This is a genomic window from Paraburkholderia fungorum, assembly GCF_900099835.1.
Lineage (GTDB): Bacteria > Pseudomonadota > Gammaproteobacteria > Burkholderiales > Burkholderiaceae > Paraburkholderia > Paraburkholderia fungorum_A.
On sequence record NZ_FNKP01000001.1, the window covers coordinates 2,132,418 to 2,363,103 of the forward strand.

Annotated in this window: 200 protein-coding genes and 1 pseudogene (2 of these 201 only partly in view); 81 read left to right on the top strand and 120 right to left on the bottom strand. The window is 62.4% G+C overall.

Features of this window, described 5'->3' with window-relative positions; translation table 11 throughout:
* Positions 1–489 carry the 3' portion of a DHA2 family efflux MFS transporter permease subunit gene (locus tag BLS41_RS09365; RefSeq protein WP_074764051.1) on the top strand. The gene continues 1,074 nt to the left of window position 1, outside the view, so 489 of the gene's 1,563 nt are visible here — the last part of the coding sequence; its start codon lies beyond the left edge, outside the window; it ends in the stop codon at positions 487–489.
* Positions 490–530: 41 nt separating this feature from the next.
* Here BLS41_RS09365 and BLS41_RS09370 read toward each other — a convergent pair whose 3' ends face one another.
* A complete protein-coding gene (locus BLS41_RS09370) occupies positions 531–1,604 on the bottom strand; it encodes a DNA-binding protein (protein ID WP_074764052.1) in 1,074 nt (357 codons plus the stop codon).
* A gap of 175 nt (positions 1,605–1,779) precedes the next feature.
* Between BLS41_RS09370 and BLS41_RS09375 the strand changes: the two genes are divergently transcribed.
* Both BLS41_RS09375 and BLS41_RS09380 read left to right on the top strand, forming a co-directional pair.
* Positions 1,780–3,024, top strand: coding sequence for a tyrosine-type recombinase/integrase (locus BLS41_RS09375; RefSeq protein ID WP_074764053.1), 1,245 nt, complete (start codon positions 1,780–1,782; stop codon positions 3,022–3,024).
* 232 nt (positions 3,025–3,256) lie between these two features.
* A complete protein-coding gene (locus tag BLS41_RS09380) occupies positions 3,257–3,736 on the top strand; it encodes a hypothetical protein (RefSeq protein ID WP_253189640.1) in 480 nt (159 codons plus the stop codon).
* A gap of 81 nt (positions 3,737–3,817) precedes the next feature.
* Here BLS41_RS09380 and BLS41_RS09385 read toward each other — a convergent pair whose 3' ends face one another.
* The 3 genes from BLS41_RS09385 to BLS41_RS38965 all read right to left on the bottom strand — a co-directional run bounded on the left by BLS41_RS09385 (position 3,818) and on the right by BLS41_RS38965 (position 6,814).
* Complete coding sequence (locus BLS41_RS09385) at positions 3,818–6,103, bottom strand: LPS-assembly protein LptD (RefSeq protein WP_074764055.1); 2,286 nt, start codon at positions 6,101–6,103, stop codon at positions 3,818–3,820.
* Between the two features lie 152 nt (positions 6,104–6,255).
* The gene (locus tag BLS41_RS09390) at positions 6,256–6,645 is read right to left on the bottom strand and encodes a hypothetical protein (protein ID WP_074764056.1); all 390 of its coding nucleotides are present in this window, start codon (positions 6,643–6,645) and stop codon (positions 6,256–6,258) included.
* Positions 6,638–6,814 (bottom strand): hypothetical protein, encoded by a 177-nt coding sequence (locus BLS41_RS38965; protein WP_171910173.1) that lies wholly within the window; start codon positions 6,812–6,814, stop codon positions 6,638–6,640. Before BLS41_RS38965 ends, BLS41_RS09390 begins: the two co-directional genes overlap by 8 nt.
* Before the next feature lie 345 nt (positions 6,815–7,159).
* Between BLS41_RS38965 and bamA the strand changes: the two genes are divergently transcribed.
* On the top strand, positions 7,160–9,469 hold the full coding sequence (gene bamA, locus BLS41_RS09395; protein WP_074764057.1) for an outer membrane protein assembly factor BamA: 2,310 nt from the start codon (positions 7,160–7,162) through the stop codon (positions 9,467–9,469).
* A 101-nt stretch (positions 9,470–9,570) separates the two neighbouring features.
* On the opposite strand, the gene BLS41_RS09400 is transcribed toward bamA, so the two are convergent.
* Complete coding sequence (locus BLS41_RS09400; RefSeq protein ID WP_074764058.1) at positions 9,571–10,167, bottom strand: ATP phosphoribosyltransferase regulatory subunit; 597 nt, start codon at positions 10,165–10,167, stop codon at positions 9,571–9,573.
* A gap of 663 nt (positions 10,168–10,830) precedes the next feature.
* Here BLS41_RS09400 and BLS41_RS09405 point away from each other — a divergent pair.
* The 3 genes from BLS41_RS09405 to BLS41_RS09415 are packed head-to-tail and all read left to right on the top strand — an operon-like array spanning position 10,831 to position 16,132.
* Entirely contained in the window at positions 10,831–11,412 is a 582-nt protein-coding gene (locus BLS41_RS09405) for a DUF2760 domain-containing protein (RefSeq protein WP_074764059.1), read from the top strand.
* On the top strand, positions 11,409–13,256 hold the full coding sequence (locus BLS41_RS09410; RefSeq protein WP_074764060.1) for an Hsp70 family protein: 1,848 nt from the start codon (positions 11,409–11,411) through the stop codon (positions 13,254–13,256). The genes BLS41_RS09405 and BLS41_RS09410 overlap by 4 nt, the downstream gene beginning before the upstream one ends.
* Positions 13,253–16,132: an Hsp70 family protein gene (locus BLS41_RS09415; RefSeq protein ID WP_171910214.1), complete on the top strand. Its 2,880-nt coding sequence runs from the start codon at positions 13,253–13,255 to the stop codon at positions 16,130–16,132. The genes BLS41_RS09410 and BLS41_RS09415 overlap by 4 nt, the downstream gene beginning before the upstream one ends.
* A gap of 199 nt (positions 16,133–16,331) precedes the next feature.
* Here the strand turns inward: BLS41_RS09415 and BLS41_RS09420 are convergent, their stop codons facing one another.
* Complete coding sequence (locus tag BLS41_RS09420; RefSeq protein WP_253189641.1) at positions 16,332–17,363, bottom strand: GGDEF domain-containing protein; 1,032 nt, start codon at positions 17,361–17,363, stop codon at positions 16,332–16,334.
* A gap of 316 nt (positions 17,364–17,679) precedes the next feature.
* On the opposite strand from BLS41_RS09420, the gene BLS41_RS09425 reads away from it, so the two are divergent.
* Both BLS41_RS09425 and BLS41_RS09430 read left to right on the top strand, forming a co-directional pair.
* Positions 17,680–18,897, top strand: a complete 1,218-nt coding sequence (locus tag BLS41_RS09425; protein WP_074766415.1) for an amidohydrolase family protein — start codon at positions 17,680–17,682, stop codon at positions 18,895–18,897.
* 97 nt (positions 18,898–18,994) lie between these two features.
* A complete protein-coding gene (locus tag BLS41_RS09430; protein ID WP_074764061.1) occupies positions 18,995–19,924 on the top strand; it encodes a LysR family transcriptional regulator in 930 nt (309 codons plus the stop codon).
* Positions 19,925–19,943: 19 nt separating this feature from the next.
* Here the strand turns inward: BLS41_RS09430 and BLS41_RS09435 are convergent, their stop codons facing one another.
* The 9 genes from BLS41_RS09435 to BLS41_RS09475 form a co-directional block, all read right to left on the bottom strand.
* Complete coding sequence (locus BLS41_RS09435; protein WP_074764062.1) at positions 19,944–20,612, bottom strand: glutathione S-transferase family protein; 669 nt, start codon at positions 20,610–20,612, stop codon at positions 19,944–19,946.
* Positions 20,613–20,619: 7 nt separating this feature from the next.
* Positions 20,620–21,828 (bottom strand): Rieske 2Fe-2S domain-containing protein, encoded by a 1,209-nt coding sequence (locus BLS41_RS39365; RefSeq protein ID WP_074764063.1) that lies wholly within the window; start codon positions 21,826–21,828, stop codon positions 20,620–20,622.
* Positions 21,818–22,744, bottom strand: coding sequence for an aromatic ring-hydroxylating oxygenase subunit alpha (locus tag BLS41_RS09445; RefSeq protein WP_083379947.1), 927 nt, complete (start codon positions 22,742–22,744; stop codon positions 21,818–21,820). The genes BLS41_RS39365 and BLS41_RS09445 overlap by 11 nt, the downstream gene beginning before the upstream one ends.
* Before the next feature lie 10 nt (positions 22,745–22,754).
* Positions 22,755–23,921, bottom strand: a complete 1,167-nt coding sequence (locus BLS41_RS09450; RefSeq protein WP_074764064.1) for a BMP family ABC transporter substrate-binding protein — start codon at positions 23,919–23,921, stop codon at positions 22,755–22,757.
* Positions 23,922–23,967: 46 nt separating this feature from the next.
* The gene (locus BLS41_RS09455) at positions 23,968–24,786 is read right to left on the bottom strand and encodes an alpha/beta fold hydrolase (protein ID WP_083379948.1); all 819 of its coding nucleotides are present in this window, start codon (positions 24,784–24,786) and stop codon (positions 23,968–23,970) included.
* Positions 24,783–25,760: an isopenicillin N synthase family dioxygenase gene (locus BLS41_RS09460; RefSeq protein WP_074764065.1), complete on the bottom strand. Its 978-nt coding sequence runs from the start codon at positions 25,758–25,760 to the stop codon at positions 24,783–24,785. The genes BLS41_RS09455 and BLS41_RS09460 overlap by 4 nt, the downstream gene beginning before the upstream one ends.
* Before the next feature lie 142 nt (positions 25,761–25,902).
* Entirely contained in the window at positions 25,903–26,856 is a 954-nt protein-coding gene (locus tag BLS41_RS09465) for a LysR family transcriptional regulator (RefSeq protein ID WP_074764066.1), read from the bottom strand.
* A 187-nt stretch (positions 26,857–27,043) separates the two neighbouring features.
* Positions 27,044–27,847: a phosphonoacetaldehyde hydrolase gene (phnX, locus tag BLS41_RS09470; protein ID WP_074764067.1), complete on the bottom strand. Its 804-nt coding sequence runs from the start codon at positions 27,845–27,847 to the stop codon at positions 27,044–27,046.
* 97 nt (positions 27,848–27,944) lie between these two features.
* Positions 27,945–29,174 (bottom strand): 2-aminoethylphosphonate--pyruvate transaminase, encoded by a 1,230-nt coding sequence (locus tag BLS41_RS09475; RefSeq protein ID WP_074764068.1) that lies wholly within the window; start codon positions 29,172–29,174, stop codon positions 27,945–27,947.
* A 125-nt stretch (positions 29,175–29,299) separates the two neighbouring features.
* On the opposite strand from BLS41_RS09475, the gene BLS41_RS09480 reads away from it, so the two are divergent.
* Positions 29,300–30,184 carry a LysR substrate-binding domain-containing protein gene (locus BLS41_RS09480; RefSeq protein WP_074764069.1) on the top strand — a complete coding sequence of 295 codons (885 nt, stop codon included), beginning with the start codon at positions 29,300–29,302 and terminating at the stop codon, positions 30,182–30,184.
* Between the two features lie 132 nt (positions 30,185–30,316).
* Here the strand turns inward: BLS41_RS09480 and BLS41_RS09485 are convergent, their stop codons facing one another.
* Entirely contained in the window at positions 30,317–31,063 is a 747-nt protein-coding gene (locus BLS41_RS09485) for a glucose 1-dehydrogenase (protein ID WP_074764070.1), read from the bottom strand.
* 407 nt (positions 31,064–31,470) lie between these two features.
* Positions 31,471–32,220, bottom strand: coding sequence for a sulfite exporter TauE/SafE family protein (locus tag BLS41_RS09490; RefSeq protein ID WP_074764071.1), 750 nt, complete (start codon positions 32,218–32,220; stop codon positions 31,471–31,473).
* A 145-nt stretch (positions 32,221–32,365) separates the two neighbouring features.
* Here BLS41_RS09490 and BLS41_RS09495 point away from each other — a divergent pair, with 145 nt between their 5' ends.
* The 12 genes from BLS41_RS09495 (at position 32,366) to BLS41_RS09550 (ending at position 48,008) form a co-directional block, all read left to right on the top strand.
* A complete protein-coding gene (locus BLS41_RS09495) occupies positions 32,366–33,250 on the top strand; it encodes a LysR family transcriptional regulator (protein WP_074764072.1) in 885 nt (294 codons plus the stop codon).
* 558 nt (positions 33,251–33,808) lie between these two features.
* Positions 33,809–35,254, top strand: a complete 1,446-nt coding sequence (locus BLS41_RS09500; RefSeq protein ID WP_143026237.1) for a methyl-accepting chemotaxis protein — start codon at positions 33,809–33,811, stop codon at positions 35,252–35,254.
* A gap of 141 nt (positions 35,255–35,395) precedes the next feature.
* Positions 35,396–37,516, top strand: coding sequence for a putative bifunctional diguanylate cyclase/phosphodiesterase (locus tag BLS41_RS09505; protein WP_074764073.1), 2,121 nt, complete (start codon positions 35,396–35,398; stop codon positions 37,514–37,516).
* A gap of 294 nt (positions 37,517–37,810) precedes the next feature.
* Positions 37,811–38,794, top strand: coding sequence for an anthranilate 1,2-dioxygenase regulatory protein AndR (gene andR, locus BLS41_RS09510; RefSeq protein ID WP_074764074.1), 984 nt, complete (start codon positions 37,811–37,813; stop codon positions 38,792–38,794).
* A gap of 220 nt (positions 38,795–39,014) precedes the next feature.
* Positions 39,015–39,965: a PDR/VanB family oxidoreductase gene (locus BLS41_RS09515; RefSeq protein WP_074764075.1), complete on the top strand. Its 951-nt coding sequence runs from the start codon at positions 39,015–39,017 to the stop codon at positions 39,963–39,965.
* 25 nt (positions 39,966–39,990) lie between these two features.
* The gene (locus tag BLS41_RS09520; protein WP_074764076.1) at positions 39,991–41,316 is read left to right on the top strand and encodes an aromatic ring-hydroxylating dioxygenase subunit alpha; all 1,326 of its coding nucleotides are present in this window, start codon (positions 39,991–39,993) and stop codon (positions 41,314–41,316) included.
* Entirely contained in the window at positions 41,316–41,849 is a 534-nt protein-coding gene (locus BLS41_RS09525) for an aromatic-ring-hydroxylating dioxygenase subunit beta (RefSeq protein ID WP_074764077.1), read from the top strand. Before BLS41_RS09520 ends, BLS41_RS09525 begins: the two co-directional genes overlap by 1 nt.
* Entirely contained in the window at positions 41,849–42,478 is a 630-nt protein-coding gene (locus BLS41_RS09530) for a cysteine hydrolase family protein (RefSeq protein WP_074764078.1), read from the top strand. Before BLS41_RS09525 ends, BLS41_RS09530 begins: the two co-directional genes overlap by 1 nt.
* Positions 42,475–43,299 carry an SDR family oxidoreductase gene (locus tag BLS41_RS09535; RefSeq protein ID WP_074764079.1) on the top strand — a complete coding sequence of 275 codons (825 nt, stop codon included), beginning with the start codon at positions 42,475–42,477 and terminating at the stop codon, positions 43,297–43,299. Before BLS41_RS09530 ends, BLS41_RS09535 begins: the two co-directional genes overlap by 4 nt.
* A gap of 59 nt (positions 43,300–43,358) precedes the next feature.
* On the top strand, positions 43,359–44,585 hold the full coding sequence (locus tag BLS41_RS09540) for a dienelactone hydrolase family protein (protein ID WP_074764080.1): 1,227 nt from the start codon (positions 43,359–43,361) through the stop codon (positions 44,583–44,585).
* Positions 44,586–44,661: 76 nt separating this feature from the next.
* A complete protein-coding gene (locus BLS41_RS09545) occupies positions 44,662–46,131 on the top strand; it encodes an aldehyde dehydrogenase family protein (protein WP_216350608.1) in 1,470 nt (489 codons plus the stop codon).
* Positions 46,132–46,676: 545 nt separating this feature from the next.
* Positions 46,677–48,008 carry an MFS transporter gene (locus BLS41_RS09550; protein ID WP_074764081.1) on the top strand — a complete coding sequence of 444 codons (1,332 nt, stop codon included), beginning with the start codon at positions 46,677–46,679 and terminating at the stop codon, positions 48,006–48,008.
* Positions 48,009–48,099: 91 nt separating this feature from the next.
* On the opposite strand, the gene BLS41_RS09555 is transcribed toward BLS41_RS09550, so the two are convergent.
* The 3 genes from BLS41_RS09555 to BLS41_RS09565 all read right to left on the bottom strand — a co-directional run bounded on the left by BLS41_RS09555 (position 48,100) and on the right by BLS41_RS09565 (position 50,272).
* Positions 48,100–48,798, bottom strand: coding sequence for a helix-turn-helix domain-containing protein (locus BLS41_RS09555; RefSeq protein ID WP_083379949.1), 699 nt, complete (start codon positions 48,796–48,798; stop codon positions 48,100–48,102).
* A gap of 88 nt (positions 48,799–48,886) precedes the next feature.
* A complete protein-coding gene (locus BLS41_RS09560; protein WP_074764082.1) occupies positions 48,887–49,669 on the bottom strand; it encodes an aldolase in 783 nt (260 codons plus the stop codon).
* Positions 49,670–49,750: 81 nt separating this feature from the next.
* Entirely contained in the window at positions 49,751–50,272 is a 522-nt protein-coding gene (locus BLS41_RS09565; RefSeq protein WP_074766429.1) for a hypothetical protein, read from the bottom strand.
* A 260-nt stretch (positions 50,273–50,532) separates the two neighbouring features.
* Here BLS41_RS09565 and BLS41_RS09570 point away from each other — a divergent pair, with 260 nt between their 5' ends.
* Positions 50,533–51,471, top strand: coding sequence for a LysR family transcriptional regulator (locus BLS41_RS09570; RefSeq protein ID WP_074764083.1), 939 nt, complete (start codon positions 50,533–50,535; stop codon positions 51,469–51,471).
* A gap of 63 nt (positions 51,472–51,534) precedes the next feature.
* Here the strand turns inward: BLS41_RS09570 and BLS41_RS09575 are convergent, their stop codons facing one another.
* From BLS41_RS09575 to BLS41_RS09585, 3 genes are all read right to left on the bottom strand, one after another.
* On the bottom strand, positions 51,535–51,924 hold the full coding sequence (locus BLS41_RS09575; RefSeq protein WP_074764084.1) for a copper resistance CopC family protein: 390 nt from the start codon (positions 51,922–51,924) through the stop codon (positions 51,535–51,537).
* Positions 51,925–51,939: 15 nt separating this feature from the next.
* Entirely contained in the window at positions 51,940–52,830 is an 891-nt protein-coding gene (locus tag BLS41_RS09580; protein WP_074764085.1) for a hypothetical protein, read from the bottom strand.
* A gap of 106 nt (positions 52,831–52,936) precedes the next feature.
* Entirely contained in the window at positions 52,937–53,341 is a 405-nt protein-coding gene (locus BLS41_RS09585; RefSeq protein ID WP_436971997.1) for a DUF2946 domain-containing protein, read from the bottom strand.
* Positions 53,342–53,542: 201 nt separating this feature from the next.
* Between BLS41_RS09585 and BLS41_RS09590 the strand changes: the two genes are divergently transcribed.
* Positions 53,543–54,889 (top strand): TAXI family TRAP transporter solute-binding subunit, encoded by a 1,347-nt coding sequence (locus tag BLS41_RS09590; RefSeq protein ID WP_074764087.1) that lies wholly within the window; start codon positions 53,543–53,545, stop codon positions 54,887–54,889.
* A 17-nt stretch (positions 54,890–54,906) separates the two neighbouring features.
* On the opposite strand, the gene BLS41_RS09595 is transcribed toward BLS41_RS09590, so the two are convergent.
* The 3 genes from BLS41_RS09595 to BLS41_RS09605 form a co-directional block, all read right to left on the bottom strand.
* Positions 54,907–55,722 (bottom strand): ProQ/FinO family protein, encoded by an 816-nt coding sequence (locus BLS41_RS09595; RefSeq protein WP_074764088.1) that lies wholly within the window; start codon positions 55,720–55,722, stop codon positions 54,907–54,909.
* 240 nt (positions 55,723–55,962) lie between these two features.
* Positions 55,963–57,339 carry a sensor histidine kinase gene (locus BLS41_RS09600; protein ID WP_074764089.1) on the bottom strand — a complete coding sequence of 459 codons (1,377 nt, stop codon included), beginning with the start codon at positions 57,337–57,339 and terminating at the stop codon, positions 55,963–55,965.
* Complete coding sequence (locus BLS41_RS09605; protein WP_074764090.1) at positions 57,336–57,998, bottom strand: response regulator; 663 nt, start codon at positions 57,996–57,998, stop codon at positions 57,336–57,338. Before BLS41_RS09605 ends, BLS41_RS09600 begins: the two co-directional genes overlap by 4 nt.
* An 86-nt stretch (positions 57,999–58,084) precedes the next feature.
* Here BLS41_RS09605 and BLS41_RS39540 point away from each other — a divergent pair.
* From BLS41_RS39540 to BLS41_RS09635, 6 genes and pseudogenes are all read left to right on the top strand, one after another.
* A pseudogene (locus tag BLS41_RS39540) lies at positions 58,085–58,358 on the top strand (hypothetical protein); the annotation flags it as partial.
* Positions 58,359–58,600: 242 nt separating this feature from the next.
* Positions 58,601–59,611 carry a DUF2515 family protein gene (locus BLS41_RS09615; RefSeq protein ID WP_074764091.1) on the top strand — a complete coding sequence of 337 codons (1,011 nt, stop codon included), beginning with the start codon at positions 58,601–58,603 and terminating at the stop codon, positions 59,609–59,611.
* Positions 59,611–60,234, top strand: coding sequence for a flagellar biosynthesis sigma factor (locus tag BLS41_RS09620; RefSeq protein ID WP_074764092.1), 624 nt, complete (start codon positions 59,611–59,613; stop codon positions 60,232–60,234). Before BLS41_RS09615 ends, BLS41_RS09620 begins: the two co-directional genes overlap by 1 nt.
* A 524-nt stretch (positions 60,235–60,758) precedes the next feature.
* A complete protein-coding gene (locus BLS41_RS09625) occupies positions 60,759–62,198 on the top strand; it encodes a TolC family protein (protein ID WP_253189642.1) in 1,440 nt (479 codons plus the stop codon).
* Between the two features lie 40 nt (positions 62,199–62,238).
* Positions 62,239–63,330 carry an efflux RND transporter periplasmic adaptor subunit gene (locus BLS41_RS09630; protein WP_253189643.1) on the top strand — a complete coding sequence of 364 codons (1,092 nt, stop codon included), beginning with the start codon at positions 62,239–62,241 and terminating at the stop codon, positions 63,328–63,330.
* Positions 63,327–66,374, top strand: coding sequence for an efflux RND transporter permease subunit (locus BLS41_RS09635; protein ID WP_074764094.1), 3,048 nt, complete (start codon positions 63,327–63,329; stop codon positions 66,372–66,374). Before BLS41_RS09630 ends, BLS41_RS09635 begins: the two co-directional genes overlap by 4 nt.
* An 87-nt stretch (positions 66,375–66,461) precedes the next feature.
* On the opposite strand, the gene hpnK is transcribed toward BLS41_RS09635, so the two are convergent.
* From hpnK to BLS41_RS09650, 3 genes are read right to left on the bottom strand one after another with little or no spacing between them, the layout of a single operon-like run.
* Positions 66,462–67,283, bottom strand: coding sequence for a hopanoid biosynthesis-associated protein HpnK (gene hpnK, locus BLS41_RS09640; protein ID WP_074764095.1), 822 nt, complete (start codon positions 67,281–67,283; stop codon positions 66,462–66,464).
* Positions 67,273–68,598, bottom strand: coding sequence for a bacteriohopanetetrol glucosamine biosynthesis glycosyltransferase HpnI (gene hpnI / locus BLS41_RS09645; RefSeq protein ID WP_074764096.1), 1,326 nt, complete (start codon positions 68,596–68,598; stop codon positions 67,273–67,275). The genes hpnK and hpnI (BLS41_RS09645) overlap by 11 nt, the downstream gene beginning before the upstream one ends.
* A 12-nt stretch (positions 68,599–68,610) precedes the next feature.
* Complete coding sequence (locus tag BLS41_RS09650; RefSeq protein ID WP_074764097.1) at positions 68,611–68,967, bottom strand: hypothetical protein; 357 nt, start codon at positions 68,965–68,967, stop codon at positions 68,611–68,613.
* A gap of 338 nt (positions 68,968–69,305) precedes the next feature.
* On the opposite strand from BLS41_RS09650, the gene BLS41_RS09655 reads away from it, so the two are divergent.
* Entirely contained in the window at positions 69,306–69,965 is a 660-nt protein-coding gene (locus BLS41_RS09655) for a response regulator (RefSeq protein ID WP_074764098.1), read from the top strand.
* Complete coding sequence (locus BLS41_RS09660) at positions 69,962–71,368, top strand: ATP-binding protein (protein WP_074764099.1); 1,407 nt, start codon at positions 69,962–69,964, stop codon at positions 71,366–71,368. Before BLS41_RS09655 ends, BLS41_RS09660 begins: the two co-directional genes overlap by 4 nt.
* Before the next feature lie 36 nt (positions 71,369–71,404).
* Here the strand turns inward: BLS41_RS09660 and BLS41_RS09665 are convergent, their stop codons facing one another.
* From BLS41_RS09665 to hpnJ, 3 genes are all read right to left on the bottom strand, one after another.
* Positions 71,405–72,445 carry a lysylphosphatidylglycerol synthase domain-containing protein gene (locus tag BLS41_RS09665; protein ID WP_074764100.1) on the bottom strand — a complete coding sequence of 347 codons (1,041 nt, stop codon included), beginning with the start codon at positions 72,443–72,445 and terminating at the stop codon, positions 71,405–71,407.
* Positions 72,446–72,550: 105 nt separating this feature from the next.
* Entirely contained in the window at positions 72,551–73,726 is a 1,176-nt protein-coding gene (gene hpnI, locus BLS41_RS09670) for a bacteriohopanetetrol glucosamine biosynthesis glycosyltransferase HpnI (RefSeq protein ID WP_074764101.1), read from the bottom strand.
* The gene (hpnJ, locus tag BLS41_RS09675) at positions 73,723–75,144 is read right to left on the bottom strand and encodes a hopanoid biosynthesis associated radical SAM protein HpnJ (RefSeq protein WP_074764102.1); all 1,422 of its coding nucleotides are present in this window, start codon (positions 75,142–75,144) and stop codon (positions 73,723–73,725) included. Before hpnJ ends, hpnI (BLS41_RS09670) begins: the two co-directional genes overlap by 4 nt.
* Before the next feature lie 521 nt (positions 75,145–75,665).
* Here hpnJ and BLS41_RS09680 point away from each other — a divergent pair.
* From BLS41_RS09680 to BLS41_RS09690, 3 genes are read left to right on the top strand one after another with little or no spacing between them, the layout of a single operon-like run.
* Complete coding sequence (locus BLS41_RS09680; protein WP_074764103.1) at positions 75,666–76,733, top strand: aliphatic sulfonate ABC transporter substrate-binding protein; 1,068 nt, start codon at positions 75,666–75,668, stop codon at positions 76,731–76,733.
* A gap of 52 nt (positions 76,734–76,785) precedes the next feature.
* Positions 76,786–77,646, top strand: a complete 861-nt coding sequence (locus tag BLS41_RS09685) for an ABC transporter permease (protein WP_074764104.1) — start codon at positions 76,786–76,788, stop codon at positions 77,644–77,646.
* Positions 77,643–78,434, top strand: coding sequence for an ABC transporter ATP-binding protein (locus tag BLS41_RS09690; protein WP_074764105.1), 792 nt, complete (start codon positions 77,643–77,645; stop codon positions 78,432–78,434). Before BLS41_RS09685 ends, BLS41_RS09690 begins: the two co-directional genes overlap by 4 nt.
* Before the next feature lie 160 nt (positions 78,435–78,594).
* On the opposite strand, the gene BLS41_RS09695 is transcribed toward BLS41_RS09690, so the two are convergent.
* Entirely contained in the window at positions 78,595–78,798 is a 204-nt protein-coding gene (locus BLS41_RS09695) for a cold-shock protein (protein WP_007181784.1), read from the bottom strand.
* 539 nt (positions 78,799–79,337) lie between these two features.
* Here BLS41_RS09695 and BLS41_RS09705 point away from each other — a divergent pair.
* Together BLS41_RS09705 and BLS41_RS09710 are read left to right on the top strand one after the other, a co-directional pair.
* Positions 79,338–80,783, top strand: coding sequence for an NAD-dependent succinate-semialdehyde dehydrogenase (locus BLS41_RS09705; protein ID WP_074764106.1), 1,446 nt, complete (start codon positions 79,338–79,340; stop codon positions 80,781–80,783).
* 150 nt (positions 80,784–80,933) lie between these two features.
* Positions 80,934–81,509 carry a GNAT family N-acetyltransferase gene (locus BLS41_RS09710; RefSeq protein WP_074764107.1) on the top strand — a complete coding sequence of 192 codons (576 nt, stop codon included), beginning with the start codon at positions 80,934–80,936 and terminating at the stop codon, positions 81,507–81,509.
* A gap of 150 nt (positions 81,510–81,659) precedes the next feature.
* On the opposite strand, the gene kdgT is transcribed toward BLS41_RS09710, so the two are convergent.
* Positions 81,660–82,682, bottom strand: coding sequence for a 2-keto-3-deoxygluconate transporter (gene kdgT / locus BLS41_RS09715; protein ID WP_074764108.1), 1,023 nt, complete (start codon positions 82,680–82,682; stop codon positions 81,660–81,662).
* Between the two features lie 768 nt (positions 82,683–83,450).
* Here kdgT and BLS41_RS39945 point away from each other — a divergent pair.
* The 3 genes from BLS41_RS39945 (at position 83,451) to BLS41_RS09725 (ending at position 84,334) form a co-directional block, all read left to right on the top strand.
* On the top strand, positions 83,451–83,576 hold the full coding sequence (locus BLS41_RS39945; protein WP_290439519.1) for a hypothetical protein: 126 nt from the start codon (positions 83,451–83,453) through the stop codon (positions 83,574–83,576).
* Positions 83,577–83,623: 47 nt separating this feature from the next.
* On the top strand, positions 83,624–84,007 hold the full coding sequence (locus BLS41_RS09720) for a hypothetical protein (RefSeq protein WP_074764109.1): 384 nt from the start codon (positions 83,624–83,626) through the stop codon (positions 84,005–84,007).
* A gap of 78 nt (positions 84,008–84,085) precedes the next feature.
* On the top strand, positions 84,086–84,334 hold the full coding sequence (locus BLS41_RS09725) for a hypothetical protein (RefSeq protein WP_074764110.1): 249 nt from the start codon (positions 84,086–84,088) through the stop codon (positions 84,332–84,334).
* 99 nt (positions 84,335–84,433) lie between these two features.
* On the opposite strand, the gene BLS41_RS09730 is transcribed toward BLS41_RS09725, so the two are convergent.
* The 6 genes from BLS41_RS09730 to BLS41_RS09755 form a co-directional block, all read right to left on the bottom strand.
* Complete coding sequence (locus BLS41_RS09730; protein WP_074764111.1) at positions 84,434–84,685, bottom strand: hypothetical protein; 252 nt, start codon at positions 84,683–84,685, stop codon at positions 84,434–84,436.
* Between the two features lie 197 nt (positions 84,686–84,882).
* Positions 84,883–86,301 carry an MFS transporter gene (locus tag BLS41_RS09735; RefSeq protein WP_074764112.1) on the bottom strand — a complete coding sequence of 473 codons (1,419 nt, stop codon included), beginning with the start codon at positions 86,299–86,301 and terminating at the stop codon, positions 84,883–84,885.
* Between the two features lie 204 nt (positions 86,302–86,505).
* Positions 86,506–87,267, bottom strand: a complete 762-nt coding sequence (locus BLS41_RS09740) for an SDR family NAD(P)-dependent oxidoreductase (RefSeq protein WP_074764113.1) — start codon at positions 87,265–87,267, stop codon at positions 86,506–86,508.
* Positions 87,268–87,292: 25 nt separating this feature from the next.
* Complete coding sequence (locus BLS41_RS09745; protein ID WP_074764114.1) at positions 87,293–87,631, bottom strand: NIPSNAP family protein; 339 nt, start codon at positions 87,629–87,631, stop codon at positions 87,293–87,295.
* Complete coding sequence (locus BLS41_RS09750; protein ID WP_171910216.1) at positions 87,628–89,409, bottom strand: FAD-dependent oxidoreductase; 1,782 nt, start codon at positions 89,407–89,409, stop codon at positions 87,628–87,630. Before BLS41_RS09750 ends, BLS41_RS09745 begins: the two co-directional genes overlap by 4 nt.
* Positions 89,410–89,430: 21 nt before the next feature.
* Positions 89,431–90,285 (bottom strand): SDR family NAD(P)-dependent oxidoreductase, encoded by an 855-nt coding sequence (locus BLS41_RS09755; protein WP_074764116.1) that lies wholly within the window; start codon positions 90,283–90,285, stop codon positions 89,431–89,433.
* 165 nt (positions 90,286–90,450) lie between these two features.
* On the opposite strand from BLS41_RS09755, the gene BLS41_RS09760 reads away from it, so the two are divergent.
* Positions 90,451–91,341: a helix-turn-helix domain-containing protein gene (locus tag BLS41_RS09760; protein ID WP_074764117.1), complete on the top strand. Its 891-nt coding sequence runs from the start codon at positions 90,451–90,453 to the stop codon at positions 91,339–91,341.
* Positions 91,342–91,378: 37 nt separating this feature from the next.
* Here BLS41_RS09760 and BLS41_RS09765 read toward each other — a convergent pair whose 3' ends face one another.
* The 4 genes from BLS41_RS09765 to mprF all read right to left on the bottom strand — a co-directional run bounded on the left by BLS41_RS09765 (position 91,379) and on the right by mprF (position 98,476).
* On the bottom strand, positions 91,379–92,551 hold the full coding sequence (locus BLS41_RS09765) for a 4-hydroxybenzoate 3-monooxygenase (RefSeq protein ID WP_074764118.1): 1,173 nt from the start codon (positions 92,549–92,551) through the stop codon (positions 91,379–91,381).
* A gap of 253 nt (positions 92,552–92,804) precedes the next feature.
* Complete coding sequence (gene ilvA / locus BLS41_RS09770) at positions 92,805–94,376, bottom strand: threonine ammonia-lyase, biosynthetic (protein ID WP_074764119.1); 1,572 nt, start codon at positions 94,374–94,376, stop codon at positions 92,805–92,807.
* 285 nt (positions 94,377–94,661) lie between these two features.
* Positions 94,662–95,927 carry a virulence factor family protein gene (locus tag BLS41_RS09775; RefSeq protein WP_074764120.1) on the bottom strand — a complete coding sequence of 422 codons (1,266 nt, stop codon included), beginning with the start codon at positions 95,925–95,927 and terminating at the stop codon, positions 94,662–94,664.
* Positions 95,924–98,476: a bifunctional lysylphosphatidylglycerol flippase/synthetase MprF gene (gene mprF / locus BLS41_RS09780; protein ID WP_436971998.1), complete on the bottom strand. Its 2,553-nt coding sequence runs from the start codon at positions 98,474–98,476 to the stop codon at positions 95,924–95,926. Before mprF ends, BLS41_RS09775 begins: the two co-directional genes overlap by 4 nt.
* Before the next feature lie 498 nt (positions 98,477–98,974).
* Here mprF and BLS41_RS38980 point away from each other — a divergent pair, with 498 nt between their 5' ends.
* On the top strand, positions 98,975–99,112 hold the full coding sequence (locus tag BLS41_RS38980) for a hypothetical protein (protein WP_171910174.1): 138 nt from the start codon (positions 98,975–98,977) through the stop codon (positions 99,110–99,112).
* Positions 99,113–99,439: 327 nt separating this feature from the next.
* On the opposite strand, the gene BLS41_RS38985 is transcribed toward BLS41_RS38980, so the two are convergent.
* Positions 99,440–99,589, bottom strand: coding sequence for a hypothetical protein (locus tag BLS41_RS38985; protein ID WP_171910217.1), 150 nt, complete (start codon positions 99,587–99,589; stop codon positions 99,440–99,442).
* Between the two features lie 233 nt (positions 99,590–99,822).
* Between BLS41_RS38985 and BLS41_RS09785 the strand changes: the two genes are divergently transcribed.
* The gene (locus BLS41_RS09785) at positions 99,823–101,220 is read left to right on the top strand and encodes an MFS transporter (RefSeq protein WP_074764122.1); all 1,398 of its coding nucleotides are present in this window, start codon (positions 99,823–99,825) and stop codon (positions 101,218–101,220) included.
* Positions 101,221–101,232: 12 nt separating this feature from the next.
* Here the strand turns inward: BLS41_RS09785 and BLS41_RS09790 are convergent, their stop codons facing one another.
* From BLS41_RS09790 to BLS41_RS09810, 5 genes are all read right to left on the bottom strand, one after another.
* Positions 101,233–101,736: a DUF421 domain-containing protein gene (locus BLS41_RS09790; RefSeq protein WP_074766433.1), complete on the bottom strand. Its 504-nt coding sequence runs from the start codon at positions 101,734–101,736 to the stop codon at positions 101,233–101,235.
* Positions 101,737–101,905: 169 nt separating this feature from the next.
* Entirely contained in the window at positions 101,906–102,559 is a 654-nt protein-coding gene (locus BLS41_RS09795) for a glycosyltransferase family 2 protein (protein ID WP_074764123.1), read from the bottom strand.
* Positions 102,556–103,161, bottom strand: a complete 606-nt coding sequence (locus tag BLS41_RS09800) for a class I SAM-dependent methyltransferase (protein WP_074766435.1) — start codon at positions 103,159–103,161, stop codon at positions 102,556–102,558. Before BLS41_RS09800 ends, BLS41_RS09795 begins: the two co-directional genes overlap by 4 nt.
* A 41-nt stretch (positions 103,162–103,202) precedes the next feature.
* Positions 103,203–104,420 carry an acyl-CoA/acyl-ACP dehydrogenase gene (locus BLS41_RS09805; RefSeq protein WP_074766437.1) on the bottom strand — a complete coding sequence of 406 codons (1,218 nt, stop codon included), beginning with the start codon at positions 104,418–104,420 and terminating at the stop codon, positions 103,203–103,205.
* 168 nt (positions 104,421–104,588) lie between these two features.
* Positions 104,589–106,547 carry a PAS domain-containing hybrid sensor histidine kinase/response regulator gene (locus tag BLS41_RS09810; RefSeq protein ID WP_074764124.1) on the bottom strand — a complete coding sequence of 653 codons (1,959 nt, stop codon included), beginning with the start codon at positions 106,545–106,547 and terminating at the stop codon, positions 104,589–104,591.
* A 228-nt stretch (positions 106,548–106,775) separates the two neighbouring features.
* Between BLS41_RS09810 and BLS41_RS09815 the strand changes: the two genes are divergently transcribed.
* Positions 106,776–107,012 carry a hypothetical protein gene (locus BLS41_RS09815; RefSeq protein WP_074764125.1) on the top strand — a complete coding sequence of 79 codons (237 nt, stop codon included), beginning with the start codon at positions 106,776–106,778 and terminating at the stop codon, positions 107,010–107,012.
* 175 nt (positions 107,013–107,187) lie between these two features.
* On the opposite strand, the gene BLS41_RS09820 is transcribed toward BLS41_RS09815, so the two are convergent.
* The 6 genes from BLS41_RS09820 to BLS41_RS09845 all read right to left on the bottom strand — a co-directional run bounded on the left by BLS41_RS09820 (position 107,188) and on the right by BLS41_RS09845 (position 112,839).
* Positions 107,188–108,237, bottom strand: a complete 1,050-nt coding sequence (locus BLS41_RS09820) for an NAD(P)/FAD-dependent oxidoreductase (protein ID WP_074764126.1) — start codon at positions 108,235–108,237, stop codon at positions 107,188–107,190.
* A gap of 306 nt (positions 108,238–108,543) precedes the next feature.
* A complete protein-coding gene (locus BLS41_RS09825; protein ID WP_074764127.1) occupies positions 108,544–110,208 on the bottom strand; it encodes an ATP-binding response regulator in 1,665 nt (554 codons plus the stop codon).
* Between the two features lies 1 nt (position 110,209).
* Positions 110,210–111,202 carry an ATP-binding SpoIIE family protein phosphatase gene (locus BLS41_RS09830; protein ID WP_074764128.1) on the bottom strand — a complete coding sequence of 331 codons (993 nt, stop codon included), beginning with the start codon at positions 111,200–111,202 and terminating at the stop codon, positions 110,210–110,212.
* Positions 111,187–111,507 (bottom strand): anti-sigma regulatory factor, encoded by a 321-nt coding sequence (locus tag BLS41_RS09835; RefSeq protein ID WP_253189671.1) that lies wholly within the window; start codon positions 111,505–111,507, stop codon positions 111,187–111,189. Before BLS41_RS09835 ends, BLS41_RS09830 begins: the two co-directional genes overlap by 16 nt.
* A 77-nt stretch (positions 111,508–111,584) precedes the next feature.
* Entirely contained in the window at positions 111,585–111,968 is a 384-nt protein-coding gene (locus tag BLS41_RS09840) for an STAS domain-containing protein (RefSeq protein ID WP_074764130.1), read from the bottom strand.
* A 1-nt stretch (position 111,969) separates the two neighbouring features.
* On the bottom strand, positions 111,970–112,839 hold the full coding sequence (locus BLS41_RS09845) for an STAS domain-containing protein (RefSeq protein WP_074764131.1): 870 nt from the start codon (positions 112,837–112,839) through the stop codon (positions 111,970–111,972).
* 1,135 nt (positions 112,840–113,974) lie between these two features.
* On the opposite strand from BLS41_RS09845, the gene BLS41_RS09850 reads away from it, so the two are divergent.
* A complete protein-coding gene (locus BLS41_RS09850; RefSeq protein ID WP_074764132.1) occupies positions 113,975–114,877 on the top strand; it encodes an SDR family oxidoreductase in 903 nt (300 codons plus the stop codon).
* Positions 114,878–115,204: 327 nt separating this feature from the next.
* The gene (locus BLS41_RS09855; RefSeq protein WP_074764133.1) at positions 115,205–115,642 is read left to right on the top strand and encodes a carboxymuconolactone decarboxylase family protein; all 438 of its coding nucleotides are present in this window, start codon (positions 115,205–115,207) and stop codon (positions 115,640–115,642) included.
* Between the two features lie 95 nt (positions 115,643–115,737).
* Here the strand turns inward: BLS41_RS09855 and BLS41_RS09860 are convergent, their stop codons facing one another.
* Together BLS41_RS09860 and BLS41_RS09865 are read right to left on the bottom strand one after the other, a co-directional pair.
* On the bottom strand, positions 115,738–117,312 hold the full coding sequence (locus BLS41_RS09860; RefSeq protein ID WP_074764134.1) for a methyl-accepting chemotaxis protein: 1,575 nt from the start codon (positions 117,310–117,312) through the stop codon (positions 115,738–115,740).
* Between the two features lie 412 nt (positions 117,313–117,724).
* A complete protein-coding gene (locus BLS41_RS09865; protein ID WP_074764135.1) occupies positions 117,725–118,585 on the bottom strand; it encodes a LysR family transcriptional regulator in 861 nt (286 codons plus the stop codon).
* A 156-nt stretch (positions 118,586–118,741) separates the two neighbouring features.
* On the opposite strand from BLS41_RS09865, the gene BLS41_RS09870 reads away from it, so the two are divergent.
* The gene (locus BLS41_RS09870; RefSeq protein ID WP_074764136.1) at positions 118,742–120,142 is read left to right on the top strand and encodes a DHA2 family efflux MFS transporter permease subunit; all 1,401 of its coding nucleotides are present in this window, start codon (positions 118,742–118,744) and stop codon (positions 120,140–120,142) included.
* A 134-nt stretch (positions 120,143–120,276) separates the two neighbouring features.
* Here BLS41_RS09870 and BLS41_RS09875 read toward each other — a convergent pair whose 3' ends face one another.
* Positions 120,277–121,050 (bottom strand): SDR family NAD(P)-dependent oxidoreductase, encoded by a 774-nt coding sequence (locus tag BLS41_RS09875; protein WP_074764137.1) that lies wholly within the window; start codon positions 121,048–121,050, stop codon positions 120,277–120,279.
* Between the two features lie 252 nt (positions 121,051–121,302).
* Here BLS41_RS09875 and BLS41_RS09880 point away from each other — a divergent pair, with 252 nt between their 5' ends.
* Positions 121,303–122,232 carry a LysR family transcriptional regulator gene (locus BLS41_RS09880; RefSeq protein ID WP_074764138.1) on the top strand — a complete coding sequence of 310 codons (930 nt, stop codon included), beginning with the start codon at positions 121,303–121,305 and terminating at the stop codon, positions 122,230–122,232.
* Positions 122,233–122,354: 122 nt separating this feature from the next.
* Here BLS41_RS09880 and BLS41_RS09885 read toward each other — a convergent pair whose 3' ends face one another.
* The 6 genes from BLS41_RS09885 to BLS41_RS09910 all read right to left on the bottom strand — a co-directional run bounded on the left by BLS41_RS09885 (position 122,355) and on the right by BLS41_RS09910 (position 128,114).
* The gene (locus BLS41_RS09885; protein WP_074764139.1) at positions 122,355–122,606 is read right to left on the bottom strand and encodes a DUF1488 family protein; all 252 of its coding nucleotides are present in this window, start codon (positions 122,604–122,606) and stop codon (positions 122,355–122,357) included.
* A gap of 136 nt (positions 122,607–122,742) precedes the next feature.
* Positions 122,743–124,188, bottom strand: a complete 1,446-nt coding sequence (locus BLS41_RS09890; protein ID WP_074764140.1) for an isoxanthopterin deaminase — start codon at positions 124,186–124,188, stop codon at positions 122,743–122,745.
* A gap of 34 nt (positions 124,189–124,222) precedes the next feature.
* A complete protein-coding gene (locus tag BLS41_RS09895; RefSeq protein WP_074766439.1) occupies positions 124,223–124,984 on the bottom strand; it encodes an ABC transporter permease in 762 nt (253 codons plus the stop codon).
* 107 nt (positions 124,985–125,091) lie between these two features.
* Positions 125,092–125,937 (bottom strand): ABC transporter ATP-binding protein, encoded by an 846-nt coding sequence (locus BLS41_RS09900; protein WP_074764141.1) that lies wholly within the window; start codon positions 125,935–125,937, stop codon positions 125,092–125,094.
* 2 nt (positions 125,938–125,939) lie between these two features.
* Complete coding sequence (locus tag BLS41_RS09905; RefSeq protein ID WP_074764142.1) at positions 125,940–126,986, bottom strand: aromatic ring-hydroxylating dioxygenase subunit alpha; 1,047 nt, start codon at positions 126,984–126,986, stop codon at positions 125,940–125,942.
* Between the two features lie 84 nt (positions 126,987–127,070).
* On the bottom strand, positions 127,071–128,114 hold the full coding sequence (locus tag BLS41_RS09910; protein ID WP_083379953.1) for an ABC transporter substrate-binding protein: 1,044 nt from the start codon (positions 128,112–128,114) through the stop codon (positions 127,071–127,073).
* A 531-nt stretch (positions 128,115–128,645) separates the two neighbouring features.
* Here BLS41_RS09910 and BLS41_RS09920 point away from each other — a divergent pair.
* From BLS41_RS09920 to BLS41_RS09930, 4 genes are all read left to right on the top strand, one after another.
* Entirely contained in the window at positions 128,646–128,825 is a 180-nt protein-coding gene (locus tag BLS41_RS09920; protein WP_074764144.1) for a hypothetical protein, read from the top strand.
* Positions 128,826–128,850: 25 nt separating this feature from the next.
* Positions 128,851–129,120, top strand: coding sequence for a hypothetical protein (locus BLS41_RS38310; RefSeq protein WP_143026239.1), 270 nt, complete (start codon positions 128,851–128,853; stop codon positions 129,118–129,120).
* The gene (locus BLS41_RS09925; RefSeq protein WP_074764145.1) at positions 129,050–130,129 is read left to right on the top strand and encodes a glycosyltransferase family 2 protein; all 1,080 of its coding nucleotides are present in this window, start codon (positions 129,050–129,052) and stop codon (positions 130,127–130,129) included. Before BLS41_RS38310 ends, BLS41_RS09925 begins: the two co-directional genes overlap by 71 nt.
* 130 nt (positions 130,130–130,259) lie before the next feature.
* Complete coding sequence (locus BLS41_RS09930) at positions 130,260–130,481, top strand: hypothetical protein (RefSeq protein WP_074764146.1); 222 nt, start codon at positions 130,260–130,262, stop codon at positions 130,479–130,481.
* 103 nt (positions 130,482–130,584) lie between these two features.
* On the opposite strand, the gene BLS41_RS09935 is transcribed toward BLS41_RS09930, so the two are convergent.
* The 13 genes from BLS41_RS09935 to BLS41_RS09995 form a co-directional block, all read right to left on the bottom strand.
* On the bottom strand, positions 130,585–131,889 hold the full coding sequence (locus BLS41_RS09935; protein WP_074764147.1) for an MFS family transporter: 1,305 nt from the start codon (positions 131,887–131,889) through the stop codon (positions 130,585–130,587).
* A gap of 296 nt (positions 131,890–132,185) precedes the next feature.
* The gene (locus BLS41_RS09940) at positions 132,186–133,913 is read right to left on the bottom strand and encodes a SpoVR family protein (RefSeq protein ID WP_074764148.1); all 1,728 of its coding nucleotides are present in this window, start codon (positions 133,911–133,913) and stop codon (positions 132,186–132,188) included.
* Positions 133,910–135,181, bottom strand: a complete 1,272-nt coding sequence (locus BLS41_RS09945; protein WP_074764149.1) for a YeaH/YhbH family protein — start codon at positions 135,179–135,181, stop codon at positions 133,910–133,912. The genes BLS41_RS09940 and BLS41_RS09945 overlap by 4 nt, the downstream gene beginning before the upstream one ends.
* Positions 135,182–135,388: 207 nt before the next feature.
* Positions 135,389–137,311, bottom strand: coding sequence for a PrkA family serine protein kinase (locus tag BLS41_RS09950; protein ID WP_074764150.1), 1,923 nt, complete (start codon positions 137,309–137,311; stop codon positions 135,389–135,391).
* Between the two features lie 899 nt (positions 137,312–138,210).
* Positions 138,211–138,972, bottom strand: coding sequence for a hydratase (locus tag BLS41_RS09955; RefSeq protein WP_074764151.1), 762 nt, complete (start codon positions 138,970–138,972; stop codon positions 138,211–138,213).
* 514 nt (positions 138,973–139,486) lie between these two features.
* Entirely contained in the window at positions 139,487–141,244 is a 1,758-nt protein-coding gene (locus BLS41_RS09960) for a methyl-accepting chemotaxis protein (protein WP_074764152.1), read from the bottom strand.
* 456 nt (positions 141,245–141,700) lie between these two features.
* On the bottom strand, positions 141,701–142,630 hold the full coding sequence (rbsK, locus tag BLS41_RS09965) for a ribokinase (RefSeq protein ID WP_074764153.1): 930 nt from the start codon (positions 142,628–142,630) through the stop codon (positions 141,701–141,703).
* 326 nt (positions 142,631–142,956) lie between these two features.
* Positions 142,957–144,015 (bottom strand): LacI family DNA-binding transcriptional regulator, encoded by a 1,059-nt coding sequence (locus BLS41_RS09970; protein WP_074764154.1) that lies wholly within the window; start codon positions 144,013–144,015, stop codon positions 142,957–142,959.
* 384 nt (positions 144,016–144,399) lie between these two features.
* Entirely contained in the window at positions 144,400–145,467 is a 1,068-nt protein-coding gene (locus tag BLS41_RS09975; RefSeq protein ID WP_074764155.1) for an ABC transporter permease, read from the bottom strand.
* Positions 145,467–147,059: a sugar ABC transporter ATP-binding protein gene (locus BLS41_RS09980; protein ID WP_074764156.1), complete on the bottom strand. Its 1,593-nt coding sequence runs from the start codon at positions 147,057–147,059 to the stop codon at positions 145,467–145,469. The genes BLS41_RS09975 and BLS41_RS09980 overlap by 1 nt, the downstream gene beginning before the upstream one ends.
* Before the next feature lie 383 nt (positions 147,060–147,442).
* Positions 147,443–148,417 carry a sugar ABC transporter substrate-binding protein gene (locus BLS41_RS09985; protein WP_074764157.1) on the bottom strand — a complete coding sequence of 325 codons (975 nt, stop codon included), beginning with the start codon at positions 148,415–148,417 and terminating at the stop codon, positions 147,443–147,445.
* 473 nt (positions 148,418–148,890) lie between these two features.
* Positions 148,891–149,868, bottom strand: a complete 978-nt coding sequence (corA, locus tag BLS41_RS09990; protein WP_074764158.1) for a magnesium/cobalt transporter CorA — start codon at positions 149,866–149,868, stop codon at positions 148,891–148,893.
* A gap of 208 nt (positions 149,869–150,076) precedes the next feature.
* Positions 150,077–150,535, bottom strand: coding sequence for a hypothetical protein (locus tag BLS41_RS09995; protein ID WP_074764159.1), 459 nt, complete (start codon positions 150,533–150,535; stop codon positions 150,077–150,079).
* 354 nt (positions 150,536–150,889) lie between these two features.
* Here BLS41_RS09995 and cydX point away from each other — a divergent pair, with 354 nt between their 5' ends.
* Complete coding sequence (gene cydX / locus BLS41_RS10000; RefSeq protein ID WP_074764160.1) at positions 150,890–151,039, top strand: cytochrome bd-I oxidase subunit CydX; 150 nt, start codon at positions 150,890–150,892, stop codon at positions 151,037–151,039.
* A gap of 5 nt (positions 151,040–151,044) precedes the next feature.
* Entirely contained in the window at positions 151,045–151,665 is a 621-nt protein-coding gene (locus tag BLS41_RS10005) for a P-loop nucleotide/nucleoside kinase family protein (protein ID WP_074766442.1), read from the top strand.
* 213 nt (positions 151,666–151,878) lie between these two features.
* On the opposite strand, the gene BLS41_RS10010 is transcribed toward BLS41_RS10005, so the two are convergent.
* The 3 genes from BLS41_RS10010 to BLS41_RS10020 all read right to left on the bottom strand — a co-directional run bounded on the left by BLS41_RS10010 (position 151,879) and on the right by BLS41_RS10020 (position 154,594).
* A complete protein-coding gene (locus BLS41_RS10010; RefSeq protein ID WP_074764161.1) occupies positions 151,879–152,976 on the bottom strand; it encodes a saccharopine dehydrogenase family protein in 1,098 nt (365 codons plus the stop codon).
* Between the two features lie 176 nt (positions 152,977–153,152).
* Positions 153,153–153,611 (bottom strand): Lrp/AsnC family transcriptional regulator, encoded by a 459-nt coding sequence (locus BLS41_RS10015; protein WP_074764162.1) that lies wholly within the window; start codon positions 153,609–153,611, stop codon positions 153,153–153,155.
* A gap of 98 nt (positions 153,612–153,709) precedes the next feature.
* The gene (locus tag BLS41_RS10020; protein WP_074764163.1) at positions 153,710–154,594 is read right to left on the bottom strand and encodes a LysR family transcriptional regulator; all 885 of its coding nucleotides are present in this window, start codon (positions 154,592–154,594) and stop codon (positions 153,710–153,712) included.
* 190 nt (positions 154,595–154,784) lie between these two features.
* Between BLS41_RS10020 and BLS41_RS10025 the strand changes: the two genes are divergently transcribed.
* Both BLS41_RS10025 and BLS41_RS10030 read left to right on the top strand, forming a co-directional pair.
* Entirely contained in the window at positions 154,785–155,297 is a 513-nt protein-coding gene (locus tag BLS41_RS10025; RefSeq protein WP_074764164.1) for a Spy/CpxP family protein refolding chaperone, read from the top strand.
* Positions 155,298–155,589: 292 nt separating this feature from the next.
* Positions 155,590–156,027 carry a PGDYG domain-containing protein gene (locus BLS41_RS10030; RefSeq protein WP_074764165.1) on the top strand — a complete coding sequence of 146 codons (438 nt, stop codon included), beginning with the start codon at positions 155,590–155,592 and terminating at the stop codon, positions 156,025–156,027.
* A 37-nt stretch (positions 156,028–156,064) separates the two neighbouring features.
* Here BLS41_RS10030 and BLS41_RS10035 read toward each other — a convergent pair whose 3' ends face one another.
* From BLS41_RS10035 to BLS41_RS10070, 8 genes are all read right to left on the bottom strand, one after another.
* Positions 156,065–156,430, bottom strand: a complete 366-nt coding sequence (locus BLS41_RS10035; protein ID WP_074764166.1) for a DUF3022 domain-containing protein — start codon at positions 156,428–156,430, stop codon at positions 156,065–156,067.
* Positions 156,431–156,561: 131 nt separating this feature from the next.
* On the bottom strand, positions 156,562–157,380 hold the full coding sequence (locus tag BLS41_RS10040) for a YhfC family intramembrane metalloprotease (protein ID WP_074764167.1): 819 nt from the start codon (positions 157,378–157,380) through the stop codon (positions 156,562–156,564).
* A gap of 60 nt (positions 157,381–157,440) precedes the next feature.
* Complete coding sequence (locus BLS41_RS10045) at positions 157,441–158,508, bottom strand: LacI family DNA-binding transcriptional regulator (RefSeq protein WP_074764168.1); 1,068 nt, start codon at positions 158,506–158,508, stop codon at positions 157,441–157,443.
* Positions 158,509–158,539: 31 nt separating this feature from the next.
* Positions 158,540–159,505, bottom strand: a complete 966-nt coding sequence (locus tag BLS41_RS10050; protein WP_074764169.1) for a 2-hydroxyacid dehydrogenase — start codon at positions 159,503–159,505, stop codon at positions 158,540–158,542.
* A 4-nt stretch (positions 159,506–159,509) separates the two neighbouring features.
* Positions 159,510–160,805, bottom strand: coding sequence for an MFS transporter (locus BLS41_RS10055; RefSeq protein WP_074764170.1), 1,296 nt, complete (start codon positions 160,803–160,805; stop codon positions 159,510–159,512).
* A 132-nt stretch (positions 160,806–160,937) separates the two neighbouring features.
* Positions 160,938–161,951, bottom strand: a complete 1,014-nt coding sequence (locus BLS41_RS10060; RefSeq protein ID WP_074764171.1) for a sugar kinase — start codon at positions 161,949–161,951, stop codon at positions 160,938–160,940.
* A gap of 251 nt (positions 161,952–162,202) precedes the next feature.
* Positions 162,203–162,985, bottom strand: a complete 783-nt coding sequence (locus BLS41_RS10065; RefSeq protein ID WP_074766444.1) for a sugar phosphate isomerase/epimerase family protein — start codon at positions 162,983–162,985, stop codon at positions 162,203–162,205.
* Positions 162,986–163,149: 164 nt separating this feature from the next.
* Entirely contained in the window at positions 163,150–164,049 is a 900-nt protein-coding gene (locus BLS41_RS10070) for a LysR family transcriptional regulator (RefSeq protein WP_074764172.1), read from the bottom strand.
* Positions 164,050–164,167: 118 nt separating this feature from the next.
* Here BLS41_RS10070 and BLS41_RS10075 point away from each other — a divergent pair, with 118 nt between their 5' ends.
* From BLS41_RS10075 to BLS41_RS10100, 6 genes are all read left to right on the top strand, one after another.
* Positions 164,168–165,259 (top strand): YeiH family protein, encoded by a 1,092-nt coding sequence (locus BLS41_RS10075; protein WP_074764173.1) that lies wholly within the window; start codon positions 164,168–164,170, stop codon positions 165,257–165,259.
* Between the two features lie 210 nt (positions 165,260–165,469).
* A complete protein-coding gene (locus BLS41_RS10080) occupies positions 165,470–166,207 on the top strand; it encodes a glutathione S-transferase (protein ID WP_074764174.1) in 738 nt (245 codons plus the stop codon).
* 106 nt (positions 166,208–166,313) lie between these two features.
* Entirely contained in the window at positions 166,314–168,047 is a 1,734-nt protein-coding gene (locus tag BLS41_RS10085) for a ClcB-like voltage-gated chloride channel protein (protein ID WP_074764175.1), read from the top strand.
* A 191-nt stretch (positions 168,048–168,238) separates the two neighbouring features.
* On the top strand, positions 168,239–169,576 hold the full coding sequence (locus BLS41_RS10090; protein WP_074764176.1) for a C45 family autoproteolytic acyltransferase/hydrolase: 1,338 nt from the start codon (positions 168,239–168,241) through the stop codon (positions 169,574–169,576).
* A gap of 277 nt (positions 169,577–169,853) precedes the next feature.
* Positions 169,854–170,108, top strand: coding sequence for a hypothetical protein (locus tag BLS41_RS10095; RefSeq protein WP_074764177.1), 255 nt, complete (start codon positions 169,854–169,856; stop codon positions 170,106–170,108).
* A gap of 293 nt (positions 170,109–170,401) precedes the next feature.
* Positions 170,402–170,632, top strand: coding sequence for a DUF2795 domain-containing protein (locus tag BLS41_RS10100; protein WP_074764178.1), 231 nt, complete (start codon positions 170,402–170,404; stop codon positions 170,630–170,632).
* A gap of 62 nt (positions 170,633–170,694) precedes the next feature.
* Here the strand turns inward: BLS41_RS10100 and BLS41_RS10105 are convergent, their stop codons facing one another.
* Positions 170,695–171,771, bottom strand: coding sequence for a LysR family transcriptional regulator (locus BLS41_RS10105; protein WP_074764179.1), 1,077 nt, complete (start codon positions 171,769–171,771; stop codon positions 170,695–170,697).
* A gap of 262 nt (positions 171,772–172,033) precedes the next feature.
* Between BLS41_RS10105 and BLS41_RS10110 the strand changes: the two genes are divergently transcribed.
* A complete protein-coding gene (locus tag BLS41_RS10110; RefSeq protein WP_074764180.1) occupies positions 172,034–172,246 on the top strand; it encodes a hypothetical protein in 213 nt (70 codons plus the stop codon).
* A gap of 149 nt (positions 172,247–172,395) precedes the next feature.
* Here the strand turns inward: BLS41_RS10110 and BLS41_RS10115 are convergent, their stop codons facing one another.
* A complete protein-coding gene (locus tag BLS41_RS10115; protein ID WP_074764181.1) occupies positions 172,396–173,013 on the bottom strand; it encodes a TetR/AcrR family transcriptional regulator in 618 nt (205 codons plus the stop codon).
* A gap of 218 nt (positions 173,014–173,231) precedes the next feature.
* Here BLS41_RS10115 and BLS41_RS10120 point away from each other — a divergent pair, with 218 nt between their 5' ends.
* The 3 genes from BLS41_RS10120 to BLS41_RS10130 are packed head-to-tail and all read left to right on the top strand — an operon-like array spanning position 173,232 to position 179,025.
* Positions 173,232–174,377 (top strand): efflux RND transporter periplasmic adaptor subunit, encoded by a 1,146-nt coding sequence (locus BLS41_RS10120; protein WP_074764182.1) that lies wholly within the window; start codon positions 173,232–173,234, stop codon positions 174,375–174,377.
* A complete protein-coding gene (locus BLS41_RS10125; protein WP_074764183.1) occupies positions 174,374–177,505 on the top strand; it encodes an efflux RND transporter permease subunit in 3,132 nt (1,043 codons plus the stop codon). Before BLS41_RS10120 ends, BLS41_RS10125 begins: the two co-directional genes overlap by 4 nt.
* Positions 177,506–177,507: 2 nt before the next feature.
* Positions 177,508–179,025, top strand: a complete 1,518-nt coding sequence (locus tag BLS41_RS10130) for an efflux transporter outer membrane subunit (protein ID WP_083379954.1) — start codon at positions 177,508–177,510, stop codon at positions 179,023–179,025.
* Between the two features lie 460 nt (positions 179,026–179,485).
* Here the strand turns inward: BLS41_RS10130 and BLS41_RS10135 are convergent, their stop codons facing one another.
* Both BLS41_RS10135 and BLS41_RS10140 read right to left on the bottom strand, forming a co-directional pair.
* A complete protein-coding gene (locus tag BLS41_RS10135; RefSeq protein WP_074766449.1) occupies positions 179,486–180,364 on the bottom strand; it encodes a lipid A biosynthesis lauroyl acyltransferase in 879 nt (292 codons plus the stop codon).
* A gap of 383 nt (positions 180,365–180,747) precedes the next feature.
* Positions 180,748–183,234: a penicillin-binding protein 1A gene (locus BLS41_RS10140; protein WP_074764184.1), complete on the bottom strand. Its 2,487-nt coding sequence runs from the start codon at positions 183,232–183,234 to the stop codon at positions 180,748–180,750.
* A gap of 493 nt (positions 183,235–183,727) precedes the next feature.
* On the opposite strand from BLS41_RS10140, the gene BLS41_RS10145 reads away from it, so the two are divergent.
* The 3 genes from BLS41_RS10145 to BLS41_RS10155 all read left to right on the top strand — a co-directional run bounded on the left by BLS41_RS10145 (position 183,728) and on the right by BLS41_RS10155 (position 186,907).
* Positions 183,728–184,399, top strand: a complete 672-nt coding sequence (locus BLS41_RS10145; RefSeq protein ID WP_074764185.1) for a hypothetical protein — start codon at positions 183,728–183,730, stop codon at positions 184,397–184,399.
* A gap of 521 nt (positions 184,400–184,920) precedes the next feature.
* On the top strand, positions 184,921–185,601 hold the full coding sequence (locus tag BLS41_RS10150) for a PspA/IM30 family protein (RefSeq protein WP_074764186.1): 681 nt from the start codon (positions 184,921–184,923) through the stop codon (positions 185,599–185,601).
* A 130-nt stretch (positions 185,602–185,731) separates the two neighbouring features.
* Positions 185,732–186,907, top strand: coding sequence for a tetratricopeptide repeat protein (locus BLS41_RS10155; RefSeq protein WP_074764187.1), 1,176 nt, complete (start codon positions 185,732–185,734; stop codon positions 186,905–186,907).
* A 111-nt stretch (positions 186,908–187,018) separates the two neighbouring features.
* Here BLS41_RS10155 and BLS41_RS10160 read toward each other — a convergent pair whose 3' ends face one another.
* Positions 187,019–187,702, bottom strand: a complete 684-nt coding sequence (locus BLS41_RS10160) for a TetR family transcriptional regulator (RefSeq protein ID WP_074764188.1) — start codon at positions 187,700–187,702, stop codon at positions 187,019–187,021.
* A gap of 178 nt (positions 187,703–187,880) precedes the next feature.
* Between BLS41_RS10160 and BLS41_RS10165 the strand changes: the two genes are divergently transcribed.
* Both BLS41_RS10165 and BLS41_RS10170 read left to right on the top strand, forming a co-directional pair.
* Positions 187,881–189,368 carry a flavin-containing monooxygenase gene (locus BLS41_RS10165; protein ID WP_074764189.1) on the top strand — a complete coding sequence of 496 codons (1,488 nt, stop codon included), beginning with the start codon at positions 187,881–187,883 and terminating at the stop codon, positions 189,366–189,368.
* Positions 189,369–189,426: 58 nt separating this feature from the next.
* Positions 189,427–190,422, top strand: coding sequence for an alpha/beta fold hydrolase (locus BLS41_RS10170; protein WP_074764190.1), 996 nt, complete (start codon positions 189,427–189,429; stop codon positions 190,420–190,422).
* 243 nt (positions 190,423–190,665) lie between these two features.
* On the opposite strand, the gene BLS41_RS10175 is transcribed toward BLS41_RS10170, so the two are convergent.
* The 4 genes from BLS41_RS10175 to BLS41_RS10190 form a co-directional block, all read right to left on the bottom strand.
* Positions 190,666–191,484, bottom strand: coding sequence for an ABC transporter permease subunit (locus BLS41_RS10175; RefSeq protein WP_074764191.1), 819 nt, complete (start codon positions 191,482–191,484; stop codon positions 190,666–190,668).
* Positions 191,484–192,413, bottom strand: coding sequence for an ABC transporter permease subunit (locus BLS41_RS10180; RefSeq protein WP_074764192.1), 930 nt, complete (start codon positions 192,411–192,413; stop codon positions 191,484–191,486). Before BLS41_RS10180 ends, BLS41_RS10175 begins: the two co-directional genes overlap by 1 nt.
* Positions 192,410–193,600 (bottom strand): ABC transporter ATP-binding protein, encoded by a 1,191-nt coding sequence (locus tag BLS41_RS10185; protein ID WP_074764193.1) that lies wholly within the window; start codon positions 193,598–193,600, stop codon positions 192,410–192,412. Before BLS41_RS10185 ends, BLS41_RS10180 begins: the two co-directional genes overlap by 4 nt.
* Positions 193,601–193,691: 91 nt before the next feature.
* Positions 193,692–194,792 carry a polyamine ABC transporter substrate-binding protein gene (locus tag BLS41_RS10190; protein ID WP_074764194.1) on the bottom strand — a complete coding sequence of 367 codons (1,101 nt, stop codon included), beginning with the start codon at positions 194,790–194,792 and terminating at the stop codon, positions 193,692–193,694.
* Between the two features lie 498 nt (positions 194,793–195,290).
* Here BLS41_RS10190 and BLS41_RS10195 point away from each other — a divergent pair, with 498 nt between their 5' ends.
* Entirely contained in the window at positions 195,291–196,601 is a 1,311-nt protein-coding gene (locus BLS41_RS10195; protein ID WP_074764195.1) for an Nramp family divalent metal transporter, read from the top strand.
* 68 nt (positions 196,602–196,669) lie between these two features.
* A complete protein-coding gene (locus BLS41_RS10200; RefSeq protein ID WP_074764196.1) occupies positions 196,670–196,873 on the top strand; it encodes a DUF1289 domain-containing protein in 204 nt (67 codons plus the stop codon).
* 79 nt (positions 196,874–196,952) lie between these two features.
* Here BLS41_RS10200 and BLS41_RS10205 read toward each other — a convergent pair whose 3' ends face one another.
* The 3 genes from BLS41_RS10205 to BLS41_RS10215 all read right to left on the bottom strand — a co-directional run bounded on the left by BLS41_RS10205 (position 196,953) and on the right by BLS41_RS10215 (position 200,725).
* On the bottom strand, positions 196,953–197,546 hold the full coding sequence (locus BLS41_RS10205) for an OmpW/AlkL family protein (protein WP_074766450.1): 594 nt from the start codon (positions 197,544–197,546) through the stop codon (positions 196,953–196,955).
* A 140-nt stretch (positions 197,547–197,686) separates the two neighbouring features.
* Positions 197,687–198,877 (bottom strand): NAD(P)H-dependent flavin oxidoreductase, encoded by a 1,191-nt coding sequence (locus BLS41_RS10210; RefSeq protein ID WP_074764197.1) that lies wholly within the window; start codon positions 198,875–198,877, stop codon positions 197,687–197,689.
* Positions 198,878–199,132: 255 nt separating this feature from the next.
* Positions 199,133–200,725, bottom strand: a complete 1,593-nt coding sequence (locus BLS41_RS10215; protein WP_074764198.1) for an ABC-F family ATPase — start codon at positions 200,723–200,725, stop codon at positions 199,133–199,135.
* 249 nt (positions 200,726–200,974) lie between these two features.
* On the opposite strand from BLS41_RS10215, the gene BLS41_RS10220 reads away from it, so the two are divergent.
* The gene (locus tag BLS41_RS10220) at positions 200,975–201,181 is read left to right on the top strand and encodes a dodecin (protein ID WP_074764199.1); all 207 of its coding nucleotides are present in this window, start codon (positions 200,975–200,977) and stop codon (positions 201,179–201,181) included.
* Positions 201,182–201,352: 171 nt separating this feature from the next.
* Here the strand turns inward: BLS41_RS10220 and BLS41_RS10225 are convergent, their stop codons facing one another.
* From BLS41_RS10225 to BLS41_RS10240, 4 genes are all read right to left on the bottom strand, one after another.
* Positions 201,353–202,447: a BMP family ABC transporter substrate-binding protein gene (locus BLS41_RS10225; RefSeq protein WP_074764200.1), complete on the bottom strand. Its 1,095-nt coding sequence runs from the start codon at positions 202,445–202,447 to the stop codon at positions 201,353–201,355.
* A gap of 71 nt (positions 202,448–202,518) precedes the next feature.
* The gene (locus BLS41_RS10230) at positions 202,519–203,448 is read right to left on the bottom strand and encodes an ABC transporter permease (RefSeq protein ID WP_074766452.1); all 930 of its coding nucleotides are present in this window, start codon (positions 203,446–203,448) and stop codon (positions 202,519–202,521) included.
* 28 nt (positions 203,449–203,476) lie between these two features.
* Entirely contained in the window at positions 203,477–204,583 is a 1,107-nt protein-coding gene (locus tag BLS41_RS10235) for an ABC transporter permease (RefSeq protein WP_074764201.1), read from the bottom strand.
* An 85-nt stretch (positions 204,584–204,668) separates the two neighbouring features.
* Positions 204,669–206,270: an ABC transporter ATP-binding protein gene (locus BLS41_RS10240; protein WP_074764202.1), complete on the bottom strand. Its 1,602-nt coding sequence runs from the start codon at positions 206,268–206,270 to the stop codon at positions 204,669–204,671.
* 250 nt (positions 206,271–206,520) lie between these two features.
* Here BLS41_RS10240 and BLS41_RS10245 point away from each other — a divergent pair, with 250 nt between their 5' ends.
* Positions 206,521–207,453, top strand: a complete 933-nt coding sequence (locus tag BLS41_RS10245; RefSeq protein ID WP_074764203.1) for a LysR substrate-binding domain-containing protein — start codon at positions 206,521–206,523, stop codon at positions 207,451–207,453.
* A 144-nt stretch (positions 207,454–207,597) separates the two neighbouring features.
* Here BLS41_RS10245 and BLS41_RS10250 read toward each other — a convergent pair whose 3' ends face one another.
* The gene (locus tag BLS41_RS10250; protein WP_074764204.1) at positions 207,598–208,998 is read right to left on the bottom strand and encodes an 8-oxoguanine deaminase; all 1,401 of its coding nucleotides are present in this window, start codon (positions 208,996–208,998) and stop codon (positions 207,598–207,600) included.
* Between the two features lie 538 nt (positions 208,999–209,536).
* On the opposite strand from BLS41_RS10250, the gene uraH reads away from it, so the two are divergent.
* The 4 genes from uraH (at position 209,537) to BLS41_RS10270 (ending at position 213,268) form a co-directional block, all read left to right on the top strand.
* Positions 209,537–209,890: a hydroxyisourate hydrolase gene (gene uraH, locus BLS41_RS10255; RefSeq protein WP_012433320.1), complete on the top strand. Its 354-nt coding sequence runs from the start codon at positions 209,537–209,539 to the stop codon at positions 209,888–209,890.
* Positions 209,891–210,161: 271 nt separating this feature from the next.
* Positions 210,162–211,355, top strand: coding sequence for a urate hydroxylase PuuD (locus tag BLS41_RS10260; RefSeq protein ID WP_074764205.1), 1,194 nt, complete (start codon positions 210,162–210,164; stop codon positions 211,353–211,355).
* Between the two features lie 303 nt (positions 211,356–211,658).
* Positions 211,659–211,925, top strand: coding sequence for a helix-turn-helix domain-containing protein (locus BLS41_RS10265; protein WP_074764206.1), 267 nt, complete (start codon positions 211,659–211,661; stop codon positions 211,923–211,925).
* Positions 211,922–213,268 carry a type II toxin-antitoxin system HipA family toxin gene (locus BLS41_RS10270; RefSeq protein WP_074764207.1) on the top strand — a complete coding sequence of 449 codons (1,347 nt, stop codon included), beginning with the start codon at positions 211,922–211,924 and terminating at the stop codon, positions 213,266–213,268. The genes BLS41_RS10265 and BLS41_RS10270 overlap by 4 nt, the downstream gene beginning before the upstream one ends.
* A 122-nt stretch (positions 213,269–213,390) precedes the next feature.
* Here the strand turns inward: BLS41_RS10270 and BLS41_RS10275 are convergent, their stop codons facing one another.
* The 11 genes from BLS41_RS10275 to BLS41_RS10325 form a co-directional block, all read right to left on the bottom strand.
* On the bottom strand, positions 213,391–213,903 hold the full coding sequence (locus BLS41_RS10275; RefSeq protein WP_074764208.1) for an ureidoglycolate lyase: 513 nt from the start codon (positions 213,901–213,903) through the stop codon (positions 213,391–213,393).
* Positions 213,900–214,913, bottom strand: coding sequence for an allantoicase (gene alc, locus BLS41_RS10280; RefSeq protein ID WP_074764209.1), 1,014 nt, complete (start codon positions 214,911–214,913; stop codon positions 213,900–213,902). The genes BLS41_RS10275 and alc overlap by 4 nt, the downstream gene beginning before the upstream one ends.
* 101 nt (positions 214,914–215,014) lie before the next feature.
* A complete protein-coding gene (gene uraD / locus BLS41_RS10285) occupies positions 215,015–215,536 on the bottom strand; it encodes a 2-oxo-4-hydroxy-4-carboxy-5-ureidoimidazoline decarboxylase (protein ID WP_074764210.1) in 522 nt (173 codons plus the stop codon).
* On the bottom strand, positions 215,533–216,483 hold the full coding sequence (gene puuE / locus BLS41_RS10290) for an allantoinase PuuE (RefSeq protein WP_074764211.1): 951 nt from the start codon (positions 216,481–216,483) through the stop codon (positions 215,533–215,535). The genes uraD and puuE overlap by 4 nt, the downstream gene beginning before the upstream one ends.
* 244 nt (positions 216,484–216,727) lie before the next feature.
* Positions 216,728–217,651, bottom strand: a complete 924-nt coding sequence (locus tag BLS41_RS10295) for an aspartate/glutamate racemase family protein (protein WP_074764212.1) — start codon at positions 217,649–217,651, stop codon at positions 216,728–216,730.
* A gap of 93 nt (positions 217,652–217,744) precedes the next feature.
* Positions 217,745–219,226, bottom strand: a complete 1,482-nt coding sequence (locus BLS41_RS10300) for an NCS1 family nucleobase:cation symporter-1 (RefSeq protein WP_074764213.1) — start codon at positions 219,224–219,226, stop codon at positions 217,745–217,747.
* Between the two features lie 378 nt (positions 219,227–219,604).
* Positions 219,605–220,345, bottom strand: coding sequence for a GntR family transcriptional regulator (locus BLS41_RS10305; RefSeq protein ID WP_074764214.1), 741 nt, complete (start codon positions 220,343–220,345; stop codon positions 219,605–219,607).
* A 329-nt stretch (positions 220,346–220,674) separates the two neighbouring features.
* Positions 220,675–221,601 carry a muramoyltetrapeptide carboxypeptidase gene (gene ldcA / locus BLS41_RS10310; protein ID WP_074764215.1) on the bottom strand — a complete coding sequence of 309 codons (927 nt, stop codon included), beginning with the start codon at positions 221,599–221,601 and terminating at the stop codon, positions 220,675–220,677.
* A 49-nt stretch (positions 221,602–221,650) separates the two neighbouring features.
* Positions 221,651–222,334 (bottom strand): tRNA adenosine(34) deaminase TadA, encoded by a 684-nt coding sequence (tadA, locus tag BLS41_RS10315; RefSeq protein ID WP_436971976.1) that lies wholly within the window; start codon positions 222,332–222,334, stop codon positions 221,651–221,653.
* A 35-nt stretch (positions 222,335–222,369) separates the two neighbouring features.
* Positions 222,370–222,771, bottom strand: coding sequence for a DnaJ family domain-containing protein (locus BLS41_RS10320; RefSeq protein ID WP_074764217.1), 402 nt, complete (start codon positions 222,769–222,771; stop codon positions 222,370–222,372).
* Positions 222,772–223,349: 578 nt separating this feature from the next.
* Complete coding sequence (locus BLS41_RS10325) at positions 223,350–223,952, bottom strand: 2'-5' RNA ligase family protein (protein WP_074764218.1); 603 nt, start codon at positions 223,950–223,952, stop codon at positions 223,350–223,352.
* Between the two features lie 160 nt (positions 223,953–224,112).
* Here BLS41_RS10325 and BLS41_RS10330 point away from each other — a divergent pair, with 160 nt between their 5' ends.
* Positions 224,113–225,324 carry a putative DNA modification/repair radical SAM protein gene (locus BLS41_RS10330; RefSeq protein WP_074764219.1) on the top strand — a complete coding sequence of 404 codons (1,212 nt, stop codon included), beginning with the start codon at positions 224,113–224,115 and terminating at the stop codon, positions 225,322–225,324.
* Between the two features lie 9 nt (positions 225,325–225,333).
* Positions 225,334–226,818, top strand: coding sequence for a UdgX family uracil-DNA binding protein (locus BLS41_RS10335; protein ID WP_074764220.1), 1,485 nt, complete (start codon positions 225,334–225,336; stop codon positions 226,816–226,818).
* A gap of 46 nt (positions 226,819–226,864) precedes the next feature.
* On the opposite strand, the gene guaA is transcribed toward BLS41_RS10335, so the two are convergent.
* The 3 genes from guaA to guaB form a co-directional block, all read right to left on the bottom strand.
* Entirely contained in the window at positions 226,865–228,448 is a 1,584-nt protein-coding gene (guaA, locus tag BLS41_RS10340; protein ID WP_074764221.1) for a glutamine-hydrolyzing GMP synthase, read from the bottom strand.
* 206 nt (positions 228,449–228,654) lie between these two features.
* On the bottom strand, positions 228,655–229,434 hold the full coding sequence (locus tag BLS41_RS10345) for a hypothetical protein (protein ID WP_074764222.1): 780 nt from the start codon (positions 229,432–229,434) through the stop codon (positions 228,655–228,657).
* A 6-nt stretch (positions 229,435–229,440) separates the two neighbouring features.
* Positions 229,441–230,686, bottom strand: the 3' portion of a protein-coding gene (gene guaB, locus BLS41_RS10350) for an IMP dehydrogenase (protein WP_074764223.1). The gene runs 215 nt beyond the window's last position; only the last 1,246 of its 1,461 coding nucleotides appear in the window; the start codon falls outside the window, past its right edge; the stop codon is at positions 229,441–229,443.

Sequence of the window (230,686 nt, forward strand, 5' to 3'; positions counted from 1 at the left end):
CACTACACCACGGGCGTGGATACGTGGACGCTCGTTCTGCCGACGTTGCTGCAAGGCGTTCCGACTGCGCTGTTCTTCGTGCCGCTGACCGCGATCATTCTGTCGGGTTTGCCGGCGGCGAGAATTCCGGCTGCGGCGGGGCTGTCGAATTTCGCCCGCGTGTTTGCGGGCGCGGTGGGGACCTCGCTGGCAGCAACGGGATGGAACGACCGGACCATCCTGCATCACGCGCAACTGGCCGAGCAGACGAGCGTCAACAATCCCACGTTCGTAGCCGCGCTGGATTCGCTGCAACACTCGCTGGGCGGCAGTGCATCGCAGGCCATGGCGTACTTCGAGCAATCGATGAACGCTCAGGCGGCCATGCTCGGCCTGAACGATATTTTCTGGCTGTCGGCGGTGATCTTCGTGCTGATCATTCCGCTGATCTGGGTGACGAAGCCCGATCACTCGGCCTCGTCTGCGGCAGCGGGCGCGGGTGGTCATTGAACTGGCGGCGGCAAGCGCAGACGCCGGTCACGGTTTGCGCGTCACGGCTTCTGACTGGCCGGGCGCTTCACAAACGGTCCGCCTGAAAAATCAATCGACGCGCGGTTTTGCGCATCGCCTTTGACGCGGGAGCGGCGCACAAGGTGAGGGTGAGGGCGACCGTGTGCCGCTCCGGCCCGCGCCGCTTCGAGTTGCTGCGACACGATTTCAACCCGCTGACGAAGCAGATCGCTTGCGCTCAGCCGCTCGGCAAGCAACGCGTCTTTCTCGACGATTTGCGCGTCGCTCGCCAGACACCGTGCCGCCGACGCCGCCAGTTCGGCTTTCGTGGTGGCAAGTGCGTCCCGCAAAGCATCGCGTTCGGAACGGTGCTCGGCCTCCAGCAACGCGGTGCGCTCATTAGCTGCCTGCAACTCCTTGCGCATCCGGGACGCCGCCGCCCGTTCGCTCTCGATTTCGAGCAACGCCCGCTTTTCAGCCGCCGCGAGCCGCTGCTCGTTCTGCTCGTGCGATTGCCGAAGTTTCGTCAGTTCGTCAGCGAAATCGCGCCTTGCATCGGCCAGCGCGACGGCTCCCGCCGCGATTTCTTCCTTCGATAACGCCAGTTGCTTCGTCAACATGTCGTTGGCGGTTTGAAGCTCGACCAGACGAGCCTCAAGTCCGCCAATCTGCTGACCGAGCGCGACGGCGTTGTCCGCCGCGCGTTCGGCTTTCGACGCCGCTTCGTCGCGTTGCGATTCTGCGTCCAGCAGGCGTTCACGGGCGGCGGCGAGTTCAGCCTGCACATCCTGACGGAACACGTCCAGACCGGCGTTCGCGGCATCGCTCGACAAGCGCCAGAGGTTGGCCGCCAGTTCACCGGCAGCAGCCGCGACTTCAGCCGGCAAATCCGGGCGTCCGACATCGACCCGGGTTTTCTCGCGGACCTCGACCCAGAAATCGCGCAGCGCCTTGGCCGGCGCGCTCATGCTGCCTTTGCGCACCAACTGGTAAAGCCGGTTGGCCGTCGGCGTTTCGCCGTACCGGAAGAACATCAGCGCGCAAACCTCGCGATATAGCGCCTGCGTGTCGGACGCGTGTTCGCGAACGGCTTCGATGTCGGATTCGAGGGTCATGGTCTTGGTAGCCGGGTGTAAAACGTTGATATGTTGATAATACAACGTATTTTATAAAAATCATTACCCCATGTGTTCTGATACACGACATTAGTACTATAATGTCGTGTATTGTGTTTTATGGTCTAATCTGACGTTTTCGCCGCGTCTTCAAGCCCTCTGGAGCCTCCAAACCGTGTCCAACGCCCAGCTCGCCACCGTTCAGCCCGTCGAATCGCTTGCTGTGCCGGAAAGTCTCGACGGCCGCGACGGCACCAATCGCGGCGCGATCGAAAATTCGCAACTCTCGGCCCGCAACGATCTGGACGCGGTCCGCGCATGGCTGTCGAATTACGCAGAAACCAAAACCACCTTCGACAACTACCGCAAGGAAGCTGAGCGCCTGCTGCTGTGGGCGGTCGTGCAACTTGGCAAGCCGCTGTCGTCGCTCACGCATGAAGATCTGCTGCGGTTCAAGATTTTCCTGACCGACCCCGAGCCGGCCAGCCGCTGGGTGTCGGCCAACGGCGGCAAATATCCGCGCAGCGACGAACGCTGGCGTCCGTTCAACGGGCCGCTGTCGCCGGCCAGCCAGCGTCAGGCGCTGATCATCCTCAATGCGATGTTCACGTGGCTGGTCAACGCCGGTTATCTGCGTGGCAATCCGATGGCGCTGTTACGGCAACGGGCCAAACGCTCGGCACCGCGCGTCACGCGCTATCTGTCGACTTCGCTCTGGGACGAGGTCAAGCTGTTCGTCGAGCAACTGCCGCAGGACACCGACGCCCAACGCGCGTACTACGCGCGCTGCCGCTGGCTGACCACGCTGTTCTATCTGCAAGGCATGCGCATTTCGGAAGTGGCCGGCGGTCAGATGGGTAGCTTTTTTAGACGCCTCGGCACGGACGGCAAAGACCAGTGGTGGCTGGAAACGCTGGGCAAGGGCGACAAGGAACGGATCGTCCCGGTGTCGGTGGAACTGATCCAGGAATTGCGCAGCTACCGCTTGTCGAATGGGCTCGCTGCCCTGCCCGCGCGCTCCGAAGAAACGCCGCTCGTGATTCCGTTCAAGGGCAGAAATCGCTGCCTGTCGCGCTCGGCGATTCACGACGCGATCAAAGGAATTTTCGGCGGCGCTGCGCTGTGGTTGCGCACGAAGGGCTCCGAATTCGCCGACCGTGCCGACGAACTCGAACGGGCATCGGCGCACTGGCTACGCCACACCGCCGGTTCTCATCAGGCGGACGGCGGCGTCGATCTGCGTACCATCCGCGACAACCTCGGACATGTGTCGCTGAACACGACCAGTCTTTACCTGCACACGGAAGACGATGTGCGGCATACGGAGACCGTCAAACGTCACCGTATGAACTGGGGCTCGCCCGAGACCGGTAACGATAAAACCCGTGACGACAAGACAGACGACGCCGAGTCCGCGTAATACCTCGTAATGTTTTCCGCTTGCCGAATCGCTGTTGGTCTATCAAGAACAGCGACCCGTGTCCGTTATTAGTAAGTCGCTCGACAAAAAATAACCAGACAAACGGGGAACACATTTGAAAACGCGATCAAAAGCGCTAATTGCTTCACTCGCATGCGCCGGCGTTCTGGCGGGATGCGCAACCAATGGCGAGGGCCTGCTGGTTGTCGATCCGCGAGTCAACGCGGCGCCGATGCAGCCTGAACCGGGCGTCGTGGTCGAAGAGGCCTATCAGCCGATGCCGACCGACGTCTATATCGCCAACGTCGCCGAGCGCGATGTTTTCGTTTCAGGCGGCAACACCTATTTCTGGGTCGTCGGACATGATGGCGTGCGGCATCGTCACTTGTACGCGCACGGCGATCATCGTGCGGACGTGTTTCGTCGCCGGGAAGAATTGCATCGGGTGATGGCGAATCATGCCGGACATTTGCCGGATCATGCGATCGCGGGGCATCCGCACTTGGAAGGTCCGGGCGCGCATGGCGGCCCGGAGATGCACGGTGGTCCCGAAATGCACGGTGGTCCCGAAATGCACGGTGGCCCTGCTCCTGCCATGGACGCGCACGGTCAGCAGAGACCCGGTCAGATGATGCCTGTCGCGCATGCGGCTCCGCCCGCCAGACCGGCGCCGGCAGCCAAGCCGTCGAAGCAGCCGCCCAAGAAGTCGTAATGACCTGACGACTTAGCGACGAAAGCCGCGGTAGTCAAAAAAGCCGGACCACAGAGTCCGGCTTTTTCATTTGCACTAGCGTCACGGATAGTCGCTAAAACGCGAGGTCGGCTCAGTCACCGTCGACGTCGGCGTATAACCCGGCACGTTCGCGCGGAACTGGTTGAGCAAGCCGTTATCGACCTGCGAAAAGCCCTTCAACTGAAGCTGCATCAACACACGCGTGCCCGAACTCGGCGATGTCGTGGAACTCGTCGCATTCGTGTACTTCTCGAACGCCACGCCCAGCGACCAGCAATCGGCGTCGTACTGCAAACCCAGCAAGCCTGCGATCAACCGATGCGCACTCATGTCGTAATTGACCCGCGCGACACTCACCACGTTATGCGCGAGCGGCCACTGCCCTGACACGATGAACTGGTTGACCGGCTGATAATCGAGCGTGGTATTCGCACGGGTATAGCGATACGCGACATTCAACACATGCTGCGCGGCGGGCGCCCAACCGAAACCGGCCTCCGCATGCGACAGATAATGATCCGCCTGGTTATATTCCACCGCCTGTTCTGCGGAGAAATTCCCGCCCAACTTATAAGAGGCGCCGACGATCACGCCGGTACGCGCGACCGTGCTGATCGGATCGTCCGGTTCGAGCGTTACTTGCGGCGTGCGAAAGTCGTATTGCTGCGCGAGGATAAAGCGGGCTCGCTCGTCGCCAGTCGCAGCGTCGATGAAACGCGTGGTCAACGCGGCCGTCACGCGATTGGCGTCGGACACTCTGTCGTTGCCGACAAAACTGTTCGGCATGAACAGTTCAGTCAGACCGAAGTCGGCGGTCGCGGTATCGAATAGCGGCGCGAAGTTCTGATTGCGATACGGCGTGTACACATAGAAGAGCCGCGGCTCGAGTGTCTGGATATACGACTGCCCGAAGAGTCGCACACTGCGCTCGAACCGCATGCCTGAGTCGAGCGTGAAAGTCGGCACGTTCACGCTGAATGTTTTCGGCTCTCCGGCGGGCACGTCCGTGCCGATCGACGTCAGATCGTAAGCCGCGAAATGCCACGCGAGCTTCGGCGTAATAAACCAGCCAGGGCGCTCGATTGGATAGCTGACGTAAGGGTTGAAAACGAAACGATTACCCTGCGTCATGTCCGACGTTGAAATTGTGAAACGCGTGGCATCCGTTTCCGCGCCGAAATCGAATCCGCCTACGTCGTAGCGGGCATAACGAACGTTGAGCTGCGGCTCGCGGTTATACGTGTCGTCGCTCGAAAAAGATTGCCAGCGTTGTTCGCGAGCCAGCACCGTCCACGGTCCATTCGAATAGGTGAGCCCCGCTTCCTGCTGATACAGCGTGGTCGAGCCGGTGGGAAACGCCAACCCCGACGCCAGATCGGTCACGACCGTCGAATCGGAGACGCGGTTGTAATTCACGTACGCACCCAGACCCGAACCGAGATTCCAGGTCTGATTCAGCGCAATCGAATATCGCGCCGTGTTGGTAATTGCATCGTGCGGCAAGTAGGCGAGCGAGATCGTGCCGGAATCGTTCGGCTGCAGGTAACGGAAATCCGCCGTCAGCATTTCGCCTCTGCGCGACATGATGCGCGGCGTCAGCGTCAGATCGTAATTCGGCGCGAGGTCGAAGTAATACGGCAGCGAGATGTCCGCGCCGTTGGTCGAACTGAACGAAAACGTCGGCGGAAGAAGACCGCTGCGCCGTGCATTCGACAACGGAAACGACAGCCACGGACTCGCCAGCAACGGCACGCCCTGGAAGAACAGCACGCCATCGTGCGCAATGCCTTCGTCGTTACCGGTATCGATATCGAACTCGGAAGCTTTCAGATACCACGCCGGTGTCGCATCGCACTGGCAGGTGCTATAGGTGCCGTGATGCACGACCGTACGTTCGCTGTCGATCAGATCCGCGCGTTGCGCACTGCCCCACCCTCCGGTCAATTGAAAGCGGTACTTGGGCACGCTGATCGTGCCTTCGCTGGCATCCACGAAGAAATGGGCGTCGGGTCCTTCGAATACGTTGCCGTTATCGACCAGTTGCACGTGACCATAAGCATCGGCCTTATCGCTGTCGATGTCGTAATGCAACGCGTCGCCTTTCACGATCGACGCATAGCGCCGTAGTTGCGCGTGGCCCTTGAGCGAAACATCGGTGCCGGTGGTGGCGGTCATCGAATCGCCGATCGCTGCGGTCACGGGTTTGTCGCCCGCACGCAAAGGCTGTTCGCTCAATTGAGGCGCAAGCCGGAAGCCCCACACACCGTCGAGCGGTTCGGCAACGGCAGCCGCGCCGACCAGTTGCGCATGACCGGCTAGCGGCGCGCAGCCTGCCGCACACAGCATGAAATAAACGAGTGGCCTTAAACGCAAACGACGTAACGGAGGAAATACACTGCGTAATATCAAAACAGGTAATGACCGGAAAGAAAGAAGGACGCAGTGATGCGAAGAAAGGCCCGCGATGCACGCGTGAAATACGCCGTGCGCGCGTGAAATTACTGGAGGGTTACACCCTCGGCGTGCGACTCGTTTATCCCCGCCGCACCGCCGAGCGCCTGTAATAGATAAGGAATCTGTCCTGCCGGTAATGAGAACGACAGCCCCGCTGTGCCGGATAAACGGAAGCGGATCACGATGGTTTCCTGTCCGTTCAAACGACCGACCTCCCAGCCCTGGCAGTGCAGTGCGAAGCCCATTTCCCGATCGTTGTGAGCCACGCGGTCGGCGTGTTCGATTGCATTGGGGAGCGCCACAAGCAGGTCCTGGAGCACCGAGCGATGCACGGCCGCCGTGGGTTGATTGCCGTGAATCAGCAGATATTGGCCGTCAGCGGTCAATTGCATGTCGCTGATCGAATTCAACATGAAAGGCGAGACTTCAGACATGGTGCTTACCCTCCTCGACAGTCGCGTTGAAGATGCCTGCCCGCAACGGGCGGCTCGATATGTCACGCCGTGTAAGCAGCGACGCCATGGCCAGTCGCACGGAAAAAATCGGTGTTGAGCTGACGCGCAAGACTGCCGTAAGCACCGCCGGTGAAAGGTATTCAATCATGGTCACTTCTCCAAAAACGCAATACGCAGGTAAAGCAGGTCGCCGAATCGACAATTCACGATAGCAGCGCAAATGCGGCGCCGGGTTACACGCGTACTACGCTTGCCTGGGTTCTGTAACGCTTTATTTCGGCGCGGGCGCCGCAAACCTCGCCCACAGGCGCTTATGCGCGCTGCGCACCCTGACAGCCCTAATGCGCGGAAAGTTTTCAGTAACGAGAGACGGAACACCCGTCCCTATACTTCGCGCTTTCCAGAGCTTGGGGACGATCGTTTTGCTGACGTCACTCTTACTCTGGCGTTCCCGTTTGCGCTGCGCGCGCCGCATCAGGACTGAATACCCAAGATGAAATTACAGGTTTTAACGAGCCGGGTCGCCGGCGCGCTTTCGCTTGCCGGCCTCTCGCTGGCGACCGGGTCGGCCCACGCCGCACAGTCATTCGTCGTACAGGACATTCGCATCGAAGGGTTGAAGCGCATTGAACCGGGCACCCTGTTCGCCTATCTGCCGATCAAGCAGGGCGGCACCTTCGACGACGATAAGGCTTCCGAAGCAATCCGCGCGCTCTACGCAACGGGATTTTTCAACGACGTGCGCATTTCGACCGAAGGCAATGTCGTCATCGTGTATGTTCAGGAGCGTCCGGCAATCGGCACGATCGATTTCGCGGGTATCCACGAGTTCGACAAGGAGAACCTGACGAAAGCGTTGAAATCCGTTGGACTGTCGCAAGGGCTTTACTACGATAAAGCGCTTGTCGACAAGGCCGAGCAGGAACTGAAGCGTCAGTACCTGACGCGTGGCTATTACGCGGCTGAAGTCACGACGACGATCACGCCGATCGACCGTAATCGCGTAGCGATATTGTTCTCGGTGGCCGAGGGCCCCAATGCAAAGATTCGCCAGATCAACTTCATCGGCAATCAGGCGTTCAGTAGCGATACGTTGCGCGACGAGATGCAGTTGTCCACGCCGAACTGGTTCTCGTGGTACACGAAGAACGATCTGTACGCGAAGGACAAACTCACTGGCGACCTCGAAAACGTCCGCTCGTATTACCTGAATCGAGGCTATCTCGAGTTCAATATCGACTCGACGCAGGTCTCGCTGACGCCCGACCGCAAGGAGATGTACCTCACGGTCTCGCTGCATGAAGGTGAGCCGTACACGATTTCGTCAATCAAGCTGTCCGGCAATCTTCTCGCTCGCGAAGCGGAGTTGTCGAAGCTCGTGAAGATCAAGGCGGGCGAGCGTTTCTCGGCTGAAAAGCTGCAAGCGGCGACGAAGGCCGTCGTCGACAAGCTCGGCGAATACGGCTATGCATTCGCCACGGTCAACGCGTTGCCGAAGATCGATCAGCAACACCACACGGTGGATCTGACGCTCCAGGTGGACCCGAGCCGTCGCGTGTATGTGCGGCATATCAACGTGGTCGGTAATACGCGTACGCGCGACGAAGTCGTGCGCCGCGAAATGCGTCAACTCGAAAGCTCGTGGTTCGATTCGAACCGGCTGGCGCTGTCGAAGGACCGGATCAACCGCCTCGGCTATTTCACCGATGTCGACGTGACCACGGTGCCGGTCGAAGGCTCGGCCGACCAGGTGGACATCGACGTCAAGGTCAGCGAAAAACCGACCGGCGCCATTACGTTGGGCGCGGGCTTTTCGTCGACCGACAAGGTGGTGTTGTCCGCAGGCATTTCGCAGGACAACGTGTTTGGTTCGGGCACGAGTCTCGCCGTGAACGTCAACACGGCCAAAACGTACCGCACGTTGACCGTCACGCAGACCGATCCGTATTTCACCGTCGACGGGATCAAGCGGATTACCGAAGCCTATTACCGCACCACGTACCCGCTGTACTACAACTCCGATACGAGCTTCCGCATTCTCACGATCGGCGGCGACATTAAGTTCGGGATTCCGTTTTCCGAAACCGATACGGTCTATCTCGGCATGGGTCTCGAACAGAACCGCATCTCGACGGATTCGACGACGCCGCAAAGTTACCTCGACTACGTCAAGGAATTCGGCAATGTCGTGAATAACGTGCCGCTCACGGCAGCGTGGGCACGCGACAATCGCGACAGCGCCCTCGTGCCGAGCCGAGGCTATTTCCTGCAGGCCAACGGCGAAGTCGGCACGCCCGCAGGCGACACCGAGTACTACAAAGCCGACCTTCAGGCGCAGTATTACTACTCGTTCGCGCGCGGCTTCATTCTCGGCCTGAATCTGCAGGGCGGTTACGGCAACGGCTTCGCGGGCAAGGCTTATCCGATCTTCAAGAACTATTACGCAGGCGGTATCGGTTCCGTACGAGGCTATGAGCCGAGTTCGCTCGGCCCGCGCGACGCCAGCACCGGCGACCCGATCGGCGGCTCGCGGATGGTCGTCGCGAATATCGAAATGACGGTGCCGCTGCCGGGCACCGGATGGGACCGCACGCTGCGTGTATTCAGCTTCGTCGACGCGGGTAACGTGTGGGGCAACGAAGGCGACAGCGTCGGCGCGAATGGTTTGCGCTACAGCTATGGCGCGGGCCTCGAATGGATTTCGCCGATTGGTCCGCTCAAGCTGTCGGTCGGCTTCCCGATCGTCCGGCACTCGACGGATAAGTATCAGGTCTTCCAGTTCCAGATCGGTACGTCGTTCTGAACGACGCGGCACGCGGCGGGTGTATCCGCGAACGGAGACGGACCGCCTGGGCGAACAGGCTCGGGCAGTCCATCTCCGTCACCGCGAGATCATCGCGAGGGTCACGGCGACAAAGCAAGCCCTTGTGCTTCTATCGCAAGCAGCAAACGCTCTGCGCCTATGCCAAAACCCGCGCCTTCGCGATAAGCGCCGCCGCCCACCACCTGCTGTTGCGCGCCGAGTTCGGTGCAGCGCATTTCGAAGCCCCTACCCTCCAGGTAATAACTGAGTCCGCGTCGCGCCGCGCTGTCGGCGACGTACTGCACGCCGAGCGAATCGAGGAAGCCTGCCGCGATCGCCTGGCTGCGCACGCTGGCCTTCCCCGGATTTGCGCACAGGTATTCAAAGCCGAGTTGCACGAACTCGCGATATCGGCCGGCTTGCGGACGCTCATACCGATAACATCGCGCGATATAGAAGAACATGCGTTCAGCGCTTCTGCCGAGCAGCGCGTCGCGGCGCTCCTGGAACAGTGCGGTGGCTTCAGGAATCAGGCAGCAAGGCCGGCCTTTCTTGTCCTCAAATGCCCACATCTGGCCGATGACTTCACTGCCGCCAGCCTTGTCGATAAACGTATCCTGCCCCCACAGCGCGGGAACGATGGCCTCGTCGGCGCCAACCTCAATGAAGGTAGCTCCGGAAACGGCTTTCGAGTGCACGGAATCGCGCGGCTTCCTTGCCGACGATAAAACGGGTTCCACGAATCATGGTCATGGCTCAATCTCTCGCTGATAGAAATAAAAAAGGCGCCGGGGGCGCCTTGGTCGTTGTGCAGGAAATCGGCCCGGTACAGCCAGCCGGTTCTTTGCTATGGACGTAACGAACCACGGCGCAATGTCGAGCGGCCGTGATGGTGGTAACTGGAGAGCAGTACGTTACGGGGGTCCATAGCAGTGATGGTAGCGGCGTTAGCGCGGGTGCGGCAACTGCTGTTTTCACGGTTCCATCATTGATAGCTGGAACAATTCCGGGCAACCGTTTTGCGGCGCTTGAGTTTTTTGGCTCGCAGCTCCCCTCGGTCGAAAGCCCGCCCCCCACGTCAGCCGCCATCACGCCCCACAAACCGCCAATCTCGCCGCATTGCCCGCTAGAATGGCCGGTTTTGCCCGACCCGGACGCGCCACAAGGCAAAATACGGGTTTTGCGCGCCTTACCGGCGCATGGCGGCATCGAATGGATCACGCGTCGGCGGCAGGCTTGCCGCCGGCCTTCGCAAATTCGCCCGGCGACGGCCGAGCCAAGCCCCAACGGGCTTCGGCGACCGGTGACGGGCGCGGCAGTCAGGACAGCTCGTCCTTTAACAGAGCACCTCAGGAGCATTTATGACCGATTCGAACCCATCTTTCCTCGGCAGGATTTCGCTTGCCGTGGGCACGTTTTTCAGCATCCTCGGCGACGGCAAATTCGCCGCCGACGTGTTGCGTCTGCGTAACGGCGGCGTTAGCCAACCCGCAGCCGCGCCCGCGCCTGCACCGGCACCGGCACCGCAACCGGCTCCCCAGCCCGCGCCCGTGCTGAAAGAAGCCACGCCCGACGCCGCGTTGCAACTGCTCGGCCTGCTGCAACGCGACGCGCGTTTCATCGACTTCGTCGAAGAAGACATCAAGAACTACAGCGACGCCGACATCGGCGCGGCCGCGCGCCTCGTCCACGAAGGCTGCCGCGCCACGCTGCGCGAGCATTTCACGATCCGTCCGGTGCGCGACGAAGCCGAAGGCAGCCGCGTCACGCTGCCCGAAGGTTTCGACGCAAGCTCGGTCCGCCTGACCGGCAACGTGGTCGGCAAGGCGCCGTTCAGCGGCAGCATCAGCCATCGCGGCTGGCGTGTCGACGACGTGCGTCTGCCGAAACTGACGGATAGCCACAACGCGAAAGTGATCGCCCCGGCGGAGGTGGAACTGTGAGCGACGCACGCTACTCCATCGGCATCGACCTCGGCACTACGCACTCTGCGCTGTCCTACGTGGACACCAGCGCGAGCGACGGCGAGAAAACCACCCAAAGCGTGCTGCCCATCGCGCAACTCACCGGCGCGGGCGCGGTCGATTACCTCGATCTGCTGCCCTCGTTCCTCTATCTGCCGCATCCCGATGAACTCGCGTCCGGCGACCTGCATCTGCCGTGGACCGGCGCGCGCGACTTCGCAGTCGGCGAGTTCGCCCGCAACCGGGGCGCGGCCACGCCGATCCGGCTGGTGTCGAGCGCGAAAAGCTGGCTGTGCCATCCAGGCGTCGACCGTCGCGCCGGCATTCTGCCGAACGACGCTCCGCCCGAAGTCGCGCGCGTGTCGCCGCTCGAAAGCTCGGTGCGCTATCTGACGCATCTGCGCGAAGCCTGGGACCATGCGCACCCGGACGCGCCGTTCGGCGAACAGGACGTCACGGTGACGATCCCCGCGTCGTTCGATCCGGCCGCGCGCGAACTGACCGCCGAGGCAGCCGTTGCCGCGGGCTACGGCCGCATGACGCTGCTCGAAGAACCGCAAGCCGCGCTGTATAGCTGGATCGAAAAGAGCGGCGGCCAGTGGCGCAAGCAGGTCAAGGTCGGCGACATCATCCTCGTGGTCGACGTGGGCGGCGGCACGACCGACCTTTCGCTGATCGCGGTGATCGAACGCGAAGGCAATCTCGAACTGCATCGCGTCGCGGTCGGCGAACACATCCTGCTCGGCGGCGACAACATGGACCTCGCGCTTGCGCACGTGGTCGCCCGCAAGCTCGCGGCACAAGGCACGCAAGCGGACGCGTGGCAATTGCGCGCCCTCACCTACGCGTGCCGTTCGGCCAAGGAAACGCTGCTCAGCGATCCGGCTGCCGACACCGTGCCGCTCGTGGTGCCGAGCCGCGGCTCGAAGCTGATCGGCGGATCGATCCGCACCGAACTCACACGCGCCGAACTCACGCAGACGATTCTCGAAGGCTTCTTCCCGCAGGTGGACAGCGCCGCGCGTCCGGTCACGCGCGCGCGTGCCGGCCTGACGCAGCTTGGCCTGCCGTACGCGCAGGACGCGGGCATCACGCGTCATCTGGCCGCGTTCCTGGGACGCCAGGTCGGCGCGCTGGCCGAACTGGAAGGTCTGCAAAACCATGGCGCGGAAAACGCCACTTTCCTGCACCCCACGGTCGTGCTGTTCAACGGTGGCGTGTTCAAGTCGCCACTGCTGGTCGAGCGGCTCATGGGCACGCTGAACAACTGGCTCGCAGCGGAAAGCGCGGCACCGGCCCGTCTGCTCGAAGGCGCGGATCTCGATCTCGCGGTCGCGCGCGGTGCGGCCTACTACGGCTACGTGCGACGCGGCCAGGGCGTGCGGATTCGCGGCGGCACCGCCCGCGCGTACTACATCGCGATCGAATCGGCGATGCCTGCCGTACCCGGACTCGAGCCGCCGATCCAGGCGCTGTGCGTCGCGCCGTTCGGCATGGAAGAAGGCACCGACGCCGAACTGCCCGCGCAGGAATTCGGCCTGGTGGTCGGCGAGCCGGTGCATTTCCGCTTCTTCGGATCGTCGGTGCGTCGCCAGGATCAGGTCGGCACGCTGCTCGACTTCTGGGGTCCCGACGAGCTTCAGGAACTCGAAGAAATTCAGGCGACGCTGCCTGCCTCCGGCCGTCAAGCCGGTGAAGTCGTGCCGGTGAAGCTGCATGCACGCGTGACCGAAGCGGGCACGCTCGAACTCGAAGCGATTCCGCGCGGTTCCGACGAGCGCTGGAAAGTCGAGTTCGATGTGCGCGGCAACGCGAATGCATGAGTGAGATGAAGCGGTACAGCGTCGGTATCGATCTCGGCACCAGTAATACGGTGCTGGCTTATGCGGAAACGGAGTCGGCGGCGGACGGTGGTTCTGGTTCGCCGCAAATTCGCGTGTTCGGGATCGAACAGCTGGTGAGTCCCGGCGAGGTCGCCGCACGGCCGCTGCTGCCTTCGGTGCGTTACCACGCGGCCGAGGGCGAGTTGAGCGCGGGCGATCTGCAATTGCCGTGGACGGCTTCGGCTTCTGTCCAGGCCTCTGGCAATGCAGACGCTCAAACCCAACCGGTCGTCATCGGCCGCCTTGCGCGCTTGCTTGGTGCTCAGGTTCCGGGACGGTTAGTTGCAAGCGCGAAGAGTTGGTTGTCGCATGCATCGGTTGACCGTATTGCGCCGATTCTCCCGTGGGGCGCCCCCGACGACGTCCGCAAAGTCTCGCCGGTCGAAGCCAGCGCGAGCTATCTCGCGCACCTGCGCGCGGCGTGGAACCAGCAGTTCCCCGACGCGCTGCTGGAACATCAGGACGTGGTGCTCACGGTCCCCGCCTCGTTCGACGAAGGTGCTCGCGCGCTCACCGTCGAAGCGGCGCGCATGGCCGGTCTCACCACGTTGCGGCTGCTGGAAGAACCGCAAGCCGCGTTTTACGACTGGCTGTTCCATCATCGCGAGAGCCTGTCGGACGAACTCGCGGACACGCGCCTCGTGCTGATCTGCGATGTCGGCGGCGGCACGACCGACCTCACGCTGATCGAAGTCGGCCCTCCCGGCGACGACGGCCGGCCACAACTTACGCGCATCGGCGTCGGCAATCATCTGATGCTCGGCGGCGACAACATGGACCTCGCGCTCGCGCATCTGGTCGAAGCGCGGCTGCCGGGCGGCGACACACGCACTCGTCTGTCGGCGGCGAGCCTGTCGCAACTGGTCGAGCGGTGCCGTGGCGCGAAGGAACAACTGCTTGGCGCGCAAGCGCCCGAGTCGGCGTCGATCACGCTGCTCGGCGCGGGCTCGAAGCTGATCGGCGGCGCACGCACCGTGCAGGTCACGCGCGACGAAGTCGAGGGGGTGATCGTCGACGGCTTCTTTCCGAAGGTGGCATCGAACGAACGGCCAGGCCGGCCGCGTGGCGCGATTGTCGAATTCGGTCTGCCCTATGCGACCGATGCCGCCGTCACGCGTCACATCGCGGCGTTTTTGAGCCGCTTTGCTGCGCCGTCGCGCAAGGCGCTGGGTTTAGCCGACGACGAGAGCGGCAGCAACCAGCCGCTGCCGATCCCGGACACCTTGCTGCTCAACGGCGGCGTATTCCGCGCCGACGCCCTCACCCGCCGCCTCGCCGATACGCTCGGCACGTGGCGCGGCGACGCGCTCAACGTGCTGCACAACGACAACCCCGACGTGGCGGTGGCACGCGGCGCGGTCGCCTATTCGCTGGCCCGCGCGGGCAACGCGCCGAAAATCGGCGGCGGCTCGCCGCGCAGCTACTTCCTCGTGCTCGACGAAACCGGCGAGCGCAAACGGGACGCCGGCGCCGTCCCACGCGGCATCTGTCTGCTGCCGCGCGGCACGACGGAAGGCCACGAAATCCTGATCGCGGATCGCACGTTCGCGCTGCGCCTCGGGTATCCGGTGCGCTTCCACCTGGTTTCATCGAGCGCGGATACGGTCTACCAACCGGGCGAACTGGTCGATCTCGACGGCGGCGACTTCATCCGCCTGCCGCCGATCGCCACCGTCGTGCAGCCGCACAGCGAACGCGCCGCACGCGAAACCATCGTGCAGATCGCGACGTCGCTCACCGAAGTCGGCACGCTCGACGTGCGCTGCATCGAACTCGACAATCCCGCGCAACGCTGGATGCTCGAATTCCAGTTGCGCAGCGACACCGCGCAGGTGAATCTGCCGGTCGATGACGCGTCCGCAGCGCGGCACCCGTCGCTCGACGCCGCGCTCGAACTGATCGACCGCTGCTTCGGTTCGCGTGCGCAAAAGCTCGATCCGAAAGAAGTCAAACGCTTACGCGCGCAACTCGAACAGCTACTCGGCCCGCGCGACACCTGGACCAGCGCGTTGCTGCGCGAACTGTTCGGCGCACTGTGGGAACGCGCACGGCGTCGGCGGCGTTCGGCGGATCACGAACGGGTGTGGCTCAATCTGGCCGGCTATTGCGTGCGGCCAGGCTTCGGCTATCCGCTGGACGAATGGCGGGTCGAACAACTGTGGTCGCTATTCGACGACGGCATCCAGTACGTCAACGACAGCCAGGTCTGGTCCGAATGGTGGACACTGTGGCGCCGCGCCGCAGGCGGTCTCGACGAGACCTCGCAGTTGCGCGTGCTCGATGCAATGGCGTATCTGCAAACGGCCGCGCAATCGCGTCACAAACTGCCGTTCGACGTCGCGAAAACCGGTCTCGCCGACATGCTTCGCCTGAGCGCTTCGCTCGAACGGATTCCGGTCGAACGCAAGATCGAACTCGGCGAGTCGCTGCTGACCAGGCTGAAAAGGCCCACCGAGAATCATCAAGGCTGGTGGGCGGTCGGGCGGATCGGCGCGCGGCGGCCGTTCTACGGCAGCGCGCATAGCGTCGTGCCGCCGGAGGTCGCCGTTCAATGGCTGAACGCGATTCTCGCGCTCGACTGGAAGAAGGTCGATCCCGCTGCGTTCGCCGCCGTGCAGATTGCGCGGATGACCGGCGACCGCTCGCGCGATCTCGCCGACGACGTGCGTCACGCCGTGATACGACGGCTCGAAACATCGAACGCACCGCGTGCATGGATCACGATGGTCAGCGAGAACGTCGAACTCGATAACGCCGACGAAGGCCGCGTGTTCGGCGAATCATTGCCGGCGGGGTTGAAGCTGATTGCGAGTTGAAGGATTGATTCGACGCGCGCGTAGCTGACAGTCGAACTCACCGCCAGGCAAAAAGGCCGGAAATTCCGGCCTTTTTGCTTCTTCAAGCGCCGGCCAGATCCAGTCGAACGTGCGCCACGCGGCGCCGGCACGCCTATTACGGCCATGTGGGCGAATGCGGCCTTGCCAAGGTCAGGCCCGCCACAGGCCGCCTCGAAAACTACGCCATCGTCACCTGATTTCTGCCGCGATGTTTCGAGCGATACAGCGCGCTGTCCGCGCTCGCAAAGCCATCGCGATGCGCGGGCCGCGACGATTCCGTGATGCGCGTGAGCGACGCCCCCACGCTCACCGTCACCACGCCGAGCGGCGAAGCGCGATGCTCGATGGCGAGATCCTCGACGCCCTGGCGCAGCGCGTTCAGCGTGTCCGCGAGCGATGCGGCTTCCGCGCGCAGCACCAGCAGCCCGAACTCTTCGCCGCCCATCCGGCCCACCACGATGCGCTCGCCGTCCGCCGCCGCCTGCATCACCGAAGCAACCCGGCGCAGACAGTGATCGCCCGCCTGGTGGCCGTAGGTGTCGTTGTACTGCTTGAACCAGTCGACATCGACCACCACCGAACCCATCACGTCGCCGTCCTGCGCTTCTTTCCAGCGGCGTGTGATCGTCTCCAGCAGAAAGCGGCGGTTGTACAGTTGCGTGAGCGGATCGATCGCGGTCGCCGTGCGCATCTTCAGATCGTTTTCGATCATCGCGCGCAGGTGGTAGAACACGCCGCGCTGACCGGCATCGAGCTTGCCCGGCGACGGGTCCATCGCGCACAACGCGCCGACGATCTCGCCGTTCGGCGCACGCAGCGCAATCGCCGCGTAAAAGCGTACGAACGGGTAGCGCTTCACCAGCATGCATTCGCCGAAACGGCTGTCGTCGTGCGCGTCTTCGATCACGAACAACTCGGCATCGCGCACCGCGTAGTCGGCCAGCGAGCGGGCTCGTGTGACCAGCGGCATCGACATGCCGACCTCGGCGCGATAGTGCTGATATTCCTCGTCGAGCAGCGTGATCGCGGTAATGGCCGCGCCCGTCACGCTCTTGAGGATTTCCGCTGCGTGAATAAAGCATTCGCGCATCACCTGATCGTCGTGCAACAACCATTCGATGACTGACGACTCCACTTCGGGTTCGCCGGCGGCGGAAGGATCGACTGCCATCCGGCTGGCCAGACGGTCGTTACTGTAAGCGAGTTGCACGGCGAGATTCCCGAGTGTAATTAGCTTAGGTCAACGGCATCGACATCCGAAACTTGAGGCATACCGCATATCGTCCGCGAGGTTTGCGCGCGCTTGCGCGTGGTCGGAACACGCGAATCGGCGCGCACGACCCACGAAGTACAATTCACCCGCAAACCGCGCCGCGCCTTTCGTCTGGCCGGGCGAGCCGGGCGCGCGATTCAGCAGACAAATGCTTTACCGGGCGCTGACTTTCGATGTCTTTCAGACGCTTACTTCTGGCGCCGTCGAAACCTGCCAGCGTCCGGCCAACATGACAAAAACGGAGACAAATCGCATGACGAACACCTGGCTCATCACGAACGTCCGCCAGGGCAACGGTCCGCACGTTGACAGGAAGGTCGACGTGTCGATCGTCGACGGCCGCATCGCGGCGATCGGCCCCGATCTGCCGCGCGAGCCGGGCGTCACGCCCGAGGACGGCGCGGGCGCGCTGCTGCTGCCGGGTTTCGTCGAAGGTCATACGCATCTGGACAAAACGCTGTGGGGCATGCGCTGGTATCGCAACGAGGTCGGGCCGAAGCTGACCGACCGGATCGAGAACGAGCGGCGTTACCGCGCGCAAACCGGACACGACGCGGGTGCGCAATCGCTCGCGCTGGCTCGCGCGTTTCTGGAGGCGGGCACGACGCGCCTGCGCACCCACGTCGATATCGATACCGATGCCGGGCTGCGTCATCTCGAAGGCGTGCTGGCGACGCGCGAAACATTGCGCGACATGCTCGACTTGCAGATCGTCGCGTTTCCGCAATCCGGGCTGCTGGGTCGTCCCGGCACCGATGCCCTGCTCGCACGCGCATTGCAGGCAGGCGCCGATGTGCTCGGCGCGCTCGACCCGGCGCTGATCGACGGCGATCCGGTTGCGTCGCTGAATCTGACGTTCGAGCTCGCGCAGCGGCACGGCAAGCCGATCGACATTCATCTGCATGAGCCGGGCGAACTCGGCGCGTTCACGCTCGGGCTCCTGCTCGACCGCGTGGAGGCGCTCGGCATGCAGGGCCGCGTGGTCGTGAGTCACGCGTTCTGTCTCGGCGCGCTGCCCGAGCCGCAACGCGATGCGCTGCTCGCACGTCTCGCCGATCTGCGCGTTGCACTGTTGACCACGGCGCCGTCGTCGACGCCCGTCCCGCCGCTCAAAGCTTGTCTGCAACACGGCGTCACGCTGTTCGGCGGCAACGACGGCATTCGCGACACGTGGACGCCCTACGGCTCGCCGGACATGCTCGAACGCGCGATGCACATCGCGGCGCGCTACGGCCTGCGCCGCGACGACGATCTGGCGCTCGCGTTCGACTGCGTCAGCAGCGTCGCCGCGCAAGCGTGCGGTTTCGGCGATTACGGCTTGCAGGCAGGCGCGCGCGCCGACCTCGTGCTGCTCGACGCCGACACGCTCGCGCACGCGATGGTCGCGCGACCGCCGCGCAAGCTGGTGGTGTCGAACGGACGGGTGGTCGCGCGCAACGGCGCGTATGCAGCCGGCGCGATCGAGGCCTGAGAACGGAGTTGACGCGCCGACAACGCACAGTCCGGTGCATGTAAACGGGCCGTGCTTTTCACGTCATCTGCCTTAACGAATACGTTTTTTCATTCACATGATCAATCTCTTCCAGGCCATGCAGGCTTTCGTCAGGGTCGCGGACTCGGGCAGCTTTGCGCAGGCCGCGGCGAACCTCGGTGTATCGACATCGGTCGTGACGCGCCATGTGTCGAGCCTCGAGCAGCACCTCGGCATTCGCCTGTTCCAGCGCACCACGCGCAAGGTCGTGCTGACCGAAGCGGGCGCGCAATACGCGGACGGCTGCCGGGTTTTGCTCGCCGAACTCGAAGAAGTCGAAATGCGCGCGACCACCACGTCGAAGGAAGTCACCGGCGACCTGCGCATCGTCGCGCTCGGCAGCTTCTCGCTGTTTCGTCTGACGCCGTTATTCGCCGATTATCAGACCCGTTTTCCGCAAGTGAATCTGCGTGTCACGCTGACCGAGAAACGGGTCGACCTGCTGGAAGGCGGCTTCGATGTGGGCATCGTCACCGAGCACATGATCCGTTCGGAGTCGCTGGTGGTGCGTCGGCTCATCAACTCGTACGCGGTGCCGGTGGCGGCCGCCGCGTATCTGGCGCAGGCGGGTCAGCCGCAAACGCCCGCGGATCTCGCGCAGCACCGCGTGATCGGCGCGCCGCTCGACACGAGTCCGCAGACGTGGCTGTTCAGGAAGGACAAGCCTGGTCGCGGCGGCAAGGGCAACAAGGAAAGCGACAGCGAAGAAAGCATCGCGCTGGATGCGTCGCTCACGGTCAACAGCATGATCATGCAGAAGCAGGCGGCGCTGGGCGCGATGGGCATTGCACTGTTGCCGCTCGAAATGGTCGCCGACGAATTGCAGGCGGGCACGCTGCAACGCGTGCTCGGCGACTATGCGGTGATCAACGGCGATGTCGCGGTGTCGCTGGTTTATCCGAGCCGGGAGTTCGTGCCGCGCAAGGTCCGCGAGTTCATCGATCTGGCGGTGGGGTATTTCGAGTGAACTCGCGGGGCGGCTTTTTTCAGGCTGCTGCGTAGACGCCGGCCATCGTGGTGAACCCGGGCAGACGTTTGATCCGCGCGATCCAGCGCGACAGCGCCGGATAGTCGATCGATTCGATTTCCGCTTCGTCGAGCAGCGCGACCGGCACGAAGCACGCGATATCGGCAATGGTCGGCGACACACTCGCGCAGACGAACGGCGTGCCCGCGGCCTCGTTGAACCAGCAGGTTTCGTCGAGGATTCGTAAAAGCTGCTGCGCTTTTTTCCTCGCTTCCAGTGGATGGCATTGATCGTGCGGCGGCGTGCCGTGCAGCACCTGTGCCCGCAACGTGAAGACTATGCCGCTCAGTTGCGCGGCGAAATCGAGCCACGTCTGAACCTGCGCGAATTGCAGCGGATCATCGAGAGGCAGCCAGTGCGTCTGCTCTTCTCCCGGCTCAGTCGTTGCACCCGTATGGCGTCGCGCGAGATACATCAGAATCGCGTGCGCGCCGTGCAGCAAGGCGCCGTCGGCGTCGAGCACCGGCAGCGTGCCCAGCGGATTCATCGCGAGAAAGCGGCGCGTGCCGTTCTGTTTCGACGGATAAAGCTCGACACGCACCCGTTCGTATTCCACTCCGAGCAGGCCCAGCATGAGCCTGACCTTGTAGCTTTCTCCGCACAACTCGTCGTCGTAAAGTTTGAACATCGCGGCCTCACAGATCGAGCGTCAGCGCGGCACCGGCCGCGCGCGACACGCACACCAGCATGCAGTCACCGGCCGCGCGTTCGTGCGGCGTCAGAAAATCGTCGCGATGCAGCGGCACGCCGTCCAGCACGCGGGTTCGGCATGTGCCGCACACACCCTGCTCGCAGGAAGTCGGCACATCGACGTGGTGGTCGCGCAAGGTTTGCAGCAGGCTTGCGTCGGCGGCCACGGTCAGCGTTTTTTTACTGCGCGACAGATGAACCGTGAACGCGTGATCTTCGACTTCAGTTGCCGTGGCGGAATCTGCGACGCCTGGCGTCAACGTTCGCGCGGGAGAAACGGGCCGGGATACCGCAGACTGCAAGAAAACCGGCTGCGCGTTTTTCAGTAGCGCGGGCGGAATACCCAGCGCCGTCTGACTCATTGCGGTTTCGCTACTGAGCGGCGGCTCGGCCTGCCACTCCAGTGCATCGCGCAACGCGTTGAGACGTTGTTGATGATGCCGCTGCACAGCAATCCGTTCACTAGCGTTACCAGCGGAAACACCCAGCGCGACGCCGTGCAGATACGTGCGCCCTTCGCGCGCGGGCTGCACGAGAAACACCACACGTTGCCGCGCATCATCGAGTTGTTCGACGACGACCGCACGCGGACCCGCGTCGAACGCAACGCATTCGGTGGTCGTCCACGGATCGAATGCGGCATGGTCGAAACAGTAGTCGGCGAGCGCGCGCTGCACAGCGTCGCTGGACACATCGAGCGCGACCGTGCGCAAGCGGATCTGACTATCGAAGTCCGCTTCGCCGTCGAGTTCATCGATTGGCGTGAACGGAGGCGGCGTTTCATCTGTATATGCGATACAGGTCCACACAAAACCGTGGCGCACTTCAACCGGCCACGTTTTCACCGCGACTGCGGGCGGCGCGGCATCGGGATGCGCGGGCACGAAGCGACACGCGCCGTCGTCCGAACCGAATTGCCAGCCGTGGTACTGGCATTGCAACGCGTCGCCGCGATGATGGCCCATCGACAGCCGCACGCCACGATGCGGGCAGCGGTTTTCCCACACGTTGATCGCGCCGTCTTCGGCTCGCCAGACAACGAGTTCGTAGCCCGCCAGTTCAGTGTGATAGATCGCGCGTTCGCCGAGCCGGTCCACATCGCATAGTGCAAACCAGCCGGACGCAGCGGACGCCAACGGGTTCTTATCGGCCATGAGTCGTTCCATAAGTAATCTGTTGCGCCGACAGCCAGCGGCGATACGCGACCGACATCGCATCGGCCCGCACCGGATGTTCGATGCCCGCGCCGAGCGGCAGGCGCTTCGGCACCTGGTTCACCAGAATCTTGATGTCCTGCGCGAAGATGGTTTGCTGGAAGCCGCGCAATTCGTCGTCGCTGCTGGCGTCATCGAGATAGCTCATGACCGTGTGAGCGATGCAGCGCTCTTCGTCGACCGGCTGCACGAACAGCGCAATCACGTCGAAACGTTCGGGCTGCGGCGGGCAGGTCTTGTACAGAATCGCGCAATACGGACGCGCGACGCGATACACGTACTGCACGTCGAGCGCGGCGCCTGCCGTCATTGCCGCGCGCGGCTGGTAAAAGCGGCAGTCGTGCGCGTATAGCTCGTCATTGATTTCGTCCCGCTCGATACGATACGGCGCGACTTCCGTGTACGGTTCGACGCCGAGATAGCCCGTATGCACGAACGGAAAGTGGCCCATGTCGAGGAAGTTTTCGACCGCGCGCAAACCGCTCACGTGCACGCTGAACGCCCCGGCGTGCAGCAAACGGCGCTCGGGTTCGTCGGCCTCGGGAATCGCCAGAAGATCGCGGCGCGGCTCGCCGAGGCAGACCCACAGCACGCCGTAGCGCGCCTTTGCGTGGCAGTGAGCGAGCGTGTCGAGTCGCCATGCGCGGTAGCGGTCCGTCGTGCTGGCCGATGCCGATGCCGACGCGTCGACGCCAAGACCGAGATCGACGCCCAGCAACCGCGTGCTCATCACCGCAGGTGCAGTGCCGGATACGCCGAACGCATCCAGCGCCGCCACCGGATGCCAGTCGTTCCACACGACCGGATCGCGCATCGCATCGTCCACTGCTGCCGACACACTGTTTGCATCACTCATAGCCGCTCCGTTATTGCGCGACGCTGCCCTGCACGCCGTCGACAAACCAGTTTATCCGGTTGGTATCGTCCGCGGAAAGCACGGTGCCGGCGGGCACGCGCAGTTTGCCGCTCTGGTCTTTCAGCGGACCCGCGAACGGATCGAGCTTGCCCGCCACCAGTGCCGCGCGTTTCTCCGCAAGCGCGCGCTGCGCGTCCGCCGGCACCGCCGACGTGTTCACGTGCACGAGGTCCGTGATGCCTTCTTTCACACCCCAGTACACCGGTTTATTGGTCCACGTGCCGCGCTTCACTTCGTCGATCACCTTGCTGTAATAGATGCCCCAGTCGTACGCGACCGAGCCCAGATGCGCATGCGGCCCCCACTGGCTCATATCCGAATCCCAGCCGAATGCGTGGACTTTGTGCTGCTCGGCGACGGCCATCGTCGCGGTGGAATCGGTGTTCTGCATCAGCACGTCGGCGCCGAGTCCGATCAGCGTTTCGGCGGCCTGGCGTTCCTTGCCCGGATCGAACCAGCTATTGATCCACACCACCTTGACGGTCGTCTGCGGCGCGACCGATTTCGCGCCGAGCGCGAACGCGTCGATATTGCGGACCACTTCGGGAATCGGCACCGACCCGACAAAGCCGAGCGTGTGCGATTTCGACACATACCCCGCGACCACACCCGCGAGGTACGCGGACTCATACACCTTGCCGTTGAAGTTGCCGAGGTTCGGCGCGCTCTTGTAGCCGGAGCAATGCAGGAACACGGTGTCCGGGTAGTCGTGCGCGACCTTCATCATCGAGTCCATGTAGCCGAACGACGTGCCGATCACGATCTTGTCGCCCTTCGCCGCACGATCGCGAAACACACGCGCCGCGTCCGCGTTTTCGGGGACGTCGTCGATGCGCGTCACCTTGATCTGCGAGCCGAGCTGCTTCTCCGCCGCGCCGATGCCGAGATCGTGCGCGTGGGTCCAGCCTGCGTCGCCAGGGTTGCCGAGGTAGACGATGGAAACGTCGAGCGGCGCATCGGCGGCGTCAGCGGGTGCGCTGGCGGCCGCGAACGTGCCGCACAACGCGACGACCAGCGCGCCATTCGCAAGCTGCGCGAAGCGGGTTGAAAAGCATGTAGCGATGCTTGCAGAAGTGCGTGCGGACAAAAACCGGCCAGGGCGAGGAAGTCGGATCATGACGAGGTTCCAGTAGTAAGCGAAGGGGAAATCGTGGTGGTTTTCTTCAGCGGGGCTGAGATGTAGCGCCGTCGGCACGAATGCCGATTTCAGCGAGCGCGTCGCATACCAGCGTCGCCAGTTCGGCGGGACGCGCGAGTTGCGGCACGTGACCGCAATCGATCGAGCGCACCATCGCGCCCGGCACGAGCGCCTGCATCCTGCGTTGCAGAGGCAGCAACACTGAGCGGTCGCGCAGCGCTTCGACATAAATGCGCGGGACATGGCCGAAACGTCCGGCGCTCAGCGTCGTCAGCAAGGCACGGCCGCTTTCCCGTTGCGGCGTGAGTTTCGCGGCGGCGCGTTCAGCGGCTTCGTGCGGGCAGTCGTGCAGAAAGATTTCCAGCGCGGCCGCGGCGGGCACAACGGTGACCGTACGATCCTCGCTCCATTGCAGATACGGCGCGATGCCTGCGGCGTTCGGCACGGCGGCGGCACTGGCGTCGACGAGGTCCGCGTAACCCATGCCGGCGGGCAGCATCATTCCGGCGACGTACACGAGGCACGCGACCCGCTCCGGCAGCGCTTCGGCGAGTTGCGATGCGGGCACGCCCGCGCCGCTGTGCGCGACCACGACGACCGGGCCGTCGAATCTGTTCAGGGCTTCGGTCAACGCGTCGACATAGGTTTGCAGCGTGATTTCGACGCCGGCGTCGCGTTCGGGATCCGCGCCGTTGCCCGGCAGATCCACCGCCTTGCAGGTCCAGCCGCGCGCGGTCATTTCCGGCAACCAGGCGTCCCATGCCCAACTGCCCTGCCACGCGCCGTGGATCAGCAGCATGCCGGCCACGTGCGACGATTCTGTCGATTGAACGGCGGCGGTCATCCGTAGGTTCTCCGGTAGCAGGCTTCGAGATGACCGGCCACGGTGATCGGCGGATACTTCGGCGCTTCGCCCGGTTCGGTGCAGCCCGGCAGACACTCGACCACGTAGTCGGGACGTCCAGTGAAGAAGAACGGGATCGAGTAGCGCTCGCGCCCCGATGCATTGACCACGCGATGCAGCGTCGAGCGATAGCGGTCATTGGTCCAGCGCGCGATCATGTCGCCGAGATTGACGACGAAGGTGCCCGCGAGCGGCGGCACATGAATCCAGCCGCTGTCGCCGTCCTGCACCTGCAAACCGCCGCTGCCGTCCTGCCAGAGCAGCGTCAGGCAGCCGAAATCGGTATGCGCGCCGCAGCCCTTCTGGTCCGGCAACGCCTGCGCCGGTTGCGGCGGATAGTGCAACAGACGCAGTGTCGCCATCGCGTCGTCGCAGAACACGTCGAAATGATCCTCGGGCAGATCGAGCGACAGCGCGAGACCGCGTGTCAGCCGCCTGGAGAGGTCGTACAGCGCGGCGAAATACGCTTCCATCGCCGGACGAAAACCCGCCGACTGCTGCGGCCACTGGTTCGGCCCGCAATTGAACGCGCGCGCCACCACTTGCGGATGATCCAGCGGCAGTTCGTTGCCGATATAAAAACCTTCCTTCAGATCGGGCGGCGTGCCTGCCTCCAGCACCTGTCCGCGCAACGGCTCATAGCCGCGATTGCAGAACGACTTCGCTTTATCGACTAGGCGTTTTTCGGCGTCGTCGAGCGCGAAGAAACGTTCGGCTTCGAGGCGCGCGGCGTCGATCAGCGCGTCGGCGACGCCATGATTGGCGATGTAGAAAAACCCTTTGTCGATGCAGGCAGCATGCAGCGCGGCGCCGACGGCCGCACGCTGCCGCCGATCCGGCGACGCGAGCCCCGCGACGTCGATGACAGGCAGGCTCGTATGCGGCACCGCTCTGGCTGATAGCACTTCGGACATTGCGCCTCCTTTGAACCGGTCGATTCCGTTGCAACCGAGTTTAGGGGGCGGCGGGTGTCCAATAAAGCGCAGAAAAACGTGCATGCCGATGCCGAAACGGCATCAGGCGGCTCGTGCAAAATAAAGGTTCGGTTCGAACGGGTCAGATTGCCGGTTCGTCGTCCTCGCGGTCGGCCAGCGCCTCCGCCAGCAAGCGGACGAAAGCGTCCAGCGCGGGCGTCAGCGTGCGGCCCGCTCTCGCGTAAGCGCCCAGTTCCGACACCAGCGGACGCGGCGAGCGCAGCGGAATATGCTTCAGCGTGCCGTCGGCGAGATCGCGTTCGAGACCGAGTCGGGTCTGGAATCCGACACCGCGTCCGCGAGCCGCCATGCGCCGCATCAACTCGATCGAATCGCTTTCGAGCACCGTTTGCAGCGGCTTCGCGTAGTGCCGGATCAGCGGTTCGAGCAGCCCGCTGATCGACAGTTGCGCGTTGCCCAGAATCAGCGGAAAGCGCGCGCACTGCGCGAACGTCACACTGGTTTCGCCCGCCAGCGGATGATCGGCGGCGACGATCGCGCCCAACTGGAACCGCCCGACCGCGAGCTGTTGCAGATCGCTCGTGCGCGGCAGCGAAAACGCGAGCCCGAGGTCGGCGTCGCCATCGAGAATCGTGCGGGCAATCGTCGCCGAACCGGCGGTATGCACCTGAAAACGTATCGCCGGATAACGCGTCAGCATCCGCTCGACCAGGTCCGGCAGAAAGCTGGAGTTGAGTCCCTCGACCGTGACGATGCTGATCTCGCCGCGCCGGATTCCGCGCAGCGCATCCATTTCGCTTTCGAACCGGCGCGCGTCCTGCAACACGGTGATCACGTGCCGCGCAAATACTTCGCCCGCGGCGGTCAACGAGAGTCCCGACGCGAGCCGCTCGAACAGTTGCGTGCCGACTTCCGCTTCGAGTTTCAGCAATTGCCGGTTCACCGCCGACGACGCCACATGCATCTGCCGCGCCGCTTCCCGGATCGAACCGCAGCGGCGGATTGCATCGAAATAGCGCAGCGAGCGGGCGTGGATGTGCCAGGCGAGGGTATCGGCGGGGGTCGGCTTCGGCATGGTTGGTCGTGCGCTTGCGTGGTGGTTGTGCCCATGATGGACTGGACCGACCGGCATCAGTGAATCTCCGGCCCGACAGGATGATACGTTTTCGACCTGGCTGTATCGAGCGCGCAATAAAAAAGCGCACTGCCCGCCAGTGCGCTTTTCGCCCTACTACAGCACCGCCATTCGAGGCGTCACGCCATCACGGCCGCTCGCCGCGCGCGAGACGCGCTTCGATGTCGTACACCACCGGCATCAGATCCGCGACGCTGTCGATCACATAATGTGCGCCCGCCGCCTGCAATTTGCCGATCGCCGCCTGACGGCGCGCGGCGAATTCAGCGGCCGGGAGCGCCTTCACGTCGGCTTCCGCCATCCCGAACGCGTTGCCGCTCACCGACACACCGACTGTCCACGTCCCGCCATTGATGCCCTCTTCGATGCCGACCTCCGTGTCATCCACCTTGATCGCATCGCGCGCCAGCCACACGCCGAGTTCCGGCAGCGTCTTGTAGATCATGTACGGCGACGGCCGCCCTTCCGGCGTATCGCCGGTACATACGATGCTGTCCGGCGAAAAGCCCTGCGCCGCCGCACCCGGCACGATTTCGGCCATGATCTCGCGGGTGTAGCCGGTGGTCGTGCCGATGCGGATGTCGTCGTGACGCAATGCGCTCGCCACTTCCGCGACACCCGGAATCACCGAACTGTAGCTCGCGGCCACCGCGATATTCTTCGGCACGAAGACGTCGTACACCGCGTCGATATCGGCTTCGCCGGGCACGTGGCCGTACTTGTTCGCCCATGCCTGCGACACACGCGGTAGCGCCATCAGCGCCGCGATGTGCGGGCGCTTGGCCATACCCATCGGACCGCGCGCTTCGTCGATCGAGATCGAGACGCCGAACTGTTCGAAGGTCTCGACGAACGCGCCCATCGGCGCGAGCGAACCATAGTCGACGACCGTGCCGGCCCAGTCGAAAATCACCGCTTTGACGTGTTTCATTGACTTCGATCCTCAAGAGGTTCAAAAGCTCGCGCGATGGATCGCACGCTAGCATTCATTCGTGACAGCCTGGTGAGGCTTGTCGGCCCAATGTGTTTCAGGCCGCCTGCGCCAGGGTTTTGCGTTCTTCGAGTGCGGCTTCGGGCGGCGCGGCGTGCGGCACGCCCATCGTCTCCAGCGAGCGCGCGCAGGCGTCGACCACGCGCTGCATCACGTCCTGATCCACCTGACCGATGCAGCCGATACGGAAGCTGTCCACCGCCGTCAGCTTGCCCGGATAGATGATGAAACCCTGCTGCTTCATCAATTCATAGAAGCGTTCGAACCTGAATTGCGGATGCGCGGGCGCGAAAAACGTCACGATGATCGGCGAGCGCCAGCGTGCATTCAGCAGCGGTTCGAAGCCGAGTTCGTGCATGCCGGCCACCAGCACGTCGCGATTGTTCGCATAGCGCGCGAGCCGCCCGGGCTGGCCGCCTTCGAGCTTGTGCAGACGCAGCGCCTCGATAAACGCGGCCACCGTGTGCGTGGGCGGCGTAAAGCGCCACTGCCCGGTGCGGTTCATCACATCCCATTGATCGTAGACATCGAGCGCGAGTGAATGACTGCGGCCCTTCGCTTCGCGCAACGCACTCTTGCGGGCGATCACGAAGCCAAAACCCGGCACGCCCTCGATGCATTTATTCGCCGACGACACAAAGGCCTCGCACGCAATCTCGCGGACATCGAGCGGCACTGCGCCGAAGGCGCTCATCGAATCGATCAGCAGCTTGCGGCCTTTCTTTGCGGTGGCAGCGGCGATTTCCTCGAGCGGATTCAAGATGCCCGAGCTGGTTTCGCAATGCACGGCGACCACATGCGTGATACGCGGATCGGCGTCCAGCATCCGTTCGATTTCGGCTCCGCGCGGCGGCAGGTAGTCGCCTTTGTCGAGCACCGTGCAGGCACGGCCCAGGTAGCCGAGCGTGGTCGCGATGCGCTTGCCGTAAGCGCCGTTGGCGAGCACGAGCGCGTGGCCGTCGCGCGGCATCAGGCTGCCGAGCATCGCTTCGACGCAGTAGCTGCCGCTGCCTTGCAGCGGCACGCAGTCGTAGTCGCCCGCCGTGTCGCCGGCGATATCCAGCAGACTGCGGCGCAGATACGCGGTCATCGCGCGGAAATCGCCGTCCCACGAACCCCAGTCGCGCAGCATCGCCTCTTTCGTCGAGAACGCCGTGGTGAGCGGCCCCGGCGTCAGCAGATACGGCTCCCCCTTGGCGGGCGCGGCGCAGCGCACGGTTGAGACTTCCGCCGACGCGTCCTGCGAACTGTCAATCGCGCTTTCCATGTCCGGTACTCCGATATCGCTATGTCGATGCATGACACAGTACCGAAAGGCCGACCATCGGTAAAATCGATATAATCGATGATGGTATCGCTAAAACTTATCACCCACAGCCAGATGAGGCATACGTGCAATACGCGCAATTGCGGGCGTTCCATGCGGTCGCGGAACACGGCGGGTTTTCGAAGGCGGCGCAGGCGCTGTCGCTGACGCAGCCTGCGGTGTCGGATCACGTGCGGCGTCTGGAACAGGATTACGGGGTCAAATTGTTCGAGCGCGGGCCGCGCGGCGTCGAAACGACCGAATTGGGCCTGCGGCTTTTCAGCGTGACGCGTCATATGCTGAGTTGCGAGCGCGACGCGCGGCAATTGCTGGAGTCGGCGGGCGGGCTGGAATCGGGCTCGCTGTCGCTGGTGGCCGATGCGCCCGATCTGGCGGTCACGCTGATCGGCGCGTTTCGCAAACTGCATCCGGGCATTGTCGTGACGCTGTCGATCGCGAATGCCGCCGACTGCATGCAGCGCGTGCTGTCGAGCGCGGTCGACGCGGCCATTACCGCTGCGCCGCAGGTTCACAGCCGGCTCGAATCGCGCGTGTTGCGGCGCGACCCGCTGGTGGCGATGGTGCCGCTCGGCTATCCGGTCGCGAAGAAGCGCAAGCTGAGCTACGCGGAACTCGTTCGTCAACCGATGATTTTCCGCGAGCCGCAATCGGTCACGCAGCAGTTGCTCGAAATCGAACTGGTGCGCGAGTCGTTGCAGGTGGAACCGGTGATGTATGTCGACGGACGCGAAGCGCTCGAAGAAGCGGTTGCGCAAGGGATGGGCGTCGGCGTGATCGCGCGCGCCGAATTCAACGAGTCGCGGCGGATCAGGATGATTCCGCTACAGGACTGCCGGGTGCAGATGATCGAATCGCTGACGCGGCTCGCCGAGCGGCCGGGATCGAATCTGCTGGATGCGCTGTTTGCCGTCGAGTTGCCGGCGGTGCAAGCACCGGTTATCGGTGGATAAACAGCGCCACATAAACAGAAACCGCCCGCCAGGGGTTGCCTGGGGGCGGCTTGACGGCTTCTGTTCCCATGCGGCCTTTGCCGCCGCTATCCCGACAGAGGCCATCGGGACCGTCGCATTGCGCTAACTCTCTTAACGCGAGCCGCCGCTGGCAATCAGGCTTTCGCCGGTCAACCAGCGCGAGTCGTCGGAGGCGAGGAACACGGCGACATCGGCGATATCTTCAGGCTGACCGATACGGCCGAGCGGCGTCGTGTTGACGGCCCACGTTTCGAAATCCGAACCGATGATGCCTGCCGTATGCGTGCCTTCCGTCGCGACCATGCCGGGGTTCACCGAGTTCACGCGAATCTTGCGCGGACCGAGTTCCTTCGCCAGCACGCCGGTGATGCCGTCCACCGCGCCTTTGGTCGCCGTATAAACCGCGCTTCCCGGCGGCGTGATGCGGCTCACTACCGAACTCACGTTGACAATGCTGCCGCCTTCGCCGAGATGTTTCGCCGCTGCCTGCGTGGTCAGCAACAGACCCAGCACGTTCACGTTGAAGTGCTTATGGAAATGCTCTTCGGTGATTTCGTCGATCGTCGCGAATTCGTACACGCCCGAATTGTTCACGAGGATGTCGAGACGGCCATACGTTTCGACTGCCGAGTCGATGATGCCCTTCGCATCCGCCGCTTTCGACACATCGCCTGCGACGGCGATGGCCTTGCCGCCCGCTGCGGTGATCGCGTCGACCACGCTGTCCGCGCCCGCCTTGCTCGACGCGTAGTTCACCACCACCGACGCGCCCTGCGCCGCGAGTGCCTTCGCAATAGCCGCACCGATACCTTTCGATGCGCCGGTTACAACAGCAACCTTACCTGTGAGCTTGCTCATGATCGTGTCCTTTCAATGGGGTTTCGCGCCGGCGTGATATCGCGAAGATTCGCGGACTCACATCGATGAAGCGGGAAAAATGCAATGGCGCTGTCACTGGACACAATGTAGGCATCCCGGCCAACGGGATAAAGCGGCTGGAGGCGAATAGATACGTCGGTTCAGACGAACAATCAGAAATTGGGCGAACGCAGGCGAGGTGCGACTTGATGCAGAGGCGGCGTTTTCAGGCGTTTTCCAGCGTTTTTTTCACCACGCATGACGAATACCGAACTCCGTTCATTCAACGCTTACGTATCAGCGTAATCTGCGCTGCGACGCTGGCGAGCACCGCCAACGCGCCTAACGTATCGAGAATAATGGGCCACATGATTTCGCCCTCCTTATCCGGTTTCGTCGCCTTGTCGTTAAACGAATGCGCGCGCGATCAATTGAATGCCGAGCGCCAGCAGGCAGATAAAGAACCAGCGTCGAAATGTTTCCGCGCTGATGCGTCCGCGCACGCGCTGTCCGATAGCCATCCCCGCCAGCGCCGGAACGACCGCCAATAACGACGCGCGCAGATCGCCCACTGCGAATGCGTTTTCGCGGACGAGACCGATCGCGAGCGCAATCGTCGACACGGTGAACGACAGGCCGAGCGCCTGAACCAGATCCTCCTTCTTCAACGCGAGTCCCTGAAGATAAGGCACCGCCGGAACGACGAACACGCCCGTGCCACCAGTGACCACACCCGTCACCGTGCCGATGGCCGGCGACAGCCAGCGCTCATACCGCGCCGGAACCGAAAAGCGCCACGCCATCAACCCGGCGGCTGCGTAGAGCGTCAACGCCACACCAAGACCGACGACAGCCCACACGCCTCCCCCACCCGCGATGAACGACGCGGCAGCAATCGTTCCGACGACGATGCCGGCCATCATCGGCCAGAGCCGCCTGGTCAAAGCAAGCACGCCGGGCCCCGCGAACAGTTGCCACACGTTGGTGACGAACGACGGTAACAACAGCAACGCGGCCGCCTGCGCGGGCAGCATCAACGTGCCGAGAATGCCCATCGCGACGGTCGGCAAGCCCATGCCGGTCACGCCCTTGACGAAGCCGGCCACGACGAAGGTCACGACCACGATGCCGGTGCGCAGCACGAACGAAGAGATCATCGGAGAGGTGATGGATGGGGAAGATGGCTGGATTCTCGATCGCCCCGGCGCGCTCCACAATGCGTAAGATACTTACCGTGGCTTAGGCTGCGGCTAAGGCTGACCCAGGCATGGCCGCGTTCGCTTTCATTTACAACGGTTATACATGCGCTTCGATCTCATCGATCTCCGGCTGTTCCTGCATATTCTCGATACCGGCAGCATTACCCACGGCGCCTCGCGCGCGAACATGTCGCTGCCGTCCGCGAGCGCCCGGTTACGCGGCATGGAAGACGCGCTGGGCATGCCGCTGCTCGAACGCGGTCGGCGCGGTGTCGAGTCCACGCCGACCGGCGACACGCTCGCGCATCACGCACGGCTGGTGCTCGGGCAGATCGAGCGCATGCAGGGCGAGTTGGGCGAACATCAGGAGGGACGCAAGGCGTGCATCCGCCTGTGGACCAATACCGCGGCGATGACGGAGTTTTTGCCGTCCGCGATCGCGGTGTTTCTGCGCGATCACCCGAATGTGCAGATCGACATGAAGGAGCGGCAAAGCACGGAAACGGTCAAGGCGGTGCTTGGCGGCGCGGCCGAGATCGGCATCATTTCCGATGCGGTCGATCATGGCGCGCTGCACACATTGCCCTTTGCCGTCGACAAACTGGTGTTGATCACAAGCCGCGACGACGTGCTCGCGACGCGCCGTCGCGTGACGCTGTCCGAGGTGGTGGATCGGGAATTCATTGGTCTCGATACGGAAAGCGCATTGCAGACGTATCTGGGAGAACGGGCGCTGCTCGCCGGTCAGGCGTTGAGTTTTCGCACCCACGTGCGCACGTTCGACAGCGTCTGCTGCATGGTCGAACAGGGCGCGGGTGTGGCCATTGTCCCGGCCACGGCGGCGAAGCGGTATCGCGGCACCCTGGGCATTCGCGTCATCGAACTGACAGACAACTGGGCCACGCGGCAGTTGCTGATCTGCATGCGCGATCTGAACGGGATGGCGCGCGCGGAGAAAGCGCTCGTCAGGCATCTTTCAGGTTCATGACCGGCGGATAAGCCGACTTCTGCCGATGCAGTCGTCAAGCCGCAAGCAAAAGCGTAAGACCGGATTGCTCGCCGAATGTGCGCCGGGTTAAACCCCGCTTCCAAACCGGGGACATAAAAACTCAAGAGATTGATTTCAAACATAAAGAACGATTTATTACCCTTTCTCGCGTGACTCTTGAAAGGAAAAGTAATTTTTTGCCACACGCGATTAGAACCGATTCGCCCGATCCTGTATGGCGAGTACCTCCAAGTTAATCCAGTTACCGAGAAACTGAAGTCACGGTGAAACGGATTATCAGATCTCCCTGCTCTCGTCATTCGGGCAGAAAAATAATCGACAAATATCTATTAAGAATACTTTTACATGGTCGTTAACTGATTTGACCTGTGCCAGCTTCCCCGGGTTGCGCCGATCCGCAATATGCGAATTCGTCAGAACAACCGGGCAACAATCTGCAAACAACGGTTAATCCCGCTGTCATCGCGATCGGCAAGAACATTGCACCGGTTATCCGTCGGGTTTTGCCAACGGTTTGCCTGGAGAGAAATAGCAGCAATGAAAGTTCATGCAGATATCCTGCATCGCGATCTCGCTCTGATCACTGTTAATCGATCAGGCGATGTCGTCATGTATTACACCGCGCTTGCGTCCACATTAGTCGCACTGGCAATCGGCCAGTACTATGGCGATCTGCAGGTTGCGATCATTATCGGCGCTGTCGTTATCGCTGCCGCCAGCCTTGCGTTCTGTTTATTGCGAGGTTCATTCGCCGCACGCGCGGTATTGACTGTCTGCAACGTGTGTCTCGTTGCGCTGCACATCCAGCTGGGACGCGGCACAACCGAATTTCATTTCGGCGTATTCGTTCTTCTCGGGCTATTGCTCGTGTACCGGGACTGGCGGGTGCTCGTGCTGGCGGCCGCGCTCTTCGCTATCCATCATCTGGTGTTCGACCGGCTTCAGGCGCTCAGCTTCAACGTCTACTGCACCACGCAACCCAATATTCTGGTCGTGATCCTGCACGCAGGCTATGTGGTCGGGCAAACGGCCATCGAGGTCTACCTTGCGCGGAAGTTGAATCAGGCCGCGGTCGAAGCATCAGACTTGCTGTCCCTCGTACGGGCGGTCGATCAGGGCGAGTTGATCTGCCTCGACGTCGAGAATATCCACGTTGAGGCGCCGACCGCCCGCGCGTTGAAACGCGCCGTCCTGAATATCGGTGAAGCGATCCGCGAGGTCAGCGTGGCGACGTCGTCGATCGAGAATGCGTCGTCCGAAATCGTGATCGGCAACAACTATCTGAGCCAGAGAACTTCGGAACAGGCGAACAGCCTTCAGCAGACAGCGGAATCGATGGAGCGCCTCACAGGCTCCGTCACCGACACGGCCCAGACGGCGGAGCAGGCGTCTCTGGTGGCACGTTCGGCCTCGTCTGCGGCGCTCGACGGCGGCAAGGCCGTCGGCCGGGTGGTGGCGACGATGAACGAGATTTCGCAGTCGTCGGAACGGATCGGCGTGATCAGTTCGGTGGTCGACAGTATCGCGTTCCAGACCAACATCCTCGCGCTCAATGCGGCGGTCGAGGCAGCGCGCGCCAAAGATCAGGGCCGGGGCTTCAGCGTCGTCGCCGCCGAGGTGCGCATGCTCGCCCAACGCTCGGCGACCGCCGCGAAAGAAATCAAGGACCTGATCGACGACAGCCGCAAGCGGGTGGACGTGGGCGTCGACCTCGTTCACGAAACCGGCGGCAGCATCGAAGAACTCGTACACCAGGCGAGCCGCGTGAGCGAACTGATCGGCACGATTTCCGTGGCGAGCGAGCAGCAGACCTCGGGCATCACCCAGGTCAGCGTGGCCATGAATCAACTCGACAACGTCACGCAGCAGAATGCGGCGCTGGTCGAGCAAAGTGCGGCGGCGACCGAAAGCCTGAAGGATCAGGCGACACGGCTGAAAGAAGTCGTCGGCAGTTTTGTTCTCGCGCAGCGCAGGACCGCGTGAGCCGCCGGTAATGGGTATCGGCGAATCGTCGCGCCGGGACCGGCGTTCGGTCCTGGTCAGGCGGTTCATGTTCGAGGTCGAGGGCGCCGGGCGGCAGTGACCGTCAATTCGCGTCGATACAAGCAAGCAAGGAATGATTGAATGCTGTCCGGCACATACAACCCGTTACTCGTTCTCTGGTCGCTACTGGTAGCGATCCTCGCGTCTTACACAGCGCTCGACATGGCTGGGCGCATCACCACGGCTACGGGGCGGGCCGCTCACTGGTGGCTCGCGGGCGGAGCGTGCTCGATGGGGCTGGGCATCTGGTCAATGCATTTCGTGGCCATGCTGGCTTTCCGCCTGCCCGTTCCGCTTGGCTACGATCCCGAGATCACCGGGCTGTCGCTGCTACTCGCCATCGCGTCCTCGACGCTGGCCTTATGGCTCGTCTCGCAGAAGACCTTGCCGTGGTCGCGTCTGTTCGTCGGCGCGTTGCTGATGGGGTCGGCCATCGCCGGCATGCACTACACCGGTATGGCGGCCATGCACATGACGCCCGCGATTCAATACAAGCCGGGACTCTTCGCGCTTTCGATTGCCATTGCCATCGGGGCGTCGGGAGCCGCGCTCTGGATTGCCTACCGCTTGCGCCGCGAAGGTTCGCGGGTGTGGTCGTTGCGGGCGGGCGCGGCGGTCGTGATGGGCTTTACGATCGCGGGCATGCATTACACCGGCATGGCCGCCGCGCGCTTTCCGTACGGCAGCATCTGCGGCGCGGCGCGAACCGGCGTCAGCACCGGCTGGCTGGCCGTGGTCGTCATTATCATCACGCTGGCCGTGCTGGCGATCGCGCTCATCATCTCGGTTCTGGATTTGCGGCTGGAGGCGCGCACCTCGGTTCTCGCGAGTTCACTCGCCAAGGCAAACCAGGAGCTGACCTACCTGGCGCTGCACGACAGCCTGACCAAACTGCCGAACCGCCTGATGCTCGAAGACCGTTTGAGTCAGGCCATCCAGGCATCCGATCGCAGTAGCGGCAGCTTCGCTCTGTTGTTCATGGACCTGGACGGCTTCAAGGCGGTGAACGACGCGTTCGGACATCATGCGGGCGACCTGCTGCTGCTCGAGGTGGCGCGCCGCATCGGCGCTCAGGTCCGCAGGCAGGACACCGTCGCGCGGCTGGGCGGCGACGAATTCGTCGTGCTGGCCGGCATCGACGAACCCGCGGACGCGGCCACGCTGGCGGAAGCATTGATGACGGTAATTCGCGAGCCGATCCATACCGACGAACACGAGTTGTGCGTGTCGATGAGCATCGGCATCGCGATCTATCCGGGCAACGGCGCGCAGCAACACGATCTGATGAGCAACGCGGATGCGGCCATGTATCACGCAAAAGCACTGGGACGCGACGCCTACTGCTTTTTCGAGACATCGATGAACGCCAACGTTCACGAACAGTTGCAGATCGTGCAGGATCTGCGGCTCGCCCTGACGCGCGGACAACTGATCCTCCACTACCAGCCCAAGTTCGACGCGCCCAATGGACCGCTCGTCGGCGCAGAGGCACTGCTGCGCTGGGAGCACCCGACGCGCGGACTGATCCCGCCCGATCAGTTCATTCCGCTCGCGGAGAAAAGCGGGCTGATCGTGCCCATCGGCGAGTGGGTGCTCAACGAGGCGTGCCGGCAGATGCGCGCGTGGCACGACGCCGGCAACACCAACTGGACGGTGGCCGTGAATCTTTCGCCGCTGCAGTTCAATCACGCGCATCTCGTCGAAACGGTCAGGCAAACGCTGCTGCGCCATTCGCTCGAACCCGCCTGCCTGACGCTGGAAATTACCGAAACGACCGCGATGCATAACGTCGAGGCGAGTCTCGCGATCCTGATGCAACTCCATGCAATGGGCGTGCGTATTTCCATCGACGATTTCGGTACCGGCTATTCGAGCCTGCTGTATCTGAAACGGCTGCCCGCGAGCGAACTCAAGATCGACCGCGGGTTTATCCGCGACATGGCCCGCGACAGCGAGGACGCGGCGATCGTCTCGGCGATCGTGGCGCTCGGCCGGACCCTGAAGCTCAATATCGTCGCGGAAGGCGTCGAGACGCCGATGCAGCAAACCTTTCTGACCAGCCTGGGCTGCGATACGCTGCAAGGCTTTCTGCTCGGACGCCCGATGCCGGCCGAGCAGTTCGTCGAGGCGGCATCCCAGTTGAAATCGCCGCCCTTGCTGGATGAGCCCTCGTCGCTCGCCGAGGAAGGCAGCGCGGACTGAGCGTCGGCGGTCACAGTCCGTAGCGCCGTGGCCGCTGCCGCGCGGGGCGGATCTTCCGCCTCGCCTGTCACGCGTCGAACGACGCACGTTATGCACGTCATGCACGTCATGCACGTCATGCACGTCATGCACATAGGCACATCAGGCATGCCCCACGCATGCAATCCGGCAAACTCCCGTTTTTTGACGCGGATAAACAGGGTAAGGTGACCGTCATCATCGGGACCCGTGTGCGAAGGACCGTCATTTTGCACATGCCTCGCTCCCCACAACCTGTTGACGAGTGCCCATCTGATGCTGCCCGTTTCCCTGCAGATCGAGCCGACGGCCCTGCGCAAATACCGCTATTTCGAATCCACGGACGTCGACGACACGCGTCAGCGCATTGCGGCCGTGCTGCAACCGCATCGGCTGATGCCGGGTCCGGCGCGGCCCGGCCACTCGGCGTACATGAACTACGCGCGGCTCGAAAACCTGGCCTTCGGCTCGCTCGGCTACGCGGGCGCGATGAGCGTCGAGGCGGGCGAACTGGGCGACTACTACCTCGTGATCCTGACGCTGAGTGGCTATGCGGACGTGTCGGTCGGTTCGCGGCGGCTGATCGCCGCGCAATCGCAGGGCGTGGTGGTCGGGCCGTCGACGCGCTTCGGGGGCACCTTTTCCGGCGATTGCGAACAGTTTTTCGTCCGCATCGACAAGCAGGCGATGCTCGCGCATTCCGGTTTCGAGCATCTGCAGATGGAGCCGACCATCGATCTGGCGCGCCCCGAACTCGCGCCGTGGCTCGCGCAATTGCGGCTGCTGGCCGGGTCGCCTGAGACGGTTTCATTGGCGCAGCGCGACCGCCGTGTTGCAGTTGAAATCGAGCGGCTGCTGGTGATGCTTCTGCTGGCCGGGCAACCGCATCACAGTCAGGAACGGACGCAGACATCGGTGCTGCTGCCGCGTACCGTTCGGCGCGCCGAGGCGTACATCGGCGAACATGCGTGCGAGCCGCTGACGCTGTCCGATATCGCCAATGCCGCAGGTGTGCCGGTGCGCACGCTGCTGCACAGTTTCCGCCGCTTTCGCGATGTCAGCCCGATGCAACTGGTGCGCGAGGCGCGTATCGAACGTGCCCGCGACAGGCTGATGCGTGCCGGCGACGCCGACCGCGTAGCCGATATCGCACTGAGTTGCGGCTTCGTGAATCTCGGCCGCTTCGCAAGCGTGTATCGGGAGAAATTCGGCGAAGCGCCGTCCGACACGTTGCGCAACGCGCAGCAGCGCGGCGTTTAGGCCGCCGTCCTGATTCCCGGTTGGCGATCGCGACGCGCGTTCGCGCGCATCGCCGCTTTATTTCCCCCTGTTACGCCCCCCTCCTTCCCGCATTCGCCTCCTCCCGCGCGATAAAGCTGCGCATTCTGGACATTCGCTGCGATCAACGGCTATAGACCGCCAATGCGCTGCCCTACAGTCGTCTGGATCGACCCCGCAATGCAATCGAAGGAGTTCCAGGATGACAACGCTGCGCATGCGCGTTGCGCGTATCGACGCGCTGACGCCGACGATACGGCGCCTGCTGCTGGTCGCCGCCGACGGCGCACCGCTTCCCGCCTTCAGCGCAGGCGCGCATATCGGCCTGCATGTGCCGATCGACGGACGCACGCAGCGCCGTGCGTACTCGCTCGTCAACGCGCCCGCTCACACGGACCACTACGAAATCGCCGTGCAACTGGAAGCCACGAGCAGCGGCGGTTCGCGCTGGGTGCATGAACTGGAACCAGGCGCGGAACTGGAGATCGGCGTACCGCGCAACGACTTTCCACTCGACCCGGCCACTCAGGATGCGCTGCTGATCGCCGGCGGCATCGGCATCACGCCGATCCTTGCCATGGCACGCGCGCTGGATGCCGCCGGGACCGCCTATGCGCTCCACTACGCCGCCCGCGAAGCCGCGACCATGGCCTACCGCGACGACGTGCTCGCAATGCCCACCGCGACCTGCTGGCTCGACGGCGGCGATCCACGCAACGGCATGCCGCTCGCGACGACGATCGGTGCGCCGCAAGCCGGGCGTCATCTGTATGTTTGCGGGCCGCGTCCGCTGATCGACGCGGTGCTGGCTCAAGCGGACGCGCTCGGCTGGCCCGCTGCGCAAGTTCACAGCGAACTCTTCACCGCCAATCAGGACAGCACCGGGGACACCGCCTTCGAAGTCGTGCTGAAAGCCAGCAACCTTAGCTTGAACGTAGCCGCAGGAAAAACCGTGCTCGACGCGATGATCGACGCCGGACTCGATCCGCTATTCGACTGCCGGCGTGGCGACTGCGGTGTCTGCACGACCCAGGTGATCGACGGCACGCCGGATCACCGCGATATCTGTCTGTCGGAGCAGGACCGCGAACGCGGCGACTTCTGCCCGTGCGTGTCACGCGCGACATCGTCGCGGCTCGTGCTCGACCTGTAAACCTCTCCCCATTCAAGGAAGCCGAATGAGCCTCAGCAACGAGACCCTCGCGAGCCTGGTGCGCCCGGACAGCGTGCATAAACGCGTCTACACCGACCCGCAGATTTTCGAGCTTGAAATGCAGCGTATTTATGGTCAGGCGTGGATCTACGTCGGCCATGAAAGCCAGGTGAAGAATCCCGGCGACTATCACACCACGCTCCTCGGCGATCAGGACGTCGTCATGGTGCGCGCGGGCGACGGACAGATTCACGTCGTCTACAACCGCTGTCCGCACAAAGGTGCGAAAGTCGTCGCCGACGGCGACGGCTCGACCGGCAAGTTCTTTCGCTGTCCGTATCACGCGTGGACCTTCAGGCTCGACGGCACGCACCTGTCGGCGCCGCTGAAAAACGGCCTGCAAAACACCTGCTTCGATCCGAAGCATCCGGATTTTTCGATGCGCAAGGTGGCGCGCGTCGGCGTGTATCGCGGCTTCGTGTTCGCGAGCCAGTCGAAAAAAGGACCGGAGCTGGCCGAGTTCCTGAACGGCGTCGCGTCGTCGATCGACAACCTGTGCGACCGCTCGCCGGTCGGCGAAGTCGAAGTGGCGGGCGGTGTGTTCCGCGTGCTGCAACGCTCGAACTGGAAGGTGTTTTACGAGAACCTCCACGACACGATGCATGCGCCGGTCACGCACGAATCGTCGGTGGTGTCCGCGCGTTCGCAGGCCGAGGCGCAAGGCTCACTGCCCTTCGAACTGTTGATCATGGAAGGCAACGGCGAGCCGTACGAGTTCTGGGAAAAGCTCGAACTGCGCGCGTATGAAAACGGCCACGGCTACATGGAAGGCATTTTCGATCCGGCCGCCGCCGAACGCGATCCGGTCTCGAGCGCGCATTTCGCGGCGCTGACCGAAGCGTATGGCGAAACCCGCGCACGCGACATTCTCGGCATGAACCGGCATAACACGGTGATCTACGGCAGCGGATCGCCGCATACCGTGTTCCAGCAGTTTCGCGTGATCCGTCCACTCGCGGTGGACCGGACCCTGGTCGAAATCCAGATATTCAAACTCAAGGGCGCGCCCGACTCGGTATTCGAACGCGCAATGACCTACGCGAACGTGATCAATTCGCCGTCGTCGAACGTGATGCCCGACGACGTCGAAGTGTATGCGCGTTGCCAGCAGGGCAACCAGACCAACGGCGGCGACTGGATCAGCATGCACCGCTATGCAGGCACCGATCGCGCGGTCGAGAACGGCATGGTGTCGATCAACGGCACCAGCGAGTTGCCCATGCGCAATCAGTTTGTCGCGTGGAAGCGCTTCATGCTCAACGAGATCGCCGGAAACCAGGGAGCTGCATGATGTTGTTCGACACGACTTTCGACCTCTCTACCCAGGTTGCGAATCCAGTTCGCGTGACTGATACGTTGCGCGTTGATGTCGAGCAGTTTCTGTTTCGCGAAGCGCGTTTGCTCGACACGCGCGCCTTCGACGCGTGGCTCGATCTCTGGACCGCCGACGGTATGTACTGGATGCCGCATGATCCAGAGCAGACCAATGCACGCGACCACATTTCGCTGTTCTGGGAAGACGCGACATTGCGCGAAGTACGCGTGCGCCGCATCACGAATCCGCGCAACTGGTCGCAACAACCGGTCACGCGCACCGCTCGCGTGATCGGCAACGTGATGATCGACGGCACCGACCAAGCCGGTCGGCTGATCGTCCATTCCACGTTCAGTCTGACCGAATGGCGCAACGGCCAGCGTCAGCTCGCCGGACTCACGACGCACAAACTCGTCGCCCAGGACAACGGCGGCTGGCAGATCTACCTGAAGCGCGTGGACCTGATCAATGCCGCCGACGCCTTCGCGAATCTGGAAGTGTTCGTCTGATGACGGCGATTTCCACGCCCCCGTTGCAGCGCACCGCCGTGCTCGCGCTGCACTATCAGAACGACGTGCTGCATCCGGACGGCAGGATTCGCGTCGGCCTCGCGGCGGCGGACCCGGCGCGCGAACGTGTCATCGATGCGGCGAAGAAGCTGCTCGACGGCGCGCGACGCATGCACCTGCCGCTGATTCACGTGCGCATCGCATTTCGTCCGGACTATGCCGACCTCGTGCAGAACTGCTGGATTTTCCGCAAGACCGCGGAACTCGGCGCGGTGCAGGAAGGCACATGGGGCGCGTCGTTTTACGACGGACTCGGCCCCGATGAAACCCGCGCGAACGAGTTCGTGATCCGGCATCGGCGGACCAGCGCTTTTATCGGCACGCCGCTCGAACAGTTGCTGCTGAAACTCGGCGTGCGTCACCTGATCGTGGCGGGCGTGGCGACGCATTCGGTCGTCGAAATGACGGTGCGTCATGCCGTCGATCTCGGCTATGAAGCAACGGTCGCCGCCGATGCCTGCGCGGCGGCCGATACGCGAACTCACGAAGCGTCGCTCGACAGCATGCGTCTGCTGGCGGAAATCGGCAGCGTCGACACGGCGCTCGCGCGACGGGAGGACCCCGCATGAACGCGCCCGCTTCCACCCGATTGCATGGCCGGCTGGCCGGTAAAGTCGCGATTGTCAGCGGCAGCACGCAAGGGCTCGGCGCCGACATCGCGCGCGGGCTCGTCGCGGCGGGCGCCTCGGTAACGATCCTCGGACTCGACGCACCCACGGGCCGGGCCGTCGCCGATTCGCTCGGCGACGCCGCCTGTTTCATCGAGACCGATATCACCGACGACGCGCAGATCGACCGCGCAATCGACGTGACGTTGCGCCGTTTCGGACGGCTCGACTTTCTGGTCAATAACGCTTGCACGTATGCCGATTCCGGCCTCGCGTCGACGCGCGAGCAATGGACGCATCTGCTGAATGTGAACCTGGTGTCCGCCGCGATCTTCGCGCAGAAGGCCGCGCCGCATCTGTCGCGCGGCGGCGTGATCGTCAATCTGGGCAGCACCGGCGGCAAGTTCGGCGCGGCGGGACGCGCGCTGTATCCGGCGTCGAAAGCGGCGTTGCAGCAGTTCACGCGCAATCTCGCGGTAACGCTCGCGCCCGACGGCATTCGGGCGGTCACGGTGTCGCCTGCATGGACCTGGTCGCCGTCGCTCGAACAACTCGCGCACGGCTCGATCGATACCGCCGACAAGGTCGGCGAGGCACTGCATCCACTCGGGCGCGTCGGGCGTGGACACGAAATCGCGCAGGTGGTCGCATTCCTCTGCTCGGCCGACGCGTCGTGGATTACCGGCGTCGATATTCCGGTCGACGGTGGTTTTTCGATTCTCGGACCCGACCAGGGCGTGTCGCCGCGCGACTGGTTCGCGCGTCTTCAGCCTGCCGATTGACACGGCATCACACACACGTTTCGTCCCATTCAGAAAGAACGTCCCCGAAGGAGACACCCATGTCGCAGCAGATCAAGATCACGTCGAACGGCTCGCAGTTCGATGCCTGGCTCGCGTTGCCGGATACGGGCAGCGGTCCGGTCATCGTGCTGCTGCAGGAGATTTTCGGCATCAATGCCGAGATGCGTGAAGTCGCGGACCTGTACGCGAGCGAAGGCTATGTCGTGCTTGCGCCGGATCTGTTCCACCAGTTCGAGCCGAACATCGAACTTGGCTATAGCGAAGCCGATCACGCGAAAGCATTCGATTACTACAAGCGCTTCGACGTTGCGCGCGCCATTGGCGATATTCGCGCGACGGTGCAATTTGCGCGCTCGATGCCGGAATCGACCGGTGCGGTGGGCGCGCTCGGCTTCTGCCTCGGCGGCAAGCTTGCGTATCTGGCGGCGGCGCAATGCGGTGTCGATTGCGCGGTCGGCTATTACGGCGTCGGCATTCAGGATGCACTCGATCTCGCGGCAGAGATCACCTGTCCGCTCGCGTTGCACTTCGGCGAAACCGATCCGATGAATCCGCCTGCGGCCGTTGCGGCAATCAAGGCGGCGCTCGGCGACAAGCCGAACGTCAAACTCCACGTCTATCCCGAAGCCGGCCACGCGTTCAACCGTAGCGGCCCGACCTTCGTCAAGAGCGCCGCGATGCCCGCGCATACGCGCAGTCTCGACGTATTCCGCAAGACGTTGGGGCCGGACTACGACCTGAGCGCGATCGCCGATCATCACTTCTACCTCGAATTCGCCGCGCGCGATCCCGAAGCGACGATGCAGACGATGGTGCCGCAACCGTACGTCAACCACGTGCCGACGATGACCGGTGGCACCGGTTATACCGAACTCAAGCGCTTTTACGCGAACCATTTCATCCACAACAATCCCGCCGACACGAAGATGGTGCCGATCTCGCGCGTGGTCGGCGTGGACCGGATGGTCGACGAATTCATCCTGTGTTTCACGCACGATCGCGAAATCGACTGGCTGTTGCCCGGCGTCGCGCCGACCGGCCGCTACGTCGAAATTCCGATGCTCGTGGTGGTCGGTTTTCGCGGACCGAAGCTCTACAACGAGCACATCTACTGGGATCAGGCGAGCGTGCTCGTGCAGATCGGACTGCTCGATCCGGCTGGATTGCCGGTGTCCGGCGCCGAAGCGGCGCGCAAGCTGATGAACGAAAAACTGCCGTCGAACACGCTGATGGCGCGCTGGAAAGACAGCGCGCCTGTCGAATAGATCCGGGGCTTGCGCGCCGCCTTCTTTTAGCTCTTCCGCACGTCAACCGCTGTTTCCTCTCTGGAGCCGCATCATCATGACAACCGATACCGCCGCGCGCGTGATCCGCGAAGGCAAACTGTTTATCGACGGGCAATGGGTCGCCGGGTCCGACGGCCAGACGCGGCCCGACTACAACCCGGCAACCGGCGAGCAGTTTGCAAACGTGCATCAGGCGACCCGCGCCGACGCAATGCGCGCGGTCGATGCCGCGCATCGGGCGAAAGACATGTGGGCGAACATGGTCGTGTCGAAGCGCGCGGATATTCTGCTGGCCTGCGCCGATGCGCTGGCCGCCATGGCCGACGACGTGCGCGACGTGCTGATCGAAGAGTCCGGTTCGACCTATCCGAAAGCGATGTTCGAAGTGATGAGCGGCATCGACCTGCTGCGCAGCGCGGCGGGCGATGCACGGCATGTGTTCGGCGAGACGCTGCCGCATAGCATGCAGGGACAACTCGGCTTCACGCTGCGCCGTCCGCTTGGCGTGATCGCCGGAATCGCGCCATTCAACGCACCGTTCTGGCTGGCGATGAAAAAGGTCGTGCTCGCGCTCGCGGCGGGCAATACGTTCGTGCTGAAGCCATCTGAAGAAACGCCGGTGACGGGCCTGAAAATCGCCGAACTGTTCGAGCGCGGCGGCTTGCCGCCCGGCGTGCTGAACGTGGTGCCCGGTCCCGCCGATGAAGTCGGCGACGTGCTGCTCACCGATCCGCGCGTGCGGATGCTGACGTTCACGGGTTCGACGCGTGTGGGCCGACACCTGGCGGTCGAAGCGGCGAAGCAGATGAAAAAGGTCACGCTGGAACTGGGCGGCAAGAATCCACTGATCGTGTTGCGCGACGCCGACCTCGACTACGCAGTGCGCGCCGCCTGCTTCGGCATCTTCTTTCATCAGGGCCAGGTGTGCATGGCGAATTCGCGGATCGTTGTCGAAGCACCGGTGTACGACGCGTTCGCGGAAGCCTTCGTCGCGCGGGCGAAGACGTATCAGGTCGGCGATCCGCGCGATCCGAATACGGTCATCGGACCGCTGATCCGCCGCTCGCAATGCGGCGTGATCGACGCGCAGGTGGAAGACGCCGTGTCGAAAGGCGCGCGCCTGCTGATGGGCGGCACGCATCGCGAGAACTTCTACGATCCCACCGTTCTCGCCGATGTCACGTCCGCGATGACGATCTACGACGACGAGAGTTTCGGCCCGGTCACCTCGCTGATTCGCGTGGCCGACTCCGAGGAGGCGTTGCACGTCGCCAACGATACGTCGTACGGATTGTCGGCGGGCGTGATCACCAACGATCTGCAGAAAGCGTTCGATCTCGCGTTGCGGATCGAAGCCGGCATGGTTCATATCAACGACACGACGGTGTCCGATGAACCGCATGTGCCGTTTGGCGGCACGAAAATGAGCGGCAGCGGCCGTGAAGGCGGCCGTTATTCGATGGAGGAAATGACCGAGCTGAAGTGGGTCACGGTGCAGATGGGGCAGCGGGTGTTTCCGTTTTGAGGGTTTGTCTCGTTCTGATTCTGACGTGAACTGAAGATAACGATCTGTTGTCGGGGTGCGGGTATGCCGCCGCACCCTTTTATCGGACCCTCTTCGCCTGAAGACCAGAACGCTGCGGAGCAGCGTTTTCGGTGAATACGATCGACCTGACGGTTAGTTGCATTTCAATCGTTATCTGAAACTGCGTGCCGGTCCTGTCCACGAACCATAATCGACGCCCTCCACGATAGTGGAATTTATGTCACGCACTGGTGCGATGAAACGTGACGGTGCATCGCTGCACAAAAACGCGCCCTCGAAGTCTTTCAAACCACACCGCATCCCTGCTCCACCGCTCGTCCTCGCCGCGTCCCAAACGCAGCAACCCCGTCTTTTTTCTCCTCCACGAGAAGCTGACAAATCCCCCGCCAACCCCATTCGTACGGCTTTCACCCTCCCTCACCACCTTCCTTTTCGCCGGGAACATAACCACGGCCCCTCTCAAATGGCATGGACGTTGCTCTACTTTAAGAGAATCGCCTCTACCATCGTTACAGGGAGCCACCATGAGTCAAATCACGGCCGACGCGCCGCCGGCAGTCGCAACACCCGCGTCGCAGCATCTCCATCACGAACGACGGCGCGTGCTGATCGCCAGCGTGATCGGATCGATCTTCGAGTGGTACGACTTCGTCGTGTACGCGATTGCCTCCGCGCTGGTCTTCAACAAGCTGTTCTTTCCAGCGGCCAATCCGCTGGTCGGCACGATCGCGGCATTCGGCACCTATGCGGTCGGCTATGTCGCGCGACCGCTGGGCGGCATCGTGTTCGGCCACTTCGGCGACCGGCTCGGACGCAAGGCGATGCTGTCGTTGACGCTCGCGATCATGGGCGTCGGCACGTTTCTGATCGGCTGTCTGCCGACGTATGCGCAGATCGGCTTGTGGGCGCCCGCGCTGCTGATCGTGCTGCGCTTCACGCAGGGTCTCGGGATCGGCGGCGAATGGGGCGGCTCGATCCTGATGGCCGTCGAACACGCGCCGCCGAATCGGCGCGGACTGTTCGGCAGTCTGGTGCAACTCGGCTATCCGGTCGGCGTGATCGTCTCCACCGGCGTGTTTTCGATGATGGCGTGGCTACCGCAAGCGGACTTCCTGTCGTGGGGCTGGCGTCTGCCCTTTCTGATCAGCATCCTGTTCGCGGTGGCGGGAATCGTGATCCGCCTTCGTGTCGCCGAAAGCCCCGCGTTCGAACGCGTCGCCCAACCGGAAAAGCTCGCCAAGGTGCCGTTCTTCGAGATTCTCGCCAACCACCGCCGGACCTTCCTGGTGGCAGTCGGCCTGAAAATTTCGGAGATCGCGTGGGTCAGCGTCGCGACCATCGTGACCATCAGCTACGTGACGGTTCATCTGGGCCTGCCGAAGAGCGTGATTCTGAACGGCCTGCTCTGGGCGGCCGCGCTCGAACTCGTGACGATTCCGTTGTTCGGCTGGCTATCCGATCTGTACGGACGACGCACCATGTTCTTCACCGGCTGCGTATTTTCGATCGTGTTCGCGTTTCCGCTGTTCCATCTGCTAGATAGCCGCGATCCCACCACGATTGCACTGACCATCGCGATCGCGGTCAGCCTCGGACAAGGGATCATGTTCGGCCCGGAAGCAGCATGGGTGTCGGAACTGTTCCCGACGCGTCTGCGCTACAGCGGCGCATCGCTCGGCTTCCAGCTGGGCGGCGCGATATCCGGCGGATTGACGCCGCTCGTCGCTACGTTGCTGATGAACTGGGCGGGCGGCGCGACGTGGCCGGTATCGATCCTGCTGATCGGCACGGCGTGCATCACGTTGCTCGCTGCGTGGCACGCGCCTGAAACCGCGCATGAGCCGTTGCGGAACTGAGTGGCCGCGCCTTTCTGATCTACGTTGGAACCGTATCCGGCCACGAGTTCTCCCGTGTGCCGGATACCGCTCTTTGCATCGCCGAGACGCTTCAGCTACGAACCGGATTGATGATGATCAGATACTTGCAGACGCTGCGTCCGGTGTTTTCGAAACGATGCGGCGCGTCGGCGCGGTAGTACAGCGAATCCGTCGCATTGAGCACGGTGCGGGTATCGCCGATCGTCACAATAAGCGAGCCCGACAACACGTACACGTATTCCTCGACCGGCAACGTATGCGCCACCAGCGGCCCCGTATCCGATTTCGACGGCATTTCCGCCATCACGAAATCGAGGCCGCGGCCTGGCAGGATCGGCGAAAGGACGCGCCGCGAGAAACCCGTATCGGGATCGACCAGCACCGTTTGCTGGTCGTGCCGCATCACGACGACATCGTGCTGACGCACTTCCTGACCGAGCAGGCGGGCGACCGTCGTGTCGAGTGCATCGACGAGTTTGGAGAGAATCGACGTTGAAGGTGAAGACTGAGCGCGTTCGATCTTCGAGATCATCGCGCGGCTGACGCCGGACGCGCTGGCCAGATCGTCGAGCGACATGCTTTTGAGCTTGCGCTGACGGCGCAATTCGTCGCCGAGCGCGGCATTGGTCGCGTGAGTTGCGGGGGTCGCTGCTGCGGCGCTGTCTGCCGCAACCGGAGCATTGTCGTGGTCGACGGGGACAGTATCGTCCTGCGCCGTCTGACTGGTTGAACTGGCAGGATGCCGCGCGCCGGTTTTGCTTTTTATCACAGTCGAATTCGCGTTCGTTTGAATCCCGTGATTTTATAGCGTTACGCGCGCGCGGCATTGAATCACATCATGAGATTACGCCATGACCTCACGCCGCGAGGCAATCCGGGTGATTGCGTTGAGCACGCCGGGCGTAGTACGCGAAGGTCACCATGTCGCGTTTGATCGTGGAGACCCAGTCGTGCGCTTCGACCGCCAGCATCTGAGGCAAGGGCTTGATGGTGCCCGCCGCCATGGCCAGCAATTGCAGGCGCGCCGCCCGTTCCATCAACAGCGCGAGCATGCAGGCTTCCTCGATGGTTTTACCGACCACCAGTTGACCGTGATGCGCGAGCAGGATCGCGCGTTTGTCGCCGAGCGCCGCCGAAATGATCTCGCCTTCTTCGTTGCCGACCGGCACGCCAGGCCATTTTTCGAGGAACGCGCAATCGTCGAACAGCGGACTGGTGTCCATATGCGACACCGCGAGCGGCACTTCGAGCATCGACAAGGCCGAGATGTACGGCGGATGCGTATGGATGATGCAGTTGATCTCGGGCCGCGCCCGGTAGATCCACGTATGAAAACGGTTAGCAGGGTTCGGAATGCCCTCGCCGGACACCACCTGCAAGTCTTCGTCCACTTTGATCAGGTTGGACGGCGCAATCTCGTCGAAGCCGAGGCCGAGCCGCTGCGTGTAGAACGTGCCCGCTTCGGCGCGGGAGGTGATCTGCCCGGCAAGACCCGAATCATGACCGCCGTCGAACAGAATGCGGCAGGTCAGCGCCAGTTTTTCGGACACACTCCAGTTGCCTTCGCGCACGTCGGCGTCGAGCCTGCGCTCGGCCAGTTCGATCAGGTCCTTCTTGGACATCTCAAGCGTTTCTGCCATGACATCGACCCCTTTATGAAATCCACCTTCAGTAGAATTAACTCTACTTTAGGAGATAAATAAAACGGTGTAAAGCAGCGCTCACCCCTTGTGGAGCGATCCGTAGTGTTGCGCTGTCCGGGAGCGCGAGCGCAGCAGCAGATAGAAGGCGGCGCCGTGCGTCAGCATCAGCAGCGGCACGTAGATGATCACGATCGCGTACATCGCGCCCAACTCTCCCGCGCGCGCCGGCAGATCGGCCTGGATCGCGTGGTAGTAGTCGAGCATCAGTTCGCCTGCGCCGACCACATTGAACGCGACGACGAACAGCCAGAAGATGCGCGGCATCCGTGCGGTGAGGAGCGCCAGCAGCGCCAGAACGCCGGTTGCGAAATCGCCGTATGCGGCGGGCCCGGCGAAACTGCCCGGCAGATGCGCGCCGACCACGCCCGGCAGAACGAATACCAGCCCGAAGAACCGGAAGCTGTGCAAAGTGGCGATGGCGCGATGCGCTTCGAACGGATCCATCGATTTGAGCCTGGGCCAGATGTACGTGCGCAGGCAGAGCAGCCACGCGAGGTATCCCAGAACGAGATGCGATAGAAAGATAAGTTCGGGTGGCATGCTGGCTCCTGTCGCGGGATAGATGCGGTGCATCGGGGGCAGTTGGCGCGATGTCAGGCGCATCAGGCTGATCCGGCACATCGGTCGGGCCTCTCGGTTGGGCGTATCACGCACATCCATCGCTCACCGCAAGTTTTGTCCGTGAGTTTCCTCACCGGTCTTAACGGCCTTGCGAGCCTGCCTGGCGCGACTCTCCGGCTACAGGCATAGGTGTACCATGGCCTCTCGCGACCGACTATTCATCACAATGTTGACGGGCTATGAAGCAGAACTTCACAGTCAGGCAAGGCGCGCTCGACGGCGTGGAAGTGTTCCTCAGCGTGGCCCGGCATCGCAGCTTCCGACAAGCCGCCGCAGAACTCGGCGTGACGCCGTCGGCGGTCAGTCAAACGGTGCGTGTCCTCGAAGCGCGCATCGGCGCCACGCTCTTCATACGGACCACACGCAGCGTCGGCCTGACCGAAGCGGGCGAACGGTTTCTGGCGCACGCAAAACCGGCGTTCGACGAGCTGGTCGCCGCCAGCGAGGTGGCGCGCGGATTCGGTCAGCGGCCCACCGGCCTGTTGCGTCTTTCGGTGCCGCGTGCGGTGGTGCCGATCCTGCTGGAACCGCTGATCGCCTCGTTTTGCGCCGCTTATCCCGAAGTCGAAGTGGAGATCGCCGCCAGCAAGGAACTGATCGATCTTGCCGCGCAAGGATTTGACGCCGGAATCCGGCTCGGCCAGTTCGTCGACGCCGATATGGTCGCGATCCCGTTGACGCCGCCGCTTCGTCTGATCGTCGTGGGCAGTCCGGCTTATCTGGCGGCACGCGGTCTGCCGGCTCACACCGACGAACTTCGCCAGCACGCGTGCCTGCGATGGCGGCGATCCGGCGGCGCGCTCGCGCTATGGTCGTTCAACGACCAGGGCCGCACGATCGAGATCGCCGTAGCGGGCCCGCTGATCGCCAATGACTTTCCCACGATGCTCGGTGCGGCGATCGAAGGCATGGGTCTCGCCCAACTACCCGAACCGCTGGCCGCCGAAGGATTGCGGGCGAGGAAACTGATGCAGGTGCTGGAACCGTTCGCACCCGTGATTCCGGGGGTGTTTCTCTACTATCCGGACCGGCGGCAGATGATGCCGAAGCTGCGCGCATTCATCGATCATGTGAAAAGCCGAGCGGCGGCTGACGGCAAGGCCGCCGATACGCAATGAGCCAACTCGCCGCGCCGTCGCCCTGAACACGGCGAGCGGCGCGGCGCATCTCCGCATCCCGTGTTACTTCACGTTGAACGAATAGTCGCCATGCGTGCGATGCCCGTCCGACGCAACCGCCACCCAGTGCACCTGATAACGGCCCGCTGCCAGCGTCGGCAAGGGCACCGTGATCAACGCCGCCTCGTGATCATCGACTGAGGATTTCGCGGTGTTCACCTGCTTGCCGCTGGCATCGGTGACGGTCAGCGAACTGAAGGCCGGTTCCAGCGGCCCGTCGAACATCACGCGAACCTGAGCGGGCGACGTGACCGTCGACCCCGCACCGGGCTCCTGCTTCTGCGGAAACACATGCGCGCAGGCAGCACCCGCCAGCGCGAGTCCCGCCAGCAGCGTCGTCAGTTTCGCGATGCCACGCAAACCGGCATCGTTCGAAAAATGCTTCGTTTTCATCGTCTCTCTCCTCGTTCACTGGAATAGCGGTTTGCCGATCGTCGTCGGCGCGATGTCGTCGAGGAAGATATGCGCCTGCACCAGGATGCCCACGTGCGACCCGCTCGCGCGATTGACCGGAATCTGCGCCTCGACGCCGAACTGCCCGTAACGGTTCATCCAGATAAAGCCGGGATTGACCGTGCCGGTGGTCTGCCCCTGGCTTCTCGACAACGGAATTTCGACCAGCGGAATCAGGCTCGCGAGCGGCTGCGGCAACCCGACGTCGTGCACATGCTGCTGCAGATACGGCAGGCTGTACTGCACCGTCACGCCGTAGTTGAACGCGTTCGGCTGACCTGCGCCGGTGGTGAGCGCCGGACCGGCCTCGGCGGTGATCGCGACCGGCCGCAGGTACGCGAGCGAATCCGGCAGATCGCCCATGCCCTTGCCGGCATAGACAGTCGGCGAAATCGTCGAGAAATTATCGGCAATCGCACGGCTGCCAGTGCCGCCGAGTTCGGCATCCACACCGATCGACGTCATGAATTCGTGCGCATCGTTGACATACAGCAGGTACTTCAGCCCGACGCCGAAGTTGTCGAATCCGCGGGCCCGCGGATTGTTCTGCATCGGATAAGTGCCGTCGATGGATACCGCGAGGCGCGGCGTGATCAGCTTGTCGTATTCGACGTCGAAGGTGTTGATGCTCTGATCGCCGTCGTCGCCGGGTACACGCTGATGGCCGTACTCGAAGTTGGCTTCGTCGCCGACACCGGGGTCGTCGACGGACATCGTCGACGGAAAGACGCGGTCGCCCGCAATCGCGTGGGCATTCGCCAGCGACGGCGCGCATAGCGCGATACCGGCCGCAACGAGCGATGCCGCGCGCAGCGTGCGAGCGCAGCGGACTGATTGTTTCTGCATGGTTCATCCTGTTTCATGGGTCGTGACAACGACGGCGCGCACGCCCGAACGGACGTGCGGCGGCAGCCGCGCTGCGCATGGGCGCAACGGGCGACGAGGACTCGAATCAGGCGATGAACGGAGGTGCGCGAGGCTGCGCGAAGGTAAGCGGTTCGACGCGGCGGACGCTCTTGAAGCGTGTTGCGACGACGTGCTGGCGAGTGCGCACGGCGGCGACGAAGAGCGTCTCGACGCCGGGCATGACCGGCAGGTGAGCGAGCAGGCTGCAATAGCCGCAGGCGTCGCCATCGGACATTTGCGTGTGCTTGGTGGCGGAGTCGCTGGTTGGGGTGGAGGCTTGAGGGGCGTCGTCGGTGGCGTCGCGCATGGACGACATCGAGCCCATCTGCGGCATGGCGTGCATCGATTGCATGGAATCCATCGACACCATGTCGCAATGCTCATCCGCCATCGCCCCTCGATCTGCGCGAGCGGCGAGCGTTTGCGAAATCGTCGGAGCGAGCGTGGCCATCAGGATCGCGAGCAATCCCAGCCAACTGCCGATGTTCCGATAAAAACGACTCAAGATGCGCCCGGCAAGACGATTAGAAGCGGATTAAAGCCGATTAGAAGCTGTCGCGGATTATGCCACGGTCAATAGAGCAAACTGCCGACGGCAAAGCCGCCCCGGACGATGGACAATGCATCATTCAGGCCCCGGCACGGAGTGCCCATGAAAGCGCAGCGCCCGCATCCCCCGCACTTTCCCAGCGACCACCATGCCGAATGGCGCGACCATACGATGCCCTACGTCATCGTCGCCGTGCTGATCCTGCTGGCGATCACGCTGGTCATCTGGGTGGTCGATCCGGCGCCGCCCAAGACCATCACGATCAGCGCAGGTCCGCGCGACAGTTCGTTCTTCGTCGCCGCCAGTCAGTACAAGAAGATTCTCGCGCGCAACGGCGTAAAGCTGAACGTGCTGGAATCGGACGGCTCGGTGCAGAATCTGCAACGTCTGCTGGACCCGAAACAGCGTGTCGATCTTGCGCTCGTGCAAGGCGGCGTCGCTGACGGAATCGATACGTCGTCGCTGATGTCGCTCGGCAGCGTGTTCTATATCCCCGTGGTGGTGTTTTATCGCGGCGCAGGGCTGACGCAGCTTTCACAACTGGAAGGCAAACGGATCGCGATAGGCCGCGAAGGCAGCGGCACGCGCCTGCTCGCGCTCAAGTTGCTGGAGGCGAACGGCATCGGACCGGGCGGCAGCACCGTGCTGGTGCCAACCGATGGTTTGCAGGCCGCCACGCAACTGGTGTCGGGCGAGGTCGACGCGGCGATTCTGAATGGCGACTCGGCAACCCGCCCGCTCATGTTGCGGCTGCTCAAGGTGCCCGGCGTTTCCGTGATGAATTTCGAAGAAGCGAGCGCGTACGCGCGCCTGTTCCCCTACCTTGCGGACATCAGCCTGCCGGCCGGCGTGCTGGATCTGAAGTACAGGATTCCGCCTGAAACGGTGCATCTGATCAGCCCGACTGCCGAACTCGTCGCGCGGACCAACCTGCACCCGGCCATCTCCGATCTGCTGATCGAAGCCGCGCAGGAAGTGCACGGCATGCCGGGCTTATTGCAGCATGCGGGGGAATTTCCGAATCCGGTGGCGCGCGAATATCAGATCAGCGAGGATGCACAGCGTTATTACAGGACCGGTAAAAGTTTTCTGTACCGGACGCTGCCGTTCTGGCTGGCGAGTATCGGCGACCGCACGCTGGTTCTGCTGCTGCCGATGGCGGTGCTGCTGTTTCCGACCATGCGCCTGATTCCGGCGCTCTACCGGTGGCGGGTGCGTTCGCGCATCTATCGATATTACGGGTCGCTGATTGCGATCGAGCGCGGCGCGCTGGCCGATCCGAGCGACGATGAACGCAAGCACTTATTCGCGGAACTGGATCAGATCGAAGCGTCGCTGAACCGGCTGCGTATGCCGTTGGCATATGCCGATGCGTTTTACGTGCTGCGCGAGCATGTGGGTTTTGTGCGCGGCCGGTTGACGGCCGCGGCGCAGGTGAGCCATCCCTAGGCGGGATGGCGTGCACTTTATGCTTCGGGTTGGGTCGACGGAGTGTCGGTGGAGCTTGCCGGAGCGGCAGTTTCGTTGCGGACCGGTGCTTCCGTCGAAGCGACTTGCGGCTTGTTGTCGGTGGCCTCGGTAGCTTCGGCTGGTGCGGCGCCTGCTTCCGCAGATGCCGCTTCAGTCGGAGCAACCGCCGTACCGTCAGCCGGTGCCGCCGCATCGGCCGTACCAGCCGCTGCGGCCTTCGCAGCGCTCCGGTTCGCGCGATGTGCCTGCAGACGCTGCGCGCCCGCGGCTTCCTGCGCGGTGACCTGACCCGCTTCAGCGCCCGTCAGATCGACGCGTGCCGCGCCTTCGACGAGGCACTTCCAGTAGCGGCTGCCACGGCACCACGTCTTGATCGCGTCGCGCAACTCGGCTTCGCTCAGCGACAGATCTTTCGCATGCACGACGAGGTCTTCGAAGATACCGACCTTCAGCGGCAACTTGGGCGCCGGATTCTTCGGGAACGCAACCGGGAACCGCTTTTGCAGTCGCCCAATCGATTTGACCACCGGATCGACCGGTTTAGCATCCACAGCTGGCTTTGCGTCGACGGCGGCCGGGTTCGCGTCGCGACGCGGATGCGCCGGCTTGCGCGCGGGCCTCGCGTCGGGCCGGGCACCCGGCTTGGAACCGGGCTTGAAACCCGCCTTCGCGCCGGGCTTGGAAGCCGGGTTAGAAGCGGCATTGGAGGCATGCTTCGAAGCGGGCTTGGCACCGGATTTGGCGGCAGGCTCAGCTTCGGCACGTGCCGCAGCCAGTTGCTTCTTCAGTTCAGCGAGTTGTTCGAAACCCATAGCGCACAGTCGATTGAGAAAGACGAGATTGTAGCAGCGTGCGCAAACGCGCTTGTGACAACGCTGCGAGGCAGATTCGGCATGACGCCGCGATGTAGCTGGAAGAGTAGGATTTTTACCGCGTTTTTGCAGGTTTTGTCGTTTGAATCGCGGGCGAAATGGATGCGGTGGGGCTGTGGGATGCTGTGCGCCGGCACCTGAAAGCCACTTCCGCCAATATTCGCAAATTTAGAATTTTTATCACGTTCTGGTGGATGCCGCCGCCGCTGCCGCTTCGGCCTCTTGCGCCTTCAGCCCCGTCACCGTGACGCACAAACCCGGCCGCCCCACGTTATTGCGCAGCGAAAGATCCAGTTGATGCCGCCCCGCAATCCGCGAAACGATGGCAAGACCGAGGCCGCTGCCCTCGCCCTGCGCGTTCTCGCCGCGATAAAACCGGTCGAACACGCGCTCGAGTTCGGCCTCGGGGATGCCCGTCCCGGTATCGACGACCGCCAGCCCGACGCGCCCGCCTTCCGCCCGCCGGACGATCACGTCGACACGCCCGCCGTGAGGCGTATGGCGAATCGCGTTGTTGACCAGATTCGCCAGCAGAACGTTCATGCCGTGCGGCTCGGCCAGCACGGTGTAAGCGTCGTCGTCCGTTTGAGCGTGCTCGCATTCGAGACCGAGGTCGATCCCCTTCGCCTCCGCCAGCAGCGAAAAATCGCCGACCACCTGCTCGCCGATCCGTCGCAGGCTAACCGGTTTCATCGACGTGACCAGGTGCGCGTCCTCGCGCGCCAGCGTCAATAACTGCTGTACCAGGTGGATGATCCGGTTGACCCGCCCTTCGACGCGTTCGAGCGCCTGCCCCTCGCCCTTCAACGACCCATCGCGCGATGCCGCCTGGAGTTGCAGCTTCAGCGCGGCGAGTGGCGAACGCAGTTCGTGCGCGGCATCCGCGATAAACGTGCGCTGCGCCTGCGACGCCGTATGCAAGCGCTGCAACAGATCGTTGAGCGCTTCGACCAGCGGCTTGATCTCGACCGGCACGGTGCCGTCCAGACGCAACGGCTCGAGTGAATCGATCGAACGCGTGGTCAGTGCGCGCGACAGCCCGCCGATCGGCCCCAACCCGCGCGCCACCACCAGCAGCACCAGCACGATCGTCACCGGCACCAGCAACGCGAGCGGCCACAGCGTATGCAGCGCCAGTTGCAGCGCGAGATCCTCGCGCACGGAGACCGGCTGCGCGACCTGCACATAGCGGCCCTTCTGCTCGACCCCGAAAATGCGCCAGTGATAGCGGCCGCGCTCCACCGTGCTGAAACCGGCCGGTTGACGCGAGATTGCCGGTTCGCGCGTCGAGTGATAAATCAGCTCGCCGTCGCCGCCCCAGATCTGGATGACGATGCGGTCGTCGGCGAGATCGCCGAGATCGGGATCGCGATGCTCGCCGTTGCCGACGCCCGCGAGGTTCGACGGTAACGACAGCGCGACCGTGCGCAGTTCATAGTCGAACAGCTCGCTGGCCTCCTGCCGCGCCGTGTGAAAGATGCCGTATCCAGCCATGCCCGACGCCGCCGCCATGCCGAAAATCAGCCAGCCCAGCAGCCAGCGGCGAATCGACGTCATCCGCACCTCTTCAGGCGATAGCCCACGCCGCGCACCGTCACGACCTGCTCCGCGCCGATCTTGCGGCGCAGACTGTGCACATGCACTTCAATCGTGTTGCTGCCGACTTCCTCGCCCCAGCCGTACAGTTTTTCTTCGAGCTCGGCCTTCGTGAAGACTCGCGTGGGCTGTTCGATCAACGCATGCAGCAGCGCGAATTCGCGCGGCACGAGCGGCAACGCCGCTCCGTTCAGCGTGACTTCGTGCGCGGCGGGATCGAGCGTCAGTTCGCCGTGCGCATAGACCGGCTGCTTCTGGCCGGTGCGCCGCCGCGACAGTGCGCGCACGCGCGCGGCCAGTTCGTCGAGATCGAACGGCTTGATCAGATAGTCGTCGGCGCCGGCGTCGAGACCGCGAATCCGGTCGTCCACCGCATCGCGCGCGGTCAGGATGATGACCGGCGCGTCGCCGCCGTTCTTCCGGTAGGCATTGAGCACGTCGATGCCGTCTTTCTTCGGCAGACCGAGGTCGAGCAGGACGAGGTCGTACACGCCGTTTCCCAGCGACAACTCGGCTGCGCGACCGTCTTCGGCCCAGTCGATCGCATAGCCGGCGCGGCGCATCGCGCCTAACACCGTCTCTGCAATCATGTCGTCGTCTTCTACCAGTAGCAGACGCATGGCCTTCTCCTCTGTCCAGTTTTGGCCCGCATTGTCGTGGTTGGGAGCTTAACGGTTCCTTAAGATCAGCGGCAAATCATGACAGATTGGGGGTGCGGTTGATGCCGGCATCGATATTGTGATGCCTATCGCGATGGCCGCGTCGCGCGCGGCTGCGGGCTAGTGACAATCCGTCAGCGGCCAGGAACTGCGAAGGGAGTTATGTTCGTCATGTTCGAGGATGACGACGGGCAACGTCAATGTCATCGTAAGGCCCAGCCTTCTCTATAAACGAAGGAAGGAGGCGCTCGGGGCATCCCTGCTGCCGTGGATGGGACACGGCAATGTCAGGGCGAAGTACACCATCTCGTGGCGCAGTGACTCGTGGATAAGTCTCACCTACTCGGTTGGTTGCAAACGGCGCGGCAGGACACTGAACGACGAAAGAAAGGCCACCACGCGGCGGCCTTTCCTCAAGAGAAAATTGTCGCTCGCATTCAGTCAATCATGCAACTCGACGTTGCAACGGCTGATACCCCTATATCAAGATAGACGCCACTCACCACGTGGGAGACTAGGGCAGCAACACTCCCTAAAATTTCCCAATAGTGAGAAATCGTTCGATGACAAAGTGTGATAACCAACGTTGTCCAATCTGTTACCCGAACTGGAAAGAGGAAGAAGCTGCCGCAAAAAAGCGCGCAGAAGATGACCACCAGGACTGCATCAACTGTTGGCGCTTCTATCAGAAAAAAGCGGAAGCCATCGTTTCTGCCGGCGATCCGATCGCCCGTAACCGACGAATCAATGCGGCCTATGCGCGATTGTGGTTAGATGACCGCCGCTTCCAGTGGGCAGGACTGGCTGCATTCGCATCCAAACAAGTCGGATGCGGCCTGCTTAACGCCGCGGAGTTCATTAGCAAGTCAAATCGCGAACGCAACGCGTATCAGCAATGGGAAAAACAGAGCTCCCTGCTTGAACGGATGGCACCCTACGGATCGCCGCGCATGCCCATTCCCGATCAGGTCAACGGCGCTGGCGCCGGGAATGTTTATCAAATGCTTGCCAAGGGCAACACCGCGCTCTTCCTGGACATCTGGCCACTGCACATGTTCTTTAAGGAGTTCGGTTTGCAGCGGTTCAAGCGCTGTCTGCAGGAGCGTCGGGAACTGAACGGATCGGTCGCATGGCCGCTCGCTGATAGCGTTCCGTTTGGGGTTACCAAAACGCAAGTTGTACAGGGGTTTGAAGCGATTGATGCTGGCGCTATCACTAAAAGTGTCGAATTACTCGCGTGGCATGAACAGATCAACATTTTGCAACCGGCCATGTACGACGATCAGAACTTCGCTCTATTGATGCGGGCCAATCAGTTCGCATGGGCGCTGAACATTCCGACCGGATCGGCGCGCGAAATCCAGCTAACGCTCGCCAACCAGTGCACCGTAACAGGCGCTAGTGCAAGATATGAAACGTTCAGCAAGGAGCCTTTGGCCAATCTTGCGGACGGCCGCCAGCGGATGGCGTTTGTTTTACGCGCTGCGCTGCGGTTCGATCAGCTCTTGAAGGACCCGATTCAGCGGCATTTTGTGGAGAATTCCCTGTTCCTTATCGCGCACGGAGACGCCTGATGCAGATCACAAAACTTCATCGGCGTCGGCGCCTTGCTTGCGCAGGGTTTGTACTCACCGCCCTGTTGGCTATTTACGCGATAGCGCGTCCATCGGATGAATTAGTGCTTGCGATTGGAGAGCCGTATGAACAGGTAAGGCTTCAGTCTCCGTCGGTCTTGCCGGCTATCGAGCCCGATGCAAACTGGGGTGGCTTGGCAAGCCGCCCTGCCCGATTGCGTTTCGTCGATCCCCAATACGGTTTTGTCGCTCCCGCAGCGAAATTCCTGGCGGTACATTACGACAGCAAGGGGAATGTCGACTCCGTTACGCTATCCCCGCAAGTGGCGACATTGCTCCTTGATGATGCGATGCAAGTCCTAACGGATTTGCAGGACCAGCTTCGACGCGGAGGGTGGAAGCCATTTCGAGAAGCACGAAGCCAGCCTATAGAAGACACGCCCGCGAGACGCGCAGAAATTCAAACGTGCGTGGCACCTACGAGCTATTGGCAAGCCGGAATCAAATACCAACTCTCGCTAAATATTCGCTGCTTTCGCAGCGAACAGCATCCGGACGATGAGCGTTACCTGATCACGTTGGACCTGGGGCCGCCCGTCTTTGAAGACTCAGTTGTCCCTTGAGCGGTTGATAGCGTTTCGGTCGCCTCATGGGCTTACGCTAAAACAGTCCTGCAGGATCAGCCGCTCGCTCTCGACTGTAGATAATCAACGCCTATCGCTGCGCCATCCAATCCGCCCCTCCAACCATGTAGTCAATATCAGTCACCTCATTCTGGAACGCCTCGAAAATCGCTCGCATCGTTGCGATGATCATTCACGCCCAAAATCGCCCTTCCCTTGATCCGGCTCCGAGAGGTACCGGCTAGTACGCGCCGGAGAACTCACGTTCATAAAACTTGGCACGCGCGCATCGGCAATTACAGAGGACAGTCTGTCCCACTTTGTCGCCACCCATACGAGGATCTTGGGAAATGGTAGCTAGCCAGGTAGCTGGTGGTCGGTATTCGGCAGCCAGGCCTTGCTGGCTATAGGCTTCAGTCATTTTTACGCTTAAGCGTTCCTTAAGCCCCCCCTCTGCAAACTCGGCCCCTATTCTGCGGCATCCGTTTCCGGTTGCCGCCACTTCTTCATACAGGAGCCGGATTTTGCCCGTTTTCGACGCCGCGACTGCGGCTACACCCACGGTCATATCGAGCACGGCGTTGCGCCATCTGCGCAGGCTCACGCCCGTTTTCGCGGTGCTCGTCACCGGTTGCACGTGGTACCACCCTGAACCGCTTGCACCGCAAAACACGTCGACGTCCGCGCATTCGCTCGAACGTATCCAGATCGATTCGTCGAAGATGCCGCTGCCAGAGCTGGCCGCGCATCGCTTCGATCCGTCCGACGGGCTCGATCTCGACGAACTCGCGATGCTCGCAGTCGCCAACAATCCCGATCTCAAACTGTCGCGCGACGACCTCGGCATAGCGCGCGCGCAAGCATATTCGGCGGGTTTGCTGCCCGATCCGCAACTAAGCGTGTCGAGCGACTATCCAGGCGAGCTCGGCACCACGCGCGCGTTCAACTACGGCCTGAGCATCGACGTGATGGCGATCGTGTTGCGCAGCGCGAATAAACAATCCGCCGACGCCACCGTCGCCAAAACCGATCTCGGCCTGCTATGGCAGGAATGGCAGATCGTCGCGCAGGCGCGGCAACTGTTCATCAAGACGCGCTTTCAGCAGGACACGTTGCCGCTTCTCCAGCAACAGCGCGACCTCGCGCGTACCCGCTACGAGCGCATGGCCGAAGCGCGTCGCGACGGCAACCTGACCGACGACACGCTGACCGCCGCGCTCACCGCTTACAGCGACGCCCGCAAGCAATTCTCCGACGCCGAACGCGCAGCCGAACAGACGCATCACGACCTGAACGCGTTGCTCGGCCTTGCGCCCGAGGTCCGCGTGCAGCTTTCGGGCGACGACCGCATCGAACCGCTCACCGACACGGCACTCGACGCAACACTGCCCGGTCTCGCGCAACGCCGTCCCGATCTGATCGCACTGCAAGCCGGTTATCAGGCACAGGAGCAGAAATATCGCGCGGCGATCCTGAGCCAGTTTCCGAGCCTTTCCGTGGGCTTCGTACGCGCACGCGATACGTCGAACATCTACACCAGCGGCTTCCAGATCAACCTGAGCCTGCCGATCTTCAATCGCAATCAGGGCAACGTCGCGATCGAAAGAGCGACCCGTCAACGCCTGCGCGACGAATATCAAACGCGCTTGAATCAGGCCTATGCGGACGTCGCCCATCTTCGCGCGGACACCGTGATTCTCTCGCGTCAACTTCAGCAGACCGAAGCCGCATTGCCCGACGTGGACCTCGCCGCACAGCACGCCGCTGCGGCCTTCGCCGATCACAACCTCGCACTCGGCGCATACACCGATGCGCAAAGCGCGTCGCTCATCAAACGTATCGACATCGCGACACTGCGCGAATCGCTCGCCGAACAACGCGTTGGCTTGCAGGCGCTGCTAGGCAGTGCGATACCCGACGCCTTCACATCCGCTCAGACCTTCACCGACTCTCATGCGAAATAACCCCTTTCCAGCGATGCGGCCGCGTATCGCCGCAGTCGTCATGTCCGCCGCGGCCTGCAGTGCACTCGCGTACATGACCATCCACGCATCGCCTGCGGCAAGCGCCCCCGCAGCGGCACCGGACGCGTCGAGCCAACCCGTCGTATCCGTGCAAACCGTTCGCGTGCAGCAGGCAACGATTGCGCAACCGGTCCGTGCTTTCGGCATCGTCGCGGCATCCGCATCGAATCTGACGACAGTCAATCTGCCGTACGTCGCGCGAATCGTGCAGATGCGCGTGCAGTCCGGGCAAACGGTGACGCGCGGCACGCCGCTCTTCGCCGTGCAGGCCGACCCGGCCGCCGTGCTCGCCGCGACCCAGGCAAGAAGCGCGGTGACCCTCGCACAGGGCGAACTGGCGCGCACACAGTCGCTGCTCGACAAAGGGCTTGCCACGCAGTCGCAACTCGCGACCGCCCGCAAGGCACTCGACGATGCACAGCAGGCCAGCGCCGCGCAGAACGAGACCGGCGTCGCGAGCGGCAACAAAATCGTGACCGCGCCGATCGACGGCGTGGTCATGCAACTGTCGGCCGCACAGGGCGACCAGGTGCAGGCGGGCGCGCCAATCCTGCAGCTCGCGGGCGGCAATAGCCGCAATAGCCACGATTTGCGCGCCAACGTGACGCTAGGCGTCGAGCCGTCAGAAGCCGCCTCTATTCATGCGGGCGATTCCGTCACGTTGCGCGGCCTGTCCACCTCGCTCGCGAGAACCACGGCGAACGGCAGCGTGATGCTGGTCGGCGCAGCAGTCAACCAGCAGAGCCAGCTCGTCGACATCGGCGCGAACGTGCCGCTTGCCCAGACGCCGTTCATTCCGGGCACCCGCGTCAGCGCCGATATCGCGACCCGCGCCGGCACGCACTGGATCGTGCCGCGCGCGGCCGTGCTGAAAGACGACAAAGGCGCCTACGTTTTTCAGATTACCCCGCAAAACAAGGCTCGCCGTGTAGCGGTGATCACTCGTGTAGAAAACGGCGACCGCTATGGCGTGGATGGTCCGATCGATGCCGCGCAAGGACTCGTGGTCAGCGGCAACTATGAATTGAAAGACGGCATGGCGGTGCGAACCAGCGGAGGCGCGCCGCAATGAATTTCGGTCAATGGATGCAAACGCACCGGCGTTCGCTGCTGTTCGTGATTGCGCTGCTCGCGATTGCGGGCGCGCTCACCGCGTTCCGTCTGCCGATCTCGCTGTTTCCGAACGTCGCGTTTCCACGCGCCGTCATCTCGCTCGACGCAGGCGACCGCCCCGCCGAACAGATGGCCACACTCGTCACGATGCCGGTCGAAGAAGCGCTGCGGCGGGTGCCGAACGTGCGCGACGTGGAATCGAAAACCAGTCGCGGCGCGGCCGAGATCTCGCTGAACTTCGACTGGGGCACCGACATGGCGCAAGCCACGTTGCAGGCGCAGGCGGCGCTCAGCGAAATTCTCGCGACGCTGCCACAAGGCACCTCGATGCAGGTCCGGCGCATGGACCCGACGGTGTTTCCGGTGCTCGCCTACAGCCTCACGTCGACGCAGCAGTCGCTATCGGCTCTGCACGATCTGGCGCAATTCCAGATGCGGCCTCTGCTGTCTTCGGTGGAAGGCGTGGCGCGGGTCGATGTGACGGGCGGCGCTCAGGACGAGTTCGAAGTCGCCGTCGATCCCGCGCGCCTCGCCGCGTACAAGCTGTCGCTCGCGGATGTATCGAAGGCGATCGGCGCGAGCAACGTGCTGATGGCGAACGGCCGTATCGAAGATCACGACAAGCTGTATCTCGTGATTACCAACACCACCATCACGCAACTCGACGAACTGCGCAACGTGGTGGTGTCCGCGAACGGCGCGACGCAAATCCGTCTCGGCGACATCGCCACCGTTCGCCAGGGCGTGATGCCGCAATGGCTGCGCGTCACCGCCGACGGCCAGGACGCCGTGCTGCTCAACGTGTATCAGCAGCCGGGCGCGAACAGCGTGGCGATGGCGCGGGCGATCCGCGCGAAGATCGCCGACTTCCAGCATCAGATGCCGCCCGGCGTGCATCTGTCGAACTGGTACGACCAGAGCGAACTGGTGATCGCGTCGGCCACCAGCGTGCGCGACGCGATCATGATCGGCGTGGTGCTGGCCGCGTTGACCCTGTTCGTGTTTCTGCGCAACTGGAAGATCACCGCGATCGCGGTTGCGCTGGTGCCGGTCGTGATGGCCGCGACCATCCTGTTGCTCGACGTGTTCGGCATGGGCTTCAACATCATGACGCTGGGCGGGATGGCGGCGGCAGTGGGTCTCGTCATCGACGATGCGATCGTGATGATCGAACATATCGTGCGACGCATGCGCGAAGGCGGCTCACGCGCATTTCATGGCCGCGTGATGGCCGCCGCGCTCGAATTCACGCGGCCGCTGGCGGGATCGTCGGCGGCGACGTTGATCATCTTCGTGCCGCTGGCATTTTTGTCCGGCGTGACCGGCGCGTTCTTCAAGGCGCTGTCGGTGACGATGGCAAGCGCGCTGTTCATTTCGTTTCTCGTCACGTGGCTCGCGGTGCCGATTCTGTGCGACCGCTGGCTCAAACCGAAGGACGCCGAGGAGCATGCGGAAACGCGCTTCGCGTCGTGGATGAACCGGCGCTATGCATTCCTCGTCGAGCGCGTCACCGCCCGGCCGCTGCTCGTGCTGATCGGCCTCGTGCCGCTGATCGTGGTCGCCGCCATCGCGTTCACGCGAGTCGGCAGCGGCTTCATGCCGACCATGGACGAAGGCGGCTTCGTGCTCGACTACCACACGGAACCGGGCACGTCGATCACGGAGACCGACCGGCTGATGAAGCAGATCGAGGCCATCGTCCGCGCGAATCCGAATGTCGCGACTTACTCGCGTCGAACCGGAGCGGGCCTGGGTGGCGATCTGAACGAACCGAACAAGGGCGACTTTTTCGTCCGATTGAAGTCGGGCAATCGTGAACCGATCGACACCGTGATGGAAGAAATCCGCTCGCAGGTCGAGACTCAGGTGCCCGGCGTCAGCGTCGAACTCGCGCAGTTGATGGAAGATCTGATCGGCGACCTGACGGCCGTCCCGCAACCCGTGCAGATCAAGATTTTCTCCGACGACCAGAACACGCTCGACACCACCGCGCGCAAAGTCGCGGCCCGCATCGGCCAGATTCAGGGCGTGGTGGATGTGAACGACGGCATCAATCCCGCCGGTGACGCGCTCGAATTGCACATCCTGCCCGCCGCAGCCGCAGCCGAAGGCATGGACCCGCAATCGATCGCACAGGCCGTATCGGACATGGTCGAAGGCAACGTCGCGACGCAGTTCCAGAACGGCCCGAAAACGGTCGGCGTGCGAGTGCGAGTGGACGGCGCGTTGAAACTGACGGATACGCAACTCGGCCAGTTGCAGATACGCGCGCCGGACGGCCATCTGTTCGCGCTGAACCGCGTGGCCGATCAGATCAAGGTGACGGGTCAGCCGGAAATCAGCCGCGACAATCTGAAACGGATGGTGGCAGTCACCGCACGTATCGACGGACGCGATCTGGGCTCGACCATCGCCGACGTGCAGAAAGCGCTCGGCGACAAGAGCCTGTTACCCACCGGCGTGTACTACGAGCTGGGCGGTTTGTATCAGCAGCAGCAGATTGCGTTCAAGGGCTTGCTGACGGTGTTCGGCGCGGCGATTGCGCTCGTGTTCGGCTTGCTGCTGTTTCTGTACGAACGCTTTCGCGTCGCGCTGGCGGTGATGGCGATGCCGTTGCTCGCAGCGGGCGCGGTATTCATCGGCTTATGGATCACCGGCATCGAGTTGAACATCTCCGCAATGATGGGCATGACGATGATTATCGGCATCGTCACCGAGGTCGCGATTTTCTATGTGTCGGAATTGCAGTCGCTGGTGCGTGAGGAAATGCCGTTCGATGAGGCATTGTTGAGCGCGGGCCGCAATCGTCTGCGCCCTATCGCGATGACGACGATAGCCGCGATTCTCGCGTTGCTGCCGCTGGCATTCGCGCTCGGGCAAGGTTCGGCGATGCAGCAGCCGCTGGCGATTGCGATTATCTCCGGGTTGATCGTGCAGTTGCCGCTGGTGCTGTTGTTGCTGCCGGTTTTGCTGAAGCTGCTGATGAAGAAGCAGGCGATCTAACGCGTGTTGTTTAGCCACCTGCACGTTCGCGGCGCGCTGCCGTGAACGTGCAGGTGGCTCACGTATGGCACGCCACATCGACGCCGGTCACATCAGTACGTCGGCGAATCCGCCGAGCCTCGCGCCCAGCGAGTCGATCGCCGCAGCCACCCTCGGCGATAACAACGCGTGCAATTCATCGGCATGCCGGTAATCGCGCATGCCGTCACTCAGCGCGGTGTCGCCCGGCAATGCAGGGTGGCAATAAATCTCGCCCACACCTTCGGGCAAACCGGCAAGCGCCGCGAGCCATGCCGCCTCGTCCATCCGTCCCGTGTGCGTGATACCGACGACATAGTCGTTGTGGACGATTCCAGCGCGATCGAGACGCGCCCTCACCTGCGCGATCCACGGCCTCAACCACAGCGGCGCGTCGGGCTCGAACGGCAAACGCATCGCCGTCATGCCGTAGTCGCGGCCAATCGCGAGAATCATTCCGAGCACCGTCGGATGCAGATGAAAATGCTTGTGTGTGTTGACGTGGTCGAGAGTCAGCCCGGTTCGCGCAAACGCGTCGAACTGCGCGCGGATCTCGCGGGCCAGCTGTTTTCGCACATGAGGCAGGAAGAAAAACCGCACGCCGTCGCGCACCATGTTGTCGCCGAAACGGCCATGTTCGTCGAGCAGCGCGCGAATCGCCGTGCGCGGCATCAGCGCCGCGCCGTCAGCCAGCACCAGGTGCAGGCCGACCCGCAAATGCGGCAGATCGCGCGCGCGTGCCACTGCATCGCGCGCAGCGGGTGCGCCGATCATCAGGCTCGCGGCGCTCAGCACGCCATCGCGATGCGCGCGTTCGACCGCCAGATTCACGCGCTGGTGCAAGCCGAAATCGTCGGCGGTGACGATGAGGCCGCGCGGCTTAATTTCCATCGGAAGCCTCCATGGCGTCCATTGCGGTCAGACGTCCATTGCGTGCATCGAACACATTGAGTGCGGGCGACGTATCGACCGGCACGCGCGCGCCGCGCCACATCACATGCGAACCGGTCCACGCGCTCAGCCATTGCAACGTCAGCAGCAGATCGCGTAACGGCACAAGCGGCAGATCGCGCCAGAACCGCTGCTGATGACGCGCCGCACGCAGATGCAGCAGCAAACGCGCGGCCAGTCCGCTCGCTGCGATCCCCGTACTCAGGAGCGCGGCGGCGATGTGCGGATGGCCGCAAGAGCCGGCCGACAGCAGTCCGGTCAGCCACGCGCCGGCCAGCAGCCACGGCGTCGTGAACGTGATCAGCAAAGACGCGAATCCCGGCGGATTCACCGAGCGGATCGTGCGCAGCCAGCGCGTCTCGCGCTGCCATAGCGCGGTAAAAGTCGGCTCGATCACATCGGTGGCGACCATCACGCGCGACAGCACCGTTTGCAGGCCGAGGGCGCGTACGTGCTCGGCGAGCCAGTAGTCGTCGGCGAGACAGTTTTTCAGCGCGTCGAAACCGCCGATGCGTTCGAGCGTCGCGCGCCGCAACGCGAGGGTCGCGCCGAAACCGAAACGGCGCGAACCCATCGCATGCGCGACACGCACCGACGGAGCAAACCATTCGTTGATGAAAAGCGCGCCCACACGCGGCCAGAAGCCGCCCACGCCCTCCGCGACGTACAGACAGGTGACGACGCCTACGCGCGGGTCCGCGAGCGGCGCAGCGACGCTATCGAGATAATCGGCTTCGACGGCGATGTCGCTATCGGCGATCACGATCAGATCGTGCCGCGCATGCTCCGCCATGTTGATCAGATTGCTGACCTTGAGATTGCTCCCATGCACGCGCGGATCGACGGCAAGTTCGATGTCGTGTGCCGGATAGGCGGCCTGCAGCCGGCGCACCACGGCAATCGCCGGATCGTCGGGCGACGACACACCGAGCACCAGCTGAAAGTGCCGGTGCCGCTGCTCGCAAAAGGTCCGCAGGTTTTCATAGAGACGCGGCTCAGCGCCGCACAGCGGTTTGAGCACGCTGACGCCGACCTGCGCAAATGAACCTGACGTTGACGAGCTGGTTGCGCTGGAATCGTAGTGGGAGTGTGTTGCGGAGAAACCGGACGAACGACGCCGGCCGGCAAGTGTGCGATGTGTGCGGCGGGGGCCGAAAAACGGCATCGCTACCGCTGCGAAAACCGCGTACAGCGTCGCGCACATGCAGCCGGCCAGCAGAATCCATTCGCATGCCGTCAAAGCGTGCGCCGCCATTGTCCGCGCCTGTCAATGTCCGGCCAGCACGAACGGCTTACCTGTCAGCCGTAAATGAAGAATGACGAGCCAGCGCCGCGGACAATCGGCGTCTACCGCGAATTCGACCGGCCATGCGGCCCGGTTGACCGGCATCGTGTGATGTTTTTCGACAGCGGATTCGAAGGCGGCCTGCGCGAATTCGCGCGCAGCGATGACTCCACCGAGGATCACCACGATCGCAAACAGCCTGAACGACGTGGAGCCGAAGAATTGCTGCGACACCGGCAACACCAGCAGCGCGACGCAGACCAGCGCTTCCGTGCCCACGGCAGTGAGCGAAGCAACCAGCAGATGGGCTCGCAGCATGTCGACGGTGACTGTTTTCATAACAGAAGTCTCGTGACCTGATGGGATGCTTGGCGCGTTGATCAACGCGATTCGTCGAGGCGATTTGCCGGAATAAAACTCCGTGCTCACGCTATCGACATACTTTCAATCACGCCGCGACAACCTGACAAAACACCTGTTTCATCTGTTCGGAAAAAGGCCGCGCGACTGGGGGTCTATTGAGGGGCGATAGTATCGATTCAAGCTGAAGGAAACCTTAAGCATCCGCGTGTTAAAACGCTCACTGAACAGGATGGTTCAACTCAGGATGCAGCAGTCGGCACTTGCATAAAAGTGCTTACCGTTGTGCAATAAACATCAAAACGGAATCCCCACCCATGCGCGTACTTCTCGTAGAAGACGACGATCTGATCGGCTGCGGTATCGAAGCCGGGATGCGTCAAGCCGGCTTCACGGTCGACTGGGCGCGCGACGGCCACAAGGCCGGACTTGCGCTCACCACCACCGTTTATGCACTGGTCATTCTCGACCTCGGTTTGCCTCGTGTATCGGGCATGGAATTGCTCAGACGTCTGCGCGATTCCGGCAAGGACGTGCCGGTGCTCGTACTGACCGCGAAAGGCACGGTGGTCGACCGGGTCGGCGGACTCGAAGCGGGTGCCGACGACTATCTCGGCAAGCCCTTCGATCTCACCGAACTGATCGCGCGTTGCCGCGCCCTGCTGCGGCGCGCGCAAGGCCGCAGTGTCGAGTTGATCCGCTATCAGGATCTGACCGTCAATCCGGCTGCGCAGACGGTCGAGGTATCCGGCACGCGCGTGCCGCTCACGTCGCGCGAATGGGCGGTGCTGATGCAGCTGCTGACCCATCAGGGCATTCCGCAATCGCGCTCGCGGCTCGAGGAAAGCCTGTACGGCTGGCAGGAAGAAATCGAAAGCAATGCGATCGAGGTCCACGTGTCCAACCTGCGCAAAAAGCTCGGCGCGACGCTGATCAGAACGGTGCGCAATATCGGCTACGTCGTGGAGAAACTGTGATGGGCGCGTCGATCCGCCGACGCCTGGTGCTGCTGGTTCTCGCCAGCATCGTGCTGTGCTGGGGAATCGCGCTGGTGTCCAGTTATCGCCAGGCCACCCGCGAACTCGGCGAATGGGAAGATGCGCGCATCGCCGAACTCGCGCAGATTCTCGCGCTGCTCGACCAGCACAATCTGATCACGCTCGCGAACGCGCGCATCGACGTGCGTGAAGAAGAAAAAGGCGGCGAGCCGGGCGCCAACGATCTCGACGACGACGACTCGTTGCCGCGCGATGCGCTGTTCCAGGTGCGCAACGCGAACGGCGACATTCTCGCGGGCAGCCCGCCGTTGCATGCGCTGAACGCATGGGACCTGCCGGTGCCGCCGGTCAGCGGCGCGCGCGACATTACGCTCGGCGGCCAGATGTATCACTCGTTCACGTTGCGCGACACCGCGCTCGGCCATACCGTGCGCGTCTTCGAACCCGCCAATACGCGTAGCGATCTGGTGAGCGGCGTCGCCAGCCGGATCGCGCGGCCCACGCTCGTCGCGTTGCCGCTGCTCGCGCTGCTGGTGTGGTTCAGCATCGGCTGGAGTCTCGCGCCGCTGAAGGTGCTGTCCAACGCCATCCGCTCGCGCGACATCCACCGGATGGAGCCGGTCGACATCGGCCACGTGCCGACCGAGGTGCGGCCGCTGGTCGACGCGATCAATCTGATGCTGTCGCGCTTGCTGAACGCACTGGAACGCGAGCGCGCATTTACCGCCGACGCCGCGCATGAACTGAAGACGCCGCTCGCCGCGATCAAGGTGCAGGCGCAGGTCGCGCTCGCCGAACCGGACACCGCATTGCAGCGGCTCGCCATGCAGCGGGTGGTGCAAGGTGTGGATCGCAGCGCGCGGCTAGCGGAGCAATTGCTGCTGCTGGCGCGTCTGGACGTGCAGGAGAAATTGTCGGCGGTACCGCTCAAGCCCGCGACTGTCGCGAAGAACGCGCTGCTGGCCAATGAGCGCAACGCGCAGCAGAAGAGCATCAGCGTGATGCTGATGGGCGACATGCGCGCCGAAATCTATGCGGAGCCGGTGCTGATCGGCATTCTGCTCGACAACCTGCTCGATAACGCGATCAAGTACGGACGCACGGGCGGCAATATCGAGGTCGCCGTGCAACATGCGAACGACCGCGTGCAGGTCACCGTGCGTGACGACGGCCCCGGCGTGGCGGCCGACGACCTCGCGCGTCTGACGAACCGCTTTTTTCGCGCGACAGGGAATCAGGCTACCGGGAGCGGTTTGGGGCTGTCGATTGTCGCGCGCATCGCCGAACATTTTGGCGCGAGCCTGCGCATGGGAGCGGGTATTGGCGAGCTCGGGCTGGCGGTCGAGGTGTCGTTTCCGGCCTATGCGCCGGTGCAGCAGTGAACCGAACGGGCGAGGCCCGATGCACGCCCGGCAAGCTCAATGGCGATGAGTCTCGCCGGCCACCGTTTGCTCCGCCATCTCCACCCGCGCCTCCCTCTGCCCACCGCTGGAAGCGCGGTTCGACGACTCGAAAAACTGCCACGCCACCAGCCCGGGAACGAACATCAGCAGATCGCGAATCCGCCGCGCACCGGCGAGTGCGAGACAGGTGGGCGCATCGAGTCCGAGCGCGCCGCCGATCAGGATGAACCCGCCCTCCTGCACGCCCAGACCGCCCGGCACAAAGAACGCCGCGCTGCTGACCGCCTGGATCAGCGATTCGATCACCACGGCTTCGACGAGCGTGACGGGCGCGCCGAGGAAATACAGCGCAAGCCAGATTTCCAGCGACGTCAGGAAGCTTTGCAGCGGCTGCCAGAAGAACAGATAGCGCAACACCACCGCGCGGCGACGCCAGATCAGCCGGATGGCCTGATCGATCTGCGCGGATTGCCCCACGAGAGCGGCGAGCTTGCCGCTCGTCATCCGGTTGAGCACGCGTGTGATGCGCTCGAACGGACTCGCATGCTGCACGAGCGCGAACAGCACCAGCAATGGAGTGAGCACCACGACGCCCCACGCGAGTTGTCCGGCGAGCCGCAACGTGCCGGACTGCGCATGCGCGAACAGAAAGCCGATGCCGACCATCGTGAACAGCAACTGGCTGATGACCGTGAGCTGCATGTCGACGACGATGCTGCCCACCGCCGTCGACGGTTTCACGCCCCAGCGCCTGAGCATGCGGAACGACACGACTTCGCCGCCGATCCGCGCGACCGGCAGCATGCTGTTGACCGACTCGCGCACCCAGACCAGATGCAGCATGCTGCCGATGCCGGGCCGGTTTGCGCCGCGAATCAGCGAGCGCCAGTCGATGGCATTGGCGAGCATCGGCAGCACGTGAACCAGCGCGGCCAGCACGAGGCCCGCGCCGGCCGCGCGCAGTGCGCCGAGTACCGCGCCAGGGTTGCTCTGCCACACGAGCCACAGCGACAGCACCAGACCGGCAAGCGCGGCGAAGCGGCCAAGATGTTTCATCACGCGGACACCTCGCGCGCGCGTTGCTCTGCGATTGCCGCCGTCCTCTTTGTGGAACGCGGTCGTTCAGAAAACCCATGCATCATTGCCAATCCAGCCTGCCATTCATATCTGTTCGACCTGTTCGTCCTGCGCGGCCGACAACAGGCCGTCGCCGTCCACCTTGAAACTGAAGCCTCGCCAGATCACCCGCGACGACCAGAAGCTCGCGACAAAAATCGCAAACGATACGAGGTCCCACAGCGGCAGCAGCCACAGGTCGCGATGCGGTTGCCGCAATGCGCGGTCCAGCAGCAGCTTCAGCGTGAGCCGCGCGCACATCGCCGCGAACGCGAGTTGCCACGCCCACAGCGTGCCGCCCGAAAAGGCGACCGCCAGCAACGCGAACGCGAGCGGATGAATCAGCGCCGAGCCGAAATGACCGAGCGGATCGATACGCCGGATCGTCCGGCTCCAGCGCAGTTCATGCGAGATCAACTGCGTCGCGCTCGATTCGACGCACGCATGCGAAATCGTGAACGGCGGAATCACCACCTTTTCGCCGATCTGACGCACGGCCTCGCCGATCGCGTGATCGTCGGCGAGATGCCGCACGAACGGCATGAAGCCGCCGATTTTGTCCAGCGTATCGCGGCGCATCGCGATGGTCTGTCCGAAACACGGACGCGCGAGGCCGAGCGCGAGTCCGGTCACGACGCTGGGTAAAAACTGGTAGTTGGTGGCCTTGGCCGACATGCGCGGCCAGAAACCCGGATCGGGTTGTCCGCGATACACGCAGGTGACGAGCCCCACGTCAGGCCTCTGCAATTCGCCGATCACGTTGCGCAGATAATCGGGCGCGACGCTCACGTCGCTATCGGCGAACACCAGCACATCGTGCAGCGCATGCGGCAGCATGTTGACGATATTGCTGATCTTGCGATTGGGACCATAAAGGCGCGCATCGGCGATCACGGTGATGTCCGCCTTGGGATGCAGCCGCCGCAGTTCCTCAACGGCTTGCAGCGCGGGGTCGGTCGAATCGTGTACGCCAAACAGAAATTGCACAGGACCAGGATAGTCCTGCTGACAGAAGCTCGCCAGATTGGCGAGCAATGCCCACTCGGTGCCGTGCAGCGGCTTGACGATCGTCACCGGTGGATAGCTGGCCGGCTGCGCCACCGGCCGCCTGAAAAAACGCCCGATCAGCACACCGGTCAGCGCGGTGTACCCGAGCCCGAAGACCGCGCCCGCCGCGCACGCGTAACCCAACGTGACGGCGAGCAGGTGCGTGGCGCTCACGCCTCGTGTGCGCGCAGGAAACGGAAGAATTCGACGCCTTCACGCAAGCGCCGCTTCATCATGTCCCAACTCGTCAGCATCTCGCGCAGGATTTCCCAGATCTTCGATGGACGGAAATAGAAACGTTTATAGAAGTTCTCGAGCTGGTGATACATCTCGTCGCGCGACAGATCCGGATAGCCGATCGCCGCGAGTTGCACGCCTTTCTTGCTGACGAGATTGATGACCTTGTTCTCTTCGAGCCAACCGCTTTCCACTGCCTGCTTATACAACGTGGTGCCCGGATAAGGCGCGGCGAGCGACACCTGGATGGTCAGCGGATTGATCTCTTTCGCGTACTCGATGGTCTTCTGGATTGTTTCCGGCGTCTCGCCCGGCAGACCCAGAATAAAAGTGCCATGAACCTTGATGCCGAGCGTGCGGCAGTCTTTCGCAAAACGACGCGCGATATCGGTGCGCAAGCCCTTTTTCACGTTCAGCAGAATCTGGTCGTCGCCCGATTCATAGCCGACCAGCAGCAGACGCAGACCGTTTTCCTTCATGATCTTCAACGTCGCGAAGGGCACGTTTGCCTTGGCGTTGCAGGACCACGTCACGCCGAGCTTGCCCATGCCGCGGGCAATTTCCTCAGCTCGCGGCTTGAAGTCGGTGAAGGTGTCGTCGTCGAACATGATCTCCTTGACTTCGGGCATGTTGTCGCGAATCCACTTCACTTCTTCCAGCACGTTTTCGACCGAACGCACGCGATAGCGATGACCGCCGACGGTTTGCGGCCACAGGCAGAACGTGCATTTCGAACGGCAGCCACGGCCCGTATAGAGCGAGATATACGGATGTTTCAGGTAGCCGTTGAAGTAGTTCTTGATCGTCAGATCGCGCTTGTAAATTGGTGCTACAAACGGCAGTTCGTCCATGTTCTCGAGGATCGGACGTGCTTCGTTATGCTCGATCGATCCATCGGCGTTGCGATAACTGAGGCCCTTGATGTCGGCGAACGGCTTGCCTTCCGAGACTTCCTTGCACGTGAAGTCGAATTCTTCGCGGCCCACGAAGTCGATGGCGTCGCTCGCGGTCAGCGAGTTATGCGGATCGACTGCGACCTTTGCGCCGACCATGCCGATCAGCAGCGAGGGCTTGCGCTTCTTGAGGTCTTCGGCGAATAAAGCGTCGGTGGGAAACGACGGTGTGCTGGTGTGAATGACCACCAGATCGTATTGCTGTGCAATGTCTAGCGTTTGTTCGACGGACAGGCCGTCTGCGGTGGCGTCGAGTACGCGGCTGTCGGCGATGAGTGCGGCGGGCTGCGCAAGCCACGTGGGATACCAGAACGAGCGGACTTCACGCTTGGCCTGGTAGCGCGAACCCGCACCACCGTCGAAGCCGTCATACGACGGCGCCTGCAAGAACAGAGTTTTCATGGACGCTCCAGCAAGCCTGTTAGGCGCTTTTCAGTTTTCTGGGGAAGAAACTTTCGAAACTATTGCCCCGCATGGATGCGAGAAGGTGGCGCAAATAGTACGGAGCGAAGCTGAAGGAAACCTTAACAATCATACTGCGTTCCGACGGCAAACGGCATTCTTCTAATGGTTCGTTTTTAGTGGCGGATTCATGCTGCAGTCATATTAGTAGGCGCCAAAATAAATCGCGCCACACGTTTGAGAAGATTATGAAGATTGGGAATCGCGCATGAATTAACTGCGCTGCGAAGCCTGGTGTCTGCTCGCGCTTATCGTGCTTACCGCGTTTACCATTAGGCGGGCAGAGATTGAATCAGCCTCCATTCATATGCCGCAGGTTGAACCCGGCTTGAACCTCGCGTTCTGCCCAATTCCGCCATAGCGTCCAATCTGCTTTGATTGTGCGTTTTTATTGGTTCAGTTTCGCTTACGCTTTCACTACATTGAGCGGTCACTACTCAACAATAGACCAGGACCGTTCAATGATCTTCTCGCGGGACACGGCACGCTTGCCGCATTCATCTTCGGGCTCTCCGGGTTTTTCACGCGCGCGGTATGCGGGCTTTCGCACCGGCTTCGCATCGCTTCTCATTGCCGCTACGTCCACGCTCGCTCTTCTCGCGCCCACTATTGCGCACGCTGCGCCGCCCGCAGAGTTGAAACTCGACTACGCGTACTACTCGCCGGAAAGCCTGGTGATCAAACGCAATGGCTGGCTCGAACAGGCACTCGCGCCGCAGCATACGGAAGTCAAATGGGTGCTGAGTCTCGGCAGCAATCGTGCACTCGAGTACCTGAATAGCGGCGCAATCGATATCGGTTCGACCGCCGGACTCGCCGCAGTACTCGCCAGGGCGAACGGCAATCCGATTCGCGCGGTGTATGTTTTCTCGCGCCCTGAATGGACCGCGCTCGTCGTGCGCAAGGATTCTCCGATCAAAACGCTCGCGGACCTCAAAGGCAAGAAGATCGCCGCGACCAAGGGCACCGATCCGTTCCTGTTCACGCTACGCGCATTGCATACCGCAGGCCTCTCGCGCGACGACGTGGAGATCGTCAATCTCCAGCATCCCGATGGCCGCACCGCTCTGGCGAACGGTCAGGTCGACGCATGGGCCGGACTCGATCCGCACATGGCCGCCGCGCAGATCGACGACGGCGCGAAGCTGCTTTATCGCAATGTCGATTTCAACACCTGGGGCCTGCTCGACGCTCGCGACGATTTCATTCACGACCATCCCGAAACGCTCGCGCAAGTGTTGAAGGTCTATGAAAAGGCGCGTGCGTGGATCGCCGCGCATCCCGACGAAACCGCGAAGATCGTCGCCGAGGAATCGAAGCTGTCGTTGCCGGTCGCGAAGCTGCAATTGAGCCGCAACGATTTCAGCCATCCGCAACCGGGTGCGCAGCAACTCACCGCGCTCAAGGCAGCCGCGCCGATTCTCGTGCAGGAACAACTGGTAAAGCCGGGCACGGACCTGAATCAGGTAATCGACGCGCTGATCGACCTGCAGGCGGCGCAACCCGTGATCGCAGCAAACGGGCAGTGAGATGGCGCACGACTGCTTCGACTCCTTGCATCTGACTCGCTGATCTACGCACATGGCTACCGACGAATCGCTCGCCCTTGACCGCCTCGCGCCCGCAGCAACTGAACAGCGCGCACAACCGGCGCGCGACCCGCTCAGACGCTGGCGGGTCGCCGGGCTGATCCTGCCGCTCGCCTTTCTCGCGCTGATCGAAGTGCTGGTGCGTGCGTCGGTGTTGCCGGAGCATCTGGTGCCGGCTCCCAGCTCGATCTTCGAGACGCTCTGGCAACTCGGCGCGGAGCGTCTCGGCCGACATATCGGCGCAAGCACGTTGCGCGTGTTCGCGGGCTTCGGCCTCGGCGCCGCGTTCGCGCTGTTGATCGGCGCGGCGATGGGGCTGAGCCGTCGCCTCGACGCGCTGCTCGACCCGGCGTTCCAGGCATTGCGGGCGATTCCATCGCTGGCATGGGTGCCGATCCTGCTGCTGTGGATGGGTATCGACGAAGCGCCGAAAATCGCACTCGTCGCCATTGGTGCGTTCTTTCCAGTGCAACTGAGCGTGGTGGCCGGGATTCGCGGCGTCGACCGGAAGCTGATCGAACTCGGCGAGGTCAACGGCTTGAGTCGACGGGCGCTGTTCACACGCATTCTGTTGCCCGCATCGTTGCCGCATATTTTCACCGGCCTGCGCACGGGCTTGAGCCTCGCGTGGATGTTCATGGTCGCCGCCGAACTGATCGCGGCCACGCGCGGCCTCGGCTACATGCTCAGCGACGGACGCGAGACCGGACGCCCGGATCTCGTGTTCGGCGCGATCCTGTTGCTCGCGCTGCTGGGCAAGCTCAGCGACAGCGTGCTCAAGGCAATCGAAACGCACGTGCTGTCGTGGCGCGATACGGCTCATGACGATGCCGTCACCGGAGACAAGCGATGAGTACCCTGACCGGAGTTTCCTCTGCGGGCGCCGCTGCCAGTGACTCGCCGCTGCTCGACGTCCGCGCGCTCAGCAAGCGCTACGACACGCGAACCGTGCTCGATCGGGTGAACTTCACGTTAGCGCGCGGCCAGATCGTCAGCCTGGTCGGTCCGAGCGGATGCGGCAAGAGCACGTTGCTGCGCGTGCTGGCCGGGCTCGACCGCGATTTCGACGGAGAGGTTGTGCTCGACGGCCAGATTCGACGCGGTCCCTCGCCGCGCGTGGGCGTGATTTTTCAGGAGCCGCGTCTGCTGCCGTGGCTGAACGTGGCCGACAACGTCGCGTTTTCCGCCGGACCGCGCCAAGGCGACGATCCGCGTGTGGCACGTCTGCTCGATGAGGTCGGGCTTGCCGGCATCGGCTGCGCGTTGCCCAAACAACTGTCGGGCGGCATGGCGCAGCGTGTCGCGCTCGCCAGGGGCCTGTTTTCGCAGCCGGACCTGCTGCTGCTCGACGAGCCGTTCAGCGCCGTCGACGCGATGACGCGCATGCGTCTGCAAGACCTGCTGTTGTCGCTGACGCAGGCGCACGGCACCGCCGCGCTGATCGTCACGCACGACCTGGACGAAGCGCTGTATCTGTCCGACCGCGTGCTGCTGCTGAACACGACGGGGCCGCACGGCTCCGGGCGTCTGGTGCGCGATATCGCGGTGAGCGGCGGGCATCCGCGTGACCGGCGTGACACGTCGATTGGCGATCTGCGGGATGAATTGCTGGAGGGGATTGGCGCGGGACTCGGCGTCTAGAAACGCTGAAGCGGAAGTTATCAGCGGACTCATGCACCGAAATCGCACATCGGACCGCATCACCCGTGAGAACCCCACGCGTGACCTAACCGCTTCCTGTGACACAAAAAAATCGCGGCCGGCCCACGCTTCCCATAGCGTGAACCAGCCGCCGCCCCGCTCACACCGGCTTGATATCAGCCGCCTGCTTGCCCTTGGGTCCCTGCTTGATTTCAAAACTGACTTTCTGGTTTTCCTGCAACGACTTGAATCCCTCGGAGCGGATCTCCGAGAAATGGGCGAACAGATCTTCACCGCCGTCGTCTGGCGTAATGAAGCCGAAGCCTTTAGCGTCGTTGAACCATTTCACTGTACCGGTAGGCATGTCGATTCCTCGTTTGCATCTGGGTTGATTGGGCGGTATTCGCCGTCGGTTGACTGCTGACTGCTACTTCCGAACCTCGCCCCGCGCCGCTACTGCCTTTATCCGGCACCGTTCAAGGCTGCGGGCCCGCGCCCGCTCTTGCCACTGCATCTGCCACACTGCATCTGCCACACTGCATCTGCCACACTGCATCTGCCACACTGCATCTGCCACACTGCCACTGCCACTGCCACTGCCACTGCCACTGCCACTGCCACTGCCACTGCCACTGCCACTGCCACTGCCACTGCCACTGCCGTCTGACTTTACGCCTCTTTGCGCGACGCCGCTTCGACCGCAATCCCAGCGCCACCGCAGCATCCGAGCAAGACACGTGCCGCGCACCACGATCGGGCGGACAGCCGATGCGATCGCCCGCAATCAGATAAGATAATTGGTATCGGCAGTCCATCCAGCGCCGCGCACGGCCCGTTGCAGACTTTATGCAGCTTCCACCCGACCGCGCGGCCTGTCGTTTTTTCCACTAACAGGAACCCAGCATGGCCACCTCGAGCTATACCGATACCCGACTTCTGATCAACGGCGAATGGTGCGACGCCGCCAGTGGCAAGACTCTCGACGTCATCAACCCGGCCACCGGCCAGGCCATCGGCAAAGTGGCGCACGCCGGCATCGCCGACCTGGACCGCGCACTCGAAGCCGCGCAACGCGGCTTCAACGCCTGGCGCAAGATTCCCGCCAACGAGCGCGCTGCGACGATGCGCAAAGCTGCTGCTCTGGTGCGCGAGCGCGCGGCCGACATCGGCCGTCTGATGACGCAGGAGCAAGGCAAGCCGTTCGCGGAAGCGCGCGTCGAAGTGCTGGCCGCCGCCGACATCATCGAATGGTTCGCTGACGAAGGCCGCCGCGTCTACGGCCGGATCGTGCCGTCGCGCAACCTGTCCGCGCAGCAACTGGTGCTGAAGGAGCCGATCGGCCCGGTCGCGGCGTTCACGCCGTGGAATTTCCCGGTCAACCAGATCGTGCGCAAGCTGAGCGCGGCGCTGGCAAGCGGCTGCTCGTTCCTCGTCAAGGCGCCGGAAGAAACCCCGGCGTCGCCGGCAGCGCTGCTGCAGGCTTTCGTCGAAGCCGGTGTGCCGGCCGGTACGGTCGGCCTCGTGTTCGGCGATCCGGCTGAAATTTCGAGCTACCTGATCCCGCATCCGGTGATCCGCAAGGTTACGTTCACCGGCTCGACGCCGGTCGGCAAGCAACTGGCCGCGATGGCCGGCGCGCACATGAAGCGGGCCACGATGGAACTGGGCGGTCACGCTCCGGTGATCGTAGCGGAAGACGCCGACGTCGCCCTCGCCGTCAAGGCAGCGGGCGGAGCCAAGTTCCGCAACGCAGGCCAGGTCTGCATTTCGCCGACGCGTTTCCTCGTCCACAACAGCATCCGCGAAGAATTTGCTGCGGCGCTGGTCAAGCACGCCGAAAGCCTCAAGCTCGGCGATGGCCTGGCAGAAGGCACGACTCTCGGGCCGCTCGCCAACGCCCGCCGCCTGTCGGCAATGAGCAAGGTAATCGACGACGCGCGCAAGACCGGTGCGAAGATCGAAACCGGCGGCGAACGCGTCGGCTCGGAAGGCAACTTCTTCGCGCCAACCGTGCTGACCAACGTGTCGCTCGAATCGGACGTGTTCAACAACGAGCCGTTCGGCCCGATCGCCGCGATTCGCGGTTTCGACAAGCTCGAAGAAGCGATCGCCGAAGCGAACCGTCTGCCGTACGGTCTCGCTGGCTACGCGTTCACGAAGTCGTTCAGCAACGTGCATCTGCTGTCGCAACAACTGGAAGTCGGCATGCTGTGGATCAACCAGCCCGCTACGCCGTCGCCGGAAATGCCGTTTGGCGGCGTGAAGGATTCGGGCTACGGCTCGGAAGGCGGTCCTGAAGCGATGGAAGGCTATCTTGTCACCAAGGCGGTTTCGGTGATGGCGGCTTAAGGCTCGCTGTAGCTCGCTGTCGATAGCCGGGGCGGGTTTTGCCTGCTGTCCCGGCTGTCCTGCGAAATGCCTGATCGGGTCCGCGAGCCTTCGCTCACGGGCCTTTTTTATTGCGTCTGCTTTTTCTCCTCTGATCACCCTCTTCGACTCATGCAACCCACGCTCACCGGTCAAATCGTCGAACTTCGTCCGCTGCAGCAGGAGCACGCGCAAGCGCTGCTCGACGCCGCCGCCGACGGACAACTGTGGAATATGAAGCTGACCGTGGTGCCGGGGCCGGAGACCGTCGACCGCTATATCGCGACGGCGCTCGAAGGCCGAGCAGGCGGCACTGTGATGCCGTTCGTGATCGTGTTGCGGGAAACCGGCGCGGTGGTCGGCAGCACGCGGTTCTGGAAGATCGACCGCGCGAATCGCAAGCTCGAAATCGGCCATACGTGGCTGGGCGAATCCGTGCAGCGCTCGCCGGTGAATACCGAGGCGAAGTATCTGCTGCTGAGCCACGCGTTCGACGTGATGCGGTGCGTGCGCGTGCAGTTCACGACCGACGAGCTGAACGAGAAATCGCGCGCGGCGATTCTGCGGATCGGCGCGAAACTGGAAGGCGTGGTGCGGCATGAGCGAATCATGCCGGATGGACGCAAGCGTAACTCGGTGCGCTTTAGCATCATCGATGATGAATGGCCGGCGGTGAAGGCGATGCTCGAAGGGAAACTGGCGCGGTAGCGTTTGACGCCAGTGTGACGCATGTCGAGGCCGCTCATTGGCTTCTGCGAGCGGCCCCGTTCAGGTAAAACGCTCATCTCTCCCGCTTCGCTGCCTTCCCGGCCCGCTCACGCCACTACCGCGCGCGAGCAGGCCGCCCGCAAAGCAGGCTCAAACGTGTGCGTCCCGCTCATTCAAAGGCGCCGACTGCGGAGCAACAGCGGCAAACTCCTCGCGCAACGCATCGCGCGCATGATGCCGGCGCACCCACAGCGCCGTCAGGATCGGCACCAGAATCGCGGTCACCAGGCAGGCCGTCGCGACCATCGCGGTCGCGGCAGGCACCAGCGGCTTGAAGCTAGGAATCATCTCGCCGATGATCGCCGGATTCGCGACCGCCGCTCCCGCCGTCGACGATGCCGCCAACCCCGCCGCTCCATTGCCGCCAGCCAGCCAGCGATCCGCGAGAATCAGCGGAATGCCGGTCACGACGATCACTGCGAGCCCGAGCACGACGCCCGGAAAACCGCTCGTGACGATCACGTTCAGATCGATGCCGTTGCCCAGCGCAAAGCCGAAAAACGGAATCAGCGGATGCACGCAGCGTCCGAACAGTTCGCGCAGATCGCTATCGAGATTGCCGAGCGTGAAGCCGATCAGAAACGGCAGCACCGCGCCGACAAAAAGCCGCGGCTCGAAAAACGCCACGCCCGTCGCGCCGAGAATGATCATGCTGACGAGCGGCCCCGATTCGATCGACATCAGCACGAACGCGCCCGCTTCTTCTTTCGTTCCGTACTGCTGCATCACCGCGGCGTAGAGACCGCCGTTGGTCATGTCCATCGACGTGGTGATCGCCAGCATCGAGAGGCCCGCGAATAAACCGGTCTTGATGCCGTCGACGGGAATGAAGCGCGCGGCGATCAGCGTCACGATCCACGCCACCAGCATTTTGGTCGCGAGCAACGTGCCGGACTTGCGCAGCACCACGCCGGTGGCCCGCAAATCGATCGTTGCGCCCATGCAGAAGAACCAGACCGCCAGGATCGGCACGGTGCCAGTTATCAGACCATTGGTGAACGAGCCGAAATACTTCCCGGCGCCCGGCGCGAATGTGTGGACACAGGCGCCGAGCAGCAACGGCACCAGCATCAGGCCGCCAGGAATGCGGTCGAGAGCCTTCTTGAGCTTCATGCCTCCTCCATGGACTTGCGTCCCGTTACCGGGCGGATAACCCGGTGTAGTGGATTGTTGGCCCGGTCTGATGTCGGACTTCTCCCCTTTCGGCGCAATATATCACCGTGAAAGGAAGCGGATTCCGATTCGTTTTCGATTTTTCGGTCATCGTTTACCCGCGCGTCGGGTGTAGGCGGGTGCTGCGAATCCTCGCGCCGGAGGGTGATTCCGCGCACGTCCGACGGTGGGCATGAGGGCATTGCCGGGACGTTGGGCGCTCCACAACCGACAAGGCAACTGGCGAGCGGCAACGCCGTGCTCTCACCGGCCATTTCCATCACGTCGTGAGCCAATCGTGCGTGATTCACACGCCTCGTTCGCGTATTCGTCTTCACATGGATGCGAGCCGTCGAGCGTGAATAAGCCATCAGAAGCGCACTCCTACTGTCGCATCGCGTCGTCAGTCTGCAACTGAATGTATCCGCACGGCATCGCAGCGGCGAAACACGATGTGAACCATTTATCGACAGTTAATGTGTTTGCCGCCCCACGCATTCAAGCGCGCCGCGCCCCCGTATACAGCGTTTTTTTCATAGCGCGTTCAATGGCTTGCCTGCAGTTCTGTAAGCAGGTACCGGGCCGCGAATCCATCCGCGAATAGTGTCCGGTCAAATCCGCGCGCGCCATCTACACGCAGCGCAATCGACACGTCCTGTTACACACAAACACAACCGAAATTTCACCGCTCAGTAGAGTTCGGGTCACAAGCAAAAAGGGAGCAACGTCATGAGAAAAATTATCGCGCTGGCCATTCTGGCAGTCACGCTCGGCACCGCTTTGAGCGGCTGTATCGTGGTCCCGGACGGCGGTTATCACGACCATCCGCACTATCACGATCACGATCATTACTAAGCGCATCGCGCGCAGCAACACCCACAATTAAGAATCCGGGATTAAACATGAACACTTCACGAAACCGCTGGATGTCGCTGGCGATCGTTGCAGGCCTGGGGATTGGCGCATCGTCGGCCGCTATGGCTCACGTGGATGTCGGCGTGAACATCGGCGTGCCGGGTGTCGTTCTCGCCGCGCCCGAGCCGGTCTATGCACCGCCGCCGCCCCCGCCGCCCGTCTACGCACCGGCGCCGGTCGTCGTGGTGAGCCCAGGCTGGTACGGCGAACGTTACTACGACGGACATCGCTACTGGGAACGTCGCGAGTGGGAATCGCGTCATCACGATCAGCGCGAGTGGCATGACGCACGCGGCCCGCACGGCGACTGGCACGGTCACGACGACGGCCCGCACGGCCGTGACGACGACCATGGTCGCGGCTACCACTAATGCATCGGCTGGAGCGGCTTCGGTAACGCGGCCGCGCCGCGTACGCATTCGCGCCACCCATCCTGCAGGAGCGACGATATGGTACGCAGCGATCCACGACGCGTGACGGCGCAGGTCGACGGCACGCTCATCTGCGCGGAATATAGCGAGCAGACCGGGCAATTGTGCTTGCGGCAGGACGGCACGCTATTGCGCGAATGGTTTCCGCCGCACTCGTGGATGGCGATCGCTTCGGTCGCGGGTGCGCGTCATTGGGGCACGCGTCCCAGCGACGACGATCTGCTGGCGCTGCTACGCAACGAGCTGGTGTTGTTGCGCGTGATCTGATGATGCAAACAAAAAAGCGCACGAAGAGTCAATGACTCATCGTGCGCTTTTTCAATTCTGGTGCGCTGTTTCGTTGTAACCGGATGCTGGCGGCAACGCTCAACGTGCGTTGTAAATCGGCGGCGAATACGAGCTTACCGTGGTGCTGCCGCCTCGACCGGATTGCCACGTACCGTGGCTGCCTGAACCATAACCGCTGTTGTCGACCTGGGCTGCGTTCTGCCGACCCGACGCCTGAGCCTGCGTGGCCTGCGTATCTTGCGAAACGCCCTGATCAGCCGACTGCGCAAACGATGCAACCGGCGCAGCAAGAACGACAGCAATAGCAACAGCTTGAATGAGCGACTTCATGAAACCACCTCCGGGGATTGTCTCTGTGCGGGCTGCCGATGCAACTTGTGAGGCAGCGTTAGACAAAGTGTAGGTGGCGCGAGGTGCGAGATAAATCCATCAATCATGAATTCACTGTTGTGTTTCGCACGACAATGAAAAAGCGGCTGCCAGAGCGTAATTACCAGCACACGGCAGCCGCTTTTGCGATGCAGCAATCATTTCCCTGCCATAGCGGCGACTGCTCCCTTTGACGATGCCCCATCCTCGGGCACGCGCCGCATCATCAGATATACGCCGCCGGCCGCAATGACCGCCGGCACGCAAAGCAGGCTGAAGACCGCGCCGAATTGCCAGCCGAGTCCCATTAGCGCGGCGCCTACCAATGCCCCTGCCACACCGCCAATGCGCCCCACGCCGAGCATCCACGCGACGCCTGTTGCACGTGCCCGCGTCGGATAGAAACTCGCGGCAAGGGCCGACATCGACGTGACCGCGCTGGTGGCGACCGCGCCGGTGAGGAAAATCAGCGTGCCGAGCCACAGTTGATGTCCGACGCCTTGTCCCACGAGCAAAACGAGCACGCCAACGAGTGCATAGGTCAACGCGACGACGCGGTGTCCGACGAAGCGGTCCATGATCCAGCCGACGCACAGGTTGCCGAGCACACCGCCGAGCGGAAACAGCGACGTCATCAGCGCCGCTTTTTCGGCTGAAAAACCGGTGTCTTTGAACAGCGTGGGCAGCCAGTTCGTGAGCAGGTAGTAAATCAGCAGCCCCATGAAATACGCGAGCCACAGCATCTGGGTGCCAAAGCGATAGCGCGATGACAGCACGACGGCGAGTGCCCATTGAGCGCGTGTGCCGTCGCCGCTGTGTCCTCGCGCATCGGATGCGTGGGTCACGTGCCCCGCGCGATCATCGCGCGCGACGAAGCGGCATCGTTCCAGATTGATGTGCGGCGCAATGCGCTGCAGTATCCGCGCGATACGTTGATCCGCTTTCCTGCGCACGGCGAGAAACTGCACCGACTCCGGCAGTAACAGAATCAGCAACACGGTCAGCACGATCGGGCCCACACCGCCTGCGACGAGCACACTGGGCCAGCCGAAATGTGGAATCAGCCATGCGGACGCAAGACCGCCAAGCGCGAGTCCACATGAAAATCCGCAGAACATCGCATTCACGGCCACCGCGCGAATTCGAGCGGGCGCGTATTCGGACATGAGCGTGACGGCATTCGGCATCGCCGCACCGAGACCCAGGCCGGTGAAAAACCGCAGCAGCGTGAGCGACTCGATCGAGGTCGCGCGAGCGGCGGCGAGACTCCACAGTCCAAAGAAAAATACCGATAAAGCCAGCACCGTCTTACGTCCGATACGATCCGCAAACGGACCGGCCGCGAGCGCGCCGATTCCGAGTCCGACGAGCGCCGCGCTCATCACCGGACCGAGCGAACTCCGCGCAATGCCCCACTGCTGCACCAGCGAAGGTGCGATGAAGCCGACTGCGGCGGTATCGAAACCATCGGCGGCGACGACCAGAAAGCACAGCACGAGAATCGTCCATTGAAACGGCGAGAAGCGTTGTTCGTCGATGAACACCTGAACATCCACGCTGCGGTCGGGGCTTGTCATAACGCGCCTCCGTGCCCGCCAGTTTCTGACGTTAAACGTGTTTCCAGATCATGCGGATGCAGAGCGGCCGCCCTGCAGGGTTGGGGCTGATTCATTGCGGTGTCTCCGTGATATGACGTGATGATTTTTTATTTTTCGAATGCTGCCGATGCTGCCGATGTTGCTGTTGCCAGGCCCTGAATCTGAACCGCACACGCGATACGTCTAATACGCCGCGCCATACGCATGCCAGCCACCGTCCACGCTCAGCGTCGTGCCGGTGATATAGCTCGCGGCGTCGGATGCGAGAAAACCGATTGCCCGCGCGATTTCATCAGGGCGCGCGAGCCGGCCCATTGGCGTGCGCTTTTCGATCGACTGGAGATTCATCTGCCCGTTGCGTTCGAGCGCTTCGACCAGTTCAGTCGCGACGTAGCCTGGCGCAACGGCATTCACGCGAATCCCTTCGCGTGCCCATTCGCACGCGAGCGAGCGGGTCATCGCGACGATGCCGGCTTTGGCCGCGCTGTACGCGTTGCGTTGCGGGATACCCGCGAGCCCCGCAATCGACCCGAGATTGACGATTGCGCCGCTGCGCTGCGCGAGCATCAATTTCGCGGCCTCGCGGCAAGCGAGAAAAGTGCCTCGCAAATGGATATCGACAAGGCGGTCGAATGCGTCGATGTTCTGCTCGATGGTGGGATACGGCTGATCGCTATTGCCAGCATTGTTGACGAGTACATCCAGTCTGCCGAAGCGTTCGACGCACGCACTGACCAGCGCGATCACGTCTGCTTCGATAGCCACGTCGGCAGCAATACCCAGGTGAGCCTCGCCCAACTCCTCAGCGCGGCGACGCGCACGTTCGGCGTGCAGGTCTGCAACGACCACGCTGTATCCGTCTTGTGCAAAGCGCTGCGCGGTCGCCCAACCGATGCCACTCGCGCCACCTGTCACGATCGCGACGCGTCGTGTTGGTTCGTTCATGTCTGTCTCCTCCGTGATCGCGCCGTTAGCGAAGCATGGCCAGGCTCCTGAAATCGACGCGTTTAATAATCCGGCTCTCCTGCGCGACGATCAGATGCGCGGACGCCTGCAGATAAGCGGGCCATTCGGGATCGGCATCGCGCGCGGTGCGGCGCTGGTCGTAATCGCCGATGCTTTCGTAGCCCCATAGATGCACCACCTGATTCAACGCACCGATGTCGCTCATGTAGAAGCCAACCGGCGCACCGAGATACTTCACCTGGATCGGCATCGCCAGCCGGTCGAATACGTCGATGAATTCCGCCATGCCGCGCGGACGAATCGTATAAATGCGGTGATCGACAAAGGGTTTGCCGCTGCTCATGTGCCTGTCCTCAATGCTGTTTTCGATGCCTGCGATGCGTCTGGCTGGCTTTGCGCTGGCGCGGCGGCATCGCTCACCCCTGCGAGATGGCGGCCGGTGATGTAGCCGAAGGTCATGATCGGTCCGAGCGTGATGCCCGCGCCCGGATAGTTGCCGCCCATCACGCTCGCCCGGTCGTTGCCGACGGCATACAGGCCGGGAATCGGTGCGCCCGCTTCGTCGAGCACTTCGCCGGTGACCTTCGTCGAGATTCCATCGAAGGTGCCGAGGTCGCCCATCAGCACTTTCAACGCGTAGTACGGGCCGTCGCCGATTGGCGCAACGCAGGGGTTAGGCCGCTGTTCCGGGTCCGCCAGATAGCGGTTAAACGACGTCGTGCCCCGGCCGAATTCGGTGTCTTCGCCGCGAGCAGCGCCGACGTTGTAGTGCTTAACGGTTGCCTCTAAAACCTGTCCGTCGAGCCCAGCATTGCGCGCGAGTTCAGCCAGCGTTCGCCCCATGGTCAGATAGCCATTGCGCAACAGCGGACCGAGCGGCACCGGCGCGGGCTTCGCAAAACCAAGCCCGTATTTGCGGATCGTCGCGTGATCGCAGATCAGCCACATCGCGGTTTCCCGCTCGTTCGCGCACGCTTCGATCATCGCCGCGCCCACGTCGTGATACGAATTCGCTTCGTTCGTGAAGCGCTTGCCCGCGCGCGTCACGCCGATAATGCCGGGCTTGTAGCGATCCAGAAGATGCGGAAACACGCCGACACTGCCGTCGCGCATCGGCACGCGCGACACCGGCATCCAGGCCGCCGGTTGCGGATAACGGATCGCCACTTTCGCGCCGAGTCGTTCCGCCATGCCGACACCGTCCCCGGTATTGCCTGGGGGCACCGGCGACACGTGTTCGCCGCCGCGCTTCAGATGCGGGTACGCGGTCGCAATACGCGCTACGTCATGTGAAAAACCGCCACATGCAAGCACGACACCGCGCCGCGCGACGATTCGAATTTCACCGTCTGCTCCACTGACAAGCGCACCGGTTACGCGCTGACCTGTCGTCGTCAATTCACGCGCTGCGGTATTCGTGTGAATCGGAATGCCCAGATCGAGCGCCGATCTAGCCAGACGTGCGGCGAGCGCATTGCCGCTCGTCACCTGCACGCCGCGCCGGTATAACGCGAGGTCTTTCAGATGGCCCGCAAGGCGTTTCGCCACATAAATCGCCGACTTCAGCGAACGCGTCGCATTGAAAAAGTGCTTGAGATCCGCGTTCGACGAATTGAACATCATGCCGATAAACGTGATCGTGCTGAGCGGCGGACGCAGCCGCACGATGTCCTTGCCGAGCGCCCGCGCATCGAATGGCGCGGCCACCACCGAGCGGCCGATATCCACTCCGCCGTCCACGTTCGGGTGATAGTCGGGATACAGCGTCGGCACGAACTTGACCGTGGTTTCCTTCTCGAAGAAATCGAGCATTTGCGGACCCGTGTCGAGAAAGGCATCGACGGCGGCCGCGTCGAAAAATTCGCCGGTTTCGTGGCGCATGTACCTGAGCGCCGCTTCGCGCGTGTCGTGCACCTGGTTGCTGTGCGCGTGACGATTACCGGGGATCCACAATACGCCGCCCGAAAACGCAGTGGTGCCGCCAAAGAACGGCTCCTTCTCGATCACGATCACGTCGAGCCCCTGCTTGCGTGCAGTGATCGCCGTGGAGAGGCCGCCTGCCCCCGAGCCGATGACGAGCACGTCGCAAGTCAACACGGCGTTTCGCGTGGTGTCAGTCATGATGGTTGTCCTTGAGATGGCTTAGCGTGCAGCAAACTGCACGGCTTCGAAACCGGGGCGCGGCACGAGGTCCATCAACATGCTTTCGAGTCCGCCATCGACCACGATCTCTGCGCCGTTCACATACGCGGCTCGCGCGCTCGCGAGAAACGCGACTACGTCTGCGATATCCTGCGGCTCGCCAATTCGGCGGCTTGCCGTCATCGCGCTACGGCGCTGTTCGATATCGCCGTGCTCGTAAAAGGCGGCGGACAGCGGTGTGCGGATCATGCCGGGACACACGGTATTGCTGCGGATGCCGCGTGGCCCCCACTCCGCCGCCAACTGTTTCGACAGCATTGCCACGCCCGCCTTGCCGGGGCTATACGCGCCGCTATAAGTTTGCGGATGATGTGCGGCCACCGAAGCCACATGCACAATCGCGCCCGCGCGCTGCTTCAACATACCGTGACCGAACTGTTGCGAGCACAGCATGTAGCCGGTGAGATTCACGCGTAGCATCGCGTTCCACGCTTCAAGGCCGATTTCCTCGATGCCTCCGGGACGCAGCAGGCCCGCATTATTCACGAGCACATCGGCCACGCCGAACGCTGCTTCGACCCCGGCCACCGCGCCACGCACGCTATCTATGTCGCCGATATCGCAGGCGAATGCGAGTGCTTCGACACCGTTTTCGTTTAGCGTCTGCGCGAGTGCACGGCATTTTTCTTCGTCACGGTCGAGTAACGCGACGCGTGCGCCTGCATCGCCGAGCACGCGCGCAATGGCGCTGCCTATGCCGCCCGCAGCACCGCTGACTACGCAAACCTTGCTGTCGAGCGCGAGCCAGTGTCGTGAATTCCCACGATCACCAGCCGTATCAATTTGATTAGCCATCCGAATCTCCATGATTTTAATTCTGGCTACGGTCCGCAGGACGACGTTACCGCCGTGCTTTCGAATCGTCCCATCCATGGAAAAAAGTATAGCGATGCGAGTGCAGGAGAAATTGGACAAAGGGAGCGCATCGCAGGACAATCCGTACACAGGAGACAAAACCGCATGAGGAAAATCCCTAACTACGATCTGTACGGAGAATCGGCTCGGCCGCCGTGGTACGACGCATTCAATTTCGAATGGATCGCCGAGCGCAGCCGTCCTAACGACTGGCATATCGCCGCGCATCGTCACGACGCGTTATTGCAGATTCTGTACATCCGCAGTGGCGGCGGTCATGTGTTGATCGAGAGCGAGAAGCTCTCCATTGAACCACCATGCATTCTGCTGATTCCCGCGCAAACAGTGCATGGTTTCGTGTTTTCGCCCGATGTGGACGGACTCGTGATTACTGCCGCACAACGTGCGCTGGAGTCGATTTCAAAGGCAGTGTCACCGGGGCTATTGCCGGTGCTGCAACGTCCCGCGCTGATCCCCGTTCGCCCTGTTCTCGGCGAAGGCACGTTGATGCCGCTATTCGGTTTGCTGGAGCAGGAATTTCGCGGCAGCGCGCGTGGCCATATCGCCGCGGGCATGTCTCTGATGATTGCACTTTTTGTACAGGTGGCGCGATTGACCGACGCAGCGTCGGCAACCGGCGCGGCTGTCAACGACCGGCGCGCTGCGCAGATCAAACGGCTGCGTGAACTGGTCGCTGCGCATGTTCGCGAGCATCAGCCCATCGAGTTCTATGCGGGGAAATTGGGCGTGACTGCAGCGCAATTGGGTCGTATCTGCCGCGACGAATTGGGTCAGTCACCCATGTCGCTTGTCAACGATCAGTTGATACGCGAGGCGCAACGCGATCTGGTTTATTCAGGCATGACCATCAAACAGATTGCGCATGCGCTCGGTTTCGAAGACTCGGCGTATTTCAGCCGCTATTTTCGTAAGCAGACGGGCGTCACGCCTACGGAGTTTCAGGCGGCAGCGCATCGGGATTTATCGCTCAACTGAAACGTGCGTCCCGATGCCTGAATGTCGCGCGAAAAAATCAGACTGCTGCGACGCCGACGTAATTTTCCGCCATCGCCATCGCTGCGGGACGTGACGTCGTCACGTATTCGAGTTCGGCGACCTGAAGCTGTTGCTCGAACGGCGACGCGCCTTCAATGCGGTGCATCATGCTGGTCATCCAGTACGAGAAATGCTCGGCGCGCCAGATGCGTTTGAGCGCAGTTTCGCTATAACCGTCGAGCAGATCGGTGCGGTTTTCCACGTAGAACGCGTTCAGCGCTCTGGTCAACACGCGCACGTCGGCGACGGCCAGGTTCAAACCCTTAGCGCCAGTGGGCGGCACGATGTGCGCCGCGTCGCCGGCAAGAAACAGGCGGCCGTGCTGCATCGTCGCCGTTACGAAACTGCGCATGCCGACAATGTTCTTCTGGAAAATCTTGCCGTCGACAATCTTCTGACCGTCGTGCGAATCGACACGTGCGTGCAATTCCGCCCAGATGCGATCGTCGGACCAGTTCTCGACCGAGTCTTTCGGATCGCACTGGAAGTACATGCGCTGCACGTTCGGCGAGCGCGTGCTGATCAACGCAAAGCCGCGATCGTGGCGAGCGTAGATCAGTTCGTCCGACGACGGCGGCCCTTCGCACAGGATGCCGAACCAACCGAACGGGTACACACGTTCGTAGTCTTTGCGCAGCGCCTGCGGAATCGATGCGCGCGAAACGCCTTGCGAGCCGTCGCAACCAATCACGAAGTCGCATTGCAGTTCATACGATTCGCCTTCGTGGCGATAGCGGATCGACGGCTTGTCGGTATCGATGCCGTGAATCGATGTGTCCGATACGCCGAAACGCAGCGCACCGTTTGCCGCGACACGCGCCGCGACCAGGTCTTTGATCACTTCGTGCTGCGCGTAGACGGTGATCGAATGTCCGGTGAGATCCGTCAGATCGATGCGGCGGCGCTTGCCTTCGAAAGCCAGTTCGAAGCCATGATGCAGCGCGCCCTCTGCTTTCATGCGCGCGCCGACGCCCGCTTCGGTCAGCAGGTCCATCGTGCCCTGTTCGAGCACACCGGCGCGGATGGTGGATTCGATCTGTTCGCGACTACGCGTTTCGAGCACGACCGACTCGATGCCGCGTTGATGAAGAAGGTGGGAAAGCAGCAGGCCCGCGGGCCCGGCACCGATGATGCCAACTTGGGTGCGCATGAGTTGTCTCCTGAATGCGGCGAGTGATTTGCGCTCAGTGTGACGATCGGGTGGTGTATCCCGCAACGCGATATGACGGATAGGCTGTATCGCTTATGGCGATAGACAGTCTATCCGGGACGCTCGCGGCGATGGGTTGCATCGGGCGCTAACGCTTGCCAGCCGGGGCTTTTGGCCCATGTCTGGCGATAACGGTTTGTCTTGACTGCACTTTGCAGGCTCAAGGTAAACCCCGAGCTTGCTTTGGCGGTAGTTAGCCTAGAAACAGGCGGTAAACCGGGTTCTTCGTCTCTTCCCAGTACGGATAGCCGAGCGTCATAAGGAATTTTTCGAACCCGTCGTTCTCGGTCATCGGCACCTGGATGCCGACGAGGATCGAGCTGTAGTCCGCGCCCTGGTTGCGGTAATGAAACAGGCTGATATTCCAGTTCGGCGCCATCGACGACAGGAATTTCATCAGCGCGCCCGGCCGTTCGGGAAACTCGAAACGGAACAGGCGTTCGTCGTGCGCCAACGGCGAACGACCGCCGACCATGTAGCGGATGTGCTGCTTCGACAGTTCGTCGAAAGTCAGATCGACGGTGGCGAAGCCGTGAGTTTCGAATGCGCCTGCAATCTGCACGGACTCGCTGCGGTTTTTTGTTTGCACGCCGACGAAGATATGCGCCGAATTCGCGTCTGCGATACGGTAGTTGAATTCGGTGACGCTGCGCGTGCCGACCAGCTCGCAGAAGCGCCGGAAGCTGCCGCGTTCTTCGGGGATCGTCACCGCGAAAACCGCTTCGCGTGCTTCGCCGACTTCGGCGCGTTCCGCCACGAAACGCATGCGGTCGAAGTTCATGTTCGCGCCGGACGTGATCGCGATCAGCGTCTGGTTTTCGATGCCTTCTCTTTCCGCGTACTGCTTGGCACCCGCTACCGCCAGTGAGCCGGCTGGTTCAAGCACGCTGCGCGTGTCCTGGAACACGTCCTTGATGGCGGCGCACAACGCGTCGGTATTCACGAGCAGCACATCGTCGAGATATTCGCTGCACAGGCGGAAGGTTTCTTCGCCGACCAGCTTCACGGCCGTGCCGTCCGAGAACAGGCCCACTTCGTTCAGCGTGACGCGCTCGCCTGCTTTCAGCGACGCGGCCATCGCGCACGAATCGTCGGTCTGCACGCCAATCACCTTGATCTCCGGGCGCACCGATTTCACGTATGCCGCGACGCCCGCCGCCAGACCGCCGCCGCCAATCGGCACGAAGATCGCGTGAATCGGACCTTGATGCTGGCTTAGAATTTCCATCGCCACTGTGCCTTGGCCTGCAATCACGTACGGGTCATCGAACGGATGCACGAAGGTCAGGCCGCGTTCTTCCTGGAGCTTCACCGCATGGCCGTAGGCGTCGCTATACGACTCGCCGAACTGCACGACTTCGACCGTTGCGCCGCCATGCGCGCGCACCGCATCGACCTTCACCTGCGGCGTGGTAGTGGGCACCACGATGATCGCCTTCACACCCATGCGAGCCGCCGACAACGCCACACCCTGCGCATGATTGCCTGCCGACGCGGTAATCACGCCACGCTGCAACGCATCCGCCGGAATATGCGCCATCTTGTTGTACGCGCCGCGCAGCTTGAACGAGAACACCGGCTGGTTATCCTCGCGCTTCAGATACACCGGATTACGCAGCCGCGCCGACAGATTCGGCGCATGTTCGAGTTCGGTCTCGCGGGCCACGTCGTAGACGCGCGCGGTCAGGGTCTTTTTCAGGTAGTCGTGACGCAACGCGACGCTATCGGATGCATCGGCTGCATGTTCGAATTCGAATAATGACAAGGCAAGCTCCTGGGTGGCAAAGACGAATCAGCAAAGAGTTCACCAGGAGGCAGGCAGCGCGGACATAAAAAAACCCGCCTCGTGGGGCGGGTTAATGTGTCACTGCTACCAGACGCGCGCTAACCCACCATTCGATGAATGATGCTAATAATCAGCGCAATACGGATGTGGGTGCAGTTCATACGTTCGATCTTCGTTGACTTGACGGTCTTTGTCAATCCTTGTGGATGGCGCGAGAAGATGTGGGACGCGTCCATCGACGCGCCCCACATCACGCCAGGAAATTCAATCGTGCGCGCCGCTCTGCTTTTTAAAGGCAACCAGAATGCGCTGTTCCAGCGAGTTATAGTCGCCGCCGAAATGGTGATCCCCGCCTGTGCGAATCACGTCGATACCGGTCGTGGTCAGCGCCGGACACAACGTATCTTTCTCGTCCGCGCCATAAAAGCATTGCACGATGGCAGGCGGCACACGCGTCAGTTCAGGCCGCACTTTCAGAGCCTTGTCGCTGGCCGGCATACCGAGCCATCCGCCCACGCGAATCTGAAAATCGGCGTCGGGTGCAAAACCCAGCAATGAAATCAGCGAGACCTTCGCGCGCTGCGCTTCAGGCAAGCGGTTATACGCGAACGGCATAACATCGGCGCCAAACGAATAGCCGACCAATGCGATGTGCTGAGCGTGCCAACGCGCGCTGTAGGTTTGCATCACGCGTGCGAGGTCGCGGCTGGTTTGCGCAGGCGGCTTCTCGCTCCAGAAATAACGCAGACTGTCCCAGCCGATCACCGACACGCCGTCTTTCTGCAAAGCCTGCGCGATGGTCTTGTCGAGATCGCGCCAGCCACCGTCGCCGGAAATCACGATCGCCATCAGCCCGTTCGGATGTGCCGCGGGCAATTCGATCAGCGGCAGGTCGGAGACATCGTCATCGCTGGTCGATACCGCCTGCAAATGCGGCGTGACCAGCGACACGAGCCGCTCGCGATCCGCGCTACCCGTGGTGGCCTTTTCGACGAAACCCGGCACCTTGTCGCGAATCACCGTCGGGTCTGGCGGACACGGCTGGAAACGCGCATCGAGATTGCGTTCGGCATCGACCGATACAGCGCCGGCGATCGTATTCGACGGCGCCTGTTCGAGCACATGCATTGCGAGCGTCGCGCCCTGGCCCGTACCGACGACGATCGGCGCGAAATAATGGCTCGATTGCGACTGCCGTTCGAGCTGATGGCTCAACGCTTCAGCATCGCCCACCAGTTGATGGCAGGCCTCTTTCTTCGCGTTCAGATTGGCCGCATAACGCGCGGTGTCCACGCCGACCGTCAACGCACCGGCTTTGGCAAGCGCATCGGCGCTCTGCTGGTCCGCCGCGCTCCAGCCGCTCGCCTGCGAATACAGCACGACGAAGCCGCGCAACGGGCCGGCTGGCTGTGTCACCGTGACGTCGCCATAGCGGCCGCCCGGCACGGTAGTGGTAGATGCCTGCGCGAAGGTGGCGCAAGTCACGAGGCCCGCTGCGGCAGCGAGTTTGAAGAATGGATGCAATGTCATGAACGCCGGCCTCCCGCCAGCAATGACAGGTCCGCGAGCGTGAAGAACACGCCCACCGAACCCGACGCCGCGAGATAACGCGGCTCCCAATGCGGCTGGAACTTGCTCTTGAAAGCACGCAGTCCGCGGAAGTTATAGAAGCGGCCGCCGAAGCGCCAGATGATGCCGGCCAGCCGATGCCATCGCGAAGCGAGCGGCGTCGGCAGCATGCCGGAGAGCGGCGCAATGCCGAGACTGAGCGAGCGGAAACCCGCCTGCTTCAGATGCAGCGCCAGTTGCGTGAACAGATATTCCATCGCGTACGGCGACGCGCTTTCCACATGCCGCATCACGCCGACTGTTGCCTCGGTATTCATATCGGTCGTCATGAACGTGACGAACGCAGCGGGCTCGCCGTTCTGGCGAACCAGCATCACCGATTGCGCGGCGAGGTACTCGTCGGTGAACGCGGCCACCGAGAAACTTTTCTCGCGCGCATCGCGGCTATCGAGCCAGCCATCGGAAATCTGACGCAGCGTTTCGAGCGATGCGGGCACGTTGGCCTGATCGATCACTTCGACCGTAAAGCCATCGCGGTCGCCACGCTTGAGCGCGTAACGTAGATGCGCACGATGCGAGCCCTTCAGATCGAAATCGTCGAGCACGACGTGCGCTTCCTCGCCGAGTTTCATCAGCGTGAGACCGGCGTCGAGATACAGCGGCAATGCGTTCGCGCGAACCTGGTAGAACGCGGCGCGGCCGCCGTGCGCATGCGCAAGCGCGACGAACTTGCTGATGAGTCCGGCCCACTCCTCGCGCGGTCCGACCGGATCGTGCAAAGCGGCCCACGTACGGCCGTTTTTCGCATACATCAGGAAAGCCTCGCGCGACTCGGAGAACAGAAAACTCTTGTCGCCCATCAGCGCGAGACCCGCGTCGCTGCGCTCCTGCGCGCGCACGATACGCGCGGCGTCGTGCAGATCTTCCGGTGCGGGTTTGACGAAGCGGCCCGGCGCGGGACGCAGCAACTGCCAGAACGAAAACGTCGCGGCGAACAGGCTCGCTGCCAGCGTGGCGCGAAGCGCACGCGGCGCGCGTTCGTCGAAGGCGAATTGCCACCAGAGGTCTTGCGTGTACGGCACGTCGCGGAAAGCAAACAGCATCACCCACGTTGCCAGCATCAGCACCATCGCCACCGACACCAGCCAGCCCGCCGTAAAGCGCTCGGCAAACAGCGACGAATGACGGTTGAAACGCCGGCGCGTGGACAGCAGCAGCACGATCAGCATGCCGAGCACGCCCGCCTCCACGAAGGCGAGACCTTTGGTCAGCGACAGCGCGAGGCTCGCCACTGCGAGCGCGAGAGTCATCCACCATGCGGCGTCGAGGCGTCGCAACAAACCTCGCGCGACGAACAGCAGCAGCACGCCAAGCACACTGCATAGCATCTGCGAGCTTTCGATCACCCACAGCGGCACGACGTCGCGCAAGATGTGAATGCGCTGCCAGAATGCCGGCGTCGCGCTGGAAATAACCAGCATCCCGCCGACTACGAACGTAACCAGGCTCAGGAACAGCGGCGCGAGTTTCGCCGCGGCTTCGGCCTGCAGCATCGGCAGACGCTTCTTCAGCAGGCGTCCTTCGAAGCCCGCGAGCAGCCCGGCCGACACGATCAGCGGGACACCGAAGTAAATCGCGCGATACGCGAGCAGCGCGGCGAGCATCTGATGCGTTTGCACATTGCGGCTCAGCGTGAACACCATCGCCGCTTCGAATACGCCGACGCCGCCGGGCGTATGGCCGATCATGCCGAGCAGCATGGCCGCGGCGTAGACGGTGATGAAGGTGACGAAACTCACGTCCGCGTGCGGCAGCAGCGCCCACAACGCGAGGCCTGCCGCGACCACGTCGAGAACCGCGAGCGCGACCTGCTCGATCAGATCGCGGCGCGCGGGGATATCGAACGACAGCCACTGCCAGCGCGTGCGAACCGGGCGGGTCTCGCTGCGGCATGCGGCGGCGGCCAGCGCCAGTGCGACGAGCAGCGCAGCGCCGATCCAGCGCAATGCAAGCGGCGAAAGATGCAGCATCGGCGCAATCGAGCTGGCCTTGCAGACCATGCCGAGCGCCGTCATCAGTACCAGCGCGAGCGCGAGCGACACGCTGGTGAACACCGTCATGCGGCCGATCTGTGCGGGGGTCACGTCCGCCACGCCGTAGACGCGCGCGCGCACGGCGCCGCCGGTCAGCGCGCCGAAGCCGGTCGCATTGCCGAGCGCGGAGCCGGCGGTCGCACCGATCCACAGCGCCATGCGCGGCACGACTACGCCGAGATAACGCAGGCCGACCGCATCGCGCCCGACCAGCGCCACGTAACTCAGCGCCGTGGCGCCGAGCGCGGCGCTCCATTCGGTGCCGGTGAGGCCGCGCAACTGGCGCATGACCGAGCGGTAGTCGACTGCCTGGGACAAATGCTGGAAGACGAGCAGCAGCAACCCGCAGATAACGAGTGCAAGTACTGGCGAGAGGATGCCCCGATTGCCGAGGGCTTTCGACGCCCGGGTGAGCATCGCGCCGAACCGGCCGGATTGATCGTTATAACGACGAAACATGGACATGCGGGCCTTGCGTGGAGCTGTCGCGACGACGGAACGTCCATCGCGGCGTCGCCTGCTTTTGGCGATTACAAAGGGATAACGGCAAACCGACCAAAAGGTTGACAGGGGGAATGATTTCCAGCGGAATTAACTCAGCAGGCCATTAAAAGGGCGCGTTCGAGCAGCGTGATCGACGCCGCAAAGCCGTTAAACGGGCAATTTTGCCGATCGGCTTCCCATTCAATCGACAGATAGAAGCCGAGGGGGCCGGAGTTTAAGCGCAATCGCGTATGAATAGCGATTCGACCCTATCGCATCGGCGCACGACGGGTTGTCGGCGGAATCAAAAAACTGTCCCGAGACCCGTTTTTCGGCATCAAGCTTTCCGCTTCACCTGCCGTAATCGCAAGCAATGGAGCGACGAAATACGAAGCGCGCGCCATGTGAACAGGGACTTGAAGGGGAACGATGATGGCAGATCAGGATTGGGTGATGGCGGGCGTGTATCTGGTGGGACTGGTGGCTACCCTGCTGTTGATGAGCGCATTGTCCGCGCGGGCGACGAAGATGCGCGCGGCGGCGTCCGGTTCAAACCATTCCAGCGAGTAAGGCTCCATCCGGGAAGCTGCTCTTTAGCAAACGCGTGCAACGCCAGGGGCGAAAAGCCGCTGGCGCGAGTTGCACGTGAATGCTGATTTGCCTGCCCGGATAGCGAAATAGCAGAAGACTATGCCGGCGGCGCGCAGATCCTGTAAGGGTCGCGCCGCTGCACCGGCAATAAGACATGGCCCATCTACATATGAACAGATGGCAGCCGATCGACTGCTAAAAATTGCCTGATCGACCGAGGCACATCAAAGACCGCACATGCGGCCCGACACGCCCAGCCCTTCCTGCGCCCCGCCACTTTCCGGCGAACGGCGCGCAATACCTGCCTTACTGCGGACGACGATGAGCTTCAGCGATAACCGCGCAGTTTTGCAGATGCAGGTTCAGCGCATGCAGCGCCAAAGCGCGCAGCTTGCCCAACCAGGTGGTGTTGCGAGCGGAAGTAGCACGGGCAGCGGCGTTGGAAGCGGTGTTCATGGTCAACTCCTGTATAGGGTTTATACCTAGGGAATAACCCGATTATAGTCCTCTTATGTCGCGCCGCAACAAAAATTAAATACGGAGTTGCGATGTTGTACGACGACCATATCCGCCAACGCACATAATTTCGCTTAGGGCGCCATCAGACGGCCGTCTATTAACCATCCGCACCGTACAGGTGCAATAATGGCCCCTTTGCCTGCGACCGTCCGCCGCAGCACTCCGCCGTCATGACCGTGGTCCAGAAAGCACTGATTGCGCCCCTCATCGTCGCGTGCGCGATGTTCATGGAAAGCGTCGACGCGAACGTGATCGTCACAGCATTACCGGCCATGGCGCGCGATTTCGGGCGCGATCCGGTCACACTGAAAATCGCGGTCACGAGTTACGTGCTCGGACTGGGCGTGTTTATCCCGGTGTGCGGATGGCTGGCAGACCGTTTTGGCGCACGCACCGTCTTCCGCACGGCAATCGGCATCTTCGTGACGGGCTCGCTGCTGTGCGCGGCGTCGAATTCGCTTGCCACCTTCACGCTGGCGCGCTTCGTCCAGGGTGTCGGCGGGGCGATGATGGTGCCGGTCGGACGCATCATCATTTTCCGGGTGGTCGACAAGGCCGACTTCATCCGCGCGATGAACTATCTGAGCGTTCCCGCGATGCTCGGCCCCGCCGCCGGCCCGCTGCTAGGCGGCTTCATCACCACCTATCTGCACTGGCGCCTGATCTTTTTCATCAACGTGCCGATCGGCATTCTCGGTATCTATCTGACCAACCGGTTCATCGCGAACACGCGTGAGCCCGACCCCGGCCCGCTCGACTGGATCGGCTTCCTGCTGTCGGCGACGGGCGCGGTGCTGCTTCTGCTGGGGTTGTCGCTGGTCGGCGGCGAACTGATTTCGAACGCGGACGCCTTCGGCATGTGCGGCTTTGGCGCGGCATTGCTGGCGATCTACGTCGTCTACGCGCAACGCGCGAAGCTGCCTCTGCTAGATTTGCGCTTTTTCAAGGTGCCGACGTTCCAGGCGAGCGTGCTCGGCGGCTCGCTGTTCCGTATCGGGTTAGGCGCGCTGCCGTTCCTGTTGCCGCTGATGCTGCAGGAAGGCCATGGGATGAGCGCGTTCCAGTCCGGGCTGATCACCTGCGCGTCGGCGTTCGGCGGCATGTTCATGCGGACCGTCGCGTCCACGGTGCTGCGGCGCTTCGGCTTCCGCTCGGTGCTGGTCGTCAACGCCGCGTTATCGGGTATTTCAATTGCGGCGTGCGGGCTGTTTTTCCCCGGCACGCCTACGTGGATCATCTGGGTGGTCGTGCTGCTCGGCGGCTTCTTCCCTGCGCTGCAATTCACGAGTCTGAATTCGCTGACGTATGCCGAAATCGCCAGCCGCGACGTAGGGCGCGCGACCAGTCTCGGCAGCGTCGTCCAGCAGATGTCGCTCGGCCTCGGCGTAACGGTTGGCGGGATCGTGTTGCAGATGTCGCGGGCGCTGCACGGGCATCCGAGCATCATGTGGTCGGATTTCTGGCCGGCGTTTCTGGTGGTCGGACTGTGCTCGTTCGCGTCGATTCCGGTCACGCTGCGCATGCCGCGCGGCGCGGGCGCGGAAATATCACGCGGCGGACGCGGTTAAGCGCCCTGCCCGTCATTCCGGCCGGCCTTGCTTGCGGATCACGCTGATATCGCCGTTGCGCTCGAGAATCGCCTCCGCCACGCTATCCATCGAACGTGAGCCGGTTTTCTGCCGCACGCTTTCGCGAACGTCGGTTGGCGTGATCAGCGCGGCGTTCATCTCACTCGCGTCGAATGCGCCATTGCGGAAAACCTCGCGTTCGACTCCGCCCACCAGCCGCTCGAAGCGGGTCGAATGCACGCAGGCCAGCGCCAGCAGCCGGTGACACGCGACGATCACGAACGACGACAGCACCGTCGCGCCAAACGGCGACGCGCCGACAATCGCGCGACTCAGCGTTGCGCCGAGCAGGATCACGACGACCGAATCGAATGGCGAGCGCTGTCCGAACGAACGCCGCCCCGACACGCGGATTAGCACCACCGCGATCACGAACACGACGATCGCGCGCAGAGCCATCTGCAATGTGTTGAGATCACGGCCCTCGCCGAACAGAACGAAGATCGCATTCGTCATGTCGTCCTCCTTGGGGCTTGTGGCGTTGTTTGAGGCGTTGCTTGCCGCCTTGCTTATGGCCGTGTTCGCCACCTTGCTGGCTGCCTTGCTCATGGCCGTGCTGGCGGCTTTTTTCTTGTGGTCTTTTATCAGAGCCGCACCCAAAGCAAACCGGATCGGCCCACCGCTGTTATCCAGCCGCCCACCCAACGAGCGTATCGCCGAAACCGCCGCTTGCACGGGCCGCCGCGCGCGCACTCGTAATCACGCGCGGCGCGGCGCTCCACGCGATGTGCGCGCCGATCGCGATCAGCCGGTCGACCAACGCGACATCCTCGCTGCATGTCAGCGGTGGAAAGCCGCCTGCGCGCCGGTAAGCCTCCGCCGATACGCCCAGATTCGCGCCGTGAATATGCCGGTGGCCGTCCGCATCGACATAGGTCTTGCGGAAATATTCGCGCACGCTGTGCGGATGCGCGCTCCAGTCGTCGACGGCAATCGAGCCGCACACCGCGTCCGCATCGAGCGACAACTGCGCGACCAGCCACGTCGCCGACACCCGGCTGTCCGCATCGGTGAACGCGAGCCAGCGCGCGCCGTCGGCGAGCAGATAATCCGCGCCGGCAGCCCGTGCAATGCCGACATTGCGCGCCTTCAACGCCAGCGTTTCGACGCCGTAAGCCCGCGCAATCGCGCCGGAGAAATCGTTGCACGCGTCGAGCACGACGACGATGCGCACCGTCTCGCCCGCGAGGTCTTCGTGACGCGACGCTTCGAGCAGCGCTGCGAGACAAGGCGCGAGCAACGCCTCTTCGTTATGTGCCGGGACGATCACGCCGATCATAGAAGCCCCTCGCGTTGCGCAACCGACCGTGCGTCGCGCGACCATACGTCGATCAGCAGATCGGCTTCGTCGTGATGCGCGAGTCGCGACAGTCCGCATCGCGCATCGAACAATGCATGCGCGGAATCGGCGGATTGCAGCGCTTCAGCAAACGGCCTGCGCCAGTGACAGGCGAGCAGCGTGCCGTCGGTGGTCAGCGACGCGGCGATTCGCGCAGCGAGCGTTTCCAGTTCGTCGCCGTGCAGGTAATACGCGAATTCGCTGATCACGATCAGATCGAACGGCCCGGCTTCGGTCGGCCATTCGAGCGGCACCGTGCGTTGTTCGACGAGCACTTGCGGCATCCCGGCGACGCGTTCGCGCGCCAATGTCACCGCGCGTTCGTGCAGATCGGCGGCGAGCAGCGCGTCGCAGCGGCCCGCCAGTTCGGCGGTCAGTTCGCCGTTCGCGCAGCCGGGCTCGAACGCATTGCGATAACGCGGACGCGGCAGCAACGCGAGCGTCAGCGTACGTTTTCGGCGCTCATACCAGCCCTCGCGAAGCTTCCAAGGATCGTCGCTTTCCCTGTAGAGGTCGTCGAAATATTGGGCCGTCGAATTCATTCGATGATCCTCTGCTTCTTCAAGGGGTTTGACGCGGAGTGTCAGAGCGTCCATGGCGTGACTCCCGGCGTGGCGGAAACGAGTTCGCCGAGCGACGCCAGATCGCGTTCCGCATGGCTTTGCCGCAGGAACACGGGCAGGTCCGCGAGCGCGCGGGCAAAGTGCGCGTCGCGGCAGAGCGGACCGGCGCCGAGCGTGCGCGTGGCGTGTGTCATCACGACCGTCGCCGCTTCCTCGACGACAAGTCGAGCGCGCATCGCTTCGCGTTGCGCGTCGGCGAGCGGATTGGCGTCGATATAGGCCGCCGTTTCGCGAAGCACAGCGGCGGCGGATACCAGCGCGACATCGACTGCGCCGAGGTGAGCCAACCGATGCGGATCGGCGCGCTGGGCGCAGGCATCGCGCAACGTGCGGCCGATCTGCGCCGCCGCGCCATACCAGCACGCGGCAATACCCGCACCGCCATGCCAGAACCCCGGCCGACGCACATACGCATGGGCCGCGCCGACCAGCGTCGCGGGCGTTCTGTCGAACGTCACATCGGCGCTGGCGGTGGCCTGCATGCCGACCGCCTGCCACTTCGACGTATCGATCGTGATCGACGGGTGATCCATGGCGACAGCGGCAAGCACGGGCTCGTTATCGAACCACGCAGTCACAAGCGCATGGCTGACAGCTTCCGCGCCCGAGCACCACGCCTTTGTTCCCGCTAGAACGACTTGAACGCCAGCGTCGGCATTGCTTCGGATTCCTGCCTGGATTGCCTGGACGCGCGCATCTGGCGGCTCGGCGGCCCACACACCCCAGCGGCTCGCTGGAGGGGAGATTGGGCCACGCAACTCCGCGAGAATCGCAAGCGCGTCGGTATGGCCTTCGAACAGTTTGATGAGACTGAGATCGCACGCGGCGACGGCCGCCAGTACACGCCAGCGGGCCAGCGTCTGACCTTGAGCGGGGAGCGGCATTAACGGCGCATGGTCATAACCGCGCTCGATGAGCAGGCGCAAACCGTCATCTGGCGAAACGGCATGAATGGAGTCGAAGCGCGTGTCGCGCAGAACCTCTTCAAGCGCATTCTCCGGCGCATCAACAGGCTTTACGTCCTGCCGCGCCCTCGCCCCAACTGCCGGATTCGATGAAGCTGAAAAACACGAATCGCCGCTTCCGGTTTTACCGGACGGGCTGTCGCCCGGTCTTCCGCGAGAATCGGCAAAAGGCCGCGCATTGACGGCGGCCGCACGGCCTTGCGTATCGAGCATCGTGCCTCCCTGAAGCGCTTCGATCGGTCCGCGGCGCTGGTCGCCGCAGAGCATACAAACCGCACAGCAAGCGTCGTGCCGCAACTATTGGACGACGAAACGCATTGCTATCTTCAGGGACTTCGGTTTATGCGAAGGACAATTCGCAAAAGGAACACGACGGGAACACTACGGCCGCCGACGCGCCTCGACCCGCGCGAGCAACTCATCGAACAACGACAACTCCACCGGCTTCACCAGATGCGCATGGAAACCTGCATCGCGAGTACGTTCGCGGTCGCTCGCGTGACCGAAGCCGGTCATCGCCGCATACATCGTGTCGGCCAGCTCGGGCATCTTGAGCAGCGCGGCGATGGTCGCGTAACCGTCCATCTTCGGCATCGCGATGTCGATCACGCAAAGATGAGGCGCAAATTGCGGCGCGATCTGGATCGCCTGCTCGCCCTCGTACGCGACACGCACTTCGTGGCCCTTGAGTTCGAGCAGCATCCCGAGGCTGTCGGCGGAATCGTGGTTGTCGTCGATCAGCAGAATCCGCAATGGCGTGACCTGCTGAGACTCCGTGCCGGTTTCATCGGCGGGAGACTCGGACGATGCAGCCGCGAGCGGCAAACTCAACGTGAACGCGCTGCCACAACCCGGCCCGTCGCTGCTCGCAAAAATGCTGCCGCCGTGCATTTCCACCAGCGACTTGCACAGCGTCAGGCCAATCCCAAGACCGCCCTCGCCCGAACTCTGCGCGGCCTTTTCCTGCGCAAACAGTTCGAAGATGCGGTCGAGCGAACGGGCGGGAATCCCGCAGCCCGCGTCGCGTACTTCGATCACGGCCATGTTGTAGTCGATGCGTGCCAGCACGTCGATGACACTGCCCACCGGCGAAAATTTCGACGCGTTGTGCAGCAGGTTTTGCAGCACCTGAACAAGCCGCGTCAGGTCGCCGCGAATGGTCATCGGCTCGAGCGGAAGATGCTCGACGACACGCTGATTACGCGCGTCGGTGAACGGCCGCGCGGCCTCGGTCGCACGCGCAACCAGTTCGCCCAGATCGACACGCGAATAGCGCAGTTCGACCTTGTCCGACATGATCCGGCCCACGTCGAGCAGGTCGTCGACCAGCCGCGTGAGGTGCGTGACCTGACGGTCGATCAGATCGCGTGCGCGTGCGAGCACGGGGCTCAGCCCGGTCTCCATCTGCATCACACCCACCGCGTTGCGGACTGGCGCGAGCGGATTGCGCAACTCGTGCGCGAGCGTCGCCAGAAATTTGCGCAGACGTTCGCTCGAACGCTCCGCTTCTTCCCGCTGACGCCGCTCGGTCAGATCGCGCGTGACCTTGGCAAAGCCGCGCAGCCGGTTCGACTCGTCATGCACAGCCGTAATGTTGACGTTCGCCCAGAAGGTCGTGCCGTCCTTGCGCACCCGCCAGCCCTCGTCTTCCACATGCCCAAGCTGCCGCGCGATAGCCAGCTCGCGAGCCGGCTTGCCCGCGGCCGCTTCTTCCTGCAAATAGAACTGCGAGAAATGCCGGCCGACGATTTCATCGCGCGTATAGCCCTTGATTCGCGCGGCGCCCGCATTCCAGCTCACCACGAAGCCTTGCGGATCGAGCATGAAGATCGCGTAGTCCTTGACGCTGTCGACCAGCAAACGGAAGCGCTCTTCGCTTTGCCGCAATGCTTCGACGTACTCGCGTTGCGCGGTCAGGTCGCGCGTGATCTTTGCAAAGCCAGTCAGGATGCCCGCATCGTTACGGATCGCCGTGATGACGACGTTCGACCAGAACGTCGTGCCGTCCTTGCGAACCCGCCAGCCTTCGTCTTCGAAACGGCCGGTTAGCGACGCCTGCTGCAACTCGTAAGCGGGCCAGTCGCGCGCTATCGCTTCTTCGGTATAAAAGCGCGAAAAGTGCTGGCCGACAATTTCCGCCTCTGTGTAACCCTCGATCTTCTGCGCACCGACGTTCCAGCTGACGACCCGTCCGGTGGCGTCGAGCAGGAAGATTGCATAGTCTTCGATCGCCTGCACCAGTTGCCAGTAATCGACATCGAGAGGCCGGGCCGGACGCGTTGGGGTGACATGGGCCGGCTCACCGCTGTCGTGGGAGGGGGGGACGTCGAGCTGTTTCATGGTGCATATGTAGAGGGGGTTTTGCCCGGAAGGATACACCGCGCATGCGTCGCTGCCGGGCCTATCGTTTCACCTGAGAGGTTTGGCTAAGAGGCTCGCGCGTTGGTTGACAGAGGTCAGAGTCAGAATCCGCATAAAACAGGCCTGCTGCACGTGGCCTGCTGTCAGGCACCGCGTTTGCTAGACAACGGCTACCTCACTTCGAAGCATCGACATAAAGGAGCCTCAATGAAACAAGCCTTCACAACCCTCGCCTTCGCCGCCGCGGTCGCGCTTACCAGCACGGTCGCGCATGCCGAAGGCTGTACCAAAGGCGCTGTGGTGGGCGGCGTCACCGGCCACGTTGCCGGGGATCATGGCGTAGCGGGCGCAGCAGCAGGCTGTGCGATCGGCCATCACGAAGCGAAGAAGAAGGACAAGGCGGCAAGCGCGGCGGCGTCAGCGAGTCAACCGGCGGGCAAATAACCACCACTCGCCCAGCGCATTTATGCCTATGTCGCCAGTCATTTGATAAACAGGCCGCTCGTGACAGGAAATCACGAGCGGCCTGCTCGAATAACACGTAGTTAAATCAGTGCTTAAACCGCCACTGTCTGGTCCTTAATTCGCGGGTTAAAACCATCGGCTTCCGGGAACGCGCTCAACTTGCCGCGCCCAGCTTTTCCGCCAGTTTCGCGTCGTAACTCGAATGCACATGCACGCGTTTTTTCTCGGGATACGAGTACGAATACGCCTTGCGCAGCGCGAGCGATGCCTCGTGGAAACCCGACAGGATCAGCTTCTGCTTGTTCGGATAATTAGCGATGTCGCCCACCGCGAAAATGCCGGGCCGCGAGCTTTCGTAATAGGAAGTATCGACATCGATGCGGCCGCCGTGAATCGTCAGCCCCCACTGTGCAATCGGACCGAGATCGGCCACCAGGCCGTATAGCGCGACGACGTGTTCGGTTTCAAGCTGCGTCTCGCCTTCGAGTTGCCGCAACGTCAGCGACCTGAGCGTCTCGCCTTCGACGTTAAGCGCCGAAATCGCCCCGACGACGAAGTCCATCTCGTCCGCCTCGACCGCACGCCGCATCAACTCGACGCTCGAATCGGCCGCGCTGAAACCGTTGCGCCGATGCACCAGCGTCACGCGCCGCGCGACTTTGCGCAACGCGAGCGCCCAGTCGAGCGCCGAATCGCCGCCGCCCGCGACGACCACGGTCTTGTCCGCGAAATCGGCGAGGCGCGGCACGCTGTAATGCACATGACGCGACTCCAGAGGCACGGCCTCGGCGAGCGCGAGCTTTTGCGGCACGAACGCGCCGTTGCCCGCCGCCAGCAGGATCGCCGCGACGTCGAACTCGAGCGCGCCGCTGGTTCGAACGGTCCAGCGGCCGTCGTCGCGCTGTTCGACCGATTCGACCCGCTGTTCGAGGTGAATCGGCACGTTGAACGGCTTGCATTGCGCAATCAGACGGTCGACCAGTTCGCGCGCGGTGCATGACGGGATGGCGGGAATGTCGTAAATCGGCTTGTCGGGATAAAGCTCAGTGCACTGGCCGCCCACTTTGTCGAGCACGTCGACGATCTGACACGACAGGCCGATCACGCCCGCCTCGAACGCCGCAAACAGTCCCACGGGACCGGCGCCGACGATCAGGACATCGGTGCGGATGGGGGTTGGATGGGGGTCGGCGGTGGGCGTCATGGGCGTTTCTCTTCGATTGGGTCGATTGGGTAGTGGCTCACCATACCGAATCGACCGAAGCGCGGCAACGATGCCATTACAAGTGGTAAGGACGCTTGGCGAAGGCCTGGAGGCAGAGCTTTAACGTTCTGCGACGACGAGGATGACGATTTGCACACGACGGCGTGGGTGTACAGAAGGCCCCCTAATACGCACCCCATGCGAGGTAATCGAAAGAGATCCGGCTACCGTGTCGGCCCTTTAGCGCAATCTGTAATCGCGCCAATCTGCAACGTCGCGGAGGTCAGAGGAGACACCCGCGACGCCTTACTTTCCAAGCGACGTAAGAAAAGCCAGAAAATCGTCAATCAGCAGTGGTTTGGCGAAGTAATGATCGAAGCCGGCCTGAGCCGCATTGTTTCGATAATCGTCGCTGGAATATCCGCTGAGTGCGACGAGCGTGAGATGCGTAGAAGCCCGCACTTGGCGCAATGCAATCGCAACATCGAACCCCGGCATGTCCGGCAAGCCGAGGTCGACGACCGCGACCGAAGGATTGAATGTTTCCGCCGTCGACAACGCGCTCCTGCCGTCGTAAGCAACCGCGCATTCGTAGCCGTGTATCTCCAGAAGCGCCGCCAGCGAATCGGCCGAATCTTTGTTGTCGTCGACAATCAACACCCTGTGTTCGCCGTTGCCCTCGCTCTGTGGCGCGGCTGGTGTTGCTTCAACAACTTCCTCGTCGACGATCGGCAAGGTAACCACAATACGGCTTCCCATGCCGATGCCGTCGCTATACGCAGCGACCGAGCCTCCGTGATCCCGTACGAGTCGCTGCACCACAGTCAATCCGATGCCGAGGCCTGCATCCTGCCGCCCGATCGAGGTCGCGCCTTGCGCAAACAGGTCGAATACGCGCGGCAGCATGGCAGGATCGATCCCCACTCCCCGGTCGCTGACCGTCACCTGCACGTCGTCACCGACGCGCGTAGCCCGGATGTCGATCACATCCGGCTGCTTCGTATAGCGGGCGGCGTTATGAATGATGTTATTGAAAACCTGCTTCAAACGGGCGATATCGACTCGAACCGAGAGGATTTCGGGCGGGTACTCGACGCGAACCCGATGGCCGCGCCGCTCTATCTCCGCCAGCGACATTTCGATGCCCCCGTCGATCAGCGCGGTGACCGAGGCGACTTCGGTCTGAAGCTCCACCTTTCCCCGGGTGATACGGGAAACGTCGAGCAGATCGTTGACCATGCGGGACAACTGCGCAGTCTGCCGGGCGATCACTGCAAACGTCTGCTCACGAGATTCCGCGACGGTGCGCTCAGCTAATTCGAGCGACAGCGAGATCGCCGCCAGCGGATTGCGCAACTCATGCGCGAGCATCGCCAGAAACTCGTTCTTGCGCAAATCGGCGTCTTCAAGTTCCGCTTTCTTCCGACGCAATTCTTCGAGCGTCAACAGCATTTCGCGGTTCTGCTGTTCGAGTTCCTCGACCGGCGTTTGCGGCTTGCGGCGTGTGAGCTGCTCGACACGCGAGCTTAATTCACGCCCGGAAAGCCGTGCGGTACCGCGCGGGAGAAATATTTCCAGCGTGACCGTTGTCCCTTTGCCGGGTTCGGAGTGAATAAAGAACCCGTCGGTCATGCGCTGGCTGCCGGGGATGCCGACACCGACTTCGCCCGTGCGGCCCTGATGGTCTCTGAGCAACTCATCGACATTCGCGATGCCGGGGCCGTTATCGCTGATCTGCGCGATCACGCACTGCGTCTCGTCCGCGTCGGTGGCGTCGCCGACCAGGAAGGTCAGCGTACCGCCGCCCGCAAACTGAACCGCGTTGCGCGCGATCTCCGACACGGCGGTGATAAAGCGCGTCCGCTGCACGTTATCGAGTCCAAACAGTTCGCCGATCTGTCGCGACCGGTCACGAATGGCCACGAGGCTGAGGTTCGTACTAATCGGCGTCGACAGAATTCGGTGACGCATATCAGGATGCCTTCACGACGACGATCGTTGCATCGTCCGTATCGCGCGCGAAGTCGCGGTGCAGGACGTTGGCGATCAGACTCGGATGCCGGTCGACAAGACCGGGATGACGGTTCAGATTCCAGCGTGTGGAGAGCCCGTCGGTGGTCGCGACGAATACGCTGCCCCGGGTCAGGGGCACTTCGCTCGGACGAACGGTGCGCATGTTATAGCCGACGGTGCCGTCCGTTGAAATCAGATGCTGCGTATCGTTACCGGAAGCGACGATTCCAACTATGTTACCGACGCCGGCAAACGACATGAGCGCTTTATCCGCATTGAACATCGCGACGGCCATCACGGCTCCCCGCGTCGTCTTGATGCCTTGATGAACGGCGCGCAAAACGTCCGCCGGCGTGTCGTTGATACCGGCTTGCTGGAATATGCCGACAGCACGGTTCGATGCCTCTGCGGCCAGTGGGCCATGACCCAGTCCGTCCAGCAGCGCAATCCAGAGACCGTTACCGGTGTGCCGGATGCCGAACGCGTCGCCGCAGATATCCTGTCCAAGTTTCGGCGTGGATCTCGCGCCGACCTCGAACGGGTGCGCCGCTGCATCACAGGAGTTGGCAATCCGGGCCAGCAGTGCCGTCCCGCAACCCGTCACGGAGTAGATATCGAACAGCGTCGAGTGCCGTTCGATGGTGCCGAGGCCGGCTCCCAGACTCCCGCCGGTAGAGAAGCCGTCAGTGCGTGCCGAGGTCAGATTGGTAATGCCAGGGCCTCGATCGAGCGCGATCACTTCAAGCCCTTGAGCCGCGCCTTCCTGATAATTCCTGAGCGTGACCTGACCCTGGCCTGCGTACTTGAGAATATTGGTCGCGGCCTCTGTGACGACGAGCGCGGCATCGGCCTGGCGTTTTTCCGATAACCCTAGCGCGTGCGCCATATGTATTGCGCGACGACGCACATCAGCGACACCGCTTTTGTCGGTCAGGCTTAGCGTCGCTTCCATTGGATAATGCTCACTCTGGTGCCTTGTCCCACAATTGAAGTAATTTCGAATTCGTTGACGAGCCGGCGCGCACCGCCGAGCCCCAGACCCATGCTTTTGGCTGTGCTGAAGCCGTCTTCGAGCGCGCGCTCGATGTCGGGAATACCCGGTCCAGAGTCTTCAAAAACAAGTTTGATGCCGGGCCGGCCTCCCTGATTGACCTCTGCAATCGTGAGCGTGCCGCCCTGCCCGTGAACCAGCGTGTTGCGAGCCAACTCGCTCGCAGCGGTGACGAACTTGGTCCGCTCCAGCGTGCCGAAGGCCATCCGCACGGCCCATTCCTGGACTGTTTTACGAGCGAGATTGACCTGGTCGCCAGAGCGAATGTCCAGTACGACTTCGCTTAATTTAACGATGGCGGCTCTCCCGCGTCGTCCAGCGATGCGCGCAGTAACGCCATACCTTTGTCGACATCGAGCGCCGTGCGGATTCCGTGAAGCGACATGCCAAGTTCAACCAGCGTGATCGCCACGGCAGGCCGCATTCCGACGAGGACGGTCGTGGCGTCCATGATGCGCGCCATCGCGGCGATATGGCCCAGCGTGCGTCCGATGAACGAATCGACGATCTCGAGAGCAGAGATGTCGATCAGCACGCCTCGCGCACGCGTGCGCTCGATCCGCGACGTCAGGTCGTCCTGCAGGCCCAGCACCAATTCGTCATGGAGCTCGACCTGAATCGAAACCAGCAGAAACTCGCCGAGCTTGAGAACTGGAATCTGCTCCATTTCAGTTGTCCTGCTTCAGGGCCGAGAGCTTGCCGACGCCGAGGCCGACTCGACGCAGGGCGACCTTCAGCGCTTCAGCGAGCGTCGCCTTCGTGACCACATCGCCCAGATCGACGCCAAGGTGCACGATGGTCTGCGCGATTTGCGGACGAATTCCGCTGATGATGCATTCGGCGCCCATCAGGCGCGCAGCGGCCACTGTCTTGAGCAGGTGCTGTGCAACGAGCGTGTCGACCGTCGGAACACCGGTGATATCGATGATGGCAATCGCAGCTTCGTTTTCGACGATCGAATCGAGCAGGCTTTCCATGACGACCTGGGTGCGCTCGCTGTCGAGCGTACCGATCAGCGGCAGCGCCACGATCGAATCCCACAGCCGCACCACCGGCGTGGTCAGATCGAGCAATTCCTGCTGCTGACGCTCGATGATCTCCTGACGCGTTTCCTGGTAAGCCTCGACCGTCAGCAGGCCGAGCCTGTCGAGCGTTTGCGTCAGCTTCCAGAGTTCGTCTACCAGGCGGGACGAATCCTTGCCGAACTCTTTCCGCAACGCGTCAAACAAGGGCTTTTTCAGCGAAAAGATGAAGGTGGCAGTTTCCGCCGGGGAAAAACCCTGCACGACACGTTCACGCGACAGCGCGATGAGATGTGCGCGGATAGCCTGCCAGGCTTCGCCGCTCAATTCCTCGTCGTAGTCGCTTTTGACTGCCTTCGCGAAGATCGCGAGAAATACCCGTGACGTTTCTTTCAGTTCGCCGTCCGAGATCACCCCTTGCCGCGAACCGCCCGCCAACTGTCCATCGACCCACGCCGTCAGGATAGAACTTTCGTTCTTTTCCAGAATGGCACCCAAATCTGTCTGATCGCTCAATGTTTGCTCCTGAGTGGGTTCATGCGCTATCCAACGAGTGCCATATCATACAGTCCGGCGATTTCGGCGGGCCGTGTGTCTTCTCTTCCTTGAATGAATTTTTTAGCGGAGGTTGCGCTCTCGCACAAAGGAAGTTTTGGGCGCACACGTAAACCCTGAATTTTCCGATCTGGCAGCCGTCCATCGGTACTTTCTACGACACCCGATCCGTTTTTTTCGTGCAGTGCAGCACGCAAATTTGCGATTTCCCCGGCGCGCATTCAGCCACCACATTACGTCGCTAGTGGCCTTGATAAGAGTCTGTATGGCAGCCTGCCGACTCTTTCCGATTTCCGCAGCCGCACCGGTATCGATTTAGACGGCGGCACGAGGCTGCCCTTCGCGTGATGCGACAGCGGGATGAGCCGGTTGCATTCAGTAGCGGCTCATGACACAACTGGCCGGCGTATCGAAAGCATGTACGCGCGAGAAGTTAATACAGGCAGGAAGTTCCGGGCGACGCGCGTCCTGACACGTAGAACATGGCCTCTTCTGCTTCAATTGCGCGTCACCCTTTTGCGATCCCGGCGAACGCGTGTCCCCCTGTCGTTTGCGAGGACCGGTCGGTGGCCGGGTCCCAGCGCGCGGGTGCAGTCAGCCATCCTGACGATTCGGGTTCGGTCAGTGTGTGTGGTGCAAAAAAATCGGGATCGATATGTTTGCTGGCGACGTCCCATGCGGTCGCATTCGCCCCCTTCTCGCAGCATGTAGCGTCACGCGAGTTCACGCTCACTGGCACGCTTTTATCGTCGATTGGCGGCTGAGGTATGAAGCTCCCGATTACTCCCGGCTCATCAAATGCGAAGACGGTTTGCGGGTCTTACGTCGTGCTGGCAGTTGCCAAAGGCGGCTTCGCACGCGCTGATGAGCTGGGTATGCCACACGCAATCTGGTGCACGGCCCGCTACGACAAACGAATAAAAACGGGCAGCGTAACGCGTCCGCACATACGCACCTTTATCCGCGTGCAGGGAACGGCTCTTGCGATGTCAGCAACACCAGGCCGCGCTCGATCATCGTCGTTGACATCGTTCGCAGGTAATGCGCAGCGACATCTGACGAAGATCACAACGCCTTTCCTATCCCGGAGTTATTCATGGCCGACACCCGCAATCAATTCACCATGCAGGACCCCACCACACAATATCCGCAGCCGCCCTTCGAACGGCAGCCGCAATCAGCGCCCGGACTGGCGCAGAGGATGACTCCGAAGCCCGATCACGGCGAGACGAGCTACAGGGGATTCGGTCGACTCGCCGGCCGCCGCGCACTGATCACCGGCGCGGACAGCGGCATTGGACGAGCGGTTGCGATCGCATTCGCCCGCGAAGGTGCCGATGTGGCGCTGAACTATTTGCCGAGCGAGGAAGCGGACGCACGCGAGGTCATCCGGCTCGTTGAAGAAGCTGGCAGGAAGGCAATCGCCCTGCCCGGCGACGTTGGCGACGAGGCGTTTTGCCGCCGGCTTGTCGAACAGTCGGTCGGGCAACTCGGCGGCCTCGATATTCTGGTGAACGTGGCGGGCAAGCAGGTATTCGTCGAAGATATCGCCGATCTCACCACGCAGCAACTCGAAACGACCTTCCGCACCAATGTCTTTGCGATGTTCTGGCTCTGCAAGGCAGCTTTGCCGCATCTGCCGCCGGGCGCGACCATCATCAATACGACGTCGATCCAGAGTTATCAGCCAAGCCCGGGTCTGCTCGACTACGCGTCGACCAAAGCGGCCATCACGGCCTTCACCCACGGCCTGGCGAAACAGGTGATCGGTAAAGGCGTCCGTGTCAATGCAGTTGCACCAGGTCCAGTGTGGACACCGCTTCAGCCGAGCGGCGGGCAGCCGCAGGAGAAAGTCGAAGAATTCGGCTTGGAAGCGCCGATGAAGCGCCCCGGCCAGCCTGCGGAACTCGCACCTGTCTATGTACTGCTGGCGTCGCAGGAGTCGAGCTTTGTGACGGGCGAAGTGTATGGCGTGACCGGTGGCAATCATCTGCCTTGATAAGGGCTCACGCGGGTATGGGGCGGTGTCGGCGCTCGATTCGTGCGCCCGGCATCGCTCCGCAGGATCGCGTTGCTTTCGCCATTAGAAAAACTGCTTTCTGCGGGCCGTCCGCACGGCATCGAGCGATGCTAACCGTAAAAAATGAGAGCCCTGAGGACGCCTGTCCGAAGCCGCCGCGAAACCGTCAAAGTGGTCACCTGAAAATACCCAAAATCGGTCATTTTTAGAATCCATTTCGACGTCTAAGATTCACTCATCGCGTCACGGAATGCCAGCAGAACAGCGTCCAGCCACGCGTTCAACCATCCCACTGAGGAGTGAATCATGGAACAACGTCTCGACTTCTACAAAGCCAATCCCGCCGCGATCAAGGCAATGCTCGGCGTCGAAGAGCGCATCGGCAAATCGGCGCTCGAAAAATCGCTGACCGAACTGGTGCGTCTGCGTGCATCGCAGATCAACGGCTGCGCATTCTGCGTCGACATGCACACCACCGACGCCCGCAAAGGCGGCGAAACCGAGCGCCGTCTCGCCACCGTAGTGGTATGGCGCGAAACGCCGTTCTTCACCGACCGCGAACGCGCCGCACTCGAATGGACCGAAGCGGTGACGCTGGTGTCGCACGAGCATGTGCCCGATGCCGTGTGGGAAGCTGTGCGTCCGCATTTCAGCGACGAGGAACTGGTCGACCTGACGCTGCTGATTTCGGCGATCAACGCATGGAACCGCTTTGCGATTTCGTTCCGCAAGATGCCTGCATAAAAGGCTGCACGACGCGCTGGATGAAAGGACTCCCTAAGGCCTGCATGAAGGACCCGCGTCAAAGCCAGATCATGCCGAACCCGCTACGCGAGCGCTCAATAAGCCGCTTCGCGTAGCGCCCGGTCGCCCGACACCTTGAAAGCCGCCGTCAACTCGCTCAACTGCCGCGCCTGATCGGCCAGCGAGTTCGCGGTCGCCGCGCTTTCCTCGACCAGCGCCGCATTGTGCTGGGTCACCTCGTCCATTTGCGTGACGGCGAGGCTCACCTGTTTGATCCCCTCGCTCTGCTCCTTCGACGCCGCCGCGATCTCGCCGACGATCCGCGCGACCCGTTCGATCGCAGCTTCGATGTTCTGCATCGTGCCGCCCGCTTCGTTGACGAGGCCTGCGCCGTTTTCCACGCGCGAGGTGGACTCCGCGATCAGCGCGCCGATTTCCTTTGCGGCCGCCGCCGAGCGTTGCGCGAGACTGCGCACTTCGCCCGCGACCACCGCAAAACCGCGCCCTTCCTCGCCCGCTCGCGCCGCTTCGACGGCCGCATTCAGCGCAAGAATATTGGTCTGGAAAGCAATGCCCTCGATTGCGGTGATGATGCCGGTCATCTTCGACGAACCCGCGTGAATCACGCGCATGGTCTCGACCATGCTGCCGACCGAATCGCGCCCGCGCGCGGCCATCTCCGATGCGCGCAGCGCCAGTTCGCTCGCGTGATGCGCGTTCTCGGCGTTCAGTTGCACGGTCGACGTGAGTTGCTCCATCGCCGCCGCCGTCTGTTCGAGCGACGCGGCCTGTTCCTCGGTCCGTTGCGACAGATCGAGATTGCCTGCCGCAATCTGCTGGGTCGACGACGCAATCGAATGAGAGCCGGCCCGCACCGTGGTGACGGTTGCGCCGAGCTTGTCCTGCATCGACGCGACGCCGCGCAACAGCGTCGCCATTTCGTCGTTCGAGCGGATCGTTACGCGGGTCGTCAATTCACCGGCGGCGATCGCGTCGAACTGGCGCAGCGCGTCGTTCAGCGGCGTCATGATCGCGCGGCGCAACGTGCGCCAGCTGACGAACGCCACCGTCAAGCCCAGCACGATGCTGCCGATACACGCGATCAGCAGCGTATGAAAGCGCGCCGCCGAGCGGTCGTTCGCGTCGCTCGCCTGCTGATTCAGGTAGTTTTCCAGCGCACCCTGGCTCGTGTTCATCGCCGTATAAAGGCCGATCAGGTGATTCGCGCGGCCCTCGTCCATCCAGCTCACGTCGCCGCTGCGGATCGCCTCGACCAGCTTGTCGATACCGTCACGCCGCACAGCAGTGCGCTTCGCGTCGAGGTCGTCGGTGAGGGTTTGCAGTTCCGGCGTTTTCGGCAACTCGCGGAATGTGCGCCACCATTTGTCCGACTCGCCGAGCAGCATGTTCGCGCGTTCGAGTTGCGCGGTCAGTTGCGGCGAGTGCGGATTGCTCATCGCCCAGTCAAGGCCGAAGCGCGCCCGCGACATGGCGGTGCCCGATTTGCCGAGCGCGACGACCGACGCGAAGTGGACCGCGTACGCGTCGTGCTGCGCGTCGTTGCTTTCGTCCATGCCGAGAATGCCGAGGGCGCCGGTGGCGATCAACAGCACGCCGAGAAACGCGATGGTGATCGCGATGCGGAGATTGATGGTGAGGTGTCTGGTCATCGTGATTGTTCTGGCTCTGGCTGGTCTCGCGCTCTGGCTCATGACGTGCGGCTCCTGCGCACGGATGAAAGGCGATGTGTCCCGACGCCTTCCACGTGGCCACTCTGTACTTCCTGCTCAAACGATTTTTTGTTCCTTATTTGGAACATCTAACCGTATATGGAAAGTATATCGAGACAGGATCGTGCGAAAAAATAAAATCTGAAAGACGCGGTAAACGCGCAACAGGCGTGGCAGCGTCTGCGGAGACCGTATCTGGAGGAGTGGGAGGGCCGGAAAAGGCCACGATCAGGGCGCGCATTGCGCGCGCCGCCATTCATTTCTGGTTGCGGCTAACAGCATGTGTGCCGCTTGTTTCCCGCTTATTCGCCGCGCGAATTGCCGCTCCGTTGCGGAACGGCATCCATCGGAATCATTCGCCGATCCACGAACCCCGCAGATCGCTGTCATGCAGCAATTGCAGCAGCGTCCCCGCCGGACGGCTGAGCCGTTTCGCCGCGAGCGCGATGAATTCCACCGACGGCAGCGTCGGCAGACCGGCCGCATTCAACGGCGGCGTCAGCCCGCGCGCGGCCAGATACTGCGGACGCACGGTAATACCCAAACCACCGCGCGCCGCCGCAATGCATCCCGAGTGACTGCTGCTCGTACACACGACCTGCCAGCTGAAACCCGCCTCGGCGAGCGCGTCGAGCACGACTGCGCGCGTCACGCTCGGCTCGGCGACCAGAATCAGAGGCAACGGCTGGCTCAGATCGACCAGCGTGCCCGCGCGCGCGAGCCACTCCAGCCGTCCGGTGAAAAGCGGCACGCCGCGACGGTCGCCCAACCGCCGCTTGCCGACCAGCAGATCGATCTCGCCCGCATCCAGCAACTCGTACAGCTTGCCGGTCATGCCGATGGTGATTTCCAGTTCGACGTCGGGATGGGCGTCGCGGAAGGCCGCCAGCACCGTGGGTAGCGGGCCGAGCGCGACATCGTCGGAAGAACCGAGACGCACGCGGCCTTTCAGACGCGGCGCGCGAAACTGCGATTCGGCGCGTGCGAGCGCCTGCAGGATCACGCTGGCGTGCGCGAGCATGGCCTCGCCGTCGGGGGTCATCGCGAGCGAATGGGTGTCGCGCACGAACAGGCGCCGGCCGACGCTTTCTTCGAGCCGCCGGATGTGTTCGCTGACGCTCGATTGCGTCAGGTTCAGCCGCCGCCCCGCTTCGGTGAAGCTGTGGCAAGCGGCGACGGTTGCAAAAGTCTTGAGCCAGATGGGATTGAGCATGATGCGCCATTGTCGCGCTGCTTATCGCCAAAGTCGATAACAGTCAGCGTCGCTAGTGGGGTTCCCGATTGATGAAGATGTCAATATCATGACGGAATTCCCCAATGAATTGCCCCGCGCAGACGCCGTCAAGGCCGCCTGAGCGCGTCGTGAAAAATGACCAAGGATTCCTCCCAGACCGCGCTGCTGTGGATCGTCGCCGCCGGTTTCTTCATGCAATCGCTCGACACGACGATTGTCAACACCGCGCTGCCATCCATCGCCAACAGCCTGCACGTCGCGCCGCTCGCGATGCAGCCGATCGTGGTGGCCTACACGCTGACCATGGCGATGCTCACACCCGCGTCCGGCTGGCTCGCCGACCGCTTCGGCACCCGCCGCGTGTACTTCGTGGCGATCCTGATCTTCGTGCTCGGCTCGGTCTGCTGCGCGAGCGCGCATACGCTCGGCCAACTGGTGATGGCGCGCGTGCTGCAAGGCATCGGCGGCTCGATGCTGCTGCCGATCGGACGCCTCGCCGTGTTGCGCAGCGTCTCGGGCGAGCAGTACGTGTCGGCGCTCGCGTTCATTTCGATTGCGGGCCAGCTCGGACCGATTGCCGGGCCGACGCTCGGCGGCTGGTTCGTGCAGGCCATCACCTGGCACTGGATTTTTCTGATCAACGTGCCGATCGGCGCGGTGGGTCTGTACGCGGTGCAACGCTATCTGCCGTCGCACGGTGAAGCCAAGGCGCCGCCGTTCGACTTTATCGGCTGCGGATTGCTGTCGCTGTGCATGATCGCGTTCTCGCTCGCCATCGACGCGCCGGTTCCCACGCATCGGGCCGCGTGGTCGGCGGGACTGTTCGTGCTCGCCGTGCTGAGCGCGCTGGCCTACATTCCGTATGCACGGCATCGGCGCGAACCGCTGTTCAAGCTCTCTCTGTTCGGCGAGCCGAATTTCAGCGTCGGGCTGGTCGGCAATCTCGTCTGCCGGGTCGGCTCCAGCGCGGTGCCGTTCCTCGTGCCGCTGCTACTGCAATTGCAACTGGGCTATTCGCCGCTGCATTCCGGGCTGATGATGCTGCCCGCGGCGCTCGCCGGCACCGTCGCCAAACGCTGGATCGCGCCGCTCGTGCGCCGCTATGGCTACGACACGTTTTTGCTGGTCAACACGATCATTGTCGGCTCGGCCATCGTGTCGTTCGCGCTGATCTCGCGCGGCACGCCGCTCGTGATCGAGGCCGCGATTCTGGCCGTGTTCGGCGCGGCCAATTCGATGCAGTTCGCGGCGATGAACAGCGTCACGCTCAAAGGCCTCTCTCACGAAGATGCGGGTAGCGGCAACAGCCTCTTTTCGATGGTGCAGATGCTGGCGATCGGGTTGGGTGTGTCGATCGGCGGCGGACTGGTGAACGTGTTCTCCGCGCACTGGGGATCGGCGGAACTGGGATTCCGGTTCGCCTTCGTGTGCGTCGGCGTGATCACGCTGGTGTCGGCGTGGATCTTCCGCCATCTCGACGACGCGTCGGGGACAAGCCCCGTACGCGGCCAGGCGGCTCAAGGCGCGGGGCGCTGATTTTGCGTTGCCGCTGGCCGGCCCCGAGTACGGCGGCCAGTCGATCCGCCGTGCTTCGACCAAGCCTGCCTTTCACTTTTCGATCTGCATTGTTTGCGTAAGCGTGGTCTGAAAAGCTTGGGCCCGAGCCAGAGTCACTGCGGTAAACGCACGCCCGAAAAACCCTCGCACGCTTCGATCAGCCGCTCCTGCACAGCGACATCGCGCAATGCCGGATGCGTGTCGCGCGGCTGCTTGTGATAAAAATACGCGCCGCTCACTCTGGCCGCCGGTTCGTCGCTGACGGCCAGCCACACCTGTGTTTCCGGTGCGGCCTGCAAATCGTCCGGCGCGCCCTTGCCGCCCATTTTCGTCGCGACCCAACCCGGCTCCAGCGCATTCGACAACACCCCCGGCCAGCGACGCGCCATCGCGAACGCCAGCAACGCATCGTGCAGCTTCGAGTCCGAATACGCAGCCGTGCCGCGCCAGGGACGCCGCTCCCACGCGAGATCGACCAGACTCGCGTCGCCGCTGCGATGCAGGCCCGAACTGAGATAGACGAGCCGCTTCGGCTTGTCGATCAGCGCGGTCAGCACGTACGGAGCCAGCGTGTTCACGGCGAACACATGCGGCAAGCCGTCGACGGTCGACACCCGGCGCGGCTCCTGAAAACCGACCGCCGCATTGTGGATCACCGCATCGAAATGGCCGAGCCGATTGACCTGCTCAGCGAGCGCTTTCGTCGCCGCAATACTCGACAGATCGCCGACGAGTGCGGCCCGCGCTTCAGGCACCGCCTTCAACGCATCTGCCGCGCGCGCATCGCTGCGCGCATGCAAAACGACTTCATGTCCTGCATCGACGAGTAGACGCGCGGCCATTTGGCCTAAACCATCGGAAGATCCGGTAATAAAAACACGCGACATGATCGATTCTCCGTTGAATAGTCCGAATATGCCCGATGCATGACGAGAAGCCCATTCCATCGCATGTGGGCCGAGTCCGAACAGGCTAACGCCTGGCGCGCGATTGACGCGATAGCGTCGCTATCATGGCACTCATGACATCGCATCATCGATAAGCGCTGAGAGGCCCGCACCGCCTGCGTTCTCGCGTGAATCAAAGGCTACTTTCGCGTTAGCATGTCGTGCATTAATGCATAACAAAAGGAAGATCACATGCCATTTGACGAGCGCATGCTGAACGGCATGGGCGTCTTGACGGCGATCGTCGATTGCGGCAGTTTTGCGGCGGCCGGCGAAGCGCTCGACATGTCGCAATCCGGGGTGAGCCGTTCAGTTGCACGGCTCGAAGCACGTTTGGGTATCCGCCTGTTCGACCGCACCACACGCTCGGTCACGCTGACCGACGAAGGGCGCCGCTTCTACGAACAGATCGTGCCGCTGCTCGGCGGACTCGAAGAGGCGGCGGCATCGGCGGCACAAGGCGCGACAGCGGTACGCGGACGTTTGCGCGTGAACATGGACCCGTTCTTTTCGCGCCTCGTGCTGGGGCCGCGGCTCGGCGGCTTTATCGACAAGCATCCCGATCTGCAACTCGAACTGATCACGCGTGACCAGTTGGGCGATATGGTCGCCGACGGCTTCGATCTCGCGATCCGTTTCGGCGAGCCGCCGGTGTCGACGCTGATCGCGCGCAAGCTGCTCGACACACGCATCCTGACCGTGGCCGCGCCTTCGTATCTGAAGAAGCATGGTCATCCGGTGAACCCGGCCGATCTCGAGAGCGGCAAGCACGTGTGCATCAAGTTTCGCGATCCACTCACCGGGTATCCGTTCGCGTGGGAGTTTCATCGCGGCCGCAAGAAGCATGTGATTACGCCGCAGGGACGCCTGACCGTGAACGACGTGGGCACCTTGCATAGCGCGTGTGCAGCGGGCCAGGGGATTGCGCAGATTCTGTCGCTCGGGGCCGAGTCGTTGCTGGCGAACGGCAAGCTGGTCGAGTTGTTCCCCGACTGGGGCGATGAAGTTTATCCGCTGTATGCGCTGTATCCGTCGCGGCATCATCCGCCGGCGAAGGTGCGGGCGTTCTACGATTTCATCGTTTCGCTGACGGGTGGTGCGGCCCGCGAAGCGGGCGTCTGAAGCGTGCGGGTTGCGGTCGCTTTACGGTGCGGATTTGCTGCGCTGCGTTGTGGTGTTACGAGCTGGCGTTATGCACTAGCGGTACGCAGCAGCACCGTGCCGCAGTGTGATGCCAACCCGCGCTATCCAATCGTATAGCGGTTCTGCGAGCCAGGAACGTACACGCCACGCGCGAGCATCAGTATCTGCTCGCGATGGCGGTCGAATGCCGCCAGCACAGCCGGTTCATCCGAGCCCGCATTCGGACTCAGATTCGACAGCACCGAATCGTTGACGGCGAAGGCGATTTCGCGTGCATTGTCGTAGCCCCAGAAATTGACGCAATGGTGATAAGCGTCGTAGCTGCGGCTCGGGTTCGGGAAGTTGAGCGACATGTCGTGCTCCGGCAGTTGTCCATTTCCTTTTGCACGTTGCGCTGAATGAGTGGCGCGGTCAAGCGGTTTTTGCTCCGCAATTCCCGGCTTGCAGGGCCGCGCCATTCGCTCCGATCGTCTGACGTTGCGGGTCGTTTCAGGCCACCTCCTCCAGCAATTCCCGCACCGCCGTCCTCGCTTCGCGTGCGAGTTCTTTCAGATCGACACCGTCGATCTGGTCGTCGGCGACCACCTGCCTGCCCGCGCAAAACAGAGCGGCCAGCGAAGGCCGTCCACCTGACGCAACCGGCCCGATAGCCGGATCGTGCAAGCCGAAATAACGCGGATCGTCGAGCCGGTAGACCGCGAGGTCGGCCGCGAAACCCACGGCGATCTTGCCGACTTCGTCGAGGCCCATGATCTGCGCGCCGCCCGCCGTACCCCAGTGAATCACGTCGGCGATGCTGGCTGCATTCGCGCCGCCTTCGAAGCTGCCGCCGCGATAGGTCGGCTGCGCCATCATGCCGAGCCGCGCGCGTTGCGCGAGCCACGTCATGTGGACTTCGGAAATCATGTCGGCCGCTTCGTTCGAAGCCGCGCCGTCGACGCCGATCGACACCGGCACGCCCGCATCCGCCATCTCGCGCACCGGACAGATGCCGCTGCCGAGGCGGCCATTGCTCTGCGGGCAATGCGCGACGCCGGTGCCGGTCTGCGCGAGCATGGCGATTTCGTCGGCATCGACCTTGACCAGATGCGCATACCAGACGTCATTGCCGAGCCAGTCGTGCTCGCCGCAGAACGCGACCGGCGACTGCCGGTACATCGCGTGCGCGCTGTCCTGATAACCGACCGTCTCCGACAGATGGCTATGCAGACGCAGCCCGTGGCGACGCGCCAACGCCGCCGTCTCGCGCATCTCGGCGGGAGAAATGGAATACAGCACCGTGGTCGGCGCGACCACGACGCGCTGCATCGCGCGCGGCGACGCATCGTGATATTGCGCGACGAGACGCTCGATATCGGCGGCATACGCGTCCAGCGTTTCGGGACGCAATGCCGTCGGCAATTCCGCTTCAAGCTGGCGCGTTTGCGTCGCGCCGCCGCGCAGCAGCACGAAGCGCAAACCGAGCTTATCGGCTTCGTCGAACAGGATCGCCGAGCTGTCGAACGGCATGTTCGGGTAGTACACGTAGTTGTGATCGGCCACGGTCGTGCAACCGGAACGCGCCAGTTCGATCAGACCGATGCGCGCCGCGAGACGGAAGCGCCGCTCGTCGAACAGCGCGCGAAACCGGTATGGCGTGGCGGCGAGCCACGGCGTGAGCGTTGCATCGAGACCGGCCGTATCGCCCTTGAGCAGCGACTGGAACAGATGATGATGCGTGTTCACCCAGGCCGGGTAGATCACGCAATCGGTAGCGTCGACGATCGTCTCGCCCGGACGCGGCGTCAGCGCGCCAATCGCCTCGATCGTATCGCCAACGATGCGGATGTCCGGTCCCTTCACGCGGTCAGGGTCGTCGGCGGAACCGCGGCCGCCGGTCATGATGGCGGCCGCGTTGCGGATCAGCGTGGAAGCTTGCGTAGTGTGTGTTGTCATAAGCCTGAATGCGTGAATTCGTGAACGCGAAGAATCAGAGTTGGCTATCGTGCCAGCCGCGCAAACCAATGCGCGACACCCACGCGGTGATCGAGAACAGCACGACGCCCGTCACGGTAATCAGCAGCAACGCCGCAAAAAGACGCGGAATATTCAGCTGAAAACCGGCTTGCAGAATCTGATACGCGAGCCCTGCGCCACTGCCGCCCGTGCCTGCGACGAACTCCGCGACCACCGCGCCGATCAGCGACAAACCGCTTGAAATCCGCAGTCCGCCGAAAAAATACGGCAATGCGCTCGGAATCCGCAAGCGCACCAGAGTCTGCCAGCGCGTCGCGCGATTGATCTTGAACAGGTTGATCAGGCCGGGGTTCACGCTGCGCAAACCGAGCGCGGTGTTCGAGATGATCGGGAACAATGCGACCAGCGTCGCGCACAACACGAGCGCGGCATTCATGTCCTTGACCCAGATGATGATCAGCGGTGCGATGGCAACCACCGGCGTGACCTGCAACAGGATCGCGTACGGAAACAGACTCGCCTCGATCAGCGGACTCTGCACAAACAGCAACGCAATCGCGACGCCGAGCACAGTCGCCAGCGCAAACGCGAGCAGCGTGATCTTCAACGTCGCGAGCAGGCTGCCGAACAGCAACGGCGCATCCTGAATCAACTCGGTCACGATTGCCGACGGCGACGGCACCAGATACGCGGGCACCTTCATCAGCACGCACCAGCTTTGCCACATCGCGAGCACGAGGACGCCGACGATCCACGGTGCAAGTGCTTTTGCCATGCCGGGACGTTGCAGCAACGGCCGACGCGCGGGCTTCGCGACCGTTGTCGTTGCCGCAGACGTTTCGCGTCGCGTTTTAGCCGAATGACCCACCAGCACTTCGCCTGTCATGATTGCACTCCTGTTTCCTCGTTCGCGAACGATGCGCGGTGCGCATCGGCAATCAATTCCGAGAGCGTCTTGCAATGACGCATGAACGGCTCGCTGACACGATAAGCATCGTCGCGCTCCAGCGCGCCTGCAGTCGCGTCGTCGATCGGCACCTCGGCGATGATCCGCCCAGGCCGCGCGCCCATCACCACCACGCGGCTCGACAGATACACCGCTTCGTAAATGCTGTGCGTGACGAACACCACCGTCATGCCGCGTCGTTTCCACAACTCACGCAGATCGCTGTCGAGCCGGTTGCGCGTGAATTCGTCGAGCGCGCCGAACGGTTCGTCGAGCAGCAGCAGATCCGGCTCGGTGACCAGCGCCCGCGCGAGCGACGCGCGCATCTGCATGCCGCCCGACAGTTCGCGCGGCAGCACCTTGCCGAACTTGCCGAGCCCGACGCCTTCGAGCGCGTCGGCCACCCGTGCATCCGCTTCGCGACGCGGCACATGCGCGAGATCGAGCGGCAGGCGTACGTTATCGGCGACGCTCGCCCACGGCATCAGCGTGGCTTCCTGAAACACCATCGACATGCGCCGCCCTTTCGAGCCCACCGTGTCGAACGGTTGACCCCACCAGCGAATGTGTCCATGCGTCGGCGTTTCGATCCCGGCGAACATTTTCAGCAGCGTGCTCTTGCCGCAACCGGACGGTCCGAGCAACGAGATGAACTCGCCGGGTTCGATCGAAAGCCGCACGTCTTCGAGCGCGACCGTGCCGTTCGGATAGCGCTTGTCGACGCGCTGCACCGCCAGCAACGGCGCGGCCGCTTTGGGAATATAAGCTTCAGTCGCGGCCATGTTCATTGCTCCACGTGAATGGGGACTATTTCGCGAAAGACTTCGTTTTCGCCGTGGTCGTTCAGCAGCTTGAGCAGCATGCGGCGCATCAGCAGGCCTGGCTTGTCCGACTCCATATGACATTCCTGCTGACGGCGCACGTCGATACACGCGTCGTAGTCGGTGGCTTCGAGAATGTCGCGGTCTTCGTCGGTGATCGGGCGATCCCAGTCGATCAGCTCCTGCGTCGTGCACGCCTCTTCGGTGTCGTTCCGGTACAGCCATTGCGACAGCATCAGCGTGCGGTCGTCAATCGGCGTCGCGCAGTTGTAGATGATGTGATGGATGCCGCTCGCCGGATACACGCAGCCAAAGCGCCGCGCAAACGGCATGAACCAGCGGTTGATCAGATGCCGCTCGGTGACTTCCTCGGTCGTGCCGGTAATGCGGTAGCTCGCCGGCGGATTGCGCACCGGCACATGCGTTTCGGCTTCGAAGCCCCAGTCGTTCGGACGGAACTCGTAGCTCGACGGCTTCGGGTTGTCGAACAGACCGAAGTTGCCCTTGTGCACGAAACTGAAATGCGAGTTGTCGAACGAGTTCTCCATCATCCGCAACGGGCTGGTTTGCCAGCGCTCGTAAAACTGCAGGATGCGGCGATAGCCCGGCGCGCCGTCTTCGGGGAATTCGGGAATCGGCCGCAGCGGTTCGTCGAGTGCGACCCATGCGTAGCCGTAGCGCTCTTCGCAGTGGTACGACTGCACCACCGCGCGCGACGGAATCGTGCCGCCGTCGTTCTGCGGAATCTTCACGCATTGACCGGTGCAGTCGTAGGTCCAGCCGTGATAACCGCAGGCGATGTTGCCGTCGCCGTCGACGAAACCCTTCGACAGTTTCGCCGTGCGATGGCAGCAGCGGTCCTGCAACGCGTGCGGCTTGCCGCCCGCGCCCTTCCACAACACGATCGGCTCGCCGAGCAGCGTGAACGGCTGCGGACCGGCGTCGAGTTGCGACATCGGCATGATCGCGTACCAGAAGCGGCGCAAAACTTTTTGACGGGTGACCAGCATGTGAGGCTCCTTCTTTTTCTGACGTTCAGATGTGGGGGTGTTCAATGCGTGCGATGCACGTGTTCCATATGCACCGGCACGGCATCAAGGCATCACCTTCACGTTCTGAATGAATTGCAGCGTGTAGGCCGCGTGGTAGTCGGTCGCGGGCTTCAGCAGTTTGGCGTCGACCATGTAGTCGAAGGTCTTCTTCCAGCGCGCGTCGCTCATCGTGCCGATGCCCTGGGTCGCCGCATCGCCGCCTGTCACGATCTTCAGCTTCTTCAGTTGCGCAACGCCGTACGCGAGTTGCGCGTCGCTCATCTGCGGGTTGTCTTTCTTGATCAGCGCATTGCCCGGCGCAGGATCGTTCAGATAGCTCTTCCAACCTTCCATCGACGCCTTCACGAAACGTGCGACCACGTCCGGCTTCGTCTTCATCGTGTCGCGCATCGTGACGATGGTGGTGTTGTACGGCGGATAGCCGTCATCCGCGAACAGGAAGAAGTGCGCGTTCGCGTGCGCCTGCTCGGCCTGGAATGTTTCCGACGACGGGTACGCCTGCATCGCGACGTTCTGATCGGCGAAGAACGGTTGCAGGTTGAAGGTGTACGGACGCGCCTGCGCTTCGGTGTAGCCGTACTTCGCCTTGAGCCACGGCCACCATGTCGTGCGGCCCGACCCCGCTACCAGAATCGTCTTGTTCTTCAGACCGCCGAGGCTGGTGACGTCCGCGTGGGTCATCATGCCTTGCGGGTCGTACTGGAACGCGGCGGCAACCGTGGTCACCGGAATGCCCGCCTCGACGCTCGACAACACCTGGAAGTCATAGCCGAGCAGAAAATCCGCCTGACCGCCTGCCAGCAACTGCATGCCGTTGACCTGCGGGCCGCCCATTTTGATCGTGACATCGAGTCCGTACTTCTTGTAGATGCCGGTCGCGACCGCCTGATAGAAGCCGCCGTGTTCGGCTTGTGCATACCAGCTGGTCAGCAGCGTGACGTGGTCTTCGGCATGGGCCAGCGGCGTCGCGAGCGCGAGGCCGGTCAACGCGGTCGCGGCAGCACGGCGAGCGATCAACGAAGAGATAAGCGAACGGCCCGCCACTGCAACGCGGGCAAAACGGGAGAGAAGATGCAGAACACGCATGACTGAACTCCGTGTGAAGGTAGGGAACGTGGGAATGGTTGGAATAGCGGAAAGGCGTCGCAACAGGGAGCGCGCGATGACACCGCCGAGCGTGATCGCGCAGAGGCTCATTGCAGTGACGCAAAACAGTCGGGTGACAATTTGGGGCAACTGCATCGCACGCTCCTTGTTGGCGAAACCGGACGGTTCCGATCAAACGTCGAATGAATCGACGTGGGCGCACGATGCGCCCCAAGAGCAATGCCCCACGGTGACCGGCATCGATATGCCGGCTCGCTAGCCGCTTCTACTCTGATTGCGTAATAAGCGAATGTTGTGCCAGCCGAGGCGCGGAGCCGTGGGATGCGTGACCACACGCGTTCCACGCATGTCCAGCGCGGCCGTTTGACTACAAGCCGCACCCGCTCAACGCGTTAAGGCACCACATCGGTGCGCGAAGGCCGTGCTTGAGGGCGTAGCCGTAGCCAACGATAAAAGCACCGGGACTGCGGCTTGCTCCATTCAAGGAGTCCACCCAACCGGAGAGCGACCATGAGCGAAACCAAAGACGATGCGAAGACCAAACCGGCCAACATCGAACATCCGCAACCGGCAGTGCATAGCGACAACGAAAAAAGCAAACTGCCCGAACGCAACGACGCCAACCGCGATCAGTCGCCCGCCGACCACCCCGGCAAGAAGCCCGGTGAAGGCGAACCGTCGGTCAGTTAAAAGCTCGTTGAAAAAATAATTCAAAATGTTCCAGCGGCTTTGCTGCATTTTCCGCAACAAAGCCGCGCAAAATTCTTCCTTACAGCGCCTTTCGGAACGCAAACATTTCTTCCGGTTTTTTACCGATTATTTTTCCCGCGTAATGGACTATTTTCCTGCTTGCAGCGATCTCCGCGCCAAGCGGGCCGGCTGCCGCCCCTTAATCGATAAAAAAGGCGACGCCCATGTCCATCTCTCCCACCTCGCGGCATCTGCCGAAAGTGTCGATCTGTCTGCCGACCTGCAACCGGCCTGAACTGCTCGTCGAATGCATTGATTCGTGTCTCGCGCAGACCTACGACAATCTCGAAATCGTGATCGGCGACGATTCGAAGGACACCCGCACCGAACAGTTGATCGCGACACGCTATGCGCAGGAGCCGCGCGTGCGCTATACGCTGAATCAGCCGCCGCTCGGCCAGGCTCGCAATGTCGCGAGTCTTTTTGAACGCGCGAGTGGCGACAAGATTCTGTTGATCCATGACGACGACCTGCTCACCACCGACGGCGTCGCGAAACTCGTGTCGCTGTGGCAGCTTCATCCGCAGCTCGATGCCGCGTTCGGCGACCAGTACGAAGCCGATCACGACGGCATCGTCGACTTCGACGCGAGCGTCCATCTGAATGCCGCGTTCCGGCGCACGAAAGACGCGCAGGGTCTGCAGGCGCAGCCGGGCCGCACCGGGCTGGTCCAGATGTTTCCGAACAATGGCTGGATGGCGAACGCGGATCTCGTGAAGCGGATCGGCTACGACGAGCAGTACGGCATCTGCTGCGATTTCGTGTTCGGCACGGAACTCTGTCTCGCGGCACGCGAGGTGTACTACCTGCACGACTACGTGTCCGTCTATAGAAAGACGGCGACCTCGGTCTCGCACAGCACGCGCGGCACGGCGATCGCGGCGACGGTCAGCGCGTACGGGTTCGTGAAGGCGCTGAAGCTGCCGCCCGAACTGGAGTCGTCGCGCAGGCTCGCGTTGCGACGGCTGGTGCCGATTGTCGTGTCGGTGCACGCGCGTAACCGGCAAACATGGGCCGGTCTGAAGATCGCGCTCGGGCATCTGTTCGCGTACAACTACGGAGTTAGCGCGCGGCTTTACTACCATCTGCTGACGCTGGCGCGCGCCGGGTTCACTGTGCGCAGACAGGCCGTCGCTGCGGCCGCGGTTGCGGCGGTGGCTGCCGCGCCTGCCGTTGCCGATTCGGCGGCGGTGGTCAAGGAGCTGGTCAATGAGCTGGTGACGGACCGGTCTGAGCCGGTCTGAGCGGGTTTGAGTTTTTAACCACCCTGCGTGCTAAGCATCGGCTGATTAGCAAACGCGTATTTGTTGCTTGGCCCTACGCGCGGCGCTGATTACGATGAACCTTCGTTATCCACCAAGGTGAGTCGCCACCATGTCCGACAGTGCCTGTTTCAAGCCGCGAGTGATCGAACCCGTCGTCGACAATCAGCCCGAAGGCCTCGGCCTCGCCGTGGAGTTATGGCTCGCGCAGCCCGTTGACGGCATCGCGGGACGCGCGGTGCAAATTCATCTTCGAAGCGATGCGAAAATGGCGCAGGCCGAGACGTTGCGCGATCTGTTGCATGCATTGGGAACGCAGATTGTGGTGAGCTGAAGGCGGAGCTAGTCGTGTGCGCCGTGCATCACGCGATAAAAAAACAGCGGACAGAGTCACCTCCGGCCGCTGTTTTTCAGTTTTTCAGACGCGTATCACGCGCTCAAGGCTCGTGCCGCAAATATCCTTCCTTCGACGGATCGCGCATACGCAGCGACACCAGTCCCGCAATCGCGCACATCGCGGTGACGTACCAGAAGAACATCGACTCGACGCCGATCGACTTCAGCCACAACGCGACATACTCCGCCGAGCCGCCGAATATCGCATTCGCCACCGCATACGACAGACCCACGCCGAGTGCGCGCACCTCCGGCGGGAACATTTCCGCCTTGATCAGCCCGCTGATCGACGTATAGAAGCTGACGATAGCGAGCGCCGCCACGACCAGCGCAAACGCCGCGTACGGGCTCGACACGTCCTTCAGCGCGTGCAGTAGCGGCACCGTGCCGAGAGTCGCGAACAGGCCGAAAAACAGCATCGAACGACGGCGGCCGATGCGGTCGGACAACGCACCGAACGCAGGCTGCATCAGCATGTAGACGAACAGCGCGGCGGTCATCACGTTGCTGGCGGTTTTGGTCTGCATGCCCGCGGTGTTGACCAGATACTTCTGCATGTAGGTCGTGAACGTGTAGAAAATCAGCGAGCCGCCGGCCGTGAAGCCGAGCACCGTCATGAACGCGCCTTTGTGCATCCACAGGCCGCGCAGCGTGCCCGCTTCCTTGCGCTGACGCGTCGCGGCGGTGGTCGTTTCATCGAGCGATTTGCGCAGATACAGCGCGATCAGTGCGGCAATCGCGCCGATCACGAACGGCACGCGCCAGCCCCATGCCTTCAGCTCTTCGGTGGAAAGCGTCTGTTGCAGAATCACGAGCACCAGCAACGCGCACAACTGTCCGCCAATCAACGTCACGTACTGGAACGACGCGAAGAAACCGCGCCGTCCCTTGAGCGCGATTTCGCTCATGTAGGTTGCGCTGGTGCCGTATTCGCCGCCCACCGACAAGCCCTGGAACAGACGCGCGAGCAGCAGCAGCGCGGGCGCGAACGCGCCGATCTGCGCATACGTAGGCAACATGGCGATGACCAGCGAGCCGCCGCACATCATGAACACCGACACCATCATCGCCGTGCGCCGGCCGCGTTTGTCCGCGAGACGGCCGAAGAACCAGCCGCCGATGGGGCGCATCAGGAAGCCCGCGGCGAACACGCCGGCGGTGTTGAGCAACTGCGTGGTGGTGTTGCCGCTCGGGAAAAATGCGGGCGCGAAATACAGCGCGGTGAACGAATACACGTAAAAGTCGAACCACTCGACAAGATTGCCCGACGAAGCGCCGACGATCGCAAAAATGCGGCGCCGCGTGTCGTGAGCCGAGCCCACGGATTGATCGGTCAGTTCACTCATATTGATATCTTTCCCTTTTCTGAAACGGAGATGGCGATCGTCTCGCCGCCTTTGCGACTCGCGCCGACCTATGTAACGAACGTCCATCGCGTGGCGCGCGAATTTTACAGAATAGAAAGGTAAAGATGGGATTTTGTTAGTTTAAGCAGACAGAAGACAAGTCTGGAAAACGCTATGAAAACAACGCACTCCAGCGCGTAACCAATGAAAAAGCCCCAGCAGTCGCGAGACTGGCTGGGGCTTTGGGGCGACGTGACCGGAAGACTTCGGCGTCACCGCGTTTCCGGCGAAAAGGCTTACAACCTCACGGCAGGCGGCACATACCGGCAGTCATATTTCTTCCTGACCGTACCGTTTTCGTCGACGCTCTCCAGATACACGTCGAACTGCCACAGGCGTGCCATGTGCTTGAGCACTTCATCGCTATCGGACGACAGGTGCCGGTTGTCGCTCATGAAATGCCGCAGCGTCAGGCTCCGGTCGCCGCGCGTGTTGACCGACCACACCTGAATATTCGGCTCCCGATGATGCATGTCGTACTGCCGCGACAGCGCCTGACGCACGTACTGATAACCGCTGTCGTCATGAATCGCCGATACTTCGAGCGAATCGCGCATGTCGTCGTCGAGCACCGAGAACAGACGCATTTCGCGGATCAGATGCGGCGACAGATATTGCGCGACAAAGCTCTCGTCCTTGAAGTTGCGCATCGCGTAATGCATGGCCGGCAACCACGGGCTACCCGCAAGCTCAGGAAACCACCGGCGATCCTCTTCAGTCGGCGCTTCGCAGATGCGGCGAATATCGCTCATCATCGAAAAACCGAGCGCGTACGGATTGATGCCGCTGTAATACGGCTTCGTCACAGGCGGCTGATACACCACGTTGCTGTGCGAATGGAGAAACTCCATCATGAAGCCGTCTTCGAGCTTGCCCTGGTTGTACATCGTGTTGAGCAACGTGTAGTGCCAGAACGTGGCCCACCCTTCGTTCATCACCTGGGTTTGCCGCTGCGGATAAAAATACTGGCCCACCTTGCGCACGATACGAATCACCTCGCGCTCCCAGGGCTCCAGCAAAGGCGCATTTTTCTCCGCGAAATACAGCAGATTCTCCTGCGGCTCGGGCGGATAACGCTCCTCGGTTTCCTCCGGCAACGGCGTATGCCGGGTGGGCAGCGTGCGCCACAATTCATTGACCTGCGATTGCAGATAAGCCTCGCGTTCGCGGCGCGCCGCGAATTCCTTTTCGAGCGACAGCTTCTGCGGACGCTTGTACCGGTCCACGCCGTAGTTCATCAGCGCGTGGCACGAATCGAGCAGTTCCTCGACCCGATCGAGTCCGAAGCGCTCCTCGCACTCCGCGATGTAATTCTTCGCGTAGACGAGGTAGTCGATGATCGCGTGCGCATCCGTCCAGAGTCTGAACAGATAGTTGCCCTTGAAGAACGAATTGTGCCCGTAGGCCGCGTGCGCGATGACGAGCGCCTGCATCGTCATCGTGTTCTCTTCCATCAGGTACGCGATGCAAGGATTCGAATTGATGACGATCTCGTACGCGAGCCCCATCTGCCCGCGACGGTAGCTTTTTTCAGTGGAAAGAAAGTGTTTGCCGAACGACCAGTGACGGTAATTCACCGGCATACCGACAGACGCGTAAGCGTCCATCATCTGTTCGGCGCTGATGAGTTCGAGCTGGATCGGATACACGTCGAGTTCATATTGCTCTGCAACACGGGCAATATGCGAGTCGTACTCTTCGATCAATTCGAAGGTCCAGTCGGACGGGCACGGCAGAGGCCGTCTATCGGCTACGTTCATACGGACTTCCCTTTGCCCTTGATTGGGCGTTCCGGTGTGTCCCCGTGCTGCAGCGCTGTGGACTGCTGCGGCTGCGGCGGCGCCTGTGTCGTCCGCCCCAACCGTGGCATGCCCCGAAGATTGCTGCGGCACGCCTATCTCGCGCGCCGGCGTTGCATTCTCTGCGTCGCCGCGCGCATCGTCGTGCAGGGGCTTGCTCGTCATGAATTCGCCGCCTGCTTCTCAAACAGCTCGCGAAACACCGGATAAATGTCAGCCGCGGTTTCGACCTTCTTCATCGCCATGTGCGGCTGGCTTAACGCTAACTGCGCATATTCGAGCCACAAGTTCTGCTCTTCGGGCGCCACCTGAATATACGCAAAATAGCGCACCTTCTCCAGGATGTCATCCGACAGAATCTTGCGACACTTGGGCGAGTCGTCGGTCCAGTTGTCGCCGTCCGATGCCTGGGCGCCGTAAATATTCCATTCAGTCGGCGAATAGCGCTCGTCCATCACCTTCTGCATCAGTTCCAGCGCGCTCGACACGACCGTGCCGCCGCTTTCGGTCGAATGGAAGAACGTGTCTTCGTCGACTTCTTCGGCGCGCGTGTGGTGGCGGATGAACACCACCTCGATCTTCTCGTAGTTACGCTTGAGGAACAGATACAGCAGGATGAAAAAGCGCTTGGCGAGGTCCTTGCGCTGCTCGTCCATCGAACCGGACACATCCATCAGACAGAACATGACCGCCTGACTGGACGGCGTGGGCTGCTTCACGCGATTCACGTAGCGAAGATCGAACGGATCGATAAACGGAATTCGCCAGATGCGGCCGCGCAAATGGTGAATTTCTTCTTCGAGCAATTTGATCTCGTCGCGACGATCGGCCGGGTCGGCCTTCATCAGCTCCAGTTGCCGTTCCATCTCATGCAACTGATTGACGAGCGGCGCGCCGAGCGCGATACGCCGGCCGAGCGCGCTGCGCAGCGAACGGACCACGTCGATATTATTCGGCGTGCCTTCGGCAGCCCAGCCCGCGCGGATGCTTTTCCACGTGGGCACGGCCATCAGATGGGTTTTGACGAGACGCGGCAGTTCGAGGTCGTCGAAGAAATACTGCATGAATTCTTCGCGGCTCAGTTCGAATACGAAGTCGTCCTGCCCCTCGCCCTCGTTGCTGGCCTGATTGCCCCCGCCTCCACCGCCGCCGCCTTGCGGGCGCTGGATCTTGTCGCCGCGGATGTAGTCCGAGTTGCCCGGATGCACCATTTCCCGCTTGCCGCCCGGACCGTGACGGAACGACGGTTCCGCGATGTCTTTACGCGGAATGGTGATGCTCTGGGTATTCTGAATGTCTTTAATGCTGCGATCGCGTACCGCTTCCGACACGGCGCGACGAATGTAGTTTTTGACGCGACGCAAAAAACGCTCGCGATTCGCAATGCTCTTGTTCTTGCCTGCTAACCTGCGGTCGATGATTTGATGAAGCACGCCCGGTCTCCCATGCAACGCTCTAGATCGGAAGTTGGCGCTTAACCTCAGTTCCGATCCCATGCAGCTGCGCTAATTTCCGGTACGCGAGACGCACGCTGCCTGTGCTACACCGGCAACACTATGTCCATACAGACCGTGTCCATACAGCCTGCGCCTCGCAAGGTGCCCGCGCGGTCTGACCGCGCGGGCGGCACGCAATGCGCATCATGACGACTTGCGCACACGCAGATACCAGTCACACAACAAGCGCACCTGCTTCGGCGTGTAGCCCTTCGTCACCATCCGGTTGACGAAGTCTTCGTGCTTGCGTTGCTCTTCCGCCGAGCCCTTGGCGTTGAACGAGATAACCGGCAGCAGTTCTTCCGTGTTCGAGAACATCTTCTTTTCGATCACGACGCGCAGCTTTTCGTAGCTGATCCATGCGGGGTTCTTGCCCGCATTCGCAGCACGCGCACGCAGCACGAAGTTCACAATCTCGTTGCGGAAGTCCTTCGGGTTACTGATGCCTGCCGGTTTCTCGATCTTCTCCAGTTCGGCGTTCAGCGCCGCGCGGTCGAAACTCTCGCCGGTGTCGTGGTCGCGGAACTCCTGATCCTGAATCCAGAAGTCGGCGTACGTCACATAGCGATCGAAGATGTTCTGACCGTACTCGGAATACGACTCCAGATACGCAGTCTGAATTTCCTTGCCGATGAACTCCGCGTAGCGCGAGGCGAGCACGTCCTTGATAAAGGACAGGTACTTCTGTTCCGTTTCCGGCGGAAACTGTTCGCGTTCGATCTGCTGTTCGAGCACGTACATCAGATGCACCGGATTCGCCGCGACTTCCGTTGAGTCGAAGTTGAATACGCGCGACATGATCTTGAACGCGAAGCGGGTCGACACGCCGGTCATCCCTTCATCGACGCCTGCAAAATCGCGGTACTCCTGATACGACTTCGCCTTCGGATCGGTGTCCTTCAGATTCTCGCCGTCGTACACCTGCATCTTCGAGAAGAGGCTCGAATTCTCGGGCTCCTGCAAACGCGTGAGCACCGACATCTGCGCCATCATCTTCAACGTGCCCGGCGCGCACACCGCATTCGCCAGCGACGAATTACGCAGCAGCTTCTCGTAGATCTTGACCTCTTCACCGTAACGCAGGCAGTACGGCACCTTCACCACGAAGATCCGGTCGAGCAGTGCTTCGTTGTTGCGGTTGTTGCGGAACGCCTTCCATTCCGACTCGTTCGAGTGAGCGAGAATCACGCCGTCGAAAGGAATCGCGCCGAAGCCTTCCGTGCCCTTGAAGTTGCCTTCCTGGGTTGCAGTGAGCAGCGGGTGCAGGACCTTGATCGGCGCCTTGAACATTTCGACGAACTCGAGCAGACCCTGATTGGCGAGACACAGGCCACCGGAGTAGCTGTAGGCGTCTGCGTCGTCCTGTGCGTACTGTTCGAGCTTGCGGATGTCGACCTTGCCGACCAGTGACGAGATGTCCTGATTGTTCTCGTCGCCCGGCTCGGTCTTGGCAATACCGATCTGGCGAAGAATGGACGGGTAGCGGCGCACCACGCGGAACTTGCGGATGTCGCCGTTATATTCGTGCAGGCGTTTCACCGCCCACGGACTGAGGATGCTTTTCAGGTAGCGGCGTGGAATGCCGTATTGTTCTTCGAGAATCGGGCCGTCTTCCTCATAGTCGAACAGACCGAGCGGCGACTCGTTCACGGGCGAGCCCTTGATCGAGTAAAACGGCACGCGTTCCATGAGTTGTTTCAGACGTTCCGCAATCGACGATTTACCGCCGCCGACCGGACCCAACAGATACAGAATCTGTTTCTTTTCTTCGAGCCCCTGGGCCGAGTGCCGGAAGTAGGCGACCACCTGCTCGATCACCTCTTCCATTCCGTAGAACTCACGGAATGCGGGGTATACCTTGATGACCTTGTTCGCGAAGATACGCGACATGCGCGGATCGTTACGAGTGTCGATCTGTTCCGGCTCCCCGATGGCCGTCAACATGCGTTCGCCAGCCGTGGCGTACGCGGCGGGATTGTCTTTGCAGAGCGCGAGGTACTCCTCGAGCGAGAGTTCATCTTCTCGCGTTTTCTCGAAGCGGGTCGCGAAACTGCTGTAGATATCCATGCTACCTCCTCGCCGAAGTCTAGACCGATGTCGTGCGCGGCGCGCTATTCGGAAACGACATCGCTCGAATTCATCCTAAACCCTTTTAAATTTTTTTTCCATGAACTACGTGGCGAAAATCGCGCCGTATGCGCATCCCAACATTCGCTACTTGGAAACAAAATTTCGACCACCTACAATCTTGCACTCACATCGCAGCGATTATTGCTTCACGTGATTGCATTACTGCGTGACTGTCTGCTGCGTTGCCACCTTTGGCGTCGTCATGCCACGACATCTATGCCTCGGTGTCTGTCCCATCTCTGCGCTTTCGATGCCCGGTCCTAAGGGTCGTTATGCTTATCCTGTTCAGTGAACAATCTCACTGCTGCATCGGACAAGCTGTCTGTGTCCACACACTCTGTAGCTAAAAAACGCGGACGTTATGGGCTATTTGCATGCCCGGCCATTTTTTCATCAACGCGCGGCACTCGCATCCGGTCTACAGCGAACACGCGTCTGTTACATGTTCCCAGGCAATGCCTCTGCTGAAACACGGGTCGATCATCTTCAGCCTGTTCGTCAACGCGTGAAGATTTTGGTTCCGCTTCATCGCGCACTCATACGATGCATGCCTGCGCGAACAATCGGCCTTGCATCATTCGGATTAACCGTTTGGACAGTATGGTTGTCCCCTGCATATCTGAATGACGGCGGTACATCGAATCGCTTTCATAGGTGTATACGGCAAAGCGGCCATTGCAGATGCGACAAAGGATTCGACCAATAAAAAACGGCCGCCCTCAGGCAGCCGTTTGAATAAAGCTTCGTAATGCGCTGTTACACACGCAGCGCGACATTGGCGCTGTTACAGATCGTGTCGAGCCTGCCTGTTTTCAGCACGGCTCGTGGGCGTCAGTTCACGTCAGTTCAATCTCCACTTCACCCAGCCCGTCGATGTGCCCGCGCACCACGCCGCCGTGTTCCAGCTTGTGTGCGCCAACATACGAACCGGTGGTCAGCGTCCATTCGGGTTCGATGGTGATGCCCATTGCCGCGCAGTGATTGACGAACCACACAAGTAGCTCGCGCGGGTCGCCCGCCGGATTGCCGGTCGCTTCCGGCACCAGCGACTCACCGTCGAAGGTCAATTCCAGTTCCGGCGAAACGAAATCGAAGTTGCGGGCGAGACCCGCATAGGCGACCGGATGGCCCGTAATCAATGCGCCGTTGTTCTGTGCATCGGCGAGTTGCGCGAGCGGCGCGACGTTCGGCCATTCGCTGAAACGGCTATCGACGATCTCGATGGCCGGCAGCACGACGCCGACCTTCGACAGCACTTCATCGCGCGCGTAGGCCCGGCCGCGCGGCTCGATCGCCTCGGCGAAACGGAAGGCGATCTCCAGTTCGATCAGCACCCGGAAAAAACCGCCATGCGCGACCCGTGCAGGCGAAGGCAGTACCAGCGAGGCCGGAATCGGCGCGCCCGCGGCAGCGCCGCCTGGGGCTTTCGCGCCGATCTTCCAGGCGCCGGTCGAGTCGCCGAGACCGGTGATGACCGCCTGCTGGATCGCGTACGCGGTTGCCGCATCGGGCGGCAGACTGTCGGGGGCGGGCGCATCGATCGGGCGATGCAGCCGGCGTGCTTCGACGAGGCGTTGCGCGAGGTCGTATGGCGTCATGTCGGTCCTTTCTGGCTGGCGCATTAAGCGGCCTGGTATGGCGTACTGGTTGGAGGAAGCCATGTGTTGCGGCGCCTGAAGGCAGCAAGCCCATGCGTGCGGAATAACCTGTTGCGCATGGACATTGCAGCCGCGAAGCCATGACTGCGCCCGTCAATGTACCGGATCACGACGCCCGCCAGGGTTCGGACTGTGATCGGAAAGGTGACTTAATGCGCACACGATAAAAAAAGACCGCGGATGCCGATGCATTCGCGGTCTTCAGATCTGGGCAATGGCCAGTCGGAAGCCATGAGCGTGCGTCTGGAATGCGAGATTCCGGGAATGAATGTTGCCGCCTCTGTGCGGCTTGACGTAGCCGGTTGGGATCAGCAAATAACCCGCAGAGTGGGACGAAACCACTCTGCGCGTGCTCGAATCGTCTGTCAGGCTGCCCGGACCGCCGAGCCGCCTCCCCACACGTCAATCGCCCCATCGAAATCGAACTTCGACCCCGACTCCTGCCGGCGGCCGTTTAGAACGTTTCCCAATCCTGATCGCCACCGGCGCTCGCGGTCACTGCGGCCTTGGCGGGTGCTCTGGCCGGCGCAGCAGCGGCCGGTGCAGCAGCAGACACCGCCGGAGCGGCAGGAGCACGCGTCGCAGCCGACATCGACGGTGCCTTGCGCGCAGCCGGACGCACCGGCGTCGACGCACGGCGCGGCGTGCTTTCCGGCGCGCGATAGCCACCCTCGTCGAGCTGGAACACGGCCACCGCCGTGCGCAGCTTGCCGGCCTGGTCTTCGAGCGAAGATGCCGCCGCAGCCGCTTCTTCCACCAACGCTGCGTTCTGTTGCGTCACTTCGTCCATCTGCGTGACAGCGCGCGCCACCTGGTCGATCCCGCCGCTCTGCTCTTCCGATGCCGCCGCGATCTCGCCCATGATGTCCGTCACGCGCTGCACCGCGCCGATGATCTCGGTCATCGTGCGGCCGGCTTCGTCCACCAGCGCCGAGCCCGACTGAACGCGCTCCACCGACGTGTCGATCAATTCCTTGATTTCCTTCGCCGCCGCCGACGAACGCTGCGCGAGGCTGCGCACTTCGCCCGCCACGACCGCGAAACCGCGCCCTTCTTCGCCGGCTCGCGCCGCTTCCACGGCCGCATTCAGGGCCAGGATGTTGGTCTGGAACGCGATCCCCTCGATGATCGAGATGATGTCGGCGATCCGGGCCGAACTCTGGTTGATGTCGCCCATCGTGCCGACCACCTGGCCGACCACGGCGCTGCCCTTGTTGGCGATTTCCGACGCGTTCGCCGCGAGCGAGCTTGCCTGGCGGGCGTTGTCGGCGTTCTGCTTGACCGTGCCGGTCAGCTCTTCCATGCTCGACGCGGTTTCCTGCAACGCCGACGCCTGCTCTTCAGTACGCGACGACAGGTCGATGTTGCCGGCCGCGATCTGACGCGTGGCGGTCGCGATCGACTCGCTGCCGCTGCGCACCGTGCGAACGGTTTCGATCAGGCTGCGCTGCATTTTCGCGATGCCTTCCAGCAGCTGGCCCATTTCGTCACGCGAAGTCACGGCAACCGGGCGACGCAGATCGCCGGAAGCGATCGCGTCGAAATGGCCGAGCGCTTCGTCCAGCGGACGGGCAATCGCGCGGCTCAGCGTCAGGTACGAGATCACGGCGGCCAGCACGCCGATCAACAGTGCGGCGAGGCTGACCATGCGGAACACGTCGAAGCTGCCCTGCGCCGCGTCGTAACCCTGCTGGGCCGACTCGAACTGGAACTTGCGCAATGCGTCGTCGGCATTGGACAGTTCGTTGTAAGTCGCCTGCAGACGTTTCGCGCCGTCGACCACCTTGGCCGAATCGTTCGCTGCCACGGTGGCCGAAAACGCGTCCATTTCCTGATGCAGCGTGTCGCGCTTGCCCGCGACGTCCTGCGCGAGACGGTCTTCGTCGGCGCTGCGCGGCAGGGAGAGATACTTTTTCCACCACATGTCGGAGGTGGTGCGCATTGCGTGCGCGCGCTCCAGCGTCGGCACCGCGTCGGGCGTGCCGATCATGAACGCGGCGCGGTCGAGAGCGAGGCGCTCGCGCGCGGCGTACAACTCGGCATTGCCGATATTGACGGCGCTAGGCATCGCGTTGGTGAACGTGTCCTTGTATGCATCGTTCGAACGGCCCATGCCGAACAAACCGAAACCGCCAATCGCTACCAGCAGCGCGGCGAGAAAAGCCATCGTGAGGCCAATCCGCGCCTTGATCGTAATGCCTTTGTTCAACATGCTTAAGTCCTGTGCTTGACTATGTGAGAGGCCGCTTACGCAGCACTGGATAACGGGTGGCGTTTGCGTGCATGGCGCTTTTTGAAAGTGCGCTCTAATAAGCTCGTTTACGGCACGCCAAATGCATACTTGAAGGTTTTATATGGTATGAGGAAACGCGCCGTAAGGGACTGGAAGAATTACACGACGGGGTGTCGAGCGGGGCCTGGATGGGCAGGAGTGTCCAGCAGAATGGGGATTTATCAGAGCCGATGCGGATGTGTGCGAACTGTTTTGCTCACCGCCGTTTTATTGGTGACTCCAAAACGACAGGACGCCGCGCCGTGAAGCGTCGAAGTCAATGTGGGACGTAAAAAAGCCGCCAGGCATCTGGCGCGTGGCGGCAAAAATCAGATCAGATTGAATGGGCTTGAACGCGGGGACGAGAACGCCAGTTGCGACGCCGTCCTTGGGCTATCAACCCGCTGCGCCCACTTCGTCGCGAGTGGGAATCGACGGCTGCGCACCCGCGCGAGTCACCGACAACGCCGCCGCGCGTTGCGCAAACCGGATCGCCGTATCGACGTTCTCGCCCTGCGCAAGCTGCGCCGCAAAGCCGCCGATAAACGTATCGCCCGCTGCAGTCGTATCGATGGCTTTCACCTTCGCCGCGTCGTATAGCGCGGCATGTCCGCCATCGAGCGCCGCGTAGACGCCGCGCGCGCCGAGCGTCACCAGCACGTTGCGAACACCGGCCGCCTGCAGCGCGGCAGCCGCTCTGGCTGCATCTTCGGGGGAATCGACCGGCAAACCGGTCAGCGTGGCGGCTTCCAGTTCGTTCGGAATCAGGTAATCGATCAGCGGCAGCCAGTCGGCAGGCAGCGGACCGGTGGCGGGCGCGGGGTTCAGAATCACCGTCTTGCCCAGACGCCGCGCTGCGGCCAGTGCTGCGCGCACCGTGTCGGGCGGGGTTTCGAGCTGGCAAATCACCACATCGGCGGACGCCAGCACGGCCTCGTGACGGCCGACCGTCTCCGGCGTGAGTTCACCATTGCTGCCCGCGACAATCACGATCGCGTTCTGGCTCGCATCGTCGACGACGATCAGCGCGACGCCGGTCGCTTCGCTGCCGGTTTCCACCGCCGAGCAGTCGATTCCTTCCGCCTCCAGACCCGCGCGCAATTGCGCACCGTTACCGTCCGCGCCGACGCAGCCGAGCATCGACACCTGCGCGCCGAGCCGCGCGGCCGCGACCGCCTGGTTGCCGCCCTTGCCGCCCGCGACCTGCGTGAACGTGCGGCCGGCGAGCGTCTCGCCGGGATGCGGCATACGCGGCGCACGCGCCACCAGATCCATGTTCAGACTGCCGACCACTGTCACGCGTGAGCGCGTTTCGTTACTTGCCACTGCTGTCTCCTTTCGTGCGTGCGGCAGGGTTATGCCGGTGCCAGGCCAGACTGGCTTCCGCGGACCCGTCCGGCGGCGAGAGCCGTGTGTCCGGATCGTTTCGCCGCCCTGCCGGCTGACTCGCTGACTCGCGATCCCGGCGGGTATTTACGATCGACCGCCGGTTAAGCAGTCAGGCCAACCGCCAGAAAACCGCACAAAAAACTGGCGCGCGTGGGGCGTTCAAGTCGCCATGCCACGCCACCCTTACCACCCTTACCACCCTTACCACCCTTACCACCCGGCTATCACCTCGAACCGACCTCAAATCTGCCTGAAATCCACCTTCAAGCCGCCAATCCGTGCTTCTCCGCTCCGGCCCACGTCGCCGTGGATTCACGCACGATCAGCCTCGGCGACACCACCCGACGACGCCCCGCCGCCCGCGTGCCGACCGGCAAACCGGCACCGCCTCGCGCGCTTCCCGCGATCCGCTCGATCAGCGTCTGCGCCGCCATGTCGCCCAACGCACGCACCGATTGCCCGACCGTCGACAACGCCGGATACGTAAAGCGCCCCAGTTCGATGTCGTCGAAACCGATGATCGAGCAATCGCGCGGCACGCTGATATTGCGCTCCGCCGCTGCGCGCAATGCGCCGATACCCATCATGTCGTTGCCCGCGAAAATCGCCGACGGCTTGACCGTATCGAATAGCTGCCCGGCCGCGCGATGCCCGCCCGTGCCCGAAAAATCGCTTTCGACGATCGCGTCAGGCGGAATCTCGATGCCGCGCTCGGTCATCGCGCGGATGAAGCCGTGCACGCGCATGGCGCTGACCGCCGTCGCGACCGGCCCCGTAATACAGCCGATCCGCACATGCCCGAGTTCGAGCAGATGACGCGTGGCGAGATACGCGCCCTTTTCATGGTCGATCTGCACCAGATCCGCGTTCAGCCCTTCGATGTTGCGGTCCACGATCACCAGCGGCTCGTGCGCGTCGGCGAGGGTCTGCGCGAGCACGGCGTCGTCGCCTGCGGACGCGACGATCAGCCCGTCGATGCGCTTTTCCTGCAGCACGCGCAAATAGTTACGCTGCTTGGCCGGATCGTCGTCGGAATTGCAGAAGAACACGCAGTAGCCATTGCGCGAACAGCCGTCCTCGATACCGCGCGCCAGTTCCGCGAAATACGGATTCGTGCTGTTCGGCACCACCAGCCCGATAGTCGCCGTCGCCCGCGCTTTCAGCGAGCGCGCCACCGCCGACGGCACATAGTGAAGCTGACGGATCGCGTGCTCGACCTTCGCGCGCACGTCGGCGGACACTGGCCGCGAGTTATTCACCACGTGCGATACCGTCGTGAACGACACCCCTGCCACGGCCGCTACATCCTTGATCGTCGCCATAACCTGTTGCTCTCCTGCCTGTTTTTCCCGCCGGTCGCGCCAACTGGCGACCCACCGGACGTTCTCATCGAAATCAGACCAACCCCGTTTGTATTTTTGCTGTACCGCCAGTCACGCTGCGACTGCTGCTGGTTCCGCCCCCGGTCCAGACCATTGCTGCTACACCTTCATCTGCTTTCTGCCACTTCATGTGCCACTCGCTTACAACTTCATTTCTCATCTGTTCGCGACTTCGTTTGCTGCTCCATTTGCCGCTCCATCGGCCGCTCCATTTGCCATTCCAGCCACTTCATCCGGCCAGTCTGGCAAATCCGGCAAATCCGGCAGCGTCACAGCCGCGCCACCCGCCGCCGCTGCGCCAGTCCGCTGCCGCCCCGCTTCGCATCACGCCCGCTTGCGCCGGCTCCGATACGTATCCAGCACCACGGCCACGACGATCACCGCACCGGTGATCATCCGTTTGGTCGGCTCGTTCGCGCCGATCTGCGCGAGCCCGGCTGCCAGCACCGAGATGATCAACACGCCGAAAAACGTGCTGATCACCGAACCGCGTCCGCCCATCAGGCTCGTGCCGCCGATCACCACCGCCGCGATCACCTGCAGCTCCATGCCGACGCCCGCGTTCGGGTCGGCCGCTTCCAGACGCGAAATCTGGAACAGCGCGGCGAGGCCTGCCATCGCGCCCATCAGCGCGAACACGATCACCTTGTAAGGCCGCGGATTGACGCCCGCGAGCCGCACCGCTTCCTCGTTCGTGCCGATGCCGACCAGATAACGACCGAACACCGTGCGCGTGAGCACAAGTTGCGCGATCACCATCACCGCGACCGCGATCAGGAACGCCGGCGAAATGCCGAGCGCGATCGGGTTCGACAGGATGTCGAACGCGTCGCCGATATAGGCGGTGCGCGAATTCGTCATCTGGTAGGCCAGCCCGCGTGCCGCTTCGAGCACGCCGAGCGACACGATGAACGACGGAATCCGCCAGCCCACCGTCACCGCGCCGGTGATCGTGCCGGTCAGCGCGGCGGCCGCCATACCGAGCAGCGCCGACGGGATCGGCCCCCAGCCCCACTTGAGCGCCGCCACGCTGACCACCGACGCCCCCAGCGCCAGCACCGACCCCACCGACAGATCGATCCCCGCGATGATCAGCACGAAGGTCATCCCCACCGACATCACCACCAGATCCGGAATCTGATTGGCGATCGTGCTGAACGTGTCGTAAGTCAGAAAGTGCGAACTCAGCAGCGAGAACAGCACGATCATCGCCAGCAACGCGCCGGCCAGACCCAGGTAGTTCGAAAAGCCGAGCCGCGTGCCGGCCGGTTTGCCGCTCGCGAGCGGCGCCGACGGATCGGCCGGCGGCGTGACGTTGCCGCCCGCGCCGGCGTTTGCGCCTGCTGCGCCCTGCTTGCCGCCCGATGTTTCCCGCAACGATTGATCGGTCATCACAGACTCCCTGCTTCAGTGGTATCGGGGGCGTGCAGCATCGCCTCGCGGCTGCGGTAACCGGCAAATGCAGCCGCCAGCAACGCATCCTGCGACCAGCTATCACGCTCGAACACGCCCGTCATGCTTCCCGCGGACATCACGCCGATCCGGTCGCAGATCAGCATCAGCTCACGCAGGTCGCTCGACACCACGACGAGCGCGCGCCCTTCCCGGGCCAGCGCGCCCATCAAGCCATAAATATCGAACTTCGCGCCGACGTCGATACCGCGCGTCGGTTCGTCAAATAACAGCACGCGGCAATCGCGCGCCAGCCAGCGGCCGATCACGACCTTCTGCTGGTTGCCGCCCGACAGCTCGCCGACAATCTGCCCAGGTCCCGAACTGCGGATCCGCATCGCGTCGATCTGCTTCTGCGCGAGCGCGTTTTCGCGTTTCGCGTCGACCACGCCATGCCGCGCGACGCTGCCGATATTGCCAAGCGACACGTTGGCCGCGATCGGTTGCGGCAGCAGCAGGCCTTCGCCTTTGCGGTCTTCGGTGATCAGCGCGATGCCCGCGCGCACCGCGTCCGACGGCGACGCGATCTCCACCGGTGCTGGCGTCGCGCCCGGCGTCGCGGCCAGCGCTACCGTGCCGCTGTCCTTCTGATCGGCGCCGTAAATCAGCCGCATCAGCTCGGTTCGGCCCGCGCCGATCAGCCCGCTGATGCCGAAAATCTCACCCGCCCGCACCTCGAACGACACGTCGCGCACCACCTTGCCGCGCGCGAGCCGGTCCACCTTCAACAGCGTCGCGCCGATGTTGCGCACGCCCAGATCGATCCGCTCGCCGAGTTCGCGGCCGACCATCCACGTGACGATCTCGTCGCTGGTCAGGTTCGCCATCGCGTCGACGTGCACGAGGCGGCCGTCGCGCAACACCGCGACCTGCTCGGCGACCCGCGCCAGCTCTTCGAGCCGGTGCGAGATATAGACCAGCGCGACGCCGCGCGACTTCAGCCGGTCGATCTGTTCGAACAGCAGATCGACCTCGCGCGCGGTCAGCATCGCGGTCGGTTCGTCGAGGATCAGCACGCGGCAGTCGTCGATCAGATTGCGCGCGATCTCCACCATCTGCTGATGACCGATCCCGAGTTCGCCCACCAGCGTGTCGGGGTCGATGGCGTCGAGGCCGACTTGCGCCATCGCCTGACGCGCGTCCTCGCGCAGCTTGCGACGGTCGATCCAGCCAAAGCTGAATGCGCCCGCACGCGGCAGCCGGTTCAGGAACAGATTCTCGGCCACCGACAAGGTCGGCAGCAGATTCAGCTCCTGCATCACCATCCGCACGCCGAGCGCTTCGGCCTGTGTCCGGCTGGCCGGTGCGTAAGGCGCGCCGCCCAGTTGCATCGTGCCGGCGGTCGGATCGACCAGCCCGCCGATGATTTTGGACAGCGTGCTCTTGCCCGCGCCGTTCTCGCCGGTCAGCGCCAATACTTCACCGGCTCGCAGCGACAGCGAAACGTCGGCGAGCACCGGTTCGGCATAGGTCTTACCGATGCCGCTGACGGACAGTACAACGGGTGACGCGTTGTGGTCGGTTGAATCCATCGCGATCCTGTTTCCATGGCGGGCGGCGTGGCCTCATACGCGGTGACGCAAATGAGGTCGCGGCCGGCCGTCACGAGTCATGTCGGCTCAATACGCGCGGTTCGCGAGTCCTAAGGTTCGCGCACCATCCGTTGCCCAGCCGCCGTCATGACGCTTACCACTGAAATTAACGGCGGCACTGCGGGTTTCTTGAGCGCTTATTGAGCGTTTATTGAATAGTGCGGATTCGCACGCTGAAGCCGGAGTTTTGCCGGCGTCGGAGGGTCCGGTTGCGGTGCAGCGGGAACCCGCGACGGCTCCGGTTTCGGTGCGATTCCGTGAGCCCGGCGCCGGATACCGGACGCGTGGTCCCGGCATCCGGCCCGGTGCTGCGCCGGCGACGCTTACTTCGTCACCAGGCTGACCGGCGTTTCCACCACGCCCGACAGCTCCGACTGCTTCTTGTGCTCGCTGAGCGCCTTCAGCGCGGTGTCGATTCCGAACACGGCCTGCTTGGCCGCGTATTGATCGGCGGTGGCGAGCACGCGGCCGTCCTTCAGCATCGGCTTGATCGCGTTGATGTTGTCGTAGCCGACCACCAGCACCTTGCCCTGCTTGCCCGCCGCACGCACGGCGGAGACCGCGCCGATCGCCATGTTGTCGTTACCGGCGAGCAGCGCCTTCAGGTTCGGGTACTCGTTGAGCATGGCAGCGGCCACCGTATTGCCCTTGTCGATTTCCCACTCGCCCGACTGCACCGACACGACCTTCGCGCCGACCGTCTGCATCGCCGCCTTGAAGCCCGCGGTACGCTGCTGTGCGTTGGTCGTGGTCGATACGCCTTCGATGATGCCGACCTCGTCGCCCGACTTCAGACGCTTGGCCAGGTAATCGCCGACCATCTGCGCGCCCTTCGCGTTATCCGGTCCGACGAACGGCACGTTCAGGTCTTTCGACTTGAGCACGTCCTGATCGAGCCGGTTGTCGATATTCACGACGATGATGCCCGCATCGACCGCCTTCTTGACGACCGGCGCAAGCGCCTTCGAATCGGCCGGTGCGAGCACGATGGCGTCGACCTTCGACACGATCATCTGCTCGACGATACGGATCTGGTTCGCCGTGTCGGTCTCGTCCTTGATGCCGTTGGTGATCAGGTCGAAATGGCTGGAATTGTGGGCCTGATAATCCTTCGCGCCGGTTTCCATGGTCAGGAAAAATTCGTTGGCGAGGGACTTCATGACCAGCGCGACCTTGGGCTTGTGAGCGGGAGCGCTCTGCGCGTAGGCGGCTGAAAACGGCAAGGCGGCGGTGGCGGTAGCGAGGACGGCAGCTGCAAGAATGCGGCGGCGCATGCGATGACCGTTGCAATGACTCATTGCGTATCTCCAGGTTTCTAGGCTCGAAGCCGAGCCGTATTTTTAGTGGCGCGCAAACGTTTGCGAGGCCTATTCTCAGCGCAGTCCCTTCGAAATGTCAACGATTCGCGGTGTTGCAGTGCATCGGCGCGCAGGATGTGCGGCGGTGCTATGCGGTCGGTAGACTCAGCCCGATTCGCCGGATAGGCGCGTCGGCAGGCAGCGTGTGACAAGGGTCCCTCGCTCGGTCCGTGCGTGGCAGGGTTGCCGCCGGCTGCAAGACAGGCAGCCGGCGGGCCGCTTATGCTGGCCTTTTATTGCGCGCGGTGCAAGCGGGGACAACGCGGAGCGATGGGGACTTTGGAGGGGGTTGTTGGCCCGCTGTCAGACGGGCTTGAGGTTGGCGTTTGTGGCCGGTTTGTGGCCGGCGCTTGGCCGGTGCTCGGCGGGTGCTCGGCCGATTGCGATACCTGCCGTGAAACCGGCCCCGAGCCCTACAGCCAGCCGGCCTTGCGAAAGCGCCGGTACAGGAAAATGTCGACCGACAGCATCACCAGCAGGCAGATCTCATAGCCAAACTTGAAATGCAACTCAGGGATGCTTTCGAAGTTCATCCCGTAGATGCCGGCGATCATGGTCGGCACCGCGAACAGCGCCGCGAACGAGCCGAGCCGCTTGGTCACCTCGTTCTCGGCCAGCGAGATCATGCCCAGGTTGACCTGCACCGCCGTGACGACGATTTCGCGCCGGCCTTCGATCGTTCTGACGATTCTCTCCAGATGGTCGTAGACGTCGCGAAAGTACGCCTGCATGCCCGAGCAGACGCTCGGAATGCGACCGCCCGTCAGCTTGCTGACGGCTTCCTGCAACGGTCCGATGTGATGCTGCAGGATCACCAGACGGCGTTTCAACGAATACAGATCCTGCACGATCGCGCGCGACGCCGCCGAATCGTTGCGGTCGAAAATGCGGTCTTCAAGATTTTCGATCTCGGTGCTCATCGCCTCGATGATCGGAAAATAGCGGTCGACCACGTCGTCCATCAGCGCGTACAGCACGAACGCCGAACCTTCCTTCAGCAGATGCGGTTCGCGCTCGCACCGCGCACGGACATTCTGAAAGCCGATTTTCGTCCCGCGCCGCACCGACAACACATAGTTGCTACCCACAAACACATCGACTTCGCCGATCAGCAGTTCGCCCTCTTCGTCCATCTCGACCGTGTGCATCACGGTGAAAAGCGAGTCGCCGTATTCCTCGATCTTGGGACGCTGGTGACCGTTCTGCGCGTCTTCGATCGCGAGTTCGTGCAGGCCGAACTCCTTTTTCATCACGGCCAGTTCGCCCGGGCCCGGGTCTTTCAGCGCGACCCACACGAAGCACTCGGGCCGCGCCACGTAGTCGCTGATGCTATCGATGTCGATATCTGCCAGCTTCCGGCCGTCCTGATAGGCGGCGCAATTGATCAGCATGTTCGGATTACCTTGAAAAGCTAAAACAGACCGGCCGGCATTGCCTGAAGCGTAAGCCTGGCGCAAGGTCCGCGTTGACGGATAAACGGTAGCCGCCATGTTAGCGGCTACGCGCAAACGTCACGTATCCAATTGTTAATCGCTGCGGACTGCGGGGCTTAGTCGCGGTAGAGCATTCCGCGCGCCTGAACGGCGCCGGCCTACAACCTCATTGAGCAACCCGGTTCAGCAGAATGCGATGATCGTCGTTGAACGTGATCGATGCGCGGTTCGTGTAACGCGGATCAGCCGTCACCATAAACTTCAACTCGACCACCGGATCGAACTGCGTCGACACGCCGATCCGGTGCACGCCGGGGCTGAGGTAGAAGACGACGTGCTCACCGTTCATCACATCGGTAACCCGCTCGCCGTCGATATAAACCAGCGCGTCGCGAAACCGCACGATGACGTCGCGCGAACGTTCCCGTCTTACATCCACGGCCACGAGTCCTGGCGCCGGTTGCGTGTAGCCCTGCTGCACGATGCGCGCCGACGGCACCGGCTTGAACGGCACGGGCTCGGCCGGTGTCGAAGCACAACCGCCGAGCGCCGCGACGGTGAGCATGGCAAACGCGATCATCACGACAGACGCGGCCTTGCAGTGGCAACCGATGCGCATTGGCATGCTGTCTCTCCCGTGTTGTTAATTGTGGTCGTTGTTCTTCGAACTTCGATGCCGCGCGCGATAGGTGACGCGAGATCGACGCGTGCCCTGCTGCCTGCCATCCCGACTGCTGAGTGTCGCCCTTCCCCATTGCATGATAGCAACGCGCAGCCGTTGCACCAGCCTGGCCGAACGGCCAATCCGACGCCTCTTGCATGGCGTCGCGATCTTGTTCATGATCGCTGCAAAGGACTGCGACGTGGGCGCTCGGGCGCTGCGGATTTACCCTCGGTTGCGTCGCAGGTCAGGGTTGCCAACCCGCATGCGTCATACGGGTTCGTCCGTGTCGGCAGACCCGCGATCAAGGAGACGGCTATGTGGTATTTCACCTGGATTCTGGGCGTCGGCGTGGCGTTGGCCTTCGGCGTCATCAACGTGATGTGGCTGGAGGCGAACGGCAAGTTCGCGCGCGACCCTCTACCCGGCGACCCGCCAGCCGCGCCATCCGGGGACAAATCTGCGTGATCGGCGTGACGCATCTGGTTTTTTTCTGCGGCCACGCGGGCACGGGCAAGACGACTCTCGCCAGAAAACTGCTCGCCCCGCTGATGCAGGCAAGCGCTACGCCCTGCTGCCTGCTCGACAGGGACACGCTCTACGGCGGCTACAGCGCCGCCGCGATGGCCATGCTGACCGGCGACCCGAACGACCGCGACAGCCCACTTTTCCTGCAGCATCTGCGCGATCCCGAATATCGCGGCCTGATCGATACCGCGTGCGACAACCTTCGACTCGGCGTGAGCGCAATGGTGGTTGCGCCGTTATCGCGCGAAATACGCGAGCGCCGTCTGTTTGATCGCGCATGGCTCGGAATTGGCGACGAAGTGAAACTGCGGGTCGTGTGGGTTCATACGACCGAAGAGACGGCGCGGCAGCGGATCATCGAGCGCGCAGATCCGAACGATGCATACAAACTCGCGCATTGGGACGAGTACCGACAACGCCGCTTCGTGCCCAGCGGCGACATGTGCGACGACCTGCTGATGTTCGACAACACCGCGCCAGTGCAGGCGGATTATGAAACGTTGCTGAAGCGTATCGTCGGCGAATCGTGGACGACTGGCGGGAGGTTGCCGCCGTTGCCCGTGTAGCAACCTCTGCCTGACAAAGCCAAAAAAACTACGCCCTGAACATCAGGACACATGTTCAGGGCGCGACTCACTCAAGCGGCATGTCTGTGATGCTCTACCATGGCCTGGTTTCTCCATTCGCCGCATATGGCCAGAGCATAAGCAGCGATGATTCGCCGAGTCGTCCGGCAAACGGCTCCGGTTTCCAGAAACCTTTTCCACCAGAACCCGGCGTCACACCACCGCCAGCGTCTCCAAAGACTTTCCTTCATACAACTGCCCAAACCGGTTCGCCAGAAAGTCGCGCAGCGGCACCTGTTCCTGACGCACAAAACCGCTTTGCGGCAGCTTCTTCTCGCGGAACAGATCGAGCACTGCGCACATCGCGCCTGCCGTCGTAATCTGGATCGCGCTCATCGGCACGCCGCACACGGTCTTCGCGAAAATCTTGCGGGTGAACACTTCCTGCACCAGTTGCCCATCGCGCATGCCGCTCACGGTGATGAACACCAGCACGACATCCTGCGCGGTCGACGGCACCGAGCGGCGCATGATGTTCTTCAATGTGTCGCGGTCGCTCGAAAGACGCAGGTCTTCAAGCAGGAATTGCATCAGATCGCGGTGGCCCGGATAACGCACCGACTTGTAATCGAGCGATTCGACGCGCCCGGCCAGCGTCTCGCACAACGTGCCCAGGCCACCGGAGGTATTGAACGCCTCGTACTCGGTGCCGTCGAGCGAAAAATGTTCGAGGCCTTCGAGCGGCTGCACCCACTGCGTGCGGCTGTCGCGGATCGCCTCGCACGGCTGACAGTATTCGTTGATCAGACCGTCGACGCTCCACGTCAGGTTGTACTTCAGCGCGTTGGTCGGAAACTCGGGCAACGCACCGACGCGCATTTTCACGTCGCGAATCTCGGTGAAACGGTTCGCCAGTTCGTGCGCGGCAATACCGATGAAACCCGGCGCAAGACCGCACTGCGGCATGAACGCATGCTCGGCGTCGTCGGCGATCGCGCGGATCGCGTGGGTCGCGCGCACATCCTCGGTCAGGTCGAAGTAATGGACGCCCGCGCCTTTGGCCGCTGCGGCCACGTTTACCGCGAGGTAATACGGCAATGCGTTCACCAGCGTGTCGAAACCCTGAATCGCGGCGCGCAGCGCGGCAGCGTCGGCGGAATCGACCCGGCGAGTCGGAATACCCTGGGCGGCGAGTTTGTCGAGCGCGTGCTGATCGCGGTCGAATGCGACGACGTCGTAATCGCCGGTTTCGCGCAACATATGAGCGATGGTGTGACCAATCAGCCCTGCACCAACGATGGCTACTTTCATGCGCGTCTCCTTGTTATCCGTATGCCGTCTTGAACTCCACAGCGACAGTTTAGGAAGAAGCAAAAACAGTTCATACACGCAAAATGCTGCGTTATGACCATGAACTTCGACGTTCCGACCAACTTTTCAATCAATATGTCGAAAAGTTATAAAAATCGCGTAAACGCGGCCCCGCTTCAAACCGTCCCGCGATCGATCTTGCGCGCCAGAATGATCGACGTCGTGGTCCGCTCGACGCCTTCCAGACCGCCGATCTGATCGAGCAGATCGTTCAGGCGTTCGGGCGAATCGGCGCGCAACCACGCGACGTAATCGAACTCGCCGCTCACCGCGCAGAGCAACTGCACCTCGGGCATCTTGCCCAGCCGCTTCTGCACCGCCGCACCATATTTCGGCGCGATGATGATGCCGACATAAGCGACGATGCTCGAATCGAGCACGTCCTGCCCGAGCCGCACGCTATATCCGGCGATCACGTTGCTGCGCTCCAGCCGCGCGATTCTCGCGATAACCGTGGTGCGCGCCACGTCGAGTTGGCGCGCGAGACTGGCGACGCTTTCGCGGGCGTTGGCTTGCAACAGTGCAACGAGATTACGGTCGAGGTCGTCGAGTTGGTCGAGGCGCGGTGGTCGCATTGAGGGTTTCGAAGTGGGCCGGTAATGCGGACGATTATCGCGCGTCTTCGCCACGAAAAGCGGGGTTAGCTGCGCTCTCTCGCATGCTCATCGCGAACTCACACGCCGAACCGGTCGATCACGAAATCGATGAAGCTGGTGAGCTTGGGTGTCGCGCGGCGATCGCGTGGATAGATCAGATGCACCGGGGCGCCGTCGGGTAGAAAATCGTCCAGCACCGGCACCAGTTCGCCGCTCGCAATCTCGCGCGCGAGCAACGCCTCCGGCTGCAACACGAGGCCGAAACCACGCAACGCGGCAACCTTCAGCGCCTGCCCGTTATTCGCACGAAAACGGCCCGCACGCAGCGGGTTTTCGTCGACGGTATCGCCATCGAGACGCCATAAGCCTTCGCGTCCCCAATGCAGGAAACCCAGGCATTCGTGCTGCACGAGATCGGCGGGCGTGCGCGGCGTGCCATGCTTCGCCAGATACGCTGGCGACGCGCATGCGCGCATCCGGTAAGGCTTCAACGGCCGCGCGACAAAACCCGAATCCGCCAGATGACCGATGCGTACGGCCGCGTCGAAGCCTTCTTCAACGAGATCGACCACGCGGTTCGACAGATCGAGTTCCAGCGTGATATCCGGCCATGCGTTCAGATAATCGGTCACGGCGGGCGCGAACACTTCGACGCCGTAAGTCAGCGGCGCGGTCACCTTGAGCACGCCGCGCGGTGCGGCGGCCATCGCTTCGGCCAGCGACTCGGCGTCTTTCACATCGGCGAGGATACGTCTGCATTGTTCGTAATACTGCCGACCAATCTCCGTCAGACTTTGCCGACGTGTAGTGCGTGTCAGCAGCCGCGTCGCCAGCCGCGTTTCGAGCGCGCGGATATGCTTGCCTACCATCGCCGACGAAATGTGAAAGCGCTCGGCGGCCGCGGTCAGGCTGCCTTCGTCGACCACCGCGACGAAAATTTCCATGCTGACGAATTTATCCACCCGCTATTTCCTTTCGTTTCGGTTGTAAGCGTTTGTCGCACAACAGCCGCATTACCCAGATATCGTGTTACAAATAGCGGCGACGGAAACAGGCGGCAGCCAATCGTTGCGCGTTATCGACGCAATGTGACGCGCGACGGAACGCTCGCCGCACGCCCTGTCCCAATTCGAATAGACATCAGGAGTTTCGATGAAAAAAGCACTGGTTATGCTGGCCACCGCAGTCGCCATGAGCGGCGCGTTCGCACAAACTCCCGCGCCGGCTTCGGCACCGGTGAGCGCCTCGGCTCCGGCCGGCAAGGCAGGTCACGAACGCAATGTCGAAGACCGCATCGCCTATCTGCATTCGCAACTGAAGATTACCTCGGCGCAGGAATCGCAATGGAACACGTTCGCCGACGTGATGCGCGGCAACGGCGAGACGATGGGCCAACTGTTCGAACAGCGCAAGTCGGCCGGCAAGCTGTCCGCCGTCGACGACATGAAGCAATACGCGCAGATCGCGCAAGCGCATGCCGACGGCATGAAGAAGCTGGTCGATGCTTTCGATCCGCTGTATAGCAGCTTCTCGCCGGAGCAGAAAAAGCTCGCCGACGCGACGTTCCATCAGCCGGGCGGCGAAGGTGGCCGTCATCATCATGGCAAGGGTAAGGGCGGTAAAGCAGCCGCTGCCCCGGCTAGCGACGCAGCTGTGAAGCCGTAAGCGCTTAAAGGTTTTGTTCGTGCGCGGCGCAAGGTTTGCGCTGCGCACGCGGATCTTTTGCGAAGGGCGCTGGTTCGGGATGGTTCACAGCATCCGCAACGCCCTTCGCAAAAGAAGCCAAAAGAAGCTGATTTTTCCGATGCATCTGGCATCATGCGGGTAGACGGCTTTGGGACGTGAAGTCCCGTGAGAAAATCCCTTGTTTTAAAGCCCCCAGGAACGACATCGCGGCATAAGCCAGCACGCTGTCTTTCCCCTTTCCGCACCAGTCTGCCTCTACTTCTACCGCTTCATGACCGAACTGAAAAATCTCGACCTGACTCAGGACGCCCACGCACTTCGCGTCGTCAAGGACGAAACGGTCGCCGTCGAATTCGCTGCAAGCGAAGGCGAATTGATGAGCCTCGAAGGCCCGAACCGCTACGTGCGCGGTGACGCGCTGATCACCGGTTCGACCGGCGACCGCTGGGTCGTTTCGCGCGAGCGCTTCGACGCTAAATACCTCCCCGCCGACGCAGCCCTCGCGCACGGCGAAGCCGGCGCGTACCGCAACCGCCCTGCGGTCGTGCTGGCCAGACAGATGAACGAAGCGTTTTCGCTCGCGCGGTCCGCCAGCGGTGGCGACGTGCTGCGCGGCGTCGCAGGCGACTGGGTGATGCAATACGCGCCGGGCGACTACGGCGTAGTCCAGGCCGCGCGCTTCGCGAAGGTCTACCGGCGCGCGGACTGACTCCCGGTCACCGCGCTCAGGCGATTAGCGGCCCCCTTCAGGCGAACTCATCGCCGAGATCCACGATGACGTCGCGCGGCACCGCCTCACCTTTCGCATACTGCTCTTCGAGCGAGCCCAGGCTCGCTTCGACATACGCGCGCAACACCGCGAAACTACGGCCCCGCAACCGCGCCGGCAACGCGAAATAACGCGCCAGCGCCGCCGGTGTGATCGCTACGGTCATCACGATGCGGCGTGCGGTCGAGCCGAAGCGCATCGCCACCCAGTGAATCGTCAGCGTCGGCGTACCGTCTTCGGCGGCGCTCTGGATGAACTGCGTCTGCTCCGGGAACAGATCGCTGATCACACGCGCCAGTTCCTCGAACTCGGGATTCGCGCAGTCGTATTGGTAAGCTTCCATGAGGTCTGCCGAAAGATCGGCCTTAAGAGGCTGAAAGAGCTTAAAAAGCTACAGGAAAAAGTCGGCCGATTGTAGGCAAAGGCCGACGTTTTAGCGAGCTATCCGCAGAGCGTGCGAATACCGTCGGGCAATCACGGACGTGCAGCCGCTGCAGGACGTTTGAAAGTCCTGAAAAGCAACCCGGCGACCACGAGCGCAGCCACCGCATAAATGGCGTCAACGGCAGCGAGCGGCACGAGTTGCGCCTGGAACAGCGCGGCGGGTGCGTCCACCAGCGCGTGCAGAACAATCGCCAGCGGCAGGATGCCGCGCCAACCCGCGCGCAACCCGCGCCACATCAGCACCGACAATCCGATCTGGAACACCAGCGCCGCCACGCGTTCGAGCGCGAAAATGCCCGCCGTCTGCGGCGTCAGGCTGGCGAGGATCAGGTGAATACGCATCAGCGAATCGGTCGGCAGATTGCTCAGGTAGCCGTCCAGTTCACCCCGGTTCTCGAAGATCGCAAACAGAACCCACTGAACCTGCACCAGCACGCCGACCAGCCACGCTTCCGCGCCGCCATGGCCGAGGCCGTAGGTCAGCGCGGTGCCGTCGTCGGTGCGCGCGGCCGTCGCGGGCGACTTCGCTGCCGCACGTTTCAGGATCAGCCACATGCCGATAAAGCGCCCCACTTCCTCGCAGACGCCTGCGACCAGCGCGCCGTAAATCACGAACGCCAGCGGGTTCGACAGGAACGTCGCGGTCGCCTCGTTGCGATGCAGGACGTAGTCGTTCAGCGCGCGCTCGATCACCATCGCGAACAGCGCGAACACGGCGATACCGGTAATGGCGTCGCGCGGATTGAGCGCGAGCGGACGGCGCGCACGCCGGTAAATCATGAAAGGTAACGCGGCCACGAAAAGCGTCGCGACGGCGAGGCTCGACAGGGTAATCGGTGCAACAACCATGAGTTTCCTTGCGATGACCGGCGCGCACCCGCTGCGCGCCGCAGCCCGCATGATCGCAGATCAGCGCGAAGTTGACGCGCGAACGATCAGCTCGCCCGGCAGAAGACAGTCCCGCACCGTTGTCTGAACGCCTTCGATGCGCTCGTGCAGAAACTCGACCGCGCGATAGCCGATCTCGTAGGTCGGCTGGCGGATCGTGGTGATGCCGGTGAGTTCGGCCCAGTCGGGGTCGTCGATGGAGAGAAGCGCGACGCGCGTTTGCCAGTCGGGGCCGTAACGCGATTTCAGATGCAGCGCGAGACACAGCGCAACCGGCGCGTTGGCTGCGAACAGGGCGATGCGGTGGGCGGTTGACGCGTCCTTGCCCCTCTTGCCGTCCGCAGCCGAATCGATCGCGCGATCCAGTTCGGCAAGACCGCGCGCCGTCTCGTCCGTATCGGCCAGATCCAGCACCAGCGTATGTCCCCGCGCGCGGCCTTGAGCGCCCATCGCATCGCGAAACGACGTCTGCCGCAAATGCCGCGAACTGACCTGCTCGAACGGCTGCACGACAAACCAGATGTCGTCGAAGCCTTGTTCCAGCAGATGCTGCACGCCCAACTGCGCCGCCGCGCCGTTGTCGAGACCGACCATGTCGGCAGTCAGTCCTTCGACCTGACGGTCCACCATCACCGCCGGAATGCCGCTGCCGCCCACGGGACGCAACGTCTCCTCGCTCACGCCGAGCGCGTTGACGATCACCCCTTCCACCCGGTACGTGGTCAGCAGTTGCAGATAACGCCGCTCCATTTCCACTTCGTTGGCCGCGTGGCAGATCAGCGGCATCAGGCCGAGCGCGTGACAGGCCGCCTCGACGCCCTGCAGCACCTCGACCGTGTACGGGTTGGTCAGATCGGCGAGCAGCATGCCGATCAGCCGGTTGCGGCCGCGCTTCAGGCCGCGCGCCATCTGGTTCGGCTGATAGTTCAGCCGCGCGATGGCCGCCTCGATGCGCGCGCGCAATTCCGGCGACATCACGCTCATCTCGCCGTTCAGATAGCGCGAAATACTGGTCTTGCCCGTGCCGGCCTCGCGCGCGACGTCGGTAATCGTCGCGCGGCGCGGCGCGCTCTGCTGCGGCGTGCTCATCGTGCAGTCACTCCTTCGCTGGCAGTCCGGCTCACTGGCTCAGCACGTCGCGATTGACGATGTTCGTCTTCAACGTGCCGTCGAGCGCGGCGACCAGGTTTTCGGCCGCGTTGAGCGCCATCGCGTGACGGGTTTCGTGAGTCGCCGAACCGATGTGCGGCAACGCGACCACGTTCGGCAGCTTCAGCAACGGCGAATCGGCGGGCAGCGGTTCGGTATCGAAAACGTCGAGGCCCGCGCCGTGAATCGTGCCGTTTTGCAACGCTTCGATCAGCGCCGCTTCGTCGACGGTCGCGCCGCGCGATGCATTGATCAGGATCGCGCTCGTCTTCATCGCCTTGAATTCGGCCGCGCCGATCATGTGGCGCGTTTCGGCGGTGAGCGGCACTTGCAGGCACACGAAGTCGGAAGTGGCGAGCAACTCCGCCAGCTCCACGCGCTTCGCGCCATAGGCCGCTTCGGCTTGCGGATTCGGGCTGCGGTTCGTGTACTGCACCTTCATATTGAAGCCGAGCGCCGCGCGCCGAGCAACCGCGCCGCCGATCCGTCCCATTCCGACGATACCGAGCGTCTTGCCCTGCACGTCGACACCAAACTGCGCCGGACCGACGCTCTCGCGCCAGTCACCCGCCTTGACCCAGTCGGCCAGTTCGACGACCCGGCGGGCCGACGCGAGGATCAGCGCGAACACGGTGTCGGCGGTCGATTCGGTCAGCACGTCCGGCGTATGCGCGAGCACGATGCCGCGCCGCGTGAGATCGGCGACGTCGAACTGGTCGAAGCCGACCGAGATGGTCGACAGCGCCTTCAGGCGGCTGGCGCCTTCGATCATCGCCGGCGTGATTTTCACGCTGGCGCCAATCGCACCGTCCGCGTCGCGCAATGCGGCGACGAACGCATCATGCTGCGAGGCATCGACCTCGACGACTTCCGCGTGCTGTTGCAGATACGCGAGCACATCTGCGGGCAACGACTTGTAGGCGACGATCTTCTTCATGAGCTTATTTTCCTTGCAACGGTGTAGCGAGCGTGGGCTTCTGGGTCAGCGGCTGGGGCTTGACGGTCAGCGTCAGGATTACCGCGGCGATCAGCGCCACGCTCATGAATGCATACGATGCCGACGGCGATCCGGTCGCGCCGTTCAGATAGCCGACCACATACGAGCCGACAAACGAACCGAGCGCGCCCATGCTGTTGATCAGCGCCATCGCGCCGCCCGCGACGTTCTTCGGCAGCAGTTCCGGGACGATCGCGAAGAACGGGCCGTACGGCGCGTACATCGCGCCGCCCGCGATCACCAGCAGAACATACGAGAGCCAGAAATGCGTGGAGCCGAGCGCATACGACGCCGCGAAAGCAATGGCGCCGACCAGCAGGAACGGCCACACGAACACTTTGCGGCGGTTGAGTTTATCCGATGCCCACGAAGCTGCAAGCATCGCAATCGTCGCAGCGAGGTAAGGCAGCGCCGACAGCCAGCCGGTTTCGACCATGCCGAGCGACGAACCATTCTTCAGAATGGACGGCAGCCACAGCACGAAACCATACACGCCGATGCTCCAGCAGAAATACTGCGCACATAGCCGGATCACGGCGGGCGTGCGGAACGCCTCGCCGTAATTGCGCACCGGCTTGATCGCGGCCTGCTCGGCGCGCAACGTCCGTTCGAGGTCGTCCTTCTGTTGCTGCGTGAGCCACGACACCTGCTGCGGCTTGTCCTTCACGATGAACCACCAGCACACCGCCCAGATGATCGCGGGCGCGCCCTCGGCAATGAACATGTGACGCCAGCCGAACGAATGCACCAGATAGCCGGACACGACCGACATCCACAGCACAGTCACCGGATTGCCGAGAATCAGAAACGTGTTGGCGCGCGAGCGCTCGCTTCTGGTGAACCAGTTGCTGATGAAGATCAGCATCGCGGGCATCACGGCGGCTTCGACGACGCCGAGCACGAAGCGGATCACCATCAACGACGGAATGTTGTCGACCATGCCGGTCAGCGCCGCACAGCCGCCCCACAGGATCAGGCTCCAGAACACGAGCTTCTTGACGCTGCGGCGTTCCGCGTAGATCGCGCCGGGAATCTGGAAGAAGAAATAGCCGAGAAAGAACAACGCACCGATCAGCGACGCCAGCCCTTTGCTGATGCCCAGATCCTGGTTGATGCCAGCCGCCGACGCGAAGCCGAAGTTCGCCCGGTCCAGATAAGCGAGGCTGTACGTGATGAAGACGATCGGCATGATCGTCCACCAGCGGCGAACCGCAAGCGATGAAGTGACGGGGGTCTGCATGTGAGTCTCCTGTTACTGCGTACTGTGTTACGTCTCTCTACGGCATTTCCGGCGTCTACGGCGTCCCGGATTGGTGACGGGCGGTCGTGGGCGCCGTATCCGTATGTCTGTGCGTTGTTGCTGTGTTCGAAGTCACACGACGCCGGCCGTACTCGACACCCGTGCGCTCGTGCCGACAGGCGGCACGTCGGCCAGTTCGAGCGCGTCGAGTTCCGCGCGGCCCGGCAGGCCTTCTGAATCGCCGATCACCTGAATCGCCAGCGCGCCGATCCGGTTGCCGCGCGCCACCGCTTGCGGCAGCGTTTTGCCTTCCAGCAACGCGCTGACCACGCCGACCGCGAAGCCGTCGCCCGCGCCGACCGTGTCGACGACGTTCGCGACGGGCTGCCCGGCGATGGTGCCGGCATCATCGGCGGTACGGTAATACGCGCCCTGCGCGCCTAGCTTGATGATGACGCCGCGCGCGCCCCGCTCCAGATAGAAACGGGCGATATCTTCGGGTTGCGTATAGCCGGTCAGGATCTCGCCCTCGCCGATACCGGGCAGCACCCAGTCGGCCAGTGCCGCGAGCGCGTTCAGACCTTCGACCATCGCGGCGCGCGACGGCCAGAGCGTCGGGCGCAGGTTCGGGTCGAACGAAATCGTCTTGCCCGCCGCGCGCATTTCGCGGGCGAGATGGAACGCGAGTTCGCGCGAACTGGCCGAAATCGCGGGCGCGACGCCCGTCAGATGCAGGTGACGCGCGGGCAGCACGTAATCGCCCACATAGTCGTCCAGCGACAGATGACTCGCCGCCGATCCTTTACGGAAATATTCGATCGCGGGATCGCTGCCGTCGTCGTTCTTCGATTTCAGCTGGAAGGCGGTCGGATAGCGATCGTCGGTGCTCACGCAGCGCTGGTCGATACCCTCTTTCGTCAACGTGTCGCGCACAAACTGGCCGAACGAATCGTTGCCGACGCGGCTCATCCAGCCGACCTTGAAGCCGAGCCGGGACAGCCCGATCGCGACATTCAGATCGGCGCCCGCCACGCGCTTCGTGAATTGGCCGACTTCGGCGAGCGGGCCGGTTTCGGCGGCCACGAACATGGCCATTGCTTCGCCGTAGGTGATGACGTCGAGTGCTGCGTGTGAGGTGGTGGTCATGCTTTGCTCCTGCTTGCTGCTATGCGCTGTGTGTCTGGGTGGTTCTATTGCTGTGCGATGCCGTGAGCGCGTTTCAGGTGCGGTGGTTAAAGCCACCCTCGCCTGAACCGGCACGTTCATGCCGCATGACTTTGCGTCGCCCGCGTTGTGTTTCTCGCGCTGTGCTTTTTGTGTTTTATTTCCGCGGCATGTTGTCGTCTTGTTGTCGTCTATTGCCGCGCTCTCAGGTTCTTCAAGCCACTCGCGCCCACTTAAGCTTTGCCTAACCACTCGACGTAATGCGCGGCATCCGCATCGATCCGGCTTGTGTCGAACGGAAACTCGATGCCGCGCGGCACGTCGCGCGGCAAGCGCTCGAGCACGGCGGCGAAGTTTGCATCGTCGGCAGCCGGGGCCGCGGGAAAACGCCGCGCGCCTTCGCCAACCGTCGTCTTGCAATGGATATAGTCGACGTGCGCCGCCAGCAGACCGGCTGCGTCGAGCGGCGCGACATCGCGCCATGCCCAGTTGCCGATATCGAACGTCATGCCGAGCACATCGGCGAAACCTTCACGCGACAGCGCGTCGAACAGGCCGGTGAATTGCGCCAGCGAGCCGCCTTCTTCCAGTTGCCCGTTTTCGACGACAAGCCGAAGATTCGCGCGCTGCACTCGCTGCATCTGCTCAGCAATCGCCGCGCCGTACGCATCGCGGACGAAGCCGCCCAGTTGCAGCTTGACGAAGTGCGCGCCGAGCGCCGTGGCTTCGTCCAGCGCGAGATGCAACGCGGCGCTGTCGAGTTGTCCATCGGATGTGTACAGCGAAGCCGGCGTGGAAAACACCGACCACAAGCCCAGTTCGGCGATCGATTCGCCGAGCGCCTGCAACCGCTGCGGCTTAGCGTCGGATTCATCGGCGAACAGCTCGCGACGCACTTCGAAACCCGCCGCACCGGCCCGTCGGCTCGCCTGCGCCCACTTCAGATGGCCGCCCGTGCGCACCGCGTCCATCCCGAACGCGCTTGCAACGATCACCACGTCTACTGCTTCAGCCATGTCGAATTTACCTGGTCCTGTCTTGCCGCACGCAATTGGAACCGGTTCCAATTGCGCTTTGAAAAAAAGCGCCGAGGCGCTTGCAATGCCCAGATAGTGGCCAGGGTAAGGGCCATGCACCATAGTGGAAATCCCCAGGCGTCGCGGGCACGCGGGCTTTTTCTTTAGCTGCCGTCCGCGAGACACAGCGTCAGAAACTGCTCGACGACCCGGGCGGGCGCGCTCGCGTGCGGCACGAGAATCGACAACCGGCGAGTCAGCGGCTCAGGGCTGAGCGAGAACAGACGCAACGAGCCATTCTCGTGCCGCATCGACATGGCCGACACGAAACCGATGCCCATACCCGCGCGCACCGCCTCCTTCACGCCTTCGACCCCGGCGATTTCCAGCGCGACGCGCATTGGCACGCCCGCTCGAGCGAAGGCCCGCTCGACGATCTGCCGCACACCTGACCCCGCCTCCCGCACCACCAGCGGATGCGCGCCGAGCACCGCCAGTTCGACGCGGCCCCGGTCGTCTCCCGAAACGTCCTGCACCAACGGATGGGAGCGCGGCATGATCGCCACGATCTCGTCCTCGCGCCACGCGTGCACGGCGGTATCGGGCGGCAGATCGGCGCCGACCGGCCCTTCGATCATCGCGATATCCACCGAACCGAGCGCGCCGACGATCTCGGCCGTATTGCCGTCGGCGGTATGCACGCTCACATCCGGGTGCCGCCGATGAAAATCCGCGATCAGATAAGGCAGCAGGTAACTCGCGGGCGTCGTGCTCGCGCCGATCCGCAGCGTGCCCTGCTCCAGCCCGCGCAACGCGTCGCGATAAGCATGCGCCTGCCGCCACGTGTCGCGCAGCCGCGTGGCATAGCTCGCGAGTTGCTCGCCAGCGGGGGTCAGACGTATGCCGCGCCCGTCGCGCTGATACAGCGGCTCGCCGAATTCGTCCTGCAATTGCCGCAGTTGGCCTGATACCGCCGGTTGCGACAAATGAAGCGCCACCGCCGCACGGCTGATGTTCAGATGCTCAGCGACCGAGGCGAACGTTATAAGTTGATCGGGGGTCATGACGAGACAAATATCAGATTAGCCGATACTTTACATCCTAAATCACGATTTTTCATATCGATATATCTAAATTAGGATTAGGCCATCGAATCCAGTCAGTCATCAAAAGGACTGCGCCATGTCCACTGCCCCGCTTACCGCTGCCCCGACCGGCGAGTCGTCCACTCTCGGACAACTCAACGGCATCCTGTTCGTCGCGCTGTTCGCGGCGGCCGTGACCCGCGTCGCGGCGATTCCGGCGATTGCCGGGCTGGGCCTGAGTCCGCTGATCGTCGGCATCGTGGCCGGGGCCATCTACGGCAATGTGCTGCGCGACGGTATGCCCGCGAGTTGGGCGGCCGGCGTCAACTTTTCGGCGCGCAAGCTGCTGCGCATCGCCGTCGCGTTCTTCGGCCTGCGCGTGAGCTTGCAGGAAATCGCTCAGGTCGGCTTGCCGGGGCTCGCCGAATCGGTGCTGATCGTGGTCAGCACGCTGGTTATAGGCACGTGGGCGGGCATGAAAATCATGAAGCTCGACCGCGATACCGCGTTGTTGACGGCAGCCGGCAGCGCGATCTGCGGCGCGGCAGCAGTGCTGGCTTTCGAGTCGACGCTGCAATCCAAACCGCACAAGAGCGCGATGGCCGTGGGCAGCGTGGTGTTGTTCGGCACGCTGTCGATGTTCCTCTACCCGGTTCTGTTCAAAGCGGGCTGGCTGCATCTCGACACGGTCGGCGCGGGGCTGTTCTTTGGCGGCACGATCCACGAGGTCGCGCAGGTGGTCGGCGCGGCCAGCAATGTCAGCCCGGAGGCGACCCACATCGCCACCATCGTCAAGATGACTCGCGTGATGCTGCTGGTGCCGGTGCTGCTGGTGGTCGGCATGTGGGTGAACCGCTCGGCGCGTAAAGAGGCGGCTGCCAACCCAACGTCGGCGGGCGCGCAAAACAACGCCCCGCGCAAGCTGGCGATTCCGTGGTTCGCGCTCGGCTTCCTCGGCTTCGTCGTGATCAACTCGCTGCATGTGTTGCCCGAAGCCGCCACCAGCACGCTGAACACGCTCGACACCTTCGCGTTGACCATGGCCATGACCGCGCTCGGCATCGAAACCCGCATTTCGCAGATCCGCCAGGCGGGCCCCCGCGCGTTGACCACCGGTCTGATCCTGTACGTATGGCTGATCGCCGGTGGACTGGGGATTACATGGGGTGTCCAGCATCTGTTCGGCTAAACCGTTCGCGCAGTTTGCGCTCCCTCAGCAACCCCGCCGCGTGCGGGGTTTTGCGCGTTCTGGAGCGCCCCTTTCGAGCGGTGAATCTTCATCGGAGACACCATCGGTTGCGCTCGCGCGGCATACTGGTTGCTGGCATCACCTTCTCCTGCAACCCGCGCGTTCACCGGCCATGCGTCGTGAATGGGCGACCGGAATGAGGACCGATCGATGAGCCTGGAACTTTACTATTGGGACGGCCTGCAAGGCCGCGGCGAATTCGTGCGGCTGGCGCTGGAAGAAGCCGGCGCGGACTACGTGGAAGTCGCGCGCGGCAAGGAGTCGAAGGGACTCGGCACGGGCGCAATGCTGGCGCTGATGAAAGACCGCGACGAGCCGTATCCGCCGTATGCGCCGCCGTTTCTGAAAGACGGCGACCTGCTGATCTCGCAGACTGCCAACATCCTGTTCTACCTGGGGCCACGGTTGAATCTGGCGCCGTCGGTGGAAAGCCTGCGGTATGTGGCCAACGGGCTGCAACTGACTATTGCCGATGTCGTCACCGAGGCGCACGACACGCATCACCCACTGGCGAGCGGCCTTTATTACGAAGATCAGAAAGACGCCGCGAAAGTGCGCGCGCACGACTTCATCGACAACCGGATTCCGAAGTTCATGTCGTACTTCGAGCGGGTGCTGAAGCAGAATCCGGCGGGCGACACGTTCATGGTCGGCGACGCGCTCACGTATGTCGATACATCGATGTTCCAGTTGATCGACGGTCTGCTGTACGCGTTTCCGCGAGCGCTCAAGCGATTCGGCGAACACTATCCGCGTCTCGCCGCGCTGCACGATCGTGTGATCGAACGGCCGAACATCGCCGCGTATCTGGAATCGGAGCGGCGCATCGAGCACAACGAGTCGTGCATCTTCAGGCACTACCCGGAACTCGATAAGGCGGCGAGTTGATTCGCGCTGCTGGATGGCATCAGGGTGCTGCAATGCCTGCCTGCCGGCGCGCGTTGCCTTTGTCATGCCAGGCCCCTCACCCAACCCCTCACCCCGTACCACCGACGTGCTTTCATTCCTGCTGAAGCTGCGCACCCGCGCCCAACACCTGTTCCGCCTGTCCGAAGCCCATACGATGCTGGTCTGGTCGGTGGTCGTCGGCGTCGCCGGCGCCTTTGCGACGATTGCGTTTCGCGAGGCCATCGCGCTGTTGCAACTGACCGTGGCCGGCCGGTCGGGCAGCTTCGTCGAAATGGCGCGCAGCATGCCCTGGACCGTGCGTATCTGGCTGCCCGCAGCCGGTGGCCTGATCGCCGGTCTGTTCCTGCTGATCGCCCAGCGTTACGCGGATAAATGCAATCACGTCGACTACATGGAAGCCGTCGCGATCGGCGACGGCGTGGTGCCGGTCAAACTGAGTTTGTGGCGCAGCGTATCGTCGCTGTTCACGATTGCGAGCGGCGGCTCGATCGGCCGCGAAGGGCCGATGGTGCAACTGGCGGCGCTCGCTGCGTCGCTGATCGGACGCTGGGTGCATTTCGATCCTTCCCGGCTGCGTCTGCTGGTCGCGTGCGGCGCGGCGGCGGGCATTACGTCCGCGTACAGCGCGCCGATTGCGGGCGCGTTTTTCGTCACCGAGATCGTGCTCGGCTCGATCGTGATGGAGAGCTTCGGGCCGGTCGTGGTGTCGGCGGTGGTGGCCAATATCACGATGCGCGAATTCGCCGGCTACAAACCGCCATATGAAATGCCGGTGTTTCCGCCGGTGGCTGGCATCGAAGTGCTGCTGTTCGTCGCGCTCGGCGCGCTGTGCGGCGCGGCCGCGCCGCAGTTTTTGCGTCTACTCGACGTGTCGAAGGCGGGTTTTCGCAAGCTGCCTTTGCCGTTGCCGGTGAGGCTCGCGCTCGGCGGCTTCGTGGTCGGCGTGATCTCGATCTGGTCGCCCGAGGTGTGGGGCAACGGCTACAGCGTCGTCAACTCGATCCTCCATTCCCCGTGGACCTGGACCGCGCTCGTCGCCGTGCTGGTGTTCAAGCTGATCGCGACGGCGGCTACCGCAGGTTCGGGCGCGGTCGGCGGGGTCTTCACGCCGACGCTGTTCGTCGGCGCGGCGGTCGGCTCCATCTTCGGCCAGGGCATGCATGCGTTGTGGCCGCACGCGACGTCCGCGCCGTATGCTTACGCAATGGTCGGCATGGGCGCATTTCTGGCGGGCGCGACCCAGGCGCCGCTGATGGCGATCCTGATGATCTTCGAAATGACGCTCAGCTATCAGGTCGTATTGCCGCTGATGCTGTCGTGTGTGGTCGCGTATTTCATTTCGCGTGCGATTGCGAAGACGTCGATGTACGAAATCACACTGCGCCGTAATAGCGAGGAGCAGGCGCGCTCCCGGCTGCGCGCCACCCAGATGCGCGAGCTGATCCGTCCCGCGGAAACCGTCGTGCCGCCCAACGCGACCGTGCAGGACATGACGCGCGTGTTCCTCGAATATCCGGTGAAGTATCTGTACGTGGCGAACGCGTCGGGCGCGTTTCTCGGCGTGGTCGCGCTGAAGGACATCACGTCCGACCTGCTCGACAAAAGCGATACGTCGACCAAAACCGCCGCCAATTATCTGCAACCGCATTTCGACGTGCTCACGCCGGATATGTCGCTCGGGGTCGCGTTGCAGCACTTCCTCGCGTTTCAGGGCGAGCGTCTGCCGGTGGTGGAAAGCGCCGCGCATCCGACGCTGGCGGGCGTGGTCTACAAGACGTCGTTGCTCGACGCCTATTTCCGGATGAATCCGACGCGCTAGGCGCCGGCCCGGGGGCATAACGGGGCGCGGCCCGGCGCCCCCGGCGCAAAGTTTCTACAATGAGAGGACTGCTGCGGCGAATCGATCTCACTCGATCCGAAGCGATTTCAAAACGCATCACTCCTCGCCCGCAGCGCGCGTTACGCTAAAAACGGGCGCATCGGAACGCCCGCCATCCGACCGGAGCGATCATGAGCGATTCATCCGCCGATGCCGTACGCCGCGACCAGGCGGGCTGGATTTTCGTGCACATCGAAGGCGAGCCGTACGATCGCGGCGAACAGCACGGCCAGTTGCTCGCCACCGAAATTCGCAACGCCATCCGCACTGCCCGTTATCTCGCGAAGTGGGATACGGGCGAAGATTTCGACACCTTTGTCCAGGCTGCGGTCACGCAGTTCGCGAACCAGCTGGACACCGAATTCGCCGATGAAATCCAGGGTATCGCCGACGGCGCGAAGCTGCCGTTCGCCGAAGTGCTTGCGTGGAACGGCTACATGGACCTGTTGCAAAGCTGGTGGCCGAGCCACGCGGCGCAGCAGAAGCCGGAGCTTGGCGCGAAGCTCTGGCGCGGCCGGCGCGGACATCATTGCAGCGCGTTCATCGCAACCGGCGACGCGACCCGCGACGGCGGCATCGTGATGGCGCACAACTCGTGGGACCGCTACGCAGCGGGCGACGCGTTCAACGTGATCTTCGACATCGTGCCGGACCGCGGCAACCGCATCCTGATGCAAGGCCTGCCCGGCTGCATTTCAAGCCTCACCGACTTCTGGATCACGGCCGCCGGGCTGATGGTGACCGAGACCACGATCTCGAACTTCGTCGGCTACAACGCGGCCGGCGCGCCTGAGTTTTACCGCTCGCGACGGGCATCGCAGTACGCGAAGGACATCGGCGAATGGTGCGAGATGTTCGCGCGCGCGAACAACGGCGGCTACGCGAATAGCTGGCTGCTCGGCGACGTCAAGACCGGCGAGATCGCGCGCTACGAACTGGGGCTGCACTTTTCCGGCTTCGAGACCACGAAGAACGGTTTTTATAGCGGCTACAACACCGCGACCGACCTGAAAATCCGCAACCAGGAATGTATCGGCGAAGGCGAGGACTACACGGACGTGCGCAAAAACGGCGCGCGCCGGTTGCGCTTCATGCAGCTCGAGGAAACGCATCGCGGCAAGATCGACGTCGAACTGGCCAAAGCAATGATCGCCGACCATCACGACGTCTACCTGGAGCGCAACGACAACCCCTGCTCGCGGACGATTTGCGGCCACCTTGAACTGGACGATGCCCGCTTCGGCGGGACCGATCACGGGCCGTTTAATCCGTGGGGCGCGAACGACGGCAAGGTCGCCGACAGCGAAATGGCTCGCGCGATGGCGTTTAGCGCGCGCTGGGGGCATCCGTGCGGAAGGCCGTTCGACGCGCAGGCGTTCATGAAACGGCATCCGCAGTGGAACTGGCTGAACGGCTACATGCGCGACCGGCCGTCGTGGCCGTGGACGCGGTTCGAGGTGCAGCGCTAATGCGAAGTCAGCGCGAGCTTGCTGCACCGCACCATCCAAGCCTGCACGACGCCTTGTGCACGGAGCGGGCATCTACTGCCTCATTGGTGCCATCATCTGAAAACTACAATACGGTTTTGCCGCAAATGTGCGCGCATTGCAGTATTTGCCAACTAAGATGGAGATACGCGCACGCGGGATAGTGCGAGGCCGCGTACACGCTGGCCGCCCTTTCGACGCGGGGACGGCACGGCGATTGCTCAACAGTTTGCGCCGCATGAGCTTAGGAGGTCGGGCGATGAAAACCTCGACACTGTTGACCATGGTGACGCTGTCAGCTTCGTGTTTTGCCGCGCCGGTTCATACCGCGACCGACGGCACGACCGCGACCAGCCTCGCCGCCCGCGCCAATGCCGCACCGGTCGCGCCTGCCGCACCCGGCGTCGCCGCCACGGACGACACTAGTCCGCAACAATGGCAACACATCGCGCTGCCGAAGTCGCGGCATCTCGACCGAAGTTTCATGGGACAAAACGAGCATTTGCAGACTTGACGGGCGGCGCCTGGGCGTCGCGCTGCGTAGAGCGGCCAATTTGATGCGTCAATGCGAACCTAAGCGCTTTGCGGGTTGATTCTTGGCGGCTGCGGTGTTGGCCGCCTTCAGCGGCGGGCTTTTTTATAAGCCGATGCGTTATCGGCGGATTAAGCTCTGAGTTCCGCCAAGGGCCCGTCATTCGCGAACTTGCGAACGGGCAAATTCAGGCCTCGATAATTTACCGTCGCGCTCCAATCCTCATCTCAACCGGCGCATCAACGCCGCTCTCACCTTCAACCTGGAGCACTTGCATGACAGCATCGGCATTCCCCGGCGAATCGATTGATCTGCAGATCGCCGATCTTTTAAGCGAAGTCCATTTTCCGGCCAACAAGGACGCTTTAGTCGATGCCGCGCGCGAAGCCGGCGCGAGTAACGAACTGCTGTCGATGCTCGACGGCATGCCCGAACAGGATTACGCGGACATCGACTCGGTCACGCGTCTGGTCGCGGGAAATTACGGACCCGGTCTAGGCTCGTGATCCAGAAAGAAGGAGCGGGGATAAACCCCGCTCACGTCAGCATCAAAACGCTCAGCAACTCTTCACGCCGACGACGCCGCCACGATCCGTGTGCGCGGCACCTTCGGCAAGCGACGCGCCGCATCTCGCGGCAGCGTGACCTCGGCAGGCGCCGCAGACACTGAACGCGTCCGGACATCGGCGTTAGCCATCGGCTCCGCTGCGACCCGCGCGGGCGCGATCACGCGCGGCGACCGCGCTGGCGGGCTGGTCTGCTGAAAATGCTCGACGAGGTGGTCGATAAACGTGCGCACCTTCGCCGGCAAATGAAGACGGCTCGGATACGCAATCGTGATTTCAACCTGCGGCAGCCGGTAATCGGTGAGCAAAGGCACGAGCCGCCCCGACGCCAGATCCCGCCCGATCAGGTAACTCGGCAGAATCGCCACGCCCATGCCGAGCAACGCGAATTGCCGCAACATCTCCGTATTGTTCGCGCCGATCGCATTGCCGGGGCGCACGCGAATGTCACCGCCATCGGGGCCCGTGAATACCCTTTCCTCGCCGCCGTGTTCGGACGGCCGCGCAAGACACGGATGATTCAGCAGATGCTCGGGACGCGTCGGCGTGCCGTGTTGAGCGAGATAAGCGGGGGTCGCGCAGACGGTCATGTAGCCAGTGGTCAGCCGTCGCGTGACGATGCTGCCGCTGCGCATATGCCGCGTCGCCAGAATGCCGACGTCGAAACCTTCCTCGACCAGATCGACCTGGCGGTCCGCGAGCGTGACGTCCGGCATCACGTCCGGATAACGCGCCGCGTACGACTGCACCACCGGCGCGAGCGTATGCAGCCCGAACACCACCGGCGCGACGATCCGCAACGTGCCCACCGGCTCGTGATTACGCGCGACCACCATCTGCTCGACGCCTTCGAGGTCGTCGAGAATGTGCCGCACACGTTCGAGGTAAGTCCGGCCCGCTTCGGTCAGCGAAAGACGGCGCGTGGTGCGGTTGAGCAGCCGGGTGCCGAGACGCGCTTCGAGATCGGCCACGTGCCGCGTGATGACCGCCGTAGACAGATCCAGCGCACTGGACGCGCCGACGAAACTGCCGAGGTCCGCCACCTTGACGAATACGCGCATCGACTGAAGTTGATTCATGGGACCGCTCCTGCCACGGTAACGCCGGGCCGGCGCAACGCTGCCGCCTGTGTCGACCCGCACGGCAAGGCGCGCGCGGATTTGCCCAACGTTCCGATTGTAGCTAGCGGATCATGTCCCAACCCTGACCCGAAGATGACATTCCGGTCAGGTTGGCGACGCGCCCATTTCATAATTTGTTGCAAAGCAACATTGCGGCTTTTCGACTAGGTATAAACCCTAGTATTTTGGTACCATAGCGTCCGAAAGGAAATCAATCGCTATGACACCTCGTTTTCAACTGATCGAAAAAATCGCGTTTTCGCTGGTTTGCTGGTCCGCCGCAGCCTGTTCGGCCTTCATCGCCTACGAGCGATGCCCGGACATCAAGGTCGTTCTGCATGCCGGAGAAGAAGTCCTGCGCTACAGCGGCGAGTATTCGCTCGCCTGCGCGACGCCGTCTACCGACGTTTGCGGCCAGCTTCCGGTCAACTGATCTGATTGATTGGCGGCGGCGGGCAGGACCGCTGTAGCAGGGTCTGCCGCACTCCAGCCGCGCTTCTCGATATCGCCCGCAGAAAATCACCGGCTACGCGCACCCAGCCACACTGCAACTAAAGGCAGTTCCGCGGGCGAACTTCCCGCTCACGCATCGCGCCCGAACACCACACGCGCGAAAAATCCCGCCAGCACTTTTTCGGCCATCTCCGCAGGCACATTCTGCGGATCGATGATGTGAAAAAACTGCACGCCGTCGCACAAACCCATCAGGCCGATTGCCAGTTGCTCTGGCTCGATCAGCATCGGCGTGCCGACTCGCGCCGAGAATTCGCGGACATAAGCGCCCAACTGCTCCAGCTTTTCGTGCATGAATGCGTTGAAACGCAGCCGGAAGCGACCATCGCGCACGGCCAGCAGCTTCGCCTCGACCCACAGCAAAAAGCATTTATTCTCGCGATACAGGTTGCTGTAGTAGTTCAGCACGCGCGTTTCCATTTCCTCACGCGACGCCGCGCTCTCGAAGATCGCGTGCAAGCCAGCCTGCATCGTCTCGTGATCGCGCCGCAATAGTTCGAGAAACAGTTCGTTCTTGCTGCGGAAGTTCGAGTAGAACGCACCGCGCGTGTAACCTGCCGCCCCGGCGATGTCCTCGACACTCGCCGCGACAAAGCCCTTCTTCATAAAAATCGCTTGCGCAGCATCGAGCAGGCGCTCGCGCGTCTGGTCTTTGCTCTGCTCGCGGGTCAGTCGTTGCCGTTTCATGGGCGCCAGTCTAGCACCGAAAAGAATTCCAATTCACTTCGACATTCAAATACAGGTGTGTATTAGAATGCAGAAAGTCATTCGAAGTCAGACGTGTATGCGAATTGCATAATCCGCTTACAAGCCTTTGCTGGCGGGCCGCTGCGGCTTGCCGTGTTCGTTCGCTGTCTCCTGTTGGGGTAATTGTGAAGCGTCCCGGTTTTCCCGCATCGTCGCCGATGCGCCAGCAGTTCCGCGGCTTTTTGAAGCGCTCCGCCTTCGTGTTTGCGATGGCAGGTTTCGTTGTAATCAGCGCGTGTTCGAAGAAGGAAGCGGCAGCGCCCGAGCCGCGCCCGGTTGTCGCGCTTGCCGTCCATGCGGACGGCAATTCGATGCAGGCCGCGTCGTTGCCCGGCGAGATACAGGCGCGTTATTCGACGCCGCTGTCGTTTCGCGTCAACGGCAAGATCATTGAGCGGCGCGTGCGTCTCGGCGATGTCGTGAAAGCCGGTCAGGTCGTCGCCCAACTCGATCCCGCCGACGCGCAGAAAAATGCCGCCAGTTCGCAGGCGCAACTCGACGCCGCGCAGCACGGCCTGGTGTTCGCGAAACAGCAGCTAGACCGCGACCAGGCGCAGGCGAAAGAGAATCTGATCTCGCAGGCGCAACTCGAACAGACCACTAACGCTTACGCTTCCGCGCTCGCACAGCGCGATCAGGCCCAGCAGCAGGTAGCGTTGTCGAAGAACCAGTTGCAGTACACCTCGCTGGTCGTCGGTCATGACGGCGTGATTACGGGCGAACAGGCTGACACGGGGCAAAACGTGTCCGCGGGTCAGGCCGTGTACAACCTCGCGTGGAGCGGCGACGTCGACGTGATTTGCGACGTGCCGGAGAGCGCGCTGGCCTCGTTCGCCATCGGACAAAGTGCGAACGTCACGCTCGCGGCGCTGCCGGGGCGCAAGTTCATGGCGCGCGTGCGCGAATTGTCGCCGGCCGCCGATCCGCAAAGCCGCACTTATCGCGCGCGTCTTACGCTCCTGCAGCCCGGCCCGGACGTGCGTCTTGGCATGACCGCCGACATCGCGCCGATCTCATCACCGTCATCGTCGAACGGTCAGGCGGATCAGCACGGTTCGTTCACGCTGCCCGTCACCGCGTTGTTCCACCAGGGCCAGCAACCGGCCGTATGGATCGTGCGCGCCAACGACAATGCGCTCGAACTGCGCCGCGTCACCGTGGTCCGCTATACCGAGCGCACCGTCGTCGTCAGTCAGGGGCTGAGCGACGGTGAACGCGTCGTCCTGCAAGGTGTGCATACGGTAAGCGCTGGCGAAAAAGTCCGCGTGATCGCGCCGCTGCATCCCGAGGATTTCGCTTCATGAGCACGCCCCATGAAGAGGGACGCTTCAACCTGTCCGCGTGGGCGTTGCGTCACCAGGCGCTGGTCGTTTTCCTGATCGCGCTTGCCACCGCGTTCGGTATCCTCGCCTACTCGCGGCTCGCCCAATCCGAAGACCCGCCCTTCACGTTCCGCGTGATGGTGATCCGCACGTTCTGGCCCGGCGCGACCGCGCGGCAGGTGCAGGAACAGGTGACGGACCGCATCGGCCGCACGCTGCAGGCAACGCCCGCCGTCGATTTCGTGCGCAGCTACTCGCGCCCCGGCGAATCGCTGATGTTCTTCTCGATGAAAGACTCGGCGCCGGTCAAGGACGTACCCGAAACGTGGTACCAGGTGCGCAAGAAAGTCGGCGATATCGCGAGCACGCTGCCGCAAGGCATTCAGGGCCCGTTCTTCAACGACGAATTCGGCGACGTCTACACCAACATCTACACGCTCGAAGGCGACGGTTTTTCGCCCGCGCAACTGCACGACTACGCGGACCAGCTCCGCACGGTGCTGCTGCGCGTGCCGGGCGTCGGCAAGGTCGATTATTTCGGCGACCCCGACCAGCACATCTACATCGAGATCGCCAACACGCAACTCACGCGTCTCGGCATCTCGCCGCAGCAACTCGGCCAGGCGATCAACTCGCAGAACAGCGTCGCGCCGGCCGGCACGCTGACCACCACCGACGACCGCGTGTTCGTGCGCCCCACCGGCCAGTTCAACGACGTCAACGCGCTCGCCGACACGCTGATCCGCATCAACAACCGCTCGTTCCGGCTCGGCGATATCGCGACCATCAAGCGCGGTTACGACGACCCGACCGTCACGCAGATGCGCTTCGGCGGCAAGGCCGTGCTCGGCATCGGCGTGACAATGCAGGATGGCGGCGACGTGATCCGCCTCGGCAAGGCGCTCGATCAGCAGATGGGGCCGTTGCGCGCGGCGTTACCGGTCGGCTTGCATCTGGTCGAGGTGTCGAGCATGCCGCACGCGGTCGCGCGTTCGGTCGACGACTTCCTCGAAGCGGTCGCCGAAGCCGTCGCGATCGTGCTGGTGGTCAGCCTCGTGTCGCTCGGTGTGCGCACCGGCATGGTGGTCGTGATCTCGATCCCGGTCGTGCTCGCCCTCACGGCACTGTGCATGTATCTGTTCGATATCGGTTTGCACAAGGTGTCGCTCGGCACATTGGTGCTGGCGCTTGGACTGCTGGTCGACGACGCGATCATCGCGGTCGAAATGATGTCGGTGAAACTGGAGCAAGGCTGGAACCGCACGCGGGCGGCAGCATTTGCGTACACCAGCACCGCGTTTCCGATGCTGACCGGCACGCTCGTCACCGTGTCCGGCTTCCTGCCGATCGCGCTGGCCAAATCGAGCACCGGCGAATACACGCGCTCGATCTTCGAGGTATCGGCGATCGCGCTGATCGCGTCGTGGCTCGCCGCGGTCGTACTGATTCCGCTGCTCGGCTACCACCTGCTGCCTGAGCGCAAACGTGAAGCGCACGAAGCCCATCTCGCCGACGACCACGAACACGATATCTACGACACGCGCTTTTACAGGCGTCTGCGCGGCTGGATCGGCTGGTGTATCGAGCGGCGCTTCATCGTGCTCGCGATCACCGTGGTGCTGTTCGCGCTGGCCATGGCGGGCTTCACGCTCGTGCCGCAGCAGTTCTTCCCGAGTTCGGACCGTCCTGAATTGCTGGTCGACGTGCGTCTGCCCGAGGGTGCTTCGTTCGAAGCCACGCTGCGTCAGGCGCAACGCCTCGAAAAAACCCTTGTGGGAAGGCCTGAAATCGATCACACGGTGAGTTTCGTCGGCACCGGTGCGCCGCGTTTTTATCTGCCACTCGACCAGCAATTGCAGCAGCCCAATTTCGCGCAGTTCGTGATTACGGCGAAGTCGGTGAAGGATCGCGAGAAGCTCGCACAGTGGCTCGACCCGCAATTGCGCGACAACTTCCCGGCGATTCGCACGCGTCTGTCGCGGCTGGAAAACGGGCCGCCGGTCGGTTATCCAGTGCAGTTCCGCGTGAGCGGCGACGACATCGCCACCGTGCGCTCCATCGCCGATCGCGTCGCCGCGACGATGCGCGCCACGCGCGGCACGAGCAACGTGCAATTCGACTGGGACGAACCCGCCGAACGCTCGGTGCGCTTCGAAGTCGATCAGACGAAAGCGCGCGAACTCGGCGTGAGTTCCGAAGACATTTCGAGCTTCCTCGCGATGACGCTGTCCGGTTACACCGTCACGCAATACCGTGAGCGTGACAAGCTGATCAGCGTCGATTTGCGGGCGCCGAAAGCGGAGCGCGTCGACCCGTCGCGGCTCGTCACGCTCGCGATGCCGACGCCCAACGGCCCGGTGCCGCTCGGCACGCTCGGCCACCTGCGCAACGATCTCGAATACGGCGTGATCTGGGAGCGCGACCGTCAGCCGACCATCACTGTGCAGTCCGACGTTACCGGCGGCGCGCAAGGCATCGACGTCACGCATGCGGTGGACCGCGCGTTGGGCCAGATTCGCGGCACGCTGCCGGTCGGTTACCGGATCGAAGTGGGCGGCTCGGTTGAGGAAAGCGGCAAGGGCCAAACCTCGATCTACGCGCAGATTCCGATCATGGTGATCGCCGTGCTGACCTTGCTGATGATCCAGCTGCAAAGCTTCGCGCGCGTGCTGATGGTCGTGCTGACCGCGCCGCTCGGGCTGATCGGCGTCGTCATCACGCTGCTGCTGTTCGGCCAGCCGTTCGGCTTTGTCGCCATGCTTGGCGTGATCGCGATGTTCGGCATCATCATGCGCAACTCGGTGATTCTTGTCGATCAGATCGAGCAGGACATCGCGTCGGGGCACAAGCGGTTCGACGCGATTGTCGGTGCAACCGTGCGGCGTTTCCGGCCCATCACGCTCACTGCCGCTGCTGCTGTGCTCGCGCTGATTCCGCTGTTGCGCTCGAATTTTTTCGGCCCGATGGCGACCGCGTTGATGGGCGGCATCACGAGCGCGACCATTCTGACGCTGTTCTATCTGCCCGCGTTGTACGCCGCATCGTTCAGGGTGCGCGGCGACGAGCGCGAGCCGCCGACCACGTCCGGCGCGACGCATACGGGGAATTGAGCATGGTGACTTTGGCAACTCTCCAGCGGCCGCGCTTTGGAAAACTCTCCTTGCTGGTTGCCGCCTGCATGCTCGCGGCCTGCTCGTTCGGACCAGGCGGCGAGCCGCCCGCGATGCCGCAACCCGCGCACTACGGCGCCGAAGCGCAACCGACGCAAACCGTCCCCGCGCAAGGCATCACGCAGCAGTTCGTGACCGGCGCGAAGCCGGTGCCCGAATGGTGGAAGCTGTATCAATCGGACGCGTTGAACACGCTGGTCGACGAAGGCTTGCGCAATAGCCCGACGCTCGCCGCCACCGATAAAAGCCTCGCCGCCGCACGCGAGCAATTGCGCGCGCAGGTCGGCAGTTCGATGTTGCCGACCATCGACGCAGGCGGCCAGGCGACCCGCAACCGGGCGCTGACCATTCCCGACCTCGGACCCAGCACCCTGCTCTACAACGTGTTTGTCGGCCAGTTGCAGGTGCATTACACGTTCGACCTGTTCGGCGCCGCGCGTCTGGCCGACGCCGCGCTGGCCGCACGCGTGAACGTGCAGGCGTATCAATTCGACGCGGCACGGCGCGCGCTCGCGGCCAATATCGTGACGGCGGCCATCACCAGCGCCGCACTGCACGCGCAGATCGACACCACCGAGCGGCTCGTGACCCTCGCCAACGAACAGGCGCGCGACACGCAGCGCCGTTACGCATTGGGCGCGGTTTCGCACAGCGATCAATTGAATGCGGAGCAAAGCGCGGCGAGCCTGTCCGCGAGCCTGCCTGGGCTCAGACAGCAATGGCTGACCACGCGCCACGCGCTGGCTGTCCTGCTAGGCCGTACGCCCGACGCCGCACCGGACGACCTCGAGCTTGCGCAATTGCATGTGCCCGAGCAGGTGCCGGTCGTGGTGCCGTCTGAGTTGTTGCGCGCACGGCCGGACATCCAGGCCGCCGACGCCGCTTTGAAAGCCGCAGCTGCCGACGTCGGCGTGGCGACTGCGCAGATGTTCCCGAGCCTGTCGCTGAGCGCGGCGATGGGCCAGGGCGGCTTTAGCTGGCCCGTGGCGCTCTCCGGTGCTGGAGCGATCTGGAGCATCGGTGCATCGTTGTCACAGCCGCTGTTTCATGGCGGCGCGCTGTTTGCGCAGCGTCGCGCGGCGCAGGACACGTACGAGGCAACCGTCTCCCAATACAGGCAAACGGTGCTGGCCGCATTCCAGAATGTCGCCGACAGCCTCGCCGCGCTTCAACATGACGCACAGGCGCTCGACGCCGCGAACATCGCCACGCGCTCGGCGCACGGCATTTTCGTCGAGACATCGGGACGCTATAAGCTGGGTGCGTTGCCAGAGTCGTCTGTGCGTTCGGGCGAACAGCAATTCCGTAACGCGCAACTCGATGAAATCCGCTATACGAGCGCACGTTTGACAGACACGGCGGCGTTATTCCAGGCGATGGGTAATCCACCGGTTGACGATGTTCAAGGTGTGAAGGCGGCTGACGCGGGGGCTAAATCGACAGATGGAATCAGCAACTAAACCTGGGATTCCGTACTGAAGGCAGTCGAGTTATCCCCAGTTTGTGTTGACGAACCTGTTGAAAACTTTCTGATAACCCGGCTAACACGTTGAGCAGACTGGGATTTACCCAGGCGGTTCAGAATGAACCATTTGGGGCTGCCAGGCTATTTTTTCGCTGGATCGAAAGCCAGGGATGCCTCAACGTTATCCCCAGATTTTGTTGACAGATCTGTTGATAACTTCAACAGGTGTCGTGTAAGTGCTTGATGCGATTCGCTTTGCTGCCCGAAGACCTGGTGGAAACAAAGCGAGTCAATCTGGTGGCCTGATGCGCGGGAAAATGCCCGCTTTGGCGGGCCTGCTTATCCACAGATTTTGTTGAAAGCCCTGTTGATAACGCCCGGAAATTCCACCTAAGTGCTTGAGCGCGCACCGGATTCAGCCACAGACGCGCTCACTGCCACGCACAGCAACGGCTTCAGTAAACCCCCGCCTCCCCCGCCGGACGATTCTTGAAGCGTTTGTGCACCCAGTAATATTGATCAGGAATCCGTCTTACCTGCGTTTCCAGAAACTCGGTAATTCTGCGGGCATCGACCGATACATCGTCGGACGGGAAGTTGCTCAGCGCGTCGAAAATGGTCAGCTTGTAGCCGCGATAGTCCGGCAGCACTTCCGTCACGAACGGCACCACGCGCGCATTGCCCGCCCGCGCCATCCGCGAGACGGACGTCAACGTGCAGGCTGGTACGCCGAAAAACGGCACGAATACGGAATCGCGCATGCCAAAGTCCATATCGGCTGCCAGCATCACCGGCGTGCCCTCGCGCAGCGCCCGCAACGCGCGCCGCACGCTGTCGCTGCGCGGAATCATCTCCGTGCCGAAACGGCCGCGCTGGCGCTTCGCCATTGCGTCGAGCAGCAGATTCGACATCGGCGTATAGAGCGATGCAACCGGATGACGCGTCGAATACATCATGCAACCCGCCTCGATGCCGACGAAGTGGAAGCCCACGAAGATCGTCGGCTGGGCCTGCACATCGTCGAGATCGATCGCGCTTTCGACTTCGACAAGCCGCGCCAGCGCCTGCGCGTTGCCGAACCATTGCGGCCCGCGCTCGACATAACTGCGGATCACATGACAGAAGTGCGCGCGCGCGAGACGTTCGCGCGCGTCGTCGCTCATATCGGGAAAACACAGCTTCAGATTGGTATGCACGACGCGTCGGCGTGTGCTGGGAATGCGGTACAGCAGTGCGCCGATACCCGTACCGATTCGCGCGACGACCCCATACGGCAGGAACGCAAACGCGCGCAACAGACCTGTCATCAGACAGATGAGAATTCGACTTTTCACAAGGCTGGAACCCGGTGGATGCTGGATGGTGAACACACCGGACACGGCAATTTCAACATTGCCAGCGAGCGAGGTGACGAGCAAGGTGAACCGTGCGCGCGTCAAACCGGGTCTTGCGCTGCGCGTTCTGAAGAGGGACGCCCCGCTTGCGGCGGGACGCTGTGGTGCCGAGGCCGATCCCGTTTAGGAATCGGGCGTCCTGTCAGGGACCCTGGGTGAATGCACCGCAGGCGTGATTAAAGCACACCGCGAATGCCGGGAACAAAAACTGCTGGACCGCTGCCGGCGTTACGCTTCGTAAGCCTTACTGGGCAGGGTTTGGTGCTGCTTTCAAAAACTTGCATGCGCGCCTGGCCGAAGCCAGTACGCGCATGCATCAGGCATCAAGGCTTGTTCGACTCGAACAGGTCCATGATCTCTTTCTTCTCGTTCGACGAGACGCTCGGCGGCGGCACCACCGGCGGCGTCATGCCCGCCGGGCCGACACCGCCCACTGCATCGGTCGCACCTGCGGTCGGATTCGCCGAATCGAGGCCGATGCTGGCGACAAACCCATTACCCGGCGTCATGTTCGTGAAAAACAGCTCGCCGTCGACCGAGGTCACGCCGTCCGGCTGCGCCATTTCCGCTTGCGGCACGCCGCGCAATGCACGCTGCATGTACTCGACCCAGATCGGCAACGCGAGCTGCGCGCCGAACTCACGGCTGCCGAGGCTCTTCGGCTGGTCATAACCCATCCACGCAACCGCCACCAGCGACTGCTGATAACCGGCGAACCAGCCGTCTTTCGCGTCGTTGGTCGTACCCGTCTTGCCCTGCAGGTCCGAGCGATGCAGCACGTTGGTGCCCGCGCCCGTGCCGGCCGTCGCGACCGAATGCAGCAGGCTGTTCATCACATAGGCGTTACGCGGTTCGAGCGTGCGCGGCGCATCGCGACCCGCCGTCAACGGCTGGGCCTTCGACAGCGGCTGACCGCGTGCGTCCGTCACTTCGCTGATCAGATACGGGTTGATCCGGTAGCCACCGTTCGCGAATACCGAATACGCACCCGCCGATTGCAGCGGCGTGACGAGCCCCGCGCCGAGCGCCATCGGCAGATACGGCGGGGTCTTGTCGGCGTCGAAACCGAAACGCTGCGTAACGAAGTCCTGTGCGTACTTGGTGCCGATGAACGACAGAATGCGGATCGACACGAGGTTCTTCGACTTCTGCAACGCGAGGCGCATCGGCATCGGACCGTCCGGCTGGTCGTCGTCCTTCGGCTCCCACGCGTCGCCGCCCGGCGTGCTCGGCGGGAAGTAAAGCGGTGCGTCGTTGATGATCGTGGCCGGTCCGAGACCCTTGTCGAGCGCCGCCGAATAGATGAACGGCTTGAAGCTCGAACCCGGCTGACGCCATGCCTGCGTCACGTGATTGAACTTGTTCTTGTTGAAGTCGAAGCCGCCCACCAGCGAGCGGATCGCGCCGTCCTGCGGCGTGAGCGACACCAGCGCGCCCTCCACTTGCGGAAGCTGCGTGATCTGCCAGTTGTCTTTATCGTCGGCGACCACGCGCACGATCGAGCCTTCCTTGATCTTCGTCGCCGCCGATGCACGCGCGCTCAGCGCGCCCGCGACGAAGCGCAGACCGTCGCCGCTGATCGTCACCTGGGTGCCGTCGACCAGTTGCGCCTTGACCTGCTTCGGACTCACGTCCGTCACGACGGCGGCGATGATCTCGCCGTTGTCCGGGTGATCGGTGAGCGCGTCGTCGATCGTCTGATCTCGGTCGTCGCCCGGCGCAGGCAGTTGCACGAAACCTTCCGGCCCGCGATAACCGTGGCGCCGCTCGTAGTCCATCACGCCTTTACGCACCGCCAGATAAGCAGCGTTCTGATCGGCGGAATCGATCGTGGTCGTGACGTTCAGACCGCGCGTATAAGTTTCGTCCTTGTATTGTGCATACATCATCTGCCGGACCATTTCGGCGATGTACTCCGCGTGCACGCTGTACTCGTTGCCCGGATTGCGCGTGTGAATCTCTTCCTTCACCGCCTGGTCGTACTGCTCCTGGCTGATGTATTTCAGCTCCAGCATGCGCCGCAGAATGTATTCCTGGCGGATCTTCGCGCGCTTCGGATTGACGACCGGGTTATACGCGGACGGCGCTTTCGGCAAGCCCGCGAGCATCGCGGCCTCGGCCAGCGTGATGTCTTTCAGATCCTTACCGAAGTACACGCGCGCAGCCGATGCGAAGCCGTAGGCGCGCTCGCCCAGATAAATCTGGTTCATGTACAGCTCGAGAATCTGGTCTTTGGTCAGCGCGCGCTCGATCTTGTACGCGAGCAGCATTTCGTAGATCTTGCGCGTGTAGGTCTTTTCGCTCGACAGGAAGAAGTTGCGCGCCACCTGCATCGTGATCGTGCTCGCGCCCTGCGATGCGCCACCGTGCGCGAGATCGGCGAAACCAGCGCGCAGAATGCCCAGGAAGTCGACGCCGCCGTGCTCGTAGAAGCGATAGTCTTCGATCGCGAGCACGGCTTTTTTCATCTGGTCGGGAATGTCCTCGAAGCGCACGAGGCTGCGCCGCTCGTCGCCGAATTCGCCGATCAGCACGTGGTCGGCGGTGTAGACCCGCAGCGGCACCTTCGGACGATAGTCGGTCAACGCGTCGAGCGACGGCAGTTGCGGCCCCATCACCACGAGCGCATAGCCGACGATCAGCGCGCCCACCACCGCGAGCGTCGCGACCAGGCTGACAAACCAGATGACGAGCGTCGAGCCGATCGAACGGCGCGCGGGCTCGGCGTCGCGTCCTGGAGTGCGTTGGTAGGAGTCCCGGTCTTCACCGGCCGGAGAATGGGAGGAATGCGGTCGTTTGATGATTGGCATGACTGGAATAGTGGGCGCATAACTGAACGCCTTTCTGCCCGCGCTCATGGCGCGCGCATGGGTCGTGATCGAGCATCGTAGCCTGAGGCGTGAATCACCGCGCGGCCCTCAGCCCCCGGCCAGCCGCACGGCACGCCAGGGAGCTTGCCCGGCGCAACGTAACAGCGCATTTTAAAGAAATCAAGCACGGTCCAAGCTAGTTTTTTTGTAAGAATTCCCTTCGCGGCGCGCGCGGCTGTATTTCCTGGTACGCACAAACCCGCCCCGGGCGGCGCGCGGGACTTATCAACAGAAACTGTGCGCAGGCCTGTGGACAAATGCCGAGGAAACGCTACAACTCGTTGATGTCACGGGATTTTCACGCGACGCCCGTTCCGCATCGGCGCAACTCGTCATATGATGGACCGACGCGTGCAAAGACACCGGAACGCGCGACGGCGTATGCCACATGCACGCCTTGACCCGCCAATGCCAACAAGTATGCGAGCCGATCATGAACAAGCCCAGTGAGCGTATCGTCGTCTTCGTCACGACCGCTCAGAAACGCGCGATCACTGCCACTGCCGAGAATCTGGGCATCAGCGTCAGCGAACTGATGAGGCGCGCGGTGCTCAGCTTCGGCGCCACTAGCGAACAGGTGAAGGCGGCGAGCATCGTCGACCGGCTGCGCGCGCCCCGCGCGCCGGATGCGCTCAACGCGGCGTTGCAGCGGGTGGCGCGCGGCACGCGGCACGCTCGCGCGGCATTGCCGGCGGCACTGCAGCCACGCGACGACAGCGAAGCCGACGCGCACGCACCTCTATCGGCCGACGACGCTGCAACGACCGCTTCCGTCAATTCCACGGAAACGGCCCATCCGGCGGCGCGCTCCGCAGCCGATCCAAAAGTATTGCCCGACACGCTCAAACCGGCCGGGTTTGCCCCGCTGCTTCCCGCGGGCATTGCCGCCGCTCTCGCCGCCGAAATCGACGAGGAAGCCGCCGCGACCGCCGAGGCCGTTGCCCGTGTTGCCGCAGCCAAAGCAGCTGCCGACGATCCCGCCCCCACGCAAGCCGATAACGACGCGCAATTGCGCAGCGTGTTGAAGCGCCCGCGCCTCGACACCAAGCGCGAAGACGACGATCCGCTCGGCGATCCGAGCACCGAAGGCGGCCGCTTCGCCTGAACGAAAACGTTCGCTTATTCCGCTCGCCGCGCACGCACGGTTTGCACGGCGAAGCACGTCATTGTCTCTGCCTGATTCAAGTGATGAATCAGCTTTCGATATTGCAAGCTAAAGGCGATTAAAGATCGTCGCGCCTTATTCGTATTCGGTGATGAAACTCCGTTTAAGCGCGAATTACCGATGTGTCGCAACCCCGCGCACAGTCACGTCATCGACACCCAGCGCATGCAAAGTGGTGAACATTGGCATCGCGCCCTTTAAGCCGAAATTAAGAAAGCCCATGGTGTAATATCCGCCAGCCGCTTAATGACAACCACGCGCTTTAACATTCACTTCAACATTTACAACTGCCACTTACCATTCATCGAACAATTTATCGTTTCGCTATTGCAATCGAAGAGTACGCCCCGAACTCCGGTCCGAACGTTGCGCAGCATCCCGCGCAGCGGCGTAAAGTAGCAGTTGAAAGTAGTTGAGCGCGTGAGATATTCAGCGCCGACACCATTCTCTGGAGGTTTTTCATGTCGCTTTTTGACAGCATTTCGCGCACGCTCAAAGGTCTTCTGAACGACGCAGCCGACTCCGTGCAAGACCCGTCGCGCGACTCGCGCCAGATCGTGCGCGAACTCGACGACAGCATCGGCAAAGCCGAAAATTCGCTGATCGAGATTCAGGCTCAGGTGGCCACGCAGCAAAGCAAGCGTGACGTGGCGGCCGACAAGGCGAAGAAATACGAAGACGGCGCAAAGCGCGCGCTGCAATCCGGCGACGAAGCACTCGCTCGCGAAGCTCTCGGCGCGCAAGCTACTGCCGAAGCCGAACGCGATGCGCTGACGAAAGAACTGACTACGCTTGAGCCGTCGGTTGCTCAACTGAAGAGCCAGATCGACGACATGCGCAGCCGTCGCAACGACCTGAACGCACGCTCGAACATCCTGCAGGCAAAGCAGCAGATCGCGCAGGCCAAAGATACGGCGGCCACCGCGTTGGGCGGCATCGGCGGCAAGAATCTGTCCGAAGATTTTCAGAAGCTCGAAGACAAGGTGGCGTTGTCGAATGCACGTTCGGACGCACGTCTGAATTCCGCCGACCAGAAAAGCGGCAAGGCGCTCGACGACAAGCTCGCGGATCTGAATCGCGGCCCGTCCGTCGAAGACCGTCTCGAAGCATTGAAGAAGCAGCTCAACACGCCGGCCCAGTAATTGCGTCGGCAGTACATACCGGCGTCTGTGTCTGCATCAGACGTCCGGTATGCCGGCCGAAGCAGTACGTTGCAACACACGGCCACCGGAAACGACTCAAGGAGACGGGCGCCACGCGCCCGGCCCGCACATGAAAAAATTTCTCGCCACCGCCTTCGCTTCAGCGCTGTTCGTATCGGCTGCGGCGTTCGCGTTGCCCACCGCGCAGCAGATCGAATCGGCAATGTCGCAAGGCAACTGGCAGCAGGCCGACGCCGGTCTGAGCGAAGTGCTGCAGGCGCATCCGAACAATGCGCGCGCGCATTATCTGTATGGCCAGGTTCTCGATCGCGAAGGCCGTTATGCCGACGCACTGGCTCAGATCCAGCAGGCCAAGACGCTCGATCCGCAAATCCGCTTCACCGATCCCACCCGTTTCGCACAAACCGAGGCGCGCGTCCGTCGCGACGCGGAACGTGCGGGCGGTCTCAATGGCAACAACACTACCCGCGCCGCGAATCCGTTCGCGCAGCAGAATGCGCCTGCTGTGCAGCAACAATCGGCGATGGCGTCGCAAGCGCAACAACGGCATGGTCCGGGAGTCGGTATGTGGATCGGCATCATTATTCTGATCGGTGTGATCGCGCTGGTACTGCGCTGGACGCTGCGCCGCGCCCGCACTCAGGAAGACACGCGCGCGGACGACGATCGTCGTGTGCAACTCAAGCGTGCCACCGAGTTGCTGAACACCGTGCGTTCGCTGAAGCTCGACGTGAAACTCTCTACTGCGCCTGGGCACGAAGCGCTGGAGAAGGAAGTCGAAGCGGCTGAAGATCAGTTGCGCGGCGTGGTCGAAGGCCTGTCGAATGGCAAGAACCCATTGCCGCCGTATCAGCTCGACGAACTCGAACAACGCGTCGGCAGTCTGCGTGCGCGTGCGGACGGCAAGCCCGATCCGTATGCGGCGTCCGCGAATACCCAGCAGTCGTCGTATGCGCAGGAAGCCGAACGATTCGGCAATCCGCCGCAAGCGCCGTATCAGCAACAGCCTCAACAGGTCATCGTGCAACAGGGCGGCGGTGGTTTCGGCGGTGGCATGGGCGGCCTGCTGACCGGCGTGCTGCTGGGCGAAGCGCTGAACTCGGGGCGTGAGCGCGTCGTCGAGCGCGATGTGATCGTCGACGATGATTCGCGTCGCCGTGGTAACGACAACGGTAACGGCGGCCTCGACTTCGGCCAGGGCTCGAACGACTGGAGCGATGGCGGCGGAGGCGGCGGAATCGATATGGGCAGCAACGACGATTCGGGCGGCTGGACGGATACCTGATTCACGCCGCAAGCAGAATCTCCGCTCAAATAAAAAACAGGCTCCGTACGATGAACGGAGCCTGTTTTTTTTATGCGCGCGTGTTCCACCCGCGTCTTCCTACGCGCAATCTCAGCCCGAGGTCTGCGCCCTCTCCGCCTCATGCTGCGCAAGCAGCATCGAACCCGCAAACAGCCTGACGATAAAACGCTCCGCATAAGCAATCAGCGCATCGCGCCTGGCGGTATCCGCGTCGATATACTCCGCCGACAGATGGAACAGTTGCAGCACGATCTGCGTGCAGACTTCGTCGACAGTTTCGCGTGAGAGCGTCGGCATCAGCGCCAGTTGCACGACGTCGTCCGCCATTTCCGCCGACACGTCGTGCAGATTCGCGCGCACCGCCTCGCGCAACGCCGGCGACGTGCCGTGATACTCGACCAGCGCACTCTGAAACGCCGCCCGGTTCTCCAGCGTGAACGCAAAAAAAGCCACGCACGCGCGACGCGGCACGCTCAGCGGTTCGTCATGCGCGGCGAGCCAGCGCTCACGCCGTAGCATCGGCCGCAAACGCCGGCTGACCGACTCGACCGCCTCGACCGCGAGATCGTCGAGCGCGCTGAAATGACGGTAAAACGTATTCGGATTCAGCCCCGCCTCACGCGCAATTTCACGCAGACCCAGGCTCGCGAAACTGCGTCCGCCCGCAGTCAAACGCAGCGCGGCTTCAATCAGCTTGCGCTTGCCCGCCGGCAATTCCCGCACAACGGCGTGGCTTAGATCGGCGACGAGCGCCGCTTCGGGGGCGGATTTCATGAGCTTTCAATCACCGTGCGACAGGTACGTTTAACAGTAGCGTTTAATAGCAGCACTCTAAACGATCTTGACGCGAAGTGTACAGTTGTCTACCCTGCGATTTATGCTCAGGTAGACAGGTGTGCACGTCTGCCAATACGAGCAATATCTGAAATTCCACCCCATGCCGGAGACTTTTGTGACGCCTGCCCCTTCCCGTCCCGCTGCGCCACGCATTGCCATTGTCGGCAGCGGCTTTGCCGGCATCGGCATGGCGATCCGATTGCAGCAGATGGGCATCACGTCGTTCACGATTTACGAAACGGCGGCTGACATTGGTGGAACATGGCGGGACAACACGTATCCCGGCGCGGCTTGCGACGTCCCCTCGCACCTCTATTCCTTTTCTTTCGAGCCGAATCCGGCGTGGTCGCGTGCGTTCGGTGGCCAGGCGGAAATCTTCGCCTATCTGAAGCATTGCGCGCGCAAGTATGACGTGGAGCGCTATGTGCGCTGCAACGCGCGCGTGGCGTCGGCGCAATTCGATGAAACGCGTCGAATCTGGCGTGTCGAGATCGACTCGAACGGTTCGCGTGAAACCGTCGAAGCCGATATCGTGATCGCCGCGAGCGGTCCCTTGTCGCGTCCGGCGATGCCGCAAATTGCCGGGCTCGATCGCTTCGAAGGCAAGCTGTTTCATTCGGCGCGTTGGGACCACGCATATCCGCTGGATCAAAAACGCATCGCCGTGATCGGCACCGGTGCAAGTGCGATTCAGTTCGTGCCGCAAATCCAGCCGCGTGCTGCGCACATCGACCTGTTCCAGCGAACCGCGCCGTGGATCATGCCGAAGCCGGACAAGCCGGTCGGCCCGCGCGCGCATTGGCTGTTCCGCCATTTGCCGTTCACGCAGCGCTTCGTGCGCAACGCGATTTACTGGCAACTCGAATCGCGCGCGATCGCGTTCGTGATCAACCCAAAGTTGATGAAGCTGCCGATGAAATTCGGCCTCAGCTATCTGGAACGCCGCGTGAAAGACCCGGCGCTGCGCGCGAAGCTGACGCCGAATTACCGGCTCGGCTGCAAGCGGGTTCTGCTGTCGAGCGACTACTACCGCGCCGTCACCCAGCCGAATGTCGACGTGGTGACCTCCGGCATTCGCGAGATCGTCGCTGACGGCATCGTGACCGACGACGGCGTGCATCGTCACGCGGACGCGATCATCTGCGGCACGGGGTTTCAGGTCAACGACGTTGGCGCGCCGTTCGACGTGACCGGCCTCGATGGAGCGGACCTCGGCGCGATGTGGCTGCGCGACGGCCCCGAGGCTTATCTCGGCACCAGCATCGCGAATTTCCCGAATTTCTTCATGATCGTCGGCCCGAATACGGGACTCGGCCACAACTCGATGATCTACATGATCGAGTCGCAGGTGCAGTACATCGCCGACTGTTTGCGCGTGATGAAGAAGCGCAAGGCGCGCACGATGAATTTGCGGCCCGACGTACAGCGTGATTTCAACGCGCGTCTGCAAAAGGATATGCAGCATTCCGTGTGGACCAGCGGTTGCCATAGCTGGTATCAGACACAGAGCGGCAAGGTGACGGCGCTGTGGCCCGGCTTCACGTTCAGTTTTCGCAAGCGCACCCGGCGCGTGCGGCCGGATGATTACCGGTTTGCGCCATAGCGCAGTCGCTCGCGTAAAAGCAGCGTTGCGTTGAGAAAATCAAAAGGGAGACAAAAATATGACCCGCATCGACTCCGGTACGTCCTCATCCACCGCGCTGCCTTCGCGCTCCATCGCCGCGCGCCTGGGCATCACCAGCGTGTCGCGCGCCGATCTGCGTCGACGGTACACGCAAAGCGGCTCGAAGTTCGTGAAGATCATGGGTGCCGATGTTCACTACGTCGATGAAGGACACGGCGATACGATCGTGATGATTCACGGTTTCGCGTCGTCGCTGCATACGTGGAATCGGGTTGCGGATGAACTCAAACGCACGCATCGCGTGATCCGTCTCGACCTGCCGCCGTTCGGCGTGACGGGTCCGCTGCGGTCGAGCAGCGGCGTCATCGAAACGATGAATCTGCCGACTTACCGGCGTTTCATCGACACCTTCCTGCAAGCGCTCGATATCGCACGCGCGACCTTTATCGGCAATTCGCTCGGCGGCCTGATTTCATGGGACTACGCGATCCGTCATCGGGATGCAGTCGAAAAACTGGTGCTGATCGACTCCGCCGGCTTTCCGATGAAGCTGCCGATCTACATCGGCCTGTTCAATAGCGCGCTGGTGCGCGTCAGTTCGCCGTGGTGGCTGCCCGAGGCGATCATCAAGAGCGCGGTGCGCAACGTGTACGGCGATCCTCGCAAGATCGACGCGGTCACGCTGCGGCGCTATGTCGATTTTTTCCACGGCGAAGGCACGCGCGCCGCGATCGGCAAGATGGTGCCCACGCTCGATTTCACCGAAGTCGACACCAACGTGTTGAAGACACTCGATGTGCCGACGCTGGTGCTTTGGGGCGCGAAGGACCGCTGGATTCCGACCGCGCATCTGGAAGAGTTCGCGAGCCGCATTCCGGGCGCGAAGTCGGTGATGTATGCGGGACTCGGTCACATTCCGATGGAAGAAGCGCCCGAGCGCGTGATGACCGATCTGCGTGCGTTTCTCTGCACGCCGGATGTGAATACGATGAACAGCAGTGAACGCGCAGACGAAAAGCGCGCGCCGGTTTAAAACCTAGCCGCCGCCGAGCATGCGCAGAAGCCCGAGAAAAAGCTTCCAGAGCATGACCAGCATTTCCCACAGGTAATACAGCTGATCCCAGCCGGAGACGCGTGCAAAGGCCTCTGCAAACGCGCTTGTAAAACAATGAATCATGGTCGCCGAGGGGAAGATGGAAGGAGTTCGGAGCAGTCCTGAATCAACCGGCGACCCCTCGTGCGATGCCGGACCGGCATCGCACGAGACATCGGAAAACTAGACCGCCAGCACTGCCCGCCTGCGCTCCGCCCGCTGCATGAAGAAGTTGGCCGCCACCACGCCGACCGTAACCACGGCGATAAACAGCGTGGCCAGCGCATTCATTTCGGGGTTCAAACCGAGCCGCACGCGCGAGAACACCACCAGCGGCAACGTCGTCGAACCGGGGCCGGACAGGAACGCCGACAATACCAGATCGTCGATCGACAACGTGAAAGACAACAGCCATCCTGACACAAGCGCCTGTGAAATCAGCGGCAATGTAATGAAGAAAAATACGCGCACGGGCGTTGCACCCAGGTCGAGCGCAGCTTCTTCGAGCGAAGGATTCAGCTCCTTCACCCGCGATTGCACGATGATCGCGACGTAGGACATGCACAGCATCACGTGACCGATCCAGATCGTGAAAACGCCGCGTTCGGCGGGCCAGCCAAGCAGCTTGCCCATTTCGATGAACAGCAGCAGCAGCGAGATGCCCTGAATCACTTCGGGAATCACGAGCGGCGCGTTGATCATGCCCGTATATAGCGTGAGACCGCGAAAGCGCCCCATGCGCGCGAGCACGAAACCCGCCCATGTGCCGATGATCACCGATGCGAACGCCGTCAGCAAAGCGATCCGCAACGACAGCCACGCGGCGGCGATCAATTCGTCGTCGTGCAGCAAGGCCACGTACCAGCGCGTCGAAAAACGCGTCCACACGGTGACCAGTTGCGAGTCGTTGAACGAATACACGACGAGACTCACGATCGGGATGTACAGGAACAGAAACCCGATACCGAGAGCCAGAAACTGCCAGAAACGATTCGGCTTCATCAGCGCCTTTCCTCCATCGCCTTCGCCTGCGCGCGCTGGAAAAACGCCATCGGCACCAGTAACAGCAACACCATTGCACACGTCACCGCGGAGGCCATCGGCCAGTCGGCGTTGTCGAAGAACTCATTCCACATCACGCGGCCGATCATCAGCGTATTCGCGCCGCCGAGCAGTTCCGGGATCACGTACTCGCCCACCGCCGGAATGAACACCAGCAGACAGCCCGCGATAATGCCGTTCTTCGACAGCGGAAACGTGATCTGCCAGAACGCCTTCCACGGCTTGGCGCCGAGGTCGTACGCGGCTTCGAGCAAGGTCATGTCCATCTTCACCAGATGCGCGTACAGCGGCATCACGAGAAACGGCAGGTACGAATACACCATGCCGATATAGACCGCGATGTTCGTGTGATACAGCTCGATCGGCGAATGAATCACGCCGATCGACATCAGGAAATTGTTCAGTAGCCCGTTGTTCTTCAGAATGCCGATCCACGCATACACGCGCATCAGGAACGAGGTCCAGAACGGCAACATCACGGCCATCATCAGCAGATTGCGGTTCTTCGGATTCGAGCGCGCGATGTAGTACGCCATCGGATAACCGATCAGCAGACACAGGAACGTCGAGATCGCCGCGATCACCACCGAACTCACATAGGTCGCGAAATACAGACTGTCGGTCAGCAGGAACGCGTAATGCGACAGGTCGAGCGTGATGTGAATCGCGCCGTCGGCGAAGTTGGAAAGCTGCGTGTACGGCGGAATGCCGAGTTGCAGATCGGCGAAACTGATCTTCACGACCAGCAGGAACGGCACGAGGAAAAACAGCAGCAGCCAGATAAACGGCCCCGCCACCACGGCCGTGCGGCTCGTCAGGTTGAAGCGTCGCACCGGCCACGTGGCGAACGAATGGATGAGGCGTGTCATGACGTCAGCACCACACCGGCCGACGCGCTCCAGCGCACATACACTTCGTCGCCCCAGGTGGGCGGATCGATTTCGGTCAGCGCGAGGCTCGTCACGTTCGCGATCACGGTCTTGCCGCCGTCGAGCTTCACGTGATACAGCGAATAGCCGCCCATGTAAGCGATATTCGTGACGACGCCCTTGCCCCAGTTGTACGCGCCTTCAGGCGGCTTGCGCGTAAGCGCGATGCGTTCGGGACGCACCGAGATGGTCACCGGCATGCCGAGCGGGCCGGTAATGCCGTGGCTCACGTACAGGCGGCACGGCAGGTCCGGTGTTTCGATGAACACGTAGTCGGGTTCGTCTTCGACCGTATGACCTTCGAACAGATTGGTCGAGCCGATAAAGCCTGCCGAGAAGCGGCTATTCGGATACTCGTAGACCTCGTGCGGCGTGCCGAGCTGCACGATCTCGCCTTCGCTCATCACGGCGAGGCGGTTGGCCATCGTCATCGCCTCTTCCTGATCGTGCGTGACCATCACGCAAGTCACGCCGACCTGGTTAAGAATGTTGACCAGTTCGATCTGCGTGCGTTGACGGATCTGCTTGTCGAGCGCCGACATCGGTTCGTCCAGCAGCAGCAGCTTGGGCCGTTTGACCAGCGAACGCGCGAGTGCCACGCGCTGCTGCTGGCCGCCCGAAAGCTGATGCGGCTTGCGCTTCGCGAAACGGCCCATCTGCACGAGTTCGAGCGCGCTTTGCACGCGGTCGTTCAGCTCGGCCTTCGGCACGCCTTCCTGCTTCAGGCCGAACGCGACGTTCGACTCGACCGTCATGTGCGGAAACAGCGCGTACGACTGGAACATCATGTTGACCGGCCGGCGATACGGCGGCAGTTGCGCGAGGTCTTCTCCGTCGATCAGGATCTTGCCCGAGGTCACGGTTTCGAGTCCCGCCATCATTCGCAGCAGGGTCGATTTGCCGCAGCCGGAACTGCCGAGCAGCGCGAACAGTTCGCCCTTCTTCACCGACAGGCTGACACCCTTGACCGCGACCGTGTCGCCGAACTTCTTGACGACGTCGACGATCTGGATGAACTGGTCCGCAGCGTCGCTGCCCACAGCGTTCGCGCCGCCGCTGATACTCACATACTGTCCCTGGGACGACGCGGGCGCTGCCGCCCCTGCGCCCGGCTGGTCACTACTCATCACAATGCATTACTCCGGCGTTTGACGTACAAAGCCCCCGGCGGACACCGAGGGCTTCATGATGATACTTACCCGTTCAGTCTTACGGCACTCAGCGGCCGGACTTGAACTCGGTCCACAGCCGCGTTTGCAGCCGCTGGATTTCCGGCGGCAACGGCTTCAGCAGAAACAGGGTCTTGATGGTTTCCGGCGACGGATACACGGCCGGGTCGTTCGCCACGTCCTTGCTCACGTACTTGCGCGCCTCGGTGTTGGCGCTCGGGTAATAGACTTCGTTCGTGATCGCGGCGTGAACCTGCGGCGTTTCGATGTAGTTGATCCACTCGAGCGCGGCTTCCTTGTTCTTCGCGTCCTTCGGAATCGCCATCACGTCGAACCAGACCGGCGCGCCGCCCTTCGGCACGTAGTACTCGATCTTGTACGGTTTCTTCGCTTCGGCCGCGCGATGCTTGGCGATCACCACGTCGCCCGACCAGCCGTACGCGAAGCACACGTCGCCGCCCACCAGGTCGTTGATGTAGCCCGACGAGTTGAACTGCGTGATGTACGGACGGATCTTCTTCATCATGTCGAGCGCGGCGCGGTAGTCGGCCGGATTCGTGCTCATCGGATCTTTACCGATGTAGTGCAGCGCAGCGGCGAACATCTGGTCCGGCGCGTCGAGCACGGACACACCGCAAGCTTTCAGCTTCGAAATGTTTTCCGGCTTGAAGAGGATGTCCCAGTTATCGAGCGGCACGTTCTTGCCGAGAATCTGCTGGACTTTGGTGACGTTGTAGCCGAGGCCGGTCGTGCCGTAAGCCCAGGGCACCACGTACTGGTTGCCCGGATCGGCGCCGGCGACCAGCGCCATCAGCGCCGGATCGAGATATTTGAGGTTCGGCAGCTTCGACTTGTCGAGCGGCGCGAAGATGCCGGCGGCGATCTGCTTGCCCGCGTAATTGCTGGTCGGCACGACGATGTCGTAACCGGAATTGCCGGTGAGCAGCTTGGCCTGCAGCGTGTCGTCGCTGTCGTAGTTGTCGTACTTGACCGTGACGCCGCTCTGCTTCGTGAAGTTCGGGATCGTGTCCTTGGCGATGTAATCCGACCAGTTGTACACGTTGAGCTGCGTATCTTTCGCAGCGGCCGTCAACCAGGGGGCCGCGCACAAGACCAGCGCCGCCACATGACCTACTACCCGTCTTTTCATCCCGTTCTCCGCTCCTGGCCGGCCTGAGCCGGTCGCCGTCACTCGTGCCGCGGCTTTGCGCACACGGCTCCCCTGAAAAATCCGAAAACTTCCACCAATTATTGCGCGGACCAAAAAAAACGCCGAGGTGTCGCGCAAACGGTACAGCGCAGGCCGCACCACTGGAAAATGGGCGCAATTTTAGCGGGTTATCCGCGCGTGTCTACCCGAAAAAAACACGCTCGGCCGATGCGCTGTTATCTCATTGTCAAGTTCGGGAGGCCGCGCCATCAGCAGGGGCATAAGCGGTAGCGCGTTTCACAGTGCACAATGAGCTGTAAGGCAAATCCGGGAATCGCATGCCGCGAATCCATCTGGCTGCGGTGTGGTTCCTGCGCCCTGCAAAGGTCCTGCTTCACGTGCACGACGCCTGCCTTCCGCACCGGCAAAGCAGGTAACCAGGGCGGGGACCGCAGGCACGTGGCTTGCCCCGGATTCAGTCCCGACCCTCAGGCTGCGATGAACACGAATCCATCCGCGTGGCGACCCAACCGACGCCGGCGCGTGCCCGTCGATGGCGCGGCACGTCCGGCGCACTGGTTTTCGTTCGTCGGCGCGGGCGCGCTGATCGCCGTCGGCTATATCGATCCCGGTAACTGGGCGACCGCGCTCGGTGCGGGCGCGGGCGCGGGCTACGGCTACCGGCTGCTCGGCATCGTGCTGCTGTCGAGCCTGATGGGGATGCTGATGCAATGGCTGTCGTCGCGGCTGGGCGTCGTCACCGGCCGCGATCTCGCGCAAATCTGCCGCGAGCGCACCAGCCGGCGCGGCACCCTCTTCCTGTGGCTGACCAGCGAGATTGCGATCATCGCGTGCGACGTCGCCGAGGTGGTCGGCAGCGCCGTCGCGTTGCAATTGCTGCTGGGCGTGTCGCTGACGGTCGGCGTGCTGATGTCGGCGGTCTGCACGTTCGCGCTGCTCGCGCTCCAGCAGAAAGGCGGCCGCAAGCTCGAAGCGGTGATCGCCGCGCTGATCGGCTTTGTCGGATTGTGCTTCGTGGTCCAGCTGGCGCTCGCGAAGCCCGACTGGCACGCCGCGCTGGCCGGCACCGCGCCGAGCGTCGAACTGCTGCGCAACGCGGGCATGGTGTGGCTGGCGGCGGGCATCGTCGGCGCAACGGTGATGCCGCACAACCTGTATCTGCATTCGTCGCTCGTGAAGCACCACGCGCCCGACAACAGCGACACGCAAATCCGCGCCGCGCTGCACGTCGTCAATATCGACACATTCGGCTCGCTGGCGTTTGCGTTCGTGATCAACGCGGCGCTGCTGATCGTGGCGGCGGCGGTGTTTTACGCGAGCGGCCACCGCGACGTCACCGATCTCGCGGATGCGCATCGGCTGATTGCGCCGCTGGTCGGCTCGCGTTGGGCCAGCATCCTGTTCGCGGCGGCGCTGCTCGCCTGCGGGCTGAGCGCCACCGTGACGGGCACGCTGGCCGGCCAGGCGGTCATGGAAGGCTTTCTGCGGCTGAAGCTGCCACGCTGGAAACGCGCGCTGCTGACGCGCGCGCTCGCGATCGGCCCCGCATTATTCGCGGTTGCGCTGTTTGGGCAGCACGGCTCGAATCAGTTGCTGGTGGCAAGCCAAGTGGTGTTGAGCCTGCAATTGCCGCTCGCCGTGGTGCCGCTGATCCGCTATTCATCGGATGCCGGACTCATGCGCGGATGGCGCGTGCGCGGCGTGCCGCTGGCGCTGGCGTGGCTGTCGGCGGCGTTTATCGTTTTGCTTAACGGCGCGTTGTTGTGGCAACTCGCGGCGGGCGGGTAGCTTTGCCGGGGAGCCCGCGCGTCATCGTTTAACATAGCGGAACTTTGCTTCCCGCCCCAAGGTTTCCGATGGCTTCGAATCTCCACGATCTTCCCGACAGCCCGTGCATCGGCGTCTGCTCCACGCTGTTCGACGACGTCTGCAAAGGCTGCGGCCGTACCGCCGCCGAAGTCTCCAACTGGGTTTTCCTCAGCGACGAAGAAAAGCGCGTCGTCTGGACGCGCATCGAGCAGGAAGGCACGGCAATGCGCTTCAAGAACGACAAGCTTTAATTTTTCGCCGTGCCCGGGGCACATCCGTACCGGCCCGCGCCTGCCGCGCCCATTGCATCGGGCACGGTCCCGCGCAAGATCAGAACTTCATACCCACACCCAACCCGACGATCAACGGATCGATGTTCAGGCGGCCAATCGACGCGCCGCCGAGTGTCGCGTCCGTGTGCATCCAGATTTTCTTGATATCCGCGTTGACGAACAGCTTGCGCGTGACCTGCACGTCGACACCGGCCTGCAACGCCGGTCCGAAGCTGTGATTGCTGATGCCGATCGACTCCCCGCCCGCGCTCAAACCGTTGTTATAGAACAGCGTGTAATTGAGACCCGCGCCGACATACGGACGAATGCGCCCCGCGTGATTGAAGTGGTATTGCAGCAGCAGCGTCGGCGGCAACACGTTCACGCCGCCAAGGTTGCCGAGGCTCGATGTCAGTTGATGGCGCGACGTTCCCAGAATCAGTTCGACGCCCAGGTAATCGCGAATCATGTAGGTGAAATCGAGTTCCGGCACGATCGCATTGTTGACGCCCACGTTGAGCGCCGACAGCGTGTTGCTCGTGCCGACGTCCGGCATGATGCTGATCGCGCGCAGACGCACCAGCACGTCGCCCGCGTGAATGCCGCTCATCGGATCGCTGTCCGCCGATTGCGCGCGCGCCTGCGGCGCCATCAGTCCCGCGCATAGCAGCCCCGAAACAATGGCGGCGGTTTTGATCTTCTTGCTGAGCGCGTACTTCATAAGTTTCCCCGTGTCGTTGATTGATTCGTAGGGATTGTCGAAGCTCGCGTCGGCGTGCGCGTTGACCCGCATCAACCCAGCGAAAACGACCAGCGCCCTGCGACAGCAGGTCGCGCGTTGCCCGTCAGCAGCAGTTCGATCAGATCGTGAACGCTGCGGATTGCCGGGCCGAACGGCAACGCTTCTCGTCCGCGGAAAAACAGGCCGTTGGCTATGTCGCCGCGCAGGGCCGCGGCGAGCCGTGTATCGATGCAGAAGTGCCCGAACTTCTCGATGCCGTCGCGCCAGCCGCACATGCTCAGGCATTCGAGCGCGGTCGGACACGCGTGCTTCAGCGCGCCGACCTTGTCGCGGATTTTCGCCTCGTGCTTCAGATAGCGCGTGAGCCACGGTGTTTTCACCGCGCGCGCAGGCAGCCCCGTCACGCTGACGAATTCGACGATGTCGTCGGGAGTCGCCTCGGCCAGCACGCGCTTGAAGTTCGGATGCGCGTCGCCCTCTTCGGTGACCGCGAACGGCGTGCCGAGTTGTACACCGCTTGCGCCCGCGTTAAGCAGCGTCCGCACAGACTCGTGACTGTTGATGCCGCCCGCGACGATCAACGGCACGTCCTGCCGGTTCAGGCCAAGCGACTTGAAAACCGTGTCGAGCTCGTCGAGCACGCGCACGAAGTCAAAGCGCTTATCGTGCATGTCGGCGATGTTGCCGACGCCGAGATGGCCGCCCGCGTGCGCCGGATGTTCGATCACGACCGCATCGGGGAGGCGCCCTTTTTTCATCCACCGTTTGAGCACGAGTGCGACGCCCCGGCTGTCCGACAGAATCGGGATCAACGCGATGTTCTGGCCCTGCGTCATGTCCGGCAAATCGAGCGGCAGGCCCGCGCCCATCACGATGGCGTCGGCGCCGCTTTCGCAGGCCATGCGCACGTAGTCGGCTTGCGCGTTGACCGCCTTCATCACGTTGACGGCGATCATGCCGCGGCCTTCGCTGAGCGTTTTGGCCGCGCGGATTTCGCGCTCCAGTGCGACGAGGTTCGCGTGTTCGAGCGTCGCGGTATCGGGCGACTGGCGGCATGCTTCGATCAGGTCGCGATGATGATGCCGCAGGTCGATACTGGCGATCGTGCCGAGCGCCCCTTCACGGGCAACGCTGCCGGCCAGCCGGTGCGCCGAGATACCGACGCCCATGCCGCCCTGAACGATAGGCAGTAGCGAACGGCCGCGAATCACCAGCGGTGGGAAAGGATGAGAGTTGAGCATGACAGGCCCGATGGTGAGTGATCGAACCGGTGATGATCGACGCTCGGGCGCGGGGGGTTTTGCTTCAGGTCAATGGGTTGGTGATTGGATGGAGTGCGTGTGTTGAATGATTGATGCCGGTCACGTGGAGCGGCTTTCATCAAGGAAACGGTGCGATGCAATGACGCACCATGAAAAAAGCCCGCTTCTCCAAAGAAGCGGGCTTTCGTGAACTAGCTACGAGCGCGATGCGAAAGACGCGCGCGTCAAAGACGCTTACTGCACGCCCTGGCTCGTCAGGAACTCTTCATAGTTACCACCGAAGTCGTTCAACGTGCCATCGGTCTTCACTTCGATAACCCGATTCGCCAGACCGCTAACAAACTCACGGTCGTGTGACACGAAAATCAGCGTGCCGTCGAACTTGTCGAGCGCGATCTGCAGCGATTCGATCGATTCCATGTCCATGTGGTTGGTCGGCTCGTCCATCAGCAGCACGTTGTGGCGGCCCAGCATCAGCTTGCCCCAGATCATGCGGCCCTTCTCGCCACCGGACAGCACCTTGACCGACTTGCGGATGTCGTCGGCATTGAACAGCAGGCGGCCAAGCGTGCCGCGCACCATCTGCTCGTCGTCGCCTTCCTGACGATAGCCGTCGATCCAGTCCATCAGCGTGACGTCGTCCGGAAATTCTTCGTACGTGTCTTGCGGCATGTAGCCGATGTTCGCGTTTTCCGCCCACTTCACGTTGCCGTGATCGAGTTCCAGCTTGCCGAGCAGCGAGCGCAGCAGCGTGGTCTTGCCCGCGCCGTTCTCGCCGATGATCGCGATACGCTCGCCCGGCTGCACGCTGACGCTGAAGTCGTTGAAGATGGTGCGTTCGTACTTCTTCGAGATCTTCTCCGCCACCACCGCGATGTTGTGCAGCTTCTTTTCGTACTCGAAGCGGATAAACGGATTCTGACGCGACGACGGCTTGAATTCCTCGATCTTGATCTTGTCGATCATCTTCAGACGGCTGGTTGCCTGACGCGCCTTCGACTTGTTCGCCGAGAAGCGGCGCACGAAGTCCTGCAGATCGGCCACGCGTTCCTTCGCCTTCGCGTTGGCGTTCTGCTGACGCTCGCGCGCCTGCGTGCTGGCCAGCATGTAGTCGTCGTAGTTGCCCGGATAGACCTTCAGCGTGCCGAAGTCCATATCGGCCATGTGCGTGCAGACCTGATTCAGGAAGTGTCGATCGTGCGAGATGATGATCATCGTCGAGTTGTACTGGTTGAGCACGTCTTCCAGCCAGCGGATCGAGTTGATGTCCAGGTTGTTGGTCGGCTCGTCGAGCAGCAGCACGTCCGGCTTCGAGAACAGTGCCTGCGCGAGCAGCACGCGCAGTTTCCAGCCCGGCGCGACGTTGCTCATCGGACCGTTGTGGTCTTCGATCGCGATGCCGATGCCCAGCAGCAGTTCGCCCGCGCGCGCTTCGGCCGTGTAGCCGTCGTACTCGGCGAACTTCGCTTCGAGTTCGGCGGCGTGCATGTAGTCGTCGTCGGTTGCGTCGGGGTTCGCGTAGATCGCGTCGCGCTCGGTCATCGCGGCCCACATTTCGGCGTGGCCCATCATCACGACGTCGAGCACGCGCACGTCTTCGTAGGCGAACTGGTCCTGGCGCAATTTACCGAGGCGGATGTTCGGTTCGAGCATCACGTTGCCCGAACTCGGTTCCAGATCGGAACCCAGAATCTTCATGAAGGTGGACTTGCCACAACCGTTTGCACCAATCAGGCCATAGCGATTCCCTCCCCCGAATTTGACCGAGATGTTCTCGAAGAGGGGCTTGGGCCCGAATTGCATGGTGATATTGGCGGTAGACAGCACGGCGCGTCCCTTTGAATGTGATATCGGCGAAAAACCCAATATTTTAGCAGGTTATCGCGAATTCAACCCACGCGCACACCGGTCGCCTGTCATGCAACCCGCATCGGGTGTCACGCAAACCGCCGCGCGCCTTTCTGGACGCCGCCAGGCACGCGACGTGCGACTTCACTCGCTCCAGGAACGGCCGTGCGCCAAAGGCCCGGTTGCCTATACTTTTTGAACACCAACGAAGTTCAAAGGAGGAAGTTCATGTCGGAACACGTCTATAAACAGATCGAACTGACCGGTTCGTCGAAAAAATCGATCGACGACGCCATCAGCACTGCGATTGCGAAAGCGTCGAAGACATTGCGCAATCTGCACTGGTTCGAAGTCATCGAAACGCGGGGCCAGATCGAGGACGACAAGGTGGCCTACTGGCAGGTGACGATCAAGGTCGGCTTGCGGATCGAGTGACGCGTCGCCGTCGCGTGGTTACTGGTTCCAGATGTGACCACTGAAAAGGCGAAAAAAAAGCTGTGCCCCCTTCAAAGGGGACACAGCATTTCAGAGCCACGGTTGCCAAGGCCGCCGCCCGGTCGATCCTGAATTCTTCAGACCGTGGCGGGGCAAACCCGGCGCGCCGTCTTACTTCGGCAACGCGCCATCCACACCTTCCACGTACCAGTTGATACGTTGCAGATCGGCATCGCCCAGCGTCTTGCCGGCCGGCACCTTGACCGCGCCCGACTGATCCTTGATCGGACCGGTGAACACGTCCCACTTGCCGCTCGCCAGTTCGTCGCGCTTCGCCGCGACCTGCTTGAGGCCGTCAGCCGGAATCGCCGAGGTGTTCAGGTCGTCGAGCGAAACGGCTTTTTGCGGGATGCCCCACCACACCGGATCGTTCTTCCACTTGCCGTCCAGCACCTGCTGGATTGCAGCGTTGTAGTACACGCCCCAATTCCCGACCACCGAGCCGAGGTGCGCGTCAGGACCGAATTTCTTCATGTCCGAATCCCAACCGAACGCGTGCACATGCTTTTCCGATGCAGTCGCGAGCGTCGCGCTCGAATCGGTGTTTTGCAGCAGCACGTCGGCGCCCTGGCCGATCAGCGTTTCGGCGGCCTGCTTTTCCTTGCCCGGATCGAACCAGCTGTTGATCCAGATCACCTTCGTATGCACGTTCGGATTCACCGAGCGCGCGCCGAGCGTGTACGCGTTGATGTTGCGGATCACTTCGGGAATCGGCACCGACGCGACGAAACCGAGCGTGTTGGTCTTCGTGACCTTGCCCGCGGCGACGCCCGCCAGGTAAGCGCCCTGATACATGCGCACGTCATAGGTGCCGAAGTTCGGCGCTTTCTTGTAGCCGGTCGCGTGCAGGAACACGACGTCCGGGAAATCCTTCGCGACCTTCAGTTCGAAGTCCTGGTAGCCGAAGCTCGAACCGATGATGATCTTGTTGCCCTTGTTCGCCAGATCGCGGAACACGCGTTCCGAGTCGGCCGATTCCGGCACGTTCTCGATGCGCGTGATCTTGATCTTGTTGCCGAACTTCGCTTCGGCCTGCTTCGAACCGGCGTCGTGCGCGAAGGTCCAGCCGGCGTCGCCCGGATTGCCGAGGTAGACGAACGCGACGCCCGGGGCGTCGGCGGCCTGTGCGGTTTGTGCGAACGGTGCGGCGAGCGCGAGCGAGGCCGCGCCCCACGCAAAGGCGGTCAGCAGATTTCTTCTCTTCATGTTTTCTCCTGTCGTGTGCAGTCGTGTAGCTGTGGTTATCGGATGACTCAAAACGTGTGGACAGGCAGTTCTCAGCCCGCCGAGAAAAACGGCTTGCCCAGCGAAGCAGGCGCATTCAGACGGATCGTGTTCGGATTGCGCGAAATCAGCACCAGCACGACGACCGTCGCGATATACGGCAGCATCGCGAGGAATTGCGTCGGCACCGGCACGCCGATCGCCTGCGCGTAAAACTGCAGGCCGGTCACCGCGCCGAACAGCAGCGCGCCGATCAGCAGACGCCCCGGCCGCCACGTCGCGAACACGACCAGCGCAAGCGCGATCCAGCCGCGGCCCGAGGTCAGGTTTTCCTGCCACAGGTGCAGATTGACGATCGAGTAATAGCCGCCCGCGAGGCCCGCCATACCGCCGCCGAAGGCCACCGCGCCATAGCGCACGCCGACCACCGGAAAGCCGACCGAGTGCGCGACCTGCGGCGATTCGCCGACCGAGCGCAGCACGAGGCCCGCGCGCGTGCGGTACAGGAACCAGCCGATCACCGCGAACATCAGGAATGCGAGGTAATCGAGCGGCGTGAGGCTGAACAGCGCCGGGCCGAGTACGGGAATCTTCGAGAGGCCGGGAATGGTCCACGTGTCGATGGTCGCGCGCACGGCGGCGGACGTGTACGGCTTGCCGACATACGCGGACAACCCGATGCCGAAGATCGTCAGCGACAGGCCGGTGGCGACCTGGTTGGCGAGCATGGTCAGCGTGAGGAACGCGAACAGCAGCGACATCGCGAGGCCCGCGCCGATCGCGGCGAGCACGCCGAGCCACGGGCTGCCAGTAATCGCCGTGACCGCGTAGCCGCTCACGGCGCCCATCAGCATCATGCCTTCCACGCCGAGATTGAGAACACCGGATTTTTCGGTGACGAGTTCGCCCGCGCCCGCGAACATCAGCGGAATCGCGGCGGTGACGGCGCTCGAAGTGAGCGCGCTGGCTTGTTGAATATCCATGAGATCGGCTGAAAAAACGGTGAACGGGTCAGTGAGCGGGAGCGGCCAGCGAACGGCGGCGCACACGGTAGTTCACGAACAGGTCGGCGCCCAGCAGGCAGAACAGCAGCAGCCCCTGGAACACGCCGGACAGCGCCTGCGGCAATTGCATCGAGGTTTGCACCGCTTCGCCGCCGAGGTACAGCAGCGCCATCAGCAGGCTCGCGAGCACGATGCCGATGGGATGCAGCCGCCCGACGAACACCACGATGATCGCGGTGAAGCCGTAACCCGGCGACCACGTGGCCTGCAACTGGCCGATCGGACCGGCGATCTCTCCCATACCCGCGAGGCCCGCGAGACCGCCGCTGATCAAGAGCGAGGTCCAGATGGTTTTCTTGTCGGAGAAACCCGCGTAGCGCGCGGCCAACGGCGCGAGACCGCCGACGTTCATCTTGTAGCCCGAGAAGCTCTTGCGCATGAACACCCACACGAGCGGAATCGCGATCAGCGTGACGAACACCGACGCGTTCAGCCGCGTGCCGCGCAGCCATTTCCAATGCCAGTCGCCGTACAGCGTCGGGTAAAGCGCGTCGCCGCTGAACATTTCCGACAGCGGGAAATTCATCCCCTGCGGATCGCGCCACGGTCCGCTGACCAGATAGATCAGCAGTTGCGTGGCGACATACGTGAGCATCAGGCTGACGAGGATCTCGTTGGTGTTGAAGCGGCTTTTCAGCAGCGCCGGAATCGCCGCCCACACCATGCCGCCGACCACCCCGGCGATCATCATGACCGCCAGAATCCACCAGCCGGTGGCCTGATCGAAATAGATCGCGACGCCGCTTGCGGCAATCCCGCCGAGCAGCATCTGCCCTTCAGCGCCGATGTTCCACACGTTCGCGCGATAGCCGACCGCGAGACCGAGGCCGATCAGGCACAACGGCGACGCCTTCAGCAGCAGTTCGGACCAGCCGTTCACGCTCGACAGCGGTTCGATAAAGAAGGCGTGCATCGCCTCCAGCGGATCGCGGCCGACGAGGCTGAAAATCAGGAAGCCGATCGCGAGCGTGAGCAGCGCGGCGATCAGCGGCACGGCGAGCTGCATCGTCCGCGAGGGGGTCGTGCGCGCTTCGAGTCGATAAGGAAAGATCATGGGTAGCGTGTGATTTATCGCGTTGTTGTTGTCGAACCGAGGTCGAACCGGTTGGCTTAATAAGCCGGCGTCGCTTTACGCATCGTCAGGCATGCGCCGGCTGTTCCGCCGACGGTGCCGTGCCTTCGCGTCCGCCGAACAGACCCGCCATCCAGCGGCCGATTTCCTCGGCATTGGTCGCCCCCGTGGCACGCACCGGCGACAGTCTGCCACCGGCCAGCACCGCGATGCGGTCGCAGATATCGAACAACTCCTCCAGTTCTTCCGAGATCACCAGGATCGCGACGCCGCGCGCGGACAGATCGAGCAACTGCTGGCGAATGAACGCCGCCGCGCCGACATCGACGCCCCATGTAGGCTGCGCGACCACCAGCACTTTGGGCGCCTGCAGAATCTCGCGTCCCATGATGTATTTCTGCAGATTGCCGCCCGACAGACTTTGCGCGAGCGCTTCGGAGCCGCCGCAACGCACGTCGAACGCGTCGATGCAGCGCTTCGCGAACGCGCGCATCGCACCGGACCTGATCCAGCCCGACTTCACCATCTGCTGACGATGCGCGGTGAGTAACGCGTTCTCCGACAACGACATCGCGGGCACCGCGCCGCGTCCAAGCCGCTCTTCCGGCACGAAGCCGAAACCGAGCGCGCGACGGCCGCCCGCACCGAGCCGCCCGGCCGCCTTGCCGCAAATCGTCACGGCGTCGGCGCGCGCGCCCCGCTTTTCGCCGGACAACGCCGACAGCAATTCCGCCTGGCCGTTGCCCGACACGCCCGCGATACCGAAAATTTCGCCCGCATGCACGCTGAACGACACGTTGTTCAGCGACGTGCCGAACGGGTCGTCACTTTCGACCGACAACTCCTTCACGTCGAGCAGCACCGCGCCGGGGTTGTGCTCGCGACGCGTGTAGTCGGGCAGCGAATGGCCGACCATCAGTTGTGCGAGCGATGCGTGCGTCTCGCCTTTCGGCTTCACATGACCGGTCACGCGGCCGCCGCGCATCACCGTGGCGGTGTCGCAGAGTTCCTGGATTTCGTCGAGCTTGTGGCTGATGTAGAGAATGCTGCAGCCTTCGGCGGCGAGACGGCGCAGCGTCGCGAAGAGCTTTCTCACCGCTTGCGGCGTCAGCACTGAAGTCGGTTCGTCCATGATCAGCAGACGCGGATTCTGCAGCAGGCAGCGCACGATCTCGACGCGTTGCCGCTCGCCCACCGTCAGGCTATGCACGTGACGCTGCGGGTCGATGTCGAGACCGTAATCGGCGGAGACTTCGCGGATCCGTTTGGAGAGCGTCTTCAGATCGAACGGTTCGTCGAGTGCGAGCGCAATGTTTTCGCCGACCGTGAGCGTCTCGAACAGCGAAAAATGCTGGAACACCATGCCGACGCCGAGCTTGCGCGCCGCCGCCGGACTCGCTATTTCGACCGGCTGGCCTTCCCAGCGAATCTCGCCGGCATCGGGCCGTACCGCGCCGTAGATGATCTTCATCAGCGTGCTTTTACCGGCGCCGTTTTCGCCGAGCACTGCATGGATTTCACCCGGCTGGACGATCAACGTGACGTCGTCGTTGGCGCGCACGGCCGGATATTGTTTGGTGATGCCCGAGAGCACCAGCCGGGGCGTCGCCTGTTCCGGCCTGGGTGCCGGCTGCGCGGCGGCGCCGTTGCTATAAGAAGAGTCGCTCATGTGATTCCGTAGTACGTCAGAGACTGCCGGTTACAGCGTGTCCGTCCACCTCGCCGGCAGACGATCCGTCACCACAACCGGGTGACAATACCTAATTCGACCCAGTCAGTCGAGCCGCCAAAATTCCCGCAAACCCGCGCCGTTGCGCGCTCTGCGGGTATGCCTCCCTTGACGCGGTTTTTCGTTCATATTAAAACGCATATACCCCCACGCCCGTTCGATCAGCCAGAACATATATTTCGGAGAAGTCATGAGTCAGCAACGCGAGGCGATCGATACGTACCTTCTACGCGTCTTGCATACTTTATTGATGGAGCGCAGCGTCACGCGCGCGGCCGTCAAACTGAATCAATCGCAACCTGCCATCAGTGCGGCGCTGCGCCGCCTGCGCGACATCACCGGCGACCCGCTGCTGGTGCGCGGCAAATCCGGCATGGTGCCGACCGAGTACGGCCTGCGCCTGCTCGAACCGGTGCAGAACGCGCTGCGCGAAATCGAGCGCATCAAGTTCCAGCAGCACAACTTCGATCCGGCGACGTCGATCCGTTGTTACCGGATCGGTTGTCCCGACTACCTGAACGTGCTGTTCGTGCCGACCGTGGTCGAACGTTTTCGCCAGGCCGCGCCGAATGCGACGCTCGAATTTCACTCGCTTGGGCCCGCCTTCGACTACGAACTCGCGCTCGAAGACGGCAAGCTCGACATCGTGGTCGGCAACTGGCCGGAGCCGCCGGAGCAGTTGCATCTGTCGAACCTGTTCGTCGATCAGATCGTCTGCCTGATGAGCAACACGCATCCGTTCGCCAAACGCGGCGGGCTGACGCTCGACCAGTATCTGAATGCTCCGCATCTCGCGCCGACTCCTTACTCGGTGGGCCAGCGCGGCGCGATCGACGTGCACCTCGCGCGCGAGCGGTTAAAGCGTCATGTGGTCGTCACGTTGCCGTACTTCAATCTGGCGCCGTACGTGCTGATCAAGTCCGATCTGATCTTCACGACGACGCGCCTGTTTGCCGATTACTACGCGAAGTTTTTGCCGCTCACCGTGGTGCCCGCCCCGCTCGATTTCCCGCCGATGCAGTACTACCAGTTGTGGCACGAGCGCGTGCATTACTCCGATGAAGTGCGCTGGTTGCGCAGCCTGGTCGCCGAGGCGACCAAAACCTTGATCGACAAGCCTTGAACCTTCCGTACTGAGAGTTTCCCGCCGCCGTTCAGGCCTGGTGGCGGCGGAAACTCGATTAGCTTGCTGCGGCTGTTTTCAAGCTTTTCTTCATGCCGGCTCTCCGCAAGTTGCTCGCGCGGTTCGGTTGCCTGTCAGCCGGTACTACGCGGCCGCTTCGTAAAGCGTCTTCGCCAGCCGGTTGTGCCGCTCGATCACCGGGCCCAGTTCCAGCGTCGCCAGTTGTCCGTCTTTCACCACCACCTTGCCGCCGATCACGCTATAGCTCACCTGCGAGGGCGCGCAGAACACCAGCGCGGCAACCGGGTCGTGCAACGCGCCCGCGAACAGCGGCTGACGCAGATCGAACGACACGAAATCCGCCGCCATGCCCGGCGCCAGTGCGCCGATATCGTCGCGGTTGAGCACCTTCGCGCCGCCGAGCGTCGCGATTTCCAATGCTTCTCGCGCGGTCATCGCGTCGGGTCCGAAGCCGACCCGCTGCAACAGCAGCGCCTGCCGCACTTCCGCGACCATCTGCGCGCCATCGTTCGACGCCGATCCGTCCACGCCCAATCCAACCGGCACACCCGCGAGCCGCATCCGTTTGACCGGCGCAATGCCCGACGCCAGCCGCATGTTCGAACACGGGCAATGCGCGACACCCGTGCCGGTGCGGGCGAACAGTTCGATGCCCGCATCGTCGAGTTGCACACAATGCGCATGCCATACGTCGTGACCGACCCAGCCGAGATCTTCCGCATACTCGGCGGGCGTCATGCCGAACTTCTCGCGGCTGTACGCAATATCGTTGACGTTCTCCGCCAGATGCGTGTGCAGCGACACGCCATACTGGCGCGCCATCACCGCCGACTCGCGCATCAGATCGCGGCTCACCGAGAACGGCGAGCACGGCGCGACGACCACGCGCAGCATCGCGTAACGGCCTTCGTCGTGATACGTCTCGATCAGACGCTGCGTGTCCTTCAGAATGTCGGGCTCGCGCTCGACCACCGAATCCGGCGGCAAACCGCCGTCCTTCTGCCCCACGCTCATGCTGCCGCGCGCCGCGTGAAACCGCATGCCGATCCGCTGCGCAGCGACGATGCTGTCATCGAGCCGGCTGCCGTTCGGATAGATATACAGATGGTCGCTCGACGTCGTGCAGCCTGACAGCAGCAGCTCGGCCATCGCCGTCAGCGTCGAAACTTCGATCATCTCCGGTGTGAGGTTCGCCCACACCTTGTAGAGGTTCGTGAGCCAGCCGAACAGTTCGGCGTTCTGCGCGGCGGGTATCGCGCGCGTCAGGCTCTGATACATGTGGTGATGCGTATTCACGAGACCGGGGATCACCAGGTGCCCGCGCATGTCCAGCACTTCGTCGGCCGTTTGCGGCAAGTCCGCCGTCGGTCCGACCGCGACGATCCGGTTGTCTTCGATATACAGGCCGCCGTCGCGCAATTCGCGCCGGGCGCCGTCCATCGTGACCAGCACGTCCGCGTGCTTCACCAGCATCGTTTTCTTCGGCCTGCCTGCCGTCTGTTCCACCTTCTGCTCCATCGTCATTCGTTTTCTCCGCTTCAATGCTTCCGTGCAAAGCCGTTCGAACGCGATGTGGCGCACGCTCACCGTGCCGCCGCGTCCCGTCGAACGCCGTTGGCCCGGTTACCCAGCGTCTTCCGCCGTCTTCGGGTTGTGTGCCGCAGCCCAACACTTCAGGTTCGGGTTTGCTGCGGCACACAGCCGTAACCTTCGACGGCCAAAAAAACGCTGACAACTCGCGCCAATGCGATACCCAACTTCACGCTGCCGATATAGTGGGCCTTTTTTGGCACCGGTACGATCCGCCGGTGGGTTCGATTCAGCGTATTGATCGAACAAATCGGCATGCTGTGGCTTTCAACAGGCTGTCTGTCATGCGCCGGGGCTTATCTTTCCTATCTCGCGCGCGCTGAACGGAACATCCTTTTTACAATGGCTGCCACGGCGCTCGCTTCATTTCGCCGACGGGTATGTAGCCACTGACGTGGAGCCTCGATCCGCCGCAAACGTATCTGGATCGGGCCGCCGCCGAAACCTCGCAAACACACAAGGAAAATTGCGAATGGGAAAGCTCACAACCCATGTGCTCGACACCGCGAACGGCCGTCCCGGCGCGGGCATCAAGGTCGAACTCTTCGCGCTGTCGGGCGACACCCGCCGCGCGCTCAAAACCACCACCACCAATGACGACGGCCGCTGCGACCAGCCGCTGCTCGAAGGCGACGCGCTAGTCGCGGGCGAATACGAACTCGTGTTCGGCGCGGGCGACTATTTCGCGTCGATCGGCACGAAGGTGCCGGAGCCGCGTTTCGTCGATCGCGTGGTGTTGCGCTTCGGCGTCGCCGATGCCGGTGCGCACTATCACGTGCCGCTGCTGGTGTCGCCGTGGTCGTACAGCACGTATCGCGGCAGCTAGGAGGCTGACGCCGATATGCGTCCGATTGCCTTGCGCAGAGGGTCGCCCGACACCGGCGACCTGTCCGCGAAACGCAATCGACCGCGTGCGGTTCGGCCCCGCGATCTGACTGGAAGCACTGTTAAAAAACGGCGTGCTGCGAACTGAGCGCAGCGTGTCTTTCACCCCGCAGTCGGCGCAGTGACGTAATACGTGCCCGAGACCCGTCAAGCGGGTCCGCACAAGGCCGAACGTCATCGCGCATACAACGAATCAGAAGTGGAGGAGTTTCATGGAAGGCTTTATCACCGACTGGCTGAACCTGGCGATTCGCTGGTTCCACGTCATCGCCGCGATTGCATGGATCGGCGAATCGTTCTATTTCGTCGCGCTCGACAACAGCCTGAAACCGCCGACGGACCCGAACCAGCGCCGACGCGGCGTGTTCGGCGAGCTGTGGCACGTGCATGGCGGCGGCTTCTACAACATGCAGAAGTACACCGTCGCGCCGCCGGAAATGCCCGACGATCTGCACTGGTCGAAGTGGCCGTCGTACACGACGTGGCTGTCGGGCTTCGGTCTGTTCACGGTGCTGTATCTGTTCTCGCCGTCCACTTACCTGATCGACAAGAACGTGCTCGATATGGGTCCGGTGGTGGCAGTGGCGTCGGCAATCGGCTTTCTCGCGGCGGGCTGGATCGTCTATGACTCGCTGTGCCGCCTGCTCGGCACTAAAGACAAGGTGCTCGGCATCTGCGTCGGCGTGTATGTGTTCATCGCCGCGTGGCTGGCTTGCCACATTTTCGCGGGCCGCGCCGCGTACCTGATCATGGGCGCGATGCTCGCGACGATCATGTCGGCGAACGTGTTCTTCGTGATCATTCCGGGCCAGCGCAAGATGGTCGCGGCGATGCTCAAGGGCGACACGCCGAACCCGATCTACGGCAAACGCGGCAAGCAACGCTCGGTGCACAACACGTATTTCACGTTGCCGGTGGTGTTCGCGATGCTGTCGAACCACTACGCGATGACCTACACGCATCCGTACAACTGGGCCGTGCTGCTGGTCATCATGCTGGCTGGCGCGCTGATCCGTCAGTTCTTCGTGATGCGTCACCGTGGCCAGGTGCTGTGGTATCTGCCGCTGGTCGGCATCGCGCTGATGTTCTGCGCGCTGGTCTGGACCATGCCGAAGCCGATCGTCGCGCAGGCTCAGGCTGCGAACGCGCCGTCGGTGAAAGTGGCCGACATTGCGCCGGTGCTGCAACAGCGTTGCGTGGCGTGCCACTCCGCGCATCCGACGATGATGGGCAGCGCACCCGCAGGCGTGTTGCTCGATACGCCGGATGAAATTTCGCAGAACGCGCAGCGGATTTATCAGCAGGCGGTGACGCTGAAGGCAATGCCGCTCGGCAACGTCACGCACATGACCGACGACGAGCGCATGAAAATCGCTGCGTGGTTCGAAGGTGGTGCGGTGAAGTGAGATTTGCAGGAATTCGCACGCGGTTTGTCGTTTTTGACTGAAGGCCGGGGGAGCGTGCCGGCCTGAAGAGGCGGCATCATTGAAAAGCGGGCTTTTCGCGTAAGCGGGAAGCCCGCTTTTTCTTTTGTCGCCCTTTCGCGCGGATTGCCAATTATTAAATCGCATTTGGTAGCCCAAGAGCTACAAAAAATGCTATACCAGATCAAAATGTAGCCCATAGGCTACAAATCGGTCATTTATTTTTGTGTCCCATAGGCTACAATAAAGCGACAAATCGCAGAAATTGATGCCTTGGGGCTACAAATGACCAATCTGGCCGACGTATCCGACATGCTGAAAACCGTGCGACGCGAAAGTAATCTGTCGCAGGAAGAACTGGCGCGGCGCGCGGGCGTCGCGCGCACCACCGTCGCGCGGATGGAAACGCTCGCCAAAAACGATATGAGCGTGTCGGTGCTCGTGCGTCTGCTCGAAGCAGCGGGCTACGACCTGAAGTTCGTCGCGCACGGGCATGGGCGCACGCTCGAAGACATCCTCGCTGAACAGCGCAGCCCGGACGCGAACTCATGAAACTCGACGTTCAGGTTCTGGGCAAGACCGTTGCCACGCTGTTCCGCGAGCGCGACGACTACGTTCTCAAATACAACGCCAACGCAAATGCCGCCGATTTCGTCAGCCTGGCCATGCCGGTTCGTGACGAAGCGTGGCGCTGGCCGCGCGATCTGCATCCATTCTTCCGGCAGAACCTGCCGGAAGGCTATCTGCTGAATCTGATCCGCGAGCAATTCGGGCCGTTGCTCGACGGCACCGATCTCTCGCTGCTGGCGGTGGTCGGTGCAATGGGTATTGGGCGCGTCACCGTCACGCCCGAAGGCGTCGCGCCCGGCACCGAATTGCAGGCGCTCGACGTGCAGGACATTCTGCATGGCGACAACACCGCCGACCATTTCTCGCAACTGGTGCGCGAATATGCACGCGCGGCAATTTCGGGCGCGGTGCCGAAATTCATCGCGCCGGACCGGCAGGCAAACAGCGAAGCTGTACCGACGCCACTCGGCAAGCCGACCATCCGCACGAGCCGTCACATCGTCAAGGGCTCGGACGACAGCACGCCGTTTCTCGGCTTCAACGAGTTCTATTCGATGCGCGTGCTGGAGCGGCTCGATGTGGCAAAGGTCGCGCGTACGCAGATGTCGGACGATGGCCGCGCGCTGATCGTCGAGCGCTTCGACGTGGATGCCGACGGCCTGCCCGCCTATGGCGTCGAAGACATGTGCGGTCTGCTGGGTCTGCCGCCGCATGAGAAATACAACTCGACCACCGAGAAAATGCTCAATGCCGCACGGGCTTATCTGCTCGATCGCGACAGCATGCGGCTTCAACTGGAACAGCTCGCGTGGCACCTGCTGACCAACTACGTGGTGCGCAACGCCGACTGTCATACGAAAAACGTTGCGCTGTACTACACGTCCGTCGACGATGTCGCATTCACGCCCGTCTACGATATCGTCACGACCCAGGCTTACCCGCGATTTGCCGCGAATCCGCCGGGCCTGCCGATCGACGGCCGCAAGACCTGGGCAGCCGGCAAGACGCTCGAGCGCTTCTTCAATACGCGGATGGGCATTCCGCCCCGGCAGTACGCGCAGATGGTCGAAGCGTTGTGCGATTCGGCGGTCACGGTCGGCCATGAGCTGATCGAAGCAGCGCGCAATGAGCCGCAATGGCACACCGTCGCGAAGCAGATGCTGCATGCGTGGGACGACGGCATGGCGTCGTTGCGCTCGTCGAAGAAAAGCCTGCAATTCAAGGGACTGAAACCCGCGATCGAGGCGGCGGGATTTTCCGCGCCCGAACCGGCTGAAAAAGCGCGTGAGGTGATTGGGCGCTCGCCCTTGCTTGGAAAACGGTGAATCAACGCGCGCGCGATTTGCACCGGCCGGCCGCAATGAAAAAGGCCCACGGCACCTGCATGCCGTGAGCCTTCTTTAACATTGCGCTGCGCGTGGGAAACAAACACGCGCAGCGACAACCCTCAAACCGCGACCGCGCTCAACGCATCTTCCGTGAGCCACAGCGGCTCGGCCAGATCCTGCTCATTCAGATTCAGCCCGTCCCCGCCACGATCGACGACGATAAAGTCGCTCACATCACCCAGCGCGATCAGCGGATGGTGCCAGACGCCCTTCGCATAATTGACGCCCTGCCAGCCGCTCGTCACGAACGCGCGAATCTGCGATGCATCGAGATCGCCCGCCGGCGCGACCACGACCAGATACGGCTTGTCGTTCAGCGGCACGAACGCCTGACTGCCCAGCGGATGACGTTCGAGCATCTTCACTTCGAACGGCAACACGCGCGGCTGTCCGCGAAACAGGTTGACCAGCGTGCGACCGTTTTCGTCGGTGACATCCACTTTCGCGAGATCGTGAAAGCGGATCGTCGTGCCGAGGTTGATCGGAATCTGCTTCGCGCCTTCGAGTTCGATCACATCGCCGAATGCGGCGAACGCCTCTTTCGTCAACGGTTCGATTGCGAGCGTTTTCATGATGCGAGCGTGCCCCACAGACGCAGACGCGACACGCCGCCGTCCGGAATGATGTTAAAGCGTACGTGCGTGACCGGACCCAGCGCCGCGATCTCGCTTTCGAAGAAATGCTGCTTGTCCATTTGCAGCTTCTGTTCGCCGAGCAGCACCGGCCAGAACATGGCCTGCGTGACCAGCGAACTGTCGGTGCCGCCCGTCACGAACGCGGCCTGGATCGAGCAGCGGTCCGGATAGTTGCCCTTGAAGTGCGCGGTGTCGACTTCGATCTTTTTGATCACGCCCGGCTGTGCCAGCGCGATGATCGCCCAGTCGTTGCCCGGCTCGCGGCGACGGCGCGTTTCCCAGCCGTCGCCCATGTTCACGCCGCGACCCGGCATCAGCAGCGTGGATGCCGCGCCGAAGTGCTGGTTGTTCGCGCCGACCAGATACGCGCCGTTTTCCATCGCGGCCAGATCGAACTGCTCGGTGCGGCTCGCGCCTGCCCAGTCGACTTGCGGCTGACCATACACACGCAGACGAGCAATACCGCCGTCCGGGTAAATGTTCACGCGCAAATGCGTGTACGCGTTCGCGTCGCTGACTTCGTGATAATGGTGGCTATTGCCCTGCAACGTCGACGACGGCACGATCTCGGTCCACTTCGTCGACTGATTCGGCGCGCCGTCCACCACGCGCGCGGCTTCTACCGAGGCCGCCGGCGGGAAGTTGCCGGTGAAGTGGCTGGTGTCGAGATCGAGCCCCTTGATCACGCCCGGACGCGCGAGCTTGACGATGCACCAGTCATAGCCCGACACGCGCTTGCGGCGCGTTTCCCAGCCGTCCATCCACTTGCCGTTGTCGTCGTACTTGCCCGGAATGAAGACGGCCGGCTCCGGATTCAGCATGCGTTCCTTCGGCGCGAAGAAATCGTCGCTGGACTCGAGCGCCTGCGCGCCCAGACGCGGGTCCGCCAGATTCACATAGCGGCGCGTGAATTCCGGTGCGTTGGGATCGAGAATCGGGAGTGCCATCTTTGTCTTCCTTGATTGTGGGTGCTGAAAAAACGTTTCGATTCGAGAGTTGCGATGCGTGTGCGCATTAACAAGGCGTGATCGAAATCACGCCTGAGCGCTTACGCATCGATCAGATCGTCGAGCCGGAAACGTGCGATGCGGTAGATCTGGTCGAGGCTTGCGCGCAACTCGTCGGAGCGACTGTTGTTCACGCGCGCCTCGAAGTTCGCGATGATGCCGTGACGGTCATAGCCGCGAACCGCCAGAATGAACGGAAAACCGAATTTCTCGCGATACGCGCTGTTCAGCGCGAGCAGCTTGTCGAACTCTTCCTGAGTGCATTGCGCGAGGCCCGCGCCGCTCTGTTCGCGGGTCGACTCGGCGGTGAGCTCACCACGTACCGCGGCCTTACCGGCAAGCTCCGGGTGCGCGTTGATCAGCGCCAGTTGTTTCGCTTCGCCCGCCGTTTCGACAACGCCCGACATCTTGCGATGCAACTCGTCGATGCTCGCGAACGGCCGTTGTTGCGCGGCGACTTCCGCGACCCACGGCGAATGCTCGAAGATGCCCGAGAGCGCGGTGATAAACGCGTCGGCCGGGATGCTGTTGAGTTGGTCGAGTGTGTATTGCATCGCCTTCATGCCGCAGCCTCGCGGTTGTTTTGCTGGTAAGGGTGATGTTCGCGCCAGTGACGCGCAATATCGACGCGCCGCGTCACCCACACGCGATCGTGCTGTTCGATATGGTCGAGAAAACGTTGCAGTGCGCGGAAGCGCCCGGGGCGGCCGAGCAGACGGCAATGCATGCCGACGGACAGCATTTTCGGTGCTTCGTCGCCCTCTTCGTAGAGCACGTCGAATGCGTCGCGCAGGTAGGTGAAGAAGTGATCCGCCGTGTTGAAACCTTGAGGGCTGGCGAAGCGCATGTCGTTGGTGTCGAGCGTGTACGGCACGATCAGTTGCGGCTCGGTTTTACCGCCCTTGACCTCGACGTCCATCCAGAACGGCAGGTCGTCGCCGTAGTAATCGGAGTCGTACAGAAAGCCGCCATATTCCGCGACCAGACGATGCGTATTCGGGCTGTCACGGCCGGTGTACCAGCCAAGCGGGCGCTCGCCCGTCACGCGCTCGATCGCTTCCATGCCGAGGCGCATGTGCTCGGCCTCTTTCTCCGGCGACACATCCTGGTAATGAATCCAGCGGTAGCCGTGACACGCAATCTCATGCCCCAGTTCGACGAAGGCGCGCGCGAGATCGGGATGTCGTTCGATCGCCATGCCGACACCGAACACTGTAAGCGGCAGATGACGTTTTTCGAACTCGCGCAGGATGCGCCACACGCCCGCGCGCGAACCGTATTCGTAGATCGACTCCATGCTCATGTGACGAGACGGATAAGCGGCAGCGCCGACGATCTCCGACAGAAACTGCTCCGAGCCAGGGTCTCCGTGCAACACGCAGTTTTCACCGCCCTCTTCGTAATTCAGGACGAATTGCACTGCGACGCGCGCTCGACCCGGCCAGTTGGCCTGTACCGGGTGGCGGCCGTAGCCGATCAGATCACGTGGGTAGTTCGAGTCGAGTGGCATGGTTTGACAATGCGTGGTGACGGTATGAAAAATTCGCGCGACGCTCTGAGCGGCGATATATGCACCTGACACGTGAGCTTTTTGCGCAAGTCCACGTGCGATGCGACTGCATGTGCGTCTCGCCGGCGCGGGTACGAACGGGGCTGAATCAGCGGCAAAAACCGCGTTTCGGCACCCTCGCCGAGTTGAATCAGTGTAGCGAAAACACCCGGATGCGCCCATACACCCGGGCAGATAGTGCGTGTCAGACTGAATGTATGTGCTGCGCCGATTCCTTCGCGTTTACCCGGGCTGAATCGGATGTTTCTGCGGATTCTCGAAGATTTTTTGACGAATCTCCATGCGTGACGACGTGTGCGCCGGCTTGCTGCTGATTAGGATCGGCCGGACCCGACGCGGCCGACCCGCGCGGCGACTGCGGATGCAACTCCGTTGCGCCCGGGCTGAACGACTCCAGCGCGCCGTCGTAGCGCTTGGCCAACGGTCGCGCATAGTCGCCGCGCTTGGCCGTCGAAAGCCGCAGCGAGACCAGCGCCTCACTCCATTTCACGGCCGCCGTCACGCCTTCGATCACCGGTGCGCCGAGCGCGTCCTCGATCTCCCGGCACAGTTCGGCCATGCCCGCACAACCCAGCACGATCGCGTCCGATCCATCCTCGGCGAGCGCACGACGGCATTCGTCGAGGATGATGCGGCGCGCCGCCGAACCCGGCTTGTCGAGATCGAGCACGGCTACATCAGTCGCGCGGACATTGCGGCAGAAGCGCTTCATCCCGTAGCGCTCGGCGAGATGCCACGCCATGCCGCAAGTGCGGGCAAGCGTCGTTACGACAGAAAAGCCCGGCGCCAGCACGCTCGCCGCATGCATCGCAGCCTCGGCAATGCCGATGACGGGCCCGCGCGCCACCTCGCGCGCCGCATACAAACCGGGGTCGCCGAAGCAGGCGATCACGTACGCGTCGCAGCCTTCGCGCTCGCCTGCGGCGACTTCCGCCAGCAGGCCCGGCGTGGCGAGCGCTTCGTCGTAATAGCCTTCGATCGACGGCGGCCCCATGGTCGGATTTACCGCGATCACTTCGGTGCCTGGCGCGGCGACTTCCCGCGCGCAACGGCCCATTGCGTCCGTCATGCGCTGGGTCGTATTCGGGTTGATCAGTTTGATACGCATCTCGACTCCTGTTGCAATTCATTTGCGGCTACGAATCGGGCCGCGAACTGGCGAATTGGCGGGCAAAACGAACGGGCAAACGACCGGCGAGACTCAGCGCGCAAGAATGCGATAGAACAGCGCGGCCAGCCCGGCGCCGAGGAACCACGAGAAATTCGCCACGTTGTCGAGCGCCGGCGTCATCACGCAGACCACGGTAATCAACGCGGCCGGCAGCAGCGCAGCCACAGCCTGGTAGTTGACACCGTTGCGATACCAGTACGAACCGGTCGGCTCCACCGTGTACAGATCGTCGAGCACGATCTTCTGACGCTTCACCAGATAGTAGTCGACGATCAGGACGCCGTACAAAGGGCCGATGAAGCTGCCAAGAATGTCGAGCGTGTAGTGAATCACGGCCGGGTTGTTGAACAGATTCCACGGCGTGATGAAAATCGACGCCACCGCCGCGAGCATGCCGCCCATGCGCCAGCTGATCAGACGCGGCGCGACATTCGAGAAGTCGAACGCCGGCGACACGAAGTTGGCCACGATATTGATGCCGATCGTCGCAATGGTGAAGGTCAACGCGCCGAGAATCACCGCGGTCGGATAGTCGATCCGGCCCACCGTTTCGACCGGGTCCGTGATCAGTTCGCCGAAGACCGGCAGCGTGGCTGCAGTCGTCACCACCGTGACCAGCGAGAACGCGAGGAAGTTGACCGGCAGTCCCCAGAAATTGCCGCGCTTCACGCTGCGAAAGCTCTTACCGTAGCGGGAGAAGTCGCCGAAATTCAGCATGGGGCCGGAGAAGTACGAGACGACCAGCGAGGTTGCCGTGATCATCACCGGCACGACCTGCATGCCGTGATATTTGACACCGCCCAGGTTGATGCCGATGTTGCGCCAGCCGGCGCGATACACCATGTAGCCCGCGAGGATGAACATCACGACATAGACCGCCGGACCCGCGAAGTCGATGAACTTCTTGATGGTTTCCATGCCGTGCCAGAACACCAGCGCCTGCAACGTCCACAGGAGCATGAAACCGGCCCAGCCGAGCGTCGAGAGGCCCATGAAGCCGTGGTGGTGAACATCCGCATAAGGCAGCCATTGCGGGACGAATTTGAGCACCACGATCACCAGCGCGCTCGACGCCAGATAAGTCTGAATGCCATACCAAGCGACCGCGATCAACCCGCGAATCACAGCCGGAATATTCGCCCCGAGCACACCGAACGTCGCGCGACACGCGACCGGATACGGCACGCCGTTCATCTGGCTCGGCTTGGCGATCAGGTTGCACAGCAGATTGACGATCGTGATACCGACCAGCAGCGCAATCAGCACCTGCCAGCTCGTCAGACCGAGCGCGAACAGACTGCCCGCGAATACGTAACCGCCGACGCTATGCACGTCCGACATCCAGAACGCGAAGATGTTGTAAGCGCCCCAGGTCTGTTCGCGCAGCGGCGCGAGATCTTCGTTATAAAGCCGCTCGCTATAGCCTGCCGGCATCGACGATTCGCCGGACGCGCTGCCGTCTGCATAAGTGGGTAGGTTGCGACTGCCGGGCGCTGCACTGAACTGAGCCATGATTCCTCCTTGGGTGGGGACCCTCGATAGCGCATCGAAGGACGTTGCACCAGCCGTGCCAGTCGCGCCCTCTTTGCCCGCGTACGTTTTAACGTTAGCTTTCGCTGTCGGGAAAGGAAGCCGGCGCTGTCTGTCAGGGCCGTGCCGCGGGTGTCTCCGTACTGAAGTACTTGTGGTGATCGCATCGCCGGCTGCCGCGAATGTCCGGCAATACGTTGCTGCCCAAAGTCCGTCGTTCGAAGACGGACACGCGTGCGCAAGCCGGCAGCGCTCACGCCGAGCCGCCTTGCAACGCCTGATCCAGTTCGATTCAATTCAGTGCGGCGCGCACCGCTAACGGGCGCTTCTGCTCAAACCTGCTCGCACTGACTGCTTGCCTCAGCCTGCTGTGGAATTGGCTTTGGAGGCATTTTTCGGCGCCGCACCCAGCGTGCCGAACACTTCATGCAGATCGGCCGCGCCACGAGCGGGGCGGTCCAGCATCTTCAACTCGACGCTTTGCAGATGGCGCGACATCAGGGCCGCCGCCTCCTTTGCGTCGCCGGCGTCGAGCGCGGCGAGAATGGCTTCGTGGTCCTCGAACGAGCAAGGGCTGCGTCCGAGCGACTCGTACAACGCGGAAATCAGCGTGGAGCGCGCAACCAGGCCATTCAGACAGTCGCACAACACGGCATTGCCGGTGAGTCCTGCCAGTTCGGTGTGGAACTCGCCCGACAGGCGAATCCACGCCGGAAAATCACGTGTTTCGAACGCCTTACGTTCACGGCCGATCATGCTGCCGATGTTCTTCAACCGACGCATGCCGTGACCGTTGCAAATCTTTTCAACCACGGCAAGTTCGATGATGCGGCGCATTTCGAACACTTCGTGCACTTCCTGCAGCGACGGACTCGCGACGAACGCACCGCGATTCGGCTCGAGATCGACGAGATGGTCGGTCGCCAGTTGCGCGAGCGCCTGCCGGATCGGGCCACGCTTCACGCCGAATACTTCGCATAACTGCGCTTCGGTCAGCTTGGCGCCAGGAGCCAGCCGATGCTCGAGGATCGCCGCGCGGATGCGCTCGGCAATCGCTTCGGGTTTCGAACTGGTGATGGCGGCGAAGTCTGTGTCGGACATGATGTTTGTCTCGGTATGTTGGTCATCTTAGAACGGACATAAAGATTGTCAACAATTTTTGTTTTGAATTTTGACAATTTCTTGCGGAGGCTGAGGTTTGCGATGGGCGCGGTGGAGTGCTTCGCGCAGTGCAGCTTATTTAGCAGGTTTATTAATTGATAAGCAGTCGCGTGATCGACAGCGGATTTTGTCAACAAAATCCGCCTGCGGTCGTGGTCGATTATGGTTATCGACGTGGCCAAGAGACGACCGTTAGTTGCTTTCATGCTGCTAAAAAGAGCGGGCTGCTCAATGCCCGCTTTCTTCCAGATCCGGATCGAAGCGAAATGTCAGGCGAGATTCGGATAGCCCGACAACGTCAATTTGAACCCATGCGCGTTCGCGACGAGGTGCCCGTCCGCGCCCACGGGCAAGGTCAGCATGTTATGGATATGCCCGAATTGCAGCCCTGTGACGACCGGAATGCCGATCAACGCCCTCACCTGCTCGACCATCGCGTGCAAGTCATAGCCGTTGTCGTAATCGTACGTTTTGCCGCCGGAAAAATCGCCAAGAACGAGCGCCTGCTGCTGCGCGAGAATGCCTGACAGATGCAACTGATAAATCATCCGCTCGATGCGGAACGGTTGCTCGTTGACGTCTTCGACAAACAGGATGCCGCCCTGCACCGGCGGCATATACGGCGTACCGATCAGCGACGTCAGCACCGCCAGATTGCCGCCCCACAGCATGCCCGACACGTCGACGGATTGTGCCTGCGGCGTGTTGCCGGTCACGGTCATGCCCGGCTTCGTCAACGCCGACCAGAAATGCTGCATGGTGAATTCGCTGACGTCCTCCGCGCCGAAATCGCTCATCAGCATCGGCCCACCGAACGTTTTCACGCCAGAACGCGCCAGCAACGCGAGCTGGATCGCGGTGAAGTCGCTGTGTCCGACCAGCGCGACCGGCTGATCGGCCAGGCGCCGCTGCAGCCCCTCATAGTCAAGGCCATGCAGAATACGCACGGCGCCGTAACCACCGCGGACGGCCAGCACCACATCGGGCAACTGCCGCGACGGATCGGCGAGCCGGTTCAGATCGGCCGCGCGCTCGCCGTCAGTGCCCGCGAAACGCTGATACCGACGCTTTGCCGCCTCCTCGCCGCCGACGCGGTGCCCCTGCGCGTGCAGACGATGCAAAGCGCGATGCAGCACATCAGGATCATGCGGATACCCGGACGGCGCGATCAATTCGATGGTGCGATGAACGGTCATTGGCAAGACCTGTTGGATGTTGTCGTTTTACGGCGGGTTCAAAGCCGCTCTACAGCGCTTCGGCCGACGGAAGATTGTCGGCCGCTTCAGCGGCACGCGCCGCCGCGCGCGCTTCACGACTTGCGCGTCGACGCTCCGCAAAAAACGATTTGAGCGCCGCGCCACATTCGGCTTCGAGCACTCCGCCGCTCACCGTGGTGTGATGATTCAGTTGCGGATTTGCAAATGCGTCGACGACGCTGCCGCATGCCCCCGTTTTCGGATCGCGAGCGCCAAACACGACGCGAGCGATTCGCGCGTGCATGATCGCGCCCGCACACATCAGGCAGGGCTCGAGCGTCACATAGAGTTCGCAGCCTGGCAGCCGGTAGTTTTCGACGGCCCGCGCGGCCGCACGCAACGCAATCATCTCTGCATGCGCCGACGGATCGTGCGCCCCGATCGGATGATTGAAACCTTTGGCGATGACTTCGTCACCACGAACGAGCACCGCGCCGACCGGCACTTCGCCCGCTGCGCGTGCCTCTTCGGCGGCGGCCTGAGCAAGTGCCATAAACCGGCGATCACGTTCGGACACGGCAAGAGACTCTGAGGGATCGGTAGATATTGTCGATCCACTGACCTCTCGCACAGCAGGCGGGCACGAATCGTTCACCGACGTTTTAGAGAGTTCTGCGCCGGCCTCATTGGGTGAAACAGACATATTCAATGCTTCGCCCCCTTCGACAGACATCGAACCAGACAGCACTGAGCAGCTAGCCGATTCATTCACCGCGAAACCACGTCTGCCGTGTCGAGTTTGCCAACCCGCTCCGACTGCCGCTCAGCGATGCGTCGGCAGTATTCGCGCGGCAAAACCAGCGGACCGCCGCGCAACGATTCGAGCGCCATATCGAGCGCCAGCATGCGAGCCCGGATGCGGCAAAGCGTGGCGCTGCCGCTGTCGGCATTCAACTCCGTTTGCAGATCACGCAACGCGCGTAACTGCTCAACCGCGGGCGGCAGGAAGCCCGCATTCTTCAAAATCCGGTTAGCGATACGCACCTCTTCCGGGACCAGTGCATCATCGTCCTGGGGTCGCAGCGCGGCCGTACCCGGCACGTCTTCGAACTCGCCGCGCGCGGCTGCGGCGGCAATACGCTGTTCGACAAGCGCATCAAGCAATTTCATCTGAAATCCACTACGTTGCGGCCCAAGCATTCTATCAGGGAGCGCCTAGCCGCTCCGCGTGTCTGACAGACAAAACACACCGGTTTTCAGATACTGCGTATTTGTGATACGCATAGACGTAAATTAGAGTTGAAACTGTGCTCCTGCGCCGTTTTTGTACAACGAACTCGCGATAAATCTTCCATTAACCGGCACGACAAGCGTCCTGCTTTTTGTTCTTCGAGGCCACTTACCTGATGCAATCCAGAATGATTGATTCACCATCCTGCACCACTTCAGCCGCACCTGACTCGAACAGCCTCTCGCAGTTCGCCGCGCGCCGCCCGCATACTGTGTCCATAGGCAAGCTCATACTCGGGAAACGCTTGCGCACAACTTTAGCGACCATCGCCATGATGATGACGCTGTCAGGCTGCGGCGTATTCTGCGGCGGCGCGGGTGGAAGCGGTGGTGGCTTCGCTGGCGGCTGCGGAACCGGCGTACGGTTTTAATGCACACGCTTCAGCTTTGCACGGCTTAGTGGCGCGGAAGTAGTTGCACAACCACTTTCTCCCGCCCCTTTGCAACTGACGCAGTCGTTACGACACGCCGCCCACCAGAGACCACCGCGCCAATGCAACATGTCGGGTACGTCCTAACAAACTATGTATCAAGGCAAACTCCCGCACATTCCAGCACGCGGGCTCAACGGGACGTTTGTCCGCCGGCGGTATGCCATAAGCCAGCGTAACGTGCGGCTCATAACTCTTGCTGGCAATCGGATGCCCCCAGAAGTCGACGCTGTTTAACGCATGCTCTAGCGCGTCATGCAGCGCATGAAGGCCAACGACGCCCTCGCCTCCAGTCAACACCATGGGCCCCGGACGCGGCCTCTTTCCAAAATTCGCAACCGCGTCGAATTCGACGGCAAATGGCGCCATGCCGATCGACTCCGCTGCACGCTTTGCCGCGTCGACTTTCTCTTGCGGCAACCCTCCCGCAAAATTTCCCAGATGAGTCAGCGTTGCGTGCAAACGTCCAGCTGCTAGCGGCTTGCTGCGGACGCGCGCCTCCCCGCAAAGCTGGTGCGCGAGCTTCGCAATGCCGGCCGCTGTTCTTGTGTCGGGGAAAACGGCGAAAAACAGGCCATCTGTTGGCGTTGGCGGCGCCTCTAGCCCAGGCAACCAGAATTGTTCAGGCATGTCGCTCCCGACATGGAAAAGCCCGCATCTGCATGTAAATGAACCCCCGGTTTGTCGCGGGCGCGGCCGCGCCCCGATCGTTTCAGCCACTTCAGAAACCGCTTGCACCTTTGCTCTGCCCACGTACAATACTGTACATCCATACAGTATTGGCGGCAACATGGAATTGCTCAAAAAGCTCGAAGTATTGGCGGACGCGGCGAAGTACGACGCGTCGTGTGCCAGCAGTGGCGCTCCCAAGCGCGGCTCTCGAGGCACAGAAGGGCTCGGCGCAAGCACGGGTGCGGGCATTTGCCATAGCTTCACGCCCGATGGGCGCTGCGTGTCCCTCCTGAAAATACTGCTAACCAATTTTTGTCTTTACGATTGTCAATACTGCGTCAATCGGCGCTCGAGCAACGTGCCCCGCGCGCGCTTCACGCCGGAGGAAGTGGTCGATCTCACACTAGATTTCTATCGGCGCAATTACATCGACGGCCTGTTTCTGAGTTCCGGAATCATTCAGTCATCGAACTACACGATGGAGCAGCTTGTACGCGTTGCGCAGTCGCTGCGTGAGGAGCACCAGTTTCGCGGCTACCTTCATCTGAAAACGATTCCCGACGCCGACCCGCAACTGATCGCCCTGGCGGGGCGTTACGCCGATCGTTTGAGCGTGAATATCGAGTTACCGACTGACAGCAGTCTTGCTCGCCTCGCCCCGGAAAAGGACGTGCGCACCATCAAGCTGGCAATGGGTTCGATCCGTCTCGCGCAGGAAGAAGCGCAGAGCGACGCGAAGGCGCCAAAGTTCACTCCGGCGGGCCAAAGCACGCAAATGATCGTCGGCGCAGATCAAACCAGCGACAGCACGATCCTGCAAACAGCCGAAACGCTCTATGGCGCTTATAAGCTGAAGCGCGTGTATTACTCGGGATTCAGCCCGATTCCCGACAGCCCTTCTGCGTTGCCCGCGCAGGCGCCGCCGCTGTTGCGTGAACATCGGCTGTATCAGGCCGACTTTCTGATCCGCGGCTACGGTTTCAGCGTCGAGGAACTGTTTGAAAAGCCGGGCAATCTTTCGCTTGAGATAGATCCCAAGCTCGCGTGGGCGCTGGCGCATCGCGAGGCGTTTCCGGTTGATCTCAATCGCGCACCGATGCGAATGATCGCGCGCGTGCCGGGCATCGGCATGCGCAACGCGAAGCGGCTGGTCGAATTGCGGCGAACGCGTCGTGTGCGCTATGACGACCTCGTTCGGCTGCGTTGTCCGCTGGAGAAAATCAAACCGTTTGTCGTCACGCAAGACTACCGCGCGGCCAGTCATGACGCGTCGTCGGCTCATTTGCGCCGTGTGCTGGCGCCGCCGCCGGTACAACTGGCGCTGTTGTAAAGCATCGCAATGCGTTCCATCGTTATTGACGACGATTTCACCGCGTGGCGAGCCGCGTCACTCAAAGCGTTAGCCGAAGGCCTCGCGCCGGAATCGATTGAATGGCGCGTCGAACAACCGCCAGAGTTACGGCAAGGTCAAACATTGTTCGACTATGGGGAATCGTCGGAAAACGACATGATCACGCCCGCAACAGTGGCCGTGCATGTATCAAAAGAACTGGGCGCGCTGATTCACGACTGCGCACTTCACTGCGAGCCACAGCGTTGGGCTTTTTTATACAAAGTACTGTGGCGCTGGCAGCAAGGAGATCGCTCGGTAGCGTCGCCGGCTGACGAAGACGGCGCGCAGCTTTATCGCATGGCCAAAAGCGTGCGACGCGCCAAGCACGACATGATTGCGTACGTCCGGTTTCGCCAGCAGGCGCAATCGTCACGGCCACCCGAGTACATCGCGTGGTACGAACCGGAGCACGACGTCCTTGCGTGGGCGGCCGAGCATTTCGCCCAGCGCATGGGGCGCTCGTCGTGGATGATCACGACGCCACGAGGCGCGGCGTTCTGGGACGGTCAGCAGTTGCATCTCGAACGCCGTCACGCGTTGCCCGGCGAACATCGCGTCGACACCGAGGACGAAGCCGAAGCGCTTTGGCTCGCCTATTACCGCAGCACGTTCAACCCGGCCCGCCTCAACGAGACCGCGCTCGAACAGCACATGCCGGTACGTTTCTGGAAAGGCTTACCGGAAGGCCACCTGATCCCCGCCATGATCAGCGAAGCGAAAAGCGGCGCGCGCCGTTTAGCGCAAGCAAGCGGCGTCGGTGAGCTCGGTGGCAAGTCGATTCCGGTTGAGGCTGAAGTCGCTCAACCAGTTCGCGAAAGCCCATCATCGCTTGATGCGTGCCGACGTTGCGACCTGTGGCGCAACGCGACGCAAGCGGTCGGCAGTTCAGGGCCGGGCGAAGCGCGAATCATGCTGATTGGCGAGCAGCCTGGAGATCAGGAAGACCTGAGCGGTCAACCGTTTGTCGGGCCCGCAGGGCAGTTACTGGACATGGCGATAAAGCGCGCGGGATTGTCGCGCGAGCGTCTTTATCTGACGAACGCTGTAAAACATTTCAAATGGGAATTGCGCGGCAAGCGACGGCTTCACAAGACACCGGGGCAGCGTGAGGTCGAAGCGTGTTCTTACTGGCTTGAGCGGGAATTGGAGACGGTGCGGCCAACTGTAATCGTAACGTTGGGAGCAACAGCACTTAACGCCTTGTTGCGAGAGAAAGCCAGCTTACGGGATTACATCGACAAACCGTTCGAAATGGCAGGCAGCGTGGGCATTGCGACCTATCATCCTTCGTTCGCGCTGAGACAGCCGAACGACGCTGCCCGCGACAAGATACTCGACGAGATCAGCAACGCGCTTGAGCGGGCCCGTGAATTGGCGGAATCCGCATTACCTGAAATACCCAACCCAACTTCGAAAAAATTGCGGCAATAAAAAAGGGCGCCGCAGCGCCCTCTTCCATGCCATTAAACCGGCAAGCTTATTCCCACTCGATTGTCGCCGGCGGCTTACCCGAGATGTCGTAAACAACCCGGTTAATCCCGCGCACTTCATTGATGATCCGGTTCGACACATGCCCCAACAACTCATGCGGCAGGTGCGCCCAATGTGCGGTCATGAAGTCCAGCGTCTGCACGGCGCGCAGTGCGACAACGTACTCGTAAGTGCGGCCATCGCCCATCACGCCAACGCTCTTCACCGGCAGGAACACCGCAAACGCCTGGCTCGTCAGGTCGTACCACGACTTGCCCGTTTCCTTGTCGATAAACGTACGCAGCGTCTCGATGAAAATCGCGTCCGCGCGACGCAGCAGATCCGCGAAATCGCGCTTCACTTCGCCGAGAATACGCACGCCCAGACCCGGGCCCGGGAACGGATGGCGGTACACCATCGACGGCGGCAAACCGAGCTTTACGCCGAGTTCGCGCACTTCGTCCTTGAACAGTTCGCGCAGCGGTTCGAGCAGCTTCAGATTCAGCGTCTCAGGCAAGCCGCCCACGTTGTGGTGGCTCTTGATGGTCTGCGCGCCCTTCTTGCCCTTACCGGCCGATTCGATCACGTCCGGGTAGATCGTGCCTTGAGCCAGCCACTTCGCGTCGGTCAGCTTGCCGGCTTCGGTCTGGAACACTTCGACGAATTCCGCGCCGATGATCTTGCGCTTCGCTTCCGGATCGGTCACGCCGGCCAGCTTGCTCAGGAACGCTTCGCTCGCGTCGACGTGAATCACCTTCACGCCGAGGTTGTCGGCGAACAACGCCATCACCTGCTCGGCTTCGTTCAGGCGCAACAGGCCGTGGTCGACGAACACGCAGGTCAGCTGATCGCCAATCGCGCGATGCAGCAGCGCTGCCGCCACCGACGAATCCACGCCACCGGACAGCCCCAGGATTACGTGCTCGTTACCGACCTGCTCGCGAATTTTCGCGACTGCTTCGTCGATATAGTTGCCCATTTCCCAGTCGGGCTGCGCGCCGCAGATCTTCAGCACGAAACGCTCGAGCATCGCGCGGCCCTGCACGGTGTGCGTAACTTCCGGGTGCCACTGCAGACCGTAGAAATGGCGCTTTTCGTCGGCCATCGCCGCGATCGGGCACGATTCCGTCGATGCCATCAACGCAAAGCCCGGCGGCATTTCCAGCACCTTGTCGCCGTGGCTCATCCACACCTTCAGCATGCCGTGACCTTCCGGCGTGGTGAAGTCGCTAATGCCGTCGAGCAGGCTCGTATGGTTGCGCGCGCGCACTTCGGCATAACCGAATTCGCGCAGATGGCCGTTGTCGACCTTGCCGCCGAGCTGCTCGGCCATCGCCTGCATGCCGTAGCAGATGCCGAGCACCGGCACGCCGAGTTCGAACACCGCTTGCGGCACGCGCGGCGTATCCGTTTCGGTGACCGAGCTCGGGCCGCCGGAGAGGATCACGCCCTTCGGCGCGAAATCGCGAATGAACGACGCATCGACGTCGTACGGATGAATTTCCGAATACACGTTGGCTTCGCGAACGCGACGTGCAATCAGTTGGGTGACTTGCGAACCGAAGTCGAGGATCAGGATCTTGTCATGCATGGCAGCGGACGGAGTCAAAAGTGAGCGGATACGGAATGCCGCGCACCGAAGCGCGCGGCCTTGAATTCAAAACGGTCCACGTGGGGACAATCGGACATGAAACGTAACGATGAAGCCTGCTGATGCGTTCGACGCCGCAGCCACCTGCCTGCGGCATGCTCGAACGGAATCCGTTAGCTTCAGCGGATGGCGTGGCGCTCGGCGCGTCAGCCATGAAGCGGTGGCCGGGGTGCGCCGGAAGCGTCGGCGGTTGCGTCACGCGTTTCGTTGCGCGCAACCGCTGCTGCCCGTGCAGCACGTTCAGACTCGGTGAGGCTGGCTTTATCGACAGGATGAAGTGGCGTGGCCGACGCAGCACCTACAGGCCGCGTAACCGGAATCACAGGTTCGACCACCGGCTCGGCGTGATACACCGGAAAACCCGCGGTGACGCGTGCCGGTTCGCGCGCAGCGTCGCGCTCCAACTCGCGCCGCCTGGCGGCATCCTTTTCGGCCTGGATTTCGGCGTCTTTAGCAGCCTGGCTGGCGGCCAGTTTCTCAGCCCGCTTTTCAGCGCGATTGGAAGAGCCTTTAACCACAATGCCCTTCTCACGCCGCCTTACCGCGCCCGACAGGCGCACGCCGCCGAGACCGACCACCACCAGCACCACACCCGCCAGCACCGCCACGACCTGCCCAAAACCGGTCAGCGAAGGTGTACGCAGACCGAGCAGCCAAACCAGCATCAGCACGCCGGTCAGCCAGTTCACATGGCCGACGGCCTTGGCAACCGCCGAAGTTAGCGCTCCATCGAACGACGCGTGCAACGCCAGCCACGCGAGTCCGATCAGCGCCACGCCAAACCCCTGGCCGACCAGAGCCGGCTCGGTTTGCACCAACTGCAGCGCGTTGTACAACGAAGTCCAGGGCGTCAGCAGAAACAGCAGACCGAACGCAAGCAACAACAAGGCATCGACGATAAGTACAAAACGCAGCAGTGGCTTCATTGGCGTTTAGTCCACGTGGTAGTTGGGGGCTTCCTTCGTGATTTGCACATCATGCACATGCGACTCGCGCAGGCCCGCGCCGGTGATCTGCACGAACTCGGCCTTGTCGTTCATTTCGTCGATCGTGCGGCAACCGCAGTAGCCCATGCTCGCGCGCACGCCGCCGATCAGCTGGAACAGGATGGCGTTGACCGAGCCCTTGTAGGCGACACGGCCTTCGATACCTTCCGGCACCAGCTTGTCGATATTCGCGGAGTTGTCCTGGAAGTAACGGTCTGCTGCGCCGTCCTTCATCGCGCCGACCGAACCCATGCCGCGATACGACTTGTACTGACGGCCCTGATACAGGAACACGTCGCCCGGCGCTTCTTCGGTGCCGGCGAGCATGCTGCCCATCATCACAGCGTTCGCGCCGGCTGCCAGCGCCTTGCTGACGTCACCCGAGAAACGCACGCCGCCGTCGGCGATGACCGGCACACCCGTGCCCTTCAGCGCTTCGGACACGTTCGAGATTGCGGTGACCTGCGGAACGCCGACACCCGCGACGATACGCGTCGTGCAGATCGAACCCGGGCCGATACCGACCTTCACGCCGTCCGCGCCGTACTCGACGAGCGCCTTCGCAGCCGCTGCGGTGGCGATGTTGCCGCCGATCACTTCGACGTGCGGGAAGTTCTGTTTGACCCACCTGACGCGCTCGAGCACGCCCTTGCTGTGACCGTGCGCAGTATCGACGACGATCACGTCGACGCCCGCCTGCACCAGCAGTTCGACGCGCTCTTCGTTGTCCGCGCCGACGCCGACCGCCGCGCCTGCGCGCAGCTTGCCGTGTTCGTCTTTACACGCGTCCGGGTGTTCGGTTTGCTTGGTGATGTCCTTGACGGTCATCAGGCCCCGCAGTTCGAATGCGTCGTTGATGACCAGCACGCGCTCGAGGCGGTGGCTGTGCATCAGCGCTTTCGCTTCGGCGAGCGGCGTGCCTTCCTTGACCGTGACGAGGCGCTCGCGCGGCGTCATGATGGTGCGGACCGGCTCATCCAGGCGCTCTTCAAAACGCAGGTCGCGATTCGTGACGATGCCGATCAGTTGCGCGCCTTCGACAACCGGAAAGCCCGAAATGCCATGCTGCTGCGACAACGCGATAACGTCGCGCACTTTCATTTGCGGCGGGACGGTGATCGGATCACGCACGACGCCAGACTCGAATCGCTTGACCTTGGCAACTTCACGCGCCTGTTCGGCCGGCGTGAGG

Excerpts from the sequence above, each read along its gene's own strand:
- BLS41_RS09690 (WP_074764105.1), top strand. The coding sequence starts at position 77,643 with ATGAGTACCCTGACCGGAGTTTCCTCTGCGGGCGCCGCTGCCAGTGAC.
- BLS41_RS09650 (WP_074764097.1), bottom strand. The coding sequence starts at position 68,967 with ATGAAAACAGTCACCGTCGACATGCTGCGAGCCCATCTGCTGGTTGCT.
- BLS41_RS10115 (WP_074764181.1), bottom strand. The coding sequence starts at position 173,013 with ATGAAACGGCAACGACTGACCCGCGAGCAGAGCAAAGACCAGACGCGC.
- BLS41_RS09735 (WP_074764112.1), bottom strand. The coding sequence starts at position 86,301 with ATGACAAGCCCCGACCGCAGCGTGGATGTTCAGGTGTTCATCGACGAA.
- BLS41_RS09695 (WP_007181784.1), bottom strand. The coding sequence starts at position 78,798 with ATGCCTACCGGTACAGTGAAATGGTTCAACGACGCTAAAGGCTTCGGC.
- BLS41_RS10330 (WP_074764219.1), top strand. The coding sequence starts at position 224,113 with ATGGAATTGCTCAAAAAGCTCGAAGTATTGGCGGACGCGGCGAAGTAC.
- hpnJ (WP_074764102.1), bottom strand. The coding sequence starts at position 75,144 with ATGAAAACTCTGTTCTTGCAGGCGCCGTCGTATGACGGCTTCGACGGT.
- BLS41_RS09805 (WP_074766437.1), bottom strand. The coding sequence starts at position 104,420 with ATGCTCGATACGCAAGGCCGTGCGGCCGCCGTCAATGCGCGGCCTTTT.
- BLS41_RS38980 (WP_171910174.1), top strand. The coding sequence starts at position 98,975 with ATGGCAGATCAGGATTGGGTGATGGCGGGCGTGTATCTGGTGGGACTG.
- BLS41_RS10260 (WP_074764205.1), top strand. The coding sequence starts at position 210,162 with ATGGAAGGCTTTATCACCGACTGGCTGAACCTGGCGATTCGCTGGTTC.
- BLS41_RS09485 (WP_074764070.1), bottom strand. The coding sequence starts at position 31,063 with ATGAGCAAGCTCACAGGTAAGGTTGCTGTTGTAACCGGCGCATCGAAA.
- BLS41_RS09795 (WP_074764123.1), bottom strand. The coding sequence starts at position 102,559 with ATGATCGGCGTGATCGTCCCGGCACATAACGAAGAGGCGTTGCTCGCG.
- bamA (WP_074764057.1), top strand. The coding sequence starts at position 7,160 with ATGAAATTACAGGTTTTAACGAGCCGGGTCGCCGGCGCGCTTTCGCTT.
- BLS41_RS10345 (WP_074764222.1), bottom strand. The coding sequence starts at position 229,434 with ATGAAGCCACTGCTGCGTTTTGTACTTATCGTCGATGCCTTGTTGTTG.
- BLS41_RS09825 (WP_074764127.1), bottom strand. The coding sequence starts at position 110,208 with ATGCGTCACCGAATTCTGTCGACGCCGATTAGTACGAACCTCAGCCTC.
- hpnK (WP_074764095.1), bottom strand. The coding sequence starts at position 67,283 with ATGGAAATTAAGCCGCGCGGCCTCATCGTCACCGCCGACGATTTCGGC.
- BLS41_RS09920 (WP_074764144.1), top strand. The coding sequence starts at position 128,646 with ATGAGCGAAACCAAAGACGATGCGAAGACCAAACCGGCCAACATCGAA.
- BLS41_RS10045 (WP_074764168.1), bottom strand. The coding sequence starts at position 158,508 with ATGAGCACGCCGCAGCAGAGCGCGCCGCGCCGCGCGACGATTACCGAC.
- BLS41_RS38965 (WP_171910173.1), bottom strand. The coding sequence starts at position 6,814 with ATGATTGAATACCTTTCACCGGCGGTGCTTACGGCAGTCTTGCGCGTC.
- BLS41_RS10295 (WP_074764212.1), bottom strand. The coding sequence starts at position 217,651 with ATGCGTATCAAACTGATCAACCCGAATACGACCCAGCGCATGACGGAC.
- BLS41_RS09540 (WP_074764080.1), top strand. The coding sequence starts at position 43,359 with ATGTCGCAGCAGATCAAGATCACGTCGAACGGCTCGCAGTTCGATGCC.
- BLS41_RS09970 (WP_074764154.1), bottom strand. The coding sequence starts at position 144,015 with ATGGCGACGATCAAGGATGTAGCGGCCGTGGCAGGGGTGTCGTTCACG.
- hpnI (WP_074764096.1), bottom strand. The coding sequence starts at position 68,598 with ATGGCGGCGCACGCTTTGACGGCATGCGAATGGATTCTGCTGGCCGGC.
- tadA (WP_436971976.1), bottom strand. The coding sequence starts at position 222,334 with ATGTCTGTCGAAGGGGGCGAAGCATTGAATATGTCTGTTTCACCCAAT.
- BLS41_RS09520 (WP_074764076.1), top strand. The coding sequence starts at position 39,991 with ATGAGCCTCAGCAACGAGACCCTCGCGAGCCTGGTGCGCCCGGACAGC.
- BLS41_RS09730 (WP_074764111.1), bottom strand. The coding sequence starts at position 84,685 with ATGAAGTCGCTCATTCAAGCTGTTGCTATTGCTGTCGTTCTTGCTGCG.
- BLS41_RS09850 (WP_074764132.1), top strand. The coding sequence starts at position 113,975 with ATGGCCGACACCCGCAATCAATTCACCATGCAGGACCCCACCACACAA.
- corA (WP_074764158.1), bottom strand. The coding sequence starts at position 149,868 with ATGCTGATCAATTGCGCCGCCTATCAGGACGGCCGGAAGCTGGCAGAT.
- BLS41_RS10325 (WP_074764218.1), bottom strand. The coding sequence starts at position 223,952 with ATGCCTGAACAATTCTGGTTGCCTGGGCTAGAGGCGCCGCCAACGCCA.
- BLS41_RS09755 (WP_074764116.1), bottom strand. The coding sequence starts at position 90,285 with ATGGCTAATCAAATTGATACGGCTGGTGATCGTGGGAATTCACGACAC.
- BLS41_RS09870 (WP_074764136.1), top strand. The coding sequence starts at position 118,742 with ATGACCAAGGATTCCTCCCAGACCGCGCTGCTGTGGATCGTCGCCGCC.
- BLS41_RS39945 (WP_290439519.1), top strand. The coding sequence starts at position 83,451 with ATGAGAAAAATTATCGCGCTGGCCATTCTGGCAGTCACGCTCGGCACC.
- BLS41_RS10225 (WP_074764200.1), bottom strand. The coding sequence starts at position 202,447 with ATGAAGAGAAGAAATCTGCTGACCGCCTTTGCGTGGGGCGCGGCCTCG.
- BLS41_RS09445 (WP_083379947.1), bottom strand. The coding sequence starts at position 22,744 with ATGAGTGATGCAAACAGTGTGTCGGCAGCAGTGGACGATGCGATGCGC.
- BLS41_RS09385 (WP_074764055.1), bottom strand. The coding sequence starts at position 6,103 with ATGCTGTGTGCGGCAGGCTGCGCGCCGCTAGCCGGTCATGCGCAACTG.
- BLS41_RS10200 (WP_074764196.1), top strand. The coding sequence starts at position 196,670 with ATGGCTTCGAATCTCCACGATCTTCCCGACAGCCCGTGCATCGGCGTC.
- BLS41_RS09895 (WP_074766439.1), bottom strand. The coding sequence starts at position 124,984 with ATGGCAAAAGCACTTGCACCGTGGATCGTCGGCGTCCTCGTGCTCGCG.
- BLS41_RS09745 (WP_074764114.1), bottom strand. The coding sequence starts at position 87,631 with ATGAGCAGCGGCAAACCCTTTGTCGATCACCGCATTTATACGATTCGT.
- BLS41_RS10095 (WP_074764177.1), top strand. The coding sequence starts at position 169,854 with ATGAAAACCTCGACACTGTTGACCATGGTGACGCTGTCAGCTTCGTGT.
- ldcA (WP_074764215.1), bottom strand. The coding sequence starts at position 221,601 with ATGACCGTTCATCGCACCATCGAATTGATCGCGCCGTCCGGGTATCCG.
- BLS41_RS09725 (WP_074764110.1), top strand. The coding sequence starts at position 84,086 with ATGGTACGCAGCGATCCACGACGCGTGACGGCGCAGGTCGACGGCACG.
- BLS41_RS10270 (WP_074764207.1), top strand. The coding sequence starts at position 211,922 with ATGAAACTCGACGTTCAGGTTCTGGGCAAGACCGTTGCCACGCTGTTC.
- BLS41_RS10210 (WP_074764197.1), bottom strand. The coding sequence starts at position 198,877 with ATGCTCAACTCTCATCCTTTCCCACCGCTGGTGATTCGCGGCCGTTCG.
- BLS41_RS10150 (WP_074764186.1), top strand. The coding sequence starts at position 184,921 with ATGTCGCTTTTTGACAGCATTTCGCGCACGCTCAAAGGTCTTCTGAAC.
- BLS41_RS09680 (WP_074764103.1), top strand. The coding sequence starts at position 75,666 with ATGATCTTCTCGCGGGACACGGCACGCTTGCCGCATTCATCTTCGGGC.
- BLS41_RS09380 (WP_253189640.1), top strand. The coding sequence starts at position 3,257 with ATGCAGCCTGAACCGGGCGTCGTGGTCGAAGAGGCCTATCAGCCGATG.
- BLS41_RS09955 (WP_074764151.1), bottom strand. The coding sequence starts at position 138,972 with ATGACGCCATACGACCTCGCGCAACGCCTCGTCGAAGCACGCCGGCTG.
- BLS41_RS09390 (WP_074764056.1), bottom strand. The coding sequence starts at position 6,645 with ATGTCTGAAGTCTCGCCTTTCATGTTGAATTCGATCAGCGACATGCAA.
- BLS41_RS09370 (WP_074764052.1), bottom strand. The coding sequence starts at position 1,604 with ATGACCCTCGAATCCGACATCGAAGCCGTTCGCGAACACGCGTCCGAC.
- guaA (WP_074764221.1), bottom strand. The coding sequence starts at position 228,448 with ATGCATGACAAGATCCTGATCCTCGACTTCGGTTCGCAAGTCACCCAA.
- BLS41_RS09900 (WP_074764141.1), bottom strand. The coding sequence starts at position 125,937 with ATGGCCGCGACTGAAGCTTATATTCCCAAAGCGGCCGCGCCGTTGCTG.
- BLS41_RS10305 (WP_074764214.1), bottom strand. The coding sequence starts at position 220,345 with ATGTCCGACACAGACTTCGCCGCCATCACCAGTTCGAAACCCGAAGCG.
- BLS41_RS09815 (WP_074764125.1), top strand. The coding sequence starts at position 106,776 with ATGAAACAAGCCTTCACAACCCTCGCCTTCGCCGCCGCGGTCGCGCTT.
- BLS41_RS10230 (WP_074766452.1), bottom strand. The coding sequence starts at position 203,448 with ATGGATATTCAACAAGCCAGCGCGCTCACTTCGAGCGCCGTCACCGCC.
- BLS41_RS10265 (WP_074764206.1), top strand. The coding sequence starts at position 211,659 with ATGACCAATCTGGCCGACGTATCCGACATGCTGAAAACCGTGCGACGC.
- BLS41_RS09535 (WP_074764079.1), top strand. The coding sequence starts at position 42,475 with ATGAACGCGCCCGCTTCCACCCGATTGCATGGCCGGCTGGCCGGTAAA.
- BLS41_RS10050 (WP_074764169.1), bottom strand. The coding sequence starts at position 159,505 with ATGAAGAAGATCGTCGCCTACAAGTCGTTGCCCGCAGATGTGCTCGCG.
- BLS41_RS09415 (WP_171910214.1), top strand. The coding sequence starts at position 13,253 with ATGAGTGAGATGAAGCGGTACAGCGTCGGTATCGATCTCGGCACCAGT.
- BLS41_RS10015 (WP_074764162.1), bottom strand. The coding sequence starts at position 153,611 with ATGCGACCACCGCGCCTCGACCAACTCGACGACCTCGACCGTAATCTC.
- BLS41_RS10195 (WP_074764195.1), top strand. The coding sequence starts at position 195,291 with ATGAACACGAATCCATCCGCGTGGCGACCCAACCGACGCCGGCGCGTG.
- BLS41_RS09550 (WP_074764081.1), top strand. The coding sequence starts at position 46,677 with ATGAGTCAAATCACGGCCGACGCGCCGCCGGCAGTCGCAACACCCGCG.
- cydX (WP_074764160.1), top strand. The coding sequence starts at position 150,890 with ATGTGGTATTTCACCTGGATTCTGGGCGTCGGCGTGGCGTTGGCCTTC.
- BLS41_RS10175 (WP_074764191.1), bottom strand. The coding sequence starts at position 191,484 with ATGAAGCCGAATCGTTTCTGGCAGTTTCTGGCTCTCGGTATCGGGTTT.
- BLS41_RS09840 (WP_074764130.1), bottom strand. The coding sequence starts at position 111,968 with ATGGAGCAGATTCCAGTTCTCAAGCTCGGCGAGTTTCTGCTGGTTTCG.
- BLS41_RS10155 (WP_074764187.1), top strand. The coding sequence starts at position 185,732 with ATGAAAAAATTTCTCGCCACCGCCTTCGCTTCAGCGCTGTTCGTATCG.
- BLS41_RS09885 (WP_074764139.1), bottom strand. The coding sequence starts at position 122,606 with ATGTCGCTCAACTTCCCGAACCCGAGCCGCAGCTACGACGCTTATCAC.
- BLS41_RS10065 (WP_074766444.1), bottom strand. The coding sequence starts at position 162,985 with ATGGCTGAAGCAGTAGACGTGGTGATCGTTGCAAGCGCGTTCGGGATG.
- uraH (WP_012433320.1), top strand. The coding sequence starts at position 209,537 with ATGGGAAAGCTCACAACCCATGTGCTCGACACCGCGAACGGCCGTCCC.
- BLS41_RS09960 (WP_074764152.1), bottom strand. The coding sequence starts at position 141,244 with ATGTTGAACAAAGGCATTACGATCAAGGCGCGGATTGGCCTCACGATG.
- BLS41_RS09430 (WP_074764061.1), top strand. The coding sequence starts at position 18,995 with ATGATCAATCTCTTCCAGGCCATGCAGGCTTTCGTCAGGGTCGCGGAC.
- BLS41_RS09775 (WP_074764120.1), bottom strand. The coding sequence starts at position 95,927 with ATGACATTGCATCCATTCTTCAAACTCGCTGCCGCAGCGGGCCTCGTG.
- BLS41_RS09810 (WP_074764124.1), bottom strand. The coding sequence starts at position 106,547 with ATGAAACAGCTCGACGTCCCCCCCTCCCACGACAGCGGTGAGCCGGCC.
- BLS41_RS09490 (WP_074764071.1), bottom strand. The coding sequence starts at position 32,220 with ATGATCTCTTCGTTCGTGCTGCGCACCGGCATCGTGGTCGTGACCTTC.
- BLS41_RS10160 (WP_074764188.1), bottom strand. The coding sequence starts at position 187,702 with ATGAAATCCGCCCCCGAAGCGGCGCTCGTCGCCGATCTAAGCCACGCC.
- BLS41_RS09435 (WP_074764062.1), bottom strand. The coding sequence starts at position 20,612 with ATGTTCAAACTTTACGACGACGAGTTGTGCGGAGAAAGCTACAAGGTC.
- BLS41_RS09620 (WP_074764092.1), top strand. The coding sequence starts at position 59,611 with ATGCAGATCACAAAACTTCATCGGCGTCGGCGCCTTGCTTGCGCAGGG.
- BLS41_RS09835 (WP_253189671.1), bottom strand. The coding sequence starts at position 111,507 with ATGGCCTTCGGCACGCTGGAGCGGACCAAGTTCGTCACCGCTGCGAGC.
- BLS41_RS09465 (WP_074764066.1), bottom strand. The coding sequence starts at position 26,856 with ATGCCGAAGCCGACCCCCGCCGATACCCTCGCCTGGCACATCCACGCC.
- BLS41_RS09560 (WP_074764082.1), bottom strand. The coding sequence starts at position 49,669 with ATGGCAGAAACGCTTGAGATGTCCAAGAAGGACCTGATCGAACTGGCC.
- BLS41_RS10235 (WP_074764201.1), bottom strand. The coding sequence starts at position 204,583 with ATGATCTTTCCTTATCGACTCGAAGCGCGCACGACCCCCTCGCGGACG.
- BLS41_RS10120 (WP_074764182.1), top strand. The coding sequence starts at position 173,232 with ATGCGCCAGCAGTTCCGCGGCTTTTTGAAGCGCTCCGCCTTCGTGTTT.
- BLS41_RS09515 (WP_074764075.1), top strand. The coding sequence starts at position 39,015 with ATGACAACGCTGCGCATGCGCGTTGCGCGTATCGACGCGCTGACGCCG.
- BLS41_RS09495 (WP_074764072.1), top strand. The coding sequence starts at position 32,366 with ATGCGCTTCGATCTCATCGATCTCCGGCTGTTCCTGCATATTCTCGAT.
- BLS41_RS09710 (WP_074764107.1), top strand. The coding sequence starts at position 80,934 with ATGCAACCCACGCTCACCGGTCAAATCGTCGAACTTCGTCCGCTGCAG.
- BLS41_RS10130 (WP_083379954.1), top strand. The coding sequence starts at position 177,508 with ATGGTGACTTTGGCAACTCTCCAGCGGCCGCGCTTTGGAAAACTCTCC.
- BLS41_RS10140 (WP_074764184.1), bottom strand. The coding sequence starts at position 183,234 with ATGCCAATCATCAAACGACCGCATTCCTCCCATTCTCCGGCCGGTGAA.
- BLS41_RS10205 (WP_074766450.1), bottom strand. The coding sequence starts at position 197,546 with ATGGCGCCGCAGGCGCGCGCGCAATCGGCGGACAGCGATCCGATGAGC.
- BLS41_RS09890 (WP_074764140.1), bottom strand. The coding sequence starts at position 124,188 with ATGACAACACACACTACGCAAGCTTCCACGCTGATCCGCAACGCGGCC.
- BLS41_RS10180 (WP_074764192.1), bottom strand. The coding sequence starts at position 192,413 with ATGACACGCCTCATCCATTCGTTCGCCACGTGGCCGGTGCGACGCTTC.
- BLS41_RS09820 (WP_074764126.1), bottom strand. The coding sequence starts at position 108,237 with ATGACGCCCACCGCCGACCCCCATCCAACCCCCATCCGCACCGATGTC.
- BLS41_RS10240 (WP_074764202.1), bottom strand. The coding sequence starts at position 206,270 with ATGAGCGACTCTTCTTATAGCAACGGCGCCGCCGCGCAGCCGGCACCC.
- BLS41_RS10110 (WP_074764180.1), top strand. The coding sequence starts at position 172,034 with ATGACACCTCGTTTTCAACTGATCGAAAAAATCGCGTTTTCGCTGGTT.
- BLS41_RS09765 (WP_074764118.1), bottom strand. The coding sequence starts at position 92,551 with ATGCGCACCCAAGTTGGCATCATCGGTGCCGGGCCCGCGGGCCTGCTG.
- BLS41_RS09865 (WP_074764135.1), bottom strand. The coding sequence starts at position 118,585 with ATGCTCAATCCCATCTGGCTCAAGACTTTTGCAACCGTCGCCGCTTGC.
- BLS41_RS09855 (WP_074764133.1), top strand. The coding sequence starts at position 115,205 with ATGGAACAACGTCTCGACTTCTACAAAGCCAATCCCGCCGCGATCAAG.
- BLS41_RS38985 (WP_171910217.1), bottom strand. The coding sequence starts at position 99,589 with ATGAACACCGCTTCCAACGCCGCTGCCCGTGCTACTTCCGCTCGCAAC.
- BLS41_RS10040 (WP_074764167.1), bottom strand. The coding sequence starts at position 157,380 with ATGGTTGTTGCACCGATTACCCTGTCGAGCCTCGCCGTCGCGACGCTT.
- BLS41_RS09875 (WP_074764137.1), bottom strand. The coding sequence starts at position 121,050 with ATGTCGCGTGTTTTTATTACCGGATCTTCCGATGGTTTAGGCCAAATG.
- BLS41_RS09580 (WP_074764085.1), bottom strand. The coding sequence starts at position 52,830 with ATGCAGAAACAATCAGTCCGCTGCGCTCGCACGCTGCGCGCGGCATCG.
- BLS41_RS09750 (WP_171910216.1), bottom strand. The coding sequence starts at position 89,409 with ATGACTGACACCACGCGAAACGCCGTGTTGACTTGCGACGTGCTCGTC.
- BLS41_RS09830 (WP_074764128.1), bottom strand. The coding sequence starts at position 111,202 with ATGGAAGCGACGCTAAGCCTGACCGACAAAAGCGGTGTCGCTGATGTG.
- BLS41_RS09785 (WP_074764122.1), top strand. The coding sequence starts at position 99,823 with ATGACCGTGGTCCAGAAAGCACTGATTGCGCCCCTCATCGTCGCGTGC.
- BLS41_RS10250 (WP_074764204.1), bottom strand. The coding sequence starts at position 208,998 with ATGACGATGGAGCAGAAGGTGGAACAGACGGCAGGCAGGCCGAAGAAA.
- BLS41_RS10025 (WP_074764164.1), top strand. The coding sequence starts at position 154,785 with ATGAAAAAAGCACTGGTTATGCTGGCCACCGCAGTCGCCATGAGCGGC.
- BLS41_RS09940 (WP_074764148.1), bottom strand. The coding sequence starts at position 133,913 with ATGACGAGCAAGCCCCTGCACGACGATGCGCGCGGCGACGCAGAGAAT.
- BLS41_RS09450 (WP_074764064.1), bottom strand. The coding sequence starts at position 23,921 with ATGATCCGACTTCCTCGCCCTGGCCGGTTTTTGTCCGCACGCACTTCT.
- puuE (WP_074764211.1), bottom strand. The coding sequence starts at position 216,483 with ATGCCACTCGACTCGAACTACCCACGTGATCTGATCGGCTACGGCCGC.
- BLS41_RS10035 (WP_074764166.1), bottom strand. The coding sequence starts at position 156,430 with ATGGAAGCTTACCAATACGACTGCGCGAATCCCGAGTTCGAGGAACTG.
- BLS41_RS10145 (WP_074764185.1), top strand. The coding sequence starts at position 183,728 with ATGAACAAGCCCAGTGAGCGTATCGTCGTCTTCGTCACGACCGCTCAG.
- BLS41_RS09930 (WP_074764146.1), top strand. The coding sequence starts at position 130,260 with ATGTCCGACAGTGCCTGTTTCAAGCCGCGAGTGATCGAACCCGTCGTC.
- BLS41_RS10185 (WP_074764193.1), bottom strand. The coding sequence starts at position 193,600 with ATGAGTAGTGACCAGCCGGGCGCAGGGGCGGCAGCGCCCGCGTCGTCC.
- BLS41_RS09500 (WP_143026237.1), top strand. The coding sequence starts at position 33,809 with ATGAAAGTTCATGCAGATATCCTGCATCGCGATCTCGCTCTGATCACT.
- BLS41_RS10320 (WP_074764217.1), bottom strand. The coding sequence starts at position 222,771 with ATGAAATTGCTTGATGCGCTTGTCGAACAGCGTATTGCCGCCGCAGCC.
- alc (WP_074764209.1), bottom strand. The coding sequence starts at position 214,913 with ATGGCACTCCCGATTCTCGATCCCAACGCACCGGAATTCACGCGCCGC.
- BLS41_RS09975 (WP_074764155.1), bottom strand. The coding sequence starts at position 145,467 with ATGACCGATCAATCGTTGCGGGAAACATCGGGCGGCAAGCAGGGCGCA.
- BLS41_RS09605 (WP_074764090.1), bottom strand. The coding sequence starts at position 57,998 with ATGCGTCTGCTACTGGTAGAAGACGACGACATGATTGCAGAGACGGTG.
- BLS41_RS10070 (WP_074764172.1), bottom strand. The coding sequence starts at position 164,049 with ATGACCCCCGATCAACTTATAACGTTCGCCTCGGTCGCTGAGCATCTG.
- BLS41_RS10220 (WP_074764199.1), top strand. The coding sequence starts at position 200,975 with ATGTCGGAACACGTCTATAAACAGATCGAACTGACCGGTTCGTCGAAA.
- BLS41_RS09545 (WP_216350608.1), top strand. The coding sequence starts at position 44,662 with ATGACAACCGATACCGCCGCGCGCGTGATCCGCGAAGGCAAACTGTTT.
- BLS41_RS09705 (WP_074764106.1), top strand. The coding sequence starts at position 79,338 with ATGGCCACCTCGAGCTATACCGATACCCGACTTCTGATCAACGGCGAA.
- BLS41_RS09720 (WP_074764109.1), top strand. The coding sequence starts at position 83,624 with ATGAACACTTCACGAAACCGCTGGATGTCGCTGGCGATCGTTGCAGGC.
- BLS41_RS09740 (WP_074764113.1), bottom strand. The coding sequence starts at position 87,267 with ATGAACGAACCAACACGACGCGTCGCGATCGTGACAGGTGGCGCGAGT.
- BLS41_RS09800 (WP_074766435.1), bottom strand. The coding sequence starts at position 103,161 with ATGAATTCGACGGCCCAATATTTCGACGACCTCTACAGGGAAAGCGAC.
- BLS41_RS10335 (WP_074764220.1), top strand. The coding sequence starts at position 225,334 with ATGCGTTCCATCGTTATTGACGACGATTTCACCGCGTGGCGAGCCGCG.
- uraD (WP_074764210.1), bottom strand. The coding sequence starts at position 215,536 with ATGAAGGCGATGCAATACACACTCGACCAACTCAACAGCATCCCGGCC.
- BLS41_RS09595 (WP_074764088.1), bottom strand. The coding sequence starts at position 55,722 with ATGGGTTTCGAACAACTCGCTGAACTGAAGAAGCAACTGGCTGCGGCA.
- BLS41_RS09525 (WP_074764077.1), top strand. The coding sequence starts at position 41,316 with ATGTTGTTCGACACGACTTTCGACCTCTCTACCCAGGTTGCGAATCCA.
- BLS41_RS10080 (WP_074764174.1), top strand. The coding sequence starts at position 165,470 with ATGAGCCTGGAACTTTACTATTGGGACGGCCTGCAAGGCCGCGGCGAA.
- BLS41_RS10190 (WP_074764194.1), bottom strand. The coding sequence starts at position 194,792 with ATGAAAAGACGGGTAGTAGGTCATGTGGCGGCGCTGGTCTTGTGCGCG.
- BLS41_RS09995 (WP_074764159.1), bottom strand. The coding sequence starts at position 150,535 with ATGCCAATGCGCATCGGTTGCCACTGCAAGGCCGCGTCTGTCGTGATG.
- BLS41_RS10170 (WP_074764190.1), top strand. The coding sequence starts at position 189,427 with ATGACCCGCATCGACTCCGGTACGTCCTCATCCACCGCGCTGCCTTCG.
- BLS41_RS10105 (WP_074764179.1), bottom strand. The coding sequence starts at position 171,771 with ATGAATCAACTTCAGTCGATGCGCGTATTCGTCAAGGTGGCGGACCTC.
- BLS41_RS09880 (WP_074764138.1), top strand. The coding sequence starts at position 121,303 with ATGCCATTTGACGAGCGCATGCTGAACGGCATGGGCGTCTTGACGGCG.
- BLS41_RS10075 (WP_074764173.1), top strand. The coding sequence starts at position 164,168 with ATGTCCACTGCCCCGCTTACCGCTGCCCCGACCGGCGAGTCGTCCACT.
- mprF (WP_436971998.1), bottom strand. The coding sequence starts at position 98,476 with ATGCTCACCCGGGCGTCGAAAGCCCTCGGCAATCGGGGCATCCTCTCG.
- BLS41_RS09455 (WP_083379948.1), bottom strand. The coding sequence starts at position 24,786 with ATGACCGCCGCCGTTCAATCGACAGAATCGTCGCACGTGGCCGGCATG.
- BLS41_RS09635 (WP_074764094.1), top strand. The coding sequence starts at position 63,327 with ATGAATTTCGGTCAATGGATGCAAACGCACCGGCGTTCGCTGCTGTTC.
- BLS41_RS10055 (WP_074764170.1), bottom strand. The coding sequence starts at position 160,805 with ATGCAGACCCCCGTCACTTCATCGCTTGCGGTTCGCCGCTGGTGGACG.
- kdgT (WP_074764108.1), bottom strand. The coding sequence starts at position 82,682 with ATGAAGCTCAAGAAGGCTCTCGACCGCATTCCTGGCGGCCTGATGCTG.
- BLS41_RS39365 (WP_074764063.1), bottom strand. The coding sequence starts at position 21,828 with ATGGCCGATAAGAACCCGTTGGCGTCCGCTGCGTCCGGCTGGTTTGCA.
- BLS41_RS09655 (WP_074764098.1), top strand. The coding sequence starts at position 69,306 with ATGCGCGTACTTCTCGTAGAAGACGACGATCTGATCGGCTGCGGTATC.
- BLS41_RS10060 (WP_074764171.1), bottom strand. The coding sequence starts at position 161,951 with ATGACCACCACCTCACACGCAGCACTCGACGTCATCACCTACGGCGAA.
- BLS41_RS09585 (WP_436971997.1), bottom strand. The coding sequence starts at position 53,341 with ATGGCCACGCTCGCTCCGACGATTTCGCAAACGCTCGCCGCTCGCGCA.
- BLS41_RS09570 (WP_074764083.1), top strand. The coding sequence starts at position 50,533 with ATGAAGCAGAACTTCACAGTCAGGCAAGGCGCGCTCGACGGCGTGGAA.
- BLS41_RS09505 (WP_074764073.1), top strand. The coding sequence starts at position 35,396 with ATGCTGTCCGGCACATACAACCCGTTACTCGTTCTCTGGTCGCTACTG.
- BLS41_RS09905 (WP_074764142.1), bottom strand. The coding sequence starts at position 126,986 with ATGCTGGTCACCCGTCAAAAAGTTTTGCGCCGCTTCTGGTACGCGATC.
- BLS41_RS09685 (WP_074764104.1), top strand. The coding sequence starts at position 76,786 with ATGGCTACCGACGAATCGCTCGCCCTTGACCGCCTCGCGCCCGCAGCA.
- BLS41_RS09630 (WP_253189643.1), top strand. The coding sequence starts at position 62,239 with ATGTCCGCCGCGGCCTGCAGTGCACTCGCGTACATGACCATCCACGCA.
- BLS41_RS10275 (WP_074764208.1), bottom strand. The coding sequence starts at position 213,903 with ATGAAAACGCTCGCAATCGAACCGTTGACGAAAGAGGCGTTCGCCGCA.
- BLS41_RS09910 (WP_083379953.1), bottom strand. The coding sequence starts at position 128,114 with ATGCGTGTTCTGCATCTTCTCTCCCGTTTTGCCCGCGTTGCAGTGGCG.
- BLS41_RS09925 (WP_074764145.1), top strand. The coding sequence starts at position 129,050 with ATGTCCATCTCTCCCACCTCGCGGCATCTGCCGAAAGTGTCGATCTGT.
- BLS41_RS09530 (WP_074764078.1), top strand. The coding sequence starts at position 41,849 with ATGACGGCGATTTCCACGCCCCCGTTGCAGCGCACCGCCGTGCTCGCG.
- andR (WP_074764074.1), top strand. The coding sequence starts at position 37,811 with ATGCTGCCCGTTTCCCTGCAGATCGAGCCGACGGCCCTGCGCAAATAC.
- phnX (WP_074764067.1), bottom strand. The coding sequence starts at position 27,847 with ATGAAACACGTCAAAGCGGTGATTTTCGACTGGGCCGGCACGGTCGTC.
- BLS41_RS09760 (WP_074764117.1), top strand. The coding sequence starts at position 90,451 with ATGAGGAAAATCCCTAACTACGATCTGTACGGAGAATCGGCTCGGCCG.
- BLS41_RS09790 (WP_074766433.1), bottom strand. The coding sequence starts at position 101,736 with ATGACGAATGCGATCTTCGTTCTGTTCGGCGAGGGCCGTGATCTCAAC.
- BLS41_RS09985 (WP_074764157.1), bottom strand. The coding sequence starts at position 148,417 with ATGAGTCATTGCAACGGTCATCGCATGCGCCGCCGCATTCTTGCAGCT.
- BLS41_RS10100 (WP_074764178.1), top strand. The coding sequence starts at position 170,402 with ATGACAGCATCGGCATTCCCCGGCGAATCGATTGATCTGCAGATCGCC.
- BLS41_RS09425 (WP_074766415.1), top strand. The coding sequence starts at position 17,680 with ATGACGAACACCTGGCTCATCACGAACGTCCGCCAGGGCAACGGTCCG.
- BLS41_RS09565 (WP_074766429.1), bottom strand. The coding sequence starts at position 50,272 with ATGCCACCCGAACTTATCTTTCTATCGCATCTCGTTCTGGGATACCTC.
- BLS41_RS10245 (WP_074764203.1), top strand. The coding sequence starts at position 206,521 with ATGAGTCAGCAACGCGAGGCGATCGATACGTACCTTCTACGCGTCTTG.
- BLS41_RS09475 (WP_074764068.1), bottom strand. The coding sequence starts at position 29,174 with ATGGAAAGCGCGATTGACAGTTCGCAGGACGCGTCGGCGGAAGTCTCA.
- BLS41_RS09935 (WP_074764147.1), bottom strand. The coding sequence starts at position 131,889 with ATGAGTGAACTGACCGATCAATCCGTGGGCTCGGCTCACGACACGCGG.
- BLS41_RS09665 (WP_074764100.1), bottom strand. The coding sequence starts at position 72,445 with ATGAAACATCTTGGCCGCTTCGCCGCGCTTGCCGGTCTGGTGCTGTCG.
- BLS41_RS09950 (WP_074764150.1), bottom strand. The coding sequence starts at position 137,311 with ATGGATATCTACAGCAGTTTCGCGACCCGCTTCGAGAAAACGCGAGAA.
- BLS41_RS10090 (WP_074764176.1), top strand. The coding sequence starts at position 168,239 with ATGAGCGATTCATCCGCCGATGCCGTACGCCGCGACCAGGCGGGCTGG.
- BLS41_RS10125 (WP_074764183.1), top strand. The coding sequence starts at position 174,374 with ATGAGCACGCCCCATGAAGAGGGACGCTTCAACCTGTCCGCGTGGGCG.
- BLS41_RS09590 (WP_074764087.1), top strand. The coding sequence starts at position 53,543 with ATGAAAGCGCAGCGCCCGCATCCCCCGCACTTTCCCAGCGACCACCAT.
- BLS41_RS38310 (WP_143026239.1), top strand. The coding sequence starts at position 128,851 with ATGTTCCAGCGGCTTTGCTGCATTTTCCGCAACAAAGCCGCGCAAAAT.
- BLS41_RS09980 (WP_074764156.1), bottom strand. The coding sequence starts at position 147,059 with ATGGATTCAACCGACCACAACGCGTCACCCGTTGTACTGTCCGTCAGC.
- BLS41_RS10300 (WP_074764213.1), bottom strand. The coding sequence starts at position 219,226 with ATGGCTCAGTTCAGTGCAGCGCCCGGCAGTCGCAACCTACCCACTTAT.
- BLS41_RS09460 (WP_074764065.1), bottom strand. The coding sequence starts at position 25,760 with ATGTCCGAAGTGCTATCAGCCAGAGCGGTGCCGCATACGAGCCTGCCT.
- BLS41_RS09615 (WP_074764091.1), top strand. The coding sequence starts at position 58,601 with ATGACAAAGTGTGATAACCAACGTTGTCCAATCTGTTACCCGAACTGG.
- BLS41_RS10010 (WP_074764161.1), bottom strand. The coding sequence starts at position 152,976 with ATGAAAGTAGCCATCGTTGGTGCAGGGCTGATTGGTCACACCATCGCT.
- BLS41_RS10030 (WP_074764165.1), top strand. The coding sequence starts at position 155,590 with ATGACCGAACTGAAAAATCTCGACCTGACTCAGGACGCCCACGCACTT.
- BLS41_RS09860 (WP_074764134.1), bottom strand. The coding sequence starts at position 117,312 with ATGACCAGACACCTCACCATCAATCTCCGCATCGCGATCACCATCGCG.
- BLS41_RS09600 (WP_074764089.1), bottom strand. The coding sequence starts at position 57,339 with ATGACGTCGATTCGCCGCTGGCTGCTGGGCTGGCTGATTTTCGGCATG.
- BLS41_RS09575 (WP_074764084.1), bottom strand. The coding sequence starts at position 51,924 with ATGAAAACGAAGCATTTTTCGAACGATGCCGGTTTGCGTGGCATCGCG.
- BLS41_RS09405 (WP_074764059.1), top strand. The coding sequence starts at position 10,831 with ATGACCGATTCGAACCCATCTTTCCTCGGCAGGATTTCGCTTGCCGTG.